This window comes from Alteromonas gracilis, assembly GCF_002993325.1.
GTDB classification, from domain to species: domain Bacteria; phylum Pseudomonadota; class Gammaproteobacteria; order Enterobacterales; family Alteromonadaceae; genus Alteromonas; species Alteromonas gracilis.
Genome location: NZ_PVNO01000002.1, coordinates 115,344 through 312,976, shown reverse-complemented (window position 1 = coordinate 312,976; position 197,633 = coordinate 115,344). Strand labels below are relative to the sequence as shown.

Sequence of the window (197,633 nt, the reverse complement as noted above, 5' to 3'; positions counted from 1 at the left end):
CCTTGAGTTCAATCAATGGGCGCAACACATTGGTTAAATCTCTGTGCTGGTGTTTCATAGTCTAACGTTTTTCTTGGTCTTTCGTTAAGTTGTCTCGCTACACTGCTAAGTTTTTGTTGGCTGTGTACTGATAAGTCGGTACTTTTTGGAAAATACTGTCGTAGTAATCGATTGGTGTTTTCATTGGTACCACGTTGCCACGGTGAGTAAGGATCGCAAAGATAGACTTTTATATCCGTGGCTAGTGTGAATTGTTTGTGGTCTTTAATTTCTCTCCCCCTGTCCCAAGTTAGAGATTTATATAGTTCCTTAGGTAGCTTTTGAGCGTGCTTGATAAGTGCAGCAATCACGGTCGACGTTCTACTATCATCCACTTTCGCCAGCATTACGAATCGAGAGTGCCTCTCTACTAGTGTCGCTATGTAACTGTTGTTGGAGCCACATATTAGGTCGCCTTCCCAGTGACCAGGGATCGCTCTATCTTCAACTGATGCAGGTCGTTCACTTATAGAAACAGCATCAGGGATTTTGCCTAGACCTAACCTTTTCAGTGAAGATTGACGAGATTTGCGAACCGCTCTTTTTGACCGCAAAAACTTTTGTAGCTCTTTCTTTAGAGCGCCTCGCGTCTGAATGAAGAGTGTTTTATAGATGGTTTCGTGAGACACGTACATTTCCTGATTATCGGGGTATTGTCGCTTTAACCAACCCGCAATTTGTTGTGGCGACCATGCCCTTTTAAGCTTAACAGCTATTAGTTTACATAACTCTGGGGATCCAATTAACTTACATGGCTTAGGTCTCAATGCTTCATCCCATGCTCGTTGTTCAGCTTTCACGGCGCGGTAGTGCTTCAACCCACCATTTCTTTTTACTTCACGGCTAATTGTAGATGGCGCTCTGGACAAACGTCTGGCAATTTCTCGAATGGATTGTTTACCGACTAAGCATCGTGATATTTCTTCTCTTTCATCAAGCGAGAGAGACTGTGGATGTCTTTTTCGTTCTGGTGGCCGAAATCCACCAGTTTGATAAATAGTTGGCATAATAGAAGAGTGAAAGCGATCAAACATTCTAGCTATATCATGCAGCGAATCACCTCGCTTATATCTGTCCCAAATAAGCGCTTTCTGTTCTGGTGAGTAATAGATACGTTTTCTTTGTTTCATGGCAACATTCCTCCTTTAATAAGGATAGCGTTGCACTCACCAATTGAACTCAAGACGTAAAGCTGCTCTCCAATTAAAAGTAGTGAAATCCAGCAACTCGCTTTAAGCAGTCTACAAGACTACCAACCCTGTAGGCGAAATATTCAGGTTAGTTCTGAGCTTATGCAAATTAAGATGTTCTTCTCAGACCAACCCGTTTTCTCGAAAATTAACCTCTTATGTCGTCTGCTGAATCAAAGCTGCAGCATGTTTAATGGCTTTTCGAATCCTATGATAGGTGCCACAGCGACAGATGTTGTCGCTCATAGCTTCATCAATGTCATTATCGTTGGGATTGGGATTAGACTCCAAGAGTTTGACGGCGGTTAAAATTTGTCCCGCCTGACAGAACCCACACTGAGCGACATCTTCGTTTATCCATGCTTCTTGCACCGGATGCAGAATATCATCGACCGCAAGTCCTTCAATAGTGGTTAGCGATGCACCCTCCACTTCTTCCATCGGAACAATGCATGGGCGGACTAGCTCCCCGTCTTTAAAGATAGTGCAAGCGCCACACACGCCAACACCGCACCCATATTTTGGGCCAGTAATACCAAGTCGATCACGCAAGAGATACAGGAGCTCATCATCGTTTTCAGCGTCGATAGAAACCGGGTTATTGTTAACATTAAATGTAATTTGTGGCATGAATTAACCCTCTGGATAGAAGTCACGAAGTGGAAAACGACGTGGTGCTATTCCCGTCGCCCTGGCAAATGCGTTGGCTATCGCCGCTGCCGCCGCAGGCACTACCAACTCGCCTGCACCTCCCGGTGTTTCTCCGTTAGGCGGCATAAAATGCACTTCAATATCCGGTGGCGTGTTGCGCATTCGAGCAATTTCAAAATCACCGTAACTGCTCTCGCGTATTGCGCCATTGTCGAGATGTAAACTGGTGCGAATCATGTAGGTAATGGCATCGGTTGCCGCACCGATAACTTGCGCCTCAAGGCCGGTTGGATTCAATACTCGGTTCACATCCAGCGCGACAACAATCTTGGTGACTTTACTTTCTTTCTCCGGATCTTTGAACGTTTGTAATTCAACAAGCACGGCAGCTCGAGACTTATACTCTTTATGCAACCCGAGGCCCTGGGCACGTCCTTTTTCCATACTCCTTCCCCAGTTGCCCTCTTGAGAAACTTTCCGCAGAACAGCTTTGGAGCGCTCATCATCAAGCATTTGTAACCTGAACTGGTATTCATCCTTGTTCATTGCGCGTGCCAATTCGTCAACAACTATCTCGTTTGCGACGGCAGCTGTGCCGGAGTAGATGCCGCGCCAAGAGGAGGTTGGCACAACGAATTTTTTTTCGTTTAGCAGCAAAGAAGTTACACCAAACTTATATTGCACTAGTTGCGTTGAATGCCAGATTGTCTGGCTGAAAGCAGCGGGCGCTAATTCTCCTCCCAATGCAGTAATACCGTCGCCAAAGCCATGTTCGAGATCCAGTTCAGCGGTCGCAGCGCGGTGGTCAAACGACAACACTTTTTTGCCGATTAAAAAACCTCTAGTGTAAGTCGCTTTTACGTTATGCAAGCTGAGCGGTCGTGCGCGGCCAAACTTTGTGTCGTCCTGTCGAGTAAACATAAGTTTGATGGGTCGGTTTACCATTTGTGAAATACGGGCGCCTTCAACTGCTGCATCAAAAAATAAGCGACGGCCAAATGAGCCGCCGCTCTGAATTACATTCACCTCGACGTCAGTGGGTAAGACTCCAAGGTCACGCGCAATTTTGGCTTGTGCTGCAAGTGGCGTCTTGGCGCCAGTCCATACCCTGATCTTTGAGCCGGTTGCATCGGCAACTGCTGTCATGGTTTCCATAGGGGCATGCGCCAAATAAGGAAAGATGAACTCGCCGCCAACCGAATCGGTAGCCAGAGGGATTTTAGGTAAGGTTGGCAGGTTTATCGCACGTAACTGCTCAATGACCTCGGCGTCAGATAAATGTTCGGCAGCACCCACACTCCATGTAATATTAAGTGCATCACGCGCCCGAAAAGCTTCGCCAAAGGAACGCGCAACAACGGCCACGCCAGAGGAATTTGCATCAACATCCAACGGAACTTCTTTTATGGCAAGGACACCGGGCAGGCCTATTGCCTCAGAATCGTCAAACGTGATCACGCAACCACCTAAGCTGGGTGGCCTAGCGACCACGGTGGGCATCGCGTCTGGTATGTCGAGATCCATCGCGAAATCTAGTTTGCCGGTAACAATATCGCGCGCGTCAGCCCGCTTTTGCGGCGTACCGATAATTTTGTATTGAGACGGGTCTTTAGGCTTTGCCAGTCGAGCTGCATCGTTGCGTCCCTCAACACCTGCGGTGAGCTCAGAGTAAGCAATGCGGCTGCCATCGTTATCAATTGCAAAGCCATTTTCTGTGCTAATGTCGTTCACAGAAATCCCGAAATGCACTGCTGCTGACAATTTTATCTTATATAACAGCGCTGCCGCGACCTTGCGCAACGGATCCCAAAGAGAGGTTACGGCGTGAGAGCCCCCTGTAATTTGACCAGTCGCTCGTCTGATTTCTGCCGGAGATAAAGTCGCATCAATCGAGGACATTTCAACGTCCAGCTCTTCGGCAAGAATCATCATTGCAGCAGTTAATATACCTTGCCCTACTTCCATTCTTGGAAGCTCAAAACGGACACGGTTATCACTCGTTATCTTAATTAAATAATCGTAGTAGAAAGGGTCACCGGAGATAAGCAACAGATCTGTTAAATCCAGTTCATCTGCAAGTTCCGGTATACCTAACAACTGGGCGTTGGCATCCTGAGGACGTATAGCTCCGCTAGTTATATGTAACGCAACAGCAAAACTCGAACCCTTAAGTATGTAACCAATAAACTTTCTTCGTCCGGTATTTTCTAACTCGACAATGTGTTCGTCATCACTACCGGATTGATCATGTTTCTGCGAGGAGTTAATCGTCTCTATTTGTTCTGCATGGTTGCTTTTTGTCATAAATTCTCCGTTTCAGATCAAGACCTTCAATCGTTAACTTAAGCTTGAGAAAAGTCGTTTATTTATCGTAGGCATTTGCAACTTGCTAAACAAATGTTAATCAGATGTTACCACTGCGTACACTTCATTGAACATTAATAATAATTAATACTAAAGTTGGGGCTCCCCTTTTGTAAGGAGCATATTTTCTATGAGTTGGATTGTTGAAGTTAATTAGGCTTTAAATACTCACCCGCTTATAAGGTCGATATTTCGCTTTCCAAAACGAAGCATCATTACTCTGCTTAAGTTGCTCGTCTGAGATTTCTAAGGCTCATCCCTCTGTAATAGCGACTTTACCCACTACGAACGTGATTTTCTTTATAAAATCAACAATATAGAAATCTGAGACCAGGACCGGAGTTTAACCGATGTGTTGCGCCCACTGATTGAACTCAAGGTCTAAAGCGGCCCCCCAAGATTCAATAGAAGGAGAATCACCCCGCTCTAAAAGTAACCGTTTAAATCCTAGAGCTAGGAAAACAAAAAAGGCGAACCTCTCGGTTCGCCTTTCAAATCAATAAAGCTTTAACAGCAACGCTGCTAAACCAACCTACTCCTCAACATAGCTCTCAATGCTAGGGCAAGAACAAATTAGGTTGCGGTCGCCATAAACGTCATCAATACGGTTTACCGTTGGCCAGAATTTGTTTCTGTGTACTTCTGGTGCTGGGTACGCCGCTAGCATGCGGTCGTAGCTGCGGTTCCAGTCGCTGTCACAGATATCCGCTAGCGTGTGCGGAGCATTGTGTAGAGGATTGTCTGTGGCATCCCACTCGCCGCTTTCTACTTTCGCTATTTCTTGGCGAATGCTAATCATGGCGTTAATGAAACGGTCTAGCTCGTACTTTGCTTCTGATTCTGTTGGCTCAATCATAAGCGTACCCGCTACTGGGAAGCTCATGGTTGGCGCATGGAAGCCATAGTCGTTTAGGCGCTTCGCAATGTCTACTTCGGTTACACCGCTTGCTTCTTTAAGCGGGCGCAGGTCTACAATACATTCGTGCGCTACGCGGTCGTTGTTACCTTTATAAAGTACCTTGTAGTGCCCCTCTAGCTTCTTAGCCACATAGTTAGCGTTAAGAATAGCAACTTCGGTTGCGCGGCGAAGGCCAGCGCTGCCCATCATTTTGATGTACATGTAGCTAATAGGCAGAATAGAGGCACTGCCCCATGGTGCTGCCGATACCGCACCACAGTCTTTACCCGCCGTTTCTACGTTAATAACCGTGTGGTTTGGTAGGAAAGGCGCAAGGTGCGACTTAACACCAATTGGCCCCATACCTGGGCCACCACCACCGTGTGGAATACAGAAGGTTTTGTGTAGGTTAAGGTGCGATACGTCTGAGCCAATAAAGCCCGGTGACGTAATGCCCACCTGCGCGTTCATGTTCGCGCCGTCCATGTAAACCTGACCGCCGTATTGGTGAACGATGTCACAAATCTCGCGCACGGTTTCTTCATATACACCGTGGGTAGACGGGTATGTGATCATGGCGCACGATAAGTTGTCACCCACTTCTTCTGCTTTCTTGCGAAGATCGTCAAGATCTACGTTACCTTTGCTATCACAGGCTACTACTACCACTTTAAGGCTAACCATTTGCGCAGACGCAGGGTTAGTACCGTGGGCAGAGCTTGGAATTAGGCACACGTTTCTGTGACCTTCGCCGCGGCTTTCGTGATAACGCTGGATAGCCAATAGGCCTGCGTATTCACCTTGCGCACCTGAATTAGGCTGCATTGAAAGGGCATCGTAACCGGTTACGTTAATTAGCCACTCGCTAAGCTCGGCAATCATTTCTTGATAGCCCGCAGCTTGGTCTAGTGGTGCAAACGGGTGAAGCTGACCGAACTCTGCCCATGTTACTGGGATCATTTCAGCCGTTGCGTTTAGCTTCATGGTGCACGAGCCCAATGAAATCATTGAGTGGTTAAGCGCCAAGTCTTTGTTTTCAAGGCTCTTGATATAACGAAGCATCTCTGTTTCAGAGTGATACTTGTTAAATACTTCGTGTGTTAGGAAATCGCTGGTACGTACAAGATCGTCAGGGATAGACTTAACAGCTTGTGTAGTAACTTCTGCGTCTAAACCTTCAACAGTAAGGCCATGCTCTTCACCAAGCAGCACGTCGAATAGCGCAACAATGTCTTCACGTGTCGTAGTTTCATCAAGCGACACACCTACCGCACCGTCAAGGTCTGCACGTAAGTTCATGCCTTTAGCGTATGCGCTTGCAAGTACGTCTTCTTTGTTGTTAACCATTACGGTTAGCGTGTCGAAGTACGTGCTGTGCTTAAGAGCTACACCTTTCTCTGCGCCTTTCTGGGTTAAACCAGTGGCAAGAATGTCGGCGAAGCGGTGAATGCGCTCGGCAATGGTTTTTAGACCTTGTGGGCCGTGGTATACCGCGTAGAAGCTTGCCATGTTGGCTAGCAGCACCTGCGCTGTACAAATGTTTGAGTTCGCTTTTTCACGGCGAATGTGTTGTTCACGAGTTTGCAGCGCCATGCGAAGCGCTGGGCGTCCGCGGCTGTCTTTACTTACGCCGATAATACGGCCAGGTAGTGAACGCTTGTAGCTGTCGCGTGTTGCAAAGAATGCCGCGTGCGGACCACCGTAGCCCATAGGCACGCCAAAGCGCTGTGCACTACCCAAGGCAACGTCTGCACCAAGCTCGCCTGGCGACTTAAGCATTATCAAGCTCATTAGGTCAGCGGCTACTGCCACAATGCCTTTGTTCGCTTGTACCGCAGCAATGATGTCGCTGATATCTTTTACTTCGCCGGTAGAAGTTGGGTATTGAAGTAGCGCACCAAATACGTCGTGCTGTGCTGCCTCTTCTGCCGCGCCCTTGATGATTTCAAAACCGAACATTTCTGCGCGGGTTTCTACCACGTCAACCGTTTGGGGGTGAACGTCGTTAGCGATAAAGAACGCATTCGCTTTTTTGTTCTTAGACACACGCTTGGCAAGGCCCATTGCTTCTGCTGCAGCCGTACCTTCATCAAGTAATGACGCCGACGCTAGCTCTAGGCCTGTTAGATCAATAGTTACTTGTTGGAAGTTAAGAATGGCTTCCAAACGGCCTTGTGCAATTTCTGGCTGGTACGGCGTGTACGCAGTATACCAACCTGGATTTTCTAGCACGTTGCGAAGAATAACGTTAGGTACGTGCGTATCGTAGTAACCCATACCAATGAAAGAACGGTTAATTTTGTTCTTTTGTGCAACGGCTTTAAGTTCACTTAATGCTTCAACTTCTGTCGCCCCTTCACCACATTTTAGTGGCTCTGGTAGCGCAATACCTGCTGGTACCGTTTGCTCAATTAAATCGTCAAGTGAGCTTGCACCAATCGCAGACAGCATTTCTTCAATTTCGCCTTTACCCGGGCCAATGTGACGGCGGATAAATGTATCTTTTTGCTCTAGTTGAGCCAATGTAGGGGAAGTATTCGACATAACGTTGTTAAGCACTCGTAATGGTTGCCGCAAGGGCGCGTTAAATCTTTAAGTTAAAAAGGGGCTGAATTATCTTCATGCCCCTTTTTAAACGATGTATCTATCAAAACAGCGTTACGAATTACTCTTCGTCAATGCTGTTTTCGTAGCCTTCTGCATCAAGTAGACCTTCTACTTCTTCTGCATCATCAGCTTTAATTTTAAATAGCCAACCGTCGCCATATGGGTCAGTGTTAACTAGTTCTGGTGAGTCTTCTAGGTCTTCGTTAATCGCTACAATTTCACCTGAAATTGGTGCGTAAACGTCAGACGCTGCTTTTACTGACTCAGCAACACAGATGTCGTCGCCAGTGCTTACCGCATCGCCAACATCTGGCAAATCAACGAAAACCATGTCGCCAAGTAAGCCTTGTGCGTGTTCAGAAATACCTACAGTGAAAACACCGTCACCATCAGGGCGAACCCATTCGTGCGTAGCGGCATAGCGTAAATCAGTTGGGATGTTGCTCATAATCGTTCCTGTTATTCTCTGTTAACTTTTGGGGCCTAGTAGCTATTGGCCTTATAAAACACTTTTTCCATTGCGTACAAAGGAGGGCTTAACCACTTTTACTGTAACCCACTTTTTGCGCATTTCCACTTCTACTGTTTCACCAACATCACGTGGTACTCGTGCCATAGCAATTGAGTGACCTAGTGTTGGAGAGAACGTACCTGAAGTAATAACGCCTTCGCCGCTTTCTGTTTTCACTTTAAGACCGTGACGCAGCACGCCTTTTTCAGTCATCACCAAGCCTACTAGCTTGTCAGTACCCGCTTCGCGCTGCGCTTCTAGTGCTTTACGCCCTACAAAGTCGCGTTCTGCCGGTTCCCATGAAATTGTCCAGCCCATGTTAGCGGCTAGTGGCGATACGGTTTCATCCATATCTTGGCCGTACAGGTTCATACCTGCTTCTAGGCGAAGGGTGTCGCGCGCACCCAAGCCGCATGGCTTAACGCCCGCGTCTAGTAGTGCTTGCCAGAAGCTTTGTGCTTGCTCAGCTGGCACCATAATTTCGTAGCCCGCTTCACCGGTGTAGCCCGTGGTTGCGATGAACAAGTCTTCAGCTTGTACGCCAAAAAATGGCTTCATACCTGCTACTGCTTCTTTTTGCGCTGCACTAAATAGCGTTGCCGCTTTTTCTTTAGCGTTAGGGCCTTGTACCGCAATCATGGCAAACTCAGGGCGCTCGGTAATGGTTACGTCAAAGCCTTCTGCTTTGCTCATTAACCAGTTCATGTCTTTTTCGCGGGTTGCTGAGTTAACCACTAGGCGATAGTTAGTTTCGTCGAAGTGATAAACGATAAGGTCGTCTACAACACCGCCTTCTTCGTTAAGCATGCCGCTGTAAAGCGCTTTGCCTTTGTCTTTTAGTTTTGCCACGTCGTTGGCTAAAAGATACTGAAGATACGCTTTGGCTTGTGCGCCTTTTACGTCAACAATGGTCATGTGAGATACATCAAACATACCAGCGTCTTGACGCACAGCGTGATGCTCTTCAATTTGTGAACCATAGTTAATTGGCATATCCCAGCCGAAGAAATCGACCATCTTCGCACCCGCTTCTAGGTGCTTTGCGTGTAGGGCGGTGGTATTAGACATTCCACTTACTCTTTTTAATTTGAAAGGTAGAAAACGAAAATGAGTATAGTGGGCTAACGTTTATGCAACAAATTGGAAATTTTTATCAATACATTTAAAAAGTAAATGTATTAATGCATCTGGATTAGGTATACAAATGTAAAAACCCCGTACTCAATAAGTAACGGGGCTTTTAATACCTGTGACTATACTACTTTTTATTACCGAGTTATGGCCTTCATAAGTACTTCCGCATCCTCAATTGGTGTTTCTGGGATAGATTGAGTTGGAATTTCAGTGCGATTTATCCAATCGCGTTCCCATTTTATTAGCGCTTCTTGCATTGCGGCATCATCAAATGGCGTTTGGGTTTCCTTGGCGATGCGGTACGCAGATAAGTACATTTTCCAGCGAGGCAAATAATAGTCTTTGTACATACCCTGCCACGCTTTAGATGCATAATCTTTCAGCTTTGGTCCACCCCATTGCGTTACTTGCAAGCGCGCATTATTTACGTAATAAGCAGACTCTTGCGCAGTCTCACCATAAGCTGAGGCGTCACTTAACCACGTGTGCAGGCTTTCTTGATGAAACCCTAGCAAGTTGTCTAACTTAGTGATGGCAACGTCAATTGAGGCCATAAGTTCGTCGCCACGTTCGAAGTCTTTTGATGAATACGCGTTAACCACCTCTTGCAGCATAAGGTCAACATGTAAAGACACTGCATGCTTCACAAAATCGACAATATCGTATTGATATAGGTACGCATTACCCATCAACGGTGCCAGCTCAATTAGCTGTGAGATACCATCGTCTAAGGCCATTAAATTGCCCGGGTGCTCATCAAAATTTACAATGTCGATTGTTGGGCGCTTAAACAGCAAGTACGCACCAGCTGAGCCTTCCCACCAGCGGCTTTTCCAATAGCTAACAGAGAACACTCCTTTTATCACCTTTTCCCATGCTGCGATAAGTTCGGGTGAAGTCTTTCCATAGCGCGCTTTAGTATAATTTGCTAGCCACTCTTTCATATCGGGCTTGGCGTTCCAAGGCAAATCGAACAGAAATTCATACGCCACAGAATTGTTATGGATCCCCTCGGGAAATACACCAAACCCGGTTAGCTCGCCTTTTTTGTCAGAGTTTGTCACCACATCTAGCTGCTCGACATAGTCTGAGAAGTCAGCATAAACAGGATCTGAACCTCCATAGTTGTGAATGAAGCCAAACACCCATGGCTTGCCTTTGAAACCTTCCGTTCGCTGCCACACGTGATATCTGTCATTTCCGATATCGTGGATCATCGCTTTTTGATCGGGAACATCTTTTAAGAACGCTTCGATAGATGCGAGGTCCCAGAATTCTTCGTCTGCGCCAAACATCCATCCTTGCATTACCCACACAGCATCAGGTGCAACCTGTGCAATAGATTCGTAGATGCGTTTTCCATAGGATGCGAGCTCGGCGTGTCGGTTCTCTTCAGAAACCGGCGGTAGCATTTCGTTAAATGCGTCTGATAGGTAATAGTCCTGTACACCATAAATTTCGGTATAAAGCTCAATAAATCGCTTAGCCACTGTTTTAAAGAGGGGGTCAGCGGGGTCTAACCAATAGGTAGCATTTTCAAATCCAGTCCAGCGTGGCATTTCATAAACCTTGGCGTCGGGAAAACGCTCAACAAACGCTTTAGGTACATAGCCACTAAACGCAGGTACAACGGGCTGCATACCCAACGCTTTCATGCGCTTGAGGATTTGTTTTTGCAGTTGATGTTTTTTGTTTATCCAACTTTGCGGGAGAGGCCCCTCGTGCCCTTCGATATTCCCCATGCGTTGCCATGGCGTGAACGCTGGGCCAGAAAAGTAATCGGCTAGTTCTTTATCGGTAACGTCGAAATCCTTCCATAATGCTTGCCATACAAATTCTTGCCCTTCCATGGCAACAGGATTGTTTACTCCGTGAAGCGCCATCCAGTCTATTTCTTTCTCCCAACGCTCCCAGCCCCACCAAGGTGTTGTATAGCCGTAAGCACAAACATTCAGGTAAGTGCGTTGCTCAAATGGGGTTGTTGTTTTTGCACCGTCAAAGTCTTCAAATGTATCAGGAAACGCAACGCGCTTCCCTTCCCAACTTACCGACAAAGCGCCCTGTTCTCGCAAGTATTGATAAGCGCCATATGCTAGTGCGGTATGACTATTTGCCAGCACTTCTGCTTGTCCATCAATGACGTTTACTTCAAACCATTCTGGCTCATCATCAGCCACTTTAGTTGTTGTTATATTTTTTACTTGTCCTTGCGTTACTCGCTCTAACACAGCGCTTATCGCTGGTTCTGCTTGTTTAGGGGCAACGTCTGAAACGTCTTGCTGCTTGTCGCAGCCAACTAATACAGCAGATAAGCTTAGGCATAAGGCGCTTATCGAGTGTAACCACGTTTTCTTCATTGCTTAATATCCTGATAAAAATCGTAGAAGAAATGCTGCGGTTGCCCGCAGCGCCTATGTATTAAAATGAGTAGACTGCACTCAGGTAGTAGCTAGAACCTATGATACTTGTGGTCTGCCATACTGGCTTCTCTTCGGTGAAATAGGCCTCTTCGTTGTTACCATTGATATTTAATGCTCCAAAACGAAGATTAAGCGCTTCAGTTAAGTTATAGCTCAGCAAGATATCGACTTGATTTCTACCATCGACAACCCGCCCTTCTCGTGCAAAAAACGCGTCAGTATTATCTTGGACATAAGGGCTTCGATTATTTACAGCGACCCTTGCACTGAACGTATCGTTTTCCCAATAACCTATGAAGTTCCACGTTTCTTCTGAAGAGTTAGTTAGAACGAAGTCTTCACTATCTTCTGCATCGATGAAGGTATAATTTGCTGAGAAACCGAAACCATCGATAGGTAACAATGCGTCCAAGCTTTGGTTCCAACCTAGCTCAAACCCTTTGATAGTTGTGCCGCTATCATCGTTGTAGGTGCTGGTGATTTCATAGATGTTACCTTGCGTGTCCACGCAATCTTCCGGCGTTCCACTTAGCGCAACGTCATTGTAGCTATCAGGGCAAACAAACTCAGAAACCGACCCATTCTCAATTTCTTTCCAGAAAAGGGTAAGTGCTACGCTATCCCCCTCGCCGTAATACCATTCTAACCCCAAGTCTGCTTGATCAGCTGTTAATGCTTTCATGTTGGGTTGACCGAGGTCTACGGTGTAAGTCCGCGTACCAAATGAATTATTCACCGATGTTTCAGAAGCAGCAATCTGCGTACGAGATGTCAACAATGGTCGAACAAGCACCTTTGCCGCTGCAAATCGCGCTTGTACATCATCTGTTAATTCGAGCACTACGTTTACGCTAGGTAGAAAGTTGCTGTAGTCATAGTCGAAGTCTGTTTCGCCAATAATTAAACTAATTTCGGAGTTGATAGGGCTACTCTCACCGGTCAAATACGTGCTGATTGTTCTATCGGTAGTTTCGTAACGCCCGCCGACATTCCCCCTTAAGGTCATCTCACCTAAATATGTTTCAAAGTCGAACTTACTGTAAACAGATAAAATGTCTCGCTCTATACCGTATGACGACTGTGCGGCGAATAGAGTTGGAACCGTTACCCCCTCAGCTACAAGCGCATCTCGATAAGCCTGAATATCTGGTGCAACCCATGCGTGCTCTATAGACATTTGGTTGTCTAAAAAATCAGTAACCATGTAGTTGAAATCAGTCATTAATGGAAGGTCGCTAGGGTCTGCTTCACCTATAGCGAATCGGTCCGTTCGATAGACCTCTCGATCGAACTCTTCTTTTCGGTACTTACCTCCAAATGCAAAGCCCGTAAAAAACTCTCCTTCTAACACGCGAATTGCGTCAAATTGAAGAGCTGTTTCAGACGAATCCATATATCGCGTTGCGCCATTTGGATACTCATTTCTTGGCATATCCGCTGGGTATAAAGCTGGGTCAGTCAAATCCTCGTCAACATCAAACACCACGTTGTTGCGATTTGAGATATCCATATTGGCAGACACTGAAGTTGCTAAAATTACCGCCTCTTCGGCATGCACAGCTTCCCCTTTGGTGTAGTGAGCAACACCTAAAAGAGTCCAGTTTTCAGTTTCGTATCTGGATGAAAGCGTAAAAGCCTTACTAGTAGCCTGTTTATCTTCAGCCTGGCGATTATTTTCTAGCGTGAAGTTGTCTATGCGCACTTGGTTATAAACACCATTTACTGGTTCACCGAGTAGCGTGATATCGTCGCGATCGAACAAGAAAACCTGCTGGTTCAAATCTTGTACCGTGTCGTCATCGGCATAAATTGCCGTAAACGTTGTTTCAAAATTATCACTAGGACGCCACTGTAATGCACCATTCATCAGATAGCGTTTGGTTTCCCGGTCAATACGACGATAGCGTGGACGGCGCGGAATATCGTTGCCTTCATCATCACTGAACCATCGCCCCATCCAGAAGTTATCTACCCTATCGTCAAGCTCCTGATAACCCGCATTTAAAAATAACCCTACGGTGTCATCGGCAAACTGGTCGATGTAAGTTATATTACCTTTAGGTGTTACATTTTCTGTTGGTGAAAACTCTGAATATTGCCCCTTCACGGAAGCAACAACTTTGCGTTCGCTATAAGAAAGTGGCTTTGTAGTATCGATATTTATAGTGCCGGACAAGCCGCCAGTATCCATATCAGCACTCGGAGACTTAATGACAGAGATACTTGAAGCCAGTTCAGACTGAATGATGTCGTATCGGAAGCCACCAGTAAAATCAGCGCTAGCCATAGTCTGCCCGTTCACTGTTGTTCTAGCGTATTGCGCACCTAGTCCTCGCACGCTAATCGTAGAGCCTCTACCATTGATATTCGATATCTGTACACCAGGAATTCGTTGAATTGCTTCTGCGATATTTTCAGTGGGAAACTTACCAATATCTTCAGACGTTATGATGTCCGCAACCTTTGTTTCGTCACGCTTAAGTGCAGCAGCTTGAACCAAGCTGGAGCGATAAGTAACGTCGATACGCTCAACTTCACTGTCGCTAATATCTGGCGCGGACTGTGCCATCACCGCAGACGAACTCAATATGCCTAAGATTGCACTGGTTATTAACGTTTTCTTTGGACGAGCGTTATTCATGATGTGGTTCCCATCTTCTTTGTAGTGTTTATTTTCAGCTTCAGGCAACCAGCTGATTGATTTTACATTTTGATTTTTATTATTTGCGGTGTTTTTTTCATCACCTGCATTCGACGCTATCAACCAATGTCAACGTTGTCAATAAAAAATAAAATTGAGTATCTTAAAAATTTATCTAAAGAATGTATAAATCAAAGACTGGAGTTAAAGATTAAATTGCGCTTTTTAGCAAGGGTTTACAGGCCGAGTCTCTGACTACCACGTCAAGAGAAAACCCTCTTGAATCAACGGTGTATATATCATTAGACTTCATCATCTCAATAACCATGGCAGCAGCGGTCGCTGCAATATCGAAGTTGGGTTGATCAATCGTTGTCAGGTGCGGCCATGTTTGCATGGCGAAAGGGCTGTTTTCAAATCCAACAACCGAAAGCTCTTCCGGTACTGTAATATCATTAAGACGAGCACAAAATACTGCCCCTGCCGCAATTTCATCATTACACGCAAAAATAGCGGTAGGTCGTTTAGGCATAGAAAGCACCTGCTTGGCCATATCCATCCCAGACTCAAAGGTAAACTCTCCGTCAATAATAAGGTTTTTATCAAACGGAACATTTCTGGCTTCATGAGCGTTTTTAAAGCCTTTAACCCTCCCCAAACTGGATTCATGCGAGGCATGAAAGCCAAGAAAAGCAATGTCTCTATGGCCTAGTTCAAGAAGGTACTGAGTCATCTTGAAACCTGCATCCACGTCGTCTACATGTAAAACAGGCGCCAGACTATCCGGTGGTTGCTCACCCGATAAAATCCTTACAACTTTTGCATCTTTACTCAGTAAGAAGGTAACAAGCTCTTTATTTTCCGATAGTGGAGGGGTAAGGATAATGCCCCCAATTTGATTTGAACCTATCATACTAGCAAGCTCATTCCCTACCTCATCAGAGCGAGAGTCCGTTGGGTGTATGACAAGCTCAAACCCTTTTTTTCTGCACTCAGAAATTATGCCGTTTTGCATTTCAATCACGTAGTGGCTGTTGGGATTGTCGTAAACAAAGGCGAGTGAAAACGGTGCTTTACGCATAACTCTCGCTGTGTGATTTGGCTGGTAATTGAGTTGTTTTATTGACTCAAGCACCTTTTCTTTTACCGCTTCACTTACATTAGGTTCTTGATTAACCACTCGCGACACTGTTTTAAACGATACTCCCGCTAATTTCGCGACATCTTTAATTGTTGGCTTTTTCATTAAACTCTTATCAGTGAAAGGGATTTACTGCTAGAGAGAATAAATTGAAACCTCCTATCAAGCAAATTTCCTCCCCTGTAAACTTTCGGGCCGGCACTGCAAACATTCAATAAAAGTTAAAACACGATTGACAACGTTGACATAAAGGCGCTAGGGTAAGGCCTCTGGTTATAAAAAAAGCAATAAATATGTCATCAAATAAAAAATCCCAAAGACTATTGTCGCTCGATGTGTTTCGAGGGCTTACCATCATTGCCATGATTGTAGTGAATAGCCCTAATACATACGGTGAACTTTCTCATGCACATTGGATAGGCATCAACTTTGCCGACCTAGTGTTCCCTTTTTTCATTCTTATTGTAGGTGTAGCAATTAGTTTGGGGTTCAAAAATATCCACTCTTCTTCAGCAGCACTACCCAGTATTCTGAAGAAAGTGTGGCGCAGAGCCTTTACGCTCATTGGCCTAGGATTATTTGTAAATTTGTTCTACACCCACTTTGAGCAAATAAGACTACTTGGGGTATTGCAACGCATCGGCATTGTTTACCTGGTTTGTTGTTATCTTGCTATATACTGCAAGCCTAAAACAGTGGTAACAACGGGTGTCGCAATCTTGTTATTATATTGGGTATTCATTTTGATCGTTCCTGCCCCTGGTCTGCCTAGCGGCCATCTTGAGCGAGGTGAAAATATAGTAAATTGGTTCGACCAATTCGTACCGGGTATGCTGTGGCGAGGCACATGGGATCCTGAAGGCTTGCTCAGTACCTTTCCCTCTATCGTCACCGGCATAATGGGTATGCTCATTGGTCACATTATTATCAAAGGAAAAGGAGAGCTGCCAACCACTGTTATGAATTTATTCGTGTTTGGTTTCTTATCTTTTTCTCTAGGATGTATTTGGAGTCTCGGCTTTCCATTTATCAAACAGGCATGGACCAGCTCATTTGTATTGGCCACCGGCGGGATGGGTGCAATGATTTTAGCGTCAATGATGTGGTATACCGATGTTAAAGGCTTCAGATGCGGCACTAAAATAGCCACTATCTTCGGAGCCAACGCGATCACTGCCTACATTCTGCATGTCATAATCGAAAAGCTTCTTGATTGGAAATTGTCAGGTGCATCTATTCACAGTAGCTATACAGAATTGATGTCTACTGCTGGAGTAAGTGATTTCATTAGCGCTGCTATATGGGTCATCCTATTTCTTGGCGTTTGCTTTATCCCTGTATATGCCCTCTATCGCAAACAAATCTTTATAAAAATTTAAGGTGGAACCTTTGACCCAGAATTATTTTGTCGGCGTTGACGGCGGTGGAACCAAGTGTAAAGCACGACTAGAGAATGAATACGGTGATCTACTTGGTGAAGGACTGTCTGGTCCTTGCAACCCTGCTCAGTCAGCGGAAACTGCATTTACTTCCATAATTGAAGCTACTACCCAAGCATTAGAAGCAGCCTCGATACCTGCACTTCAATTGAAAGATCTCAATGTTTGCCTTGGTCTTGCTGGCGTTAATGTTCCTCGTTATCGGGCAACTGCAGAGAGCTGGATACTTCCGTTTAAATACACGCATATAACAACCGATCTTCACATCGCGTGTGTGGGAGCGCACGCCGGTAAAGATGGGGCAATTATTATTACCGGAACAGGCAGCTCAGCAGTAGCAAGCTTGTCGGGTACGTTAACTAATATTGGGGGCCATGGGTTTCCATTGGGCGATAAAGCCGGTGGGGCTTGGCTTGGATTAAGAGCACTGCAATACACTCTTGAATCATTAGACTCATTAATGCCCTCGTCCAATCTCGTTATTCGAATATGTGAGGCGCTGGGTACGAGCGACCCTCAAGAAATAGTTGGAAAATCATTGCACTATAAATCTAATGATTTCGGAAAATTTGCCCCAGTGGTCGTGAAGTGTGCCATCGACAATGACCCTGTTGCGCGAGCTATTGTGGAAGAAGGTAAAGAATATCTTTGCGAGATAGTTTCTCGCTTAAATAAGTTAGGAGCTAAACGTATAGCTATGATAGGCGGCTTGTCTTCGCAATGGGCCCAATGGCTACCTGAAAATATCAAGGAGCAGTTGCAACCTGCTATATGCTCGCCTGAATTCGGTGCAGTTTCATTAGTAAAACACGTAGTAAAGGAGCGTTAAATTGGCTTACGTTACAAAAATGGCGACTGAAGCGGCGGAAACGCCACAGGTACTAAAGCGACAACTTAACAACAACAACGCTATATACAAGAAACTGTCTGACGAGATAGCAAGACATGACCCAGAGTTCGTGTATATCATTGGCCGCGGCACCTCAGACCATGCAGGCGTGTTTGGAAAGTATCTGATTGAGACCGAAATGGGTTTACCCGTTGCGTCTGCTGCACCCTCGGTAAACAGTGTTTTCGGCAAATCGCTGCGATTAAATAGAGCACTCGTTTTCATTATTTCCCAATCAGGTAGAAGCCCTGACATACTCGCGCAAGCAAAAATGGCAAAGGAAAAAGGTGCCTTGTGTGTTGCACTGGTAAATGATGAGTCATCGCCAGTTAAAGACATCGTAGATATTTTTGTTCCGCTTTGCGCCGGCCCAGAGATTGCCGTAGCGGCAACCAAAAGCTATTTAGCAACGCTATACGCTTTATTGAGCATTGTCGCAACCTGCACCAAGCGTAATGATATTTACGAAGCATTGCTTGCCTTACCAGTACAATTAGAGTCGGTAATGACAACTCCCTTCGTACTTACTGCTAAGCACCTAGCACCGCTTAATCGATGCGTTGTTCTAGGTCGCGCTTTCGGTTACGCCATCTCTAGAGAAATAGCACTGAAAATGAAAGAAGTTTGTGGAATTCAGGCTGAGGCATTTAGCAGTGCAGAATTTCTTCACGGGCCAATATCTCTTCTAAATCGCAAAACTGCGATCATTGATGCACATATCCCCGACGCTTCAAGTAGCGTGCACAAGGTCCAAATTGAAGAAGTAGCCCGCAGAGGAGCACAGGTTTTCCCTTTGTTTGAGGTACAATCAGATATCCACCCTCTCACTTCTCCGCTAATTGTTATGCAACGTTTTTACTTAGATATTGAAAAAGCTGCCCGTGATATGGATATGGACCCAGACAGCCCTGTCGGGCTTAAAAAAGTAACGGAAACAATGTAGTCATGAAGTCTTTCTTTGCAAAACGCCTTTTTGATGGCTTCACACTTCACTCTAACGTTCGATTCGACGTGTATGAATCTCGAGTAGTAGCTTTCTATCCAGATTATGAAAATGTGACTAACGCTGAAATCATTGACCAGTTAGTGATACCCGCAATGGTGGATGTTCAAGTTAACGGTGGAGGTGGTGTTCAATTTAATGAAACACCGACACTGTCTGCGCTTCAGCAAATGGCGAACGCTTACTTAACAGTGGGCACCGGTAGTTTAATGCCAACTATTATCACTGACGACATTGAGGTTATGAATAAAGGTGCTGATGCAATTGCCTTGGGTCATAAATGGGATCCAGGTGCTATCCCAGGCGTGCACTTCGAAGGCCCCCACCTTAGCATAGCCAAAAAGGGCATGCATAGTTCAACGCATATCCGGTCGCTTAGCGACAAAGAGCTCGCTTTATTTACTCGAGATGACCTAGGTAAAGTAATTGTTACTCTAGCACCAGAGGCGGTTTTACCCTCCGACATAGAGACATTGACGAAAGCAGGGGTCATTGTATCTATAGGCCACACTAATGCGACATCAGATGAATGCTTTGCGGCTTTTGATGCAGGAGCTACGGGTGCCACACACCTCTTTAATGCCATGTCACCTTTCACCAGCAGAGAACCTGGTGTAGTAGGTGCCTCACTTTACAGAGACGATGTCTATTGCGGGTTAATTGTTGACCATCATCACGTTCACCCTGTGTCCGCAACGTTAGCGATAAAGCTTAAAGGCGATAAACGTCTGATGCTGATAACCGACGCCATGGCACCAGCAGCTAGCGACGTCGACCACTTTATTTACCAAGGCACGAAAGTATTCCGTAAAGACGATGCTTTGCGGCTTGACGATGGCACGTTAGCGGGTTCGCTTTTGACCATGGAACAAGCCATTCAGCATGCTCACTTCGACCTAAACGTTGAACTGCAGTCAGTGCTGAGAATGGCAACGTCAACGCCCGCTACATTTATAAAAAGCGAAAAAAGCGTTGGAACGCTACGCCTAGGTTCCATGGCTAATTTCATTACCTTGAACCAAGACCTACAGGTCAAACGCTGCTGGCGAAATGGTGAGCCTGTTCGTTAGTTTTGAGCAATTGTAGCCTTCACTCACTTGTACAGACAAAAAAAGTTCGAAGAATAATGGTCAAAGCATTTGGTTGGTAAAGACAACACTGTGACATAAAAATATAAAAAAGAAGGAAACGCGATGCAAACTGCAGTTAAATCCACCCCGTCAACAACACTTCCGATGGTGATAATCGGCACATTGTTTTTCGTTTTTGGTTTTATTACATGGCTGAATGGAGCACTCATCCCCTTCTTGCAAATTGTTTGTAATTTGAATGGAACAGAGGCGCTGCTGATCGCGTTTAGTTTTTACATCGCGTATGTGGTTATGGCGCTTCCTATGTCACTCGTGCTTAATAAAATGGGCTACAAAAACGCCATGACGTTTGGCCTTGTATTAATTGCATCAGGCTGCTGTCTGTTTGTTCCAGCAGCTAAAACGCAGACATTCATATTATTCATCACAGCTCAATTCGTAGTCGGTTCCGGGTTAACTATTCTACAAACCGCATCAAACCCATATCTGGTAAAAATTGGGCCGTCAGAAAGTGCAGCGGCAAGAATATCCATAATGGGGTTACTGAATAAAGGGGCTGGTTGGCTCGCTCCTATGGTGTTTATTGCCCTTGTACTGGGGGACTTGTCAGGTATTACCGAACAAAGTATCGCCGCACTACCAGAAGCTGAACGAAGTGCGCAAATACAACAATTAGCGCAAAGCCTTATAACGCCCTACTTAGGTATGGCCGCTGCGCTAGTACTGCTCGCAATAGCGTTAAGTTTTTCTGGCTTACCTGAACTCAATCTAGATGTTGAAGATAAAAAACTCTCCGAATACGGGAAAGGTAAAGGTTCTGTCCTTCAATTTCCTCAACTTGTGTTAGGTGTTCTTGCGCTTTTCTGTTACGTGGGTGTTGAGGTCGTTGCTGGCGATACTATTGGGTTGGCAGGTTCTCAGTTAGGCGTCCCAGGTGCTCTTGGACTTACCTCTTACACTATGTTCTTTATGGTTATTGGATATTGCTTGGGTTTATTACTAGTTCCCAACATTTGTTCTCAGCATCAATTACTTACCTTTTCTTCATTATTGGGCATCGCTTTGTCTATCGGAATACCTTTCACTGACACTGAAAGCCAACTGCTTGCTGGTTTTCTGTGGGGCTGGACAGGTATTGCGACACTTCCTGATCCTATTACTCTTATTGCACTATTGGGCCTTGCTAATGCTATCGTATGGCCAGCTGTTTGGCCTCTCGCTTTAGAGGGATTGGGCAAATTTACAGCGCACGGTTCTGCGTTATTGATAATGGGTATAGCAGGGGGCGCAATTATTCCTTTAATGTTCGGATTTACGGCTGATCAATTTGGAGTGCTAAACGCTTACTGGACAACTATACCTTGCTATGCGTTTATTCTTTTTTACGCACTTAAAGGATGGCGGCTAAGAGAATGGTAATTTAAGCGACGACTTTGTGGGTTTACGATACGGTTAAGTGTTATTCTTAATAGTAGTGTTTAATACCGGTGGTATCGGAATCCATATTTAACCATGAAGCAGCTTTCTTTAGACACGCTACGCACCTTCGTTAGCGTTATTGAACTTGGTGGCTACGCTAAAGCGGGCGACTTTTTAGGCCGTTCTCAACCAGCCATTAGCTTGCAAATCAAAAAGCTAGAGTCGCAGTTAGACCGCAAGCTATTTACTAAAGTAGGCCAACGTCATGTACCAAGTGCTGATGGAAACTGGCTTTACCCAAAAGCGAAAGAGCTGCTAGAACTTAATGACAATATCTTTCGAAGCCTAACACCTGCCCCACTTAGCGGCCGCTTACGCTTAGGCATTCCCAATGAATTTGCGTCAACGCTTCTGCCTGGCCTTATTGGCGAGTTTTCAAAACGCTATCCTGACGTATCGTTAGAGGTAACATCAGCGCTAAGCCGCGACTTGCTTCACCCCAGTCGGCGAGAGCACTTTGATCTAATTCTGGCCCTGGTTAACCCAGATGAAGAAACGGAAGGCGAAGTAGTACTAGAAGATGACATTGTGTGGGTTGGCGATACATCTCACCCGTTGGTGGGAAACAATATTCCATTAGTACTAGCGCCAGATGGCTGTATGTATCGAAGCCGGGTAATCGAACAGCTAAAGCAGCAAACGTTTGCTTGGAAGATTAGCTACACTAATGCCGATTTAGGCGGTCTGGTTGCCGCTATTCAGCAAGGCCTTGGCGTTACTGCGTTAGCAAAATCAAGCTTACCAGCCAATTTAGCAGTGCTAAACCACCCGCACTTACCTAAATTAGGTAAGGTGAACATTTGCCTGTTCAATCAAGATACACAGCACCCTGTGATAAGTAAAACCTTGGCAGAGTTCTTTAAAGTAAGGTTAACGCATTAACTGTTGTAGTTATTGATATTGCTAAGTAATACTAGAGGAACAGTCTGATAACATAGGTTACAGGAACGTAACTGTTAAAACGCCACGGAAGAATTATGATCTTGATTTTTTATGGTAGGCGAATTGAGGACGTAATGCTTTTTCTAGTAGCTTTTTTAACGGCTGGCGTTATAGCGCTTGGTTACTTCTTTAAAAGAGAAATGGCGAAGTTAGATCGTATTCAAGACAATAGACGCTGTTCGAATACGCCAGTAGAAAGTGACGAAAATTAACCCCCTATAGTTTTCTTTTCGTTGTATAAGAGCGTTTAAAACGAGTCTACGCCCACATCACCATAACCGCAGCAAGCCCAATTAATAACAACCCTACAATTTCTCGGCGAGTCACAACATTTTTGAGCCAATAGTGTGACAACAGCAACGTAAGCAACACTTCAAGTTGCCCCAGCGTTTTGACCAGTGCTACATGCTGTAATGCCATGGCTGTAAACCAACAAATAGAACCTAAGCAGCTAACCGTGCTTATCGCTAGCACCTGCTTTTTGGCATTCACTAATTGGCTAAACACGAAAGGTTTGGTTAATGCAATATATCCACTTAAAGCTATAGCCTGAACACACAGCACCCACAAAAGCACCCATGCTGCAGCCACTGTATGCTGAATATCAAGCATATGGCTAGCTTCACGCACTAGCAATGAAGTTAGAGCAAAGCAGGTACCGCAGGCAAGGCCTATAGCAATGGTTTTCACACTAATACCATGAAGACGGTTGCCGCTGCTTAGCACGAATACGGCTATTCCACCTATGACTATGCCAGCCCAACCGAGAGGCGTTAAGTAACTGCCGAAAAACAGCATACCTACCACGCCCGCCACTAAAGCTTCGCTTTTAGCCAAGCCAGCTCCAATGGCAAAATTCTTCTGCTTAAACAAAATCACCATTAAAGAAGTGGCCGCTATTTGAAGTAGCGAAGCACACAGTATCACTGCAATAAAAGAGCCTGAGAACTGAGGTACTTCACTTGCGCTACTGCGGTAGAGAATGAGCAAATAGACAAGAGCTATTGGCGGGGCCAAGATAAAGCGAGATAGCGTCACTCCAGATGTGTTTACTGAGCTGCTCAGCTTGCTCTGCAGTGCATTGCGCACGGTTTGCATAACAACCGCGCCCAATGTAAATAAAATCCAACTCATTAGCGTCGCTTTATCTTGAAATTCGTATTTTAATCTGCCGTTCTAGCGTGTTTTATTTAGCGCTGGTTTCGCGTTCAGACAGCGACTGCAAACGCTTTGCTTTGAAGTCACTCTCGCGCTTCCAATAAGGCCATACATCGCCTCGAGCATAATAAGTTAGCATAGAGCCAATAAGCGAGAGGTCTTGCTCTACGCCACCTAATGTCCAGCTGGGAAGGTAGTCGTCATCTGCTTTATGGTAACGCTTGGTAATAAAGCTTGGGTCGGTATCGCCCAAACTCATAAACAGAATTGATGGTACTCCTTGCTTAGCGAGCGCAAAGTGATCAGAGCGGAAAAATAAACCATTTTGAGGGCGTGGGTCCATTTTTACGGTTCGCCCTTGTAACGCGGCTGCGTTTGCTAAGTCATCTTCAATAGATAGGTAACCTTCGCCGTATTGCAAAATATAATCTACGCCATCGTTTACATTCATGCCGTCGATGTTTAAAAACGCCACCATTTTGGATGTGGAAATAGGCGGGTTGTTTGCGAAGAAATCAGCGCCAAGCAGCCCCGTTTCCTCAGCAGTGAATGCACTGAACATAAGGGTACGTGAAAAACGCTTTTCCGCTTTGGTTAGTGCATCAGCCAATGTAAGCACGCCAGCCACGCCTGAGGCATTGTCGACCGCGCCGTTATAAATTGTAGTTTGGCCGTTTTTCTCAACCTTTCCTAAGTGATCCCAGTGGGCATGCAGCATTACCCACTCGTCTGGCTTTGTTGTTCCTTCTAAAATTCCTGCCACATTTTGAGATTCGGCATGCTCAATGGTGTTGGTGAAGCTCAATGAAGCCTTCGCTTTTAATTCAATAGGTATGAAGCCAGGTTTCGATGCCTTGTCTTTTAGCTCGCCATAATCTAAGCCCGCTTTTTCAAATAGTTGTCTTGCCGCATTAAGATGAAGCCAGCCCATTACACCAACTTGCGAAGCGTTGTTTTCTTCGTCAACCAAACTGAATTTAGTATTGGAGTTTGAGTTCTCGACAACCCCCCATCCATAACCTGCGGGCATAGTTTCGTGAACAATGAAAACGGCTTCTGCACCTTGTCTGGCCGCTTCTTCATATTTGTATGTCCAACGACCGTAATAAGTCATGGCATTACCTTGAAATAAAGCAGGATCTTTAGAGGCAAATCCCGGATCATTAACCAACATGACAACCGTTTTTCCCTTTACGTCTATGCCTGCATAATCATTCCAATTATATTCGGGCGCATTAATGCCATAACCTACAAAGATAACGTCGCTGCTATTCAACGAATAATCTTTAGCGATTCGCTGCGTACGTGCCGTAAACTCAGCGCCAGCCTTAAACGTCAAATCACCAATAGTAAGGGCGCTCATGTTATTAGGTGTAATTTTGGCAAGCGGTACTGCTTGAGTGTAGCTCTCGCCAAAGGCAGGCTTCAGACCTAGCTTCTTATATTGAGCGACCAGATAACTTACTGTTTTCTCCTCACCTTTTGATAGTGGACCTCGACCTTCGAACTCATCACTAGCCAAGGTTTTAGCGTGCTCGCGATAAACGCCCAAATCAATAGGGGCATTATTCAGCTTCATTTTCTCGCTTGCTAGCGTTGCCGAAGATGATTCATCGGCGATTTTAGTAGTAGCTTCAGCACTTGCTAAGCTAATAGAAAGAGCAGCGGTAAGCAGGGAGGCGCAAGCGAAAAACAAGGCACGATAAGGTTTGCAAAGAGAAATAGTCATAAACCGTTGGTACAAATAAAAAAAGGATACCGAAGAGTATCCTTTACAGCTGACTATCTCAACGCCAAGAATGGGGTCAGAGTACATTATTAGCTTTCTTCCCTACATCAAAACTAGAGAAATGTACTCTGACCCCATTTTTGAAGTTGGAAAAAGTACTCTGACCCCATTTTGGGATTTATAGGCCCATGGCGTGGCTGACAAAAGCGTTTTTAATTGTGCCTAACCTGTCGGTGGCAGACAGCCCTATACCACGAAGAAGTTTTTTGAATGGGTCGTTACCATCAAATAAAAATTTAAAACCGTCCATCGCAGCGATCATTTTCATCGCTTCTGTTTTACGACTGCGTTCATAGCTTCGCAAGTTTTTATAAAGACCGATATCTTTACCTGATGCATTAAGACTACTCAGCGTTTCAGCCAAAACAAGCGCGTCTTGCATACCTAAGTTGGCGCCCTGCCCCGCTAGTGGATGAATAGTATGGGCAGCATCTCCAATTAGAACAACGCCATCCTTTGCCCACTGCCGTGCATAGCGCATGGTAAGAGGAAAGGCTGAGCGTTTTGTTTCGAGCGCAGTCATACCGAGTTTGCTATTGCTGGCTGCCGTTAACGCGTTACAAAACGCTTCGTCATCTAATGCCATCAGCGAAGCAGCTTGTTCCGGCGTTTGCGACCATACAATGGAACACACATTTGGCGCCACCATGGGAAGTAAAGCGAGTGGCCCTGTGGGTGTAAATGCTTGTCTGGCAACGTTGTTGTGAGGCTCGTCCGTTTTTATATTGGCTACAATGGCAGTGTGCTCGTAATCTTTGAAGGTAATGGGCAAACCAGCCTGCTTTCTTACAAACGAATTGGCACCATCTGCACCTATTAACAACCTGCAGCTTAGCACCTCATCGTTATCTAGCATAAGCATGGTTTGATTTGGCCCTGCTAGCACTCTTTCAATGCCAGCAGTAACAAGCTGAACATTCGATTGTGCTTCGCCAGCCTCAGCTAGAGCATTCACCAGCGCTTGGTTTTCAACAATTATGCCTAACGCATCGCTTCCCATTTCGCCGCATGAGAAATGGATGTCGCCAAAACTGTCTTTATCCCACACATGCATATCGGTGTAAGGGTTCGCGCGGTCTTGTTGTAGATAGTTCCACACATCAAATTGTTGTAGCGCCTTGATATTGGCCTGGTTTATGGCGCTCACTCTGGCCGTAGGCTTTTCAGAAAGCGGTTGATAGCACGCTGCCTTGTCAATAACGGCTATGCTTAATTCACTATTTTTAAGAGCGGCAGCAAGGGTTAACCCTACAATTCCCCCGCCCACTATTGCTATATCAACGTGCTGCATTGCGGTCTCTATTTATCTGCGGTGTTTCGCCATACCCAGTTGTATGTTTAACGAAGGCTTTCTTTGCCTGCGGCATCATACTTAGCGCCAGTAGCGATACATTCCGGCCAATTACCGTTGGAAAGTACTGATTAGAAAAGGTTCTTACCAAGGTATCGGTAAGGGTTATTGTATTGTTTCTGTCCTGTTTTCTTTCGTTTGCATAGCGTTGCAGAACATCAAATGCGCCCGCATCAAAGCGTTCAGGGAGATACTCAGGCACAGCTTGACTCTCACTGTTATCTTCACGCTTGTCTGCCGCATTTTGTTGTGCATTATGCGCACTTGACGACGCGCTAAGAACATCAATTAACGTACTTAAGTCTCGCAAACCCAAATTAAAACCTTGCCCTGCAATGGGGTGTAAAGCTTGCGCTGCATTACCGACAACCACTGCGCGATGGCTTGTCAGTGATTCAGCTTTAACAAGCATGAGCGGATAACTTGCTAACTCACTGACTCTGAGTATTTTACCCTGTCTATAACCAAACGCATTTTGCAATGCCTTTATAAATTCTGTTTTAGTTAACTTCATCAAAGCCTTTGCGGCTTCTGTTTCTACCGTCCATACGACTGAAAACCCGTTTCCTCGCGCTTTAACGCCTTCAATTTCACTATCGAAGGGAAGAAATGCCAGTGGACCATTTTTTGTGAAGCGTTCGTACGCTTTGTTTTGGTGAGGTGTTTGCGCATGTACATTAAATACAATGGCGGTTTGCTTATAGTCACTCACGGTTTTAGCAATTCCAACCTGCTGCGCTAGACCAGAGCGGCCTCCATCAGCTAACACCAGTAGCTTTGCCGTAAGCCTCTCGCCATTATCAAGCGCAACGTTTACCGCATCTTTTTGCTGAGTTACCGTTTCTACTTTTGCCGGGGCGATGTATTGATACGCCGAACTAGCATTTGCTGCCAAACGTGTCAGCGTGCTTAAACTTACAACTTGTCCGAAAGCATCAATGTGATAATCATCGCTATTGAGGTTAAGTAATCCCACATGCCCTTTGTCGCTTACTTCGATATGCTTGATTTCTGGAGGGAGTTCACCGTTGTGCTGTTTAGCCACATCTTCCAGATTTAGCCCGACACTAGAGAGTTCAGCTACTGTACGTCTTGCAAGTGCAATGACGCGCGTATCGGTAAATGGATTAAAATCAGTATTTGATTCCTGAGTTTGTTTTGGGTCTGCAGCGTCAATCAGCGCTACAGAAAGTCCTACTTTTTCTGCAAGCCCTTTGGCCAACACGGTTCCTACGATACCGCCACCAATAATTACTACATCCACCGCTTCTGCTGATTTCACCGTGTTTTATCCTGCCGCCCTGTTTTTTTCGTTATTTTTCTGCGTATACGCTAAATTACCGCCTATGCTTTCAACTTTTTTTCATAAGCGCTTCGATTTCTTCAATTTCTTTGGGCACATCTGAGGTGAGCACATCCACGCCAGTGGCGGTGATAACCACATCGTCCTCAATACGAATACCGATACCCTTATATTTATCTGGCACATCGCTGTCTCGGCTTATGTAAATGCCGGGTTCAACGGTGATAACCATACCTGGCTTCAGTGGACGATCTTCGCCTTCAATCTTATAGTTACCTACATCGTGTACATCAAGCCCGAGGAAATGCCCCAAGCCATGCATATAAAATTGTCGCCAGCTCTCGCTTTGTAGGTTCTCAGCTACACTACCTTCTAATATACCGAGGTCAACTAAACCCTGAGTAATAATCTCGGCGCTGTGTAACATCGCTTCAGAAAGCGTTACACTTGGCGCAAGCATATCTAACACACTTTTTTGCGCTTTTAGCACAACGCTGTAAATGTCCCGTTGAGCCTGGCTAAAAGTACCATTCGCCGGAAAAGTGCGAGTAATGTCGGCAGCATAGCCTTGATACTCTGCGCCAGCATCGATCAAGATCAAATCACCATCATTTACTTGCGCGTTGTTCTGAACGTAATGTAAAACACAGGCATTCTCGCCGCTTCCTACGATGGTGCTATAGGCGGGTGAGCGTACGCCGGCCATTGCGAACTCATGATGAATTTCTGCTTCTAACTGGTATTCAAAACAACCCGGCGCAGCGAACTGCATTGCACGTTTGTGAGCGCGCGCGGTAATTTCTCCCGCCGCCTTCATCACGGCAACTTCACAGGCAGATTTAAACAAACGCATTTCGTGCAAAATAGGGCGAAAATCGTGTATTGCTCGTGGTGCAAGAGACTCTTTGGGCGCATCTCGTAAGGTATTTAACGCCTCAGTGATTAACTTGTCGTGTGCTTCGTTATGACCTAATCCAAAATAAAGGTTATCTTGCCCTTGAATTGACGCCAGCAATGCCTCTTCAAGTTCTTGAAGTTCAAAAGCTTCATCTAAACTAAAACGGGACAAAGCCGCTTCAGCCCCAAGGCGCTTCCCCTGCCAAATTTCGGCGCTTTTGTCTTTGTCTTGCACCACCATCGCTCGGTAACTTTCACCATAGCGTGAATGGTTAGATAATATTAGCCATGCATTCGGCTCTTCAAACCCAGTTAAATACCAAAAATCGCTGTCTTGCCTGAAGGTATACTCGGTATCTCGACTGCGTGTGACTAATCCTGCTGCCGGCACAATACATACACTGTTTGGTCCACACTGAGCCAGTAGCCTGTCTTGTCTGGCAATAAACTCTTGCGCACTAATCATAAACGAGAAAACCCTGAGTAAGTGACTTGAATGACCTGAACTAAGTAGTTAATTAAAACGCTACTTTTTCCGTTAGTAATTGTTTAGTGTACGGATGGCGTGTCTTGTTGATCATCTAATAGTGATTGACCAAGTTCGCTGAAACATAAAATAGCAGAGACCTTTACGTATTCTTCCACTTCGAACAATGCCTTTTCCGACTCTTCATCTGCGTCCATAGGCTCTTCCATACGAGAGATATCAGAGAAATCCTCTAGGGCCTCTTTTACATCTTCTGAGCATTGCATCAAATCTTGTTGATGAAGTCCAAACCCTAACATAAACCCTTGAACCCAATTGATAAGAGCAGCACCACGATCATTGATAGGCGCGTGGTCTTCGGGAAGCAATAAGTTCAATGCAAACTCCGGCTCAAGCAATTGTTGGCAGGTTTGATTAAAAAGCGCATTCAGAAGGTGCTCGGTTTGGTCGTCGAAGCTTTCCCCTTGATTAATGGTTTCACTCAACGCTTCTTGCCATTTTAGATCAGTGAGAGACATTCCCCCGCAAAGCATGCCGCACAGAATGCCATGGACTTCGGCTCCGTCTACTATGATGCCTTGCTGAGTCAATTTATTACTTACACTGTCGTAATCGAGCTGTTTTTCCACGGTTCTTTCTCTTCGTTTGAAATGATTTGAGATTAACGCACCATTGTTACCTGGCCCATATCTCTTGATGGAGATAATACTAGCAAAAATCAATCTATAAAGCCTACCTTTGGCAATCTTGCTGTCATGGGATAGCAGTGCCAGCAAAACGTCGTACACCCTTTGCACAACCACTTACAACACTTGTTTATTCGGTGCTCAAACAAACTTAATTTGTGTTTGTTTATCAAAATTAAAAAGCGGTATGGGTAGCAACACTGCATGATTTCATCTAAGATCAGTGTCGTTGGATAAGGATTTCCTCTCGCACAGCGTTTCAAACTGTCTTTTAGTCTGTTATTTCCTGAATTAGCTGTTTGGTTATTATTGAGCTTAACTAATATGCGTGTATAATTGCTGACCAATTGGTCAAGAAAAGTAATATTTTTTTACCGCTTTTATAATCACCACGCAAATTAGTTATAAAGCGCTTTAGGTGATCCTCTTCACTGGATCTCGCGTTTGATATACCCTGTTGCGTTAATACAACAACAATGTTTCCTGGGATGTTTGCTAGTTCATTCATGTCCCTGGCCGATGCTTTAAACCAAGGAAGTTGAAACAGCTGCTATTGTGCAAGCTCGACACGTATCGAGAAGCCTACGGCAATTGTGATACTTCCGCCCTGAACTTTTCGGTTCACGGGCGAAACATGGACAGCGGCATTCTGGGAAGCGCCCTCTTTCGACGGAAGAAGAAATGGCAATAATAAATTTTGGCTCTATAAATATTGACCACGTTTATCAGGTAGATCACTTTGTTCAACCTGGTGAAACGTTAGCTTCTACCCATTACCAAACCTTGTTAGGCGGTAAGGGTGCAAACCAGTCTATAGCTTTAGCGCAAGCAGGTGCAGACGTCAGGCACGTTGGCAGCATTCACGAGAACGACGCCTCATTTAAACAAGCACTTATTAAAAAAGGTGTGGATTGTCGTGGCGTAAAGTGTTCCGAAGTCCCTTCTGGTCACGCAATTATTCAAGTTACTCCTAGCGGCGAAAATGCCATCGTACTTTTTGGTGGTGCAAACCAAACCATAGATGCGAAAACCGTTATGCAGGCGCTAGACGACACACGCCCTTCAGACTGGGTGCTTACTCAAAACGAAACGAGCAGTATTGAAGAAGTACTTCGCCAAGCTAAAGAGAAGCAGCTTAAAGTAGCTTTTAACCCTGCCCCTATGAGCGAGTCGGTCAAACAATTACCTCTCGACTGCGTAGATTTACTTATTGTAAATGAAACAGAAGCAGCAGCGATTACGGGTAAAGAAGAACTTGAAGATATTGTGACCGTATTTAAAGAACAATGGTCACATTGTGAGGTTATAATTACGCTAGGTAAAGCAGGCGTAATGATGCTTCGTAAAAGCGACGTTATTGAAGTTAAAGCCTTCTCTGTTGACGCTGTCGACACTACCGCAGCGGGTGATACCTTCATTGGGTATTTCCTTTCAGCTTATTGTAATCACACTGATGCAAAACAAGCATTACGCCGTGGCTGTGCAGCTTCTGCAATTGCAGTAACGCGAGAAGGTGCCGCGCAAAGTATTCCAACACAAAAAGAAGTGGATCGTTTCTTAGCGAAACACGCCAATTAGCAAGACGCATTGAGATAATTTGATGACACATAAAATCATATTAGATACAGATCCGGGCATTGATGATGCGATGGCGATATTCTTCGCATTTCAATCACCAGATATCGAAGTCCTAGGTTTAACCACTGTTTTTGGTAATGTTCCAGTAACTATGGCGGCACAAAACGCGCTAACTCTGTGTGAAATTGCCGGTAAAGACATTCCTGTTACCAAAGGTGTTGGTATGCCTTGGGTAGGTCCTGAATCTACTTACGCTCACTTCGTTCATGGCGAGTATGGCTTTGGACATATTAAGCCAGAAGCGCCTAAAACTGAGCTAGACCCGCGTAGCTCAGCCCAGTTTATCGTAGATATGGCCCGCAAGTATCCAGGCGAGATTACTATTGTCGCTATAGGTCCACTTGGCAATCTAGCGCTTGCTTTGCGCCTTGAACCTGAGCTGCCGAAGTTAGTGAAAGGCGTCAGTATTATGGGCGGCGCCGCATTTGTACCTGGCAACGTAACCCCTGTTGCTGAAGCCAATATTTGGAACGACGCAAATGCCGCTGAAATCGTATTTGCTGCAGATTGGGAACTGACCATGTTCGGTCTTGATGTGACTAACTTCACACCTTTCTCACCTGAGTTTGTAGAAAAACTTGAAGATAAAAACAATACCCTTGGTGGGTTTGTTAAAGAAAGCGCACAGTTCTACATGGACTTCTACTCACAGAACCGTGAAGACCGCGTTTGTTTTTTCCACGATGCATTCCCTATTGCACATCTTCGTCACCCAGAGCTATTTGAACTGACAGAAGGTCATGTTCGCGTTGGTACTGGTACGCTAGATAGAGGGCAAACGGTTGTAGCGCCCAAAGGAACGACACCAAGCCCGCTGTGGAATGAGGCGAACACTATTAAAGTCGCTACTAAAGTTGACCATCAAAAACTGGAACAATTATTCATAGATACCTACGCTCTGTGATATCGTTAAGGGATTGTTTATATACAATCCCTTTTTTATTTCAGCGTTAGGTAAAATCTCTATGGAAGCGGCGCCACTGCCTAAAAACGAAGAAGAACGTTTAGCAGAGCTATTAAGTTACGATGTACTCGATACTGAAGCCGAAAAACTGTTTGACGATCTAACCGCGCTTGCCTCGCATATATGTGAAACGCCTATTGCCCTCATTAGCTTAGTCGATCCAAACAGACAGTGGTTTAAATCGAAAGTGGGCCTTGATGCTGAAGAAACATCAAGGGAAATAGCGTTTTGTTCCCACGCTATCTTACAAAGAGAAGTGTTTGAAGTTCCAAACGCCACCCTCGATCCACGATTTCACGATAACCCCTTAGTTACTGGCGCGCCAGATATACGTTTTTATGCAGGGGCCCCACTTATTACTCCGTCGGGTCATGCTATAGGGACATTGTGTGCAATAGACAAGAAACCTCGCCAACTAACCGATGCTCAAAAAGCTTCACTTCAAACCTTAAGTAAATCGGTAGTGGCACATCTTGAACTTAAACGAAAGAACAGAGAACTTGAGCGAACCAGCCAATTCAAGTCTGATTTCTTGTCTTACATAAGCCATGAAATTAGAACTCCGCTCAACGCTATCAATACATTCAGCCGTCTACTTGAAAGTGAAGCAAGTAAGCTGAATCTGCCTGGCACTTTCTCTACGCCTTTATCACACGTATCGCAAAGTGGCGAAAGGCTTCTGGAAATTGTTAATTCTGTTTTAGATATTAACCAGATAGAAGCAGGTAAAATGCGGGTAATGCCACGAGCTGTCCGCTTAAACGACTTTTTCACTCACTTATTTTCCCTCACTAAGATTCGCGCTGAAGAAAGCGGTGTCGTATTTAACACGTCAATTGAGACAGCGCTGCCTGAATCTCTATTTTTTGATGACACTAAGTTCGGTCAGGTTGCGCTTAACATACTCTCTAACGCAATAAAGTTTACGGCAAAGGATAAATCTGTAAAAGCGCAGGTGAAATACAAAAGCGGTAAATTAATTTTTAACGTGATTGATCAAGGTATTGGAATGAGTGAGGAGGACCAGGAGCGTCTGTTCACCCCCTTTGAGCGAATGGAAAATGCCCGCAAGATAAGCGGGACGGGTTTAGGCCTCAATATATCAAAGCGCCTTATCGAGTTAATGGACGGCTCAATTAAGGTGAGTAGTAAGTTAAACGCAGGGACACGGGTTAGCGTATCAATACCCGCCGACTCAATCGATACTTCTCAGTTTCCCGAATCATCCCCGCGAAGTCTCGTGGCGCAATTAAATATTGATAAATCAGCTAATGTGCTTGTTGTTGAGGATCACTACATTAACCAAGTGGTAATCCAAACACTTTTTGAAAAGTTAGGCGTTCAATTTGCCATTGTGAGTACTGGTGAGGAAGGCGTTGAATATGCAAAGTCGCACCCTGTTGAACTTGTTCTTATGGACTTAAACTTACCGGGTATTCAAGGTGATGAAGCGACAGCTCAAATAAAAAGATTGAGGTCTGAGCTTCCAATCGTTGCCTTAACTGCAGATGTTATTACGAAGCCCGATTATCTTCGAGAAAAAGGCCTAGATGATGTATTAACAAAGCCTATTAACAGTGATGAGCTTATTCGCGTACTCAATCACTTTTTAGCAAAAGAAAAGCAGTAAAATGACAGCGACTACAGAACGGCCCAAATTGCCAGGCTCACTGCATACGCCCTATAGTTAAATACAAAACTACACTAGAACATGGTCTCAGAACAAATATTGAAATCGCGCACCGCCTTGAGAAAAGAGCTTCGAGAAGCACGCCGCGCGTTAAGCGCAGTTCAACAGGAGGAGGCCGCATGTGGAATAGCGGAGCAACTACATCAGTTGCCCTTATTAAACCACGCTCGCAATATAGCCGGTTATTTAGTAAACGATGGCGAAGTCGATCTTGGCCCCTATATTGCCTCGCAGTGGCAGAGCACCCCTTCGAAACAATTTGCGTTGCCCGTACTTCACCCCGTTTGCAAAGGTCACTTACTTTTTCTTTTTTACTCCAGCCATACTGCACTGGTGAAGAACAAGTATAAAATCAACGAGCCTGCACTATCCTGTCAAAACGTACTTCCAACGTCACAATGTGACGTTATTCTTATGCCTTTGGTTGGATTTGATATTAAAGGAAACCGACTAGGCATGGGGGGCGGTTACTATGACAGAACACTAGCGTTTACCCGAACTAAACGGCACTCTCATGATCAACTATCCCCTAACAATCCAAAGCTTGTCGGTATTGCTCACGATATCCAAGAGGTCAAATCATTACCTATTGCGCCTTGGGACGTGCCGTTAGACGCCATTGTCACGCCGACTAGGACGTTAATTTTCAACAACACTTAATATTCACGATATCAAAATGTGATGACTTATATGTGGGAGCGTTTACGCATATACGTTACACTGCCAAAAACGATAAGCCGGAGAATGACCATGGATCAGAACGCAAAGAAACAAGCCGTAGCCAAAGCAGCCATCGACTACGTTGAGTCTGACAGCATAGTGGGTGTGGGTACAGGTTCTACCGTCAACTTCTTTATTGAAGAACTTGGCAAGATAAAGCATAAAATTGAAGGTGCAGTCTCAAGCTCAGAAGCCTCGACCGAGCGTTTGAAAGCACTTGGTATTGAAGTATTTGAACTTAATGAAGTAAGCAACTTATCTGTTTATATCGATGGAGCAGATGAAGTTACTGAACATAAGCATATGATCAAAGGTGGTGGAGCCGCACTCACTCGCGAGAAAATTGTTGCAGGTGCCGCCACGACTTTTGTCTGTATTGTTGATGAAAGTAAGCGTGTGCCAGTACTGGGCTCATTCCCGCTCCCGGTTGAAGTTATTCCTATGGCTCGCTCTTTTGTTGCTCGCGAGTTGGTCAAACTGGGCGGAGACCCTGAGTATCGTCAAGGCGTTGTGACCGATAATGGTAACGTTATTTTAGACGTGCACAATCTCGAGATATTAAACCCTCGTGAGCTAGAGCAGAAAATTAATAACATTCCAGGCGTAGTAACCAACGGAATTTTTGCGCTGCGCGGTGCTGACATTGTACTTAGCGCAACGGAGAGTGGCGTCGAAACTTTTAAGTAAACACCATTAGAAGTAAGCAAAAGACTTCTATGCAGGTGATGCAGCTCATTACTTTTTTGCGTATGTGCAACACCTGTGGTGAAAAGCTAAACAAAAACTGCTTTTAACTTTATACGTTTTCTGTTAATTTCCGTTTAGACGTCTAGATGTCCTTTAAAAGAAAGTAGGTATTCTTGTTCCTCGAAGCCATTAGCTTCGACGAAAAGCAAAACCGACGGAATTAAAAGCGTGGTAGCGCTACATTTCAGACTAAAAACAGCTTTGATAAGTGAAGCGAGAAATAGCTAAGCTGCAATACCGTTAGAAGCCTTTAACAAACGTCTGAAGCACGTGTTTTAGTGATTCAAGTAAACCAAATTACATCAGTGAGAGATAGCGAGTTCATGAGCAAAGTTTCATTAGAGAAGGATAAGATCCGAATTTTGTTGTTAGAAGGTGTTCACCAGAGTGCCTTAGAAACACTTCAAAGCAATGGGTATAGCAACATTGAATTTCTCAAGACCTCTCTTCCAGAAGACGAGTTAATCGAGAAAATCAAAGACGCTCACTTTGTAGGTATTCGCTCGCGCACGCAAATTACAGAGAAAGTGGTTGATGCTGCGCAAAAGCTAGTGGCCATTGGCTGTTTCTGTATTGGCACAAACCAGGTTGATCTTGAAGCGACACAGCGCCGCGGCATCCCAGTATTTAATGCGCCATTCTCGAACACACGTTCAGTAGCAGAATTAGTGCTTGGACAAATTATTCTTCTACTTCGCCAAGTACCTAGCAAAAACGCCAAAGCACACCGTGGAGAATGGGAAAAAACGGCCGTTGGCTCATATGAAGCGCGTGGTAAGACATTAGGCATCATTGGTTATGGCCACATTGGAACGCAGCTTAGTATCCTTGCTGAACACCTTGGCATGCGCGTTCAATTTTTCGATATTGAAGACAAACTTGTATTAGGTAACTCGGCTCAAGTGAAGTCACTAGAGAAGCTACTTAGCACATCTGATGTTGTATCGCTGCATGTTCCTGAAACGCCTCAAACTCAAGACATGATTGGTGAAAAAGAGCTGTCACAAATGAAAAAAGGCAGCATTCTTATTAACGCATCTCGTGGTACTGTGGTTGATATTGATGCGCTTGCAAAGGCACTGGAGAGCGGACAACTCAACGGCGCGGCAATTGACGTATTCCCTGTTGAGCCGAAATCTAATACGGAAGAATTTGAATCGCCACTTCGCGCGTTCGATAACGTCATTCTTACTCCTCACGTAGGTGGAAGCACGCAGGAAGCACAAGAAAATATCGGTATAGAAGTCGCTGGAAAACTCGCGAAATACAGCGACAACGGCTCTACGCTGTCGGCAGTTAACTTCCCTGAAGTTTCGTTACCTGAGCATACGGGTCGTTCACGCCTGCTTCATGTACACAAAAACCAGCCCGGTATTCTTACTCAAATTAACCAAGCATTTGCAGAGAAAGGCATCAACATCGAAGCTCAGTACCTTCAAACCAATTCAGAAATCGGTTACGTGGTTGTTGATGTGCAAGAAGACCGCGGCTATGAAGCCCTCGCTGAACTACAACAAATTGACGGTACAATCAAAACACGTATTCTTCATTAGAAGCGATACCAACAACACCTTGATGATACATCTACTGCAAGGTGTCTTTTACAAAAAAACGCTGCATGTTATGCAGCGTTTTTTTTAACTTTCATATCTAGAAGCATTGAAAGACAGCTCATTTTTAACTGCCTTTGTTCCTTCGAGTCTGGCTTAAAAGAAATTGTAAACCAGGCTTACTGCGGTCTCTGTATCTAACTTCTCAACATCGTCTTCAACATTAGTGTTGTGGTCAAGTTTGAAAGACAAACGCATGGATAGGTTGCCGCTAATCGTTGCGGTAAGCGCTGATTCAGCGCGAGATTTAGTATTGTCAGAACCTACTTCCGTACTCACTGTTTGTGTGAACTTAGCGGTATCTGAAATTTTCCACGAATAGGCTGAAGATGCACGAACAATAACGCTATCTAAGTTTTCACCGTCTTGTGTTTCAATAAACGAGTAACCAGGACCGATTGAATATTCAAGGGTATGGCGTTTATTCTCTAATACCTTTTGGTTCCAACCAGCAGCGATAGTAGATTGGTAATTAAAGTTACTGAAACGGTCGTCTTCGTATGATGCAAAGCCGAATAAACGATTATCTGGGTTTTCTAACTTGTAGTTACCCTGTGCTGAACCGAAGAACTTTTGTGCTGACGTGAATTCAATATCTTCTCCATCATCACCTTCTACTGTCTCTTGCTTGTAAAGACCTTTAAGAATGTAATCGTTACTCCAACTTTCAAGCTCCTGATGCGCTTGAATACCTGCACTGATTGACGTGGTTTCAGTGTTACCTGAAGTTGATATGAAGCCCAATTCACCTTCCATTGTAAAAGGCTTAACTTCATCATCTTGAGCGAAAACAGCTGGAGAAAGAGAAACTGCAATTAAAGATGCAAGCACTTGCTTTTTCATTGAACAATCCTATTGATTATCGGTCCATTAGTCGTACACGAAACCTTTGGTACTGCAAGGCGGTACAACGCGAATTTTAACGTAGTCTTTTAGAAGGCATTGCAAAGTAGCAGCTACCATTATCGATGTGCTGCGCAGTTTACATTTTCATCCTTTCTAGTCAATGCGGAATAGACAAAAAGCCGGTTTCACTGGCGAAATTTACACTAATTAACTAAAAAAACTGGTACACCAAGGCAACTGATGTCTCCGTGCTGAGCGCAGCGACGTCTTCTGGTGTGTCGGTTTCGTGACTTAATATAAATGACAATTTCATTGCTAATGAACCGAACACGTTCGCGGAAAGCGAGGTTTCGGAGCGAGACTTGGTATTTTCTTCCCCTGCTTCAGTGCTTACGAACTGCCTTAGTTTCGCTCCCGAACTCCAATGGTATTTATACTCAGCTGAAGCGCGCACAATAATGCCGTCGTTTACAAGGCTATCGTTATCTTCCTCAGCCTCAATAAACGTGTAGCCTGGCCCCACGCTATAGCGAAATTCACTGTCTTCATTGCGCCAAACTCGCTGCGACCAACCCGCCGCCAGCGAGGCTCGATGATCGTACCCAGTAAATTTGTCATCTTCAAAATCGCCATACATGAAAAGACGGCGGCCAGGGGTTAGAAGTTTATAGTCGAATTGGGCACTGGTATAAAATCGCTGAGCACTGATATCACGCTGCGTATTCGCTGTTCCGCTTTCCTTGTAAAGCAGTTCAGCAAAATAAACACTGCTCCAGTTTTCAGTTTCATGATCAGCATTCACCGCTGCTTTCACACTGGCAGCAGATGTATTACCGGTGTTAACTAATACACCAAGCTCGCCATCGAGAGTAAAACGGGGAATTTCATCGTCAGTGTCAGGAGTAAAGTCGGCATGATAGAGTGTTTCGATAAGATCTCTGGCCTTTACTGAAGCGCACACGCTTAAAAAGAAAACAGCAATAGCTATGCTTAGCAGGATTTTCGTGAACATAATCTGATTTACGTTAAGCTTTTATAGTTCTTAGATTACGTCTTAAAACGACGCTTGTTAGTCCAATCCTATGGAGAGCTTTCAACGTTCTTGCAGTGTGTCGATGAAGTAACGGGGTTTTATTATTAAAGCTCAGTTAATAAGTGAAGCAATTTTTGCTGTTTCTTGCTCAGCGTAATCAATTGAATTACTTATTACTTCCATGTCGAGACTTAACGTATTGGCTATTTCTGGCGTAAAAAGTTCAATATTTGCGTAATTTTCTTTATCTAGCTGACTAAACGTTATTCGATTAGCCAATGCCAGCACACAAACGTCCACGTCAGACGCGTACTTTGCCTCATCATTCATGAAGGATACAGGGTAGTACAAGCCAATAGGTAAGTGCCAATTTTCGAGTATGATACCGCTGCATTGCGCAAACGTAAAACCGAAATGCGTTAACTGGACAATATGTGGTAAATCTCCCTTTTCAGCATTCTGATAATTGTAGTAACGCTGAGGCTCTTTCTTTGCCACTACCAATTCGCTTAGGTTTTGAAGAATACCCATAACAAAGAAACGTTCTGCGCCGCGAACATTAAGTCGCATTGCAAGGCTTTTCGCGAGCATGCCGCAGTAAACCGATTGATACCAATGTTTATCTAGTTTAATAAGAATATTGTCAAAGTGCTTGAAAGCCGTTGTGGCTGTTTCAGCCATGACCAAATTGTAAAGCGCTTCTCCACCGATAACGCTTATGGCTTTTGACACTGTCTCAATTTGGGACGGGAAACGAAATAAAGAGCTATTCGCTAAACGCAGTACTTTAGCAGTTAGCGACGCGTCTGCACTGATAAGCTGACCGATATCTTCAGCGCTAGAACGGGGGTCGTCAAGCGTAGCACGCAGCCTCACGCAAATATCGGGTAACGTAAATGATTTCGCGGCAAAAGCAACATACTTATCTAACGACATGTATTAAATCTCAGTCTCTTTTAATTTTTAACTTATCTATGACGGCGAATCAAACAAAGGGTACTGCTGATCCCTCTGCTCGCCTTGCTCAGCTTGGGCCTTACGCTTCTTAGCCACTACGGCTTTTTTGCGCCGTACACATGCGCTGATTATTTTCCGTTTGGTAGCGTCATCCACTTTAAGCCAGTAAAGACGCTCATCTCGGCTTCGAAAACATCCTTTACAAAAACCTCGTGGACCAGACTCACAGACACCAACACAGGGGCTAGGAATTTCAAAAAATTCCAGTTGCTGAGCGTGCGTTTTTGGGTCTGTCATCTCAGACGTTCCACCTTCTTAGTATCAGGCTTTCGATAGCGCGGCACTAACGGAGATTAAACCCCATTAGCACGCATCAAACCAGTAGACATTAGCAGTAATGTTCAGTAAATATTTTATTAAACAAACACAAAAAGGTTTATTTTTAAACTACAAAGCTTCAGCGTGTGCTCTTTGCGTCAGCATCAGCAATCTACAATGCAGTAAAAAAGTCTTCACACGCTGCTCGTACTTAAAGCATAGCATGAATATTAGTCTACTAGCGTGTATTCAATGGTAGAAACAACTCGAACTTTCTTAATATGAGGGTGATGGCTATCCCGGCTCGATATACTGAACTGCCCTTGATTAGCGCGCTTTATCTTTCCCAATGTACTGTTTGAGTCTGAGGCAAACTTTTCGGCAACTTCACGAGCATTTAACGTAGCCTCTTCAATCATCGCCGGCTTCACATCATTTAATCGGGTAAATACATAGTCAGGCTGTGCGCGGTAACTTTGATCTGATAGCACAGTACCGGTTTTGATTAATTCACCAATTTGCTGCATTAATTCACGTACTTTTTCTACTTCATCGGAAAAAACCGTTACTGTTTGGATTGCACTGTAGCGAAACGGCGCCCTTTCACCGCTCCCGTATTGTTGTGCAAGTTTATCGTTAATTTCAGGCTTGCCAATGGTTATACTCTTAGCAGAAATACCCTTGTCCTTAAGAAAATCTGTGACTTTGATGCTGTTTTTCTCAATATTTTCATACAGCTGAGGTAAGTCATTGCCTGCGTCGACAAACTGAATAGGCCAAATCACTTGGTCAGCGATGTATTCTCGCTCTGACAATCCTTTTACGGTAACTACCCTATCCCATGTTTGCATATCATTCATGGCAGACGATACCTGAACGCCAAGTAAAGACACCGCAATCACCATGCCGAGCGCCATTACTATTGCTGCACCTATTTTCATTGGAACCTCCGTTTATCTGCTGTACTTTTTAACTTTGTGTTAAGGATGCAGTGAAATATAAGCATTTAGATAATGCAATACGAGATAAAAGCTGACCAATGGTGGCAAAAAAAAGGCCACTCAAACGAGTGGCCTAAAGAGCCCCTTAAGAGGGCAACGCTTGGGTAGACGGGAGAGTTAACCTTTACGTTTCAGTAAATAGTAAAATACAGGAGTAAGAATTAAGCCAAAGAAGGTTACGCCAATCATGCCTGAGAATACGGCAACCCCCATCGCCTGGCGCATCTCGGCACCAGCTCCGGTAGAAATAACCATAGGCAATACCCCCATTATGAAGGCAATTGATGTCATTAAGATTGGGCGTAAACGTAAGCGGCTCGCTTCCTTGATAGCAGAAAGTGCGTCCATTCCGCTGTCTTGCAATTCTTTGGCAAACTCCACAATAAGAATGGCGTTCTTTGTGGCAAGGCCTACCAATACTATCAAGCCAATTTGGGTGAAAATATTATTGTCGCCACCGTAAATTTGCACACCTATTAAGGCGCTTAATAAGGTCATAGGAACTATCAATATAATTGCCAGTGGTAAACGAAGGCTTTCATACTGTGCAGCTAGCACTAGGAACACGAGAAGCACTACCAGTGGAAATACGAACGCTGATGCATTACCTGCCAGTATTTGCTGATACGTTAGCTCAGTCCATTCATAGGTCATTCCGAGCGGCAAGGTTTCAGCCAGTATTTCTTCAATGGCCGCTTTCGCTTGGTCTGACGAATAGCCAGGCGCTGGGGCACCGTTGATTTCGGCAGTAACGTAGCCATTGTAGTGCATCACTCGGTCTGGACCGGCGCTATGTTGAACGTCTAGGAATGAGCCTAGCGGTATCATTTCACCTTGGCTGTTTCTAATTTTAAACTGGGTAATATCACCAATTTCCTGACGATATTGGGCATCAGCCTGAACATTAACCTGATAGGTTCTGCCAAACAAGTTGAAGTCATTGACATACAGCGAGCCTAAATAGGCTTGAAGCGTGGTAAACAAGGTATCAATATTTACCCCTTGGCTTACCGCTTTTTCACGGTCTACATCTACATCTAGCTGCGGTACTGCAACGGTAAAGCTCGTGAACGAGCCAGTAAGCGCTGGGTGCGCCCACGCTTTACCTATCACTTCTTGGGTTACACGCTCTAGCTCTTCAAATCCTAAATTACCTCTGTCTTCCACTTGCAAGCGGAAGCCACCAATAGTGCCTAGCCCCATTACCGGTGGTGGTGGGAAAATAGCGACATAAGCCCCTTTAATCGAGCCAAACTGCTGATTGAGTTTTGCGGCAATGGCACCTGCAGATAATTCTGGCGACTGTCTTTCACTAAAAGGCTTAAGCGGGGTAAATAAAATTCCAGAACTTGGGCTATTAGTAAAACCGTTAATATTTAAGCCTGGAAACGCTACGGCATCAGATACCCCTGGGTGTTCCATGGCAATTCGAGACATTTCGCGAATGATTTCTTCGGTTCTGTCTAAGCTTGCCGCATTAGGCAGTTGTGCAAAGGCTACTAAGTATTGCTTATCTTGACCTGGCACGTATCCGGTAGGCGTAGTCGCAAATTGATTATAAGTGAGTGCGATAAGCCCCGCATACAACACCAACACAATGCCACTTTTGCGAATTAAGCCGCCAACCGCCCCTGTGTATTTTTTCGAACCACGCTCGAATACACGGTTAAATGGCGCGAATACAAAACGACCAAACACTTTATCCATGGTGCGAGTTAGCCAATCATTGGCTTTACCGTGAGGCTTCAATAGTAGAGCAGATAAAGCAGGGCTAAGTGTTAACGAGTTAATTGCAGATATTACGGTCGAAATAGTGATAGTAAGCGCAAACTGCTTATAGAACTGCCCGGTCAGGCCGCTCATGAAAGCCGTTGGTATAAATACAGCAGCCAATACCAGCGTAGTAGCAATAATCGGCCCAGTCACTTCTTTCATTGCCTGAACGGTTGCGTCGAATGGCGACTTACCTTCAGCGATATTTCGCTCAACGTTTTCCACTACAACAATGGCGTCATCGACCACGATACCAATTGCTAGTACCAAGCCAAACAGCGACAAGGCATTAAGTGAGAACCCCATGAGCTGCATGAAAGCAAAGGTGCCCACTAATGATATGGGTACTGCAACTAACGGAATAATAGACGCACGCCATGTTTGAAGAAACAGCACAACCACCAGTACAACAAGCAATACAGCTTCAAACAGGGTATCAACCACTGCTTTAATGGAGCCACGCACGAATACCGTTGGATCATAGACTATGTCGTATTCCAGGCCATCTGGAAACATTTTAGACAGCTCGGCCATACGTGCTCGCACATCATCTGAAATCTGAATAGCGTTCGAGCCAGGTGCCTGGAAAATCGGAATAGCCGCTGCCGGGTTATTGTTTAACAGCGAACGCAACGCATAGTTGTCAGCACCTAGCTCAATGCGTGCAATATCTTTTAAGCGAGTAATTTCACCGTTTTCGCCCGACTTGACTATGATATTTTCAAATTCAGCTTCGTCTTTTAACCGTCCGCGAACATTAATAAGCAGCTGAAATTCACTGGTTCCCGTTGGCTGAGCGCCTAAGCTTCCTGCCGCCGCTTGCTGGTTTTGGTCTGCAATGGCTGCAGCCACATCGCCTGGGTTTAACTGAAGCGCAGCAAGCTTGTTTGGGTCTAGCCACACACGCATACTGAATTCACCTGCCCCGAATAAACGCACTTGCCCTACCCCATTAATGCGCGCCAATTCATCTTTCACGTTCTGGTCGGCATAGTTAGACAGATAGAGCATGTCGTAACGATTATCGGGCGACGTTAAGTGCACCACCATGGTTAGATCTGGCGAAGACTTTTCGGTAACTACGCCTAAACGCTGTACTTCCTGCGGCAGTCGTGGTGTAGCACGGTTAACACGGTTTTGTACTAAAGTAGTCGCATCATCTGGATCGGTTCCAATAGCGAAGGTGATCGTTAGCGTCATACGACCGTCGCTTGTTGCCTGCGAGGACATATACAGCATATCTTCAACACCGTTTATCTCTTGCTCTAGCGGTGTTGCAACGGTTTCAGCAATGACTTCTGGATTAGCGCCAGGATAACTTGCAGTTACCACAACAGTAGGCGGCACGACTTCTGGATATTCGGTAATTGGCAGCTGCCATACCGAAATGGCACCACCAATAAAAATAAGTAGTGAAAGCACGCCCGCAAAAATCGGGCGGCTAATGAAAAACTGCGATATGTTCATTACTTAAGACCTGCCGTTGCTGTATCTGTAGTAATTGAACCACCAGATAAAACATCTTCAACCTGCGCCATGTTTTGAGCGACTTGTGATGCATTATCAACGCGGGCCTGCCAGTTAGATAAGTTTGCTAGCGCATCTTCATTGCCCATAGGCACTTCGTTAGCAGCCACTTGTGCACCGGGGCGTACTCGCTGTAAGCCGTCAACTACAATGGTGTCGTTGGCATTTAGGCCGCTAGTGATAATGCGCATGCTGCCCACTTTGTCACCTAGCTTAACCGCGCGATATTCAACCTTACTTTCGTCGTTAACCACCAATACATACTTGTTGTTAAGGTCTGTACCAATGGCTTTTTCTTTAATAAGAATACCCTGTTCGTCTGTATCTCCCGCAAGTTTAAGGTGCGCAAACAAGCCAGGAATTAAACGGCCATCTTCGTTGTTAAATACGGCGCGAACGCGAAGTGTGCCAGTGCTGCCGTTCACTTGGTTGTCGATAAAATCAATCTGCCCCCAGTGGTTGTAGTCTGATTCATTTGCTAGACGCATCCCTACTGGCTGCTCGCTTACTGCCGTTGATGCTTTTTTATTACCACTTAAATAATTTAAGTAAGTCTGTTCATCAATATCGAAATACGCATAAAGTCGATCGGTAGAAACAATACGAGTGAGTTCTGTTTGACCTGCAGTAACAAAGTTACCTTCCGTGATATTGGCACGAGATATACGGCCTGAAATAGGCGCTTCAACTCTTGCAAACCCGCGGTTTAAGCGCGCCACTTCAAGTGCAGCCTGTGTTTGATTTAAGCTTGCTAATGCTTGATTCTTTTCTGCTAGGCGAGCGTCAAGCACCTCTTCAGATACCGCTTGGGTTTCACGTAGTTTGAATGCGCGGTTGTAGTTTTGCTCAGCAAGCTGAACACGGCTTTTCGCCTCTTCAAGCTGTGCGGTCAGACGGTCTACTTCCGCTTTAAACGTACGGTTATCAATCAAGAATAACGTCTGACCTTGCTCTACATATTCACCTTCATCAAACGCAACAAAGTCGATATAACCCGATACACGTGGACGAAGTGCAACAATGTGTGGCGATTCTAAACGGCCTGTGAAGTTATCCCATTCGGTTAAACGTTGAGATACTACGGTGGCCACATCGACAGGCACACCAGTATTTGCAGTGGCGCTCATAGATTGACCTTGATCCTGCTTGCCACCGCATGCAGCGACTAGCGCAGTTAGGCTGACTATTGCCAATAAACGGGTAAAAGTTTTCATCGCAAGATTCTCTAAAAAGTTAAACTAAATTTTGATGCCGCGCATTATGCACACCCTCAAAGAATAAAAATAATTATCTTTTTATATGCAACACATCACATGATGTTATATATTGACGCGTAGAGAAATGGCGCATTAAAAGCGTTAATGAAGCGATAAAGCCTGGAAAACATAACGTTAAAGCAGCGTTTATAAAGCGTTAACATCAACCGGTGTTAGGTAAGCTATTTAAAAGCTCTGAAGTACCGCCAGGTGTTAATTGAAATGAAAAAGCTGATATATATCAGCATCTAAACGAAGCGTGAATTGAGTAGGAATATCTATCTACATACTACTAAGCTGATACAAAAGAAGTGAGATAAAACAAAAGCTGCTCGCAAGCCTTAAACAAGGTTTGGTTTATATCTAATTCGTAAACGATATTTGGAGACGATGATGCGTCCACATGATTTAAATTTATTAATGATTTTTGATGCCATTATGACTGAAGGGGCAATAACCCGTGCGGCAGATAGGCTATCTATGACGCAGCCCGCCGTTTCCAATGCGCTATCACGCATGCGCACCGCCTGGAATGATGAATTATTTGTGAAAGATGGCCGAGGTATTCAGCCAACATCGTTTGCTAAAAATTTATGGAGCCAAATTCAAGGGCCGCTGGGAGAACTTGAAGTTGCCGTAAACCCAACCGACTTTAACCCTGCAACGGCTAAACGTACCTTTCGTATAGCCGCCACCGACAGTATTGTATCGATGGTGTGGGGGCCGCTACGCAAAGTTATTGAAAATGAAGCGCCTGGTATCAATATCCATGCAATTCCAAATTATGATATGGAAACGGATAAGATCCTTAAAGACGCTGAAGCCGAACTGACTTTTTCCAAGTATCAAGAGCCTGGCTCTGTCATTCGAGCCGAACATGTTCTTGACCCAAGCTGGGTTGTTGTCATGCGGCCGGATCACCCGTTGGCGAAGTCTCAACTTAGTTTGGAAGACTTTGTGGCCGCTGATCATTTATTAGTTTCCGTAACAGGCGATGTAAGCGGGCCAACTGACCAAGTATTAGCAAATTTAGGTCTCAAACGCCGTGTAGCCATGTCGGTGAATCAATTTCACAACGCCGCGCCATTGCTTAAAGAGAGCAACCTTATTTGCGTAGCGCCCTCACTAGTTTTGGAAAAAGAGATTTTCTCAGGTGAACTGGCGGTGTTCGAAACACCTGTAGAGATCGTTAGTTCGCCGCTATCGGTTATGTGGCATAAACGTCAAGACCAAGATGCCGGTTTACAATGGCTAAGAGGCTTAGTGGTTAAGTTTATTCGCGAACGTGTACAGCGTCATGAAATGCTGCTGTCTCAATGCTGCCGTAAAGCGTACTGCGCAGATACCGTTAAACGCTTTATGGAACAGCGCAATATGAACTGTGAAGAGTTTACGCCGGCTCATTTGAATACACAGAAAACACCTGTTGAAATATCAGAGTTAGGGTAGAAATATTTACTAAACTTCTAACCCTAGCCGACTCACTCTAACATACGTAGTTTGAAATATGTTCCAGACGGAACTAGTTTATAAAAACCTAATGCAACCGGTGTCAACACTTCTTGAAAGGAACGCTTTTTCTAATTTACACCTGTCGTCCAAGCCATGTAACGAATAATTACTCCAGAATATGATGCACATTCTGTAGTCAAAGTTCTTCTATGAGTTAAAGACAATCCAAATACGCCGCTTTATCACTTAATTCTAAAAAATTATAAAATTTCCCTACTAAGCAATTGACACCGGTGTCATAAACCTTGTAAGTTTATGTTGCTGGAATGTTAATGGGAGATAACAATGAATAAAACCGTAAAAACCGCAGTCGCGCTAAGCGTGGCTCACGCACTATATACACTTTATGCTTTACCTGCTTTTGCTCAAGAAGAAAATGAAGAATCAATAGAAGTAGTAGAAGTCCAAGGTTTTCGCAGTGCAGTAATAAAAGCTAAAGATTTAAAACGAGAGTCTTTGGTTGCTCAAGACTCTATTGTTGCAGAAGACATCGCAGACTTTCCTGACCTAAACTTGGCCGACTCCTTACAGCGTGTGCCGGGCATCGCTATCACAAGAGAAGGCGGTGAAGGCCGCCAAATATCACTTCGAGGAATGGGCCCACAATTCACACGCGTTGAAGTGAATGGCATGGAGGCTTTGGGGTCTTCGTCATCTCCTATGGACAGTCGCGGCGCGGTTACCCGCTCACGTGCGTTCGACTTTAACATCTTTGCATCAGAGCTATTTAATCAAATCGATGTTAAAAAGTCATATTCGGCCGAAATAGAAGAAGGCGGTATAGGCGGTACTGTTAATCTAAAAACCGCGAAGCCTTTCGACTTTACAGGAATGAAAGGTGTAGTAGGTGTTCAAGGTGGCACCAACACCAATACCGATAACTTTGATAATCGTTTAGTTGGGATGTTGTCAAACACATGGGACAACTTCGGTGCGCTAGCGTCAGTCGCCTATAGCACACGTGAGTCTCGCGAATTCGGCTATAACACCTATAGATGGCGTAAAAGAAGCACTTCAAACTATAATGAAGGTCTAGATGCCAATACAGCTCAATTACTCGAAGACGGTGAGTTATGGTTTTCAAGAGGTAATCGATACTCAGTATGGAATAACCAGCAAGAGCGCTTAGGTATAACGGCGTCTTTGCAATATCGCCCCTCTGATGATTTAAATATTAGCTTAGATTTTCTGCGCGGTGAGCTAAATAATACGCTTGATGAGCACCACATTTCGACCGGGGGTTCTAGCAGTACGGCTTTGGGCCGCGTGGAGGAGCTAGAGTTCATTGACAATAATGGCGATAAAGAAGTCGTTTATGGACGTTACTCTGATACCACGATAAGAACAGAGTCTCGAGAAGATTACAATGAGTCTGTTTTCACTCAACTAACTTTCAGTGTTGACTGGAACATCTCAGAGGATTTCATAGCAAACGCACAGATTGGTACAAGTTCTTCTGACTACGACCAGCCCAAGGTCAACAAAGCCAACCTTATGCGACCTGGCAGCGGTATAACAACAGATTTTACTCAAGACCGCTTTTACGGTGTAAATACTTACGATTTTGACCCTGCTTCCCTTGAAGGCTGGCTAGTTAAAGATTTGTATTTCCAAGAAGACTACATCACAAACGATTTCGACAATGCCAAGGTAGATTTTAAGTACTTCGTTGGCGATACAGGAACCATTAGCTTCGGCGCCAATTATAAAAAATTCTCGAACACGGGCGAACGTAGACAAGATTCAGGTTATGTTCAAAGTAAAGAAACCCCACTTAACAACGGTGTAACCACAATTTCATCTGATGTTACCAACGTTTACTCAGACCACCCAGATCAAAATTGGCTCGAGCTTGATATGGCGAAGATACACGAGTTTTATGGTCTGTCTAATCTTTCATTAGGTGAAGATAAGGTTGTCAGTACATTTGCATACGATGTCGAAGAAGAAACCCAAGCCCTCTATGGTATGTATAGCTGGGATAGTATGCTAAACGACGCCAATTTTAGAGGAAGCGTGGGTCTTCGCTATTACAATACTGAGTTGACCTCACAAGGTATCTCTGGCGGTGAAGATATTATTATGGTTCGCGACTATTCCGGCGTTTTACCAACACTTAATGTGGTTTATGAAGTAAGTGAAGATGTGTTACTTCGCTTTAGCGCAAGTAAAAATCTGACGCGTCCTTCTTTAAGTGCCTTATCAGTGTCCGCTAGAGTATCTCAAGCTACGCTATCAGAAGGAGATATCGGCTCTGTCACTATTGGTAACCCCAGCTTAAAGCCTTATTCTTCTGTGAACATTGATACCTCTTTGGAGTCTTATTTTGACGGTGTTGGTTACTTTTCTGTCGCGGTATTTTATAAAGATATCAAAGACTTTATTGTTACCGAGACTGCAGCACAAACAAAAACCCTTGAAGAACTATCGTTGCCAAATAGCTTATTGCCAAATGGCGGAACGCCAACTACGCAATTTAACGTGACGACCCCTCAAAATTCAGATTCATCGACCATCAAAGGCTTCGAACTCGCTTTCCAACGTGACTTCGATTTCTTACCTGAGCCGTTTCAGAACTTTGGTCTAATTGCCAACTATACATGGGCTGACGGCAACAGTACGTATCGAAATGTGCAAGGAAGTGGCGAGGATCAAGTTAAAGCCTTTCAAGGCCTATCGAAAAGCAGCTATAACTTAACCCTTTATTACGAGACTGACGAATGGGGAGCGCGCGTTTCAGCAGCCTATCGAGATAGATATATCAGCAGTGTAGAAGCGGGCCTTGGTGATGAAGATGAACGCGGATTCCACGAAACAACCTACGTGGATTTCTCAGCATTTTATCAAGTAAACGAGTCGCTGAAGTTGAATATTGAGGGCATCAACTTAACGGACGAACAGGAAGTACAATATAGTGACTCCAGTGACCGTCAGTACAACACAACGACCAGCGGAAGAACATTTATGGCAGGTGCTACCTATAGATTTTAGTTAGCTATAAATAATTAACGATGACAGGCGCCTTGTTTTCCGGCGCCTTTTCTATTTGTAGTTATAGTAGAGCTGTTGATTTATGCTTCCCTTTTTGCATCTGTGAACCGCTCTACTTTTTTTCGCAACGAACGCTAAAGGCCCTTCCAATGCGCTACCCTTTGTTTTACTTCATTATGCTACTCACTTCTTTATTCACTGTGTCGTGTAAAAGTACCCACAGCAATACGCACAATACGTCTGCATCAAGCCGTTCCCTAGCAGAAGCAGAGCCTAGGCCAGCATGGCTTGCGGGCGATCATCATATCCATGGTAAATACAGTGCTAGGTGGGACTGGAGCACGACTCCACCAACACCTATATTGCGGGGCGATGCGCAGTATGCCACTGCGCTATACGCACAAATGGCGAGGCATCATAACTTGAGCTGGATGGTGACCACAGATCATGGTGGCCCTGGGCACAGTTCCGTTAACTTAGAACACGCCTATCCAGAGCTTGTCGCTTCGCGAAAAGCGACACCTGAGGTGTTACAGTTTTACGGCATGGAGTTCGACACACCTGGCGCTCGTCACTGCAGCTTAATTATCCCTTATAGCGAGACTGAAGCAGAACAGCTTTTCCGGTTAGAGTCGCAGTTTAATAGAAGGGAAATTGAGCCTGACACCGCCTCTAGAGATACAGATGAGTTTATGCTTAAAGCGCTCAGAGCAATGCAGGAAGAACAAAAACCACCTATTTTGATTGTAAACCACCCGGCTCGCTTGGCTGAAAAGCTCTCTAGTTTCAAAAAAGTCACGCCTCAAAAACTAAGAAAATGGCAAGACACTGCACCTGATGTCGTTATTGGCATGGAAGGCGCCCCCGGCCACCAAGCCAATGCACTCAACCCCGACGGCTCCACTCGAGAGAGTGGATTAAGGGGCGGATATAACGACTTTCCAACAATGGGTGGTTTTGATCAAATGACGGCCGTGGTCGGCGGCGTCTGGGACAGTCTGTTGAGTGAAGGCAGACGCTGGTGGATAACAGCCACTTCTGATAGCCATATGCACTACACAGAGGGGCGAACCGACTTTTGGCCTGGTGAATATTCAAAAACCTATGTGTTCGCGAGAAAACAATACGACGATATAATGCAGGCGATGCGAGAAGGGAAAATGTTTGCAACTACCGGAGATTTAATTGATTCACTTTCGGTTAAAGTCAGTAATAAAAAGGGCCAAGCAGCAGATATTGGGGAAACTATAGAAATAAAATCAGGCGAAACAAGCTCTATAGAAATCAAATTTCGCGACCCTGACGCCCTTAATTTTGGCCGTCAAAACCCTAGTGTAGAACGGGTAGACGTGATTATTGGCATGATCAATAGCGACGTAGCTGCAACGCCGTCCCCAGTAGTTCATCGCTTTACATCAAAAGACTGGTATGTGGATGGACAGTTTCGTACGATAAAGATGGACATTGAAGCGGTAAAACACGCACAGTATGTTCGCATCAGAGGTACTAATAATAAGAATGAATTGGAACCACAGATAGACACGGCAGGAGAAGATCCCTGGGCTGATTTATGGTTTTACAGCAACCCTGTGTTTATTAGCGTAAAGTAATAATTTAGCGGCCGACACGCACCAGTATTAAAGGTACGTGCAGGCGTTGGTTTTGACTATTTCTGAGTGGTGGTTAGTGAGGGCGGGAACTTGCCCTCTCCCCAATTTGAAGGCTTTGCTGCCATCTTCAATCTTAATTCTCCCCCTTTTATTACTTCAGAGTGGTTTATCCACGTGTTGTGAAATGGCTTGCCATTTAAGGTGGCAGAAACGATATACCGGTTTTTTTCGCTGTAATTTTCTGCTATCACTTTAAAGGTATTGCCTCCTTCAACATGCAACGTTGCCGACTTCACTTGCGGAGAATTAATTAAATAGTAAGGCTGCCCTGCATTTGGAAAAAGCCCAATCATATGAAAAGCAAGCCACGACGACATTGCTCCAGAGTCATCATTACCAGGGAGGCCATCGCGCTTGCTAGAATAATGCTCTTGAACTATTTTGCGCACCCTATCTGAACTCAAATGAGGTTTACCCAGCCAGTGATATAGCGTGGGCGTTAAAAATGAGGGTTCATTAGCGACGTTGTAATAATTGTGCTCAAAGAAAGTGTTCAAGCGAGATTCAAAAGCGTCGCTGCCGCCGCTCTTCTCTATGATTGCAGCAATATCATGCGGAACATAAAACGAGTATTCCCACGAACTCGCTTCGTAGAAAAATCCGCACCACCAGCACACACAGTTAGGCCAGTCTTGTGCAATGGGCGTATAGCTAACGCGCGTGGCCACACCATCTTTAATGTCACACGGGATTTCGTCTATCCATTTTCCGTTAACATCTTTTGGCATAATAAAACCACGTGCACCATCATGTTCTATATTGCGCCACAGGTTTTGCCAATTATTGGCCTGTTCTATAAAGCGATAATACTCCCCCATTCGATGCAACCCTTTAGCCACCGTAGCCAGCGCGAAATCGTTATAGGCGTACTCTAATGTTCTGTTTCCCGCGCGCACATAATCAGTAGAAACGTAGCCGAGACGATTGTAGTCTGGCAAACCACCGCGCCCTTCTTTTTCACTGTTTCCACCCGGTGCAACAGTGGCATTTTTAATCATAGCTTTAAGGGCAAGGTGATAATTTACCCCTCGAAGATTTTTAACGTAGGCATCGGCAATGACAATATCCGCATTAGAGCCCCCTTGGGTGCGGCCATTAGTATTTCCACTTCGCCCCTCTGGTAAATACCCATCATACTTGTAGATATTTAACATGCCGTTGATGATATCGGCTTGGCGCTCGGGATCGATGATTGTAAGAAGGGGGGAGGATGTGCGAAACGTATCCCAGATAGCATAAAAATCGTCATAATATGGCATGGCGGTCCACAAAGGGTTTTCCCCTGAGCGGTCTACAGGCATTAGCATTGTGTGATAAAGGCCCGTGTAGAACATCTTCCGTTGTTCAACACTCGCTGTCGAATCCAATTCGATCCTGGACAGCAACCTCTCCCACTTTTGCTCAGTTTGCTGACGCACTAAGTTAAAGTCCCAGTGAGGAATATCATTTCTTAAATTTTCCGCTGCTTTAGCTTCACTAATAAACGAAATGCCTATCTTCATCTTCACCGTTTTTCGCTGATGATCACTGAAAAAACAAAGCCCCCCTGTTTTCTCGCCGGAATCAAATTGCTCTTTTACAGAGGGATATAAAGTCTCTCCTTTAAATGTACTAAAACGATCACAAGGTTGGTCTAATTCTGCGTGATAATACACAGTATAGGCATTACCATTGTTCCAACCACCGCGTATACGACTATATCCTTGAATTTGAGTGGAAGATAAAACGTCAACCTCTGACCCGACAAACTGCTGCGCTTCTCGTGCATCTGGCACCGGGTTTTCCCCTAGAAAAAAGCCTCCATCAATTTTTATTGCATTGTGAGCTGTATCTCGAAAGGTGTACTGATGAAACGCGGCGCGCTCAGCAGTGGTCAGTTCTGCTTTTATATCCCACTTGGTCAGCACTGTTGCATAATAGCCCGCTTGAGCCTGCTCATTCGTGCGTAAACTGCTCTGATCGATTGACTCGACATTGCCCGAAAACGGCATCACGGAAATGTTTCCATATTTAGGGCCGCCACCGGTTCCGCTAACATGCACTTGGCTAAAGCCGACCAAAGATTTTGTCAAATCCGGATCGTAACCACTATTACTATGGGTACCAATATCAGGCCCAGGCTTTACCATTCCAAAAGGTGTACTAGGGCCAACAAATACATTTCCCAAGCCCTCAGAGCCAATTAGCGGATCTATGTATTGATGATAGCTACTATCCTCCGTGTACCCTTTCGATAAAGGTAAGCAAAACAATGATAATAACGTCGTTCTTAGCAAAAGCTTCATCGAAACAGCTTTTAAGTACTTATTAGACAAAACAACCACCTGTTAATTAATTTCTTATCTACGTTTTTTTAACACGCTGTTGACACCGGTGTCAAATTTCAGGTAACGTCTTTACGATCTTAGGTATTTATCGTTAATTTTTGAATCAACACCATGAAAATATTATAAAAATTCCAAATTCAACAACTAGTTACGTTTTAGAATGACCTGTTTTAGGGCGTAGTCGATTTTTTCCGTTTATTTTTAGCGGCGCTCGACAACCCCAACAAAGAAAAAAGGATTGTTAGCTATGTTTGCTCCGCTATCCAGACGAAAATTCATCAAAACAGCACTATCTACGATAGCTGCAACCTCATGCTTCTCACACGCTTTGAATGCAAAAATGCTCACTCAATACTACGAGCAATTTAACGCAACACGAAAACCGAGTAAGCGTGAACCTCCCCAAAAAGGTAAACGTTTCAGCGTAAAGGACTTTGGTGCAACAGGAAACGGACTGTCATTAGATACTGGCGCCATTCAAGCAACCATTCAGGCTGTAGTTGACAGTGGCGAATCGGGTGTGGTTTGGTTTCCAGCAGGTATCTATTACTCAGGAACACTTCACCTGTCGAGCAACATAAGTCTAGAGCTAGATAAAGACGCTGTCTTGCTCGGTAGCACTGACATTCGACACTATGAAACTGACGATGGTAAGGTTCATGCGCTAATCGAAGCACACGATTGCGACAATATCGGTATATTTGGCCAAGGAACTATCAATGCACAAGGCCGTAAGTTGGCACTAAATATAAATCGGCTTCATCACGCCAAAGAACGCATCGAAGAAGATTTTAATGCACGCCGAAATCGCTCTCGCCATCGCCCCAATGTAATTGCAATGCATTCGTGTAACCAGATAAAAATTTACGATATAACTGTTCAAAACGGCGCATCATGGGTTCAACACTACGCAGCATGCCGCGATTTACACATTGACAATATCGTGGTTCAAAGCGACGCATTTTGGAACAACGATGGCATTGACATCAATGACTGTGAGCATGTCCGCATTACTGGCTGCTTTGTAAATGCTGCGGACGACGCGATTTGCCTTAAATCTACAACCAAGAAAAATATGCGCAACAACGATATTTTCATTGGCAATTGTACACTGCGTTCTAGCTCTAACGGCATTAAATTTGGAACGGAAAGTCAAAATGGTTTTCACAATGTAAAAATTGAAGACATTGTTGTATTTGACACCTACAGAAGTGCAATAGCGCTTGAAACTGTAGACGGCGCAATTCTCGAAAATGTCAGTGTGAAAAACGTAGATGCAAAAAATGTGGGATGCGCTATTTTTATACGTCTAGGCCAACGCAATAGAGACGTGCCTAAAGATACACCGCTAGGCAAAATAAGAAATGTGGTGATCAGCAACGTAAATGCTGAAATTAGCTTTGATAGAGCCGATATTGACTACGATTTGCGAGGGCCTGGGTTAAACGCGTTCTTCAATCCTATCCCTGCTTCAATTACGGGTTTACCGGACGCGTTTGTAGAAAACGTTATTCTTGAAAACATTACCATCAGCTATCCTGGAAGAGCCAACAAAGGTTTAGCATACCGTCCCCATGACCAACTATTCCTAGTACCACAAGTACGAGATGCTTACCCTGAATATACCATGTTTGGAGAGCTTCCTAGTTGGGGGCTCTTTGTAAGACACGTAAAAGGTATAACGCTCAAGGATATTTCACTTAAAACCCGAGCGTATGATTTTAGACCTGCGATGGTGTTTGATGATGTAAACGGCGTAAACCTATCTAATGTGGCGCTGCATGCTGATAACGACATTCATCTGGTGCTGCACAATGCCAAAGAGGTTAAAACGAATCATCTTTTGGCCCTAGATAAAAGCCAACAGTTGGTTCCTTTATCTTCCAGTTCTGTTCTTTATTCGAACGACTGAAAATAGAGATATTGCGCAGAATTTACTAATGTAAATAACAAAAAACCCGCTCGTTGAGCGGGTTTTAATTAATTCGCGAAAAAGACGTTTACTTCTTTTTCTTCGCTTTCGGATTTGGCAAGTCTGTGATGCTTCCTTCGAAGATTTCAGACGCAAGACCGATAGACTCGTTAAGCGTTGGGTGAGCGTGAATGGTAAGTGCTACGTCTTCTGCATCAGCACCCATTTCTAGTGCAAGGCCAATTTCGCCTAGCATTTCGCCTGCGTTAGTACCCACCATTGCACCACCAATAACTCGACCTGTTTCTTTGTCGAAAATCATCTTGGTCATACCGTTAGTTGCATCAGAGGCAATAGCACGACCAGACGCAGCCCATGGGAATGTCGCTGTTTCGTAGCTTAAGCCTTGCTCTTTCGCTTCTTTCTCAGTAACACCAACCCAAGCAACTTCTGGCTCAGTGTAAGCTACTGAAGGAATGCCGCGTGGGTCGAAGTAATGCTTCTGCCCAGCGATAACTTCTGCTGCAACGTGACCTTCATGTACTGCTTTGTGGGCAAGCATTGGCTGACCTACAAGGTCACCGATTGCGAAAATGTGGTCAACGTTAGTACGCATTTGCTTATCAACATTGATAAAGCCACGCTCGTCAACATTAACGCCAGCAGCGTCTGCGCCAACTAGTTTACCGTTTGGCTTACGGCCAACAGCAACCAATACTTTATCGTAACGAACTTGTTCTGAAGGTGCATTCTTGCCTTCAAACGTTACATAAAGACCGTCGTCTTTTGCTTCAACCGCAGTTACTTTGGTTTCTAGCATAATGTTGAATTTTTCTTTGTAGTCCTTCATGAATACTTTCATGATGTCTTTGTCAGCTGCTGGAATTAGCTGGTCTAAGAATTCAACTACATCAATTTTTGAGCCAAGTGCTTCGTACACAGTACCCATTTCCAAGCCGATGATACCACCGCCTAGTACTAGCATTTTTTCTGGAATATCTTTCATTTCCAGTGCGCCAGTTGAGTCGATTACACGATCATCTTCTGGAATGAACGGTAGGCTTACCGGCTCAGAACCTGCAGCAATAATCGCCTTTTCAAAAGTAATAGTAGTAACGTCGTCACCATTTTTTACTTCTAGGGTGTTTGCGCCTGTAAATTTACCGAAGCCTTGTACATGCTTGGTTTTACGCATTTTAGACATACCGCTAAGGCCATTCGTTAATTGCTTAACAACGCCGTCTTTGTACTCGCGGATTTTATCTAAATCGATGGTTGGCTCGCCAAACGACACACCGTGACTTGCAAGGTGCTTCGCTTCTTTCATCACTTTAGCAACGTGAAGAAGGGCTTTTGAAGGGATACAGCCAACGTTAAGACAAACGCCACCTAGGGTGTCGCGAGAGTCTACGATAACCGTTTCAATACCTAAGTCAGCCGCACGGAATGCTGCTGAATAACCGCCAGGGCCGCCGCCCAGTACCACCAATTGCGTTTTAATTTCGCTCATTGTGAACCTCAATCCTGTTCTTGTAGGGTCATGCTATTACTTTTGCGTAATAGCATAACCTAAATGCCGTCAAAAAGGCTGATAAAATCATCGAAAATGTTACTGATATTGTAAACTTTTTCGGCCTTTTATTTAAAGTATGATTCTGCGTAAGTCAGTTAGGTTTGCAGCAACCTCAGTAGAGAATCTTGCACCTACCGCACCATCGATTACTCGGTGGTCATAAGACAGGCTTAGCGGCACCATCAAGCGCGGCTCAAACTCTTTACCATTCCACTTAGGCTTCATCTCAGACTTAGATACACCCAATATGGCGACTTCTGGTGCATTTACAATAGGCGTAAACGCTGTACCGCCGATACCACCAAGGCTAGAGATAGTAAATGTACCGCCCTGCATATCCGCTGCTTTAAGCTTACCTTCACGGGCTTTCTTAGATGTTTCGATCAGCTCCCGAGAAAGTTCTTCAATACCTTTTTTATTCACGTCACGAATAACAGGTACAACAAGGCCTCCCGGTGTTTCAACCGCAATACCAATATTGATGAATTTCTTGATGATTAAGCTTTCGCCGTCGTCAGACAGTGACGAGTTGAATACTTCGTATTTCTCAAGGGCTTTTGCTACCGCTTTCATTACGAAAACAAGTGGCGTGATCTTAAGACCAGACTTAATCTTCGCGTGGTAAGCGTTTTGCTCTTTACGGAATTCTTCAACGTCAGTGATATCGGCTTCGTCGAACTGTGTAACGTGCGGAATCGTCGCCCAGTTACGGTGTAAGAACGGCCCAGAGATCTTTTGAATACGAGAAAGTTTCTGTTCTTCAATCTCACCAAACTTGCTGTGATCAACAGGTTTAACCGGTACAATTTGAAGTACGTTGTCGCCTGCTGGCGCACTGCCAGAAGCCGCTGCTGTGCGAGGTTTCGCAAGCTCAGCTTTTACGTAAGCCTGAACGTCTTCTTTCAAGATACGGTTTTTAGGGCCAGAGCCATTAACCTGAGTTAGATCTACACCGAATTCGCGAGCAATTCGGCGTACCGAAGGCGACGCGTGCGCTTTGCCGTTACCTTTTGATTCAGGAGCAGGAGGTACCGGTGAACGACCTTGCGAGGCCTCTTGCTGCGACTCTTGCTTAGGCGTTTCTTGCTTAGGCGCGTCAGCTTGCTTTTCAGCTTTCGGTTCTGATGACGCTTGTGAAGACGAACCACCGCTGGTCTCTAGTTTAACAACCAAAGTACCTTGCTTAACTTTGTCACCGGTTTTGATAAAGACTTCCTTGATAGTACCTGCGTGTGTTGAAGGTACATCCATGGTGGCTTTATCAGTTTCTAGCGTAATTAGGCCGTCTTCTTTTTCAACGGTGTCGCCAACAGACACAAGCACATCAATAACGTCAACTTCACCGTCTTCGCCAATGTCTGGCACTGCTACTTCAATGGTTTCACTGCTTGAAGCATCACTTGACTCTTCTTGCGTCGATTCTTGTTGAGCATCCTGTTGGCTTGAATCTTTGCTTGATGCCGATTCTGACTCCTCTGCGGCCTCGTTTGAAGACGAACCACTTGAACCGCCTTCGCCAGCAATCTCAAGCTTGATCACTACCGTACCTTCTTTAACCTTATCGCCATTACTGATAAGTACTTCCTTTACGGTACCCGCATGGGTTGAAGGAACATCCATGGTCGCTTTATCGGTCTCAAGGGTAATGAGGCCATCTTCTTTTTCGATGGTGTCGCCCACTGAAACCAATACATCGATTACGTCAACTTCATCGTCAGAACCGATATCTGGCACGGCAACTTCAATCACTTCGCTGCCGCCAGAGGCAGCTGGTGCTGCGTCTGATTTACTTTCTTCTTTAGGTGCTTCTTCTTGCTTTGGCGCTTCTTTTTGTGAAGCATCGTCTGAAGATGATTCTTCAGCAGCACTATCGCCACCAGCAACTTTCATTTCACCAATCACATCGCCTTCTTTGATTTTATCGCCTACTGATACAGACAGGCTCACAATCTCACCTTCAAACGGTGCAGGGATGTCCATTGACGCTTTGTCACTTTCAACAGTAACAACGCCTTCATCGGCTTCGATGTTGTCGCCTACGGCAACACATAGCTCGATAACTTCAACTTCGTCGCCACCTACATCGGGTACGATAATCTTTTGAATATCTGACATATGTAAAATACCTTATCTGGCTTACGCGTAAAGTGGGTTAAGTTTTTCAGCGTTAATTTCAAAACGCTTAATGGCTTCTGCTACCACTTTCTTCTCAACGTCACCGCGCTGAGCCAATTCATAAAGTGATGCCACCACAATGTATGACGCATTAACTTCAAAGTGAGTACGCAAGTTTTCACGGCTATCGCTTCGACCAAAACCGTCTGTACCTAGGCAGCGGTATTCAGTGTCGATAAATGCACGTACTTGGTCTGAGTAGTTCTTCACATAGTCAGTGGCAGAAATCGCAGGGCCTGCGTCTTTCGTAATAACCTGACCAATGTAAGGTACTTTTTGTTCAGCTTCTGGGTTTAGCATGTTCCAACGCGCTACGTCTTGACCTTCACGCGCTAGTTCGTTAAACGAGGTCACTGAGTAAACGTCAGAAGACACGTTGTAATCGTCACATAGAATTTGTGCCGCTTTACGTACTTCGTTCAAGATAGTGCCCGAGCCCATCAGCTGTACATTAAGCTTCGACTTGTCGTTTTCAACACGCTCAAGCTTATAGATACCTTTAATAATCTTCTCTTCAATACCCTCTTCTTCAGGCATTGCAGGGTGCTGATAGTTTTCGTTCATCAACGTTAGGTAATAGAAGATATTTTCGTTATTACCGTACATACGACGTAGACCGTCTTGAATGATAACTGCTACTTCGTAACCGTATGTTGGATCGTAAGTAATACAGTTAGGAATAAGGTTTGCCTGAACGTGAGAGTGACCGTCCTGGTGCTGAAGGCCTTCACCGTTAAGGGTTGTTCTACCTGCTGTTGCGCCTAAAAGGAAACCACGTGCTTGGCTATCGCCTGCTGCCCATGCTAAGTCGCCAACACGTTGGAAACCAAACATTGAGTAGTAGATGTAGAACGGAATAGTGGTAGCGTTACACGTTGAGTAAGACGTACCCGACGCAACCCACGATGCCATTGCACCTAGCTCATTAATACCTTCTTGAAGTACTTGGCCTTTCTTATCTTCGCGATAATAAGCTACCTGATCGGCGTCCTGAGGTACGTATTTCTGGCCTTCGTTGGCGTAAATACCTACCTGACGGAACAAGCCTTCCATACCGAAGGTACGGGCTTCATCAGGAATAATTGGCACAATACGCTTACCAATTTTCTTGTCTTTCAGTAGCGCATTTAGTACACGAACAAAGGTCATGGTTGATGAAACTTGACGGTCGCCTGAACCTTTTAAGATAGCGTCAAACGCGCTTAACTCAGGAATTTCAAGCTGCTCTTCGGCTTGCTCACGGCGAGAAGGCAGGTAACCACCTAGTGCTTCGCGACGTGCCCGAAGATACTTCATTTCTTCGCTATCTTCGTCGAATTTGAAGTAAGGTAAGTCAGCAATCTTGTCGTCTGCTACTGGAATATTGAAACGGTCGCGGAATACTTTGATTGACTCAACGTCCATTTTCTTAACGTTGTGCGCTACGTTTTGTGCTTCACCTGATGCACCAAGACCGAAACCTTTAACCGTTTTAGCAAGGATGACTGTTGGACGACCTTTTGTATCAATCGCTTTTTGATATGCTGCGAATACTTTAACTGGGTCGTGACCACCACGGTTCAAACGCCAAATGTCATCATCAGACATGTTCGCCACAAGCGCCGCTGTTTCTGGGTACTTGTTAAAGAAGTTCTCGCGAGTATATTTGCCGCCTTTGGCTTTACAGTTCTGGTATTCACCGTCTACTGTTTCACCCATAAGCTGGATTAGCTTGCCTGATTTATCACGAGCTAGTAGCTCATCCCAGTAGCTGCCCCAAATGACTTTCACTACTTCCCAGCCTGCGCCGCGGAACGTACCTTCAAGTTCTTGGATAATTTTGCCGTTACCACGTACAGGGCCGTCTAGGCGCTGTAGGTTACAGTTAATAACGAACGTTAGGTTGTCTAGGCCTTCGCGAGACGCAAGGCCAATTGCACCCAAGCTTTCTGGCTCATCACACTCACCGTCACCCATGTAGCAGTATACGCGCTGACCTGAGCAGTCTTTAATACCACGATTAGTTAGGTACTTAAGGAAACGTGCTGTGTAAATTGCTTGAAGCGGACCAAGCCCCATAGATACGGTTGGGAACTGCCAGTAGTCTTTCATCAAGTGAGGGTGTGGGTAAGACGATAGACCATCGCCCGCACATTCTTGACGGAAGTTATTCAACTGCTCTTCAGTTAAATTGCCTTCCATGTAAGAACGCGCATAAATTCCTGGAGAAATATGGCCCTGCGCGAAAATAAAGTCGCCGCCTTGGTTTTCATTAGGTGCTTTAAAGAAATGGTTAAAACCTACATCATAAAGCATAGCCGATGATGCGAAGCTACCAATGTGGCCACCAAGCTCTAGATCTTTTTTCGATGCACGCAATACAATCATCAACGCGTTCCAACGAATCGCCGCACGGATGCGCGCTTCGATGGTCAAGTCACCAGGCATTTTTGGTTCTTGCGCTGCTGGGATAGTATTGATGTAGGCAGTAGTAGCGTCATACGGTAAATGCGCTCCGCTGCGACGTGCTTTATCAATAAGTTTTTCGAGTAAATAGTGGGCGCGTTCTACGCCTTCCTCTTCTAAAACCGACTCAAGCGCATCAATCCACTCTTTAGTTTCTTGAGGATCTACATCTTGGTGCATCATATCAGACATGGTGCCATCCTATTTTTTGCTTATATAGAAAATCCTCCCTTAGCATTGCCTCTTATCATAAAGGCGCTAAAAGAAGGAAAACTAAATTACGTTGTACTCACAGTGACCCAATCTGGCTCACCTGCTTTTGCAGTGGCACAGGAAAAAACCTGACCGGCCTCTGCGAATGAATAGCTAACTAGCTCTTTTGAAAGCAAAGCTAAGTAACTAAATTTCTAATCGTCGCAATGCGCGCTGTACACGTGTATCGCGTTGATTAATGGTTAAAAGCGTTTTTTCGATAAACGCCAAATGCGTATTACATGCTTGACGCGCAGCTTCAGGGTCGCGAGATGCAATAGCTTCTACAATTTCACGACGCTGCTTGGCAATGTCTTCCACTGCTTCAGGGTGCGCTGCCAACATGTCAAAATTTCGTTCAATATTGTCCACCAGCATACTTTGCATGGTGCTCATCACATGCAACAGCACCATATTGTGCGATGCTCTTGCCATAATGATGTAAAACTGACCTAGCGCCTCTGCTTGAGCACGTTTACTTTCATGGGCTTTGGGCGTAGGCACGTCATTTAATGCTTGCTTTAATGCCTCATAGTCTTCTGGTTGACCGCGAAGCGCCGCGTAATAAGCCGCCATTCCTTCAAGGGCGTGACGAAATTCAAGCAAATCAAACTGAGTTTCAGGGCGCTGACTCACTAAGTCCATCAGCGGGTCGGTCATGGCAGAATTAAGGTTGCGATTTACAAATGTACCGCCGCCTTGCTTGCGCTCTACCAATCCGCGTGCCTGTAGATTGCCAATGGCCTCTCTCAACGAAGGTCGAGAAACATCGAATTCAAGCGCAAGCTCTCTTTCTGGCGGCAGTTTTTGACCCGCCAACAAGGTACCGTCGAGTATCATTGACTCGAGTTGCTCGGTAATTACATCAGAGAGTTTTTTTCGCTGCTGCCGCATGCGTTGCACTTATCCTTTAATTTAAACCAGCGCTGATATAACAGCAGTGAATGTAAAAAATAATCAGAGATAATTATTCCACAGCCACAATTGGTAATACCATTTTACCTATCTAGTTTAAGACAGATCGATTTCGAGGTAAATACTCACAAGCATAGCAAACACAGTGAGAATTGCTGCGTGTTAAGCTTTATTGTTGAATTTGTTAAGAAAAGCGCAACAATCAGAACTGGTCTGATGAGGCGAAACAAAGGAATGATGAGACGCGAAGGGTTTGATCTGTCTACAAATTATAAACAGACCAAACATTTGGCACTTATTAAATGTTAAAAATATTGGCTATGCCAAGCTACCTACAAGTGTTAAAGCCGAGGTAATGGCTAGCAGAAAAATAACATTACGTTTTGCTAACTTTACAAGCACCTTGGGCTCTACTGCTGCATTTTCAGCCTGTAGCTGCTGTTCATCTGGCGTGAGCACCTCGGCTTTTGAGGAAATTTTTGTCAGCACATCGTATGCAGAAACATCGAATTGAAGGGCATATTTTAGCCACTCTGGAAGCGCTCGGGAAAAATGTCCCATCATCAACATACCGAAGGCCGTTATCCGGACAGGAATATAATCTAGCGCAAACATGAGCCTACCTGCGGCCACCTTTAAAGGATGATTAGCATCACACAATGCTTCCGTTGTGCTTCGACTTAAGCTATAGAACAACGCCCCCGGTGCACCAAAGGCGATAAACCACAACATCACTGCTGCATAATGCTGATAGTTAAGCCAAGTAAGATGTTGACCAAAGCTTTTACCTTCTGCTCCGGCAGTGCCGTCACTGTCTGTTTGACTGCCGCAATGCCCTAATTGATCGGTATACATACTGCATGCCTGAAGATCGCCCCGGTCAGCAGCATTAAGAAAATTCTTGTAGACCGCCCTCAATACCGGGCAGCCAATACAAATAAACAATACTATGCTCTGTTCAATAAAGGTGAGAAATGCCCCAAGCAACCAATATTCAATGGCCCCAAGCAGCACTGCTGGAAGTAAGAGAGAGAAATAAAGTGCCGCAGAGGGAGCGGATGGCCTTTCTTCATTAGTTTCCCTCTCACTTTCTTCTTCACTATTTTTAAGCTTTAGCAGACCTTTATCGTGAAGAAAGTCACGATATTGAGCGGCATACTTTTCGATATGCCAATTCGGTGTTTTGGTTATCAACCGTTCAAGACTGAGAACTAATAGCAAGCTCATTAACATCATAGGTATTGTGTTTCCTTGTTCCTGCGGCGGACCTGAGTTTTATTACGAAAGCCCAGCAACGCGCATTCTGTACCTTGCCCAATCAAATGCCTCGCCCGGATCAGTTTTTCGACCAGGCGCAATATCATTATGACCTACGATACGCCCTAAAGTGATCCGAGGATAGTGCCTTGTAATGAATTCCGTGAGTTCACCGAGTGCTTTATACTGCGCATCGGTAAAGGGCAAGGTATCTGTACCTTCTAGTTCAATACCAATGGCGTAATCATTACAGCGGCTACGGCCCTGAAATGAAGATACACCTGCATGCCATGCCCGCTGCTCGAAAGGTACAAATTGTTCTATTTCGCCGGTTCGATATATCACGCAGTGAGCGGAAACCCGTAAACCAGCAATTTCTTTATAAAAAGGATGTTCTTCTGGATTTAGCGTGCCAGTAAACAATTGTCGAATGCCAGGCGTACCAAATTGTGAAGGCGGCAGTGAGATATTGTGTATGACTAGTAGGCTTACGTCTGTGCCGTCAGGACGGGCGTCGAAATGCGGGCTCGATGTGTAGCGAGCGTTATTGTAGAGCACCATGATATTTGCTTCGATAATTGATTTTCTGCGTAGTAGCCTACATTGTATAGGTTTATAAGTGTATAGAGCTATAAAAGCTTCCAGTGATTTGGACCAGTTTATTTAGTCAATGGTCTGGGCAAATAATTAAGCCTGGCCCTAGACTTTCGCTTAGGCCTTTGCAGAAAAACCGACTGTTTAAGGTATAATGCACACCATGAATAGAAAGGGTTAAGCATGAATGAACAACAAGACCCGACAACATCAACGGGCAAATGGATGGTGGCGCTTGCCTGGATTTGCGGCTTTGGGCTACTGGTTTTTGTCTTCTCAGATTTGCTAGAAAAACAAATCAACCCCAATACCGAACCAACATCCGAGCGTATTGGTTCCCAAACCGAGGTCCGTCTTAAGCAAAATCGCCAAGGTCACTATGTAACATCAGGTTATATCAATGGCGAAGAGGTTGTATTTCTTGTGGATACCGGCGCGACCGACGTGGCCGTACCCGCTCACCTGGCAAATAAACTGCAGCTCAAAGCAGGGCGTGAAGGGTTAGCCAGCACAGCCAATGGCGTAGTGAGAGTTGTCGAATCGACCATTAATACGTTGCGCATAGGTGAAATTGTGGTGCGCGATGTAAAAGCAAACTTAAACCCCGGTATGCAAGATGACCATATACTGCTTGGAATGAGCGTTCTTCGCCAATTAGAGTTTACTCAGCGCGGAGATTGGTTAATATTGCGTACCCTTTAAGTAGACCATAACACAGATCACAGCGATGAAGATGACATCACCAGACATGCAAGCAATTCGAGAGCAAGTATCTAACGCGCTTGTTGAAGATCTTGGCGGCGAGCTAAATGCCGCGAACGACATTACCGCAAACTTGATAGATGAGAGCGTTAATGCAAAAGCCACTATTATTACGCGGGAGCCTTGCGTTGTTTGCGGGATCGCATGGGCAAACCAGGCGTTTGCGCTTATCGATGAGTCTGTATCGCTAACCTGGCATGTAAAAGACGGTGATAAGGTTGAAGCCGACACCGTTCTGGTGAGTTTAGAGGGCTCTGCTCGAGCCATATTGACTGCTGAACGCACGGCACTTAACTTTTTGCAGACCCTATCAGCCACTGCAACCGTAACCGCGTTTTACGCTAAATTCTTAGCTGGCTCTAATACTAAAATTCTAGATACCCGCAAAACCTTGCCCGGCCTTCGCTATGCACAGAAATACGCAGTGCGCTGTGGCGGTGGTCAAAACCATCGTGTTGGCCTGTTCGACGCTTTTCTGATTAAAGAGAACCACATCTTTTCTTGCGGCAATATTGAAAAAGCTGTTAGCAGAGCGAAGTCGATGATGCCGGGTAAGCCTGTTGAAGTAGAAGTAGAGAATTTGGAAGAACTTGAGCAAGCCCTATCTGCAGGTGCAGATATTGTAATGCTAGATAACTTTTCTAACGAACAGATCCAACAGGCAGTAGCGCTTAATAAAGGTCAATGTAAACTGGAAGTATCAGGAAACATCACTGATGAACGACTGGCATCACTTGCACAACTAGGTGTAGATTACATCTCATCTGGCGCTTTAACTAAACATGTTCAGGCGATTGATTTGTCGCTGCGGATTACTTTGTCTTAGTAGTAGAGTTTATAAAGGCGTTTTAGACAGCTAACTAGGTGCCAACACCTTAGTTTGTAGCGAAGCAGAAAAGCGTGAGTTGTAGTATGGCCATAGATACGACAACTCGCGCAAATCCCCAGTTATTTCTCGTCATGTTTCTCTGTGTATAAATGGATATACATAGCTAAGTCATTAAGATTTATACGAAAGTTTAAGTAAACAGGCCTGCCATGGGCTAGCGAACCATGTCATACTGCAAAAGCTAGACATACGTATATTCGCTTATACTTGTCAGTACCAAATAAAATTCTATACTGAGTATCAAGTACCAGGGGCGTTGAAAAGGACGACTCGGGTATAAACGTCAATTTGAATTAGATTTAACTTAGCGTGTTATACGCGTCCCGGAGAAAAACCATGATGAACATGAATACTAAAAACCAAAAGGGTTTCACCCTAATCGAACTAATGATTGTTGTTGCCATTATCGGTATCCTTGCAGCAATCGCGTTGCCTGCGTATCAGAACTACACGCAAAAAGCGCGTTTTACTGAAGTTACTAATGCGACGGCAGCAGCAAAAACGGCTGTAGAAATCTGTGCTCAGACTGTTGACGATACCTTAGCGAACTGTGATGGCGGTTCTAACGGAATTCCAACAGATATTACTACCGCTACTAATGGCTACACAACTGCAATGGTACTAGTGTCAACTTCTAATGGAGCTATCGTTGCAACCGCATCAGCTGATTCTGGCGTAACGCAATCAGACGGCACTACCCCTGCGACCTATACTCTTACACCTGCTGTAGGCGGAAACGGTAACGTTACGTGGACTGCTACTTGCAACCCTACAACTCTTTGCTAGGTCTAGTTGCCAACGTTTGAAACCATAAAACCCAGTTTTTGACTGGGTTTTTTAATTTTTTTTGGATTAAAGTTTATGGCAAAAGCAGCTACTGTATTCACTTGGCAGGGAAAAGATCGTAACGGTCAAGCTCGCAAAGGCGAAATTTCAGCTACTTCGCTCTCAGAAGCAAAAAATCTACTCCGTCGCCAAGGAATTTCTGCGAATAAAGTAAAAAAACTCGCAACACCTCTGTTTGGCGGCGCCAAGAAAATTACCCCCGCTGATATTTCTGTTATTTCACGGCAAATTGCTACCATGCTGGCCGCTGGTGTAACCCTTATTCAATCCCTGGAAATGATCGCGCAAGGTCACGCTAACCCGTCAATGCGCAAATTGCTTGGCGAAATTACTGAAGAAGTTAAATCAGGTAATCCGCTATCTTCTGCATTGAGAAAACACCCCCTCTATTTTGATGATTTATACTGTGACTTGGTTTATACCGGTGAACAGTCGGGTGCCCTTGAAACCATCTATGACCGAATTGCCACCTATAAAGAAAAAGCTGAAGCACTAAAATCAAAAATCAAGAAAGCGATGTTCTACCCAATCGCCGTTTTGGTTGTTGCTTTTATTGTTACAACTATATTGCTTATTTTCGTTGTGCCCCAGTTTGAAGAAATCTTCAGTAGTTTTGGCGCTGAGCTGCCCGCGTTTACCGTATTTGTGCTTGGGATTTCGCGTTTTGTGCAAGACTACGGTATTTTTATCGCCATGGGTGTGGCTGCTGCAGGCTTTATGTTTGTGCGTGCTCATAGGCGCAGCCAAAAGTTACGCGATAGTGTAGACCGCAACATTTTAAAAATTCCGGTTATTGGCGAAATACTGAAAAAAGCCAGTATCGCTCGTTTTACCCGCACTTTGGCCACTACCTTTGCGGCAGGTGTTCCGCTAATTGGTGCACTTGAATCGGCCGCTGGGGCTTCCGGCAACGCAGTTTACCGAGACGCGATACTATATATTCGTAAAGAAGTGGCTGGCGGTATGCCTATGCATGTTGCTATGCGCGCTACCCAAGTATTCCCCGACATGGTGACCCAGATGATTGCCATTGGTGAGGAGTCCGGTGCCGTAGACGAAATGCTAAGCAAGATAGCCACCATTTACGAAGCTGAAGTTGATGACATGGTAGACGGTTTAACCAGTTTGCTTGAACCTATGATCATGGCGGTACTGGGTGTAGTTATCGGTGGCCTGATTGTGGCTATGTACTTACCTATATTCGAAATGGGTAACGTGGTATAACGTACGAAAGCAAAATTATAAATACCCTTAGCTTAAAGCACATAAATTGAATTTAGCTAAAGCGCCTGCTAACGGCGCTTTATAATAGGCTAAACGCCAAGCCCTTTATCGACCATTAATAAAATTAAAAGACCTACACTTCATGGATGCCATCATAACGCTTAGCCAGCTCTACCCCGCTATTTTCTATTGCCTTGTTTTCCTTGTAAGCCTAATGGTGGGCAGCTTTTTAAATGTAGTAATTTACCGTTTGCCTATCATGATGGAGCGCAGCTGGCAGCAAGAGTATGAAAGCTATTTTAGCGATAGCGGAAATGAGGGTATTTCCACATCTGCTAATGATAAATCAGCCACGCCAGACGAGCCTTTTAACCTTATAAAACCCGACAGTACCTGCCCAAGCTGCGGTCATAAAATTCGTGCGTGGGAAAATATTCCTGTTATCAGCTACCTGTTTTTAAAAGGTAAATGCGCGGAATGTAAAACCGGGATTTCAATTCGCTACCCGCTTGTTGAGCTTTTCACAGCAATAGCTTGTACATTCGCGGCCTATCAGTTTGGCGTTACGTCTCAAGCGCTGTGGGCTGTCGCGTTCACCTATGTGCTTGTTGCACTGCTATTTATCGATTTAGACAAAATGTTACTGCCCGACCAGCTCACCCTTCCTCTGCTTTGGCTTGGGCTACTGTTGAGCACTCAAAACATTTTTGTTGGTACGACCGATGCTATTATTGGCGCAGCGGCAGGCTATTTAAGTTTATGGTCGGTATATTGGCTGTTTAAGCTGGTTACAGGCAAGGAAGGCATGGGTTACGGCGACTTTAAATTGTTAGCTGCACTCGGGGCATTTACCGGCTGGCAAGGGCTGCCCGTTATTATATTACTGTCATCACTTGTTGGCGCGATTGCAGGTATTCTGATCATGATTATTCAAAACAAAGGAAAGTCGCTAGCTATTCCTTTTGGCCCTTATCTCGCTGTAGCTGGATGGTTAACCCTGTTGTTTAAACACGAAATTATTACCACGTATTTAGACTATGTGCTTTGATTCACTCCGTACTTTTACTAATTGCTTTAACTCGGAGCTTTAATTCAGTGCTTTAACTCAGTGCTTTAACTCAACAGCATGGCTAAGAGCATTCATCCCAAGGTTATATAGAAATGACAACACCACATCAACCGTTTGTAGTTGGCCTAACCGGCGGTATAGGCAGCGGTAAATCAGGAGCCACAGCATACTTTGAAAAGCTGGGTATCGATATTGTTGACGCTGATGAAGTAGCACGTGATGTGGTAGCGCTTGGCTCTGAAGGCCTAAAAGAAATAGAAAATCGCTTTGGAAATAGCATTCTACTAGAAGATGGCAATCTTAATCGCGCCGCGCTTCGTGAAAAAGTATTTTCCGACATCAATGAAAAAAACTGGCTGAACAATTTACTACACCCACTCATTCGCTTGCGCATGCAGCACCTTATTAGTGAATCGACCAGCCCTTACTGCATTTTATCTGTGCCCCTACTTGTTGAAAACAAGCTCACGGAAATGTGTAACTACGTGGTTGTTGTAGACTGCCCTGAAACAATGCAGCTTGAGCGTGCTTTAAAGCGGGATGGAAGTACAGAAGAAACCATTAGAAATATCATGGCTTCTCAAGCCACACGAAACGAGCGAATTGAAGCAGCTGATACGGTTTTAGATAACAGTACAACACTATCTGCACTTTCTGCACAAATTGCAGACCTCCACAACACGCTGCTGGCATTATCATCTGATTAAGTGCTTATGACGCGATATCCACAGAAATAATAACTTCCCCCCCAGTCTAATAGCAGTTTTTGAAACTTTTTTGAACAAATAACGTCAAACAAAAGATTTGTCCTACAAGTGTGCTTGGCTTAAACGCATTGATGCTTTAGGCTTAACGCAACTTACTGTTCGGTTTCAATTTTGGTGCGTCTCTCGTGCCAATTCTCTACATCAACGTGTTTTAAGGGGTTTCATGGGTAACGCTGTTTTCGAATTTCCGCTAAAGGAAAAAGTACGTAACTATCTACGTGTTGAGCAGCTGCTTGGACAACTTAAGATAACGGCGAAGTCCGAGCATACCCATTTACAGCTTGTTTTTTTTGAACAGCTTTTCGAACTGCTAGATTTAATTGAACGGTTAGATTTGCGCTCAGATTTAACTAAAGATCTCGACGCCCACGAAAAGAACTTAGTGTACTGGTCAAAGCATCCGAAAATTGATAGTACAGCATTAGAACAAGCCTTAAAGACCGTTTTAACTTTAAAGCAAAAGCTAAAAACAGATCGTCGATTTGGCAGTTCCCTTAAAGATGACAAACTGTTAAGCGCTATTCGTCAACGCTTTGCTATTCCCGGTGGCGCGTGTAGTTTCGATTTACCTAACCTGCATTTTTGGTTGCAGCAACCGTTAGAGCAGCGTCAAACAGAAATAACGCAATGGTTAGAAACGCTAGGTCTACTAGATGATGCCATTGCTGTAAGCCTTTCCTTTATACGCGAGCGTGGTCAGTTTGTTGAAGTCGTTGCCGATAACGGGTTTTACCAAGGCGCAGCCGAAGACAAAAACGAGCTTATTCGGGTAAAATGCAGCGTAGATGGGGGGTATTACCCTACCCTGAGCGGAAACAAATATCGTTATGCACTGCGCTTTATGAACTTTGCTCCTGAAGATGGGCAAAATGGCGCTGTCGAAGACAGTATTCAGTTTCGTTTAGCAGCCTGTTAAACTTCATACAATCTCTATTTATTGGTTATTCGTTGGGCTGTAAAGCCAACGATATTAGCCTTATATAAGGTATTACACTGGAGCGAACTATGGAAGTGAAATGTCCAATTTGTGCCAAGCAAGTAGTTTGGGCACCAACAAGCGAATACCGCCCTTTTTGCAGCAAAAAATGTCAGCTTATCGATTTGGGTGAATGGGCTGCTGAAGACAGAAAAATAGCAGGAAAGCCTGCCGAAGATGCAACACCCAAGGATTTTGATGTCGAAGAAATAGAAGCCATGTTGGCTCAACAATCTGACGACTTCTTCAAGCATTAATTATACAAGGAAACGCAATGTTTAATTCTATCGCTCTTGTTGGTGGTACTCATGGAAATGAAACCAGCGGTATTCAGCTTATTCGCAATTGGCAACAGTTTGGCTTGCCGTCGCGATTCAATGTATTAAGCGTTTCTTTGACAATTGCAAATGAAGCAGCGCTTGAAGCAAACGTGCGGTTTGTGGAAGAAGATTTAAACCGTCAGTTTACCTTTGAGCGTTTAGCCAGTAATAACCCAGCCAAAGAAGCGATACTTGCAAAATCTCTAAATGAAAAACTTGGCCCAAAAGGCAATTCAAATACCGACTTTGTTATTGATATTCACAACACCACCAGCGAAATGGGTGCCACGCTGATTATTCTAGAAGCGGATGAATTTCACACTCAGCTAGCGCGATTCGTCAAACAGCGAATGCCAGAAGCAAATATTCTGGTGGAAGACGAGAAGCCTTACCTTGACCACGGTTACTTGTGTACTACGGGTAAAAAAGGCGTAATGATTGAAGTGGGCGGGCAGCCCCAAGGCGTGTTAAGAGAAGATGTTTACCTTTTAACGCAAACCATGGCAGAAGCCGTTTTAGATTTCTGTATTGCTTACAATAATCAAGAGATAAAAACAGACGCACTGCCGGCCTGTGAGGCGTTTCGCTTAGGTGAAAATGTCGGTTTCCCTTTGGATGACAATGGCAAGCGCACCGCTATGATCCACCATGCATTGCAAGACAACGACTTTGAGCCACTCTTGCCTGGCATGCCCATGTTCAGAACTTTTGACGGCAAAGACATCCTGTGGGATAGTGAGAACGAAACTTATCCTCACTTCATAAATGAAGCCGCCTATTTTAAATTGGACGTTGCGTTCGCCACGTCTGAACGTATTACCCTGTAATCAGTATAGGGTTATTCCTCAGCTACTTTCAAAAACTAACGCCTTAAAACTAACTGGCGATATCATAAACAGAGCGAAAACGCGTTTAGGGTTACATCAACAAATGCCAGTCAAAAATTGACTGGCATTTGTTGTTATACCAGAGCTTGTTAAAAAAGCTCTATCTTAGGCTCGCGAGCTTCTTCGAACTCATTTTTCTCCCCAGGCGAGGATTCGTTTATATCAAAGTGAATTTTTCTTTGGTCTTCCATCACATACTTTTCAAACATTTCTTTAGTGCTTAAGTTAAACGACTCGTCAAAATGTTCGCGATTATTAATATAAGACGAAAACTGTCCAAACAAACTTACAATAGCATCTTGCTCTAGTTTCACGTGCTCGGTACGCTGGCGAATAATATCCTGGAATTGAATTTTCGCGATTGCTCCACTGACCTTTAAAGCCACCTCTGTTGCACTTTGCGAAAAACACGCCAGCATCTTAGGATTAAGTTCTTCTAATACACGATAGTGTGTCGTTATATTTTCCAGCGATTCAGAAAACCCAGTTAATAATTCACACGTATCGTTCGCACGTGTTGAATTAAGCATTTTTTCACCTTGAACATGTGCAGCGTCCAGCGCTGATTTTATTCCTGACTCTATTTTTTCAGCCGCTTCTGAAGACTGTGACGATAATATACGTACCTGTTCAGCTACCACAGCAAACCCGCGGCCATATTCGCCAGCACGCGCTGCTTCAATTGCCGCATTGAGCGCTAACAAGTTGGTTTGGGACGCAATATTTTTTACCAGTTCGGTAAGCTCTTTAAGATTTTCAACCTCACGCATTACCCCTTGAATAGCTTCAGTATCTGCAATTTGTTGCGCTCGCTGCGTGCTGATCATTTCTTTTATATTGGAGAGGCGCTCAGCTGCAATTTTAAATTCGTCGGCACTTTTTTCTTTACAACTTATGGCATTTTTCTGACCTAATTCAACATTATCTATACTGTCTTGAATACTGCTTTCAATTTCGTACAGCGCTTTCATTAGCTCCATCGATGCATCTTCAGTTATTGCACTTATTCCATCCATTTGCCCTTTTAATATGGCTACATAATCATTAACTTGAGAATGGGTTTCGCCTAACTGCATTGAGGTCTCTTGCAAATAGCTTTCTTGGCTACTTAATTTGGCAGCAAAAATGCGGCTTTGTCGATTTACATACCAAGGCATAAAGGCCATCACTGCTAAAAGAGTGACACAAACTCCCGCATGCACGCCCACAATATCAATAGGAAGACTCAGCGACCCTATTACCCCTACAACTGCCACGGTCATCAGCCCGCACCAAAGTAAAAGCGAATCCTGCATGCTACCTGTCTTTTCCTTAAGCACTTTTATTTTCTCAGCGAGCACTGTTTCGTAATACTGCTTTGCTTTTTCAAGTACTTTCATATTTTTACCTTATGCAGTTGGTACCAACTGCTTTACTACACCTAACAATTGCTCTGGCTCAACGGGTTTGACGAGCCATCCTGTAGCGCCTGCCGCTTTCGCTTCTTGTCGACGACTTTGCTGCGATTCCGTTGTTAACATCAACATGGGGGTAAATCTAAATTTGGATTGCTGCTTTAATGTTTTTATTAACTCGATGCCATTCATACCTGGCATGTTTAAATCCGTAATAATCAACTTGGGCGATATTGATTCAAGTGCTGTCATAGCCGCTTCAGCACTTTCTGATTTTGTTACTGTATAGCCTGCCCGTTTAAGCAGCATTTCCATACTCATTAGCATGGTTGCTGAATCATCTACTAAGTGTATTGCGCTCATTGCATTACCTCTTGTTTTTAGCCGATTAATTGTTTACATAATTCAGTATAGTCGTGTGCGCCACGACTGTTAGGCGCATAGGCAAAAACCGGTTTGTTTTGTGCAAATGCCTCGGCTAATTTGATGCTCTTTCTTATAGGTACTAACACTTTGTTGCGCCCGTAACGCTCGTACCATCCACTCAGTTCCTGACGATGTAGTTTTAAATTTTGTTCAACCATTACGGGTAAAATAGTCAGCTTAGTCGCTCTGAACTTTCTTTGTGCCATAGCGTTTCTGCAGGCGGTTAATAATTTCTGCACGCCGTCGCTAGCAAGTGGCAAAGGAGTAGCAGGAATAATAATATCGGTGGCGGCTGACAACGCAGCCATCAGTTGCGGGCTTAGCGTTGGCGGAGTATCGATAAGTACAACGTCAAAATGCCTTCTAACGCAATCTGAATCACACCAGTTTCGCAGGGTATCCATCGTTACGTTATCGTTGGTATTCGCCTTGTTCGTATCCACATCCGTGGCGTAAATGTTTTCTGAACACTTCAAAATTGACGTAAAAAAATGGCTAATCGGCAATTCGCCAATATCGTTTTGTGGTGCACATCCAAGCGCTTTTAACCCGTGCATTACGTGACCTTGATTGTCGAGATCTATCACCATTACTCGCTTGCCTGCCTGTGCAAACCCATAGGCAAGGTTGACGACTGTCGTCGTTTTTGCCGTGCCGCCTTTGCGATTAGCTACTGTGATTACTTTCATTCGCACCACACATTGCTCTTGTTATTCATTATTTTAATCAACCAAAACAGGTTTTCAGATTCTGGCCACACGCTGACCTTCGGCTTTTTAGCGAGCAATACCTGGTAAACCGCAGTGTGTGCACTTGTTAATGCCTTAAGGTTAACTTGCCGAGAAGCCTCTTCGTTAAGCCAAGTAAACAGGCTTTCTGCTTCTTCAATTTCACAGTGTCCGGTCATCACTGCCACTTTCTTTTTGAACGCTATCGGCATTTGGCTAATACCTCTTGTACATTGATGATCAATAGCACTCGCCCGTCGCCAAGCAGCGCTGTTCCCGAAAAGTGTGCGTATCCCGCCAACACGCCTTCTAGTGGTTTTTGAATGACATCAATGCCCTCATGAAACTTATCGATGATTAACCCAAACTCTCCCTGCGGGGTAGAAACCACCAGAATTGACTGTTCCTCTCTATCTACGTCCTGTTCAAACCCAAGTGCCTCACGCAGATTACACACTGGAATAAGCTTTTCTCGGATAACAAGGATATGTTCATTTCGAATGCGCTGAATATCTGAGGTTGGGACTTTAACGGTCTCAACCACCGCATCCATTCCAACACCAAACATTTGGTCGCTTACTTCAAACATCATCACACGGTTAACCGACATGGTTTGAGGTAAAAGCAGTTTAAAGGTCGTACCCACGCCCACTTCACTGTACATTTCAATGGTGCCGCCCGCTTGACTGACCATGGTTTTAACCGCATCCATGCCCACGCCACGACCGGAAAGATCCGACACTTGTTCACTGGTAGAAAATCCGGCGGCAAAAATCAGCTGAAGCGCCTCGTTATCATCAATGCTCTCAAGCTGAGATTCGGTTATTACCCCTTTCTGAAAAGCAAGCAGCTTTATTTTATTGGGATCAATACCCTTACCATCGTCTCGGATCTCGATAATGACACTGTCATCAAGGGGGGTAGCAATTAAATCTATACGCCCCGTTTCTGGCTTGCCCTTCTCTATTCTTTCTTCGGGTGATTCAATGCCGTGGTCAATACTGTTTCGCAGCAAGTGAATGAGAGGCTCAGAGAGGGATTCGATTAAGTTTTTGTCGAATTCTGTGTCTTCACCCTGCATACAAAGCTCAATTTTTTTATCGAGCTTTCTGGCTAAATCTCTTATCAGACGAGGATAGCGCTGAAATACATGGGAAACGGGCACCATACGTATTTGTAATACGGCGCTTTGTAGTGACTCAGTCAAGCGGTTAACAATAGAAAAATGCGCTTTAATCTGCTTACTGAGCTTTCTACTTCCCCCCTCTTCTTCGGCTTGCTTTGCGAGATAGGGTAACGAGTTTTTTGCCACCGTTAGCTCGCCAACAATGTCCATTAGATAGTCGATCTTTGTTTGATCGACTTTTAACATTTTTACTGCCTGGCGTTCGGCTTTAATCGGTTGCGGACTGTCACCTCGACCGGGTACGGTATTAATTTCTGAGAAATCAGCTGTGCTTGGTGATGTATTCGTCTGCTGCGTAGTCTCTGCTGACGCTTCTTCTGTGCTTTGTTGCTTATGTATTTCATCAGCTTGCTCATTGATTGTTTCGTCATCTAATGCATTGCAAATAGCAACCGCCAGGGTATCTTCATCGCTAAAAGTTTCACCCAACATGTTCCCTACGAGCCCTGCTATAGAGGGGAACATAAGCTCCGTCTTGTAATTATCTGAATTTAAGAGAGTAAGTTGCTGAGTAAGAATTGCCTTTTCATGAGGGGCTAGAATTTTTTCTGGACGCGCTGAAATATCTGCTAGCTTGACATTAGATTTAAGGGGGGCGTCTTCATCGGCGTTACTCAAAACATTAACACTTGCCTTATCGTCAGTACCAACAAACGCTTCATTGCTTATGCTTTGACTGGCGCTTTCTGCTGTTTCCGCGTGACTGCTTGGCTCTGCCCTACTAAGGAAATCCAGCTCGCTTGCGGTTGATAAAAATTGTAAAGTTACGCGCTTTGCATCATCACAGTCAGCGTCACTAAAATCCTGAGAGGCAAGCAACAGCCCTGCACTTGAATTAACTTGTTCAAGATTATTATCTGCTATTGCATCGGTTAATGTTTCATCAGGAATTTGGGCAATATTTTCTCTAATTTTGCTAGCGCAACTGGCGCTCAACGCCTGACTCGAGAAAAAAGTAACCGTGTATTGCCCTTCGTAATACGCCATGTGCTGCTTAATCACATCTTCATCTGCACAACCTATCGCTTTAATCCTAGTCATGCAGTTATAAATGTCTGCGTCATGATCCAATTCAGGCATGGCAATATTGAAAGCCTTAAGACCAGGTAAAGTTAGCGCAACATTAACAGGGTCTTCCCCTCGAAAGAAACAACCTTCATCGGGTGTGTATTGAATAAGATAGCAATACGGCCCGTAAGTCTGACACAGCAGCTTAAGGTCTGCGTTTTCGCTGAAGTCAGCCAAAAGCTCTCGTTGAGTATCAGTTAGATTTTGATTAACTGATGATGATTCTTTACTTGATACTGCTTCATTTTCGTTACTAGAGCCGCATGATGCATCTGGATCGATGAAATGCCTTAGCTGTGCACCTAAGTTAACCGATATAGGTTGCCATTGTTCAAGGTCTTGGGAGCCCACCTCTAGTTCGTCGAACCATATCGAAATTTGATCTAAAGCCTCGAGCAATAAGTCGCCAATATCGTTACTAAAAGACACCTCATTTGCTCTAACACTATCAAGTAAGTCTTCTGCTGCATGCGCTAATCGAGTTAAAGGTTTTATATCAAATAAGTCAGATGACCCCTTGATGGTGTGCAGATCGCGAAAAATTTTATCTACACGTTCTGGGGCTGGTCCCGAAGATTGAATTTCTAGTAATTCTTGGCTCGCCGACTCAAGGTTTTCTCGTGACTCTCCGATGAATACATCAAGTAACTCACTCATTGGAGCCCCCTCCAATTACTGCACTAACAACCAATTTCAGCATGTCTGCATCAACAGGTTTAGTCATGTAGTAATTTGCACCGCATTGATACGCCCGTTCGGCATCTCGATTTGCTGATTCGGTGCTGACCATAATAATAGGTACTGCACGGAGCGCCTCGTTACGGCGGATCTCTTTGCACAGTCGATATCCGTCCATTTTTGGCATATTCACATCAACCAAAAATAAATCGACCTGTGTGCCAATGGCTTTTTCTAGAGCTTCTACACCATTTTCAGCTTCTTCGATAATTCGGTCAGGAGTAGATACCAGCATTTTGTGGAACATCCTTACCGTGGAGGCATCATCAACAATCATTACTGTTTTCATGTTATGCCCCTCCTGCAAGCGGCTTTTGATAGGCAATGACATCACCAAACTTGCGTACTTTAAACATGGATGAAATGCGGCTCATCGACTCGCTGTGACCTAAAAAGATATAACCACCGGGCTTCATCGCGTCATAAAGTACATGCGCCGCCTTTTTGCGAGATTCATCGTCGAAGTAAATAAGCAGGTTGCGGCAAAAAATAAGATCAAAGTTTCGGAACTGTTTCATATTGTTGCCAGACAATATATTCGCGAGTGTAAATGACACTGAATCCCGAATATCTTCGCTTAACTGATATTGCCCGTTCATTTCTTTGAAGTATTTTTTTATCAGCGGAAGCGGAATATTTTGTACCGAGCGCTTCGAATACAGCCCTTTTTTCGCTGACGCCAAAACGTTACTGTCGATATCGGAAGAAATCAGTTCCACATCTCTGTGGACTAAACCTTTCCAATACTCAATAAGATAGATAGCTATTGAATACGGCTCTTCACCTGTGCTTGAAGGTACTGACCAAATTCTTAAATCTTCTCCAGACGGGCGATAGCTGTCTAGCTCATCCATAATTTCTCTCGTCATGGCTTCGAACTGATATTCCTCCCGGAAGAAGTAGGTTTCATTTACCGTCATCGAATTTACGAGGTTTTGAAACTCCTCGCCGGATGCTTGGAACCGCATGTAGGTGAAATAGCTTTTAAAGCTCAGGTGCCCCGTGGCTTTCATTCGTTCGTGAAGACGTTTATCCACGAAATAGCGCTTCGAGTCTTCGAAGTGGATCCCCGTTTTTCGGTAAAACATAGAGCGGAACCGCTCGAAGTCGGCAGCATCTATTTTTTCCAATGCTGCGTTACTCATCGGCGCCTCTCACCTGGCTTCTTATCAAAGAGATCACAAATTGAATGTAGCTATGACTTGGGAAGCGGCTTTCTACTGTTTGCAAAATGTCGAGTGTTGATACATCTGCAATCTCTGCAAGTTTATCGAGCGCTGTGCCAACTACATTTTCATTGTCATCGTTTAGAGCAAACTGGTGCAGCCAATTTACCGCTTCAATGTGTGCTACGGCACCAATGATATCTACACAAAAAATACGTGTATCCGGATCTTTATCCTGCATAAGAAGGGTAACATTCGCCGCAAATACATCTGGATTTTGTTGCATAAGTTCTATAGCACCGTTTCGAAGCTGCACGTTTTCGCTCTTAAGTAAGCTGAGCACTTGGGATGCGTGACGGCCTGACATATCTTGCTCAAGTGCACTAAATAGCGCTTCAATAACGGTCGGATCGTCTTCGAAAGGCAGCCGTCTGAGAAACTCGTCGCAGGCTGCTTTTTGACCACTTAAATCTCTAATAGCCCATCGACGCACGTCACCATCGTTTGAGTTAAGTTCGCTAACGAGTTGTTCTGTAGTTCGGGGGGTCTCGCGCTTTTCTTCAAAGTCTTCGGAAATATTGGCAACAGGCTCCACTTTCTTTTTTAAACCCATTTTTTACTACTCCTATTAACGACAAAGCGCATTTAACTTCGATGCGACCTTCGGACTGTCAAGTACAAAACTGGCACAGCCAGCTTCGATAAGCTCTTTAGGCATACCAAACACCACCGATGTGGCCTCGCTCTCTGCGATTGTTGTTGCACCCTCTTTATAAGCCTTACTCATTGCGGTAACGCCATCACTTCCCATTCCTGTTAGCTGAACGCATAGCATGGAAAGGGGTTTATAGCAGGTAAGCGCACTATCAACCATTCGATCTACACTGGGGTGCCATAAAAAGCTCGGACTAGAGGGTACTGGTCGAGCAAAAACCTCACTACCTGCTTTAGAAAAAGCAAGGTCCGCATCACCTTTCGCTAAATAGACGGTGCCTGGTTTTATTGGCATCTTACTGTCGACTTCAACAACATTAAGCGAACTTAAACCATCTAACCGCTTCGCCAGTGCACAGGTGAAAGATGCTGGCATATGCTGAGAGATGACAATCGGCACAGGAAAAGAAGGATTCAGATTCGCAACCAAATGCTCTAGTTTCTTTGGTCCACCAGTTGATACCCCTACAAGTACTATTTCGAACGCACCGCTGCTTCTATTTCGTACAACCTTTTGTTCAACAACCGGTGGCGTTTTTGTGATGGGACGCTGGGGTTTACCGGTTTTCGCTAGCGCATGGATTTTATTAATAAGCGGGACTTCTAAATCTGAGATATTCCGTGAAACAGTGCCCCCAGTCTTTAGAACAAAGTCGCTGGCACCAAGTGCCAGTGCCTCTAACGTAATGGTTGCGCCTTTTTGTGTTAACGAAGACACCATGATGACGGGGCATGTATAAAGCTTTTTCAGCATGGCCAAGCATGTCATACCGTCCATTACCGGCATGTTGATATCTAATGTGATACAGTCTGGCTCGAACTCAACGGCTTTGGTTAATGCTTCTTCCCCATTGCGTGCTGTTTGAACGATAAAGCCCTCCTTCTCGAAAAGCTCTGTAAACAGCTTACGCATTAATGCTGAATCATCCACAATAAGGACTTTCACTGTCATAGATCACCTTAAACGTTGATTAGCATTGCTCTTGAACCTTTGCGACTGCATTGTCGTTGAGCAACACATTGGGTTCGATAATTTGGATGATGCGCTTTTCATCGTTAAGCTTTATCAAACGGTTTAAAAATTCAGACTGCATCTCTGATAGCGATGGGGCCTCTTCAATAGTTTGTCTGACTACCGTTTTTACTTCTGCTACACCATCCACGATAAAACCTGTCCGCTGTTTATTCTTTGTGAGTACAATAATTCGCTGACGTTCTGAAGTCTCACTACACGGCATACCTAATCGGCTGCGCAGGTCAATAACGGGCAGTACCGTTCCGCGAAGATTGACTATACCTTTGAGATAATTTGGCGTGCTCGGCACGCTTTCTAGCTTTTCGGGCACTCTTGTAATTTCTTGGGTATCGTCAATGCTCACGCCGTATTCTTGCCCATTAATCCAGAAAATCACGTATTGCTCGCAGTCATCTTCATCAAACGCTACTTCGTTACTTTCGCTCATTTGCGACTCCTGCTTAATATCGTCATCGATACCAGTAAGCGCACTCATGAGCGCGCGCCCATAGATATTAGGAAGGTTAATAATGGAGACCAGACGCTTTCCACCATCGCTGCGGTATACAGCTTCAAGAAGTCCAGATTCCGCACCGTCGTTACAGACTGATGGCACGCTTTCTAGCTCAGTTTCAGAAATAGATACTACGTTACTGACCTTAGCAACAATAAAACCCACACTACCAAACTCAAAGTTTTGGGTGACCACAATGCGAGATGTTTCATTAATTTCCGTTGGCATCATGCCAATGGCATTCGATAAGTCGACAATAGGAATAATGCGGCCGCGAAGATTAACCAAACCGAGGACGGCCGGTGCACTTTCAGGTAGTTGTGATATCTCAGCGGGAACTCTCACAATCTCCTCCACATCTTGAAGGTGAAAAGCAAACTCTTGCTTTTCCAGAGAAAAACACACCAACTGTTGTAGACTGTCATCAATATCTGCACAATCTGCTTCATCACCGTCTAGGCGTCGCATGCCCGATAATTGCATCGCACCACCGCTTTGCTTAGTCACAGCTTGCGCTCTCGCCAGAGCTGAAACATCCAAGATTTGCTCCACCGGCTGATCGTTTTGCTTAATAATCCCGAGCATGAAGTCATAGGAAATAGAATCTGTCATTGCTGCTTTATTAATGACAGCACCTTCTACGACACTGTATACGCGAAGTACCCTGTCGACTAAAAAACCTAAACTTCCAAGTTCAGTCTCCACTACGACGACACGAGTAGCATCACTCACCTCTGCATGGCGACCAAGCAAAATAGCGCTCAAGTCATACACTGGAAGCACATTTCCCCGTAGGTTTGCTAACCCCATCATTTGCGGTGGGCCAAGAGGCACTGAAACCATAGTCGGCACACGAATGATTTCACCTACCGATAACATGGGAAAGGTAAAGCGTTCTTGCTCGACTATGAAAGATACGAACTGTTGCTCACCGTCCGAAACCTGCTCAAGATTAGCGTCAGTTTCATTGAGTGTTGTGTCAATACTCATGAGGCAAGTTCCCCCTGTAAAGTCTTGTGCGATGGATTAGCCGTTTTGCATTTCGTCTGCTACCGAAGCTATTTCTTCAATTGATTTGGCTAACATCTCCATGCCTTTACTTTGCTGCTCAGCGGCGCTCAACGCTTGCTGGCAGTTACTGCTCGCCTGCTCGTTGGCTGTTGCAATTTGCTCTAGGCCGCGCTGAGCTTGTGTCACACCCGCGGCTATTTCTTCACCACGCTCTTTCATTCGTTTGTTGTAATTCACAACATCGCCAATGTCGTTTGCAATTTGTTCAACATCTCTTGTAGTTTCCTTGGCTTTCATCACCTCTCTATATGCGCTTTCTGCTACGTTCGTGAGGTCGGTCTTAACACTTACCGTCTGATCTTGAATCGCTTTGATAAGATCTTTTATTTGCTCAACATTTTCTGCAGCCTCATCAGCTAGGCTTTGTATATCCGCAGATACTACCGCAAACCCCTTACCGTACTCACCTGCTCGTGCGGCCTCTACCGCGCCGTTTACAGCCAGCATACTAGTTTTAACCGAAACGGTTGTGATCGTATCGATCACCTTATCTATTTGCCGTGTCATCATTTCCATCTCAGAAATGGCACTGACGTTTTCTTTACTGGTTTCCAAAGCTAAATTTATACCGCTTACCATTTCTTCAATTAGCGAACGATTCTCTTGAAGCAGCCTCGTAATTGCTTCGCCTTTTTCAAGTGCTATATCACTTTGCGTTGATGCTCTTTCGACCCCTTCTCTTAACAGATCGATATTACCCACAGCTTGGTCAACTGAACTCGCAGCCTGTTGAGCACCGTTATTGACCTGAGTAAGTGCCGTCATTATTTCGCTTGAAGAGCGGTTAATCTCTTCTAAACTCGCCGACAGTTCCTCAGCTGAAGATGCGACTTCCTCTGCGCTTTTATTGATATCAGTGCTGTTTTTAAGCTCTTCGGTGATTATTTCTAAAGACTGCGATGCCTGTTCAGCCTGTGACAAAGCGACACTTTGCTCAGAAACATTCGATGAAACTTCTTGTGCTGCGGTGGATTGTTCGTCGGCAGCACATGAGATGATTTCTGAGCCTGCTTGAATTTCTTGGGCCGCAGCATCCATTGATTTTACTTGTTCCTGTAATTCTCTAGCGCCATCCGCAATGCTTTGCATATCCGCTTTTATAGTATTAAGTTGTTCTGTAACAGCCTCACCTTTGCTCACTTCATCAAGCGCAGCTTCAGAGGAGGCTTTCACCGCATCTGAGACGCGGTTTGACTGTTCCTGGATTTGCTCTATCTGCTTTGCAATTTCAGATGCGCTTTTATCTGACACTTCGGCAAGCGCTCGGACAGTATCAGCAACAACGGCAAAGCCTTTACCATGCTTACCAGCACGTCCGGCCTCTATCGCGGCGTTAAGGGCCAATAAGTTGGTTTGGTCTGCAATTCGGGTGACTTGTTTGACGGCTTCACCGATATTTGAGGCTTGCTGCTCTAACTCACTCATCATCACCACCGAGCGTGATTGATGCTCCGACGCAGTTTTAACGCTCGTCATCATGGCTCCTAGGTCACAAACCACCCGTTCAAGATAGGTTTGGAGCTCGTTGGTTTTGTCCATTGTTGCGCCAGCCAGTTCGAGCTGTGCCGCAAGTCCGCCGGAAATCTGTGTCACGGCGGCCAAGCTTTCCTGGCTTGCGCTGCTGGATTCCTCTGCTCCTGCGGCAATCTCGTTAACGGCAGTAGACAATTGATCGGTAGCGCTTGATGCTTGATTTATTCCACTTGCCAGCTCAGCTGTTGATGTTGCTATACGCTCCGCGGCTTGTTGCTGTCGTGCTAAAGTTCTCGCTTTGCGGCGCTCCTCTTCCGCTTCTTTTCTCATTTTAGCGTCTACGCGGACGGTTGGTGTTACAGCTTGTTCAGTGGACCTTTTGAGCGCCATAATTAACCTCGATATTTAAATGGCAATTTATCAACAATATTAAATATCGTTCAAAAAAAGGGCTATTTAAGTATAAAGCCAAATACCTTTGTATGATTATCACTACGGAAAGGGCTTTTCCTTTTTTTCACGAAATAATATGCCCTAAATGTCACAAAAGGCGTGATTTTACGTTTGTATGTAAAAACAAAAGCTTATAAATGCAGTGAAGTCGGAGTCCACAAGACCGACTTTGTCAAAGTACAAAAGTCTAATAGGGCTAACTTTGGCATGAAGTTTTTTAAGATAAGCTAATAACTTATACCTAAGTATAAGAAAAAAGCGGCTATTAGCCGCTTTCAAATTTTTTCGATGTTTTGCTTCTGCTGTAAGCTGGTTGCTGAATAGTAACTATATGACTACGCTTTGCTTTGCAGTGCGTCGATTATTGGAACGTTCGCTTCCGGGAAGTCTTCGGCGTTAAGTGCTCGCACATTGACCCACCGCGATTGTTGTCCTTCTTTACCATGGGGCTCACCTGCGAAATCATCCACGCGATGCACATCTAGCTTAACTTGTTTATCGCCATAGTCATGGGTAATAACAATGACTGGCTCACTGTGGTTAACGCTAATTCCTACTTCCTCAGCAAGCTCACGCGTTAGCGCCTGAAGCACGGTTTCGCCTTCTTCCACCTTACCGCCTGGGAATTCCCATTTCCCACCCTGATGAACACCGTCGGGACGCAAGGTAATGAATATTTCATCGCCGCGGGCGATAACGCCCACAGCAACATGTACCACTTTCATTACTTCAATTTACCGTGACACTGCTTATATTTCTTACCAGAACCACAAGGACATGGGTCGTTGCGGCCTACTTTCGCGCCCTCGCGAACTTGGGTACGTACTTTGTCGCTAGCTGCTTCTGGCGCTGCGCTAGCTTCTTCGTGCTCGAAGTTCTTAGGCACATCGTCAGCTTGGCGACGCTGCTCTTCAACTTTTTGAACATCTTCTTCAGCTTGTACTTTTACACGAGCAAGAATAGTGATCACTTCAACTTTGAGCGCTTCTAACATTTGAGAGAACAAGGCAAACGACTCACGCTTGTATTCTTGCTTAGGGTTTTTCTGTGCGTAACCGCGTAAGTGAATACCTTGGCGTAGGTGGTCCATTGCTGCCAAATGCTCTTTCCAATGGCTGTCTAGGTTCTGAAGCATTACGGCTTTTTCGAACTGGCGTAGCACCTGTTCGCCTACCACTTCTTCTTTTTGTTTATAGGCGCTGATCACTTCACCTAAAATGCGTTCGCGAAGCTTTTCTTCATAAAGCTTATCGTCATTTTCTAGCCAGGTTTTGATTGGCAGGTCTACAGCGAAATCAGCGCGCATACGCTCTTCTAGGCCGCTAACGTCCCACATTTCTTCAAGAGATTGCGGTGGGATGTACTCGTCAACAACGCTTGAAATTACGTCTTCACGAATAGCCGCAATTGTCTCGCTAATATCGCCTTCATCAAGCAGTTCATTGCGCTGTTCGTAAATAACTTTACGTTGGTCGTTAGCCACATCATCGTATTCAAGCAACTGCTTACGAATGTCGAAGTTACGGCCTTCTACTTTGCGCTGCGCATTTTCGATAGCCCGCGTCACCCAAGGGTGTTCAATGGCTTCACCACGCTCCATACCAAGGCGCTTCATCATATTGCCCATTTTTTCAGAGGCAAAGATACGCATTAGCGCGTCGTCTAATGATAGGTAGAAACGGCTTGAACCTGGGTCACCTTGACGGCCTGAACGACCGCGAAGCTGGTTATCGATACGACGAGACTCGTGACGTTCTGTACCAATGATATGTAAACCGCCCGAAGCAAGTACAGCGTCGTGGCTCTCTTTCCACGCCGCTTTGATCTTTTCAATTTGTGCTTCCGTTGGGTTTTCTATTTTTTCGACTTCCGCTTGCCAGTTACCGCCTAACACGATATCAGTACCACGGCCGGCCATGTTGGTCGCTATGGTAACAGCACCTGGTTTACCTGCTTGAGCAACAATATCGGCTTCGTGTTCATGGAACTTAGCGTTAAGTACCTTATGAGGAATTTTCGACTTTTTAAGAATGCGAGAAATCAGTTCCGAGTTCTCGATAGAGACTGTGCCTACAAGGGTTGGCTGACCGCGCTTAACGCACTCTTTAATATCTTCAACAATGGCTTCGTATTTCTCTTCTGCCGTCAGATAGATAAGATCAGGCATATCTTTACGCTGCATAGGGCGGTTAGTTGGGATCACTACCGTCTCTAAGCCGTAAATATGATTAAATTCGAATGCTTCTGTGTCTGCAGTACCCGTCATACCCGCAAGCTTGTTGTACAAACGAAAGTAGTTCTGGAAAGTAATAGACGCAAGGGTTTGGTTTTCGTTTTGAATTCGAACTCCTTCTTTTGCTTCTACTGCTTGGTGAAGACCTTCAGACCAGCGACGGCCTTCCATTGTACGACCGGTATGTTCGTCAACAATAACGATTTGGTCTTCTTTAACAATGTAGTCTACGTCTTTAGAGAACAGTTTGTGCGCGCGAAGTGCAGCGTTAATATGGTGAAGCAAAGAAATATTGCCTGCATCAAACAATGACTCGCCTTCTGGCAATAATCCTTCTTCATGTAGAATTTCTTCAACGTGAATTTGACCGCGCTCTGTTAGATGAATTTGTTTAGCTTTAAGGTCGATAGTGTAATCACCATCGCCTTCTTGACCTTCTTCATCTTCCTTTTCCTGCTGAACAAGCTTAGGAATAATGATGTTGATACGACGATACAACTCTGAACTATCTTCAGCCTGGCCAGAAATGATAAGTGGCGTACGGGCTTCGTCGATAAGGATTGAGTCAACCTCGTCCACTACTGCATAGTTAAGTGGGCGCTGAACGCGATCTTGCGGGCTAAATGCCATGTTGTCACGAAGGTAGTCGAAACCAAATTCATTGTTCGTACCGTAAGTAATGTCCGCCTGATAAGCTTCTCGCTTTTGCTGTGGTGACATACCTGGTACGTTACATCCAACGCGCATGCCTAGGAAGTCAAATAGCTGATTACTCCATTCAGCATCACGACGTGCTAAGTAATCGTTCACGGTAACTACATGAACACCTTTACCCGATAGCGCATTAAGATAGGTAGGCAACGTTGCCGTTAAGGTTTTACCCTCACCGGTACGCATTTCTGAAATTTTACCTTCGTGCAGTACTTGGCCACCTAGCATTTGAACGTCGAAGTGACGCATACCATATACACGCTTACTTGCTTCACGCACCGTAGCAAACGCTTCAATAAGGATGTCGTCAAGGGTTTCTCCCTTTTCAATGCGCGCTTTAAATTCGTCGGTTTTAGCCTTTAGCGCCTCATCGGAAAGCTTTTCAAATTCTGCTTCCAGTGCATTGATGGCATCTACGTTTTTGCGTAATTTTTTTAATAGTCGGTCATTTCTGCTACCGAATACTTTTCGAAGGATGCTTGAAAACATTAGCTTTTTTATTCCACTACTTGTCGAGACGCCGCACATTGTGCACAGCTAAATTAAACGTAAAAAACACAACCGGTTTGTTCGGGTGCTTTGCGATTTTCTAAAATTGTGTTTCACCGCCATCAAAGCTGCCTGTAAAAAGCCTTGATAACAGGAATATACCTGGCTGCTACCTTAATCTACTTTTTGTAGACGAAAGGCAGAGGATCGACTTGTTTTCCGTTTCTTATTACTTCGTAGTGAACGTGAACGCCGGTTGAACGCCCGGTGTTGCCCATTTTAGCAATAGCTTCACCCTTGGTGACAACATCGCCTATTGATACGGTCAATTCATCGTTGTGCCCGTATCGGGTAACAAAACCATCACCGTGATCAATCTCTACTAGTTGGCCATAGCCGTAGCGCTCGCCTGCCCAGGTTACAATACCTGCTGCAGTAGCAACGACGTTTTCTCCTGCTTTACCTGCAAAGTCCAACCCTTTGTGCATGGTTGGTTTACCTGTAAACGGATCGGCCCGCATACCATAATAAGAAGACAACCACCCTGACTCAATCGGACGACCAGATAATTGGCTCTGTTCGTTTATATGGTGACCCCTTACCAAACTTTCAAGCATAGATAATTGTTGAGACTTCAAATCAAGTGATTGCTCAAGCTTTGCTATTTCGTGAAGAATGGGGTCGTCTTGGAGGTTATCCGGTATCGATACCGGTACGAAAGCGTCCAGGTCAGCCGCTGACATACCTAATTCTGTTGCTATTTGCTTACCTTTCTCATCAAGCAACGTAGCTTGCGCTGATAGTTCAGCGACATGAGAAAGTAAGGCTTTTATCTTAACGGAGGTTTGTTGCTTTAGCGCCTCAACATCTTTTTGTTGTTCATTGACTTCTGTTTGGGCTAAACGCACACGCGCAATATCTTCGGACACCGATTCGGTTGAACGGCTGGATACCAACATAAAAATAGACGATAGCACGGTGGCACTAACAAGCGTGCGGACACTGATACTGTGTCTGTAACGTTTATTTTTGCCTGCTAATGTAATAGTTAGTTTCATACCACGAAGATTATTGCTGTTTCACGCCAGTGCCCCGACGAAAATAAACCACAATCGCTTTTGACTGTTAATTTCTGGCACATGGGTGAAATTTATATTAATTATTCGGCTACTGTATCATTTATTTCAGTAATTGCCATATGAAAAAAAGCCGCCTGTTAGGCGGCTTTTGAAAATATTACGCTAATGCCGGTTGAGCATAACGAATTGGCGCGGTTTCCTGAGAATCGTATGTCACGAACTCCCAACACTCTTTTTGCGCTAACACAGCGTTTAATAGCTTATTGTTCAGACCGTGGCCTGTTTTGTAAGCACGTAATTCACCAATTAAACTATGGCCGCCTAAGTATAAGTCACCAATAGCGTCCAAAATCTTGTGTTTCAAAAACTCATCATCGTAACGCAACCCTTCTGGGTTTAATACGCGAAACTCATCTAAGGCAACAGCATTTTCCATGCTACCGCCTAGTGCTAAGTTGTTCGCGTTCATGTATTCAAGGTCGCGCATAAAGCCAAACGTACGTGCTCGACTTACTTCATTAACATATGAACATGAATCAAAATCCATCGTCATATGTTGACGAGTTTGACTAATTACCGGGTGATCAAAGTCGATTTGGAAATCAACACGAAAACCGTCGTATGGCACTAATTCTGCCCACTTATCGCCATCTTCAACTCGAACAGGCTTTTTAATTCGGATAAATCGCTTTGGCGCATTTAGCTCTTCAATACCCGCAGATTGAAGTAGAAATACGAACGGGCTAGCACTTCCGTCCATAATTGGCAGCTCGTTACTGTCTACCTCAACAATGATATTGTCGATACCTAACCCTGCAAGCGCAGACGCCAGATGTTCTACCGTTTGAATAGTTACACCGTCTTCATTATTTAGACACGTACACAGCATGGTATTACCTACCGCGTTCGCACGCGAAGGTATGTCGACATGTGGTTCAAGGTCAACACGCCTAAACACGATACCCGTGTTTGCTGGCGCAGGTCGGAGAGTCATTGTGACCTTTTCCCCTTTATGAAGCCCAATACCGGTCTCTTGTACCGATTGCTTGATTGTACGTTGTCTAATCATCTGCTTAAGCTTTTACCTATTAAAAAAGCGGGCGCGAATTATAGTGAGTTATTACTCACATGTCAAAAAACACCCGTTCCGACGATATTTACCCCGTCAGATTGCGTATTTAAACAATCACTTCACGCGAATTTTTCACGCTGTGAAATTTCATCTAATTAATGAGACATCACAAACGCAAAATAATTCCCTTCGTTTTCAAACAGCTAAATTAGTCTGCCTGTTTACGAAGAAACGCTGGAATATCTAGATACTCCAAGTCGTTGTCAGGTTGTGCACTGTCATCAGCTTTAAGCGCTTGATTACCTTCCGTACCACCGACTGCAGAACGCGGCTCACTTGAGTGTGTGCTGCCGTACTCTTTCGCTGGGGTCGTCAGGCGAGAACCTTCAGAGCTTACTAGCGAAATGTCAGGCTTGCGCTCTGCGCCAATACCGGTCGCAACAACCGTAACGCGAAGCTCATCTGTCATTTCCATATCAATAACTGTACCCACAACCACAGTCGCGTTTTCTGATGCGAATGCTTTAACTGCATTACCTACAGTCTCAAACTCGTCGATAGCGAAATCCGGGCCAGCAGTAATGTTTACAAGGATACCGCGCGCACCTGACAAATCGATGTCTTCTAGAAGCGGGCTTGCAATGGCAGATTCCGCGGCTTCTTCAGCACGGTCTGGACCGCTTGCTGCACCACTCCCCATCATGGCTTTCCCCATTTCAGACATAACAGTTCGTACGTCTGCAAAGTCAACGTTGATCAAACCAGGGCGAGTGATTAGCTCGGCAATACCTTGAACCGCGCCGCGTAATACATCATTTGCTGCGCTGAATGCCTGAAGTAGTGGCGTGCCTGGACCCATTACTTTCAATAGTTTTTCGTTAGGAATAGTGATCAACGAGTCAACATTGTTCGCAAGCTCTACAATACCTTGCTCAGCAAAAGAGGTACGCTTTTTACCTTCAAATGGGAATGGCTTAGTAACAACCGCTACGGTTAGAATACCCATTTCACGGGCAATCTTTGCCACTTCTGGCGCTGCACCAGTACCTGTACCACCGCCCATACCGGCTGTGATAAACACCATATCCGCGCCGTCAAGCGCTTGGCGTATCGTTTCTCTGTCTTCTTGCGCTGCTTCACGACCGATATTCGGATCGGCACCTGCACCCAAGCCTTTTGTTACGCTTGAGCCAATTTGAAGCGTAACATTTGCACTTGAGCTACGAAGCACCTGTGCATCTGTGTTTACCGCAATAAATTCTACGCCTTCAATGCTTTGAGACACCATGTGTTCAACTGCATTACCACCGCCGCCACCGACACCGATGACTTTGATTACGGCTTCTTCGCCGTGACTATCCATTAATTCGAACATACTTACTCTCCGGTTGTACGTCTTTTAAACACTACGCCAGGTCATTCCCTTAGGCTAATTGCTTCCTGCTAGCCTTAATGCCGTAGCTATAGCGCCCCCAAAAAATTAAAATTCACCTTTAAACCAGCTTTGCACACGATGAAATAAGCTTTCACCGGTTTTCTGCGTACTGGACTTTTTATTATCAGATTGTACTTTGCCATATTGCAGCAGCCCAACGACTGTCGCAAATCCAGCATCATCGACGTATTCAGATAAACCTTTTACGTTGATGGGTTTGCCCACGCGCACGGGCATCTGGAAAAGTTCTTCGGCAAATTCAACAGCACCTTCCATCTTAGCGGTACCACCAGTAAGTACAAGACCCGCTGCGATTTGCTCTTCCAGACCGCTGGCACGAATTTCATCATGTACCAGCTCAAAAAGTTCCTGATAGCGAGGCTCAATAACCTCAGCTAACGTATGACGAGACATGACTCTAGCTGGGCGTCCGCCAACACTAGGTACTTCAATACTGTCTTCCATACTCACCATATCTTTTAATGCACAGGCGTAATTAACCTTAATTTCCTCTGCATTACTAATAGGTGTTCTAAATATTTTTGCTATGTCACTGGTAATTTGATTACCAGCAACCGGTATGACCGCAGTGTGGCGAATGGCGCCATCGGTGAAAATCACGATGTCCATCGTACCGCCACCAATATCAACCACACAGACACCAAGCTCTCGCTCGTCGTCGGTTAAAACGGCATAGCTTGATGCGAGGGCTGAAAAAATCAGTTGGTCCGCATTAAGCTCACAACGCTCAACGCACTTCACCATGTTCTTCGCCATATCGTCGGCGCAAGTGATAATGTGCGCATCTGCTTCCATTCTTACGCCCGACATGCCTATCGGGTTTTTAATCCCTTCTTGCACGTCAATAGTAAACTCTTGGGGTAACACATGCAGAAGACGACGTTCAGCCGCAATAGGCACACTGCGCGCTGCATGAATAACGTTGTCCACATCTTCTTGTGTTACTTCTTGATTGTTAATCGGTACCATGCCGTTTTCATTTTGGCACTTAACGTGGCGACCCGAGATAGACATGAAAACTGAAGACACACGGCAATCTGCCATTAACTCCATCTCGTTTACCGCACGCTGAACCCACTTAACCACCAAATTTAAATCGTTAACGCCGCCCTTATCCATGCCTTTAGATGCATGGGTGCCCACGCCAACGATACTGATTTGATCGTCTTCTAGCAATTCACCCACCACAGCCTTGACTTGGCTGGTGCCGATATCTAGTCCTACAATCAAATTGCGTTCAGCAGGTTTTGACATGGTTTCCTTAACTCTCTTCATCTGTGGTGTTGTCGTCTTTCCAGCCAACGGCAACACCCGTGTCATAGCGAAGGTCGACGTATTTCACCGCCTTCTCTTGTTGCGCCAAAAGTGGATATACATCAATAAAGCGCTGCAGCCTATCGATGAACTCCTGACGTCCTAAATTCAATTTTATGCCGTTTTTCAACTGCACCTGCCATGCAAATCGTTCGCTTAATGACAACTCAGACAACGTCATGTCTGTTGTTGAAATAAGTGCATGCATGGCGTTATAACCTTCTAGCGCCGTTTTCTCGCTACCGCCGGGGCCATATAAACGCGGTAGATCGAGCACTACACCTTCATCGTTAAACGTATCCCCATAAGGGTTTAACAACAAATCCTCGTTCCATTGGGCGACCGGCTGCTGTTCCACCAAATAAATTTTCAGCGTGTTCGGCCACTTTTTGCGAACCGAAGCACGGTAAACCCAAGACTGTGATTCAACGAGTTCGAATACCTCGTTAACGTCTAGGGCAAAAAAACTTCCTGGTTGCGCTTTACGAATCAATCGCTCAAGCTTTGTAATATCGATATGCTGATAATCACCAGAAAAATCGATAACCTGTACCGGCATTTGCTGTTCATCTTGCAAATACTGATTAGCTTTCAACCCACCAAATACTAATCCAGCAATAACCAACAGTAAGAAAGCGACGCCGCCCCACACTGCTGATTTACTTTTGCTGCCCTCAACAGAAGCTTGCCTGTCTTGGTTAGTATCGGTATTAGCCACGTCTACGCCTTGTTTGCAACGTCGTCAAAACTGGTAGAAAGAATACTGAGTACCAGTTCGTCAAATGTTAATCCTGCAACTTTGGCTGCCTTAGGCACCAAACTCTTTTCTGTCATGCCAGGCACTGTATTCGCCTCTAGCAAATAAAATTGCCTTTGGTTGTCCTGCATAACGTCTATTCTGCCCCAGCCGCTGCCAGAAATAGCATCGAAAGCACGTGATGCTAGTTTTGCTAGCTGTGCTTCTTGCTCTTCAGACAAGCCGCTTGGGCAATAATATTCAGTCGTATTATCCTGATATTTCGCAGCATAATCATAGAATGTATGTGGAGTAGACATGCGAATAGACGGCAACGCCTGCCCCTGTAAGACAGAAACAGTGAATTCGGGACCGTCTATATACTGCTCTAACAGGACTTGATTATCATATTTAAAGGCGTCCTGAACGGCAGTTTCGAGTTGTTTAGCGCTTGTCACTCTCGCCATGCCAATACTCGACCCTTCTCTGGCCGGTTTTACCATGACTTCATTCCCCAATTTATCCATTATAGCGCTGCACTTACCAGCTTCAAAGTGCCTTTTATCAGCAATTTCATATTTAGCGGTAGGTAAACCTAAACTTTGCCACACTTGCTTAGTGTGAATTTTGTCCATTGCCAACGCTGAGCCCAAAACGCGGCTTCCCGTGTAGGGTATTTTTAGAAGCTGAAGAGCACCTTGCATAGAGCCATCTTCACCACCTCGACCGTGCAGCATAATGAGCGCCCGGTCTACGTTTAGTTCAAGAAGATCGGTTAACGGGCGCTCTGCAGGGTCGAACGCAAAAGCATCCACACCTTGTCTTAACAGTGCGTTTAACACCGCGTTGCCCGAATTTAACGATACTTCCCGTTCAGCAGAATCGCCGCCAAGCAGCACAGCAACTTTTCCATACTCGCTAGGCAAGTGTGTTTTTTGTGAGTGAATACTTACTAAAGGTGTAGACATATCACTCTCCTTCCTTTGTAAGTGTTTTTGGCTCTAACTCACAACGCGCTAGTAGCTTCGCGATTTGACCGATATTACCCGCCCCTTGGGTCATCACAATATCGCCGTCTTGCATGATATTCGCCAAAATTGAAGGTAAGGCGTCTTTATCGCCTACATATACCGGCTCTATCTGTCCCCGCTGACGAATTGAACGACACAGCGCTTTACTGTCAGCACCCTCAATCGGCTGTTCACTGGCTGCGTAAACGTCAAGAAGCAGCAGTGCGTCAACGCTCGACAACACCTCAACAAAATCTTCGTACAGGTCACGAGTTCGCGTAAACCGATGGGGCTGGTAGACCATAACCAAACGTTTATCAGGCCAGTTTGCGCGAGCTGCAGCAATAGTGGCTCTTACTTCTGTAGGATGATGGCCGTAATCATCCACCAAGCACACTTCACCTTTACTCGTGTTAAATGTACCTAGCTGTTCAAATCGGCGACCAATGCCTCCAAAACTGGCTAAAGCACGCATAATGGCGTCGTCGTCTACCCCTTCATCCGTTGCCACCGCAATGGCAGCAAGAGCATTTAAAACGTTATGGTTGCCCGTAAGATTTAATGTTATATCTAGTGGCTCGTGATCCGGTCGAATAACGGTAAAATTCGCTTTGCCAAATGACAGCGTAATATTTTCAGCGCGATAGTCATTGTGCGGCTCAAAACCGTAAGTAATGATACTTCTACCAATACGCGGGCGAATCTCCTGAATATTGGCGTCGTCGCCACAGACAATGGCCTGGCCGTAAAATGGCAAGTTAGACAGAAAATCTACGAAGGTATCTTTCACCTTTGAGAAATCGCCGCCATAGGTATCCATGTGATCCGCTTCAATGTTCGTAACCACCGATACCATTGGCTGTAGGTGAAGGAAAGACGCATCGCTCTCATCAGCTTCGGCAATTAGATAACGACTTTTTCCTAAACGGGCATTTGTGCCAGCACTATTTAACAGGCCGCCAATCACGAACGTAGGGTCGTATTCGGCTTCTGCGAATATGGTAGAAATTAAACTGGTTGTGGTAGTTTTGCCATGCGTTCCAGCTATCGCAATACCGTGACGGAATCGCATCAACTCCGCCAGCATTTCTGCACGGCGAATAATAGGGATACGTTTTTCACGAGCAACGATAATTTCTGGGTTTTGCTCGTTAATTGCGCTAGACACAACGATAACATCCATGCCTTCGACATTTTCAGCGCGATGACCAATTTTCACTTCGGCACCTAACTCGCTTAAACGCTGTGTCATAGGCCCTTCTTGAATATCAGAGCCAGCAATAGCATAACCTTCGTTAAGCAGTACTTCTGCAATACCGCCCATACCGGCACCGCCAATACCAATAAAGAATATATTTTTTACCCTGCGCATTTGCGGGCTTTCAAATGGGGTTTTAAAAACCATTAGTCCCCTACTCCTACCACGCTTTTAACGTGGCTTACTACATTTTCCGTGGCATGAGTGCTTGCACATGTTTTAGCAACAGCACCCATTGTTAAGCAGTTTTCAGGGTGTTGTAACCACTGACGAACCGCCTGCCCTAAATTTTCTTTTAATACAGATTGAGCAATCATAAGTGCTGCATTTTGCCTCACTAGCGACTGCGCATTTTTTGTTTGGTGATCGTCAACCGCAAACGGTAGCGGTACGAAAATCGCCGCGCGTCCAGCAGCTGCAACTTCACTTACCGTAAGCGCACCGGCTCTACAGACAATAAAATCTGCCCACTCATAAGCTGCGGCCATGTCATCAATAAAATCACTGACATCGATTTTCGACATATCTGCGCCCACCGACGCATAGGCGTTAATGACACCTTCACTGTTACCTTTTCCGCATTGGTGTTTTATTGATAAGCCCTCTAGCACACCACAGGTCTTAGGTACGGTTTCATTCAAAACTTGTGCGCCCAAGCTGCCGCCAACGACAAGCATGTTTAGGCCTTGTTTGTGCTCACAGGTGTTTTCAAGAGTGTTTTTACGAGCGTCTGCATTCATGCCTGCAGCTTTGGATTTGACCTGCCAAATCTCATCGCGAACTGGATTGCCCACAGTATGCACGTGGTCAGCAACGCCTGAAAATTGTTCTTTAGCATCGTCAAAGCCAAGGAGTACTCGGTTTGCGATTTTGCTAAGAAGCTTATTGGTCATGCCTGCCGCGGCATTTTGCTCATGTACAATAACGGGAATGCCTAAGCTTTTTGCTGCTACCCCGCCGGGACCGCTAGCATAGCCGCCAAACCCAACAACGACATCAGGCTTTAGCCGTTTGATGATTCGTCTTGCTGAGAATAAACTTTTTACTAGTGCCATAGCGCCCTTAAAACGTGCCGATATCCCTTTTCCACGTAGCCCTTTTACCGGAATAAAGTGAATAGGAATACCGTGCTTAGGTACCACCTGCGCTTCCATTCGCTCGGCGGTGCCCAGCCAATGAATATCCCAGCCCTCGCTACGAAGCGCATTGGCTACCGCAAGGCCTGGGAAAACATGCCCGCCTGTACCGCCTGCCATAATCAAACAGCGTTTAGCCATTGTCCGCCTCCTGCGCGACACGCGCGAGAATGGCTTTAATGCCGGCCTTGCCTTCATCTTCCGCTGTTGACGTTTTAGTCGTAGGTTTTGCCTTAACAATTCCAGTTGAAAAATCTTCTTCATCAGCATCGTTTACTGATGCTGACGGGGATGTCGCTGACACCTTTGATTGAGCCGCACCTGAAGGAATAGGCTTTTTCCTTCGAGGGTTTTTCTTACCGTCTTTCCCATCACCTCGGCCAATTGCCTGTACGCCATCAACCCGCAATTCGAAGTCGATTCGAAGCAATATAGCCACAGCCACAGACATAACGATAAGTGACGAACCGCCATAGCTAACTAGTGGTAACGTTAATCCTTTGGTTGGCAGAATACCTGCGCTTGCGCCAATATTTACCGCCGTCTGGAAACTAAACCAGATGCCGATGCTGTATGCCAGATAGCCATCAAACGCTCGACCTTTCTCTAGTGCTTTATTTCCAATGTTTAGCGAGCGCAATACCATCCATAAAATGAGGCCAAGTACCGCGAGTACGCCAACAAAGCCAAGTTCTTCTGCCAAAATGGCCATAACAAAGTCGGTATGTGCCTCTGGCAAAAATTCCAGTTTTTGCAGGCTATTACCCAGACCTTGCCCAAACCAGTTACCGCGGCCATAAGCCATTAAGGATTGGGTTAGCTGATAACCCGCGCCAAACGGGTCTGCCCACGGATCTAAAAATGAAGTTACCCGTTTCATTCGGTATTCTTCAAACACGATAAGTGCGACAACCGCCAATATGCCTGCAAACACCAATGCGAAGAACTGCCATAGTCGTGCGCCGGCTAAAAATAACAGGCCAATTGTAGTGGCGAACATTACCACCACAGTACCCAAGTCTGGCTGAAGCAGTAGCAACATCGCTAATACAAAAAACACAGCCAATGGTTTGATAAAGCCCTTTAAGTTTTCTGTAACTTCTTCATAACGGCGAACTAAATAGCCCGCCAGATAGGCGAAGAAGAAAAGCTTGGCTGGCTCTGCAGCCTGAATGGTAATAGGGCCAATCGCCAACCAGCGAGTACTTCCGTTTACGGTTCTTCCAATCACTAGTACAGCCAATAGAAGCGCGATGGCAGCGAGCAGTAGATAGGGGTTGGTCATGCGCCAGAACTGCATGGGAAGATTCAGTACAATCATGGCCGCGACTATCGCTCCAACAATATAAATACCGTGGCGAATAGCAAAGTAAAATGGGTTATCGTGAAGTCTGTCCGCAACCGGCATAGATGCAGACGTAACGATAATAACGCCAATGCTCATTAATGCTAGCGCGATTAAAATAAGCGTGACGTCATAAGGATGCGTCGCTGTTTGCTGCCCGTCATGCCTTGCAGCAAATAAAGCGCTAAGTTTAGTAGAGGCTGCCATCATAGTACCGCCCCCAAACTTATATTGTGTAGGTCGTAAACGTCCAGTTTGAAGGTGTCGCCGCGATGCATATAGTTTTTAAACATATCCAAGCTCGCACACGCAGGTGAAAGCAGCACCGTATCACCGGGAGCAGCAACCCTAATCGCCGCTTTCACCGCATCTTTCATTGTGGCTACGCGGGTTGTATGCGCGAAGCTCTTTTCGAACAGGTGTGCATCTTTGCCTAAAGCAAACACATGGAAAACGTACTGGTTTAGATAGGGCGCAAGGCTTGCCATATCAGCACCTTTGGCATCGCCTCCTGCAATAAGAATAAGCTTGCCGTTTATAGTTGGGCCAATTCCCTCAAGTGCTGCGATGGTCGCCCCAATATTAGTGGCTTTTGAATCGTCGATATAGCGAACATTGTTTACACAGGCTACTTCAACACAGCGATGAGGCGCAGATTTGAAACTGTGTAGATGTTTAACCGCCGCTTGAGGCGTCACACCGAGTTTAAGGCAGATGCCAAGGGCTGCCATAATATTTAGCACGTTATGCATGCCGGCTAAATGAATGTCGCTTAAAGCGATAAGCTTTTCGCCGTTAAACGCGATACACAGTTTCCCATCGTCTTCAAAGGTCGCGATAGAAAAACCGCTAGAAGACTCACCTAAGCCATACTCAATAATATGTTGTGAACCTTGCTTTTCTATATGGGGCGTTTCACTTAAATTAATATCCGAAACGGGGCTTAAGTTGTCATTAGCCTCAACTAAGAGGTGTTCATCTGGTGCTACAAACTCACCGTCTCGCCAGACAATGGCTGATTTGGCATTATCAAAAATGCGATGCTTAGCATCAATATATGCCTCTAGCGTTCCGTGACGGTCTAGGTGATCATCGGAAATATTCAGTATCGTGGCAGCCTCAAGCACTAGGCTTGACGTTGTTTCAAGTTGAAAGCTCGACAATTCCATTACTACTACATCAGCATCGCTTTCCAACGCTTCCAATACAGGTCGGCCTACATTACCCGCTTCAATGCTTTTCACGCCACAGGCGTTGAGTAAGTGATTGACCAGCAGAGTGACAGTGGTTTTGCCGTTTGAGCCTGTTATACCCACGACACGCTTAGCAGGCGTGTTGCTGCTGTTTGAGGTGTTTAAGCGGGCAAACAGTTCTACGTCGCCAATCACTTCAACGCCGCATGTTTTCGCTAGGTTAACTTGTTCAATGTCAAGCGCAAGACCCGGGCTTAACACCAAGGTGTCTACGCCATCAAAGAAATCTGCGCTAAGCGCATTACACGTGACCTTTTCAGCCATGAACGCTTGCATGTCAGGTTCAAGGTCACCATTAAGATCAGCAGGTGCAGTAAAATTAGCCCGTGTATCAAACGCTTTAACGGTTGCCTGTTTCTGCAACAAAAAGCGCACGCAAGCCTGACCCGTCACACCTAGGCCACCGACTACATAACTATGCTCACGTACGTTATACGACATTAATATTTATCTCTTCAGCGCTTATCTGAGTTTGAGGGTAGCGAGCCCCACCAAAACCAAAATGATAGAAATTATCCAAAAACGCACAATCACGCGCGGCTCTGGCCAGCCCTTTAATTCATAGTGGTGGTGGATGGGTGCCATCCGAAATATACGCTGACCACGTAGTTTGTAAGAACCAACTTGCAGGATCACTGACAAGGTCTCTATGACAAACACCCCCCCCATTATGATGAGAACCAATTCTTGACGCACAAGTACGGCAAGTACACCCAAGGTTCCGCCTAGCGCTAATGAGCCAACATCCCCCATAAACACCTGAGCTGGATAGGTGTTAAACCATAAAAAGCCCAAACCTGCGCCGACCATAGCGGTACAGACAATCACCAGTTCACTGGTAAGGGGGATGTGCGGGATATTTAAGTACTCAGCAAAATTTGCGTTACCTGTTACATAGGCAAAAATAGCGAACGCGCCTGCCACCAAAATGGTTGGCACTATTGCCAGACCATCCAGGCCATCGGTAAGGTTTACCGCGTTACTGGTTCCTACAATGGCAAAGTAAGTAATGATGATGAAAAAGGCACCCAACTGCGGGAATACCTCTTTAAAGAAAGGTACCAGCAGCGAGGTTTCAGCGCTTATTGTGGCACTGCTATACAAATAAAACGCCACACCTAAAGCCACAACCGATTGCCAGAAATATTTCCAGCGTGCGATTAGCCCCTTTGAGTCTTTGCGAATGACTTTTCTATAGTCGTCAACAAACCCAATAATACCGTAGGCCACCACCACGGTCAGGGTTACCAGCACATAACGGTTTGTGAGATCTGCCCACAGCAGGCCGCTTACCACGATTGCCGCTAGGATGAGTAACCCGCCCATTGTGGGCGTGCCCGATTTTGACAAATGGCTTTGCGGGCCATCGTCGCGCACGGTTTGACCGATTTGCATACGCTGCAAATAACGGATCATTTTAGGGCCAATAAGAATGGCAATAAGCAACGCGGTCAACGTACTTAATATTGCGCGAAGGGTTAGGTATGAAAATACGTTAAACCCTGAATCAAATTGTGTCAGCCAGTCGGCGAGCCAAATTAACATGCTATTCGCTCCCGACGGCTATCCAGCTTTCCCAGCGTAGAGGCCTCGATCGCCTCTACCACGCGTTCCATCTTAGAACTGCGTGAACCCTTTACTAAAATTGAAATATCGCGCTGCTGCACTAACAAATCATTCTCCATTGCGGTCAACAAACTTTCAATATCGCTGAAATGACCACCATTTTCATTAAACACAGCACTTGCTGACTGACTCAAAACACCCATAGTGTAAAGGTGATTAATCCCTTTTTGTTTTGCGTATTCACCTACCTGCTCATGATAAAAACGCGCCTGTTCGCCCAATTCTTTCATGTCTCCAAGTACAAGTACTCTTATGCCCGAAAAGCTACTGAGTGTATCAATTGCTGCGTTCACGGAAGCCACGTTGGCATTGTAGGTATCGTCTAGTAATCGAACTTGTTCGGTAAGCTGTTTTACATTTAAACGGCCGCTAACCTGCTTCATTGCAAGTAAACCGTCACGCACGTTTTCTAATGTCGCACCCACTTGTAACGTTAGCGCCGCAGCGACCAACGCATTACCTACGTTATGAATACCGGGGATAGTAAGCTGGATAGCTATTTCGCCCTGAGGACAAACTAGTTGAAATGCGGCGCATCCATCTAATCCAATAGTAATATCTTGCGCTTTGAAGTCGGCGTCGTTTTTTTGCTCAGGGGAAAACGTCAGCGTTTTAGTCTGTTTAAGTTTACCTTGCCAAAACTCTGCAAATTGACTGTCGATGTTTACAACGGCCACACCGTCGCTTCCTAAACCCTTAAATATTTCGCTTTTTGCTCGAGCTACGCCTAACAAGCTGCCAAAGCCTTCTAAATGGGAAGCCGCAGCATTTACGATAGTTGCAACATCAGGCTTAACCAAGTCGGTAGTGTAGGCAATCTCACCTAAGTGATTTGCTCCTAACTCCATGACGGCGTATTCATGCTGAGGCTCTAGGCGAAGCATAGTTAAGGGGACACCAATATCGTTATTGAAATTCCCTTTAGTGGCGAGCACATTACCTCTACGGGCTAAAATTGCTGCACACATTTCTTTCACCGTGGTTTTACCGCTACTTCCTGTGATCGCAATAGTTTTTGGTGCAACCTGTGCCTTAACCGCTGCTCCCAATGCGCCCAGTGCCTCTTTGGTGTCTTTCACCAGAATTACAGGTAGCGATGTCACTATCTCTTCACTGGCAATAACTGCACTAGCCCCTGCTTTTTCAGCGGTCTCGACAAAGTCATGACCGTTAAAATTTGGGCCTTTAAGTGCCAGATATACCGCGCCCGCTTCGAGCGTGCGGGTATCAGTACTTACCGAACACACTTCGGTGTCCGCGGCAGTACCTACTAATTTTCCGTTAACCTTTTCGGCTATCCACGACAGCGTTGTTGTTATCATTTGCTGTACTCCTGTTGCAGTCGCGCCACAACTGCACGTTCGTTATAGTTAGTCTTTTTGTCACCGATAATTTGGTAATCTTCATGGCCTTTTCCAGCCACTATGATGATGTCGCCTTCCTGTGAATGCTCTAGGCAATGACGAATAGCTTCTTCGCGATCTGCAATAGCGACTGCCAGTTCGCGATTTTGCAAACCGTCAATGATATCCTTCGCAATAGACTCTGGGCTTTCACTGCGACTGTTATCGGTTGTGATAACGATCGCGTCAGCACCTGACTCGGCTGCCTGCCCCATCAAAGGCCGCTTACCTTTATCTCGGTCACCGCCGCAACCAAATACACACCACACGTTGCCGCTAGTGTGAAATTTTGCGCTAAGCAGCACTTTTTCAAGTGCGTCCGGCGTATGCGCGTAGTCCACCACTAAATTGGCAGCGCCTTTAACAGGAAACACTTCCATCCGGCCAGGTACAGGAGTAATAGCATTTACCGCTTTAACCACTTCATCAAAACGCTCGCCCTCAGCTAATAAGGTCGCGATGGCACTTAGCACATTACTGATGTTGAACTTACCGAAAAGTGGCAAAGCAATAGCGGCACTTCCCCAAGAGCTCACTAGCTCAAAGCTACATCCACCCGCATGATAAGAAGCATTTGTGGCGAAACAATGGCGATATTGAGGATTGTTGTAGGCGCTTAACAGCGCAGCATCTTTGCTATCATCAATACCAGTCCATACCCGCATAATGGCGCTATCTGCGGCACCGTCCCACTTTGTACTTTCATCATCGTTCGCGTTTAACACTACGGTTTTCAAACCCGGCTGTTGAAGCAGCAAGCGCTTAGCTTTGCCATACTCTTCCATTGTGCCGTGATAATCGAGATGGTCTCGCGTAAGGTTGGTGAAAATCGCAATATCGGTTTTAACCGTGCCAAGACGCCCTTGAACCAACGCATGAGAGCTTGCTTCAAAGGCGGTATGGCGCACTTCGCTTTGCACAAAGTCTGCCAATAAATATTGCATACGTATGGCGTCGGGCGTTGTGTTTGCCGCAGGCGTATTCGCCCACTGGGTTTCGTCACCTTCAAATACGCTACTGCCCAAGGTACCTATACTTGCGCTGCGCGTACCTAACTCATCTTTAAGCTGGGTAAGCAATTGAACTGTAGAGGTTTTTCCATTTGTTCCGGTTACCGCAACAGTCGTCATTTTTTGTGCGGGATAGTCGTAGAATGCAGCAGCGAGTGATGAAAGCATTTGCGGTAATTCATACAGCGAAATAATTACGCTGTGGTCACGCATTTCCATTTGACCATGGGCTTCACTGTCGTCAGTTTGCGCCAGAATTACACGGGCCCCTAAACTTATTGCCTGCGGGATAAAATCTCGACCGTCTCGTTCGTGCCCTTTAATAGCCAAGAACGCCAATCGGGTGTTCACTTCTCGACTGTCTAACGTAAGACCTTCAATACGAATATCCGGCGCCTCTACGCCGAACTTCGCTAGCAAGGCTTTAGTGCTTTGAATAAAGGCATTAACTACCACTTTGACCTCCTTTCAATAAGCTGCTTGAGGTAACCTGCTTATCGTCTGGCGTAACATTTAACATGTGTAACGCGCCGCCCATAATCGACGAAAACACCGGTGCAGCTGTATCCCCCGCGTGATACAAATCGCCGCCGGGTTCGTTGATCAATACAATAGTCACTAATCTAGGGTCGGACACAGGTGCAATACCGGCAAAGATGTTGACGTACTCTTCACCGTACCCGCCAGCTACTGCTTTTCGGCTTGTTCCTGTCTTTCCCGCTACACGATAACCGGGCACTGCTGCCTTCGTTGCAGTACCGCCGCGCAGCGTAACGCTCTCCATCATCTGGACGATGGCGTTTGCGTTTTCTTCACTTATAACGCGCTCAGATTGTGCGTGCCACGAGGGTTGCTCTGGTGTTTTGATGATCTTAAGCGGCGTTTTGATGCCACCATTTGCCAATGTGGCATAGAGACGTCCCAACTGGGCCGTTGTCACTGAAATACCGTAGCCGAAAGAAAGTGTGGCAAGTTCAAATTCAGACCAACGACTACGCTCGTGGAAAATACCGCTGCTTTCCCCGGCCATGTTGAGGCCAGTGTCACTCATCAGCCCCATGTTGTAATAGGTATCAAGCAAGAACTGCTTAGGTACAGACAGCGCCAGTTTAGACGTACCCATATTCGATGAATGCTGAATAATTTCTTCTAAGGTCAACTCACCGTAGTTACGCGAGTCTTTAACCAAGCTTCCACCTAAACGCATCCAACCTGGATGAGTATTGACAGAATCTTCCGGTTCCACCTCACCAAACTCCAAAGCAGTCAACACCGCAAGGGGTTTAAGTGCCGAGCCCGGTTCAAAGGCGTCAGTGATAATGCGGTTGCGCATGCGGTGTGGGCTGATATCACTTCTATCATTAGGATTGAACGATGGCGCGTTAACCATTGCCAGCACTTCGCCGCTTTTTACATCGATAACAATGGCAGAAGCCGAGCTTGATTGATAATAAATCATGGCTTCTTTTATCTCTTTGTAAGCAAGAGCTTGAATACGTTGGTCAATAGTCAGCTGTAAATCGCCGGCCTTTTCGCCTGAAGTGGTTTCTAAAATCTCAACTTGGCGACCTTTCGCGTCACGGCGAATTTTGCGAGAGCCTGGCGTCCCCGTTAGCCACTCGTTATACATGCGCTCTAAGCCTTCAACACCTGTGTCATCCACATCGGTTACGCCGATTAACTGCGCCGAAACCTCACCCGTAGGATAGTAGCGGCGACTTTCGCGGCGAAGATAGATGCCCGGAATGTCCAGTTTATCTACGTACTCGGCCATGGCAGGCGAAACTTGACGCTGCAAATACACAAAGCGGCGCTTGGGGTTAGCGACTTTTTCTTTAAGTTCATTAACATCTTGACGCAGCACATCAGCCAACGCTTCCCAACGACGTTCCTCTTTAAAACCGTCGTTTTCGTGAATAATTTTCGGGTCTGCGTAGATAGCGCGAACAGGCACACTCACTGCCAGCTCAACCCCGTTTCTATCGGTGATAAGGCCACGGTAGGTTGGCATATCACGGGTGCGAAGCGTTCGATTATCTCCCTGTTGAATAAGCTCATCAGGTTCAATAACTTGAATATAGGCGGCGCGGGCTGCCAGCACGCTGAATACCAGCATTATGACAACAAGAACAACCACAAATCGCCAGTGTACCAAGCTGGGGGTGACATTTTGTTTTGCGCCGGTTTTCTTTCGCTGTCGATTATTTGCAACGTTCATTTCAATCTCACCACTACTTCATCGTCAGCAGTCGGGCGGTACATATCTAACTGTTTTTCTACGAGGTTTTCGATACGGTTGTGTTCAGTAAGCGCCCGTTGCTCTAGAACGAGGTTACGCCACTCAACGTCAAGCTCGTCTTTCTCCTGCATAAGGTCTTCAAGGGCTATCACTTGCTGACGATTGTGGTGGCTGCTTAGCGTTACCGCCATAGCACTAACAATAACCATTAAATACAACAAAACCCGCAACTTGTTGCGGGTCAAATCTGAAACAATAATGAGCAGTAATTTAAAATTAGTGCTGGCCTTGTCTGGTGTGACTTTCGTCATAGTTTTTCTGCCACACGCAATACCGAACTGCGAGAGCGAACATTGTTCGCAATCTCCTGCTCTGAGGGTTTTATCGCTTTACCTAATGCTTTTAGCACTTTATCGGCATCTATTTCAGCCTGAGTAATCGGTAAGTTATGTGGTACTGACTTCCCTTTACTTTGATCCTTGATAAAGCGTTTCACTAAACGGTCTTCAAGAGAATGAAATGAGATAACAGCAAGACGCCCTTCTTTTGCCAGCACCTGTGTAGCCGCTTTAAGGCCAACGCGAAGCTGCTCTAACTCAGCATTGATATAGATGCGAATTCCCTGAAACGCGCGGGTTGCCGGATGCTTAAATTTATCTTTAACCGGCACTGCTTCATCGATAATTTTTGCTAGCTGCGCAGTACGTGTTATGGGCGTAACTTTGCGTGTATTTACGATGGCGTGCGCAATTCGCTTGCCAAATTTTTCTTCGCCAAACTCTTTAATTACCTGCGTAATATCCTGTTCTTCGGCGCTGGCTAGCCAGTCTGCCGCACTTTGCCCACGTGAAGTGTCCATGCGCATATCAAGCGGGCCGTCACGCAAAAAGCTAAAACCGCGTTCAGCATCATCAAGCTGTGGTGAAGATACGCCTAAGTCCATCAGCACACCGTCAATCTTTCCGGTTAGCCCCAGCGCTTCTATTTCTTCTGCCATATCACCAAACGGAGAGTGGATAATGCTAAAGCGCTTGTCATCGGCAAAGCGTTCGGCTGCTTTAATCGCTTGAGGGTCACGGTCAAAGGCGATAAGACGCCCGCTTTCACCTAGCGAATTCAATATATGTGCTGAATGCCCACCACGGCCAAACGTGGCATCAATATAAATACCGTCTGGTTTAATCGCCAGCGCCTCAATACACTCGTCAAGCAGTACTGAAATATGTTTAAATTCATTAGGCTGCGTCATAGCGAGAAGTCCTGTAATCGTTCGGTAAGTTCAAATTCGCCTTTGCGTTCGGTGTCTATATCAGCTTCAACTTGTTGTGCCCAAATATCGGCATCCCAAATTTCGAATTTGTTTAACTGACCAACTAACATGACTTCTTTTGAGAGTTTTGCGAATGTTCGCAGTGGTGTGGGAACAAGAATACGACCGCTTTTGTCCATCTCGCCTTCAGAGGCATACCCAAGGAGCAATCGCTGAAGGCGACGCTCAGCTGGGATCATGCTTGAAAGTTTAGAGAGTTTAAGCTCAATCTCTTCCCATTCGGGAAGTGGGTAAAGCAGCAAACAACTTTGTTGTGTATCGACTGTGCAGACTAGTTGTCCCTGACAATCATCCAGCAGCGACTGACGATACTTCGTAGGTATAGCCAGTCTGCCTTTTGTATCCAGATTGATTGCGTTAGCGCCGCGGAACATTCCCCTAGCCTTTTATTATTTGCTCTTGGTTTTCTTGTTTTTTGAGTACTAATCTGCAAAGTGATGATGATTTGATCCACAATTCGCCACATTTACCCACTGAGATACAGTTTAGGTATCAATGATCCCCACTGTCAAGTAGAAAAAAGCCGTGGAGGCCGCATAAACACTGGGTTTTAACTGGCTGCATATACAGTACTTTTAGGAAGTGTATGATTAGGCATGTAAAAAAGATTAAAAAACATTCAATAGCGAAAAATTAAACCTGTAATTTATCGATGAACTGCAGTTTTTAACGCACTGAAGCGAAGGGCCTGTAGATTTCCCCAATCACGAGCGCAGCAACAAATTTAACGTGGTAAAGGCAGGAGGGTGAAAACAAAAAATGAGCTTTCAACCTAGTTGAAAGCCCACTGTCTCTATTGTTTATCGCTTTTGAATTTTATTCTATTGAGAAGCCGTGCATTTAATTAGAAACGGTATGTGGCTGACAATGCCGCAACATCGCTATCTACGTCGCTATCAATATCTGTTTCATAACTCGCTGATATTGCGAACTGCTCATTGACCCAGTAATCAAGCGCTACGCCTGCCGTTTTAACATTATCAAAACCGTCTGGCGCATTCGTATAGCTGTAGCTACCTTGAACACTTAATCCCGGGCTAAAGAAGTAACGCGCACTTCCAGACAGCACATCAATATCATCGGCGATGTATTGGGCTGTGAAATCCCATCCCGTTCCAGCATTACCTACTGTGGTATATCGGGTGAAAACAAGGGGTGATGTTTCATTTTCACTCTCGCTATAGCTCTCTCCATCGGCATTAAAGTCGTAGGTAGCACGCTGGTAGATAAGACCTGCACCAATTTGCCACTGACGTGATAGGTTAAACCCTACTTTTAAATCAATATTGGTGTAGTCCTCATCACCAAAGTCATCATCAAATTTACTATGAGCGCCTTCTATAGCAAGCATCCAGGTGTCATCAATATAAAACGTGCTGCCTAAATTAAACACGTCAATACCATCTAAATTTGCATAACCACCAGACAGGCTAGATACACGCTGAAGATAAGGGTTGATAAGGTAAGCGCCGCTGTTACCACTCACTTCATCTAAATAGCGAACATATTTGGCACCATAAAGATTTTCATCTAGTCCTTCAAAATCGACAGCCATAACTTGTACTTCGTTTTGTGTAGCGGCATGTGCTGCTGAGACTGAAAATACAGAAGCCGTAATGAGTGATAGTGCAGTTAGCGTTGTTGAAAATTTATTAGATTTGATGTTCATGTCTTTTGTCCTTAAAAAATGTGTTGGAATCGACAAACAAGATAAGACATTTAAACTTAACGGTTTCTGAACGAAAGATGACGAAGTCTGAACGTGAATTTTAGGCACAAAAAAGCCCGCGACTTGGCGGGCTTCTAACTTTCAAAATTAAGGGGCAATTACGCGCTTGGCGCCGCTTCGGCTGGAGCTTCTTCTGCTTTTACAGCAGAAAGCTGCATACTGCGAATTGGGTTTTCTGTACCGTTAGAGAGCTCAACAAGACGGTTAAGCTGACCAACAGACATCATTACTGCGTAGATAGCGCCTAGGAAGCCTTGCTTGTGCAGCTCTAGTACTTGCTCTTCTGGCAGCTCAAGAAGTTTCTTCTCGTTGATGCTCATCATGCCGGTAACGTTGCGCTGCTTACCATCTTGGTAAGTAAGACGAATTTGAATTGGATCTAGTAGGTCTAGTTCCACAACTTTCGCCACGAAACGCTGAGTTAGCATTTCGCTATTCGCTAGGTCTGCTAGGAACTTCTGGCGGTTTTCAAGGAACTCGCTTGCTTCACCAGCTTCGGTGAATAGTGCTTGGCCTTCGTCAGAGATAAGGTCAGAGTTTTCATCAATATAAACACCAAGCTTGTCGCCGTCAGGACGTACGTCGAATGGGTAGCGAAGGATGTTCATCGGAACGTGTGGGCCTTTCCAACTATCGCCAGTAAGGAAAAGGTTTTGTCCTTGCTCCATGCCTAGCATAGTCACCACGTGATGGCGCTTTGCATTGGTATCTTCAATAAAAACCAACGGCATTGTCGCTGCAAGTTGTGCAAACTCACGAATCGTCGCTGCTGCAAGGTGTGTATTTTTCGCAAAGCTGAAAGAAGTGTTTACCGCAACCTTTAAGTCTTTATGCTTTTCTTTATCTAGCGGTACAAAATTAATAGCCATATTTATTTCTCATACTTGTTAGCTGTGGCCCCGGCTTGATTATGTGAGAAGAGCGGGTGCCATCAAAAATTTTACGTCGGCCGCGCTGATGCATATCAGCATCGATAGTTGGCGGAGCGCTTGGGAGTATCCCGTATTCGCGCAATGAAGTCACGCAGTCTTCACCATAACAAGTTTTAAATTTTTATTGCAATGTAAACTTGAAGTAAACAAGCACAAGCGCTCTAAAAATGAGCAATTCAAGCTAATTTCAAGAGTCGAAAGAGCGATTTGATGTAAATGAGAGTCTGTTGAAGACCTATTGTCGCGGTATGAATTATCCTTTAGTCTCTTATTGCTAGTTAATTAGGGGCTGTTGACCTAAGCGATAAAAAACAAAATAAGGATTTTCTATGAAGGGGCACTTCCCACTCTCGTCTTGCGCATTCTTTATCTCTGCGCTTTTTGCTTCCAACAGTGTATTTGCAGACACTCCGGTCTACTCTGCATCAGAAAATGCGATTAAAATCGCTCAAGAAACCATTATTGTAGACGGGCACATTGATGTGCCTTATCGCGTAAAAGAAAAATGGGTAGATGTTACCAAAGCGACCGATGGTGGAGACTTTGACTACCCTCGCGCTGTAGCCGGAGGTTTAAACGCCCCGTTTATGAGCATTTATGTACCCGCAAGCTTAGACAATTCACCTGAATCTACACAGCTTGCTCACGAGCTTATTGACTCAGTAGAAGCAATAGTTGCTCGCGCTTCGGACAAGTTCGCCATTGCTAAAAGCCCTTCTGACGTAAAAGCACAGTTTGAAAAAGGGCTAATTTCTTTGCCTATGGGTATGGAAAACGGTTCGCCTATTCAAGGTGACTTGAAAAACCTAGCGGCTTTTTACGAGCGCGGGATACGCTACATTACTCTTGCCCATAGCCAAGCAAACCATATTTCTGATTCTTCATACGACCTTCGCAGAAAGTGGAAAGGGCTGAGTCCATTTGGCAAAGAACTCGTAGGCGAAATGAATAATATTGGCATTATGTTGGATATTTCTCATGTGTCTGACGACGCCTTCTATCAGGTTATTGAATTGACTAAGGCGCCAGCTATAGCCTCTCACTCTTCACTGCGCCGCTTCACACCTGGCTTCGAACGCAACATGGATGACGACATGATCAAAAAGCTCGGCGAAAACGGCGGCGTGATTATGATTAACTTTGGTTCTAGCTTTGTTTCAAAAGAAGCAGGTAAATGGCGTAGCGGCCTAACTGCTGCACGCAAAGCGTTGGTTGAAAAGGAAGGTGAAGACAGCCCTAAACTAGAGAATTTTGAAGAGAATTATCGCAAAGAAGTACCTTACCCTTATTCAACACTTGATGAAGTACTTGATCATATCGATCACGTGGTAAAACTAATTGGTGTTGAACATGTGGGAATTGGTTCAGACTACGACGGTGTAGGTGACTCACTCCCCATTGGGCTTAAAGACGTAGCAAGCTTTCCAAACCTCGTTCAAGGTCTGCTAGATAGAGGCTATAGCCGCACAGATATTGAAAAGATATTAAGCGGTAACCTGCTGCGCGTCTGGCAGCAGGTAGAAGACTATGCGGCAGCGCATTAACTCGCTAGTGCTTCGTAAATAAGGCGTGGGGAAGCAGATATGTGCTTCCCTCTTTTATTGCCTGTTACGTTTTACGCGAAACAACGAAGTAAAACGCGCTTGGCAGCACAAACAAAGTTAGCACCAGTGCACTTGCCATACCCCCCACCATCGGCGCGGCAATTCGCTGCATAACCTCGCTACCAGTACCCGTAGCATAAAGAACAGGCAGCAAGCCTACAATAATAGAAAGCGATGTCATCATGACTGGACGAAGTCTTGCTAAAGCAGCGTTTACGATTGCCCTTTTCACCCGCTCATCTTTGTTAGCATAAGCGTCTTCTGTCTCAGACTCAGGCATCGAGAGAGCTTCTGATACATATTGCTTTAAGTAAACCAGCATGATCACGCCTATTTCAACCGCTACACCCGCAAGGGCAATAAATCCGACGCCCACTGCAACCGATAAATTGAAATTAAGAAGATAAAGCAACCAAACACTACCAACCAATGCCAATGGCAAGGTAGCGAGTATTAACGCCACGTCGCGCAGGCGCCTAAATGCCAGATAGAGCAAAAGACAGATGATAGATAGCGTGAGAGGTATAACCACTGACAGTTTCGCTTTCGCACGCTCCAGATAAGCGAATTGGCCAGCCCACGTAAGTGAGTACCCTGCAGGTACCTCAAGGTGATCTGAAAGATGTTTTTTAGCCGCTGCTACATAGCCTCCCAAATCTATACCTGTGGCAGAATCGGACGATACATCAATATATACCCAACCGTTTAAACGCGCGTTTTCACTTTTAATCGCTGCAGGACCATCATCTATTCGTACGTTTGCGACATCACCCAAAGTAATATGCGCCCCACTTGGAGTAACAAACGGCATGGATGCCAAAGATTCAGGTGTATCGCGATAATGCTGTAAAAACCGCATGGTTACAGGAAAACGCTCTCGCCCTTCCACAGACTGAGTCACTATTTGCCCGCCAATGGCTGTTCCCACAATACTGTGAACATCGTCGATTGACATGCCATAGCGCGCCGCCAACTGCCGATCAATATCAACATAGATATAGCGCCCGCCGACAACGCGCTCGGCGTATATCGACGCGGTATTGGGCACGTCTTTTAGTAGCGCCTCTATATCTTTACCAATAGATTCAATCCCCGCTAAATCTGGACCGGCAATTTTAATTCCCACAGGTGTTTTTATCCCTGTCGCCAACATATCGATGCGAGTTTTGATAGGCATAACCCATGCGTTAGTCAGCCCGGGAAACTGTATAAGTGCATTAAGCTCTTCTTTGAGTTTTTCAGTGGTCATGCCGTCTCGCCACTGCGCTTTTGGTTTAAGCTGAATAAAAGTTTCAATCATAGTTAGTGGCGCAGGATCAGTGGCCGTATCAGCCCGCCCAATTTTTCCAAATACTGTTTTAACTTCCGGCAGGGTTGCAATAAGCTTGTCGGTTTGTTGCAAAAGTTCTCTGGCTTTTCCAACCGAAATACTTGGATAAGTGGTGGGCATATACATTAAGTCACCTTCATCTATCTCAGGCATAAATTCACTGCCAAGATGACTTAACGGCCAATACATAGAAACCAATAAAAGTAATGCGGCAACAAGAGTAACTAATGGGTAATTGAGCGAACGCATTAGCAATGGTCTGTAGACGCTCTCTAATGCGCGATTAACCGGGTTTTCTGCTTCAGCACGTATTTTGCCGCGAACAAAATAGCCCGCTAACACAGGAACCAAGGTAATCGCGAGTGCGGCGGCGGCAGCCATGGCATATGTTTTGGTAAAAGCGAGTGGCGCAAAAAGCCTTCCTTCTTGGGCTTCCAACGCAAAAACAGGAATAAACGAAACCGTTATAATAAGCAGCGCAAAAAATAGCGCTGGACCAACTTCCGATGTTGACCTTATCACCAGTTCCCAACGCTTGGCGGCAGAAAGCCGGTAAGATGTTGCTTTTGCATTTGCTGAATGTTGATCTATGTGCTTGTGCAAATTCTCAACCACTACAATAGCGCCATCTACCATAGCACCAATGGCAATTGCGATACCGCCTAACGACATGATGTTGGCGTTAAGACCTTGGACCTTCATCACGATAAAGGCAGTGAGAATACCAATGGGTAAACTGATTAGCGCAACCATAGAGGAGCGTAGGTGAAACAAGAAGATAGCGCATACAAAGCCGACAACTAGCAACTCTTCCACTAATTTATTTGAAAGCGTATCCACCGAGTTATCAATAAGTGTGGCCCTGTCGTAAACCGGAACTATGTTCACGCCTTCCGGCAAACTCGCTTTTAATGCCTCTAGCTTTTCTTTAACGGCGTTGATAGTGGCTTTTGCATTTTCACCATATCGCATAACAACGATGCCACCTACGGTTTCGCCTTTCCCATTAAGCTCTGCGACACCGCGGCGCATCAGGGGGCTTTCTACCACTTGCGCCACATCGTCGATGGTGATGCTCACACCATTTTGAATAACACCTGTAGGTAATGCGAGTATGTCATCTATTCCCTGAATATAGCTTTGGGCCGTAACCATATATTCTGCTTCAGCCAATTCGATAACCGAAGCTCCGGTGGCGCGATTACCGCGTTTAAGGGCAATGTCAATCACAGATGGCTGAATGTTATAGGCGCGCAATTTCTCTGGGTCGACAATCACTTGGTACTGCTTAACCATACCGCCCACAGACGCAACTTCGGATACGCCTTCCACTGACTGTAGTTCAAACTTTAAGAACCAGTCTTGCAGTGCTCTTAACTCCCCAGCATCCAGCGCGTTTGGCTGATTAACATCGTTTTCCAAGGCATATACGTATACCCAACCCACGCCGGTTGCGTCTGGGCCTAGCTGAGGTGTTACGCCTTCAGGCAGTTGCGAAGCGGCTTGGCTTAAATACTCTAAAACTCGGCTTCGCGCCCAATACATGTCCGTGTCATCATCAAAAATAATGTACACGTAAGCATCACCAAAAAATGAATAGCCTCGTACAGTTTGTGCCCCCGGAACTGACATTAACGCTGATGTTAGTGGAAACGTAACCTGATCTTCGACCACTTGTGGAGACTGACCCGGATAATTTACTTTCACAATGACCTGGACATCAGACAAATCAGGGATAGCATCGATAGGCGTGTTTTTTACTGCCCAGACGCCTGCAACACTCAGCATTAGTGCGCTCAGCAATATCAGTATTCTATTATTTACCGACCAGTGAATTACCGATTCAATCATGGTGCATGTGCTCCTTATGATTCATCGACTCATGATCTTTGGTCTTATGACTGTTTTTTTCATGACGCATTTCATCCCGCTCTTTTTCCATAGAGCGAGGGTTAGCAATACTTTTATTCGGGGTATGAGCGTGGGTACTTTGTTTCGAACCGTGAACCATGTCGCTGTGCATAACGTGCTCCGCGGGTTTACGCATATCGATAACCGTGAATTCATCGCCGGTTACGAAGGTAAACCTCACCGTGTCGCCCTCTTTAAACTGGGATAAATCAATGTGTTTTGACACTGCAAACGACATAACTGCCGGGCCCCGCCCCCATTTCTCTATTGGTCCGCGTGCTATAACCACTTCTGCATTGCCGTCAGCCTCATCTGCTTTGTTGTTAGCTGACAATTTAATTGCCTCAATGGTTCCCGCCGTTGTTGCCTGATTGTCTGGTGCTTTCATCCGGTTGAAGTCACTGTTTTTAGACGACTCAGAATCAATTAAAAAGTGTGCTGATACTACAACCTGGTCTCCTGGTAACAAGCCGTCTAGCACCTCAAAATGTGAATTGTCGCTTTGACCTAGCCTTACGCTAACCGATTTAAAGTTCCCCTTCCCATCACTCAGGACTACTCTGGCTCCCTGGGAGAAACGAATTACTGCACTGCGAGGCACAAGTAGGGCAGCGGCGCGCTCAGCCGGTTTTATTGACACATGGGTGAACATATTGGGCTTAAGCTTATGATGATTATTGTTAAGTGGTATACGTACTTTCAAAGTTCGCGTAACGTCAGACATAGACGGATAAATGTATTCAATATGACTTTTCCATCTAGCATCTGAAGTATGAGCAAGTTCATCAAGACTAACCAAAGCTGTATCGTGTAGCGCTATATTTTGCGCGTACTTTTCAGGAAGCTCGGCGATGACCCACACCGTATCTAGCTGGGCAATACTCATCAGCGTCATACCTGGCTGGATATAGAATCCCTCACGAATATTCAGGGCTTCCACCACCCCACCTTGCGGCGCGTTGAAAGTAACGGTTTGAGAAATGCGCCTGCTTTTTGTCAGACCATCAAGAGCCTTCTGTGACAGGCCCAGCGTTTTAAGTCGCTCAGCGGCGCCTTCAATTAGGCGTAAGTCACCTCGTTTAAGGGCAAGCACATATTCCTCTTGTGCTGTCACCAACTCCGGTGAGTATAACGTGTAGAGTGCCTGTCCTTTTTCAACTTGCTCTCCCTGAGATTTGATAAAAAGTGTGTCGATCCAACCCGATACTCGGGGATGGATGTGAACAATACTATCTTCGTCGTAGGCTACGCTACCTAACGCTGCGATGGTTTGCTCCAAAGCACCAATGGTGACTGGGGCAACTTTAACTCCCATGTTCTGTTGTACGTTCGAGGGGATCATAACTGTTCCAGGCGTGTGCCCGCCGCCTTGATTGGAACTTGTATCAGCAGTGGCATAAACCGGCACCAGATCCATGCCCATCGGTGACTTGCCGGGTTTATCTCGACGATAGCTATCATCCATAGGAGCGACCCAATATAGGGGCGCACTATCACTGTTTTGTGCGTTGCTTTGTTTGTCACTTTGCCCATTGCCTTCGCTCTTTCCATCACTGAAAGAGTGTGACGTTAATAATGTCGATAGACCCAGTGCTAAAAGGGCACCAATAACAACGCCTAGAATTAACCCTTTAGTTTTTGGACTTATATTTGTTGAAGGTGTCATGATAACTACTCTGTTCTCGATAGGTTAATGTGGGATGGCAGATATAAATAGGCAAGTTCCGCGAGTGTTTTGGCGCGCTTTACATCAATTTTTAATAAGTCGTCCTGCACTTTTACTAACATGAGGTTTGCATTCACCACGTCGGTGATGTCTGCCGTGTCATTGGTGTAAGCCGTAAGTTCAGCCTTGGAGAGTTGTTTTGTTTCGTCAATAAGCACCGCTTCATAAAGCGCTTTTCGCTCACTTAGTCCTGACAGTCGCGTCATAAGAACATCGGCTTTTGAAGCAAGGTCATTCACTTTTAATCGAAAGTCCGTTTCAGACGCGCTCATCTTGAAAGCTGCTGCCGAAATAGAAGCATCTTGACGGGATTGATTAAAAAACGGCAGATCTACCTGAACGCCAAGAGAAACGAAGTCAGCTCGGCTCATGCCATTTTCATCATCCTGCCGATACCCGTAGCTTGCTTCAAAGGCCCACTTTGATTTAGTTTGCTCGCGAGCAATATTGAGATTTTGCGCTTCAACCTTGGATTGCAATTGAAACAAAATGGCTTCAGGGTGATGCTGCAGTACCGTGAAAGGCTCGTCGGTATCTATATCATTTAAAAACGCAGAGACATCGCCCTTGTAGTTCTGCACAATGGCAGCAAAGTCTATCGACGATGTTACGCTTAACGATGCTTCTAGCGGCGCACCATACCATTTTGACAGTGCTGCTTTTGCTTCATTGTTCTGCTGATAAGCCTGCACATACTTGTCTTCTAACGATAGCAGCGCGAGGCGGACTTTTAGTATATCTTGTTGTGAAGTTGACCCCACACCTTGGCTGTAGCTGGAGTTTGTAAAATCAAGTAGTTGGGTAAGCAACGCCTTTTCTTTGTCTAACAGCGCAATACGACGTGTGGCATAAAACCAGTTTAACCAAGTAAGAGTGACTTCTTTTTTAAGCCAGGCCTCTCTTACTTGATCCTCAATCAACACACCCTCACCCATGACCTTGTATTTTTGTTGGGTATAATAATTTTCGTCGCCTCGTGGCAGTTGCTGTTTCAGACCCACTTTGAATTGAGTCATAGGCTCTTGGTTAACGGCAAAACCATCAGTTGGTAGATTTTGAAGCGACGCCGAAATCTGAGGGTTTTCCCAGTATGCCGCTGCATCAGACTGGGCTTTGAACCCTTGCTCTCGATACGCGTTCCCTTTTAATTGTGGGTCATGCTGAATTGCTAATTGAACTGCATGTTCAAGGCTTAAGGCCTGTCCATGCCCCTTCAAAGGAATTAAAGAACACAGCAAAAGCAAAGGTAAAACGATGAACATAGGGCGGGACTGTCGATATATCTCAACGCACTCGTTCACTTTTGGAAAAACCGTAAAATAACACATCTATGACATCACTTTTTAGAGGTAGTACGTATTCAATAAACTGCTTTCATTCCACTTGCCAACGGGAGTGTTGGCGAGAGAAGTAGCCACGTACCACACAGATAAAGAGAATTAACTCGAACATTATTTCGAAGCTAGGCTTCGGGAAATAAAACCTTATTTACACGCGAGCGCAGTTCGCCATTTAGCCTGCGACACAAGCTCGCTAGATAGATCTATGCTGTGAAAAGAGATTTTGGTGGGCGAAATTGCCCAAAGTGAAGGGTTGAATGTTGCCCCAAGATAGGGGTTATCGCTGCCATAGTAGCCACCGCTATATGGGTTTGTATTGCGGGTTGTAAAAGCGCGGAAGCACCGGTGTTAAAGCAATGACCAGCAGGACATTGGCAATCATCTTTACAGCACGCCATGTCAGCTTCTAGGTCAACAATTACCTGAGATGTCACTTCAGTATCGTTAATGGAGCCTACATTTTGCGATAACATGCCTTGCTGCTGGCAGTGGGTGCTTAAAGGCTTAGGGGATGTAGTAACGTTATCTGAAAAAGCAGCGTGATGAGCGCCATGCGAAGCTTTTCCATGCTTATGACTATTCCCATCGTGAGGTGAAGTCTTAACCACTTCTGCATTAGGTGTTAAATGAGCATGTTCATAAGATACAGCATTACCTGACGACACAAGGGACGCCATCAAAAATAGCATAAGCACTAACGAACGCGCGTTGGTTGCCTTATACCATTTTGGTGTGAAACACTGCTTTATGTTATTCACGATTCTAATCTAAACGTATAGCTTTTTTTGATACTTGATAAATCATAGCTCGTTAGCCAATGGCAGTAAAGCCAGAGGCTAATCGCTGCTAACGCTATATTATTAAAACTGCGACAGATAATCACGCAACATCAATTCCATAGTTGAAAACAACGGATTTGTTTTGGGTACGGCACATTCTTCTTGTTGATTTACCATATTCGCGTTGAAATTCATTTGGCTAAGTAAACGTGGACTCACTACTAAATCGGCGTGACAAAGTGAATACGACTCATCAATAACGAAGAAGGTATTTGGACCTTTGCTGGCGTCCATTAATTGCTCAATGCCGCGTATAGGCGTCGTAACGTCAGCTTGTGAGTGCGCAGCGAACAGCGGCACTTCGATTAACTGCCCTTCGCTCACTTTCTCGCGAATAGTATTAATTAAGTCCATCAACTCCAAACCAGCAAAGCCAGCGACACTAGGATATTTATAAGGATTTGGGCCGTGAGTCTCATAGCTACCGTCAATCATTCGAGCTAGAAGTTTAATACCCCAAATTCGAGACATGCCTTCGGCGTTATCAGAAAGCGCAAGCGCGCCAGAAAAGAGCATAATGCCATCAATGTTTTCAGCATCATCCAAGTAGTGCTCTACCGCTAGCGCGCCCCCCGTGGAAAAACCACCCACAAGCAATGTGTTTCCCATGCTATTCGCCAAGTTGATAACATCATCAATGTGTTGTTGCCAGCGCTCTGCTAAATCCCAATCAGACATATCGTCATCGGCATCCCGTTTACCATGCCCAGGAAGTAGTGGTACAACAACGGTAAACCCCTGCTCGAAAAGGATATTGGCGATTTCGCGCATGAAAAAAGGCGAATCACTAAGGCCGTGAATTAACACAGCGACATTATCGCTCTCTTTGTTAGTGAGTATAAAAGGCGCATTACCTTCATTACGCAATACATTGCTGCAAACAGAGTAGCGGTTAAGGCTAGTTTCTTTACAAGGCTGGGTTTGTCCCCATTCTTTCTCGTAAAACGCTTTAAACTGCGCTTTGTGCTCTTTTATTTCATTGTTTTCAGCCACAGCATTATTTGCAGCCATTAATACAACACAACACGTCAGCGTTTTTACAAAAGACTTAAACGACACCATTCTTCTCCGCTATGGATGACTAATAAAAAACGGGAGCATAGTAACATGCTCCCGCTTTTGTGACGATTCAAACAAAAATTGTATTAGCTGAAATAAGCCTCTAGGTCGTCTGAACCACCAATATGTTTTCCGCCAATAAAGACTTGCGGCACGGTTTCTCGACCACTGATTGCTGTTAGACTTGTGAGCGTAGCGCCTTTACCAAGAACAATTTCTTCGTACTCAAAACCTTTGTCATCGAGCAACGCTTTAGCTTTTGCACAGAAAGGACACCCTGGTTTCGTAATGATAGAGACCGGCGCATTAGTTTGTTCCTCTGGTGCAATATAGCCAAGCATGGTATCCGCATCAGACACTTCAAAGGGGTCGCCAGCCACATCAGGCTCGATGAACATCTTGTCCACCACGCCATCTTTTACCAACATTGAGTAGCGCCAGCTTCGTTTACCAAAACCTAGATCAGCCTTATCAACTAACATGCCCATACCGTCTGTAAATTCGCCATTCCCATCAGGAATTACGGTAATGTTATCTGCTTCCTGGTCCGCGGCCCAAGCATTCATTACGAAGGTATCGTTCACCGACATACAAATGATGTCGTCAACGCCGTGCTTTGCGAATTTTTTTGCTAATGCATTGTAACGAGGCAAATGCGTGGATGAGCAGGTGGGCGTGAATGCGCCAGGAAGCGAAAACACAACGACTGTTTTGCCAGAAAATAACTCATCTGTGGTTTTGGTTACCCAAGCTTCGCCCTCTCGGCATTGGAATGACACACTTGGGACTTTTTGCCCCTCTTTTGACGTAAAGCGACTTTCTGACATAACAACCTCTTATCGGTAATTTCGAAAATAAACACATCACTAAGCTTAAAAGCCTAGAGCGAGATCGCACACAAATCAATAGGTATTGCCTTACATTCGTTAATATCGATTTTGATGCTGAATTTAACGCCTGCACTGCCTATCCTTTCTAGCACAGACAGGTACGGCCATAAGATTATTTACGATCGGACTTACTTGCAAATTTCAATGTAAAGCGACATTCGAGGGTTAGCACCATGATTATTTTAGTTGGTGGAGAAAAAGGCGGTAGTGGCAAAAGCTGCTTAGCACAAAATATAGCCGTTTACCTTCGCACCGAAAAGGGTGCAAAGGTGCTAATGGTAGACTGCGATCCTCAGCGAACGACCTCGGACTGGATCCAGGAGCGTAAGGCTAACCCCCGCCTCGCTGAAATAAATTGCGTTCAGTTATACGGAAAAATACGCAACGAATTATTAAGCCTGCGTCAGTATTACGACTACGTCGTTATCGACTGTGGTGGGCAAGACAACTTAGCGCTGCGCTCATCAATGGCGGTCGCTGACCACATTTTGATTCCGTTGCGTCCAAAAAGACGGGATTTAAAGACAGTCCCCCATATGGAAGATATTTTATCTACTTGTAAGATGGTAAACCCCAAGATGAACGCAGCGTTCGTTATTACACAGTGCCCTTCTCTGCCTAGTCTTGCCAGCCGTATCTTAGAAGCAAAAGAAGTCTGTCGCTCGTTCGGCATTCCGGTGCTAAATTCAGTAACGTTTAGCCGCAATATGTATGACGATTCCGAGGAATCAGGTCAATCTGTAATTGAAAGCGAACCGGAAGGCAAAGCCGCTACAGAAATTAGAGCGTTATTTGAAGAGCTACTTGCTGGCAAAATGGAGGATGCTTATGAGTTTGCTCAACCTCAAAAAGTCGAAGCCTTTAGCTAAGCCCAACCTTCGTACTGTTGAAGATTTCATTGATGACGCAATACACTACGCTCAGGGGAAAGTGAATGCGCGACATAACGTTAGTGCCGTAAATCAGCGATTATCTACAGAAGCGGCTGTAAAATCTTGTGCTGTAATCACTGACCGAGTTGTATCGATAAACAAGAAGAGTAGTCAGCCAGTTAAAGAAGGTATGCGCCATGCTACTTTCACGCTAACACCGCAATGTATCGATAAGCTTGCAGAGATTTCAGAAAAAACAGGTAAAGCCAAATCTGCATTAATTCGGGAATGGATTAACGCGCATAGTTAAAAATAGACAAAAGTATAAACCTAAATACAGACTTTATTCGTTAAATCCGTCACAATGAAGCCAGGTGCCGCTTTCATGTTAGAACTCAATGAACGGATGCTTCATTAGCTTAGTAAACATGTAGATACCGCGAATAACGTTAGTATATAGGAGACAAGAGCGAATGGGCTCAAGGAGACGTAGCACTTTGCGTGTGCTGGGGTGTGCCCTTCTTATTACTCTGCAACTTGCCTATATCAAAATGGCTGCTGCAGAGAACTTTGTAGGCGCTGAAATCGCAAACATTGAAAGGCTTCTTGATGCCGAACGATATGCTGATGCCGACAGCAAAGCGCTGCTGTTATTAGAGCAAGCCTACCAGCAACAGAAAATACCTGCCGACGAATTCTTAAGTCTTGGTGTACTTTTCCTTAATACGTCTCGTTTTGAAGTGTCTAAAGTAGTATTTAGTGCCGCATTAGAACGCTACACAGCGAAAGGTGCACTTAGCAAAATGGCACTGACACTGCTTCACCTTGCGACGTCAGAACGGCACCTTTCCAACTACGATTCGTCCCTTGCCTACGTACACCGTGCTATGTCTATTGCTCAAATAGAGCGAGATGATACCTTAAAAGCTAGGCTAAACTTAGAACTCGGAACTATTCAGCAGCAGCAAGGCAAAATTGAGATTGCACTAGAGCCACTCAAACAAGCACTAGGGTATTTTCGAGACAACAATATGCCCAGCGAGATGAGTCTTTCCTTACTGCATATTGGCGACTTATACAGCACACTTAATCAGACTTCACTGGCTCATACCTATTACCGTGATGCATTAGAAAGTATAGAAAAGGCGAATGACAGCCGTCTGCTTGGTATCATAAAAACTCGCCTCGGTGCACTTTTACTTAAAACAAGTTCACCTTCACAGGCAATCCAAAGCATTGAAAGTGGGCTTAAGCACTTAGATGTGACTAAAGACGTGGGCGCTATCGCCGAAGCCAAAATGTTGTTGGGTAGGGCTTTTGTTGAACAGGGTGACACGAGCAAGGGCCGTAAATTGCTGCAAGAAGCCATGGCATTTGCTCAATCATCCGGACAATTAAAACTTATGCAGGAAGGGCGGCTTGCCCTCGCTCGCGCCTACATGAAGGAGCAGAGTTTCGAGCTAGCGCTAGCAGAGGCGCGCACTGGAACTATTGAGGCGAGAAAACATCGTGATCTACGGGATCAAATAAGCTTTTTATCTTTACAACTGAATGCGTTCGTATCCTTGGGAGAGTTTAAAAAAGCGTTGGACATTCAATCGGTAATTCAGCAGTTACGCGAGGCATTACTGGACTCTGAAAACAAATCTGCTATTGAGGGCCTTCAAGCTGAAATTGAAGTGATTCGACAATCTCACACCCTTGAAAAATTGGAAGAATCAAAAGAGCTTGCTCTTGCCCAAGCAGAGCAGGAAAAGCTACAGACAACATTAGTTTGGAGCATCTCTTTAGCAGCGTTGCTGTTCACTTTTCTGATATGGAGCAGATACAAACAGCGCCAGCAAACCATCATTTTGCGCCGTGAGGTTCGTCAGCAAACATTAACGCTTCAAGAGAAGAACGAAGAATTACAAGCCGCCTATAGAACTCTTGAAGAAGTCAGCTTACGAGATCCTTTAACGAGTTTATATAACAGACACTACCTTGAGTCTCAGCTTCCCGGAGAAATAAGGCGAAGCCAGTTTTCATCTAATCAAAGCACTGATACGAATAAGTCAAAGCAAGATTTACTGTGTCTACTGATTGATATTGACCATTTCAAACGAATTAACGACGATTATGGCCATATTGCCGGTGATAAAGTGTTGGCATCATTTGCACAAGTTTTAAAACACGTTTTTAGGCTTACCGATTTAATAATTCGATGGGGAGGCGAAGAATTTTTAGTCGTTTGTCGCCAGTCTAATCGCGAGGAGCTTCCGGAGCTTGCTGAACGTTGTCGCGAGATGGTTGCAAGTACTCCTTTTGATATTGGGCTAGAAAAGCCGATAAATATAACCTGCAGTATAGGTTTCTCATTACTGCCGCCAGACAGAAAAGACGATTTTGAAATGGCATGGGAGCGTACGTTTGCTGTCGTTGATTATGCGCTCTACGCTGCAAAGCTCTCAGGAAGAAACGGCTGGGTAGGCGTTATTGAAACACTTAATAACAATGAAAATAAGCGCACGCCAATAGATCACAAATTTAACTTTACTGGTTCAAGAATTGCGACATCATTCAATAACGTTGCAAGTATTAAATGGCCAGATAACCTCGATTAAAAGCAGTAGAGGAATAGCGGTATGTATAGAGGAAGTTGTAGTTGCCAAGCTATTCAGTATGAAGTTGACCATATTGGTGAACTCGAAGCTGATAATGAGACATTGTCACAGGCTGATGCCTGCGCTTTTCGTGTAAATATAACCAAAGAGCAGCTAGTTATTGACTGCGCACCTTCAACGTTGGCTACGCTTCATGAGTCAAATGGAGAAACGCATCACGTATGCAATCTTTGTGGCAGCATCGTCTATGTAGAGGATAGCTCACAAGGTATTGCGGTAGAGGTCCATTACAGCGGCCATGATGTGTTAGCAGAGACACACTGCCAATTCATTCTTTAGCGGAATATTGTGGTGCTTACCACGCACTATCTATTATTGTATGGTGATAAGCAAAAATACTTACCACCATATCGTGCGATAAATTAATCGCTGCTTTTGATATCTTCCATGTGATATTTATCAATAAGTGAATAAAGCGTGGGTCTAGTTACGCCAAGAAGCTCGGCCGTTCTCGACATATTCTTTTCAGCTTTTTGATATGCCCGGCGTATTGCGCGGCTTTCTGCAATTTCTCGCACCTCTCGCAAATTCAGCGTTTCTGGCTCATCTTGGGCATCAACAGGTATTAATCCTAGATCGTCAGGCTGTATAACCGTGCCCTCTGCCATGATCACCGCCGACTTCAATTTGTTTTGCATTTCGCGAATATTGCCCGGCCATTTATGGGCGAGCATGGCGTTAACCGCTGACTCAGAAAAGCTTTTGGCTTTCGCTTTAAACTCTTCGCGGTAAATATTAAGGAAAGTTCGGGCAAGTAAAATAATATCTTGATCACGGTCGCGCAGCGGCGGGATTATTATAGGCATTTCACCTACACGATAGTATAAATCTTCTCTGAAGGTTTCTTGCGCAACCATACTTTGCAAATCACGGTGGGTTGCACAAATGACCCGAATATCTACTGGAATCTCATTTCGACCACCAACCCGCTCAATTACACGCTCTTGCAAAAAACGCAGCATTTTAGCCTGGAGCCCAATTGGCATGTCGCCAATCTCATCTAAGAATAGCGTACCGCCTTGAGCGGTCTCTATTTTGCCCACCGTTGTTTTATTCGCGCCGGTAAACGCCCCCTTTTCATATCCAAATAGCTCGCTTTCTAGCAAATTTTCTGGAATAGAGGCGCAGTTAATCGCCACGAAGGGCTTATCTCTTCTCGGGCTGTGCTCATGAATACTGCGAGCAAAAACTTCTTTACCCGTACCACTTTCACCCAATAACAAGGTACTTATATCTGTATTGGCAATTTTCTCTGCGCGGCGCACTACTTTTTGAATCGCCTCGCTATTACCTACAATACGTGACATACCCGAACGAGAGCGGGCTAATATACTGTTTTCATGTTCTAGCTTAGAAAGATTGAGTGCGCGTGGACAAGCAACTTAATGGTGTCAGAGTCTATTGGCTTTTGATAAAAATCGTAGGCTCCGAAATCTATGGCCTTCAACGCATTTTGCTTGTCATTGTTTCCTGTAACAACAATGACTTTGGTTCGCGGCGCAAGAGAGATGATATCATGAAGAATACGAAGGCCCTCTGAGGCATTCGCAGGGTCGGGAGGCAGTCCTAAATCAAGCGTAACAACTTTTGGCTCAAATCGACGCAGTTGAGCAATGGCTGAAGTATGATCGTCAGCAAAAACAACATTGTAATCCGTAAGACTCCATTTAAGCTGCTTTTGTATACCTAAATCATCGTCTACTACCAAAATGGTATCAGTCATTTTATCATCCTATTATTATACTTCATCCATTCATCGTGCTTGGATTTGTGCGGTTTTTCACCGCTTATTTAGCGTACACCTTATCCTATCGGAAAATACAGTGTAAAACAGCTGCCACGACCTGGTTCGCTTTGAACAGTAAGCTTCCCGCCAATTGACTCAATGTAGGTTTTAGCATCGTAAGCGCCAATGCCCATACCCGCATTCCCTTTGGTCGTGTCAAAAGGCTTAAATAAGCGTTCATCAATAAACGCTTTATCCATACCGGTACCGGTATCTTCTATCATTACAAGCTGTGTATTATTATCTGAATTACTAGTAATAACCACATCTACTTCACCATCATCTGCAGTAGCTTGCTGCGCATTACTTATAAGATGGTAAAGTACGTTTGCGACTTTTTCTCTATCTACCAGTACGGGAGTTTCTCGCACAAGATGCACGGCGGGTAGCGGACGTAACGCTGAACAGCGTTTTTCGACCACATCTTTTGCAATATCTGAAAGGAGAAACTCGGAATTTACGCCCTCTTCTACCGCTTTTTTGTCGGTAAGTTGTTTAAGCATTTTTTCCATTCTGGCTTTGGTGTGCTCTAAGGTCTCAAAGGTATCATCAATGAACTCAGGGTTGTGCTTATGTTGCTGCGCATTGGCCAGTATCAAGTCGACCTGCGCTAATACATTTTTTAAATCATGCAATACAAATGCTGACATTCGATTGAACGCAGCGAACTGTGCATTTTCAGCCACAACTTGGGCAGCTTCGTGATGTTGCATGTACGTACCCACTTGCTCGGATACAGCGGTAAGGTAATCTTTTACTTCCCAGTTAAGGCTGATTTTTTCCTTATCTCCTGGCGCAAGTACAGCAAAGCCCCATAACCCGCCCTCTTTTAAAAAGGGAACAAAGAGCTGGTAGCCCCACTGCTTTAGTGCGTCCCTATCTAACTTTAGCCCCTCGTAATCAAAGGGTTTGACTAGATAAGCGTCGGTGTCGATTATCCAACCATTTTCATCACTATATAGCACGAGCGCATCAAGGGTCTTACACCTATACTCTTTACCGTCTGATACAGGAGACGCCGAAGCGATACATTCATAACCATTTTGCGTGACTTTAAATAACAAACCAGAATCGTACTGGATTGCGTTAAGCATGCCGGTTAAACCCGCATAGTACACATCCGAACTCGATTCTCCGGCTTTCGTCAGCCATTTCGTTAACTTTACCCACTCGACGCGATAATCGAATTGGTTGGCAAAAAAGTGCTTTGTAATAAATACTTTTATCTTCGTTCGAAAACCATTGGATAAAAATACCGTGGCGAGCAAAGCGAAAGACATCACAACCAAAATTATTTGAACGGTAGCACCCCAGTTTCCCCCTAAATAGTTTATCGCGTACCCGACTACGGCCATTATGAACAGGTAGCCACCTGCCACTAAAAGCAGCGAGCTATGCAGAACGACATCGCGAGAGATAAATATATCTATGCCCCAATGGTGAATTCGGCGTATAGAAATAACAAGCAGGGGCATCAACAGGAAGTAGATAAAACCGCGAGCAGCTATATAGCCAACCTCCACTTGGTTAACCATGGTCGCATTCGCGTAAGTGACAAATTCAAATAAATTTGTGGCACCTAAATAAATGATAAGCGGCTTGAAGGCCCATTGCTCTCGGCCTGCTTGTCTATAGACAACTTCCAGTAAAACCAATACTTCTAAAGACAATACGATAAGAACAAGAAAGCTCCACGCTGGATTGACCGCCAATAAATAGGGCGCAAACAATGCAACTAGCGCAGGAGCTAGAATGATAAGTGTGACGGGCCGCTTTAAAACATCGAAAATGTTGTTGAAACTTGTTTGAAGGCAGCCGGCTAAAAATAAAAGCCACGTAAGCTGCTTAAGGACATCAGCGCTGAGCAACCAACTTAATGAAACCGGGCCAAACAGTGCAGTGACTAAACTTGTCGACCATAAAAACGTAGCAGCCGTAGCCAAGACTAATAGGTTCTTGGCCACACCTGGTTTGCGTACGGTCAACAACAACAATAAAAGGGCTAAATGCGCCAGACTGTTTAACACATAGCCTACATCTGAAATCATCCCTTCATCTCACCCTTTTTATTTTGTAAAGCACTACCTTTTACGGATAACCAGAGAGCCTATTGAGTAACCTGCTCCAAATGAGCAAAGCACGCCAACATCGCCGGCAACAAGATCCTCATGGTTGAGGCCAAAGGCGATCACAGAGCCAGCCGAAGCAGTGTTGGCAAATTCATCCAGCACAATTGGCGCCTCGGTACGGTCGGCATCACGCCCTAGCAGTCGCTTACAAATCAGGGTGTTCATATTAATATTTGCCTGATGCAGCCACCAGCGTTTTACGCCTTCAGGCTTTATGCCGTGAGTAGCTAAGTGCTCTTCAATATGTGCCGCAGCCAAAGGGCAAACTTCTTTGAACACTTTTCTTCCAGCCTGATGGAATAACTTATCAGGTCCGTAAGGGTCAACATCTTCTGCACGGGTCATATACCCAAAGTTTGATCGGATGTTGTTTGAGAACTTTGTCAGGGCCTTAGTGCTAAGCACGTCATAAACATGCTCACTCTGAGCGGTTTCAGCCATCTCCAGTACGGTAGCGGTTGCCACATCACCAAAAATAAAATGGCTGTCGCGATCGGCGTAGTTGATTTGTGGAGACACCAACTCGGGATTAATTACCAATACTCGCGTCGCATTTTTTGCGCAGAGCATTTCATAAGCGCGGTGCATGCCAAAGGTTGCTGCCGAGCACGCCACCAACATATCGAAACCGAAACCTTCAATATTTAGTGCTTCTTGCACTTCTATGGCTATTGCTGGATATGCACGTTGCGTATAGGCACATGAGACGATCACGGCGTCAATATCTTTACTATCTAGTTTAGCTGATGCTAGTGCTAGCTTTGCCGCTTCAACGGCTATTTCAGCTTGATGAGAAAGCTCGTCATCGCTGCGGGGTTCAATTTTCGGTTTCATCCGAGTGATATCTAGCGCGCCCTCTTTCTGATAGATGTAGCGGCTCTTTATACCTGAAGCTTTTTCGATGAACTCTGCACTTGAATAAGGCATTGCATTAACTTCGCCCGCCTCTATTTGTGTCTTATTTTCTTCATTGAAAGCATCAACATAGGCATTGTAACTATTAACCAGTTCTTCGTTTGTAATACTGTCTTTAGGGTGCCATACACCTACACCACTGATCACAACTTGCTGAGACATAATCATTCTCTATTTTTTTAATTAACACCACAAACGTACTATGCACAGCGTTGCGACAGGCCTTTCAAACGATAGGCGACGCGTTCTGTACACGATAAGCGACGTGTCCTGTACGCGATAATACGTATGCAATTTAGCTCCTCCGATACCCTACTACTAGGTGCCGGGGGCATTTGATGACCTATAGCTTACCTCAATCCGCTTTCGGTGTAACTACAGTGAATGTGACCAATCGTGTTTGCGTCGGTAAATAGCGGCTCTGACCCAATTAATACCAGTCCGCATGGATAATTGGAAAATAAATCGCATTTGCCTGCGAAGCGTTTGAACTAAACCAGACATGTAGATTGAAGGGGGTTAGTGAATTGAAACGCTCAAAAAATATCTGACCAAGTTATCTTCGTTTAGTGAAAACCTTGGTGTATTCAATATTCGTGGCGTTTGAATTTAGAACCTTGTACTTTTTACTTTTGACAACAACTCTAATATTCATCTCATAGCCAATAAAAAACCCGCTTCTAAAAGCGGGTTTTCATATTGCGTTTGGTAAATAATTAAAGCTGGTTAATTTGCCACACTGTTACAGTGCCGCTTACTTCGCTACCTACTACTAGAAGAGGAACACCACTTGGGCTGTCTTCTGCACTAACAAACACTAAGCTCTCAGGCGCAAGGTCACCAATAACATCATCGGAAGTTAAACCTTCAGTAAGGTCACGATTGATAATGTATTCAGCAAACTGAACATCATATGGGTTAGTTACGTCGTAAACGAAAATACCGCCCATGCGCTCTGTGCCAATAAAGGCATACGTGCGATCGCCCACTTGGCCAACCGTTAAGGCTTCTGGCTCAGGGCCTTTATTTTCAGAGCGTGAGTCACCCGCGTTTTCATCATCACCGTTGTTAAACTGTGCGCCGTGGACTGAAGCAGTAATACGCTCAAAATCGTCACCTGAGTCGTAAACCACCAAACCGTTTTGATCCCAAATAGTGAATGAACGGGCGCCATATGCATACGCTGCATCGTATTCACCGTCACCATCTGCATCGCCCATGGCTGATGTTACACGTAAATCATCGGCTTCACCTGTTGCCTGTAGCATAGCTAATTCAGAGTTAGCAGCAGCAGTCAGATCTTCTACTTTTACTTCATCGGTATAAGCTAGGCAGCCGTCGTTCTCATCAAAATCAACACCGCCAGCAGCTGTACATGCGGCCTCGTCGGCAGCTTCAAAGAAGTATTCGCGAGCATCGCCTTCATTCGCTGTTACAATGAACGTCGCATCTTTCCACGTAAAGTTAGCGATAGTATCAGGCTGGTATACGCCGTACAGTCCTGTATATTGACCAAAGCTCACTGCTCCATCTTCTTGTATGTCAATATTCAAGCCAGCCCACGACTTAGTCCCTAAACCAACAACTTCAACAGTCAAGTCTTCTAAATCTAAAATAGCCAAGCCGTTGTTTTCTTGCAGGCTTACATAAGCAACATCGTTAGTGGCGGTGATATATTCAGGCTCTAAATCTTTAGCAACAGATGACGTAATTGCAGTGCCATTAATTGTGCGCCCTGCTGGGTTAGGAAACATCATTCCCTGTGCCATCAAGTCAGCTTCGGTGCCGTTAAGTGCGCTAAATCCAACAGTAGTCCCTGTTTCTTCAGGCTCTCCACTCGCTAGAATATTGATAACCGTGATAGAACCTTCAGGGTCGATAGTGTAGTCATCAGAAGGCTCACCTTCGTTTGCTACCAATACTTTGCCACCATCAGGCGTAAAAGTAACCATGTCAGGCAGCGCGCCTACTTCTACCGAATCCAAAAACGCAGGCGATGAGCTATCCAAGCCGTTATAAAACAGTACATATCCATTGTCTGTTTTCACATCAGCTGGCACTGCAACGGCCATAAGGTCACCGCTTATTGCAATGCTTGTTAAGCTGCCCAACGTTACACCGTTAATATCGGCAGGCAGTGCGATAGTAGTTGGAGTTAGCGAGGTCGTGTTAATTGGATCAGCCATGGTAGCGGTATTCACGCTAGAGGCATCGATAACCGCGATAGTGTTGGTCTCACCATTTGTTGCGTAAATTGTGCTGGTTCCAGCATGAAACTGAACAATTTCAGCGGCTGTTTGGTTACCTAGGAAGGCACGACCAACGATGTCCATAGCAATGCCAATTGACGCATCGGTACCATCGCTTCCATCTGCTCCAGCTTCGCCTTGCTCGCCTTGTGGACCCTGCGCACCTGTTTCACCTTGCGCACCGTCATCGCCATCGAGGCCGCATCCAGAAAGCGCAGCAGACACTAAAAATGCAAGTAATCCATATTTAAATTTATTACGCACTGCCATCTTATTTCCTTTTTATTTGTATTTTTGTCGTACGTTGTCAGGCCCTAGAAATCTCGAAGTTTTCACTTTCGCTAAAGAAAGTAGAAAGAGAAACAGGAACTTCTTGCCTTAGTACACCAGAAAATTTATGTAACTTCTATGTATAAATTAGAATCAGTTTATGACACAAATATTAATTAGGCAAAGGGCAGTCACTTTTCTATAACAAAGATAAGAACCCCACGGGTTTAACCCATCGAAAATCATAGATAAAGCAAACGTCTAGTTTTATTTGAAGGCACTATCTGATACTAATATTCACAATATTATGTATAAACTTAATGAAATTGGAATAGCTCGTTGTTGAAGTGAGTGGTTCCGACGCTCTTAAGTTTTTAAAAGGATTAGTCATGAAATTGAAATTCACAGCGTCAGCATTGATTGCAGCGACGCTTACGCTAACTGCTTGTGCAACCTCACCAACAGGCAGAAATCAAGTATTGCTCTTTTCTGAGAGTCAGTTAGCTCAAATGGGTGACCAAGCTTTCACAGGAATGAAAGAGGAACTCAAAATTTCGAATAAGTCTGTTCAGAATTCTTACGTAGAATGTGTAGCAAACGCCATTACTGCCCAAGTACCCGCTAGCGTTTTCAATGGTCAGTGGGAAGTGGTGGTGTTTGACGATGAACAGGTAAATGCGTTTGCCCTGCCAGGCGGAAAGATTGGTGTATATACAGGGCTTCTTAACGTTGCAGAAAACCAGCATCAACTTGCCGCTGTTATCGGTCATGAAGTGGGACATGTTATTGCAGAGCACGGTAACGAACGGATGTCACAATCAACATTGATCAATATGGGAAGTCAAGCGGTTGGTCAGGTGTTAGCAGCGAACGAAGTGCCTCAATCAGGGCCGATTATGGCAGCCATAGGTTTAGGTGTTCAGGTGGGTGTTCAACTACCTTTCAGCAGAACTCACGAATCTGAAGCCGATGTTATAGGTCTTCAGCTCATGGCGAAGTCTGGATTTGACCCTAGACAGTCAGTTAACTTATGGCAAAACATGGATGCGGCAAGTGGGGGTAACCGTCCAATGGAACTGTTATCAACTCACCCTGCTCCACAAACAAGAATTGATAACTTGCGAGCTAATATGCCCGACGCCTATGCAGACTATCAAGCCACTGCCTATCGTCCTAACTGCAGATAAAATGTGGGCGCCAAAATCGACGGTTTTTGGCTACTACAAGATTACAGTAAAAGGTATCAGTATTCCCTTTCCTTAAAGCAAAAAAAAACGCTGCAACATTGCAGCGTTTTTTGTTTTCAAAGCTAGTGACTATTCGCCGTCTTGCTTGTGAAGATGAACATCCATTTGTGGGAATGGAATAGAAATACCTTCTTTGTCAAAGCGAAGTTTGACTTGCTCAGTAAAGTCGAACTTAACTGCCCAGAAGTCTGCAGCTTTAACCCAAGGGCGTACTACAAAGTTAACGCTGCTATCTGCTAGTTCAGAAACTGCAACAGTCGGTGCTGGCTCTGCCAAAATACGCTCATCAGCAGCAACCATTTCTTGCAATACCTGCTTAGCTTTCAACAAGTCGGCGTCGTAACCAATACCAACAACCATGTCTACGCGACGAGTATCTTTTGCAGAATAGTTGGTGATGTTACCGCCATAAATATTACCATTTGGTACAATAATCTCTTTATTGTCTGGTGTATTCATTGTGGTAGTGAAGATACCAATCTTCTTGATAGAACCCGCCGTACCAGCAGCCTCAACAAAATCGCCCGCTTTAAATGGCTTAAATACTAGAAGCATTACACCAGCCGCGAAATTCTTCAGTGAATCTTGCAGTGATAGGCCAATTGCTAGACCGGCAGCACCCAGTATTGCAACAAGCGAAGTAGTGTCTACACCTAGTTGGTCGAGTGACGCTACAATAACAAACAGCATCAAAATTGCGCTAAGTATGGCTTCTAGGAAGTCTACTAACATGTCATCGTATTTAGATTTAGCCATTAGGCGTCTAAAAACAGAAAGGATGAGTCCAACTACGATTTTACCGATTACATAAATTGCAATCGCCATTAATATATTGATACCCCAAGGAATGGCGTATTCGTTTATATATCTTTCAACATCGCTTGCTGAAAAAAGCGAGAGTTTCTCTTCCATAATATGGTCCTTGTCATGGTTAGTTGTAATTAACGCAAATACGTTAGCAGCTATTCGTATTAACACCAATACATAATAGGCTCAAACAGCATAAATTTGCTCTAAAGTCTAAGCTACATAGACTGTTGATAGTGCGAGAATTATCCTAAAGTAGCGGTCTGAAACGTCATTTTTAACCATCATATAGACTAAAGTTTGAGTATCTTTTTGAATAATTGTCACACCCCTGTAACTCATTAAAAGCATGATTTCACTCGAAGCTTAAATGCGCTTTGCTATTTTCCATAAAATTGGAAGTTACCGAGTTTTAAGACAATTTTTTTGATGATTTTTTAGCCGCAAAGTTTTAGACTAAAGTCTCATGAAAGTTGGGCGCGTTGCACACCTAATATGTAGCCGGCCAGCCAAACATGAACGAGCTTTAGCAAACTATGTCACTTAAAGGATTAACGCATGTTGCTTCTCATTACCTTATTTTCAGTTGTATTGTGTTTGTTTTTATATTCACTTCGCACTGATAAAGGAAAACATACTAAGTACGCAAGAGCGGAGTACCGCCCGTCACATCAATCGAAGCGAACAACCTCTGTGTTGAAATCGTCTTCTAACGACTCTTCGCCCACTGCGGCGTAGAGAAAAAACCGAGTCAGCAAGTATTTAAAGGGCGCATGCTGTTGTTCGTGTCATTTACTATTAAGGCGAATTTAACCTTAAAGTGCATACGAAGTCTTCAACAGCATTGCAACCTGTATCTCCACACACGTATTATACGCGGTAAAACCATACACCTGATTTACTATGCGTATACCTAGAGTCTATTACCCCAATCCCATCCCGTTAGAACAAGAATTCGAGTTAACCGAAGATGCAGGACATCACATCGCCACGGTTTTACGTATTAAGCCCAATCGCCCCATAGTGTTATTTAATGGTGATGGTAATGAATACAGCGCACAAATCATCAGTGTTCAAAGGAAAAAAGTTACGGTAGAAGCTGATGCTTGCCTTTCTTTGGCAAAAGAGTCACCACTTCACATTCACCTAGGTCAGGGTGTTTCTAAGGGCGATAGAATGGACACCGTTTTGCAAAAGGGTGTGGAACTTGGAGTGTCTGAAATTACACCTATAATCACCGAGCGCTGCACCGTAAAGCTTGATGAATCGCGCTGGGAGAAAAAAATCCAGCAATGGCAAAAGATCATTATCGGCGCGTGCGAACAAAGCGGTCGCAACGTTATTCCAACACTTAATGCACCCGTTAGTCTGAGCCAGTGGCTGTCATCATCAACAAGTACAACAAGGCTTGTACTTGCTCCAGGAGCGGAACAAAGTCTAGCCAGACAACCTTATAACACGCATGGTTTTCGTTTATTAATTGGCCCTGAAGGTGGCTTGGCCGAAACAGAAATACATCAAGCGAATGAGAGCGGTTACCAGTCAGTAAGTCTGGGACCTCGAATTTTGCGAACGGAAACGGCGGCAATAACCAGCCTAAGTATACTTCAAGCGCTGCATGGCGACTTTTAACGCCTTTTGCGTGTGAAATGATTGGCTTGAAGAACTTAAGCTGTGCCCCAATATAAATCAATAAGTAGATGGCCCGTCTGTGATGGGATTTTATAAATATTTAAGGTGAGACACTATGCAATATACCGTTGGCGTAATCATGGACCCCATTGCGAGCATTAAGCCACATAAAGACACAAGCTTCGCAATGATGCTTGAGGCCCAGCGCCGCGGTGCAAAAATTGTCTATTTCGAGCTAAAAGACTTGTACTTGGATAACGGTAAGCCTATGGGGCTTGGTAAGACCGTATCAGTAAAAGATCAATCAACGGATTTTTATACTGTTGAGGATGAATTTACTGTTCACTTAGGAGATATCGATGTATTGCTAATGCGCAAAGACCCTCCGTTTGACAGTGAATTTCTCTATGCCACTCAAATACTTTCGCTCGCTCAAGACGAAGGCGCGCTCGTGGTTAACAATCCGCAGGCGCTGCGTGATTACAACGAAAAGCTATTTACGTCTTACTTTCCAGAACATATTCCTCATACATTGGTTTCAAACAATCAAACCTTGATCCGCGAGTTTCACGCTAAACACAAGGATATTATTTGCAAGCCATTGGACGGTATGGGCGGTGCCTCTATTTTTAGAATTAAACCTGACGGCAACAATTTAGGCGTTGTCATTGAAACGTTAACTAAGTTGGGCACCCGATACATGATGGTCCAAGAGTATTTGCCAGAAATAAAAGATGGCGATAAACGTGTACTGATTGTTGATGGCGAAGTGATGCCCTACTGCTTAGCACGCCTGCCAACTAAGGGCGAAACCCGCGGTAATTTAGCTGCCGGCGGTACTGGTCGCCCGCAGCCGATTTCAGAGTCTGACAGAGCGCTAGCTGAGGCTATAGCGCCTACGCTGAAAGAAAATAATATTCTTTTTGTGGGTCTTGATGTAATTGGGAATAAAATTACCGAAATAAACATTACTAGCCCAACGTGCGTACGAGAAATAGAAGCAGCTTACGACATCAATATAATCGGTGCGCTGTTTGATGCGATAGAAAAGCGCCTGAAGAAGTAAAGAGATATAAGGCTCAACGCGCTTGGGCCCTATACCGACGACATTTTAAACAATAAGTAAAAAAGGTCTGCATGCTGTTAGTTCGCAGTCCAATAGAAGTGAAAGAAAACCTATGACGGAATTGAAAAGCTTACAGAACCACTTTTTAGTCGCGATGCCGAGTCTGGACGATCCGTACTTTTCCCGATCACTCATTTATGTTTGTGAGCATAACGCAGAAGGTGCAATGGGCATCGTAGTAAATCAGCCTTCTACGATGAACGTGAAGCAACTTCTAGAACAAACTGATAAAGAACTTAATGTATCTGATGAAAAAGCTGAGGATATCGTTCTCGCTGGCGGGCCTGTGAGTCAAGAGCGCGGGTTCGTGCTCCATTCTTCCCCAAAAGCATGGGCGTCGAGTCTCAAGCTTGCACCGGGCATTATGGTCACCACATCGAAAGATATACTTACTGCAATTGCCAACGATGAGGGGCCGAAAGACGTGCTTATTGCATTGGGCTATGCAGGTTGGACTGCGGGGCAGCTTGAAAAAGAAATGCAAGAGAACGCGTGGCTAACTATTGAAGCCGATGAAGATATTTTGTTTAACACGCCCATACACAAAAAGTGGCAGGCAACGGTAAATAAATTGGGTGTTGACGTGTGGCAGCTTGCGCCAGGGGCCGGACATGCCTGAGTTAGGTAATCGCACGGTACTTGCTTTTGATTTTGGTACTAAAAGTATTGGCGTGGCGGTGGGACAAGAAATTACCGGTACCGCTTCTCCACTAGCGGCATTAAAAGCGAAAGACGGCATTCCAGACTGGGCGGTGATTGAAAAGCTGTACGAGGAATGGCAGCCTCACGTTGTCGTGGTGGGGTTACCGCTTAATATGGATGGTACCGAGCAAGAAATGACACAGCGAGCACGCAAGTTTGCCAACCGGCTGCACGGGCGTTTCCGTGTGGCAGTGGAAACGTGTGATGAGCGCCTTACTACTACCGATGCCAAATCCATGTTGTTTGAGCTAGGCGGTTATAAGAAGCTAACTAAAGATAAAGTAGATAGCGTGTCTGCTTGTGTTATTTTTGCCAGTTGGACTGAAAGCCAATATGGATAAGCCAATTAAGTAATACGCTTCATGCGCCCTAGCAAAATCCGGTTACACTAAGCGCTATAAATTATTGTGCTAACGTTATTCAGGGCGATGTCCTTCATTACATTGCCAACATAACTCGAATGCGCTACCGTTTTCCTCTCCACATTGCGTGCAAAGCCAGTCCTCTCTGGCCCCCGTTGTTTTATTTGCGCTGTTTATTAACGCTTCCACCACTTTAGAAGCCCTGCCATACCAACTATCATCAACGAGCCATACTTCTTGTTGTGAGTCTTGCCAAGGCAACTCACCAATGGCGCCGCTAGCAAACTCGTTTTTTACCATATAAGGGATAGATAGAGCGTCTAATTCACTGCGAACGGCTTGCATTTCAAAGGCATCTTGTGAAGTGAAAAGTTTTTTCAAAAGCAATCCTCATTCAAATACAAAAGCAGCCACTGAAGGCTGCTTTTTTAGAAAATACCGTTTATTGGCGAGTACAGGTCATAAAATTACGACGTATATTTTGCCTCAATTTAACTGAACGCGTTCTAATCATCCATATCAATGGACACATTGGACAGCGTGCCCAAACTAGATCCATCGCTAGTATCAAGTTTAATCATCAAGCGTAAGTCATTAGGCGAGTCAGCATGATGCAACGCTTGATCCATATCGATCTTGCCCGCTTTATAAAGATCATAAAGGGCCATATCGAAGCTCTGCATACCTTGCTCTTTGCCCTTCTTCATCGCCTCTTTTAGCGCGCCAATTTCATTTCGCTGAATGAGGTCGCGCACTAATGGTGAATTTAACAGTATTTCAATTGCAGCTACCCGGCCTTTACCATCCGGAGTAGGAACAAGCTGTTGGGCAACAATAGCCCGAATGTTTAGGCTTAAATCGAAGCGCAGCTTGTCGTGCTGATCTTTAGGCGCTAAATGCATAATACGCTCTATCGCTTGGTTTGCATTGTTAGCGTGCAGTGTTGCCACACACAAATGCCCCGTGTCGGCAAACGACATGGCATATTCCATGGTTTCCATAGAACGAATCTCACCAATGAGAATGACATCTGGCGCCTGACGCAGCGAGCTTTTAAGCGCATCGTCAAAAGATTGCGTATCGATGCCTACTTCGCGCTGAGTGATAACGCAATTTTTGTGCTCATGCACAAATTCAATGGGGTCTTCTATAGTTAAGATATGACCATGAGAGTTTTCATTTCTATGACCAATAAGCGCAGCAAGTGAAGTAGATTTACCCGTTCCGGTTCCACCCACAAACAGAACAAGACCACGCTTGGACATAATGATTTCTTTCAATACTCGCGGTAGACCTAAATCATCTGCTTTGGGTATCTGAGTAACAATTCGACGTATAACCATGCCTGCCTTGTCCCGCTGCCAAAACGCAGAGCAACGAAAGCGGCCAATTCCTTCTCGCACTATCGCAAAGTTACATTCCTTCGAGGTATGGAATTCATTTTGCTGCTTTTCGGTCATGGCTTCATGAACAAGCGCTAATGAGGCGTCCTCAGAAGTCGCCGTTTCAGTGACCGGCGTAAGCTTACCGTTTATCTTGGCACTAACGGGAAACCCGGCGGTAATGAACAAGTCCGACGCATTGGAGTCGACCATTTTTTGTAAAAGTGAATCTAACATATCGGCCTCTAGAAGTTGTTCATCGACTGTTTATCCACCGACTTAGCCGCCGCATCTTGTTTAGTAATCACCCCCATGGCCACTAAACGCTGTAAGCACTGATCCATCGTTTGCATTCCATGTGCCTGACCAGTTTGAATGACAGAGTACATTTGCGGCACCTTATCTTCACGAATAAGATTACGAATAGCCGGAATACCTACCATGATCTCGTGTGCTGCTATTCGACCCCCTCCAACTTTCTTCAGCAGGGTTTGAGATATTACCGCGCGTAGCGACTCTGAGAGCATGGAGCGCACCATGGCCTTTTCTTCGGCTGGGAATACATCGATAATACGGTCGATAGTCTTTGGCGCAGAGTTAGTGTGAAGCGTACCAAACACCAAGTGACCGGTTTCCGCAGCGGATATAGCTAGTCGTATGGTTTCAAGGTCACGTAGCTCGCCCACCAAAATCACGTCAGGGTCTTCACGAAGTGCTGAACGCAACGCATTGTTAAACGAGTGAGTGTCGCGGTGCACCTCTCGCTGGTTTACCAGGCAAAGTTTGTTTTCGTGAACGAATTCGATTGGATCTTCAATAGTGAGAATATGCTCACGCTTGTGGGTGTTGATATGATCGACCATTGCCGCAAGCGTGGTACTTTTACCCGAGCCCGTTGCTCCCGTTACCAGCACAATCCCCGTAGGTTGGTTTATTATATCTTTAAAAATTTCGGGTGCGCCTAAATCGTCTAGCGTCAATACCTTGCTGGGAATGGTACGCAGCACCGCGGCAGCACCGCGATTTTGGACGAATGCATTTACACGAAAGCGCGACAGGCCATTTACTTCGAAAGAAAAATCGGTTTCTAGATTTTCTTCGTATTCTTTGCGCTGCATGTCGTTCATAATCTCATAAATGAGACTGTGTACTTGCTTGTGATCGAGAGCAGGCACGTTCAGTTTACGCATTTCGCCATCTACACGAATAATTGGTGGTAGGCCCGCTGATAAGTGTAAATCTGAGGCGTTATTCTTAACACTGAAAGCCAAAAGTTCGGTAATATCCACAACCACTTCTCCAAAACAAGGTGAATAATGCAAACAATAGCAGAAAGACTAAATTCCGCACTAAAAGGAATAGACCAAGCCGCTACCAGTGCACATCGTCCACCAAATTCTGTTAAATTGCTAGCGGTTAGCAAAACAAAACCCGTATCAGATATCATGGAAGCGTATGAAGCGGGACAACGAATGTTCGGTGAAAACTACGTACAGGAAGGTGTTGAAAAGGTTCAGGAACTTTCTCATCTCGATGATCTGGAATGGCATATGATTGGCCCAATCCAATCAAACAAAACTAAAATCGTCGCTGAGCATTTCGATTGGGTTCAGTCTGTAGACAGAGAAAAAATTGCTCGCCGCTTGAACGAGCAACGACCAGACTCATTGCCGCCGCTGAATGTATGTATTCAGGTGAATATTGATGACGAAGAGAGTAAGTCCGGTATATCTCCTGGCGAATTATCTTCGCTTATCGAGTTCATTGAATCGCAGGAACGCCTAACGTTGCGAGGATTAATGGCCATTCCCAAAGCCAACCCAAGTGAAGAGCAGCAGCACAAGTCGCTCGCCAAACTTAAAGAATTATTCGACCACTACCATACATCACTGAGCAATTTTGATACCCTATCCGTAGGAATGAGTAGTGATATGACAGAAGCGATCCAGCACGGGTCGACGATGGTGCGCGTAGGTACCGCCATTTTCGGTAAACGAAATTAGGTCGACACCTCACTACACAGACTTAAACGAAACTAACAAATAGGATTTACATGCAACAGAAAAAATTAGCATTTATTGGCGCGGGTAACATGAGCCGCAGCATCATCAGTGGTCTTATCAAATCTGGTTACGCCAAAGAAAATATCTTGGCGGCAAACCCTTCCACACCCAAGTTAGACGGCCTGAAAGCCGAGTTTGGTATTCACACCACACAATCTAATGATGAAGCTTGCCAATTCGCTGATGCCATCGTGCTTGCGGTAAAACCACAAATAATGGGCGATATGTGCGCCGAGTTACAAAAGAACAATGACCTATCTGGCAAGTTGTTTATGAGTATTGCTGCCGGTCTTCCCGTCGCTCGGCTGCAAGAAATGCTAGGTGGTGAATACCCTGTTGTTCGTATTATGCCTAACACCCCAAGCTTATTGGGTAAAGGTATGTCAGGCATGTATGCCGACGACACGGTTTCAGAATCTGACAGACAATACGTTGACGATGTGATGAACAGCGTGGGCGAAACCGTATGGGTAGATAAAGAAGAGGGTATTAACGGCGTTATTGCTGCAGCAGGCAGCAGCCCTGCTTATTTCTTCTTGTTCCTGCAAAATATGCAGGAAGAAGCAATGAACATGGGCTTCGATAAAGCCCAGTCTCGCTTAATGGTTCAGCAGGCCATGTTAGGCGCAGCCGAAATGGTTTGTAACAACCCCGACCTTGAATTAAGCGAGCTTCGTGCCCAAGTTACATCTAAAGGCGGCACGACAGCAGAAGCCGTAAATACTTTCATTAATGAAGGTTTAAAAGACATTGTCAGCAAATCGATGCGCGCAGCAGTTTCGCGTGCAGAAGAAATGGCAAAACAGCTATAACGTTTTAGGAAAAGCACAACATGAATGCAACGGTATTTTTGATTGATACCTTATTTAGCCTTTATTTGATGGTGGTTATTCTGCGCCTGTGGCTACAAGTGGTTCGAGCAGATTTTTATAACCCAATGAGTCAATTTGTAGTAAAAGCAACCCACCCTATTGTGGGGCCGTTGCGCCGTGTTATCCCGTCAATCGGCAGATTCGACACCGCTACCTTTGTGTTGGCAATAGCAGTGTGCGCCCTAAAGCTCATCACGCTGGGCTTGATGTTTGGCGGTAGCCTCAACCCTGTTGGCATTGCAATACTGTCAGTGATTGGTGTGGTAAAAGAAACCTTATCGCTGATGTTTTGGGTGTTGCTGTTACGGGCTATTTTAAGCTGGGTATCACAAGGTCAGTCTCCTGTTGACTACGTTTTGTATCAGCTTACCGAACCGTTTTTAGCGCCTATCCGTAAGGTAATTCCTCCATTAGGCGGCTTGGACTTATCAGTGCTTATTGCCATCATTGCATTACAGTTTTTACAGCTACTGATCCAAGATACTTTCCCTATGTAATGAATGTCTACATACCGACATATCATTAAGATATCTGCGGTCCAAGCAATGACGTTTATTGCATCGTGAGCGGAAAAACACAGGTAAAAATGAAGGCAACGATAAGGTCTATCATGAATAAATCAAACCGAATAAAAAAAGGCTATTTGGCATTTCTTGCAATAGCTATGGCTTGCCTAAGCATCTCTGCTTTTGCCGAACAAAAGCAAACGCTGGGTGAATGGGATGTACATTACATGGTGGTCGGCACCCCATTTTTAACGCCCGAAGTTGCTGCTAGCTATGGCATCGTAAGAAGTAAGTTTAACGCGCTGGTGAACATTTCTGTACTCGACAAAGTTTCTGGCGAAGCGCAACGTGCAGACGTCACAGGTACAGCAAAGAACCTTTTAGGTAACGCTCGCAAGCTTACCTTCAAAAAAGTTGAAGATGGCGACGCAATTTATTATTTAGCTGTTTTACCGTTTCGCGATCAGGAAACCTTTAGGTTTGAGATTGGTGTACAAAAAGGTACGAGTAAACAAACGTTGAAATTCCAGCAAAAAATGTATGTTGATGAATAGATAGCGGCACATTTCAGCACTTTCGGGCATACATAGGTGTAACAACTAGTTTATGCGTTGCACCAAATCAGGGTTAATAAAATTAAACGCTTAAAAGCGAGATTTCCGTTCAACTGGTATCTCGCTTTTTTATTTTTATAAAAACTTGATGACTCTCCTTTACCATTTGCATGCAGTGGTAAATAATCAGAACAACTGGTCGGTCAAGCTAGCGTTTAACGGTAAACTTAGCTCGTAAACCATAAACCAGCCGCCTTCATAGCATATAAAAACAGAGAATAATTATGAATACGCCCGCATCGCAGCCTTCACCATACCCTCACTTACTTGAACCACTAAATTTAGGCTTTACTACGCTTCGAAATAGAACGCTAATGGGTTCTATGCATCTTGGCCTTGAAGAAGAAAAAGGCGGATTTGACAAACTCGCTGCATTTTATGCCGAGCGTGCGAAAGGCGGTGCAGGTCTTATCGTAACTGGCGGGATCAGCCCTAATATTTCAGGTTGGGTTGCGCCATTTGCAGGCAGAATGACCCGTTCGAGTCATGCCAAAAAACATCGTGTTATTACTGAAGCAGTGCATAAAGAAAACGGCAAGATCTGCATGCAAATTCTGCATTCAGGGCGTTACGGCTATCATCCGCTTGCCGTTTCTGCCTCACCTATGAAGTCGCCTATCACGCCTTTTAAGCCACGGGAACTTTCCTCACGGGGCGTAAGAAGTACCATTAAAGACTACATAAAATGTGCTAGCTTAGCTCAAGATGCTGGATACGACGGCGTCGAAATTATGGGCTCTGAAGGCTACCTTATAAACCAGTTTTTCTGCGAGCGGACCAATCATAGAAGTGACGAATGGGGCGGCAGTTTGGAAAACCGTGCTCGTCTTGCTATAGAGATAGTTAAAGGCGTACGGGAAAAAGTAGGTACTAACTTCATAATTATTTACCGACTGTCTATGCTCGACTTGGTTGAAGGCGGGGCTAAATGGGATGAAGTTGTGTACTTGGCTAAAGAAATTGAAAAAGCAGGTGCTACGCTTATTAATACCGGCATTGGTTGGCACGAAGCGCGGGTCCCCACTATTTCCACCTCGGTGCCTCGCGCGGCGTTTACATGGATAACCGAACGCATGAAAAAAGAAGTGTCTGTCCCTCTTATTACGACTAACCGCATCAATACTCCTGAAGTTGCAGAGTCGGTGTTGGCTCAAGGTCATGCTGATATGGTGTCGATGGCCCGCCCTTTCTTGGCTGATGCACACTTTGTTACCAAAGCCATGCGCAATGAATCTAAGCTTATCAACACCTGTATTGCGTGTAACCAGGCTTGCCTAGATCATGCATTTGAGCAAAAGCGTGCAAGCTGCCTAGTTAATCCACAGGCATGCTATGAAACTGAACTGACTTTTGAGCCCACCCAAAACAAGAAAAAGTTAGCGGTTGTAGGTGCAGGTCCAGCTGGACTGGCATTTTCCATGTATGCCGCTGAACGTGGTCATGACGTACACTTGTTCGATAAAGCCGCTGAGATTGGCGGGCAGTTTAACTACGCTAAACAAGTGCCTGGCAAAGAAGAGTTTTACGAAACATTACGCTATTTCGATAATCAGTTGGCACGTGTTGGCGTTACTATCCATCTTAATACTGACGTGAATGCTGAAAACCTTGCTAAAGGCGGCTTTGATGAAGTCGTGTTAGCAACCGGTATCAACCCACGTAAACTGACAATTGAAGGCCACGACCACCCCAAAGTGATGAGCTATTTGGATGTATTGAGAGACCACAAGCCGGTAGGCAAAAAAGTGGCAATTGTGGGCGCTGGCGGCATCGGTTTTGATGTAGCAGAGTTTTTAGTTGAGCATGAACACTTAGCCAAAGATAAGGATAAATGGCTTGACCACTGGGGTATCGATAAAGATTATTCAACGCCGGGGGCGCTCAAACAAAAAGCGATAGAGCCTTCAGACCGCGAAGTTTATTTACTTCAGCGTAAGACCTCAAAAGTAGGCAAAGGGCTTGGCAAAACAACCGGCTGGATCCACAGGCAATCATTAAAACACCATAATGTCCAAATGATAAATGGTGTGAGCTACGAGAAAGTGGACGATGAAGGCCTTCACGTACTGATTAACGACACGCCTAAAGTACTGCCAGTCGATAACGTCATAGTCTGCGCAGGCCAAGAGCCGTTTAAGCCTCTCCAAGAACCGCTGGAAAATGCGGGATTAACTGTACACATTATAGGTGGGGCTGATGTAGCTGCAGAGCTAGACGCCAAGCGCGCGATTCGTCAAGGCGCGGAGCTCGCAGCATCTATATAAGACTACTCATTGATACGCTGCAAGGCCTCAAGCTTTGCAGCGTATAGGCCGCGATTAGACTGATATGATAGCGATACTGCCTTTTTCATCATGACGAGCGCCCTCTCGATATTATCCCTAAAGTAGTACGCTTTCGACAGGCCGAGATAGCCCTCGGCTAAATATGGTCCTTCTTCCACTGCTCGTCTATAGAATACGGTGGCACGCTCGTAGTCCCCCTTTTTTAGTGCAACATTCCCCAGATCGTACCACCGATAAGGATTGCTATCATCAGCACGCAAATAAAGTTCCCCCAAACGACTGAGTGCTTTTTTATCACCAACGCTATCTAAGAGAACTGCGTAATTTGTAAGCGTATGAACAGATTTATTCTCATTGTCGATAACAAACTCGTAAAGGTTTCTAGCCTGCTCGTGTAGACCATGCTTTCGGTATAGAACGGCGAGAGTATTTATCGTCTCTGGGTTTTTATTGTCAAGATTCATCGCTTCAGATAAGTAGCTATAGGCAAGGTCGCCACTTTTGTTTCCCATTACATTAGCTGCCATATTCTGGTAGTACATGGAAATGAAGGCTTCTTCCCCTATATACTCACCGAGAGCATTGGATGCTGAAGGAAAGTAGTCTATTACGGCTCTACTCCTAAAGAAAATCACTCCATCTTGTTTTTCATGCTGAGGTTCAAGCACAATACTGCGCACATGGGTTGAGGTAGTAAGAACACCATTAACTCTGCGATAAAGAGGTGGGGTATGAATTTGTTGATAATACACTTCAAGGCTTACTAGTTTTGCTAACGCAGTTGTTAGCACAGCCAAAGTCAAACAATTTCCCGATTGTTTGCTTAGCGCTTCCGAAGCGGTCAAAGTATCACCAGCATAATCGAAGTGTTCTAGAAGCTTGTTGAGGTAGTCCGCTAGTCTAAAGTTGGGAGCAATGTCTTGATTTTCCGGCGCATAATAGTATGAAAGAAATTTTTGCTGCTGTTCTAAACTTAATGAAAAAAGTGAACTGGGCTTTTCTACTGGCGTGTACTTAAACGTAGAGTTCTCCCATTCAGGTTCTGCTATTACAGATTCGCTCTCTACCACTTTTGTCACTGGCAAATTCTGGCAAGCAGACAAGATGGCTATCACTGCTACACCTATTGCCAATCGAGCCATCGACTTGATTTCTTTCAATATCGTTCCCTCTCAATACAGTTTCCTTGATGGCAGCAGCCTTTGAAGGCTTAATACCAATATACGTAAGCAAATTACTATTCGACAAACGTCTGTCTTCAAAAATATGCTACATCGAAGGTATCAGATTGGTGTGATATTGATCAACAGCCTTTACTATTGCGCTTTTTAAATTCAGACTGACTACACAAATCAAAACATGTCTTGAACTTCTAAATATTGCTCAATGAGCAAATAAATGAAATAAGACACAGTTACACAGCCTTTCTTTTTATTTAAAATTCAAAGGTATCTACCTTAATTAGAGTGAAATTTACACTCCACAGCAACCTTCTATTTGATAGTCGGTATACGGAATGCAGAAAAGATATTGCCAACGCTAGCAGTACAAAAAAGCCAGTAATATAAGGGATGTGCCCCCGCAATTGGAATGTCCAACTATTGGGGGTCACTTCAACCGTATCTACTGGCCTATTGTGTATCTATATACTGTCTTTAGCTTTTCTGGCTCGCAATCCAGCGGTCAATTTTTTGTTCAAGAATGGCCAAAGGTATACCACCTGTATTTAGCACTTGCGCATGAAATTCTCGGATATCGAAATCATCACCCAGCGCTTTCTCTGCACGAGCGCGCAATTCTTGAATTTTAAGTGCGCCGACCTTGTAAGATAGTGCCTGTGACGGAATGGCGATATAACGCTCTACCTCTGCCACAACTTCTGTACGTGTCATACCTGAATTATCAAGCATAAAGTCGATAGCTTGTTCACGGGTCCATCCTTTGGCATGGATACCCGTATCTACCACCAAACGCATGGCGCGCAGTTGTTCATCTTGAAGCGTACCATAGCGATTCCATGGGTCAGCGAAGAAGCCCATTTCGTAGCCTAACGTTTCAGAATAAAGCGCCCAACCTTCACCGAAGGCTGGAAGGAAGCTAAAGCGCATAAATGAAGGCAGCGCCTCATTTTCCTGCGCTAGACTCACTTGGAAATGGTGACCCGGCGCGCCTTCGTGTAGGTACAAGGTAACGTTTCCTGTGGTTAAGCGACTAGGAAGGTCATACGCGTTAAAGTAAAAAGTACCTGGGCGCGAACCATCGGGCGTGCCCGGCTGATAAGAACCACCCGCGCTAAATTGCTCGATAGCAGGGTCGTAAGGTTTTATTTCTAGCTCAGATTTGGGCAATAAAGAAAAGTACTGATCAATTTTCTCGTCAACTTCGCGGCCAATATCGTAATAGCTTTGCGTTAGTGCCTCGCGACTTTCAGGCTTAAACTTAGGATCGTTACGAACATAGTCGAAGAACTCGTTTAGCGTCCCTTCAAACTTCACTTCATCCTTAATTTCAAGCATGTCGTTTTTAATACGCTTAACTTCTTTTAAGCCCAACTTGTGAAGTTCATCAGGCGTCATTGGCAGTGTCGTTGAACCTTCCACCATAAGCTGATAAAGCTTCGCACCACCTTTCATATCGCTAAGGCCAATGCTTTCACGGGCTACGGGAAGATACTCGTCGCGAAGGAAGTCACGCATACGCGTTGTTGCATCGTAAATCTCTTGCGTCGCTTTCTCGTATTCAGCGGTTAAACGGGCTTTTTCTTCATCAGAAAAGCTCTCTGGGAACATGGTGATTGGCCCCCAATATTGTGACTTTTTAATTGGGATAGCTAACTGAGTATCAAACTGCTTGATAACGCGGTCGATAGTAAGCTTGGTTTCAAGCACGCCACTTTCCATGCCTTCTCGAAACTTATCGATAGCGCGGTCAGAAATCGCAATATAATCCTCATGGCGAGATAGGTTATTTTCGTAATCCTCTACCGTTTTAAATGGCGCTGCGCCCTTTCCGCTCGCAAAGGTTGGATAAAAGGTGTGAAACCCGCTGAAGTGGTTAACAGGGCGAACTTCAGTTAGCGCTTCAATCTCGTCTGTCGACATTTTCAGCGAGCGCTCTTGATTGTATTTAAATACATCGTAGGCAAGCTTGTCTGTATCGCTTAATTGACTACGGTCAATTTGTTTAAGCTCTGACAGGTTTAGCAGTGTGGCCGTTTTGCCAGCTAATGCATGGGAGTCTGTTAAGAAATCGCCCATTCTATCTGCATAGCGCATATCGCCACGGAAAATAGCCATAATGGGGTTTAGTTCTATATTCCGCTGGTCGGCAGCCGCAAAGAGTGCAAAAAGCTTATCGTGCTCAGATGCATCCTTCGTCGCCGACACACTTGCTTTGTCGATTGGCTGCTCTGCATGGTTATGGGCCAATGCCGAGGCAGCGCTGAGGCCTAATGCCATAGTTACTGCGCTACTGACTAGTAGTGTTTTAAATACTTTCATTTTTGTTCCTTGTTGTAATCGCCGTTATCTTGCGGGTGTCTCGCGAATATCTCGCCGCCGCGTTGAGTTAAAGGCGCTGTCGTTTTTTAATTCGTTGTAATTTTAAGTGCTACACAGCTTAGCGGGTGCGCTAAACCACCAGCCGTTATTTAAACCACGCTTGCTGCATTTCTATGAAAAGCCTCAGCGTTAACTGCTTTTAAGAGAAGCTTTATAAGTCTCATCTTGAGATTATTGATATGCGTTATTAGTTTTCGGCTATCTGAGCCATTTCTTTTCGCCACGCTCTTTCATACGCTTCACGACTTAATACGCGCTGCGCGTAAACTGAAATATTTTCTAGTTTTCCATCTAATGTTAAGTCTAATTTGCTCCCTTTCGCCCAAGCTAAAATATGACCTGCTATAACGTCGGACATGGTAAACATGCTTCCGCACACAAATTCTTTGTCGCCAAGCATAGAAGAAAATACAGGCAACACGCGCTTAAACTCCCACACCGCTACATCTCGCATTTGCTCTAGCCTTTGCTCTTTAGGCAACGCAAAGGTGTGCTTCGCTAAGTTCCAGATAGGCTGTTCTAACTCGCTGGTAAGAAATAGCATCATCTCTTCGTACTTGGCTCTATCGAAACTGCCGGCCTCCGGAATGAATTCATACATGCCGTGTCTTTCAGCCAAAAAAGTGACAATAGCTGCTGATTCAGTCAAGGTACCTTCAGGTGTTGTAAGTACTGGGATTTTGGCGGCGGGGCTAATTGCCTTATATTCATCGGACAGATGCTCTCCTGCCTTTAAATCAATAACCTTGTAGTCGTAAGGTAAACCAATTTCTTCCAACGCCCATGCTATTCGTACCGAGCGCGTTTTCGGGTAGCCGTAAAGCGTATACATATCCCGCCCTTATCAAATTAATGTGTAATCACTTTAAGTCTAATACGCTAAGAGTGCTAGCGACATATTGTAACTGAGTTTTAACGGTGTAATTAAAGGTTTACCTAGCCACGGGACTTCAATTTTACGGAGTACATTACGTAAGATTTTCACAGAAAATTCATTTCTAATTTCGTAAGTTATCAATTTAACTCTTTAATACAATTAACTTTCCTTTCTACACATCAATAACCACGCGGGTTAGCTTCATTTTCCCAATCCTAATCGTCAATCAAATTCAATGTGGTTTGCTTTGTGCTGTTCTAACTGTGCAGTGCGCATGTAATTGCAAGGCAATATTTCAACATCTTAGTGAAGGAGAACACTATGAAAAAACGTTTACTCTCAACCCTAGCAGGGTCGGTATCATTAATAGTAAGTGCGGGCAGTTTTGCGGCGCATCACCAAGAAGATGGAAAAGATGTGGTGATGAATGATTTAAAAACGGGCAAAAGTATTGGTTCCGTAATGGTAAGCAGCTACGACGACGATGGCGTCGTGTTCACGCCAAAGCTTTCAGGCTTAATACCGGGTGTTCATGGCTTTCATGTTCACCAAAATGGTGACTGCTCACCTGCGATGAAAGATGGGAAAAAAGTACTCGGTGGCGCGGCTGGTGGACATTTCGACCCAGAACATACCGGTAAGCACCGTGAACCATGGTCTGAAAAAGGTCACGAGGGTGATCTTCCCGTACTTTATGTAGATGAAAATGGGAACGCCACAAAGCCAGTGTTTGCTCCCGAGCTTGAGTTAGAGGATATTGAAGGCCGTGCACTGATGATCCACGCAGGCGGCGACAATTATTCTGATTCACCTAAAAAGCTGGGCGGCGGTGGTGAGCGCGTCGCTTGTGGTGTAATTGGGAAATAAGCCTTGGAACGTATATTGAGAATTCAAATTAACTCGATGAACTCCAAAATCAAGAAAAGCGGCCAATGCCGCTTTTCTATAATCTGTTTGAAAAAAGGTTTTTGCTGTTTTCTCAGCTTTTGTTCAGTTTGTATTCCAACGTAATATTAGCGTTTAGAAGTTGAGATACGGGGCAATTCTCTTTCGCGTCCTGTGCAATTTTTTCGAATTCATCTTCGGTAATACCTTCGACATTGGCATCCAGGCTTAGCGCTGACTGAGTAATTTCAAAACCGTCATCGCTCTTCTCTAAAGTGATTTTAGCCGTCGTATTTAACTCGCCATCGTCATAGCCAGCGTCTGATAGTGCAAATGAAAGCGCCATTGTGAAGCAACTTGCGTGAGCAGCACCAATTAGCTCTTCGGGGTTAGTCCCTTTTCCGTCTTCGAATCGTGTATTAAAACCATAGGGTTGATTAGATAAGGCACCTGTTTCGGTAGAAATACTTCCCTTCCCTTTTTTGCCAAGTGGTTTGTACGCTGCACTACCTGATTTTACTATCGACATATCATTCATCCTTACATTTTTGACTGAACTTACTTCACGCTAAACGTTTTAACTGCCACGAACATATTCAAACTCTAACTGAACTGCTTTAAACAGAGCATTTAGCAATAAGCGGGTTAAAACCAATCTGCGGTCAAACAAATCGGCTTCTATGTAACATCAATAATGCAAACGCTTTGCCGACATCGCAATTTAGCGCTCCCCCCTATTATGCTTGGCCTCAGGAAAGAGCAGGCCTACACGTAAAGTAAGCTAATGCCTAAAAAGATAGTCAGACTACAGACTAAAATGAAAATTTTACGTGCTGCATTGCTTAATTTTTTTGAAAGGACAACGCTAAAAAGGTGGAGAACCAGCAGAAGACGAATACTGCGATGAAATATTTCGCGCACTTAAACGTTCTCTATTGGTGTGGCGTATATGATTAGGAAGTAGCTCAATAATTTTGCACCATTTCGACATGTCTAATTATTAGCGCAGACCTCGTCATCACAACAAAAGGTAAAAAATGAAATCAACTTTCTCTACATTACTTCTAAGCGCTGTGCTTAGTACCGCTATTTTTTTACCAGCATCTTATGCAGACGAAGCCGTTTTAGCGGGTGGCTGCTTTTGGTGTATGGAATCTGATTTTGAAAAGCTAGAGGGGGTAACCGATGTAGTCTCTGGCTTCACCGGTGGAAGTGTGCCAAATCCAACCTACAACGGCAATCACAAAGGGCACTATGAAGCGGTTAAAATAACCTATGATGGATCAAAACTTTCATATCGAGATATTCTTGATCATTTTTGGGTAAACATAGATCCCTTCGACAGCCGAGGCCAGTTTTGTGATAAAGGCCCAAGCTACTTAAGCGCCATATTTGTTGCTAACGACAAAGAGCGGGCAATTGCAGAAAAAACAAAGGCGGCAGTAAAAGCCCAGTTTCCGAATAAAGAGGTTGTTACACCTATTCTCGACGCCTCTACCTTTTATCCGATAAAGGGCGATGAAATTGGCCATCAAGATTTCTACAAAAAAAGTCCTGTTCGCTACAAATTCTATCGATGGAACTGTGGCCGCGACCAGCGTTTAAAGAAAATTTGGGGCGATAAGGCACTGGGAAAGAAAGGAACTTAAACCAGCAGCACGAAAGCTAGACCGAGCGATAAAACTTAGTCTGAACTGCTATCACGCCCAATAGAAATGGCAACGGGAATATAACCACCTAGCAAAGGCAACTCATCTATTACACCCAGCCCAAGCCCACTTCGCATCGACGTTGTGCTTATGTGGTTGCCTCTTTGTGATGCAAAACATACTGCTCGTTTTGCGTATTGTATGTGAAGTGGAAAGTCGACCCTGAAAGCTGGGCTATAGTCTGCAAGCGTTTTACGGTAAGTGTTAATGATTATCTGATTTATATTTTGGTGCAGTATTGATTTTTTGCTTAAAAGTCAGGGGTTTGATATTGCAAATACCATTATAACTATCTTAAAAAAAACACACCAGCCCATTTCCATTAACATAAACAAAACAATTAACCCGTTGAATTAAATAATAAATCTTATCAACTACCGTTACCTTGATAGCCTGAGGATGCTACGATCGTCTCCAGTCGACGGATAGGTGTAGAAGGAACAAAAGGTAATTTATGGGAAATCAAACTGACAAGATGGTCTCTATCACGGCGGATACCAACCACTCTCTTAACGAGGGCGAATATTCGCTGGCCACCATTACATTTTGGCTGGCTTTCGGTACATTCGTGATTGGTTGTAGCGAGTTTGCTGCAATGGGTTTATTACCTTACTTCGCTGAAGACTTTGGCATTACCGAACATATCGCAGGCTACGCAATTAGTGCCTATGCCATTGGCGTGGTTGTTGGGGCGCCGCTCATCACTATTTTCTTTTCTCGGCTTGCCCGCCGCACCATGCTTATTTCAATGATGGTGTTTTATGCCGTTGGAAACCTATTTACAGCGCTGGCATGGTCAGAATGGACAATGAATATCGCTCGTTTTATTGCCGGCCTTCCTCATGGCGCTTATTTCGGTATCGCCATGCTATTTGCTGCAGATATTGCTGGCAAAAATAAACGGGCGCAAGCCGTCAGTAACGTCATTCTAGGCTTGGCTATCGCCAATATTATTGGTGTGCCGTCAATCAGTGGCATAGGGCAAGTGTTTGGTTGGAGAACTGGGTTCTTCATGATTTCGGCTTTCGCATTGATAACTGCGTTAATGGTATGGAAAACCGCACCGTACCGTGGCCCTAACCCAGATGCAAAACCGCTCACTGAGCTTAAGGCGCTAAAAAATAAAGATGTTTTGCTAGTCCTACTAATGGGCGCTATCGGCTTTGGTGGTATGTTTTCGGTGTACTCCTACTTCAGTGCCTCGTACCTGAGTACCACCACAACCCCAGAATGGGGAATATCTGTAACCTTATTAATTTACGGTATTGGCGTAACGCTGGGTAACATTATTGCCGGGCGTTATTCTGAAGGGCGACTGCTCACTTCAGCCATAATGTTTCAACTACTGCTTGGCTTATCAGCAGCTGCGTATGCCGCGTCTATGGGCAACCCGTACCTCATGGCAACATCGTTATTTTTCATCGGTATTGGCGGTGGCATGGTCGTACCGCTACAAACCAGGCTAATGGACGTTGCTGGCGACGCACAAACACTGGCTGGAGCGATGAATCACGCGGCATTCAACACGGCAAATGCGTTGGGACCTTGGCTTGCTGGTATGGCATTATCCGCAGGCTATGGCTATGCTTCAACCGGCTGGGTAGGTCTTGCTCTAGCCTTGTGTGGTGTACTCGTTTGGCTGACAATAGTGATGTCGGCGCGCAAACCTAAAGTACAGAAAGAAGCAGTATCCGGTTAAACAGCTGATTAGTGCTGGCAGATTCGTTTGCCAGCACGCCTTAATCAGGTCATTCAATGTATGTCGCTGTCATTCGTGTGATGACCACTAAATTCATTTTCTTTTTCCCGCCTAAAGCATTCAAAAGATCTATATTTCTAATTAACAGAACTTTCTCTTACTTAGCTTCAAAGAGCAGAGGCGAACACAACGATAGCCAACATTTTATCCTCACCAAAATCAAAGTTAACATTAAATTAACGATAATTTTTCTTTTAATTTGGCATTTTTTGACTATAAGTTAACGTTGGGTGCTCACATAACGCTTAGAAAAATCAAATACAAAGCGATAAAAGTGCGCAAGAGTATTCACTACCAGTCCTGTCAACAAGAGAAAAACACATGAGCAGACCAACTCTCAACTTGTTAAGTCTAGCGTCAATTGTAAGCGCTTCCATGCTTTTAAGTGGCTGTCAAAACGATGACGAAGCTATAGGCGGCCAGCTTGAAAATCCACCTCCTCCTACTTCAGCAAATTTCGAGCTTGTTTGGGCTGATGAATTCGACGGCTCCGCTGTAGATACGAGCAAGTGGGAAATACAAGTTGGAGACGGCACGTCAGTGGGATTACCGCCAGGATGGGGTAACAATGAATTACAATACTACACTGCCGACAATATCACTGTAGAAGACGGAACGTTAATTATTGAAGCACGTGTTGGTGACTCTCCAGATCCTAATTTTGCTTACACTTCCGGCCGCATGCGAACGCAGAGTTTGTTCGATTTTACGTATGGTCGAATTGAGGCGAGTATTAAAGTCCCCGAGGGTGTTGGACTTTGGGCCGCTTTTTGGACTCTTGGCAGCGATCCTTCGCCATTTGGCGAGTGGGCGGCGCGTGGTGAGATAGACGTAATGGAAAGCTTCGGTCAGGCTACGCCATTTGTCGCAGCGACAGCACACTTTGGTCAGCGATTTCCACTGAATGTTAGCGAGTCTAAAACTTACGATATCGACCCTACTGATGGTTTTCACCAATACGCGGTTGAGTGGGACTCACAGCGCATTCGTTGGTTTGTAGACGGTGATCATTATTTTACAATCAGTAGAGATACCTACTGGAATTACTATTTCAAAAACCAAATGGAAGGGTTTCTCTCTGGTGAGGACGATGCACCTTTCAATGAAGACCAACACCTTATTGTTAATTTGGCCGTTGGAGGCAATCCTGCAGGTGTACCCAACCCCAATGACGCAGACGTATTTCCTGGGCAACTTTTGGTTGACTATATCCGCGTTTATCAATGCCCTCTACCACCTGTAGGCGATGGTCTTGGGTGCGAAAATAGTATTGATGAGGTAGACCCATTTGTTATCACTCAAGGAGGCGACGGTACGCCGCCCCCACAAAATGTCGTCGTAAATACGTTCCCTCTGTATGACGATGCTCCGGGCGTATTATTTAGCGGCACTAACAGCGAAAGACCTTTGGGCATTGGTGTTTTCGACAATGACGGTGCGCTAACCGTTGCTGAAGTAGAGTCAAGTGACACGACGAGAGGTACGGTAATCGAAGTCACTACCAGTGGCGGTGGAAATATTCAAATAAACGACCCAGAAGGCAACACCTTTGAGTTATTTGGAATGGGTAGAGCCGACAACAACGAGTTTTATGGCGGCGAATTAAAATTTGACGTGTACATCGACAGTGCCGACACGCAAGCGACCGCGCTGCAAGTAGGCGTTGACAGCGGCTTTCCAAACATTGGATTTACTCAAGTTCCACTTGCTAACCTTCCTACTGATGAATGGACATCAGTATCTCTAGCACTAAGTGACGTTATCCAAAGCAACATTGGTGCGTTTGGCGGCGGTCCGATGAATGTTGAGGAAGTCGTAAACCTTATTGTACTTGAACCAGTAGGTGGCGCTGCGAAAATGCGGTTCGACAATATACGGCTCGTGTGCGGAACTCCACAAACTGAGCCGTGCGGTATTGTTCGAATTACTACCGTGCCGCAAAACGTATTCATTGATGAGGTTGACCCCTTCTGGACGTTTGGCATAGGCGCAGTCGATAGCGGTTCTGGTTTTGAAACTTACACCGATGGAAGCAATCCCGATGGTGTTAACAAAATAGAATGGGAAATTGTCACCAGCGACGATGCATTGCGAGACCAAGTTATCGATATCACCTTCAATGGGGATGGAGAAAACGGCGTATGGTTTATCGCAACAGACCCTCAGAATTTAGCAGGGTACAATAATGGCGCAGTGGTGTTTGATTTGTTTGTTTCAGACTTTGGTAGCGACACAAACACCATTACTATGCAAATAGATTGTGTGTTCCCTTGCACGAGTGGACCACAAGACTTGGGCCGACCTGCTAATGGTGAGTGGCAGGAAATTGAAATTCCTCTCAATCAACTCATTAACGCTGGGCTGAACACCACGACAGTCAGTGCTGGTTTGGTGCTTTCAGTTACGGACGTGAATGCCACCACTTCGTTCACTATCGATAACGTTCGTTGGGAACCGTTCACCGATATCGTGGAAGAAGAAGTACTACCGCTAAGTTTTTACGCAGACTTTGAAGGCGTTGACCCTCAAGCCACTGCACTAGGTAACAACTGGATGAGTTTTGGTACGGCTTTTACTGCTGACGGCAGCTTTGTTTATAACTATGGCGCACCATTTGGTACCCCACTCAACTCTAATAGCTTTGCGAATATTGCCGTAGGACAAGGCGATGCAGCGCAGGGCTCACAACAGCTAGTATTGTTCAATGATTATAACAATGCTGATCATGGTAATGGCTTATTTATAGAAGCGGCAACGTTCCAACAGTTTAATTTGGTTGCCGAAGACGCCGGCACCTACACCTTTAGCTTCGATGCAAGAGCACCAAGCGAAGGCGCAATTGCTGATCCTACAACAGCCACCGCCTATGTACAGACGTTAGATCCCAGCAATGGATTTTCAACCACCGCACGGGTAGAAATTGACCTGTCGGCGATATCAGGTAGCGACTGGCAAACTTATAGCGTCAACTTTGACATCACCGGCGCTATGGCAGGCCAATTACTAGAGTTTGGTTTCACCTCTAGGACAACCAACTTTGCGCCTTCAGCCATCATTGTTGATAACGTTGACTTTGATAAAGCACTACCGGGCGTGTTCTACGAAACAGATTTCGAATCTGGTAACGCCGGTGCAGGAGAAATTGGTGACGGATGGCTGAGCTTTGCAGCGGTATTTGCTAATGGTAACTTCGCCTATAGTTACGGTCCATTCCCCTCTCCCAATAATACGGGCGGGTTCACAAGCTATGCCACTGGCGAAGCCGGTGAAGCGCAAGGTACTCAGTACTTAAACGTATTCAGTGATTACAATAACGGTGACCATGCTAATGGCTTGGTGATTGAAGCAGCGAGTTTCCAAGAGACCGTGTTCAGCGCGTCTGACGCCGGTACCTACGTGTTCTCATTTGACGCTAAAGCACCGTTTGAAGGAGGGATTGCCCCACCGACGACTGCTTATGCCTACATCAGAGTACTCGATCCTAACAACGGTTTTGCTTCGAGTGTGGATATAAGAGTTGATGTAAGCGAGGTAAGTAACACTGAGTGGGCGCGCTACACTGTGGAGGCGACATTGGACGAGAGTCTAGACGGTCAAATCCTGCAATTTGGCTTCTCTAATTCAGCTACTGACTATAACCCTAGCGGTGTCTTCTACGACAACGTTAACTTCTCCATCGTGGAATAGGGAGGTCGAAAATGAAATTTTTTAATCGAGATTTTAATGACATGCCAATAAATACAACATCGGTCTTGGCAGGGAAGATAAGAGCATTCGGACACTGCATCTTGGCCTCTTCCATCGTCTTAGGTAGCGCATCGGCGCTTGCTCAAGATACAGAGAAAACTGAGGAAGAAAAGAAAGCTGACTTAGAACGCATTGTGGTAACCGTAGAACGTCGGTCACAAGACATTCAAGATTTGGCAGGAACGGCATTTGCTTTTTCTGGCGAAGACCTGAAAGCGCAAGGTATCCAGGATATTACCGATATTTCTGAGTCTATTCCCGGTTTAGAAATTGGTAACAATCAGGGCAACGTTGAAGTATGGATTCGAGGGATAGGCAGCTCTAATAATACAGAGCTCGGTGACCCGGCTGCGGCGACGCATTTAGACGGCGTATATATACCACGCCCATCTGGTATCGGTTCAGCATTTTTCGATATATCACGCGTTGAGGTAAACGTTGGTCCTCAAGGTACACTGCGGGGAAGAAATGCAACCGCAGGGTCTGTAAATATTATCCCTTGGCGCCCAGCTATTGGTCAGTGGAATGGCAGTGCCGAAGTTGAGTTCGGTAACTACAACCATCGAACGATAACCGGCGCATTAAACATACCCGTCAATGACGTATTGGCCTTTCGTGTTGCCGGTATCAAAACCGACCACGACTCGTATTACAATGATGTTGGCCCGCTCGATCTTGAACTTGCGGAAGCCGCTGATAACCTAGGCTTAAGATTTCAAGCGCTCTACGAACCTAATGACGACTTAAGCATTTACATGTCTTACGACTTTGCTAGAGAGCAAGGCACGGGTTACACGGGTACAAACTACGCCTTGCCACTTGGTCTTGGCATAGACCCCGACACCATTGAAGACCCCCGTGACGTAGTTGGCCGCGGTTTTTCTCCCATCCAAGACACTATTCACGATGGCTTCAAGCTTGAGGTCACCTATGACTTGGGTAAAGTTAAGCTGGAATATAATGGAAGCTATCGCGACCTAATCTACGACTATCAAGCCGCAACGCCATTATCACCAGATTTCCCTGGCGTTTTCGATGCCCTAGCCCCGTTGGATCAAGCACTTGACGATTTCTCTCGTTTCCAGTTTTTAACTGATTCTGAGTCAATCATCCACGAGCTACGTTTATTGTCTGACGACGATGCAAGCCGACTCACCTACACTGCTGGTATCTTTTTGTTTGATGAACGTCAACAAACATTCCTAGCATCTGCGGGAGATCGCGGCGGCTTTTTTCAGGGTGCTGAATTTAACCAGCCAAACACCGATACCGATTCATTTTCGATATATGGTGATGCCACCTACGAGTTCAGTGCAGACACACGCCTAACGCTAGGCTTACGTTACACCAAAGATACTAAGACGCGACAAGGTGTGAATGCGCGCTACGCTTTTGCGCTTGGCGGCTTCGATGTTAACACCGGTAACCCATTTGGTTGCTGTATGGGCGCCAGAGTAGGCACCGAGGGCTTCCAGTTCGCTGGGTTTGGGCGCTCTATTTACGACCCAGATCAAAATGGAGATGGTAATGTTTCTGATGACGAATTCTTAGCCTTCTACTTCGACGGTATAGCTCAATTTGGTGACAGAGACACCCTTGACGATATCTTTGCTAATGGCGTCACCCAAGGCGGCGCAGAAAACCGCCCGGCCTGCTCTGACAGTGATGTCACTGATGGACTTATCTGTAATGAGGATGGTACTCACTCCTTCGCAGTACCTATCTCGCCCAACAACTCCATAACCGTGCAGGATGGTCTTATAGATAATGAGTTTGTAGACTGGCGTATCAGACTTGAACACGACTTAAACAACGAGCAATTGTTGTATGGTCTTATTGCTACAGGTCACAAATCAGGTGGATTTAACGATACGTTTAGCGACCCCACAACTGGGTTAACGTTGGCCCCAACCTATCAAGAAGAAAGCGTTACATTGTTCGAGGTTGGTTCGAAGAACGAGTTCGATCTTGGTGATATTCCTACCACCTTTAACTTCTCGGCGTTTTACAATGATTATCGCGACCAGGTGTTTACAAACCTGTTATCGGTTGAACAAGCCCTTGAATTCAACTCTGGTGCACCTGTTGACCCACTTGATGCAACGCCAGGAGCACTGGTAGTGTCGTTTAGCTTTAACGCTGCAGACTCAGCAATTTATGGTATGCAGTTCGACGGTAAGTTTGAGCTACCTTACGACATTAACTTTAACTGGACTGCACTGTGGCTAGAAGCGGAGATTGAGAACAGTCAGGAAATACAAGATTCTCGTTTCCAGGCCGACGTAGCGCCAGATGAAGCCGTATTCCAGTCTATTGATGGTAATCGTCTGCCCCGCACACCGCGCTTCCAGCTTAACGCTTCATTAAGTCAAATTTTTGATATAGGTAGCGGCACCCTCGATTATGTTATTTCAACAGGGTGGCGCGACTCTCAATTCTTGACCATATTCAACAGCATTGATTATCAAAACCCTGATAATCCTCGTCGCCGACTAGACGATTCTGTTGATGCGTATTGGACAGTGGATGCGGGTATGGGCTATACCCATGGCGATGGTGCACTTCGTATAGAAGCTTTTGCAAACAATCTTTTTGATGAAGTGCGCACCGCTGCAACAATTATTACCCAGTTTGACAACACACGCTTTTTTACACGCCCAAGAACGTTTGGCGTGCGCGTAAGGTACACCTACTAATGTAAATGTTGAACAGCAGCGAAAATCGCTTAGTGTTGAATTAAGCAAAACCAACGCGCATATAAACCGAAAGGAGTATGCGCGTTATTTTTTATGACTCTTAAACGTAGTCAATATGCTGTATTTTCGACGCAAATAGGATTAAAGGAGAATAATGTGCAACGTTTCCCTATCATTGGAAGTCTGCTATTTGTATTCACTATGTTATCAGGTGGCGAAATAGCCGCAAAGCCAGTGCACGTAGAAGTGAGTAAACTCCCTGACGGAAGCTATAGCTTGTTACGCGATGGTAAGCCGTATTTAGTTAAAGGGGCCGGGGTAGATGGTGCCGATCTTGCCACTTTGGCTGCGCACGGGGCCAATTCAATTCGAACCTGGTCGATAGATGGTGGAGCAATGCCTGCTCAAGCTTTACTAGATAAAGCCCATGAGCTTGGAATGACCGTCTCTTTAGGCATTGATTTCGCTCGTGAGCGACATGGCTTTGATTATGATGATGAACAAGCTGTCGCTGCACAGCTTGAGAAGGTAAAAGCCAGCGTGCTGGCTCACAAAGACCATCCTGCCCTACTAACTTGGTTCATTGGGAATGAGCTGAATTTTGACTTTACTAACCCCAAAGTATACGACGCGGTTAATGAGGCTGCAGAATTGATTAAGTCACTTGACCCGCATCATCCAACCACAACCACCATTGCCGGGTTTGACAAAAAAGCCATGGACGCAATTACGCGCCGTGCTCCGTCCCTCGATTTCGTTAGTTTTCAGCTTTATGCTGATGTGGTCAATCTTCCTAAATACATTGAAAAGTATGGCTATGAAGGGCCCTATATGATCACCGAATGGGGCGCAGTGGGTCACTGGGAAGTATATGAAACTAAATGGGGTGCCCCCGTTGAAACTACCAGTTCAGAAAAGGCCAGTAACTACGCAAAAAGCTTCGTAAAGGCAATTGAGCCGGAAAAGAAACAACTCATCGGCAACTATGTTTTTCTTTGGGGGCAAAAGCAAGAACGTACAAGCACGTGGTACGGAATGTTTTTAGACTCAGGAGAGCGCACCGAAGCTATAGATGTAATGCACTATATATGGAAAGGAAAGTGGCCTGAAAACCGTACACCTAGGGTAAGCCCCATTGGTTTAGATGATAAGGTAGCGTTTGATAACGTTTTTCTTTTTTCCGGCGACAGTTATGAGGCAACGCTCAACGCAGTGGATCCCGATGGCGATAAGTTGCGATTTAGATGGGAAGTGAGAAAAGAGTCTACAGCCACAGAAGTAGGTGGCGACCGTGAAGTAGTGCCAGAGGAAGTATTAGGGCTGATAAAGAACCCTGAAGCACAGAAAATAACATTGAAAGCGCCAGAATCTCCGGGGGCTTATCGGTTGTATGCGTTTGTTTATGATGGAAAAGGTAATGCCGCACATGCGAACTTTCCCTTTTTCGTGAAATAGAAAAAGCGCTAGCGCGTTTTTATCTCTATAGGGTAACTGCGCGCTGGCGCTTCAATTAAATAAAGTTTCTCTCACTCTCTCGGTTTCGTTATCCAGGCGATTTTTTGCCCGACAACATTTGAGAAAATAACAACGATTCGTCGTAACACTAACCATCGAACTTTAAGCAATTATTCGGGCTCGCTTTTATGCTTATCATTAGTGCTAGCAGCATTTCCCCACACATTTTCAGGTATATCTCTAGGTGCTGCAGGAGCAAGCTCTTCAGCAGCGGCCTGCTTCTTCTCTTGATTTGACCATTTGACGCGAATTTTTTTCCCGTCAATAACCTTTGCGTTTAGCGCTTTAATGGCATTGTCGGTTTCATCTTGCGTGCTCATTTCAACAAAGCCAAAGCCTTTAGATAAGCCTGTTGCATCGTCCATCACCATGTCACATGACACAATGGAACCAAACTCAAAGAACAGATCTTCAAGACTTTCTTGGGTAAATGATTTAGGTAAGTTGCGAACTAGTATGCTCAAGGTATGACTCAACTCAGTTGATAATGATTGTAGGGTACATCGTAGCATGTGATCACGATAGCATGTGATCACGCGCCGTTTCTTTACCGCTCTTAAGGTAACGCCGAATAATACCAGTCTGCATGGATAAGTACCCAGAGAGGGGGCTTACCCCTCTTGGTTACGAAGAAACACAAGTTCCGTCGATGAACTTTGTTCTTCACTAAACTGATAGCCGTCTACGTCGAAGTTTTTTAAACCTTCAACGTCTTCTACACGGTTTTCAAGAATATAACGCGCCATCAAGCCACGGGCTTTCTTCGCAAAGAAGCTAATAATCTTATACTGGCCGTTTTTGCAATCTTTAAAGGTGGGCGTGATGATCATGCCATCAAGAGATTTCTTTTGAACCGCTTTAAAATATTCATTTGAAGCAAGGTTAATTAACACATTATCACCCTGCGCTTCCAATGCTTTATTCAGCACATAAGTAATGCGGTCATTCCAAAATGCGTATAAATCTTTGCCTTCTGGGTTGGTTAATTTAGTCCCCATCTCTAAACGGTAGGCCTGCATTAAATCGAGTGGGCGCAGCAGTCCGTAAAGACCAGATAGGATTCGAAGATGTTTTTGAGCGTATTCTACCGTTTCGCTATCAAGTGAATAAGCATCAAGTCCCGTATAAACATCGCCATTAAATGCATACATTGCCTGACGCGCGTTATCTGGCGTAAACGGTGTAGAAAATTCAGCAAACCGGTTGGCGTTTAAGGTGGCTAATTTGTCACTGATTTTCATAAGCGATGATAAGTCAGCGGGAGATAACGTGCGGCATACTTCCATTAAACGTTCCGTATCTCCAAGCATGACAGGCTGAGTAAACTGACTCACTGGAATGTCGCTTTCAAAATCTAGATTTTTCGCTGGGGATACTACAACTAACATTTCGACTCCTTAAATTTTATACCAATCCGCATAGATCATTGCCGACTCAGAAGGCGCTGGCAAGTTTCCTAGCAAAGCGTGGGAATGCAGGAATGGCTGTTCCCTTTCAAATTCCCAGAATGAAGCTAGGAAGCTTGCCAGACCTTCCCGAAGGGCGAGTTTAAAATGCCCGTACTCTTTGTTGTGCCACCTTGATGTAGGACCACTATACCTGCGGTGACACGCCGCGATTACGAACATTTTAACTCTCGCTGAGTGGGTAATGATCTATGCGGAATGGTATTACCCCCGTATTGTACCACCTGATACGCTTGAAAAAGCAAAATGGCATATAAAAGACGTAAATTGGCGTAACAGAGAAATCCGATTAGTGAATTTGTCATTATTCAATGTATGAATTGTCACACGGGTTTGATATAAATAGCAGTACAAAAAAATATTCAAACAATAAGTCAGATGCATCTTCTAGATGTGTGTCTTGATGACCAAAGCGCTAAATTTATTTTTGCCTCGTTCCTCAGTGGAATACGTATTTTGCAAAAAGAAAACGAGAGCGCGAAGCCCTACACACGCGCAAGCGAACCGTTTTATTCAACTGGCTTTTCCAGCGAGTTGTCCAAATTTATTTTGATAAAGAACAGAGAGAATTATGAGCAATCAGTTAGCTTCATTACGTGATATCACTACCGTTGTTGCCGACACGGGCGACATCGATGCCATTAAAAAGTATCAACCAGTCGATGCCACAACTAACCCGTCGCTACTTTTAAAAGCGGCTGGTCTTCCTCAATATGCAAGCCTAATTGATGATGCTGTAGCATGGGCAAAACTTCAGTCAAACGACGCTGACCAGCAGTTAACTGATGCTGCAGACAAGCTAGCAGTGACCATTGGTAAAGAAATCTCTGCAACTATTCCAGGCCGAATCTCGACTGAAGTAGACGCACGCCTATCGTTCGACACTGCCGCCACTATCGAAAAAGCGGAGCGTTTGGTTCAGCTATACGAAGACGCGGGTATCGATAAGTCACGCATTCTTATCAAAATTGCGTCTACTTGGGAAGGTATCCAGGCAGCAGAGGAACTAGAGAAGAAAGGCATTCAGTGTAACTTAACGCTTCTATTTAGCTTCGCCCAGGCACAAGCTTGTGCAGAGGCCGGTGTTTATCTTATCTCTCCATTTGTAGGGCGCATTTTAGACTGGTACAAAAAAGCGACCGGTACTGAGTCATACGCACCAGATGAAGATCCAGGCGTAGTATCTGTAACTAAAATTTACAACTACTATAAAGACCACGGCTACAATACCGTAGTGATGGGCGCAAGCTTCCGTAACATTGGTGAAATTCAAGCGTTGGCAGGTTGTGATCGTCTAACCATTAGCCCAGCACTGCTAGAAGAACTGGCAAACGAACCTGGCGAATTAGAAGTTAAGCTTAAAGACAATGGCGCTACAAAAACACCAGGTGACCGCTTAACAGAAAGCGAATTCCGCTGGGCAATGAACGAAGATGCAATGGCAACCGAAAAGCTGTCTGAAGGCATCCGTAACTTTGCCGCAGATCAGGAAAAACTTGAAACCATGCTTCGCGAAAAACTAAGCGCGTAAGGGTTATTGAATTAATGAGTGTTTTAACTTCTCTTCCTGAATGGAAAAAGCTGTCTGAACTTGCTGCAACGGTAAAAAATGCACACATGCGCGACTGGTTTGCACAAGATGCAAATCGCGCTGATAAGATGCAGCTTGAAGCCTGCGGTATTTTTCTTGATTACTCGAAGAACCGTGTAAATGATGACGCGCTTAAAGGACTTTTCGACCTCGCTCGAGCGTGCAAACTAGAAACCCTTCGCGACGCGATGTTTGCTGGTGAGCAAATTAACTCAACAGAAGGCCGCGCTGTGCTGCATACCGCGCTTCGTAACTTCTCTGACCGTAAAGTACTGGTAGATGGCGAAGACGTAATGCCTGAAGTGCATGCTACGCTTGCCAAAATTGAAGCGTTTACCGCGTCAGTTCACAGCGGTGAACACAAAGGTTATACCGGCAAGCCAATCAAGCACATTGTGGCAATCGGTATTGGTGGCTCGTTCCTTGGCCCTAAAATTATGACCGAGGCGTTAAAACCTCATACGGTTGAAGCGGTGAAGGTTCACTTTGTTGCCAATGTTGATGGTTGCCACATCCACGACGTGCTATCTAGCGTAGACTTTGAAGAGACCTTGGTAGTGATGTCGTCAAAGTCTTTCTCTACCCAAGAGACACTTCAAAATACACTTACGGCTAAAGACTGGTTCTTAAAGTCTGGCGGTACACAAGAAGATATCGCTAAACACTTTGTAGCTGTGTCTTCAAACGTTAAAGCAGCCACCGAGTTTGGTATTAGCGCCGACAATATCTTCCCAATGTGGGATTGGGTGGGCGGTCGTTACTCACTGTGGTCAGCTATTGGCCTGCCTATTTCACTTGCACTTGGCTTTGAAAACTTTAAAGGCTTGCTTGAAGGTGCGTTTGACATGGATACCCATTTCACAACCGCACCGCTAGAAGAAAACATGCCTGTATTGCTTGCGTTGTTGGGCGTTTGGTACAGAAACTTCTTTGATGCACAATCACATGTTTTACTGCCTTATTACCATTATCTTCGTGGCTTACCAGCTTACGTACAGCAGTTAGATATGGAAAGTAATGGTAAGGAAGTGACGCAAGAAGGCGAGAACGTGGACTACCCGACTGGCCCAATTATTTGGGGTAGTGAGGGTACTAACGGTCAGCACAGCTTCCACCAGCTTATTCATCAAGGTTCTGGTGTTATACCAGCAGACTTTATGCTGCCGCTTAACGTGCCTAATCAAGATGACACCCATCATGCCATGCTTGCGTCTAACTGCTTTGGTCAAACCCAAGCGCTCATGCAGGGTAAAACCTTTGAAGAGTGTTATGCAGACCTTGACGGTAAGGGCCTTGACGACGCAGAACGCAAACGCTTAGCCGCTCACAAAACCATGCCTGGTAATAAGCCTAGCAATACTTTCTTATTTGACAGCCTTACACCTAAAACACTTGGCGCGCTGGTTGCAATGTATGAGCATAAGGTATTCGTTCAGGGTGTTATCTGGAACCTTAACTCATTCGACCAATGGGGCGTAGAGTTAGGTAAAGTGCTAGGAAACCAAGTGCTTGCAGGCATTCAAGGCGAAGCGGACAAAGACAATTTCGACGCTTCAACACAACAATTGATTGCCAAATTCAGAGCAGCGAATGCACCAAAATAAGGAACACGAGGTGATTTAAAATCACCCACTTGGTGCAAATAACAAACTGAACGGCTAGCTTTTTCAAAAGCTAGCCGTTTTTTGTTGCGGTATTAATAGGCGATACGACAGGCGTTTTTGATATCTGAAGCACTGTACAATTGATTACTAAAAAACCAAAAATTATCAATTGCATACAGTTTTTGTTCGCGCTTTAAACACACTGGACTTTCCTTACCCTTGTCATCATATCGTCACAATTTGTTAATAAAAGGTAAACTAAACTATTTTATTTTAGTGTCGGCTGTGATACAAAATCGTACAGAGGGAATTTAAAAACAAAAACTCTGTATTAGTTGTAGTGGTATAAAAAGGAGATCCCAGTGGATAAGTCAGATCTATTTGCCATGTTAGACATCGAAGCAAGCCCAGCAAAAACCAAAAGCAAAAAACGTAAGTGGAGAGAAATCGAAGCGCTGCAAGATCGCTACAAATTAGAAAAAGAACTCGCCGAACTCGACTGTGGTTTCGAGTACGAGCTAGAAACACTGGAAAGATAAAATGAAGGCCGCCTGTTACACAGGCGGCCTTTTTACTTTCTAGTATGCTTTATTTAGGTGCTTAGCCTAAAAGCTAATGCTATACCTGCCAGTTGATGGGGTCTTTACCCTTGGCAACAAGGTATTGGTTAGTTTGGCTGAAATGTTTACAACCTAAAAAGCCTCTGTGTGCTGAGAGTGGAGATGGATGAGGTGCATGTAAGACTAGGTGTTTTTCACGGTCTATGTGCTTGCCTTTCTTTTGCGCGTGGCTTCCCCACAGAAGAAACACTACGTTTTTGCAGTGTTCATTGACCGCATCAATAACTTTATCAGTAAAGGTTTCCCACCCCCACTTCGCATGACTATGCGCCTTGCCCTGCTCCACAGTGAGAACAGTATTAAGCAACAATACACCTTGCTCTGCCCATGACGTGAGCGTACCGTGGTTAGGCTCGACAAAGCCGTCGATGTCGGTCAATAACTCTTTGTACATGTTTTTAAGTGATGGCGGTGTTTTAACGCCTGCTTTTACCGAAAAACAGAGACCGTGGGCTTGATTAGGTCCATGGTAAGGATCTTGCCCTAATATCACGACTTTAACCTCATCGAGCGGCGTGTATTTAAGTGCGTTGAATACATCAGGCTGAGGCGGGTATATGACGCTTCCCGCCTCTCGCGCATGCTTCACGCGCTCAAGCAATTCAACAAAATAGTCTTTTTGCTTTTCTTCACCAAGCGCGCTCTGCCATGTTGAAACCAATGATGTCATTACTTCAATAAATCCATCATATGCTGTTTAAGTGCATCGTAAGACGCGGGTAGGTCTACGGCTAAGCTATCTTCACCTGCTACATCGGCCAACGGCTTAGGCAAGCTGATAGGGTTTCCTAATACATTTTCTACGGTTTCTCTAAACTTGGCTGGATGTGCAGTGCCCAAGAACAACCCTATTTCACCGTCTTCTAAATCGTGGTTTACCGCGCGATAGGCGATAGCGGCATGCGGCTCGCTGGTATAACCTTGTTGCGCTAACTGACGCATAGCAAGCTGCGTATATTCTTCGTCTACCATTTCACCTTTAAGGCACGCTTTGTCGATGTAACCACGTTCGATAAGCGCCTCAATACGCGGCCAGTTATTTGGCTGGCTCACATCCATAGCATTAGACATGGTTGCTACGGTCGCCTTAGGATCCCACTCACCGGTCTTAAGATAGCGTGGCACTGTGTCATTCAAGTTCGTTGCCGCAATAAAACGCTTAATTGGTAAGCCTAACGATTTAGCAATCATACCTGCTGTGAGGTTACCGAAGTTTCCGCTAGGCACCGAGACGACCACTTGGTCACGCTTTTCTTGAGGCAGTTGGCTAACCGCTTCAAAGTAGTAGCAAACCTGGGCTAATAAACGGCTAATGTTGATTGAATTTGCTGAGTTTAGGTGAAGGCCTTCACGTACGTCAGGATCATCAAACGCGGTTTTCACCAACGATTGGCACGCATCAAAGTCAGACTCTATTGCCACGGTATGGATGTTACCGCCTAGCGTGGTAAATAGCTTTTCCTGTAGCGCACTGATTTTGCCCTTAGGGAACAGGATAACCACGTTGATATTCTCTATGCCGTGGAACGCATGAGCTACAGCCGCGCCAGTGTCACCTGAGGTCGCAGTTAAAATAGTTACTGGCTTCCCTTCGCTGATGCGCGACAGGGTTTGCGCCATAAAACGGCCGCCAAAGTCTTTAAACGCCAGCGTTGGTCCGTGGAAAAGCTCTAAGCAGTACACGTTATCGTTCACTTGCTCTACTGGCGCACCAAAAGCAAATGCGGTTTGCACAATCTCTTCTAGCTCGCCATTGTTCAGCTCATCACCAATCAGTGCGCGAAGCACTTCAATACTGCGCTCGACAAACGGTTTTTCCAACAGCTCATCAATATTGTCTAGAGTAGGAATATGCTCTGGAAAATAAAGCCCTTGGTTTTTACCTAAGCCGCGCTTCACAGCGTCAGCAAAGTTCGCTGTGTCCGATGAATCTTTTAAATTTACCAATTCCACTTGCTGTTACCTTTTTAATTGAGCAGATATGCTGCCCTTTTAATCTTTTTAAGAAATTCCTGTGCCTTTAAGAAATACTATACCTTTAAGAAATCATGTGCCTTTAAGAAATAATAGTACCTTGGCTTGGTATTTGGCACACATGGCTAAAGCCATCATCGTTCTGAATATAGTTATCGGTTAAATATGCGGCGACGTTTTCCGCCTGCGCTTTACTTGAACACACGGCAAACACCGTTGGCCCTGACCCCGAAATACCGAACGCGAGCGCGCCCGCTTGCTCACTAAATGCACGTGCCTCATCAAAGCCAGGCAGTAGCGACTTTCTGTAAGGTTCGGCAATGACATCTTTCATTACTGACGCCGCCAAGCCAAAGTTACCCGCATGTAAGGCGTGAACAAATACGCCTAACTGCCGACCAAAGGTTAGCGCCGTCGCCATATCCACCTGCTTAGGTAAAATATCGCGAGCAGCCGCTGTCGATACGCTAATGCCCGAATAACAAACGGCATAGTACCAGTCGTCGTTCAAAGGCAGTGATAGCGTGACCGGCGCGTCGCTGCCCGTCATTAGCGTCATGCCGCCCAAATAACACGGCGCTACGTTATCGTAATGAACGCTACCACTAATTTGGCCTTCTAGCTCGCCCATCATAATCAGCAACGTATCTTCATCAAACGGGTTGTCGAAGAAAGCATTAAGCGCTGCAAACGCAGCAACAATTGAACTAGCGCTTGAGCCTAAACCACTGCCAATTGGCAAGTTTTTGTGAAGGGTAAGGGCTACCGGAGAGGTCGGTTTCCCAGCCTTTTCCATCTGCTCACAAAAATAGTGGTAGCACTTAGTGACGATATTGCTATCTGCACCGCCCGGAAGTTTGTGAGCAAAGCGCCCTACCGTTTTTAATGAAAATGACTCAGCCGCTTTTATTTCAACCTCATCACCTAATTTAGTGCCGTCTACTGGGGCAAGCGCTGCACCCAATACATCAAAGCCTAAGCTTACATTTCCAATTGAAGCTGGCGCAAAGGCCGTTAATGCTTTCATATTATTTCTCTTACTTCGCTTGCGACTCAACGGGATAAATCACTAACCCAAGTCGCACCTTCGAATTTCTTACTTTAGCCGCTTATTCATTAGGTTAAGCATACCAAGCGTTAATTAGCCGTTAATGCGCCATTTGTTTCCATGGCATAGTACGCAGAATATCAGCAAACACCCCTGCTGCCGTTACCGTACCACCCGCACCATATCCTCTAATTACATAAGGGATTGGGCTGTAGTAATCGCTGTTAATAGCCAGTGCATTTTCGCCGTCTTTTACCTGTGAAAGCGGGTTGCTCGCCGGCACTGCTTGGATACTCACTTTACACTTACCGTCTTCAATGCTGCCGATATAGCGAAGGACTTTGCCTTCGGCCTTGGCCGCCTCAACTTTTTCATTTATGGCAGCATCTAGCTCAGGAAGCTGACGCATAAAGTCTTCAATTGAACAGTCTTCAGCAAAACCAGCGGGCAATACAGATTCAATTTCGATGTCAGATAGCTCTAGGGCCAAGTCAGCTTCACGAGCCATAATAAGCAGCTTACGCGCCACATCCATACCACTTAAATCATCGCGGGGGTCAGGCTCGGTAAAACCGTTGTCCTTGGCTGTTTGTGTCGCTTGCGACAGGCTCATACCTTCTTCAAGCTTTCCAAACACATAAGATAAGCTGCCTGATAAAATACCTTCAAAACGGTGTAGTACGTCACCTGCACTGAATAGCTTCTGCAAGTTATCAATAACAGGTAGCCCAGCACCAACGGTGGTTTCGTACAAATATTGGCGATTGGTATCAAGGGCCGTTTTGCGCAGCTTACGGTAATAAGACATGGCGCTGGTATTCGCCTTTTTATTGGGCGTTACAACGTGAAACCCGCTTTCCATCATATCTACATATTGCTGTGCAATGGCTTCATGGCTGGTGCAGTCAACAATAACCGGGTTTACCAGGCTGTTGTCGTTAGCAAACTGGTGTAAGCGCTCTACACTTAATCCTTCGCTTGCTGACTCAAGGGCCGCCTTCCAGTCACCGCTAAGCTCAATACCTTGGCTATTTAGCAGTAGCTTGCGGCTATTTGCGATGCCGTAAACACGTAATTGGATATTGCGCTTCAACAAAGCAGGCTGCTGCTTTTCAATCTGACCTAGCAGTTCAGTGCCCACGTTGCCACACCCTACTAGGAATACGTCTATGGTATGGCGGTCAGAGAAAAAATTCTGGTGGATTACTTTTACTGCTTTCTTAGCACGCTTACTTTCAATTACTGTTGAAATAGAGCGCTCTGAAGAGCCCTGCGCGATGGCTACGTTGTTAACTCGCGCTTGTGCAAGAGAGTTAAAGAAACGCGCAGCCAGCCCTTTAGTTTGACGCATGCCGTCACCTACTAAGGTAACAATAGCCAGGTCATGGCGCACTTCGATAGGATCAAGCAGTTGGTTTTGAAGCTCAAGCGCAAATGCATCTTCAAGAAGGTTCAACGCGCGATTGGCATCTTTGCTTTGTATACAAAAACTGATTGAATATTCTGATGAAGACTGTGTGATCAGGCTTATTGAAATATTGGCGTTAGACATTACTTCAAACACGCGACTTGCCATGCCTACCATGCCTTTAAGACCGGGGCCTGCAACGTTAAACATGGTCACATTATCAAGCTGGGAGATACCTTTGACCGACGTCCACACTTCGCTTTTTTCATTACTGATTAACGTACCTGGCGCTGCCGGGTTTAACGTGTTTCTGATCAGACAAGGGATGTGATGCTGTGCAATAGGCCCGATGGTTTTTGGATGAAGCACCTTGGCTCCGAAATAAGACAGCTCCATGGCTTCTTGGTAGGTAAGCTTATCTAACAGTACAGCACCTTCAACTTGATTCGGGTCAGCGTTGTAAACACCGTCTACGTCCGTCCAGATTTCACAGCAGCTTGCATCGATACAAGCCGCTAGAATGGCCGCTGAATAGTCTGAACCGTTGCGCCCTAGCGTAACTTTCTCACCCGCTTCGTTAGCAGCAACAAAGCCTGGCATAACTAAGAACTCGCTGCCATCGCAGGGTACATCTGAAAAACGCGCTTTGCTTAGTGAAACGTCGGCAATACTGTCTAAGTAGTCGCCCTCCGCAAGCACATATTTGACAGGGTCGATGATGCGATTAGCTATTTCTTTGGCGGATAGCATGGCGCTGAAGAGCGTTACCGAGATGTATTCACCAATACTGAGAATACCCGCAGCTACATTATCAGGTGCAACACCTAAGAGCTTTATGCCTTCAAGGTGCTGTTTTAATACCGATAAGTGGCTATTAATGAATTCCACCACGCTTGCATGTGCAAACCCGTCGAGTTCTTCGTTTAAGTTGTTGGCAATGCCGGTCACCGTATCGTTTAACTTATCAAATAACGGCTGGAAATCTTCACCCGCGGCGGCCTGTTCACACAATAGTGAAAGCGCGTTAGTTACCCCTTTGGGGGCCGAGAGTACAACCGCAGCACCTTCGGTTTGGTGGGTTGCCGTGCTAATTTCCATCACACGCATATATCGCGGTGCATCGGCTAGAGAAGAACCCCCAAACTTTAAGACTTTCATATGCTGCTCCTTAAGGTTACGCATGCTAAAACGTGTGTAAAAAAAAGCCCGCTCTTGTTTAGGCGGGCTTTCGTTGTCTTTTGCTTACTTGCACTAGTCAGCGACCGCCCTATTTAAGGTGGTAATCAGCATCATGGTGGTGCGAGTAACTAGAATCTTTTTCATACAAGCAATTTGCCGTATAGACGTCTATAAGTCAACCGCAGTTTTCACCATACTGTATTGCAAAAAATGAAACAATAATTAAGAAACATTTCTTTTTAAGGTACAAACGCATCTGCTATCGGCGAATTCGCGAACGTAAAGTTGTTTAAAAAGTCACTATAAAGCAATAAAAACAACAGCAATGCCTTAGTTTAGCCGGCACGCTTCGGTTAAAAACGGAGCGGTTGCACTCTCCTTGTTTCTAGCAACGTCTTCAGGGGTGCCGTGAGCGACGACTTGTCCGCCACTCCCACCTGCGCCTGGTCCGATATCTATGACATAGTCACACGCCGCGGCTACTTTCATATTGTGCTCCACCATAACCACTGTATTGCCTCTATCTACCAGGGAACTTAGGTGCGTCATTAACAGAGCGATATCTGACAGATGCAAGCCTGTTGTAGGCTCATCTAATACATAAAGAGTGTTGCTGTTTTGAGCGCGCTTTAGCTCAGTGGCTAGTTTTATACGCTGTGCCTCTCCGCCAGATAGCTCTGTCGCGCTTTGACCTAATGTAAGGTATCCAAGACCTACTTTGATAAGCGTCTCAAGCCCTCTCAGTACTGCCTTATTGTCGTCAAAAACGTGCTGAGCCTCATCGACGGTAAGCGCTAAAACATCGGCAATGGAATGCTCCTTGTATTTAATCTCTAACACGTCATCCTTAAAGCGCTTTCCATGGCATACCGTACATGGCGAATAAACGCTTGGCATAAAAAGTAGTTCCACTGAAACTACACCCAACCCTTCGCAATTAGGGCAGCGACCTTTAATTACGTTAAAAGAAAAATGTCCAGCGTCATAGTTACAAGACTTGGCCTCATCGGTGTCAGCAAATAAACGCCTAATTTGATCAAACATTCCTGTATAAGTTGCAAGCGTAGAGCGAGGCGTTCTGCCAATTGAAGACTGATCGACAACCACTAAACGACTTATGTCGTCTAACCCTTTTTCTATAGCGCCTTTTTCAGCTATCTCTTCGTCGTCTATATAATTATCACTTGAAAGTAATGACGCTTCGCTGAGTTCATCTTCATTTTGAACGTGAGTACCGCCAAGTCCGTCTCTCACCAATTCGACCAACGCTTGACTAATCAGGCTTGATTTTCCTGAACCTGATACCCCGGTAACGGCTGTCATGACGCCCAAAGGAATTTCAACATTCGCTTTTTTAACGTTATTTCGAGTAACGTTTTTAAGGCTAAGGGTGCCCGTAGCACTGCGCCGTGCTCTATTCACCAGTGTTTTATTATTAAAAACAAAGTCGGCAGTGGACGAGTGCGTCACGCTTGCCAGCTGTTCTGCAGGCCCACTAAATACCAAATCGCCACCGTTTGTGCCCGCCCGAGGGCCAACATCCACCACCCAATTCGCACCTTTGATGACATAAGGGTTATGCTCAACCACTAACAGCGAATTACCTGCTTTCGTGATATCGTGAAGCGCGTGAACCAAAGACTCTACATCGCGAGGATGTAAACCTGCTGAGGGTTCATCCATTACAAATACCACACCAAACAGATTTGATTTAAGCTGCGTAGCCAGACGTAATCTCTGAAGCTCTCCTGCTGAAACCGTGGTCGTGCTTCTGTCCAATGATAGGTAGTCCAGACCTAGCGCAATAATCGGCTTAATTCTATCAACGACATCAGAGGTTATATTTCTTATAACTTGTGCCCTTTCGGAAGCATCATCTGCAACAGCATGCCTAAGTTTTTTCAACTTTCTGTCAACGTCGTGCAATGGAAGTCTCGAGAAATCAATAATATCCAAGCGATCTAACGTAACATTTAATGCCTTTGCTTTAAGCTTCTTACCCTGGCAGGTGGGGCAGGATGTGATCGAAAGAAAACGTGCAATGCGCTGCTTTATCTTTTCTTTTTGAGAGGTTTTAAATGTATCTAATACGTGACGTCTGGCGCTGATAAACTTGCCGTTGTAGCTAGCCGGTTCACCTTCAGTGAGTGCTTGTCGAGTTTGCTCTAAGTTATAGCTACGATATACGGGTACCTGAGGCGTTTCATCGGAATACAAAATCCAGTCTTGCGTTTTTTTAGGTAACGTATGCCATGGAACATCAACATCAATATCAAGAGATAGCAGTACCCTAACGAGGTTTTTTCCCTGCCATGCCCCGGGCCAAGCAGCAACTGCACCTTCACGTATGGTTAGGGTATCGTCAGGCACGAGAAGCTGCGCCTGAGTGTCGAACACTTTACCTATGCCGTCGCATTCATCACACGCACCTTCCGGCGTATTCGCAGAGAACCCGTCAGCATAAATGATACCCTGCCCTTCAGGATAATCACCAGCCCTTGAATACAGCATACGTAAACTATTTGATAACGTAGTAATGCTGCCAACTGATGAACGCACAGAGGGTGCGCCACGGCGCTGATGTAGACCCACTGCTGGCGGCAGCCCTTCAATCGCATCCACGTCTGGCTTTTCAATCTGCTCAATAAGGCGGCGTGCATAGGGTGATATTGAGTCTAGATAACGATGTTGCGCTTCAGCATACAGGGTCCCAAACGCGAGGGAAGATTTTCCCGAACCGGATACGCCGGTGAACACCACCACTTCGTTTCTGGGAATATCTACATTGAGACTTTTAAGATTGTGTACGCGAGCACCGCGTACCTGAATTCGCCCATCATCGTTGTGCACCACATCACCTTTACATGTCTTAATTACAGAATGTTTAGGTTCAAAGGCTATATTTCGATCACTTATTGCATCGGCCAAGCATCAGCTATCTGAAACAATATGCTGGGCCAAGAAGTCCACCAGCAGCCTTATTTTAGGAGCCACATTGCGGTTAGACGGAAATACCGCCCAGATGGCTTCTTGCTTATCTTTGTATTCAGGAAACACTTCGATAAGCTCGCCAGAAGCCAATGCATCTCGCACATAAAAGCCTGGCAATTGAGCTAGCCCCAAGCCGGCTAAAGCTGCACTTCGCAGCGCATTCCCGCTGTTATAGCGAGCTCGGCCTTGCACACTAATCGACTGAATTTCCTTGTCTACCATAAATCGCCAATAAGGTTGTGACCCCACCAAAAGCGAATGATGTTTTAACTCATCGATAGTTTGAGGCTGACCATGCTCTTCAAAGTACGCTTTACTGCCACAAACAAAAAGATGACGTGTTGCTATCTTTTTGGCTACCAGCGTAGAGTCTTCAAGTTTTCCGATTCGAATGGCTAAGTCCAAACCCAAATCGACAATATCGAGCTTTTCATTTGAAAAGGTACATTGAACGCTAATGCCTGAATATTTTTGCATAAAAGTATTAAGCAACGGCGCTATAAACGCCTCACCAAAAGCCACAGGCGCGGTAAGTTTAATTAACCCTTGCGGTGACGTTTGTAGCGCGCTTACAGACAGTTGGGCATTTTCAAGCGCTTTTAAGGCCGGCAATGCTTGTTCAAAGTACAATGTGCCAGCTTCAGTTAACGACACACTGCGTGTAGTGCGCTGCAACAGCTTTACACCAAGCTGCTTTTCCAATGACGCTACTTTTCGACTTATTTGTGCCACAGATGTATCAAGCTTGTTGGCCGCGCCTGTAAAGTTGCCAACTTCTGCCACCGCACAGAACTCTGCGATACCTTCTAAATATTTCATCCTAAGTATTTATGACCTCATTGACTAACGCAAATGTGCTCTCAGACTTAGTCTCATTCTATTTCGACTACTCCATTATTACAAATAAGCAAAAGTGATTTACTAAAAGTGTATTTATCATAACTAATCCGTCTCCTATACTTTGGCCTATAAATCATTATCAAATAATTGGTATAAAGGAGTCATCACATGGCATCGTTTAAAGATTCATTGCAAGAAGGTCAAACGCACATAAAGTCTAAAGCCGCCGTAGCCTGGGCCGCGGGTGAGCCGTTAAAAATGGAAGAAGTTGACGTAGAGCTACCTAAAAAAGGGGAAGTTCTCGTTCGAATCGTTGCCACTGGCGTGTGCCACACTGACGCGTTTACCCTTTCTGGCGATGATCCAGAGGGCGTATTCCCTTCAATTCTGGGTCACGAGGGTGGCGGTATTGTTGAAATGGTTGGCGAGGGTGTAACCAGTGTAGAAGTTGGCGACCACGTTATTCCTCTTTACACCGCAGAGTGCGGCGAGTGTAAGTTCTGTAAATCGGGAAAGACTAACCTTTGCCAAGCGGTGCGTGAAACCCAAGGTAAAGGTTTAATGCCAGACGGCACAAGCCGTTTTTCTAAAGATGGCGAGCCAATTTATCACTATATGGGCTGCTCAACGTTTTCTGAGTACACAGTTTTACCAGAAATATCTTTAGCAAAAGTTAATAAAAATGCACCACTGGACGAAGTTTGCCTACTTGGTTGCGGTGTAACTACAGGTATGGGCGCAGTACTTAAAACCGCAAAAGTACAAGAAGGCGATACGGTTGCTATCTTTGGGTTAGGCGGTATCGGCCTATCAGCGATTATTGGTGCTCGCATGGCCGGTGCGGGTCGCATCATCGGTATCGACATTAACGAGAGCAAGTTCGATTTAGCGAAGCAACTTGGTGCAACTGACGTAGTAAATCCTAATAACTTCGACAAGCCTATTCAGGAAGTCATTGTTGAAATGACTGACGGCGGCGTCGACTACTCGTTTGAGTGTATCGGTAACGTGAACGTGATGCGTTCAGCCTTAGAGTGCTGTCATAAGGGCTGGGGCGAATCTGTGATCATAGGCGTTGCCGGTGCAGGACAAGAAATCTCAACGCGCCCATTTCAATTAGTGACAGGTCGCGTATGGCGTGGTTCTGCGTTTGGTGGTGTTAAGGGTCGCTCAGAGCTGCCGGGCATCGTAGAGCAATACCTAAATGGCGACTTTGGTCTTCAAGAGTTTATCACTCACACAATGGGACTTGATGAGATCAACGAAGCGTTCGACCTAATGCATAAAGGCGAAAGCATCCGCTCCGTTGTGCATATGGATAGGTAATACGAACCGTTGAAAAAAGTTAAGGAGAGGAATTCCTCTCCTTTTAAAACCTAAGCTATATCACTCCCTGCTCTAACGCCTCACGCACGGCTCTTGTTCTATCTCTCACACCGAGCTTGCCCCTTCATTTGCACTAGATCAGGAACTTCCCAAGACTAAACCTAGTACCTAATGCAAACGCTGCTGTTAAAGACTTATTCGTAGCTTTTACTGCTTGGACAATAGTGAGCAATTGTGTAACGTAGAAATTATAATCACACCGGTGTCAACAGTGAGCTCTTAACTATGAAAAAGACCCAAACAGCAGCACTTGGACAAATGAAAAATACGCCATCGCTTCAAAAGTCTACGTTACGTCGCGTTGTCGCGACTGCGATTATTAGCTTAGGGCTGGGATTAAGCTTATGTGCAAACGCTTATCATGAGGGAAACTCAACTCAGCAAGCGGGGAATGACATGCAGATGGAAACAACACCTACACTTGCAACACTCACCAACTTCCAAGAAAACGGGCCATTTATGTATTCTTCTGGCTTACCCAATGCTGCTCATTTTTCTTTGCTGAAGGAAAAAGGAGTCACTCACGTTATAGACTTGATCCCAGGGGATCGAAGCAGTGAAATTTTAACTACATCAGAATTAGGGCTCGATTACTTTAATGTGCCTGTTGATTGGGAAGGCCCTACGCTCGCCAACTTTTTAAACTACGCAGCGTTTATGCAAAGCGTAGAGGTGAGCGAAGACAAGGTGCTGACCCACTGCAAACTGAATTGGCGGGGTGCCGCGTTTACATATCTATACAGAATCAACGTACTTGGAGAAAATGAACAAAACGCCAAAAAAGACCTTATGGCAATTTGGCATCCAAACCCAACATGGTACGCCTTCATGAACGACGTTATCACTCACTATAATGCGCTAAACAACCGCCAAGTAGCGATGTCCTTCAACGCTGCCTTGCCAGAAAGTGATTAGGCTTTTTTAGCTTAATACCAGTCCGCATAGATAACTAAAGAATGCAGTTGCGGAGCTAATTTTTAAAAATAAACATATATGAAATTTCAGATTCGTCATTGACGCATACGGAATTTCATATATGATAATTCACATACGAAATTTCATATGTGAAGTATTCTATGTCTGCATGTTTTTTGTCGCCCTTAACGTTTTTCAAATGCCTATCTGAAGACACCCGCTTAAAAACGCTACTTATGCTTAGCGTAAAAGGCGAACTATGTGTGTGCGACCTTACCGACGCGCTTCAATTAAGCCAGCCAAAAATTTCACGCCATCTCGCAGATTTACGAAAATGCGGTTTAGTGCTCGATACCCGTAAGGGCAAATGGGTGTATTACCAACTTCACCCTGACCTACCTGCCTGGGCACTGGACGTCATAAAGAATACCGCTACTCACAACGATGAGTATTTCAGCGAGGCCTTATCGAATTTGTCTTGCACCAGTTGCTAACGCCTAAATTTTATCGTGTGCAACAGCGCTGAAATTACACCGTCGTACATCGCTAACTATCTGTTTTATCGAGTTTTTAACATTTTTTGATGGTTACTCAAAACAGCATCAACCCTTAAAGTAAGGTTTTATATGAAGATTTTATACATTTGTACGCACAACCGCTGCCGCAGCATTCTTTGCGAGGCAATCACTAATGCGTCGAACGGCAAAGTTGAAGCGCGTAGTGCCGGCAGCCAACCTGTGGGTGAAGTACACCCTCTGTCTTTAAAGTACCTTGCAGAGCGTGGTTTTAGCACGAATGGCCTTCAAAGCCAGTCGTGGGATGAGTTTGAAGACTACGACGCAGATCTTGTTGTGACAGTTTGTGATTCCGCTGCCGGTGAATCATGCCCTGTCTATTTCGGTAAGTCACTTAAGGTGCATTGGGGCTTAGAAGACCCGTCTAAGCTAGAAGGTAGCGAGCAAGAGAAGGCCGATGCATTCAATAACACCATCGATATTATTGAAAAGCGCGTAGCGGCACTAGCAGAACTTGCAGAAAAAAACTTAGATAAAGCAGCACTTAAAGACGCACTATCAACGTTGGGCGCTCAGTAATAAATAAAGGTAAAACAATGGACCAAAATATATCTAGCAGCAACGAAAGCTCAATGGCTGAAAGCCCATCAGATAATGCGGTAATGGAACAAATGCACAAGCCCATTATGGCTAACTTTGCATCAACATTCTCAGACCATAAACCTCGCATTTTATTGCTTTACGGTTCACTGAGAGAGCGCTCTTACAGCCGCTTAGTTATTGAAGAGTCAGCGCGGTTGCTTGAATACTTTGGCGCTGAAGCCAAAATTTTTGATCCTCGTGGATTGCCGCAGCCTGATACTGAAGATGAATCACATCCCAAAGTAAAAGAATTGCGCGAGCTTATGATGTGGTCTGAAGGGCAAATCTGGTGCTCTCCAGAGCGGCATGGCAGTATGACAGGCATTATGAAAAGCATGATTGACTGGGTACCGCTTAGCCTTGGTGGCGTGCGCCCGACTCAAGGTAAAACACTGGCCATCATGCAGGTATCAGGAGGCTCTCAGTCGTTTAATGCGGTAAACCAGATGCGAATTTTAGGCCGCTGGATGCGCATGTTAACTATCCCTAACCAATCTTCTGTGGCAAAAGCGTTTCTTGAATTTGAAGACGATGGTCGCATGAAACCCTCCCCTTACTACAATCGCATTGTGGATGTAGTTGAAGAACTGGTGAAATTTACTTTGCTTACCCGCGACAACAAAGACTTTCTGGTTGATCGCTATTCTGAGCGCGTTGAAAGCGCAGAAGAAGTGAGCAAGCGTGTTAATCAAAAGTCGTTGTAAAATAAGACAAAGGTGAATCAGAATGGGTTTCTTTGAACGTTACTTATCAGTATGGGTTGGTCTTTGTATTGTTGCGGGTGTAGGTCTGGGCTATGCCATGCCTGGCGCATTCGAGTCTATTGCAGCACTTGAATATGCACACGTAAACCTCGTAGTGGCCGTGCTTGTTTGGCTAATGATTTATCCAATGATGGTGCAAATAGACTTTGGCTCTATTAAAGACGTCGGTAAAAAGCCAAAAGGCTTGGTGCTTACACTTGTGGTTAACTGGCTTATTAAGCCTTTCACTATGGCACTTTTAGGCTGGCTATTCTTTAAAGGTATTTTTGCCGATTGGGTAGACCCGCAAACTGCCACTGAATATATAGCAGGTATGATTTTACTGGGCGTTGCTCCGTGTACTGCTATGGTTTTCGTGTGGAGCCACCTAACCAAGGGGGATGCAAACTATACGCTGGTGCAGGTCTCAATAAACGACCTTATTATGGTAGTCGCTTTTGCACCACTTACCGCTATGTTACTAGGCGTAACAGACATCACAGTTCCTTGGGACACCCTGCTACTTTCTGTGGCACTCTATGTAGTATTGCCCTTAGTAGCGGGCTATATCACACGCCGCCGCTTGGAAAACAAAAGCAATAGCGCGCAGGAAACCGTTCCAGGAAATGGCGCTATTGACGCATTGGTTAGTAAGTTCAAACCTTTTTCAGTCATTGGTTTACTGCTGACAATTGTTATTTTGTTTGGCCTTCAAGCAAAAACTATATTATCGCAGCCCCAAGATATCGTACTTATCGCGATACCGCTGCTTATACAAACTTACGGTATTTTCGCCATTGCCTATTTTGCAGCAAAGCGCATGAAACTGCCGCACAATATTGCGGCACCAGCGTGCATGATTGGTACGTCGAACTTTTTCGAGCTAGCGGTTGCCGTGGCAATTTCTCTCTTTGGGCTTCACAGCGGCGCGGCTTTGGCGACTGTGGTAGGCGTATTGGTAGAAGTTCCGGTCATGCTTTCATTAGTGTGGTTCGCTAACAAAACCCGTCATTGGTTTGATTAATAATATGTGTGCTGGTACATAACGAAAAAGAGCGAACCAAGGTTCGCTCTTTTTTATTCACGGATAATTTAAACAGCAATTGCAGTCTGGTAGGTGTCGGGCAGAATAAAACCAAAACGGCAAAGAATGGTTTTCAACGCATCACGTTTAATCGGCTTTTCTATAAACGACAGCGCGCCTAACGACATCACCTTTTCTTGCATCTGCGGCTGAATGTCGCCCGAAATCACGATAACGAACACTTCAAGCTGACGGCGCTTAATTTCGCTTAGTACACCAAGGCCATCTAGAACCGGCATGGTGAGGTCGAGCAAAACCAAGTCGATGGTGTGATGTGCTAACACCTCTAAAGCATCCATACCGTTTGACACTTCATAGATAGTTTCAGCGAACCCATCTGGCAAGTTATTTCTCGCCATCTTTCTGGCTAGCGAAGAATCATCACAAATTAGAATATTAAAGCCCATCGACTACAAACTTATAAATGGTTACTAATCGGCCATCAGAATACCTTAAACGAAAGTATAATAAAATATAAAAAGCCTCTAATAATGCTCGACTTATTCTGGTTATAAACCAAAGTTTTCTCTGAAAAAGAAGAGATTTATGATAGATCTAGTAGGCTACAAAACAAGGAAATACGCCAATGCACGAGTTAGCCTCTAATGATGACAAGCAGTTAGTTAAAAAAGTGGCCTATCAGATTTTGTCTCATTTCGATAAGAGCTATCGATGGTTTACTCGGATTACACGTGGCGCTCAAGAAAGATTTGAGAAGGGTAACTGGAAAGAGACGCAGCTTGCCTCAAAAGAGCGTATCACTATTTATGAACAAAGCCTTTCTGACGCAGTGGCCGAAATATATCACCTAACGCAAGTACATCAAAAAGACGATGCTTTTTGGCAAGAACTTAAGAAAGTATTTGCTTTACAGCTAGAAGGCCACCCTCAGTTTGAGCTTGCCGAAACCTTTTATAACTCGGTAATAGGCCGTTTGTTCAAACATCGAAAAATTGACAACGACATGATGTTTGTACTGCCAAGCCGCTGCTTTCTGCCAGGGCAAGACAGAGACAAAGTCATCAATAGCTTTGACACCACAACAACGGTTCGCGAGATGTATGAGTCGATTTTTAAGATCTATCGATACAACATTCCGTTTGAAAACTTCGAGCGGGATTTGCAGCATCTTGAGAAGGCGCTTCGAGCGAGGTTGAACAAAGAACAGTTAGCCAGCGTTCAGGCAGTTGAAATTTTAAAGCCTACCTTTTTTCGTGGTAAAGCCGCTTACTTGATTGGCCGAATTTGCATGCCTGATGAGACGCTGCCGTTTGTTATTGCCATGCGAAGATACAATGAGCCCCATATGTTCGTCGACGCGTTGCTTACTGACCGAAAAGACTTAAGCGTTATTTTCGGTTTTGCTCGCAGTTACTTTATGGCGGATACACAAAACCCTGCCGAGGTGGCGGCCTTTCTTCAAGAGCTTTTGCCGAACAAGAAACATTTCGAACTTTATATGGCCATGGGTCATTACAAACACGGCAAAACGGTTTTTTATCGAAACTTTTTACAGCACATGGATGAGTCTGACGATAAATTTGAAGCTGCTCCCGGTATTCGCGGGTTAGTCATGATGGTATTCCATCTCCCCTCTTACGGTGTGGTGTTCAAGATTATTAAAGACGAGTTTGCAGAAAGTAAAAAAATTACCCGCGATCACGTCAAAGAATGCTACAAGTTGGTTAAGATGTCTGACCGCGTGGGCCGAATGGCAGATACTCACGAATACGTAAACTTTAGATTTCCTTTAGACAGGATTGAGCCTGAACTCATCGACGAGCTTAAAGAAACCTGTGCATCGAGTTTAGAATTTACTGAAACAGAGTTGATTATCAAGCACATGTACATAGAGCGAAAAATGACTCCGCTTAATCTGTACCTGCAAGAAGAAACTGATGAAGAAAAAATTACGCGTGCACTCGATGAATTGGGGTTATGTATTAAGCAGATAGCAATGGCTAACATTTTCCCTGGAGACATGCTTCACAAAAATTTTGGTATTACTCGCCACGGACGCGTCATCTTTTATGACTACGATGAAATTTGTTTAATGAACGAGCGTAACTTTAGAGCGCTGCCAAAATCTGATGATCCTTATGCAATCGACACGTTATCGGTAGCGCCTAACGATGTGTTTCCTGAGCAATTTGAACATTTCATTGTAGGAAAACGTAAGTTTAAAGACATTTTGAAATCGCTTCACGGTGATTTGATGACGCCCGAGTATTGGCACGGCGTACAGGAGAAATGTGCAAGGGGTGATGTACAACACTTTACCCCCTACAGCGCGACTATGCGGTTTGATAGAGGAGAGTAAAAAATTGCGCTCCTTTCAAGGCTGAAACTAACATCTTAAAAACACGCTACATGCACAAACGCTTAAAAGTGATCGTTTCATTGCTCCATGTTCGTAAAAGAACCATAAAGCGTTAATGCTTTTCGACTGCTTGAACTCGCTTGCTGTTAAAACTTGAGGTATCGAGGTAATAGCAACGCCAAACAAGCGTGTGAATGTTGATAACCAAAAGAAGCGTAATAATGAAAGTGCTACTTGTAGAAGATGATCCTAAAGTTGCCTCGCACATTGCTAATGGACTATTGGGCGAAGGGCATGAATGTATTACTGTGGGTGATGGAACATCTGGCTACCGTGAAGCGTCGCAAAGTGAATTAGACGCTGTGATATTAGACGTGATGCTACCTGAACTCGACGGCTTTTCAGTGTTAGAAAAACTGCGTGAGGAAGGGAATACTACTCCGGTCTTGTTACTCAGCGCAAAGAGCCAAGTTGAAGATAAAGTTCGGGGCCTTCGCACAGGTGCCAACGATTACCTGACAAAACCGTTTGCCTTTGAAGAGCTTCTCGCTCGTGTCGAAGGGCTAGCCGGTCGAAATAAAGAGAGCGAAGACAAAACTCTTATTAAAGTAGGCGATTTAACGCTTGATTTAGTCAACCGCAAGGTGCTCCGTGGCGACCAGGAAATCGATTTACAGTCTAAAGAGTTTCAGTTGCTTGAATGCTTGCTTCGCCACAAGGGCAAAGTGGTAACGCGCAGCATGTTGCTAGAGCAGGTTTGGAATTATCATTTCGATCCGCAAACCAACGTAATCGACGTACACATAAGCCGTTTACGTCAAAAAGTAGATAAAGCGTTCAACGTTCCGTTAATTGAAACAGTAAGAGGCACAGGGTACCGCATAGCGGACGAGCTTGCATGATAGCGATCCGCGACTTTACGCGTAGCTCAAGCTTTCGCGTAGGCGTTTTGCTCACTACCCTAGCCTGCATTGCTATTGTTCTTATCGTTTATTTTTGGCGCTTAACCAGCAGTGATTTGTTTATTTCTGAATCCAACGCTGCGGTTAACGCCAAAACGAACGCATTAATCACACTTCACGAGAAACTTGGTATAGAAGCTGTAATCGCCTCCATCAGGTCAGATAGTCTCTCCCCAAACGCGTCCAACTCTAGTTCTCAAGAGGGCGTTTTCAATAATTTGCGTTCGTTTATTGCGTTAAGTAAAGATAATCAGATTGTGGCAGGTAATTTGTCTTCCGTTCCTCTGGTGCTAGAACGCCACAAAGGGGCAAGTTTTGATACTGCTGAAATCGTTATTACTCGCCAAAACAGTGATTCTCGTAAAATACTTCACCAAGCGCTAATGCGAGAGACAAACTTAGGTGAGTACGAACTTTACGTTGGGCGTGGTATCGACGATTTATACAGCGCTCAATGGTTTGGCAAAACGTTCAGCTGGATTATCGTGGTTCTACTTTGCACATTGAGTATCCTCAGTTTTGCTATCGCCGTTTATGTCGTAAATAGAATTAACCGCATGTCACAGACCGCCGACAAAATTATCAAAACAGGGAGTCTTGAAGAGCGCTTAGAGATAGACAGTAACTGGGATGATTTAAGCAGCCTTTCATTCGTTTTCAATCAGATGCTCGATACTATTGAAAGTTCGGTAAATAACATCAAGTCGGTTACAGATAGCATTGCTCATGATTTACGAACGCCATTGTCAAGACTTCGCAACACGCTAGAAAAAATTGAAGACGACGAGCTTCGCTGTGAGACAACCCAAGAGGCTGACAACTTGCTTAATATGTTTAACAGCCTTCTACGTATAAGTGGCCTTGAAACAACGAATAAAAAAGAAGGCTTCTGCAGCACAGATGCACGCGCTATCGTCGAGGACGTGGTTGATCTTTATCATCCTCTTGCTGAAGAGCGCAATATTCAACTCTCAAGCAGCATTGATGATGTGACAATGCTTGCCGACCCCAACTTACTCTTTCAAGCTGTAGCTAATGTATTAGATAACGCTATTAAATATTCAAACGAAGATAGTATTGTTACTGTTCAGCTAACAACTACGGATAAACACATTGTTATTGCAGTAAATGATGCAGGCATAGGCGTGGGTGAACACGAAATAATAAATTTAGAACGCCGATTTTATCGGGCCGATGGCAGTAGAACCAGTAAAGGGAACGGGTTGGGTTTATCCCTCGTTTCCGCGATAGTTAAGCTACACGACGGACAAACTTGGTTCGTACACGACCCTTTAATGAAAGGGCATGGATTGGGCGTGGTGTTTTGCTTTCCCAAATAGCAACGCGTGAAAATGGATAGCGAGTGAAGGAATTCGTTAAAACCAGAAGTTGAAGCAGCCTTATGGCTGCTTCTGCATAAATATAGTCACTTCAGCCATGACTAGGCCGAACTTGCGAATGTATGAACGGTTCATCATGGTACTATCATCAAACGCCCAAAACCAATCATCAAACGTTACTGAATAGGTTGTATCATCTACTGGCAAATCCATCTGGTAATGGAAATTGAATGCGTTACCATAGCTAGTGCCTTTTGCAGGACCATCAATATCTCCCGCGTTACCGATAAAGGTGTTATCACTTTGCTTTACTATTTTCCAAGTCCGGGATTCGGGCCCATCACCTACGCCATAATCAAACGTTTCATCCAATGTAAGGGTTTCCCCGTCAATTGACCCATCGATGTTAACGACAAACCTCTGTACGACTTCTCCAGATCGATTTTGAACAATACCCCAAGCTTTCACATTGCCGTCAAAAAACTGCTCGATATTAAACGCTGGCGTCACTGACTGATAGTCTTCCCCCTCAACAGAGACGGAGCAGCCTGATAGTCCAGCAACACTCAATGTAGCGAGGCTAAGGCCTAAAACGAGTTTACACGCACTTTTTATCATCGAATAATGTCCTACGTAATCAGTTAAAATGTATGGGTTCGAGAAAGAGTTCAGCCCTTCTTATCCCTTGCCGAGCAACTTTTTTCTAAACTTTGGCTCTGAAGTTTTTTCACTCAACCAGATATCAAAGAACCGCTGAGTAAAAGTGGAATCTTGGATTTCGTCAGACATTTCGCCATTCACATAGAAAATACTTTTGCCATCTTCAGTTGCGATGCCGGTAATAACGTCTCCTTCACTGACATCAGGAAAAATGTCTTCCATCAAGGCCAGCCATTTTTGAGCGTTATTTGAAGACACGTCCCCTTGCTTCTTCATTTCATCAATAGAACGTTCAGCAATTTTTTTCCCTTCGAGTTCTCTTTGATAAGTTAAGCGCAAAGCAAATGGTGGCGCATTGTTGTATGTGCCCTCAGGCGCAAATAATTCGCCAGTGTAAACATCCCAAAAGTAATAGGAAAACATGCCTTTACCCACAAGTTTCGCGTTAGGTACATGCTCTTCTATACGTTCAGCGCTTGCGTTTTGTGAATTTTCATCCTGTGCGAATGCCTTGTTCGACATAAACATTGCTCCCACCAAAAGGGATAAGAGAAAAACGTGAATTGTTCTTGTTACCATAGGAATGCTCTATATCAGCGTAATAAAAATTACAGGTTTTTTATTGCGTTTGTATCTGGTTATACTCTCGCCAACATGCATTTGATCAAATAAGACCAGGTTCTTAACGTGCTATCGCTTAACGCTTTCAAAACATCCCTTAACCTTCCCTCTCCTTTGATATCTTTTTCTCCCGATTGGGAAGGTGCGGAAAAGGTATCGCTATATGTGAAGAGAGACGACGCGATACACCCGATAATTTCAGGTAACAAGTGGCGAAAATTAAGCCATTCGCTAACGCATCCATTACCCAAAACAATCATAAGTTTCGGCGGTGGCTTTTCTAACCATCTTCACGCTCTGGGCTTTATCTGTTTTAAACTTGGCATTCCTTTGACTGCCATTATTCGTGGAAATTATTCTGCTAATCCTTCGCCAATGATTGAAGATCTCATTCAGTGGGAAACAACAATCGAATACGTCGATAGAAAAACGTACCAAAGACGTAATGAGTACGAATATCTAAATAAACTTCAAACCAAATATCCTGACGCCCTCATTATTCCCGAAGGAGGAAGTCAGGCTCGGGCACTTTCAGGTCTTCAAGACATGATGGATGAAATCGACCTTGAATTTGATGTTATGGTCGCGCCAGTCGCTAGCGGTGCCACATTAGCTGGAATTATCGCAGCGCTAGATAAATTAGATAAACACATTCCTAAAGCCCGTCAAGGTATCCTCACGCCCGTACGCAAGGCTATAGGAATAGGCGTACTCAAAGGTGAAGGATACCTGGAGGAATTGGTAGAACAGTTCCTGCCTGACTCGCTTAAGACTGAAAGTGTCGGTGAAATTGAAACGAAACAAAACGCTTCAAAAACGCTTACTCAGCCTGCTCAGCAGATCTGGCATATTGTCCACAACTATCACTGGGGCGGATATGCTAAAGCGCCATCTGAACTTGTGGCATTTTGCGATGATTTTAATAAAACAATGCCTTTTGAAATAGAGCCCGTGTATTCGGGAAAAGCCTTCTGGGCGGTTAAAGATATGCTGGCTCAAGGTAAGTTCAAAAATGGGGCACGGATTGTTATCTTGCACACAGGCGGTTTGCAGGGTGCAAGATAAATTTTTCATTTGAACTATCGAGCTAATCCGCAACAGGATAGCCAAACAGTCTCTTTAGCTTTGCTTTTACTCCATTTGCCTGTTGAAGCTGTTCACGCAGCACACCTATTTGACTGAAATTAGCGCTAATAGGGTTATCCTTGGGCATTTTTCCTACAATGCCGTACTTTATCGTTATTGTTTTATCTTCTTCAGCATAGGTACCGAATAACCTATCCCAGATAATGAGCACACCACCGTAATTTTTATCGATGTAAGGCTTGTTTGTCGCGTGATGAATACGGTGATGAGTAGGCGTATTAAATACATATTCAACCCAGCCCAAGTTTCCAACGGTTTGCGTATGAACAAAGAATTGATAGGCCAAGTTTATTGCTACAATTGCAAATACCAGGCTTGGTGAGAACCCCACTACAATCATTGGTACCCAGAACAACCACATGCCCACGAATGGATATAAAACGCTTTGTCGAAAGGCCGTAGTGAAATTCATTTTTGTAGAGCTGTGATGCACCACGTGTGCCAGCCAAAACCAGTGAATATTGTGTGAAGCGCGATGAAACCAATAATACAAAAAATCCTGAAGTACAAAGCCGGCAATGAGAGAAATAGCAGTTAGCTCAATCTCAAACAGCGAATATTGGTGAAGCCAAATGAATGCAGGCATGAGAAGAAGCAGTACCAATGCATCGGTTCCTTGGTGGAGCAAGGCTAACAGTGCATTGTTCACGCTGTCTTTAACGTTATAAAACTGCCGTGCTTTTTTGTATTCAATTAAAACACAAAGAAGAAAAACTGGGCTTAAGCCAAGTAGTATAAGTTCAACAGGGATCAAAACGGGCTCCTAACTTATTCAAACACTGCTCAACATCGTTTTGTAAAAGGCGTTCCAGCAACCAAGCGGGTAAATACCAAGGTGCACAGCAAGTAATGCGATAAGAAACTTGAGTATGGTTTTCATGAGCCGTAAACGTTATAACCCCGGTATGTTGTTTAACGGGAAAATCACCAACTACGGTATATTCAATGTATTGGTCGTCTGCGTGAACAATTTGCTCTTTAAAGCATACACCTAAAATAGTTACCGCCCTTACGCAGCCTTTGCCACCGCTAACCTCATTATCATCTTCCGGCTGAACAACCTTGAACGACGCATTGAAAAAGTCGCTTAGATTTTGATGGTCAAGTAAGGTATCGCGAAGTGCCCGCGGCGTTGTTGCGATATTCTTCTGATAATAAACGTTAACCATGTCTTACTTACCTTGTATAAACAATAAATAGCATAATTTGACATTTGCTACCTATCTTGCGCTAATACGTCAGTATTTTTGTTATTTTGCGACAAATAAGATGCCATCTGTATCGTCAGCCTATCAACAAAGCGTTGTGAGTTTCTTGGTTAGTCTAGGAATTGACTCCAAAGAGATACCCGTCCCCCTGCGCCCTGATCCTTTAACTTGCAGCAGGGTGTTGATGGAAGATTACATAAAGCTACTCAACAAAGGGGCAGAATTAACCGGTGATCCGTTGTTCGGCTTCGCACTAGGTAAACATATTCAGGCCAAAGATTATGGTGTGCTGGGGTACTTAGTTGAAAGTTGCGAGAACCTCGAACAAGCTATTCAAGCATTAACGCGCTTCGATGCATTAGTGGCAGATATCGGCACTACGACCGTGCTTTATGAGATTGATGACACGCGCATACAATGGACGCCGCAATGCATCGACTGCAAACAGATGGTGCTGCGCAATACCACGGCTTGGGTTGCAACGGTATACAAAATTTTAGGCCCATCCTGCAAACTTACTGCGATAACCTTCACCTTCTCATTGAACCAATCAGAGCAAGAAATACTGCAGGAATGGTTTGGCTGTAAGGTAACGGGTAATGCTGATTCCAACTCTATTATTTTCCCTAGACACCTACTCCACGTTCCTTTTACAAGCGAAAACAAAGCGATGTTTAATGCGCTTGTAGAAGTAACCGAAAAAGAACTTCTGAGTCAAAACAAAAGCGCGGCTTCCCAATATATAAAAAATAAGCATGAAGAAATAAAACATAAAGCAATTGCACTTTTGAAGGCTAATCCAACACTTAAAAACTGCGATCAGCAGCGTATTGCTAATGCTCTTTTTATCAGTTCCAGGACCCTGCAGAGGAAACTTAAGCTCAGTGGAACAAGTTTTCAGCAAATATTGAATGATGAGCGAAAAGCACGCGTGGATAAACTATTAATAAACCACACGATTGCCGACACCGCAGACTTGCTTGGCTTTCACGAGCAATCTTCCTTTACTCATGCCTTCAAAAAGTGGTTTTCGACCACGCCGATGAAATATAAAAAGCATCTAACAGCTAAAGAATGATGGAGACAGTTCTACAGAAGGACAATGTTGGACAAGGTTCACTAGTGAAGATTAACCTACCTTCCACACATTAATTTTTCTGTCTCTTTGTCGATTATTAAACTATTGTGACGTTGAAAGCGTAGGTATTAACGCGTGTCTAGCAACGCTAACTCACAGGAGATAAGCTATGATCGACCGTCCAGTTTCATTGCCAACGCCGTTGAACATTCTGGTTTCTAAGTCACTGCAGTTATGTGAGTATATGTTACCCGTTTGTGATGTATTTTATCCTTTTGCGGCCATTTATGAGAAAGGTCGAATTGGCTGTATTTTCAATGATGAGGACCGGGGTAAAAAGCGCGAATCTCAACTCATTGAACAGTTGCAGTGGCGAATTATTGATACGACCACGGATACGGACAGTTACAGCGTTTTGGTCTATGCCGCGACCGTAAACACACAAAATAGCAAAACGTTAGATGCCATTGCAATTGCAACCGCCACACCCGACCATGAAGAACGTCTTATCCTCTATCCTTACTACAAGGTAGACGGTAGAGTCGCTATATCACCACCTATCGATGCCGTTACACGTTAAAAAAGCGACTTTAATTCGCATTGTTTTTACGGTCTGCCTTGTGTAAGCCTATACAAGGCTTCACATCGGTGAAACATTTTTATGTAATACAACACATAGGACGAGGTGGCGAAGTGAAAATTCTGATTTGAAAGGGAGTTTTCTTTCGCTGTCTACTACCTTTCATATTGTTTGTTACGATTAAAATTTTTTGTACTGTCACGGGCTGTCTTTGCTTGCCAAATCCGGTTGGTCTGCTAGCATTCAGCCCAAAATTCATTAGCAAAATTAGGGATTAGTTATTATGTCTCGCGTTTTAATTATTGGTGCTGGCGGTGTTGCGTCGGTAACTGTGAAAAAATGTGCACGTTTACCGCAACATTTCGACGAAATTTACTTAGCAAGCCGCACGGTATCTAAGTGTGAAGCGCTACAGCAAGAAGTTGGTGCAGATCGCGTTAAAGGTGTTTTCGCTGTTGACGCAGATAACGCAAAAGAAGTTGAAGCGCTTATCAACGAAGTAAAACCAGACCTAGTAATCAACCTAGCGTTACCATATCAAGACCTTCCAATCATGGACGCATGTCTTGCAACTAACACTGATTACCTAGACACTGCCAACTACGAGCCAAAAGACGAAGCAAAATTCGAATACTCGTGGCAGTGGGCTTACCAAGATAAGTTTAAAGACGCGGGCATCATGGCTCTGCTTGGCAGTGGTTTCGATCCTGGCGTTACTAACGTTTACACGGCATACGCGGCGAAGCATTACTTCGACGAAATTCACTACCTTGATATCGTTGACTGTAATGGCGGCGATCATGGTCAAGCTTTCGCGACCAACTTTAACCCTGAAATCAACATTCGTGAAATCACTCAGCGCGGACGTTTCTGGGAAGACGGCGAGTGGAAAGAAACCGACCCACTTAGTGTACGTGAAGACCTAGACTACCAAAACATCGGTGTTCGTGCGTCTTACCTAATGTTCCACGAAGAGTTGGAGTCTATTGTTAAGCACTTCCCAACCCTTAAACGTGCGCGCTTCTGGATGACTTTCGGCGATGCTTACTTAAACCACCTGCGTGTACTTGAAGGGATTGGTATGACTAGCATTGAGCCAGTTGAATTCCAAGGTCAGAAGATTGTACCTCTAGAGTTCTTAAAGGCAGTGCTACCTAACCCAGGCTCACTTGCTGAAGGTTACAGCGGTATGACGTGCATTGGTACCTACATCACAGGTATTAAAGATGGCAAAGAAAAAACTATCTTTATCTACAACAACTGTGACCACGCTAAATGTAACGAAGAAGTAGGCGCCCAAGCGGTATCTTACACCACAGGTGTTCCGGCCATGATTGGTGCGGCGCTTATGCTTAACGGCACGTGGAAAGAAGCAGGTGTATGGAACATGGAACAATTCGATCCAGATCCATTCATGGATATGCTTAACGAGCACGGTCTGCCATGGCACGTACTTGAATGTGAAAGTAGCCCTTTCACGAAGTAATCAAACATGTGGGCGCTTTTTCTAAGCGCCTTTTTTAATTGAAGCCTCGGTTATTCTCCCTACTCATCTTAACTTTGAGCTATGAGTACATGTGTAATACAGTAGGACTTTCTCGGATCTTAGAAGCAGTTATATTTTTGGAGCTCTACCCCATTGGCTGATTTAACCCAACGCACTGATATTCCTTCTCCTTGCTATGTATTGGAAGAAGCAAAACTAATACGAAACCTTGAGCTAATGAAACGAGTTCAAGACGAGTCTGGCGCGCGAATTATTCTTGCACTTAAAGGCTTTTCGATGTGGTCTTGCTTTGACATTATCAAACAGTATTTGCACGGCGCGACGGCAAGTTCGGTTTGGGAAGCAAAACTCGCGGCTGAAATGGGTAAAGAGGTTCATGCTTATTCTCCAGCGTACAAAGCCAATGACGCAAAAGAACTGGCGGGCTTGGTTAATCACCTGTCTTTTAATAGCTTGTCTCAGTGGAATACGCATAAAGACGCACTAGCAAATGTGTCTTTAGGCCTTCGCATCAACCCTGAACACCAGGAAGCAGACACGCCATTGTACGACCCTGCAGCGCCGGGATCACGTTTAGGTATTCGCGCGAGTGAACTTGAAGGCGTGGACTTGTCGGGCATTGAAGGTTTTCACTGCCACAACCTGTGTGAATGCGACTCTTTTGCCACGGCACGCACCCTTGAAGCCATAGAGAAACGCTTTGGTAAATGGTTAGGCCAGTTAAAGTGGTTAAATTTAGGCGGCGGGCATCTTATGACTCGCGAAGGTTATGATGTTGAGCATCTCATCAAAACCTTAAAAGACTTCAAGGCTCGCTACCCTCATTTAGATGTTATCCTTGAGCCAGGTTCGGCCGTTGCGTGGCAAACTGGCCCGCTCATTTGTGAAGTGGTTGATATGGTCGAAAATGAAGGTGATATTGCTATTTTAGACATTTCAGCAACAGCACACATGCCAGACGTGCTAGAAATGCCTTACCGCCCTACAATTTTGGGAGCCGCTATGCCAGATGAAAAAGCACACAACGTGAAGCTAGGGGGCAATTCGTGTCTTGCTGGTGACGTTATTGATACTTATTCATTCGACGTTAAGCTCAAGGCAGGTGATAGATTACAATTTGAAGATATGATGCACTATACCATGGTGAAAACTACGTTCTTTAACGGCGTAGAGCACCCTGCTATTGGCATCCTGCGTTCTAACGGCGACTTTGAGCTGGTTCGCGAATTCAGCTACGAAGACTTTAAAGGCCGTTTGTCTTAGGATTAGAGTCTTATATTAAAGTATATATAAAAGCAAATTGACCAATATTTGATCAATTTGCTTGTTCCCCATCTTCGCAAATGCTATTTTGACATTGTTGAGTAGTCAAAAGGGAATTTCGACCTACTAGCCTTATCTAGGGTGAGTCTAAAACCTCCGCCGTCTTTTGTTCAGCACCGAATTCAGGTGTTGTACCAAGTCATCAAAAATTGCCTGTCTCGGTTATATCTTATCTTTATCAGAGGAATTGATTGTGAAGAAGAATAATCTAGGCTCAAACTGTACCGATCAAGTACACACATTTGCCAAACCCATCATCTCTGCGCTCAGCGCGGTGTTTTTAACCACGGCTTGTATGTCTACCACACCATCGATGGGAGGAGGCAGTTCTGGCGCGGTAAGTGGTGGTGCCGGTGGTGCTAGTGCTTCGAACAATAATGCACAGCTAGAAAGCTGTGACGAAACACTTGGCACTTTGAGTGTGTTTGAAGACACCAGCTTACCCTGGTGGTCAGAGTATCGCAGGACCTATCCAAAGCTCGGCAGTACTATTCCTGTTATCAGGCTTATGATCCAACAGTCTAACTGCTTTGTGATTGTGGAGCGCGGCCGTGCAATGAACGCAATGAATACTGAACGCCAGCTTATGCAAACAGGACAACTTCGATCGGGCTCTAATATAGGTGGCGGGCAAATGGTAGCAGCTGATTATACGCTAAGCCCATCGGTTCTGTTTGCTGAAAAAACACAAGGCGGTAAAGCCATAGCAGGTGCCCTTTTTGGCACATTAGGTTCTATTGTCGGGGGAGGTTTTAGTAAGAATGAAGCGGCCACCTCTTTACTGCTCATCGATAATCGTTCCGGCGTGCAAGTTTCATCATCAACCGGTAGCGCAGCTAATCATGACTTTAGTTTATTTGGCGGTATGTTCGCGGGCCCCACAGCAGGAGGCGCTGGAGGCTTCTCTAAAACGCCTGAAGGAAAAATGTTGGTAACCGCATTTGCCGACTCTTACAACCAAATGGTTGTGGCGCTTCGTTCATATAAAGCCCAAGAAGTGGAAGGAGGCCTAGGCAAAGGTGGAAGATTAACCGTGGGCGGAGCCGATGACCCAATGCCTGATGCCACCGACGCACCAGCGATAACTACCTCAACAACAACTACTGCCGTTTACGTAGACAATACCCCATCAAGAGTCACAGTATCTGATCGCCGCTCTTATAACTTTGACGTAGAAGAATATGATGAAAAAGCTTTCAACAAGTACTATGACTGGCTAAAAACTTATGGGCCGATGATGACCGCCTTTGTATCCTTTGACCCTGAAAACCAAAACCCAAATTGGCCAGGTGGCATGTCTATGGCAACGGCTGCGACCATGCTTTTAACTCAGCTAGATTCTCACCGTATTGAACTAGAAGCATGGCCATATGAAGCCAGAGTTCAAGCTTGGAGAAAAATGGGAAGAAGATTAGAAAGCCACACTGAACTTTTTGAACGAAACCGAGCATTAGCACTTCGAAATGAAAAGCTCGACGATGACGTGCGCCACGTTATTGAGAGCATACAAGTAGTAACGAAAGAAAGTCTGTTTCCAGAAGGTATTTGACAGTTTTTTATCAAAAAAAAGCCGCGAAAGCTCGCGGCTTTAATAATTATTATCACCTCATTTTTTGAAGTCGAAACCTAAACTACCCCGCTTCCCGACGCAATTTCAGATTTATCTATCTCGCCTTCAGCTAACACCTCATCATCAAATTCAATTTTAAACGTTGTACCTGCCTTTCCTTGCAGGCTATAGCGAAAGCCGTACATTTCACCTTCATTTAACGATACCTCAGTGGAGGTATTAGGGTGAATAAGATCGTAAACGCCAGAGTCGTTCGCTTGAGAAAATATATCTACCAACCATTTGCCTTCCGACATGGTGATCTTTAGTGTCTTAGTCATCTGCGCCTCCTTTAGCATTTTGCCCTTCGAGCACTTAGGGCAAAAATTGAATCTATTACTTTGTATTCAACAGAGACGCTTAAGATCAATCTTGCTGGTGACTAATACCAGTCCGCATAGATAATTACGCTTTTGCATCGAGTCCGGCTTGATAAAGCGCATTCTTTTTCAAGTCGTAATGACTGGCGACTACAGCTGCTGCC

The 197,633-nt window shown here is 44.9% G+C and carries 159 protein-coding genes, 1 other RNA gene and 1 pseudogene (1 of these 161 only partly in view); 66 read left to right on the top strand and 95 right to left on the bottom strand.

What is annotated here, in order from left to right; genetic code table 11:
• Nucleotides 1-8 precede the first annotated feature (8 nt).
• The 9 genes from C6Y39_RS02055 to C6Y39_RS02015 all read right to left on the bottom strand — a co-directional run bounded on the left by C6Y39_RS02055 (nt 9) and on the right by C6Y39_RS02015 (nt 15,701).
• Complete coding sequence (locus C6Y39_RS02055; protein ID WP_105929651.1) at nt 9-1,169, bottom strand: IS30 family transposase; 1,161 nt, start codon at nt 1,167-1,169, stop codon at nt 9-11.
• Nucleotides 1,170-1,385: 216 nt separating this feature from the next.
• Entirely contained in the window at nt 1,386-1,859 is a 474-nt protein-coding gene (locus tag C6Y39_RS02050; protein WP_014979985.1) for a (2Fe-2S)-binding protein, read from the bottom strand.
• A 3-nt stretch (nt 1,860-1,862) separates the two neighbouring features.
• Nucleotides 1,863-4,184, bottom strand: coding sequence for a molybdopterin cofactor-binding domain-containing protein (locus C6Y39_RS02045; protein WP_105929650.1), 2,322 nt, complete (start codon nt 4,182-4,184; stop codon nt 1,863-1,865).
• Nucleotides 4,185-4,776: 592 nt separating this feature from the next.
• Nucleotides 4,777-7,686 carry an aminomethyl-transferring glycine dehydrogenase gene (gene gcvP, locus C6Y39_RS02040; protein ID WP_105929649.1) on the bottom strand — a complete coding sequence of 970 codons (2,910 nt, stop codon included), beginning with the start codon at nt 7,684-7,686 and terminating at the stop codon, nt 4,777-4,779.
• Nucleotides 7,687-7,807: 121 nt separating this feature from the next.
• Nucleotides 7,808-8,197, bottom strand: a complete 390-nt coding sequence (gene gcvH, locus C6Y39_RS02035) for a glycine cleavage system protein GcvH (RefSeq protein WP_105929648.1) — start codon at nt 8,195-8,197, stop codon at nt 7,808-7,810.
• A gap of 51 nt (nt 8,198-8,248) precedes the next feature.
• Entirely contained in the window at nt 8,249-9,328 is a 1,080-nt protein-coding gene (gcvT, locus tag C6Y39_RS02030) for a glycine cleavage system aminomethyltransferase GcvT (protein ID WP_105929647.1), read from the bottom strand.
• Between the two features lie 200 nt (nt 9,329-9,528).
• Nucleotides 9,529-11,751, bottom strand: a complete 2,223-nt coding sequence (locus tag C6Y39_RS02025; protein WP_105929646.1) for an alpha-N-acetylglucosaminidase — start codon at nt 11,749-11,751, stop codon at nt 9,529-9,531.
• Nucleotides 11,752-11,812: 61 nt separating this feature from the next.
• Nucleotides 11,813-14,455, bottom strand: coding sequence for a TonB-dependent receptor (locus C6Y39_RS02020; protein WP_105929677.1), 2,643 nt, complete (start codon nt 14,453-14,455; stop codon nt 11,813-11,815).
• Nucleotides 14,456-14,666: 211 nt separating this feature from the next.
• Nucleotides 14,667-15,701, bottom strand: coding sequence for a LacI family DNA-binding transcriptional regulator (locus C6Y39_RS02015; protein ID WP_105929645.1), 1,035 nt, complete (start codon nt 15,699-15,701; stop codon nt 14,667-14,669).
• Nucleotides 15,702-15,889: 188 nt separating this feature from the next.
• On the opposite strand from C6Y39_RS02015, the gene C6Y39_RS02010 reads away from it, so the two are divergent.
• From C6Y39_RS02010 to C6Y39_RS18695, 7 genes are all read left to right on the top strand, one after another.
• Nucleotides 15,890-16,975 (top strand): acyltransferase family protein, encoded by a 1,086-nt coding sequence (locus C6Y39_RS02010; RefSeq protein WP_105929644.1) that lies wholly within the window; start codon nt 15,890-15,892, stop codon nt 16,973-16,975.
• A gap of 10 nt (nt 16,976-16,985) precedes the next feature.
• Nucleotides 16,986-17,864 (top strand): glucosamine kinase nucleotide-binding domain-containing protein, encoded by an 879-nt coding sequence (locus C6Y39_RS02005; protein WP_167390602.1) that lies wholly within the window; start codon nt 16,986-16,988, stop codon nt 17,862-17,864.
• A 19-nt stretch (nt 17,865-17,883) separates the two neighbouring features.
• Entirely contained in the window at nt 17,884-18,867 is a 984-nt protein-coding gene (nagB-II, locus tag C6Y39_RS02000) for a glucosamine-6-phosphate deaminase NagB-II (RefSeq protein ID WP_105929676.1), read from the top strand.
• Nucleotides 18,868-18,869: 2 nt separating this feature from the next.
• On the top strand, nt 18,870-19,997 hold the full coding sequence (gene nagA / locus C6Y39_RS01995; protein ID WP_105929642.1) for an N-acetylglucosamine-6-phosphate deacetylase: 1,128 nt from the start codon (nt 18,870-18,872) through the stop codon (nt 19,995-19,997).
• Nucleotides 19,998-20,120: 123 nt separating this feature from the next.
• A complete protein-coding gene (locus C6Y39_RS01990) occupies nt 20,121-21,437 on the top strand; it encodes a sugar MFS transporter (RefSeq protein ID WP_105929641.1) in 1,317 nt (438 codons plus the stop codon).
• Between the two features lie 93 nt (nt 21,438-21,530).
• The gene (locus tag C6Y39_RS01985; RefSeq protein ID WP_105929640.1) at nt 21,531-22,379 is read left to right on the top strand and encodes a LysR family transcriptional regulator; all 849 of its coding nucleotides are present in this window, start codon (nt 21,531-21,533) and stop codon (nt 22,377-22,379) included.
• Between the two features lie 95 nt (nt 22,380-22,474).
• Nucleotides 22,475-22,651: a hypothetical protein gene (locus tag C6Y39_RS18695; RefSeq protein ID WP_167390601.1), complete on the top strand. Its 177-nt coding sequence runs from the start codon at nt 22,475-22,477 to the stop codon at nt 22,649-22,651.
• Between the two features lie 46 nt (nt 22,652-22,697).
• Here C6Y39_RS18695 and C6Y39_RS01980 read toward each other — a convergent pair whose 3' ends face one another.
• The 6 genes from C6Y39_RS01980 to C6Y39_RS01955 form a co-directional block, all read right to left on the bottom strand.
• Nucleotides 22,698-23,573, bottom strand: a complete 876-nt coding sequence (locus tag C6Y39_RS01980; protein WP_105929639.1) for an EamA family transporter — start codon at nt 23,571-23,573, stop codon at nt 22,698-22,700.
• 52 nt (nt 23,574-23,625) lie between these two features.
• A complete protein-coding gene (locus C6Y39_RS01975) occupies nt 23,626-25,176 on the bottom strand; it encodes a M28 family metallopeptidase (protein WP_105929675.1) in 1,551 nt (516 codons plus the stop codon).
• A gap of 328 nt (nt 25,177-25,504) precedes the next feature.
• Nucleotides 25,505-26,677, bottom strand: a complete 1,173-nt coding sequence (locus tag C6Y39_RS01970; RefSeq protein WP_105929638.1) for an FAD-dependent monooxygenase — start codon at nt 26,675-26,677, stop codon at nt 25,505-25,507.
• A complete protein-coding gene (locus C6Y39_RS01965; RefSeq protein WP_105929637.1) occupies nt 26,664-28,019 on the bottom strand; it encodes an FAD-dependent monooxygenase in 1,356 nt (451 codons plus the stop codon). The genes C6Y39_RS01970 and C6Y39_RS01965 overlap by 14 nt, the downstream gene beginning before the upstream one ends.
• Before the next feature lie 70 nt (nt 28,020-28,089).
• Complete coding sequence (gene pepP / locus C6Y39_RS01960) at nt 28,090-29,403, bottom strand: Xaa-Pro aminopeptidase (protein WP_105929636.1); 1,314 nt, start codon at nt 29,401-29,403, stop codon at nt 28,090-28,092.
• 83 nt (nt 29,404-29,486) lie between these two features.
• On the bottom strand, nt 29,487-30,053 hold the full coding sequence (locus C6Y39_RS01955) for a UPF0149 family protein (RefSeq protein ID WP_105929674.1): 567 nt from the start codon (nt 30,051-30,053) through the stop codon (nt 29,487-29,489).
• Nucleotides 30,054-30,587: 534 nt separating this feature from the next.
• On the opposite strand from C6Y39_RS01955, the gene ssrS reads away from it, so the two are divergent.
• From ssrS to serA, 7 genes are all read left to right on the top strand, one after another.
• Nucleotides 30,588-30,770: non-coding RNA, 6S RNA (gene ssrS / locus C6Y39_RS01950), on the top strand.
• Nucleotides 30,771-30,791: 21 nt separating this feature from the next.
• Nucleotides 30,792-31,688, top strand: coding sequence for a ribokinase (locus C6Y39_RS01945; RefSeq protein ID WP_105929673.1), 897 nt, complete (start codon nt 30,792-30,794; stop codon nt 31,686-31,688).
• A 22-nt stretch (nt 31,689-31,710) separates the two neighbouring features.
• Nucleotides 31,711-32,652 (top strand): nucleoside hydrolase, encoded by a 942-nt coding sequence (locus C6Y39_RS01940; protein WP_105929635.1) that lies wholly within the window; start codon nt 31,711-31,713, stop codon nt 32,650-32,652.
• A gap of 61 nt (nt 32,653-32,713) precedes the next feature.
• Complete coding sequence (locus tag C6Y39_RS01935; protein WP_105929634.1) at nt 32,714-34,342, top strand: ATP-binding protein; 1,629 nt, start codon at nt 32,714-32,716, stop codon at nt 34,340-34,342.
• A 99-nt stretch (nt 34,343-34,441) separates the two neighbouring features.
• The gene (locus C6Y39_RS01930) at nt 34,442-35,062 is read left to right on the top strand and encodes a 5-formyltetrahydrofolate cyclo-ligase (RefSeq protein WP_167390600.1); all 621 of its coding nucleotides are present in this window, start codon (nt 34,442-34,444) and stop codon (nt 35,060-35,062) included.
• 90 nt (nt 35,063-35,152) lie between these two features.
• On the top strand, nt 35,153-35,809 hold the full coding sequence (gene rpiA, locus C6Y39_RS01925; RefSeq protein WP_105929672.1) for a ribose-5-phosphate isomerase RpiA: 657 nt from the start codon (nt 35,153-35,155) through the stop codon (nt 35,807-35,809).
• 383 nt (nt 35,810-36,192) lie between these two features.
• Nucleotides 36,193-37,422 carry a phosphoglycerate dehydrogenase gene (gene serA, locus C6Y39_RS01920; protein ID WP_105929671.1) on the top strand — a complete coding sequence of 410 codons (1,230 nt, stop codon included), beginning with the start codon at nt 36,193-36,195 and terminating at the stop codon, nt 37,420-37,422.
• A 153-nt stretch (nt 37,423-37,575) separates the two neighbouring features.
• On the opposite strand, the gene C6Y39_RS01915 is transcribed toward serA, so the two are convergent.
• The 7 genes from C6Y39_RS01915 to C6Y39_RS01885 all read right to left on the bottom strand — a co-directional run bounded on the left by C6Y39_RS01915 (nt 37,576) and on the right by C6Y39_RS01885 (nt 46,148).
• A complete protein-coding gene (locus tag C6Y39_RS01915) occupies nt 37,576-38,322 on the bottom strand; it encodes a DUF481 domain-containing protein (RefSeq protein WP_105929632.1) in 747 nt (248 codons plus the stop codon).
• 214 nt (nt 38,323-38,536) lie between these two features.
• Nucleotides 38,537-39,337 carry a DUF481 domain-containing protein gene (locus C6Y39_RS01910; protein WP_105929631.1) on the bottom strand — a complete coding sequence of 267 codons (801 nt, stop codon included), beginning with the start codon at nt 39,335-39,337 and terminating at the stop codon, nt 38,537-38,539.
• Between the two features lie 132 nt (nt 39,338-39,469).
• Nucleotides 39,470-40,294 (bottom strand): HDOD domain-containing protein, encoded by an 825-nt coding sequence (locus C6Y39_RS01905; protein ID WP_105929630.1) that lies wholly within the window; start codon nt 40,292-40,294, stop codon nt 39,470-39,472.
• A 36-nt stretch (nt 40,295-40,330) separates the two neighbouring features.
• Complete coding sequence (locus C6Y39_RS01900) at nt 40,331-40,612, bottom strand: DUF1289 domain-containing protein (RefSeq protein WP_105929629.1); 282 nt, start codon at nt 40,610-40,612, stop codon at nt 40,331-40,333.
• Nucleotides 40,613-40,863: 251 nt separating this feature from the next.
• A complete protein-coding gene (locus C6Y39_RS01895; protein ID WP_105929628.1) occupies nt 40,864-41,574 on the bottom strand; it encodes an SIMPL domain-containing protein in 711 nt (236 codons plus the stop codon).
• Between the two features lie 177 nt (nt 41,575-41,751).
• Nucleotides 41,752-44,874, bottom strand: coding sequence for an efflux RND transporter permease subunit (locus C6Y39_RS01890; protein ID WP_105929627.1), 3,123 nt, complete (start codon nt 44,872-44,874; stop codon nt 41,752-41,754).
• Nucleotides 44,874-46,148, bottom strand: coding sequence for an efflux RND transporter periplasmic adaptor subunit (locus tag C6Y39_RS01885; protein WP_105929626.1), 1,275 nt, complete (start codon nt 46,146-46,148; stop codon nt 44,874-44,876). The genes C6Y39_RS01890 and C6Y39_RS01885 overlap by 1 nt, the downstream gene beginning before the upstream one ends.
• Nucleotides 46,149-46,583: 435 nt before the next feature.
• Here C6Y39_RS01885 and C6Y39_RS01880 point away from each other — a divergent pair, with 435 nt between their 5' ends.
• From C6Y39_RS01880 to C6Y39_RS01870, 3 genes are all read left to right on the top strand, one after another.
• A complete protein-coding gene (locus tag C6Y39_RS01880; RefSeq protein WP_105929670.1) occupies nt 46,584-47,639 on the top strand; it encodes a LysR family transcriptional regulator in 1,056 nt (351 codons plus the stop codon).
• 348 nt (nt 47,640-47,987) lie between these two features.
• Nucleotides 47,988-50,693 (top strand): TonB-dependent receptor, encoded by a 2,706-nt coding sequence (locus C6Y39_RS01875; RefSeq protein ID WP_105929625.1) that lies wholly within the window; start codon nt 47,988-47,990, stop codon nt 50,691-50,693.
• A gap of 149 nt (nt 50,694-50,842) precedes the next feature.
• The gene (locus C6Y39_RS01870; protein WP_105929624.1) at nt 50,843-52,303 is read left to right on the top strand and encodes a CehA/McbA family metallohydrolase domain-containing protein; all 1,461 of its coding nucleotides are present in this window, start codon (nt 50,843-50,845) and stop codon (nt 52,301-52,303) included.
• 56 nt (nt 52,304-52,359) lie between these two features.
• Here C6Y39_RS01870 and C6Y39_RS01865 read toward each other — a convergent pair whose 3' ends face one another.
• A complete protein-coding gene (locus C6Y39_RS01865; protein WP_205664117.1) occupies nt 52,360-54,678 on the bottom strand; it encodes a GH92 family glycosyl hydrolase in 2,319 nt (772 codons plus the stop codon).
• A gap of 259 nt (nt 54,679-54,937) precedes the next feature.
• Between C6Y39_RS01865 and C6Y39_RS01860 the strand changes: the two genes are divergently transcribed.
• Nucleotides 54,938-56,602: a glycoside hydrolase family 28 protein gene (locus C6Y39_RS01860; protein WP_105929622.1), complete on the top strand. Its 1,665-nt coding sequence runs from the start codon at nt 54,938-54,940 to the stop codon at nt 56,600-56,602.
• Nucleotides 56,603-56,690: 88 nt separating this feature from the next.
• Here the strand turns inward: C6Y39_RS01860 and lpdA are convergent, their stop codons facing one another.
• From lpdA to ampD, 6 genes are all read right to left on the bottom strand, one after another.
• The gene (gene lpdA / locus C6Y39_RS01855; RefSeq protein ID WP_105929621.1) at nt 56,691-58,112 is read right to left on the bottom strand and encodes a dihydrolipoyl dehydrogenase; all 1,422 of its coding nucleotides are present in this window, start codon (nt 58,110-58,112) and stop codon (nt 56,691-56,693) included.
• A 132-nt stretch (nt 58,113-58,244) separates the two neighbouring features.
• A complete protein-coding gene (gene aceF / locus C6Y39_RS01850) occupies nt 58,245-60,290 on the bottom strand; it encodes a pyruvate dehydrogenase complex dihydrolipoyllysine-residue acetyltransferase (protein WP_105929620.1) in 2,046 nt (681 codons plus the stop codon).
• A gap of 21 nt (nt 60,291-60,311) precedes the next feature.
• Nucleotides 60,312-62,987: a pyruvate dehydrogenase (acetyl-transferring), homodimeric type gene (gene aceE / locus C6Y39_RS01845; RefSeq protein WP_105929619.1), complete on the bottom strand. Its 2,676-nt coding sequence runs from the start codon at nt 62,985-62,987 to the stop codon at nt 60,312-60,314.
• A gap of 207 nt (nt 62,988-63,194) precedes the next feature.
• Nucleotides 63,195-63,941 (bottom strand): pyruvate dehydrogenase complex transcriptional repressor PdhR, encoded by a 747-nt coding sequence (gene pdhR / locus C6Y39_RS01840; RefSeq protein WP_024016767.1) that lies wholly within the window; start codon nt 63,939-63,941, stop codon nt 63,195-63,197.
• 339 nt (nt 63,942-64,280) lie between these two features.
• Complete coding sequence (gene ampE, locus C6Y39_RS01835) at nt 64,281-65,198, bottom strand: beta-lactamase regulator AmpE (RefSeq protein ID WP_105929618.1); 918 nt, start codon at nt 65,196-65,198, stop codon at nt 64,281-64,283.
• A 42-nt stretch (nt 65,199-65,240) separates the two neighbouring features.
• Nucleotides 65,241-65,780, bottom strand: coding sequence for a 1,6-anhydro-N-acetylmuramyl-L-alanine amidase AmpD (gene ampD / locus C6Y39_RS01830; protein WP_105929617.1), 540 nt, complete (start codon nt 65,778-65,780; stop codon nt 65,241-65,243).
• A 216-nt stretch (nt 65,781-65,996) separates the two neighbouring features.
• Here ampD and C6Y39_RS01825 point away from each other — a divergent pair, with 216 nt between their 5' ends.
• The 9 genes from C6Y39_RS01825 (at nt 65,997) to C6Y39_RS01785 (ending at nt 73,493) form a co-directional block, all read left to right on the top strand.
• Nucleotides 65,997-66,515, top strand: a complete 519-nt coding sequence (locus C6Y39_RS01825; RefSeq protein ID WP_105929616.1) for a retropepsin-like aspartic protease family protein — start codon at nt 65,997-65,999, stop codon at nt 66,513-66,515.
• 31 nt (nt 66,516-66,546) lie between these two features.
• Complete coding sequence (gene nadC / locus C6Y39_RS01820) at nt 66,547-67,401, top strand: carboxylating nicotinate-nucleotide diphosphorylase (protein WP_105929669.1); 855 nt, start codon at nt 66,547-66,549, stop codon at nt 67,399-67,401.
• A gap of 399 nt (nt 67,402-67,800) precedes the next feature.
• A complete protein-coding gene (locus C6Y39_RS01815) occupies nt 67,801-68,250 on the top strand; it encodes a pilin (protein WP_105929615.1) in 450 nt (149 codons plus the stop codon).
• A 75-nt stretch (nt 68,251-68,325) separates the two neighbouring features.
• On the top strand, nt 68,326-69,534 hold the full coding sequence (locus C6Y39_RS01810) for a type II secretion system F family protein (protein ID WP_105929614.1): 1,209 nt from the start codon (nt 68,326-68,328) through the stop codon (nt 69,532-69,534).
• Between the two features lie 142 nt (nt 69,535-69,676).
• Entirely contained in the window at nt 69,677-70,582 is a 906-nt protein-coding gene (locus C6Y39_RS01805) for a prepilin peptidase (RefSeq protein ID WP_105929613.1), read from the top strand.
• A gap of 113 nt (nt 70,583-70,695) precedes the next feature.
• Nucleotides 70,696-71,310 carry a dephospho-CoA kinase gene (gene coaE, locus C6Y39_RS01800; protein ID WP_105929612.1) on the top strand — a complete coding sequence of 205 codons (615 nt, stop codon included), beginning with the start codon at nt 70,696-70,698 and terminating at the stop codon, nt 71,308-71,310.
• Nucleotides 71,311-71,533: 223 nt separating this feature from the next.
• On the top strand, nt 71,534-72,286 hold the full coding sequence (gene zapD / locus C6Y39_RS01795; RefSeq protein ID WP_105929611.1) for a cell division protein ZapD: 753 nt from the start codon (nt 71,534-71,536) through the stop codon (nt 72,284-72,286).
• Between the two features lie 89 nt (nt 72,287-72,375).
• The gene (yacG, locus tag C6Y39_RS01790; protein ID WP_105929610.1) at nt 72,376-72,603 is read left to right on the top strand and encodes a DNA gyrase inhibitor YacG; all 228 of its coding nucleotides are present in this window, start codon (nt 72,376-72,378) and stop codon (nt 72,601-72,603) included.
• 17 nt (nt 72,604-72,620) lie between these two features.
• A complete protein-coding gene (locus tag C6Y39_RS01785; RefSeq protein WP_105929609.1) occupies nt 72,621-73,493 on the top strand; it encodes an aspartoacylase in 873 nt (290 codons plus the stop codon).
• A gap of 149 nt (nt 73,494-73,642) precedes the next feature.
• On the opposite strand, the gene C6Y39_RS01780 is transcribed toward C6Y39_RS01785, so the two are convergent.
• The 32 genes from C6Y39_RS01780 to C6Y39_RS01625 all read right to left on the bottom strand — a co-directional run bounded on the left by C6Y39_RS01780 (nt 73,643) and on the right by C6Y39_RS01625 (nt 110,797).
• Nucleotides 73,643-74,932 carry a methyl-accepting chemotaxis protein gene (locus C6Y39_RS01780; RefSeq protein WP_105929608.1) on the bottom strand — a complete coding sequence of 430 codons (1,290 nt, stop codon included), beginning with the start codon at nt 74,930-74,932 and terminating at the stop codon, nt 73,643-73,645.
• 9 nt (nt 74,933-74,941) lie between these two features.
• Nucleotides 74,942-75,310: a response regulator gene (locus C6Y39_RS01775; RefSeq protein WP_105929607.1), complete on the bottom strand. Its 369-nt coding sequence runs from the start codon at nt 75,308-75,310 to the stop codon at nt 74,942-74,944.
• Nucleotides 75,311-75,327: 17 nt separating this feature from the next.
• Nucleotides 75,328-76,062, bottom strand: a complete 735-nt coding sequence (locus C6Y39_RS01770; protein WP_105929606.1) for a ParA family protein — start codon at nt 76,060-76,062, stop codon at nt 75,328-75,330.
• Entirely contained in the window at nt 76,059-76,313 is a 255-nt protein-coding gene (locus C6Y39_RS01765; RefSeq protein ID WP_105929605.1) for a hypothetical protein, read from the bottom strand. The genes C6Y39_RS01770 and C6Y39_RS01765 overlap by 4 nt, the downstream gene beginning before the upstream one ends.
• Nucleotides 76,304-79,012, bottom strand: coding sequence for a chemotaxis protein CheA (locus C6Y39_RS01760; protein ID WP_105929604.1), 2,709 nt, complete (start codon nt 79,010-79,012; stop codon nt 76,304-76,306). The genes C6Y39_RS01765 and C6Y39_RS01760 overlap by 10 nt, the downstream gene beginning before the upstream one ends.
• Nucleotides 79,005-79,382 (bottom strand): response regulator, encoded by a 378-nt coding sequence (locus C6Y39_RS01755; protein ID WP_105929603.1) that lies wholly within the window; start codon nt 79,380-79,382, stop codon nt 79,005-79,007. The genes C6Y39_RS01760 and C6Y39_RS01755 overlap by 8 nt, the downstream gene beginning before the upstream one ends.
• A gap of 1 nt (nt 79,383) precedes the next feature.
• A complete protein-coding gene (locus C6Y39_RS01750; RefSeq protein ID WP_105929602.1) occupies nt 79,384-80,238 on the bottom strand; it encodes a CheR family methyltransferase in 855 nt (284 codons plus the stop codon).
• Complete coding sequence (locus tag C6Y39_RS01745) at nt 80,231-80,872, bottom strand: HEAT repeat domain-containing protein (RefSeq protein WP_105929601.1); 642 nt, start codon at nt 80,870-80,872, stop codon at nt 80,231-80,233. Before C6Y39_RS01745 ends, C6Y39_RS01750 begins: the two co-directional genes overlap by 8 nt.
• A 15-nt stretch (nt 80,873-80,887) precedes the next feature.
• Nucleotides 80,888-81,925 carry a chemotaxis-specific protein-glutamate methyltransferase CheB gene (gene cheB / locus C6Y39_RS01740; RefSeq protein WP_105929600.1) on the bottom strand — a complete coding sequence of 346 codons (1,038 nt, stop codon included), beginning with the start codon at nt 81,923-81,925 and terminating at the stop codon, nt 80,888-80,890.
• 19 nt (nt 81,926-81,944) lie between these two features.
• The gene (locus C6Y39_RS01735) at nt 81,945-83,492 is read right to left on the bottom strand and encodes a chemotaxis protein CheW (RefSeq protein WP_105929599.1); all 1,548 of its coding nucleotides are present in this window, start codon (nt 83,490-83,492) and stop codon (nt 81,945-81,947) included.
• A gap of 36 nt (nt 83,493-83,528) precedes the next feature.
• Nucleotides 83,529-85,436 carry a methyl-accepting chemotaxis protein gene (locus C6Y39_RS01730; RefSeq protein ID WP_105929598.1) on the bottom strand — a complete coding sequence of 636 codons (1,908 nt, stop codon included), beginning with the start codon at nt 85,434-85,436 and terminating at the stop codon, nt 83,529-83,531.
• A gap of 398 nt (nt 85,437-85,834) precedes the next feature.
• Nucleotides 85,835-86,224, bottom strand: coding sequence for an 8-oxo-dGTP diphosphatase MutT (mutT, locus tag C6Y39_RS01725; RefSeq protein WP_105929597.1), 390 nt, complete (start codon nt 86,222-86,224; stop codon nt 85,835-85,837).
• Entirely contained in the window at nt 86,224-88,932 is a 2,709-nt protein-coding gene (gene secA / locus C6Y39_RS01720) for a preprotein translocase subunit SecA (protein ID WP_105929596.1), read from the bottom strand. The genes mutT and secA overlap by 1 nt, the downstream gene beginning before the upstream one ends.
• Nucleotides 88,933-89,111: 179 nt before the next feature.
• Nucleotides 89,112-89,990 (bottom strand): M23 family metallopeptidase, encoded by an 879-nt coding sequence (locus C6Y39_RS01715; RefSeq protein ID WP_105929595.1) that lies wholly within the window; start codon nt 89,988-89,990, stop codon nt 89,112-89,114.
• A gap of 178 nt (nt 89,991-90,168) precedes the next feature.
• Complete coding sequence (gene lpxC / locus C6Y39_RS01710; protein WP_105929594.1) at nt 90,169-91,080, bottom strand: UDP-3-O-acyl-N-acetylglucosamine deacetylase; 912 nt, start codon at nt 91,078-91,080, stop codon at nt 90,169-90,171.
• Nucleotides 91,081-91,291: 211 nt separating this feature from the next.
• Complete coding sequence (ftsZ, locus tag C6Y39_RS01705; RefSeq protein ID WP_105929593.1) at nt 91,292-92,458, bottom strand: cell division protein FtsZ; 1,167 nt, start codon at nt 92,456-92,458, stop codon at nt 91,292-91,294.
• A gap of 105 nt (nt 92,459-92,563) precedes the next feature.
• The gene (gene ftsA, locus C6Y39_RS01700; RefSeq protein WP_105929668.1) at nt 92,564-93,793 is read right to left on the bottom strand and encodes a cell division protein FtsA; all 1,230 of its coding nucleotides are present in this window, start codon (nt 93,791-93,793) and stop codon (nt 92,564-92,566) included.
• 7 nt (nt 93,794-93,800) lie between these two features.
• Nucleotides 93,801-94,571: a cell division protein FtsQ/DivIB gene (locus C6Y39_RS01695; protein ID WP_105929592.1), complete on the bottom strand. Its 771-nt coding sequence runs from the start codon at nt 94,569-94,571 to the stop codon at nt 93,801-93,803.
• Between the two features lie 2 nt (nt 94,572-94,573).
• Nucleotides 94,574-95,557 (bottom strand): D-alanine--D-alanine ligase, encoded by a 984-nt coding sequence (locus C6Y39_RS01690; protein WP_105929591.1) that lies wholly within the window; start codon nt 95,555-95,557, stop codon nt 94,574-94,576.
• A 1-nt stretch (nt 95,558) separates the two neighbouring features.
• On the bottom strand, nt 95,559-97,004 hold the full coding sequence (gene murC, locus C6Y39_RS01685) for a UDP-N-acetylmuramate--L-alanine ligase (protein WP_105929590.1): 1,446 nt from the start codon (nt 97,002-97,004) through the stop codon (nt 95,559-95,561).
• Nucleotides 97,004-98,134 carry an undecaprenyldiphospho-muramoylpentapeptide beta-N-acetylglucosaminyltransferase gene (murG, locus tag C6Y39_RS01680; protein WP_105929589.1) on the bottom strand — a complete coding sequence of 377 codons (1,131 nt, stop codon included), beginning with the start codon at nt 98,132-98,134 and terminating at the stop codon, nt 97,004-97,006. The genes murC and murG overlap by 1 nt, the downstream gene beginning before the upstream one ends.
• On the bottom strand, nt 98,127-99,548 hold the full coding sequence (gene ftsW, locus C6Y39_RS01675; protein ID WP_105929588.1) for a cell division protein FtsW: 1,422 nt from the start codon (nt 99,546-99,548) through the stop codon (nt 98,127-98,129). Before ftsW ends, murG begins: the two co-directional genes overlap by 8 nt.
• The gene (gene murD / locus C6Y39_RS01670) at nt 99,545-101,032 is read right to left on the bottom strand and encodes a UDP-N-acetylmuramoyl-L-alanine--D-glutamate ligase (protein WP_105929587.1); all 1,488 of its coding nucleotides are present in this window, start codon (nt 101,030-101,032) and stop codon (nt 99,545-99,547) included. The genes ftsW and murD overlap by 4 nt, the downstream gene beginning before the upstream one ends.
• A 21-nt stretch (nt 101,033-101,053) precedes the next feature.
• Nucleotides 101,054-102,136: a phospho-N-acetylmuramoyl-pentapeptide-transferase gene (mraY, locus tag C6Y39_RS01665; protein ID WP_105929586.1), complete on the bottom strand. Its 1,083-nt coding sequence runs from the start codon at nt 102,134-102,136 to the stop codon at nt 101,054-101,056.
• Entirely contained in the window at nt 102,130-103,539 is a 1,410-nt protein-coding gene (locus C6Y39_RS01660; RefSeq protein WP_105929585.1) for a UDP-N-acetylmuramoyl-tripeptide--D-alanyl-D-alanine ligase, read from the bottom strand. Before C6Y39_RS01660 ends, mraY begins: the two co-directional genes overlap by 7 nt.
• Entirely contained in the window at nt 103,536-105,086 is a 1,551-nt protein-coding gene (locus tag C6Y39_RS01655; protein WP_105929584.1) for a UDP-N-acetylmuramoyl-L-alanyl-D-glutamate--2,6-diaminopimelate ligase, read from the bottom strand. Before C6Y39_RS01655 ends, C6Y39_RS01660 begins: the two co-directional genes overlap by 4 nt.
• Nucleotides 105,076-106,848, bottom strand: a complete 1,773-nt coding sequence (locus C6Y39_RS01650; RefSeq protein WP_105929583.1) for a penicillin-binding transpeptidase domain-containing protein — start codon at nt 106,846-106,848, stop codon at nt 105,076-105,078. Before C6Y39_RS01650 ends, C6Y39_RS01655 begins: the two co-directional genes overlap by 11 nt.
• A complete protein-coding gene (ftsL, locus tag C6Y39_RS01645) occupies nt 106,845-107,180 on the bottom strand; it encodes a cell division protein FtsL (protein WP_105929582.1) in 336 nt (111 codons plus the stop codon). Before ftsL ends, C6Y39_RS01650 begins: the two co-directional genes overlap by 4 nt.
• Nucleotides 107,177-108,118: a 16S rRNA (cytosine(1402)-N(4))-methyltransferase RsmH gene (gene rsmH / locus C6Y39_RS01640; RefSeq protein WP_105929581.1), complete on the bottom strand. Its 942-nt coding sequence runs from the start codon at nt 108,116-108,118 to the stop codon at nt 107,177-107,179. Before rsmH ends, ftsL begins: the two co-directional genes overlap by 4 nt.
• A complete protein-coding gene (gene mraZ, locus C6Y39_RS01635; protein WP_105929580.1) occupies nt 108,115-108,573 on the bottom strand; it encodes a division/cell wall cluster transcriptional repressor MraZ in 459 nt (152 codons plus the stop codon). The genes rsmH and mraZ overlap by 4 nt, the downstream gene beginning before the upstream one ends.
• Before the next feature lie 470 nt (nt 108,574-109,043).
• On the bottom strand, nt 109,044-109,868 hold the full coding sequence (locus C6Y39_RS01630) for a DUF5777 family beta-barrel protein (RefSeq protein WP_105929579.1): 825 nt from the start codon (nt 109,866-109,868) through the stop codon (nt 109,044-109,046).
• 158 nt (nt 109,869-110,026) lie between these two features.
• Nucleotides 110,027-110,797: a SapC family protein gene (locus C6Y39_RS01625; protein WP_105929578.1), complete on the bottom strand. Its 771-nt coding sequence runs from the start codon at nt 110,795-110,797 to the stop codon at nt 110,027-110,029.
• Nucleotides 110,798-111,189: 392 nt separating this feature from the next.
• On the opposite strand from C6Y39_RS01625, the gene C6Y39_RS01620 reads away from it, so the two are divergent.
• The gene (locus C6Y39_RS01620) at nt 111,190-112,404 is read left to right on the top strand and encodes a dipeptidase (protein WP_105929577.1); all 1,215 of its coding nucleotides are present in this window, start codon (nt 111,190-111,192) and stop codon (nt 112,402-112,404) included.
• A 64-nt stretch (nt 112,405-112,468) separates the two neighbouring features.
• Here C6Y39_RS01620 and C6Y39_RS01615 read toward each other — a convergent pair whose 3' ends face one another.
• The 6 genes from C6Y39_RS01615 to C6Y39_RS01590 form a co-directional block, all read right to left on the bottom strand.
• On the bottom strand, nt 112,469-115,645 hold the full coding sequence (locus C6Y39_RS01615; RefSeq protein ID WP_105929576.1) for an efflux RND transporter permease subunit: 3,177 nt from the start codon (nt 115,643-115,645) through the stop codon (nt 112,469-112,471).
• Nucleotides 115,638-117,371, bottom strand: a complete 1,734-nt coding sequence (locus C6Y39_RS01610) for an efflux RND transporter periplasmic adaptor subunit (RefSeq protein ID WP_105929575.1) — start codon at nt 117,369-117,371, stop codon at nt 115,638-115,640. The genes C6Y39_RS01615 and C6Y39_RS01610 overlap by 8 nt, the downstream gene beginning before the upstream one ends.
• Nucleotides 117,372-117,376: 5 nt before the next feature.
• Nucleotides 117,377-118,759, bottom strand: a complete 1,383-nt coding sequence (locus C6Y39_RS01605; protein WP_105929574.1) for a TolC family protein — start codon at nt 118,757-118,759, stop codon at nt 117,377-117,379.
• 215 nt (nt 118,760-118,974) lie between these two features.
• Nucleotides 118,975-119,529 (bottom strand): hypothetical protein, encoded by a 555-nt coding sequence (locus C6Y39_RS01600; protein WP_105929573.1) that lies wholly within the window; start codon nt 119,527-119,529, stop codon nt 118,975-118,977.
• Between the two features lie 102 nt (nt 119,530-119,631).
• Nucleotides 119,632-120,672 (bottom strand): alpha/beta hydrolase, encoded by a 1,041-nt coding sequence (locus C6Y39_RS01595; protein WP_205664116.1) that lies wholly within the window; start codon nt 120,670-120,672, stop codon nt 119,632-119,634.
• An 83-nt stretch (nt 120,673-120,755) separates the two neighbouring features.
• The gene (locus C6Y39_RS01590; protein WP_105929572.1) at nt 120,756-121,496 is read right to left on the bottom strand and encodes a glutathione peroxidase; all 741 of its coding nucleotides are present in this window, start codon (nt 121,494-121,496) and stop codon (nt 120,756-120,758) included.
• Nucleotides 121,497-121,732: 236 nt separating this feature from the next.
• Here C6Y39_RS01590 and C6Y39_RS01585 point away from each other — a divergent pair, with 236 nt between their 5' ends.
• The 4 genes from C6Y39_RS01585 to C6Y39_RS01570 all read left to right on the top strand — a co-directional run bounded on the left by C6Y39_RS01585 (nt 121,733) and on the right by C6Y39_RS01570 (nt 125,373).
• Nucleotides 121,733-122,428 (top strand): AAA family ATPase, encoded by a 696-nt coding sequence (locus tag C6Y39_RS01585; RefSeq protein WP_105929571.1) that lies wholly within the window; start codon nt 121,733-121,735, stop codon nt 122,426-122,428.
• A complete protein-coding gene (locus C6Y39_RS01580; protein WP_105929570.1) occupies nt 122,388-122,741 on the top strand; it encodes a replication protein RepA in 354 nt (117 codons plus the stop codon). The genes C6Y39_RS01585 and C6Y39_RS01580 overlap by 41 nt, the downstream gene beginning before the upstream one ends.
• Before the next feature lie 163 nt (nt 122,742-122,904).
• Nucleotides 122,905-125,034, top strand: a complete 2,130-nt coding sequence (locus C6Y39_RS01575) for a GGDEF domain-containing protein (protein WP_105929569.1) — start codon at nt 122,905-122,907, stop codon at nt 125,032-125,034.
• Nucleotides 125,035-125,055: 21 nt separating this feature from the next.
• On the top strand, nt 125,056-125,373 hold the full coding sequence (locus C6Y39_RS01570; RefSeq protein WP_105929568.1) for a GFA family protein: 318 nt from the start codon (nt 125,056-125,058) through the stop codon (nt 125,371-125,373).
• Nucleotides 125,374-125,456: 83 nt separating this feature from the next.
• Here C6Y39_RS01570 and prsR read toward each other — a convergent pair.
• The 4 genes and pseudogenes from prsR to C6Y39_RS01550 form a co-directional block, all read right to left on the bottom strand.
• Nucleotides 125,457-126,817, bottom strand: a pseudogene (gene prsR / locus C6Y39_RS01565) (PEP-CTERM-box response regulator transcription factor).
• An 80-nt stretch (nt 126,818-126,897) separates the two neighbouring features.
• Nucleotides 126,898-128,928 carry an XrtA/PEP-CTERM system histidine kinase PrsK gene (prsK, locus tag C6Y39_RS01560; RefSeq protein WP_105929567.1) on the bottom strand — a complete coding sequence of 677 codons (2,031 nt, stop codon included), beginning with the start codon at nt 128,926-128,928 and terminating at the stop codon, nt 126,898-126,900.
• Nucleotides 128,929-128,961: 33 nt separating this feature from the next.
• Complete coding sequence (locus C6Y39_RS01555) at nt 128,962-130,086, bottom strand: beta-ketoacyl-ACP synthase III (protein WP_105929666.1); 1,125 nt, start codon at nt 130,084-130,086, stop codon at nt 128,962-128,964.
• 554 nt (nt 130,087-130,640) lie between these two features.
• The gene (locus C6Y39_RS01550; RefSeq protein WP_105929566.1) at nt 130,641-132,443 is read right to left on the bottom strand and encodes a choice-of-anchor I family protein; all 1,803 of its coding nucleotides are present in this window, start codon (nt 132,441-132,443) and stop codon (nt 130,641-130,643) included.
• Nucleotides 132,444-132,832: 389 nt separating this feature from the next.
• On the opposite strand from C6Y39_RS01550, the gene C6Y39_RS01545 reads away from it, so the two are divergent.
• Nucleotides 132,833-133,630 carry a M48 family metallopeptidase gene (locus tag C6Y39_RS01545; RefSeq protein WP_105929565.1) on the top strand — a complete coding sequence of 266 codons (798 nt, stop codon included), beginning with the start codon at nt 132,833-132,835 and terminating at the stop codon, nt 133,628-133,630.
• Nucleotides 133,631-133,759: 129 nt separating this feature from the next.
• On the opposite strand, the gene C6Y39_RS01540 is transcribed toward C6Y39_RS01545, so the two are convergent.
• Nucleotides 133,760-134,602, bottom strand: coding sequence for a mechanosensitive ion channel family protein (locus C6Y39_RS01540; RefSeq protein ID WP_105929564.1), 843 nt, complete (start codon nt 134,600-134,602; stop codon nt 133,760-133,762).
• Between the two features lie 798 nt (nt 134,603-135,400).
• Here C6Y39_RS01540 and C6Y39_RS01535 point away from each other — a divergent pair.
• From C6Y39_RS01535 to ruvX, 4 genes are all read left to right on the top strand, one after another.
• Nucleotides 135,401-136,129, top strand: a complete 729-nt coding sequence (locus tag C6Y39_RS01535) for a 16S rRNA (uracil(1498)-N(3))-methyltransferase (protein ID WP_105929563.1) — start codon at nt 135,401-135,403, stop codon at nt 136,127-136,129.
• Nucleotides 136,130-136,244: 115 nt separating this feature from the next.
• Entirely contained in the window at nt 136,245-137,195 is a 951-nt protein-coding gene (gshB, locus tag C6Y39_RS01530; RefSeq protein ID WP_105929562.1) for a glutathione synthase, read from the top strand.
• Nucleotides 137,196-137,307: 112 nt separating this feature from the next.
• The gene (locus C6Y39_RS01525; protein WP_105929561.1) at nt 137,308-137,874 is read left to right on the top strand and encodes a YqgE/AlgH family protein; all 567 of its coding nucleotides are present in this window, start codon (nt 137,308-137,310) and stop codon (nt 137,872-137,874) included.
• On the top strand, nt 137,867-138,298 hold the full coding sequence (gene ruvX / locus C6Y39_RS01520) for a Holliday junction resolvase RuvX (protein WP_105929560.1): 432 nt from the start codon (nt 137,867-137,869) through the stop codon (nt 138,296-138,298). The genes C6Y39_RS01525 and ruvX overlap by 8 nt, the downstream gene beginning before the upstream one ends.
• A gap of 75 nt (nt 138,299-138,373) precedes the next feature.
• On the opposite strand, the gene C6Y39_RS01515 is transcribed toward ruvX, so the two are convergent.
• The 3 genes from C6Y39_RS01515 to C6Y39_RS01505 form a co-directional block, all read right to left on the bottom strand.
• A complete protein-coding gene (locus C6Y39_RS01515; protein ID WP_105929665.1) occupies nt 138,374-138,700 on the bottom strand; it encodes a putative signal transducing protein in 327 nt (108 codons plus the stop codon).
• Between the two features lie 125 nt (nt 138,701-138,825).
• Nucleotides 138,826-139,938, bottom strand: coding sequence for a PilT/PilU family type 4a pilus ATPase (locus C6Y39_RS01510; protein ID WP_105929559.1), 1,113 nt, complete (start codon nt 139,936-139,938; stop codon nt 138,826-138,828).
• A gap of 8 nt (nt 139,939-139,946) precedes the next feature.
• Nucleotides 139,947-140,990 (bottom strand): type IV pilus twitching motility protein PilT, encoded by a 1,044-nt coding sequence (locus C6Y39_RS01505; protein WP_105929558.1) that lies wholly within the window; start codon nt 140,988-140,990, stop codon nt 139,947-139,949.
• Nucleotides 140,991-141,017: 27 nt separating this feature from the next.
• Here C6Y39_RS01505 and C6Y39_RS01500 point away from each other — a divergent pair, with 27 nt between their 5' ends.
• The 5 genes from C6Y39_RS01500 (at nt 141,018) to C6Y39_RS01480 (ending at nt 146,020) form a co-directional block, all read left to right on the top strand.
• Nucleotides 141,018-141,704 carry a YggS family pyridoxal phosphate-dependent enzyme gene (locus C6Y39_RS01500; protein ID WP_105929557.1) on the top strand — a complete coding sequence of 229 codons (687 nt, stop codon included), beginning with the start codon at nt 141,018-141,020 and terminating at the stop codon, nt 141,702-141,704.
• Nucleotides 141,705-141,754: 50 nt separating this feature from the next.
• On the top strand, nt 141,755-142,576 hold the full coding sequence (gene proC, locus C6Y39_RS01495; protein ID WP_105929556.1) for a pyrroline-5-carboxylate reductase: 822 nt from the start codon (nt 141,755-141,757) through the stop codon (nt 142,574-142,576).
• A 20-nt stretch (nt 142,577-142,596) separates the two neighbouring features.
• Nucleotides 142,597-143,133, top strand: coding sequence for a YggT family protein (locus C6Y39_RS01490; protein ID WP_105929555.1), 537 nt, complete (start codon nt 142,597-142,599; stop codon nt 143,131-143,133).
• 89 nt (nt 143,134-143,222) lie between these two features.
• On the top strand, nt 143,223-143,696 hold the full coding sequence (locus C6Y39_RS01485) for a DUF4426 domain-containing protein (RefSeq protein WP_105929554.1): 474 nt from the start codon (nt 143,223-143,225) through the stop codon (nt 143,694-143,696).
• A 284-nt stretch (nt 143,697-143,980) separates the two neighbouring features.
• Nucleotides 143,981-146,020, top strand: coding sequence for an NADPH-dependent 2,4-dienoyl-CoA reductase (locus C6Y39_RS01480; protein WP_105929553.1), 2,040 nt, complete (start codon nt 143,981-143,983; stop codon nt 146,018-146,020).
• A 2-nt stretch (nt 146,021-146,022) separates the two neighbouring features.
• Here the strand turns inward: C6Y39_RS01480 and C6Y39_RS01475 are convergent, their stop codons facing one another.
• The 3 genes from C6Y39_RS01475 to C6Y39_RS01465 form a co-directional block, all read right to left on the bottom strand.
• Nucleotides 146,023-147,201 carry a tetratricopeptide repeat protein gene (locus C6Y39_RS01475; protein WP_240618782.1) on the bottom strand — a complete coding sequence of 393 codons (1,179 nt, stop codon included), beginning with the start codon at nt 147,199-147,201 and terminating at the stop codon, nt 146,023-146,025.
• A 495-nt stretch (nt 147,202-147,696) separates the two neighbouring features.
• Nucleotides 147,697-149,541 carry a DUF885 domain-containing protein gene (locus C6Y39_RS01470; protein ID WP_105929551.1) on the bottom strand — a complete coding sequence of 615 codons (1,845 nt, stop codon included), beginning with the start codon at nt 149,539-149,541 and terminating at the stop codon, nt 147,697-147,699.
• Between the two features lie 247 nt (nt 149,542-149,788).
• On the bottom strand, nt 149,789-150,433 hold the full coding sequence (locus C6Y39_RS01465; protein WP_105929550.1) for a glutathione S-transferase family protein: 645 nt from the start codon (nt 150,431-150,433) through the stop codon (nt 149,789-149,791).
• Nucleotides 150,434-150,799: 366 nt separating this feature from the next.
• On the opposite strand from C6Y39_RS01465, the gene sodC reads away from it, so the two are divergent.
• Nucleotides 150,800-151,345 carry a superoxide dismutase family protein gene (sodC, locus tag C6Y39_RS01460; protein ID WP_105929549.1) on the top strand — a complete coding sequence of 182 codons (546 nt, stop codon included), beginning with the start codon at nt 150,800-150,802 and terminating at the stop codon, nt 151,343-151,345.
• Nucleotides 151,346-151,457: 112 nt separating this feature from the next.
• Here the strand turns inward: sodC and C6Y39_RS01455 are convergent, their stop codons facing one another.
• Complete coding sequence (locus C6Y39_RS01455) at nt 151,458-151,892, bottom strand: OsmC family protein (protein WP_105929664.1); 435 nt, start codon at nt 151,890-151,892, stop codon at nt 151,458-151,460.
• Nucleotides 151,893-152,400: 508 nt separating this feature from the next.
• On the opposite strand from C6Y39_RS01455, the gene msrA reads away from it, so the two are divergent.
• The 5 genes from msrA (at nt 152,401) to C6Y39_RS01425 (ending at nt 162,729) form a co-directional block, all read left to right on the top strand.
• Nucleotides 152,401-153,012: a peptide-methionine (S)-S-oxide reductase MsrA gene (gene msrA, locus C6Y39_RS01450; RefSeq protein WP_105929548.1), complete on the top strand. Its 612-nt coding sequence runs from the start codon at nt 152,401-152,403 to the stop codon at nt 153,010-153,012.
• Nucleotides 153,013-153,526: 514 nt separating this feature from the next.
• Nucleotides 153,527-154,771, top strand: coding sequence for an MFS transporter (locus C6Y39_RS01440; protein ID WP_105929547.1), 1,245 nt, complete (start codon nt 153,527-153,529; stop codon nt 154,769-154,771).
• 381 nt (nt 154,772-155,152) lie between these two features.
• On the top strand, nt 155,153-158,518 hold the full coding sequence (locus C6Y39_RS01435) for a glycoside hydrolase family 16 protein (RefSeq protein WP_105929546.1): 3,366 nt from the start codon (nt 155,153-155,155) through the stop codon (nt 158,516-158,518).
• Nucleotides 158,519-158,529: 11 nt separating this feature from the next.
• Nucleotides 158,530-161,274 (top strand): TonB-dependent receptor, encoded by a 2,745-nt coding sequence (locus C6Y39_RS01430; protein ID WP_105929545.1) that lies wholly within the window; start codon nt 158,530-158,532, stop codon nt 161,272-161,274.
• A 156-nt stretch (nt 161,275-161,430) separates the two neighbouring features.
• Entirely contained in the window at nt 161,431-162,729 is a 1,299-nt protein-coding gene (locus C6Y39_RS01425) for a glycoside hydrolase family 2 TIM barrel-domain containing protein (protein ID WP_105929544.1), read from the top strand.
• A 170-nt stretch (nt 162,730-162,899) separates the two neighbouring features.
• Here the strand turns inward: C6Y39_RS01425 and C6Y39_RS01420 are convergent, their stop codons facing one another.
• From C6Y39_RS01420 to C6Y39_RS01410, 3 genes are all read right to left on the bottom strand, one after another.
• Nucleotides 162,900-163,253, bottom strand: coding sequence for an RNA recognition motif domain-containing protein (locus C6Y39_RS01420; protein WP_105929663.1), 354 nt, complete (start codon nt 163,251-163,253; stop codon nt 162,900-162,902).
• A gap of 147 nt (nt 163,254-163,400) precedes the next feature.
• Entirely contained in the window at nt 163,401-164,177 is a 777-nt protein-coding gene (gene yaaA / locus C6Y39_RS01415; RefSeq protein ID WP_105929543.1) for a peroxide stress protein YaaA, read from the bottom strand.
• A gap of 9 nt (nt 164,178-164,186) precedes the next feature.
• The gene (locus C6Y39_RS01410) at nt 164,187-164,417 is read right to left on the bottom strand and encodes a hypothetical protein (protein ID WP_105929542.1); all 231 of its coding nucleotides are present in this window, start codon (nt 164,415-164,417) and stop codon (nt 164,187-164,189) included.
• A gap of 409 nt (nt 164,418-164,826) precedes the next feature.
• Between C6Y39_RS01410 and tal the strand changes: the two genes are divergently transcribed.
• The 3 genes from tal (at nt 164,827) to C6Y39_RS01390 (ending at nt 167,989) form a co-directional block, all read left to right on the top strand.
• Entirely contained in the window at nt 164,827-165,786 is a 960-nt protein-coding gene (gene tal / locus C6Y39_RS01400; protein ID WP_105929541.1) for a transaldolase, read from the top strand.
• Between the two features lie 14 nt (nt 165,787-165,800).
• Nucleotides 165,801-167,450, top strand: coding sequence for a glucose-6-phosphate isomerase (gene pgi / locus C6Y39_RS01395; protein WP_105929540.1), 1,650 nt, complete (start codon nt 165,801-165,803; stop codon nt 167,448-167,450).
• Nucleotides 167,451-167,812: 362 nt separating this feature from the next.
• Nucleotides 167,813-167,989: a DUF3545 family protein gene (locus tag C6Y39_RS01390; protein WP_012519516.1), complete on the top strand. Its 177-nt coding sequence runs from the start codon at nt 167,813-167,815 to the stop codon at nt 167,987-167,989.
• 79 nt (nt 167,990-168,068) lie between these two features.
• On the opposite strand, the gene ung is transcribed toward C6Y39_RS01390, so the two are convergent.
• From ung to C6Y39_RS01360, 6 genes are all read right to left on the bottom strand, one after another.
• Nucleotides 168,069-168,740, bottom strand: a complete 672-nt coding sequence (ung, locus tag C6Y39_RS01385) for a uracil-DNA glycosylase (protein ID WP_105929539.1) — start codon at nt 168,738-168,740, stop codon at nt 168,069-168,071.
• Nucleotides 168,740-170,023 carry a threonine synthase gene (gene thrC / locus C6Y39_RS01380; protein ID WP_105929538.1) on the bottom strand — a complete coding sequence of 428 codons (1,284 nt, stop codon included), beginning with the start codon at nt 170,021-170,023 and terminating at the stop codon, nt 168,740-168,742. The genes ung and thrC overlap by 1 nt, the downstream gene beginning before the upstream one ends.
• A 103-nt stretch (nt 170,024-170,126) precedes the next feature.
• Entirely contained in the window at nt 170,127-171,071 is a 945-nt protein-coding gene (gene thrB, locus C6Y39_RS01375) for a homoserine kinase (protein WP_105929537.1), read from the bottom strand.
• Between the two features lie 121 nt (nt 171,072-171,192).
• The gene (gene thrA / locus C6Y39_RS01370) at nt 171,193-173,658 is read right to left on the bottom strand and encodes a bifunctional aspartate kinase/homoserine dehydrogenase I (RefSeq protein ID WP_105929536.1); all 2,466 of its coding nucleotides are present in this window, start codon (nt 173,656-173,658) and stop codon (nt 171,193-171,195) included.
• A gap of 351 nt (nt 173,659-174,009) precedes the next feature.
• Nucleotides 174,010-176,529, bottom strand: coding sequence for an excinuclease ABC subunit UvrA (locus C6Y39_RS01365; protein WP_105929535.1), 2,520 nt, complete (start codon nt 176,527-176,529; stop codon nt 174,010-174,012).
• A gap of 81 nt (nt 176,530-176,610) precedes the next feature.
• Complete coding sequence (locus C6Y39_RS01360; RefSeq protein WP_105929534.1) at nt 176,611-177,489, bottom strand: LysR substrate-binding domain-containing protein; 879 nt, start codon at nt 177,487-177,489, stop codon at nt 176,611-176,613.
• Between the two features lie 189 nt (nt 177,490-177,678).
• On the opposite strand from C6Y39_RS01360, the gene C6Y39_RS01355 reads away from it, so the two are divergent.
• The 6 genes from C6Y39_RS01355 to arsB all read left to right on the top strand — a co-directional run bounded on the left by C6Y39_RS01355 (nt 177,679) and on the right by arsB (nt 182,735).
• Nucleotides 177,679-178,836, top strand: a complete 1,158-nt coding sequence (locus tag C6Y39_RS01355; protein WP_105929533.1) for an S-(hydroxymethyl)glutathione dehydrogenase/class III alcohol dehydrogenase — start codon at nt 177,679-177,681, stop codon at nt 178,834-178,836.
• A gap of 285 nt (nt 178,837-179,121) precedes the next feature.
• A complete protein-coding gene (locus C6Y39_RS01350; RefSeq protein ID WP_167390599.1) occupies nt 179,122-179,811 on the top strand; it encodes a protein tyrosine phosphatase family protein in 690 nt (229 codons plus the stop codon).
• A gap of 161 nt (nt 179,812-179,972) precedes the next feature.
• On the top strand, nt 179,973-180,305 hold the full coding sequence (locus C6Y39_RS01345) for a metalloregulator ArsR/SmtB family transcription factor (protein ID WP_105929532.1): 333 nt from the start codon (nt 179,973-179,975) through the stop codon (nt 180,303-180,305).
• Between the two features lie 132 nt (nt 180,306-180,437).
• Nucleotides 180,438-180,905 carry an arsenate reductase ArsC gene (locus tag C6Y39_RS01340; RefSeq protein ID WP_105929531.1) on the top strand — a complete coding sequence of 156 codons (468 nt, stop codon included), beginning with the start codon at nt 180,438-180,440 and terminating at the stop codon, nt 180,903-180,905.
• An 83-nt stretch (nt 180,906-180,988) separates the two neighbouring features.
• Nucleotides 180,989-181,672: an arsenical resistance protein ArsH gene (arsH, locus tag C6Y39_RS01335; protein ID WP_071817588.1), complete on the top strand. Its 684-nt coding sequence runs from the start codon at nt 180,989-180,991 to the stop codon at nt 181,670-181,672.
• A 22-nt stretch (nt 181,673-181,694) separates the two neighbouring features.
• A complete protein-coding gene (gene arsB / locus C6Y39_RS01330; RefSeq protein ID WP_105929529.1) occupies nt 181,695-182,735 on the top strand; it encodes an ACR3 family arsenite efflux transporter in 1,041 nt (346 codons plus the stop codon).
• Nucleotides 182,736-182,803: 68 nt separating this feature from the next.
• Here arsB and C6Y39_RS01325 read toward each other — a convergent pair whose 3' ends face one another.
• The gene (locus C6Y39_RS01325; protein ID WP_105929528.1) at nt 182,804-183,202 is read right to left on the bottom strand and encodes a response regulator; all 399 of its coding nucleotides are present in this window, start codon (nt 183,200-183,202) and stop codon (nt 182,804-182,806) included.
• Nucleotides 183,203-183,381: 179 nt separating this feature from the next.
• Here C6Y39_RS01325 and aceK point away from each other — a divergent pair, with 179 nt between their 5' ends.
• From aceK to C6Y39_RS01310, 3 genes are all read left to right on the top strand, one after another.
• Complete coding sequence (aceK, locus tag C6Y39_RS01320) at nt 183,382-185,115, top strand: bifunctional isocitrate dehydrogenase kinase/phosphatase (RefSeq protein ID WP_105929527.1); 1,734 nt, start codon at nt 183,382-183,384, stop codon at nt 185,113-185,115.
• A 221-nt stretch (nt 185,116-185,336) separates the two neighbouring features.
• Complete coding sequence (locus C6Y39_RS01315) at nt 185,337-186,017, top strand: response regulator transcription factor (RefSeq protein WP_105929526.1); 681 nt, start codon at nt 185,337-185,339, stop codon at nt 186,015-186,017.
• Nucleotides 186,014-187,417 (top strand): HAMP domain-containing sensor histidine kinase, encoded by a 1,404-nt coding sequence (locus C6Y39_RS01310; protein WP_105929525.1) that lies wholly within the window; start codon nt 186,014-186,016, stop codon nt 187,415-187,417. Before C6Y39_RS01315 ends, C6Y39_RS01310 begins: the two co-directional genes overlap by 4 nt.
• A gap of 60 nt (nt 187,418-187,477) precedes the next feature.
• Here the strand turns inward: C6Y39_RS01310 and C6Y39_RS01305 are convergent, their stop codons facing one another.
• Nucleotides 187,478-188,035, bottom strand: coding sequence for a DUF3833 domain-containing protein (locus C6Y39_RS01305; RefSeq protein WP_105929524.1), 558 nt, complete (start codon nt 188,033-188,035; stop codon nt 187,478-187,480).
• 60 nt (nt 188,036-188,095) lie between these two features.
• A complete protein-coding gene (locus tag C6Y39_RS01300) occupies nt 188,096-188,599 on the bottom strand; it encodes a chalcone isomerase family protein (RefSeq protein WP_105929661.1) in 504 nt (167 codons plus the stop codon).
• 165 nt (nt 188,600-188,764) lie between these two features.
• On the opposite strand from C6Y39_RS01300, the gene C6Y39_RS01295 reads away from it, so the two are divergent.
• Nucleotides 188,765-189,763, top strand: a complete 999-nt coding sequence (locus C6Y39_RS01295) for a 1-aminocyclopropane-1-carboxylate deaminase/D-cysteine desulfhydrase (RefSeq protein WP_105929523.1) — start codon at nt 188,765-188,767, stop codon at nt 189,761-189,763.
• 22 nt (nt 189,764-189,785) lie between these two features.
• On the opposite strand, the gene C6Y39_RS01290 is transcribed toward C6Y39_RS01295, so the two are convergent.
• Together C6Y39_RS01290 and C6Y39_RS01285 are read right to left on the bottom strand one after the other, a co-directional pair.
• Complete coding sequence (locus C6Y39_RS01290) at nt 189,786-190,598, bottom strand: sterol desaturase family protein (RefSeq protein ID WP_105929522.1); 813 nt, start codon at nt 190,596-190,598, stop codon at nt 189,786-189,788.
• Nucleotides 190,585-191,013 (bottom strand): SRPBCC family protein, encoded by a 429-nt coding sequence (locus C6Y39_RS01285; RefSeq protein ID WP_105929521.1) that lies wholly within the window; start codon nt 191,011-191,013, stop codon nt 190,585-190,587. The genes C6Y39_RS01290 and C6Y39_RS01285 overlap by 14 nt, the downstream gene beginning before the upstream one ends.
• Before the next feature lie 136 nt (nt 191,014-191,149).
• Here C6Y39_RS01285 and C6Y39_RS01280 point away from each other — a divergent pair, with 136 nt between their 5' ends.
• The 5 genes from C6Y39_RS01280 to C6Y39_RS18835 all read left to right on the top strand — a co-directional run bounded on the left by C6Y39_RS01280 (nt 191,150) and on the right by C6Y39_RS18835 (nt 197,089).
• Entirely contained in the window at nt 191,150-192,130 is a 981-nt protein-coding gene (locus tag C6Y39_RS01280) for an AraC family transcriptional regulator (protein WP_105929660.1), read from the top strand.
• A 169-nt stretch (nt 192,131-192,299) separates the two neighbouring features.
• On the top strand, nt 192,300-192,710 hold the full coding sequence (locus C6Y39_RS01275; protein ID WP_105929520.1) for a hypothetical protein: 411 nt from the start codon (nt 192,300-192,302) through the stop codon (nt 192,708-192,710).
• A gap of 283 nt (nt 192,711-192,993) precedes the next feature.
• A complete protein-coding gene (locus C6Y39_RS01270; protein WP_105929519.1) occupies nt 192,994-194,196 on the top strand; it encodes a saccharopine dehydrogenase family protein in 1,203 nt (400 codons plus the stop codon).
• Between the two features lie 153 nt (nt 194,197-194,349).
• On the top strand, nt 194,350-195,480 hold the full coding sequence (gene nspC / locus C6Y39_RS01265; RefSeq protein ID WP_105929518.1) for a carboxynorspermidine decarboxylase: 1,131 nt from the start codon (nt 194,350-194,352) through the stop codon (nt 195,478-195,480).
• Between the two features lie 253 nt (nt 195,481-195,733).
• Nucleotides 195,734-197,089 (top strand): CsgG/HfaB family protein, encoded by a 1,356-nt coding sequence (locus tag C6Y39_RS18835; protein ID WP_205664114.1) that lies wholly within the window; start codon nt 195,734-195,736, stop codon nt 197,087-197,089.
• Nucleotides 197,090-197,166: 77 nt separating this feature from the next.
• On the opposite strand, the gene C6Y39_RS01255 is transcribed toward C6Y39_RS18835, so the two are convergent.
• Nucleotides 197,167-197,430, bottom strand: coding sequence for a hypothetical protein (locus tag C6Y39_RS01255; RefSeq protein ID WP_105929517.1), 264 nt, complete (start codon nt 197,428-197,430; stop codon nt 197,167-197,169).
• Nucleotides 197,431-197,554: 124 nt separating this feature from the next.
• Nucleotides 197,555-197,633, bottom strand: partial view of a 16S rRNA (cytidine(1402)-2'-O)-methyltransferase gene (gene rsmI, locus C6Y39_RS01250; RefSeq protein ID WP_105929516.1) — the 3' portion only. It continues 758 nt past the right edge of the window; the window shows 79 of its 837 coding nt (coding positions 759-837); its start codon lies off the right edge, out of view — the gene reads right to left on this strand; its stop codon occupies nt 197,555-197,557.

Bases quoted from the DNA above. Each gene is read 5' to 3' on its own strand.
- C6Y39_RS02055 (WP_105929651.1), bottom strand. From the start codon at position 1,169: ATGAAACAAAGAAAACGTATCTATTACTCACCAGAACAGAAAGCGCTT.
- C6Y39_RS02050 (WP_014979985.1), bottom strand. From the start codon at position 1,859: ATGCCACAAATTACATTTAATGTTAACAATAACCCGGTTTCTATCGAC.
- C6Y39_RS02045 (WP_105929650.1), bottom strand. From the start codon at position 4,184: ATGACAAAAAGCAACCATGCAGAACAAATAGAGACGATTAACTCCTCG.
- gcvP (WP_105929649.1), bottom strand. From the start codon at position 7,686: ATGTCGAATACTTCCCCTACATTGGCTCAACTAGAGCAAAAAGATACA.
- gcvH (WP_105929648.1), bottom strand. From the start codon at position 8,197: ATGAGCAACATCCCAACTGATTTACGCTATGCCGCTACGCACGAATGG.
- gcvT (WP_105929647.1), bottom strand. From the start codon at position 9,328: ATGTCTAATACCACCGCCCTACACGCAAAGCACCTAGAAGCGGGTGCG.
- C6Y39_RS02025 (WP_105929646.1), bottom strand. From the start codon at position 11,751: ATGAAGAAAACGTGGTTACACTCGATAAGCGCCTTATGCCTAAGCTTA.
- C6Y39_RS02020 (WP_105929677.1), bottom strand. From the start codon at position 14,455: ATGAATAACGCTCGTCCAAAGAAAACGTTAATAACCAGTGCAATCTTA.
- C6Y39_RS02015 (WP_105929645.1), bottom strand. From the start codon at position 15,701: ATGAAAAAGCCAACAATTAAAGATGTCGCGAAATTAGCGGGAGTATCG.
- C6Y39_RS02010 (WP_105929644.1), top strand. From the start codon at position 15,890: ATGTCATCAAATAAAAAATCCCAAAGACTATTGTCGCTCGATGTGTTT.
- nagB-II (WP_105929676.1), top strand. From the start codon at position 17,884: ATGGCGACTGAAGCGGCGGAAACGCCACAGGTACTAAAGCGACAACTT.
- nagA (WP_105929642.1), top strand. From the start codon at position 18,870: ATGAAGTCTTTCTTTGCAAAACGCCTTTTTGATGGCTTCACACTTCAC.
- C6Y39_RS01990 (WP_105929641.1), top strand. From the start codon at position 20,121: ATGCAAACTGCAGTTAAATCCACCCCGTCAACAACACTTCCGATGGTG.
- C6Y39_RS01985 (WP_105929640.1), top strand. From the start codon at position 21,531: ATGAAGCAGCTTTCTTTAGACACGCTACGCACCTTCGTTAGCGTTATT.
- C6Y39_RS18695 (WP_167390601.1), top strand. From the start codon at position 22,475: ATGATCTTGATTTTTTATGGTAGGCGAATTGAGGACGTAATGCTTTTT.
- C6Y39_RS01980 (WP_105929639.1), bottom strand. From the start codon at position 23,573: ATGAGTTGGATTTTATTTACATTGGGCGCGGTTGTTATGCAAACCGTG.
- C6Y39_RS01975 (WP_105929675.1), bottom strand. From the start codon at position 25,176: ATGAAGCTGAATAATGCCCCTATTGATTTGGGCGTTTATCGCGAGCAC.
- C6Y39_RS01970 (WP_105929638.1), bottom strand. From the start codon at position 26,677: ATGCAGCACGTTGATATAGCAATAGTGGGCGGGGGAATTGTAGGGTTA.
- pepP (WP_105929636.1), bottom strand. From the start codon at position 29,403: ATGATTAGTGCGCAAGAGTTTATTGCCAGACAAGACAGGCTACTGGCT.
- C6Y39_RS01945 (WP_105929673.1), top strand. From the start codon at position 30,792: ATGGCAATAATAAATTTTGGCTCTATAAATATTGACCACGTTTATCAG.
- C6Y39_RS01940 (WP_105929635.1), top strand. From the start codon at position 31,711: ATGACACATAAAATCATATTAGATACAGATCCGGGCATTGATGATGCG.
- C6Y39_RS01935 (WP_105929634.1), top strand. From the start codon at position 32,714: ATGGAAGCGGCGCCACTGCCTAAAAACGAAGAAGAACGTTTAGCAGAG.
- rpiA (WP_105929672.1), top strand. From the start codon at position 35,153: ATGGATCAGAACGCAAAGAAACAAGCCGTAGCCAAAGCAGCCATCGAC.
- serA (WP_105929671.1), top strand. From the start codon at position 36,193: ATGAGCAAAGTTTCATTAGAGAAGGATAAGATCCGAATTTTGTTGTTA.
- C6Y39_RS01915 (WP_105929632.1), bottom strand. From the start codon at position 38,322: ATGAAAAAGCAAGTGCTTGCATCTTTAATTGCAGTTTCTCTTTCTCCA.
- C6Y39_RS01910 (WP_105929631.1), bottom strand. From the start codon at position 39,337: ATGTTCACGAAAATCCTGCTAAGCATAGCTATTGCTGTTTTCTTTTTA.
- C6Y39_RS01905 (WP_105929630.1), bottom strand. From the start codon at position 40,294: ATGTCGTTAGATAAGTATGTTGCTTTTGCCGCGAAATCATTTACGTTA.
- C6Y39_RS01900 (WP_105929629.1), bottom strand. From the start codon at position 40,612: ATGACAGACCCAAAAACGCACGCTCAGCAACTGGAATTTTTTGAAATT.
- C6Y39_RS01895 (WP_105929628.1), bottom strand. From the start codon at position 41,574: ATGAAAATAGGTGCAGCAATAGTAATGGCGCTCGGCATGGTGATTGCG.
- C6Y39_RS01890 (WP_105929627.1), bottom strand. From the start codon at position 44,874: ATGAACATATCGCAGTTTTTCATTAGCCGCCCGATTTTTGCGGGCGTG.
- C6Y39_RS01885 (WP_105929626.1), bottom strand. From the start codon at position 46,148: ATGAAAACTTTTACCCGTTTATTGGCAATAGTCAGCCTAACTGCGCTA.
- C6Y39_RS01880 (WP_105929670.1), top strand. From the start codon at position 46,584: ATGCGTCCACATGATTTAAATTTATTAATGATTTTTGATGCCATTATG.
- C6Y39_RS01875 (WP_105929625.1), top strand. From the start codon at position 47,988: ATGAATAAAACCGTAAAAACCGCAGTCGCGCTAAGCGTGGCTCACGCA.
- C6Y39_RS01870 (WP_105929624.1), top strand. From the start codon at position 50,843: ATGCGCTACCCTTTGTTTTACTTCATTATGCTACTCACTTCTTTATTC.
- C6Y39_RS01860 (WP_105929622.1), top strand. From the start codon at position 54,938: ATGTTTGCTCCGCTATCCAGACGAAAATTCATCAAAACAGCACTATCT.
- lpdA (WP_105929621.1), bottom strand. From the start codon at position 58,112: ATGAGCGAAATTAAAACGCAATTGGTGGTACTGGGCGGCGGCCCTGGC.
- aceF (WP_105929620.1), bottom strand. From the start codon at position 60,290: ATGTCAGATATTCAAAAGATTATCGTACCCGATGTAGGTGGCGACGAA.
- aceE (WP_105929619.1), bottom strand. From the start codon at position 62,987: ATGTCTGATATGATGCACCAAGATGTAGATCCTCAAGAAACTAAAGAG.
- pdhR (WP_024016767.1), bottom strand. From the start codon at position 63,941: ATGCGGCAGCAGCGAAAAAAACTCTCTGATGTAATTACCGAGCAACTC.
- ampE (WP_105929618.1), bottom strand. From the start codon at position 65,198: ATGATGTTAATGAGCTTGCTATTAGTTCTCAGTCTTGAACGGTTGATA.
- ampD (WP_105929617.1), bottom strand. From the start codon at position 65,780: ATGGTGCTCTACAATAACGCTCGCTACACATCGAGCCCGCATTTCGAC.
- C6Y39_RS01825 (WP_105929616.1), top strand. From the start codon at position 65,997: ATGAATGAACAACAAGACCCGACAACATCAACGGGCAAATGGATGGTG.
- nadC (WP_105929669.1), top strand. From the start codon at position 66,547: ATGACATCACCAGACATGCAAGCAATTCGAGAGCAAGTATCTAACGCG.
- C6Y39_RS01815 (WP_105929615.1), top strand. From the start codon at position 67,801: ATGATGAACATGAATACTAAAAACCAAAAGGGTTTCACCCTAATCGAA.
- C6Y39_RS01810 (WP_105929614.1), top strand. From the start codon at position 68,326: ATGGCAAAAGCAGCTACTGTATTCACTTGGCAGGGAAAAGATCGTAAC.
- C6Y39_RS01805 (WP_105929613.1), top strand. From the start codon at position 69,677: ATGGATGCCATCATAACGCTTAGCCAGCTCTACCCCGCTATTTTCTAT.
- coaE (WP_105929612.1), top strand. From the start codon at position 70,696: ATGACAACACCACATCAACCGTTTGTAGTTGGCCTAACCGGCGGTATA.
- zapD (WP_105929611.1), top strand. From the start codon at position 71,534: ATGGGTAACGCTGTTTTCGAATTTCCGCTAAAGGAAAAAGTACGTAAC.
- yacG (WP_105929610.1), top strand. From the start codon at position 72,376: ATGGAAGTGAAATGTCCAATTTGTGCCAAGCAAGTAGTTTGGGCACCA.
- C6Y39_RS01785 (WP_105929609.1), top strand. From the start codon at position 72,621: ATGTTTAATTCTATCGCTCTTGTTGGTGGTACTCATGGAAATGAAACC.
- C6Y39_RS01780 (WP_105929608.1), bottom strand. From the start codon at position 74,932: ATGAAAGTACTTGAAAAAGCAAAGCAGTATTACGAAACAGTGCTCGCT.
- C6Y39_RS01775 (WP_105929607.1), bottom strand. From the start codon at position 75,310: ATGAGCGCAATACACTTAGTAGATGATTCAGCAACCATGCTAATGAGT.
- C6Y39_RS01770 (WP_105929606.1), bottom strand. From the start codon at position 76,062: ATGAAAGTAATCACAGTAGCTAATCGCAAAGGCGGCACGGCAAAAACG.
- C6Y39_RS01765 (WP_105929605.1), bottom strand. From the start codon at position 76,313: ATGCCGATAGCGTTCAAAAAGAAAGTGGCAGTGATGACCGGACACTGT.
- C6Y39_RS01760 (WP_105929604.1), bottom strand. From the start codon at position 79,012: ATGAGTGAGTTACTTGATGTATTCATCGGAGAGTCACGAGAAAACCTT.
- C6Y39_RS01755 (WP_105929603.1), bottom strand. From the start codon at position 79,382: ATGAAAACAGTAATGATTGTTGATGATGCCTCCACGGTAAGGATGTTC.
- C6Y39_RS01750 (WP_105929602.1), bottom strand. From the start codon at position 80,238: ATGAGTAACGCAGCATTGGAAAAAATAGATGCTGCCGACTTCGAGCGG.
- C6Y39_RS01745 (WP_105929601.1), bottom strand. From the start codon at position 80,872: ATGGGTTTAAAAAAGAAAGTGGAGCCTGTTGCCAATATTTCCGAAGAC.
- cheB (WP_105929600.1), bottom strand. From the start codon at position 81,925: ATGACAGTGAAAGTCCTTATTGTGGATGATTCAGCATTAATGCGTAAG.
- C6Y39_RS01735 (WP_105929599.1), bottom strand. From the start codon at position 83,492: ATGAGTATTGACACAACACTCAATGAAACTGACGCTAATCTTGAGCAG.
- C6Y39_RS01730 (WP_105929598.1), bottom strand. From the start codon at position 85,436: ATGGCGCTCAAAAGGTCCACTGAACAAGCTGTAACACCAACCGTCCGC.
- mutT (WP_105929597.1), bottom strand. From the start codon at position 86,224: ATGAAAGTGGTACATGTTGCTGTGGGCGTTATCGCCCGCGGCGATGAA.
- secA (WP_105929596.1), bottom strand. From the start codon at position 88,932: ATGTTTTCAAGCATCCTTCGAAAAGTATTCGGTAGCAGAAATGACCGA.
- C6Y39_RS01715 (WP_105929595.1), bottom strand. From the start codon at position 89,990: ATGAAACTAACTATTACATTAGCAGGCAAAAATAAACGTTACAGACAC.
- lpxC (WP_105929594.1), bottom strand. From the start codon at position 91,080: ATGATTAGACAACGTACAATCAAGCAATCGGTACAAGAGACCGGTATT.
- ftsZ (WP_105929593.1), bottom strand. From the start codon at position 92,458: ATGTTCGAATTAATGGATAGTCACGGCGAAGAAGCCGTAATCAAAGTC.
- ftsA (WP_105929668.1), bottom strand. From the start codon at position 93,793: ATGTCAAAACCTGCTGAACGCAATTTGATTGTAGGACTAGATATCGGC.
- C6Y39_RS01690 (WP_105929591.1), bottom strand. From the start codon at position 95,557: ATGTCTACACCTTTAGTAAGTATTCACTCACAAAAAACACACTTGCCT.
- murC (WP_105929590.1), bottom strand. From the start codon at position 97,004: ATGGTTTTTAAAACCCCATTTGAAAGCCCGCAAATGCGCAGGGTAAAA.
- murG (WP_105929589.1), bottom strand. From the start codon at position 98,134: ATGGCTAAACGCTGTTTGATTATGGCAGGCGGTACAGGCGGGCATGTT.
- ftsW (WP_105929588.1), bottom strand. From the start codon at position 99,548: ATGATGGCAGCCTCTACTAAACTTAGCGCTTTATTTGCTGCAAGGCAT.
- murD (WP_105929587.1), bottom strand. From the start codon at position 101,032: ATGTCGTATAACGTACGTGAGCATAGTTATGTAGTCGGTGGCCTAGGT.
- mraY (WP_105929586.1), bottom strand. From the start codon at position 102,136: ATGTTAATTTGGCTCGCCGACTGGCTGACACAATTTGATTCAGGGTTT.
- C6Y39_RS01660 (WP_105929585.1), bottom strand. From the start codon at position 103,539: ATGATAACAACAACGCTGTCGTGGATAGCCGAAAAGGTTAACGGAAAA.
- C6Y39_RS01650 (WP_105929583.1), bottom strand. From the start codon at position 106,848: ATGAACGTTGCAAATAATCGACAGCGAAAGAAAACCGGCGCAAAACAA.
- ftsL (WP_105929582.1), bottom strand. From the start codon at position 107,180: ATGACGAAAGTCACACCAGACAAGGCCAGCACTAATTTTAAATTACTG.
- rsmH (WP_105929581.1), bottom strand. From the start codon at position 108,118: ATGACGCAGCCTAATGAATTTAAACATATTTCAGTACTGCTTGACGAG.
- mraZ (WP_105929580.1), bottom strand. From the start codon at position 108,573: ATGTTCCGCGGCGCTAACGCAATCAATCTGGATACAAAAGGCAGACTG.
- C6Y39_RS01630 (WP_105929579.1), bottom strand. From the start codon at position 109,868: ATGAACATCAAATCTAATAAATTTTCAACAACGCTAACTGCACTATCA.
- C6Y39_RS01625 (WP_105929578.1), bottom strand. From the start codon at position 110,797: ATGGCTATTAATTTTGTACCGCTAGATAAAGAAAAGCATAAAGACTTA.
- C6Y39_RS01620 (WP_105929577.1), top strand. From the start codon at position 111,190: ATGAAGGGGCACTTCCCACTCTCGTCTTGCGCATTCTTTATCTCTGCG.
- C6Y39_RS01615 (WP_105929576.1), bottom strand. From the start codon at position 115,645: ATGATTGAATCGGTAATTCACTGGTCGGTAAATAATAGAATACTGATA.
- C6Y39_RS01610 (WP_105929575.1), bottom strand. From the start codon at position 117,371: ATGACACCTTCAACAAATATAAGTCCAAAAACTAAAGGGTTAATTCTA.
- C6Y39_RS01605 (WP_105929574.1), bottom strand. From the start codon at position 118,759: ATGTGTTATTTTACGGTTTTTCCAAAAGTGAACGAGTGCGTTGAGATA.
- C6Y39_RS01595 (WP_205664116.1), bottom strand. From the start codon at position 120,672: ATGGTGTCGTTTAAGTCTTTTGTAAAAACGCTGACGTGTTGTGTTGTA.
- C6Y39_RS01590 (WP_105929572.1), bottom strand. From the start codon at position 121,496: ATGTCAGAAAGTCGCTTTACGTCAAAAGAGGGGCAAAAAGTCCCAAGT.
- C6Y39_RS01585 (WP_105929571.1), top strand. From the start codon at position 121,733: ATGATTATTTTAGTTGGTGGAGAAAAAGGCGGTAGTGGCAAAAGCTGC.
- C6Y39_RS01580 (WP_105929570.1), top strand. From the start codon at position 122,388: ATGAGTTTGCTCAACCTCAAAAAGTCGAAGCCTTTAGCTAAGCCCAAC.
- C6Y39_RS01575 (WP_105929569.1), top strand. From the start codon at position 122,905: ATGGGCTCAAGGAGACGTAGCACTTTGCGTGTGCTGGGGTGTGCCCTT.
- C6Y39_RS01570 (WP_105929568.1), top strand. From the start codon at position 125,056: ATGTATAGAGGAAGTTGTAGTTGCCAAGCTATTCAGTATGAAGTTGAC.
- prsK (WP_105929567.1), bottom strand. From the start codon at position 128,928: ATGATTTCAGATGTAGGCTATGTGTTAAACAGTCTGGCGCATTTAGCC.
- C6Y39_RS01555 (WP_105929666.1), bottom strand. From the start codon at position 130,086: ATGTCTCAGCAAGTTGTGATCAGTGGTGTAGGTGTATGGCACCCTAAA.
- C6Y39_RS01550 (WP_105929566.1), bottom strand. From the start codon at position 132,443: ATGGCAGTGCGTAATAAATTTAAATATGGATTACTTGCATTTTTAGTG.
- C6Y39_RS01545 (WP_105929565.1), top strand. From the start codon at position 132,833: ATGAAATTGAAATTCACAGCGTCAGCATTGATTGCAGCGACGCTTACG.
- C6Y39_RS01540 (WP_105929564.1), bottom strand. From the start codon at position 134,602: ATGGAAGAGAAACTCTCGCTTTTTTCAGCAAGCGATGTTGAAAGATAT.
- C6Y39_RS01535 (WP_105929563.1), top strand. From the start codon at position 135,401: ATGCGTATACCTAGAGTCTATTACCCCAATCCCATCCCGTTAGAACAA.
- gshB (WP_105929562.1), top strand. From the start codon at position 136,245: ATGCAATATACCGTTGGCGTAATCATGGACCCCATTGCGAGCATTAAG.
- C6Y39_RS01525 (WP_105929561.1), top strand. From the start codon at position 137,308: ATGACGGAATTGAAAAGCTTACAGAACCACTTTTTAGTCGCGATGCCG.
- ruvX (WP_105929560.1), top strand. From the start codon at position 137,867: ATGCCTGAGTTAGGTAATCGCACGGTACTTGCTTTTGATTTTGGTACT.
- C6Y39_RS01510 (WP_105929559.1), bottom strand. From the start codon at position 139,938: ATGTTAGATTCACTTTTACAAAAAATGGTCGACTCCAATGCGTCGGAC.
- C6Y39_RS01500 (WP_105929557.1), top strand. From the start codon at position 141,018: ATGCAAACAATAGCAGAAAGACTAAATTCCGCACTAAAAGGAATAGAC.
- proC (WP_105929556.1), top strand. From the start codon at position 141,755: ATGCAACAGAAAAAATTAGCATTTATTGGCGCGGGTAACATGAGCCGC.
- C6Y39_RS01490 (WP_105929555.1), top strand. From the start codon at position 142,597: ATGAATGCAACGGTATTTTTGATTGATACCTTATTTAGCCTTTATTTG.
- C6Y39_RS01485 (WP_105929554.1), top strand. From the start codon at position 143,223: ATGAAGGCAACGATAAGGTCTATCATGAATAAATCAAACCGAATAAAA.
- C6Y39_RS01480 (WP_105929553.1), top strand. From the start codon at position 143,981: ATGAATACGCCCGCATCGCAGCCTTCACCATACCCTCACTTACTTGAA.
- C6Y39_RS01470 (WP_105929551.1), bottom strand. From the start codon at position 149,541: ATGAAAGTATTTAAAACACTACTAGTCAGTAGCGCAGTAACTATGGCA.
- C6Y39_RS01465 (WP_105929550.1), bottom strand. From the start codon at position 150,433: ATGTATACGCTTTACGGCTACCCGAAAACGCGCTCGGTACGAATAGCA.
- sodC (WP_105929549.1), top strand. From the start codon at position 150,800: ATGAAAAAACGTTTACTCTCAACCCTAGCAGGGTCGGTATCATTAATA.
- C6Y39_RS01455 (WP_105929664.1), bottom strand. From the start codon at position 151,892: ATGTCGATAGTAAAATCAGGTAGTGCAGCGTACAAACCACTTGGCAAA.
- msrA (WP_105929548.1), top strand. From the start codon at position 152,401: ATGAAATCAACTTTCTCTACATTACTTCTAAGCGCTGTGCTTAGTACC.
- C6Y39_RS01440 (WP_105929547.1), top strand. From the start codon at position 153,527: ATGGGAAATCAAACTGACAAGATGGTCTCTATCACGGCGGATACCAAC.
- C6Y39_RS01435 (WP_105929546.1), top strand. From the start codon at position 155,153: ATGAGCAGACCAACTCTCAACTTGTTAAGTCTAGCGTCAATTGTAAGC.
- C6Y39_RS01430 (WP_105929545.1), top strand. From the start codon at position 158,530: ATGAAATTTTTTAATCGAGATTTTAATGACATGCCAATAAATACAACA.
- yaaA (WP_105929543.1), bottom strand. From the start codon at position 164,177: ATGTTAGTTGTAGTATCCCCAGCGAAAAATCTAGATTTTGAAAGCGAC.
- C6Y39_RS01410 (WP_105929542.1), bottom strand. From the start codon at position 164,417: ATGTTCGTAATCGCGGCGTGTCACCGCAGGTATAGTGGTCCTACATCA.
- tal (WP_105929541.1), top strand. From the start codon at position 164,827: ATGAGCAATCAGTTAGCTTCATTACGTGATATCACTACCGTTGTTGCC.
- pgi (WP_105929540.1), top strand. From the start codon at position 165,801: ATGAGTGTTTTAACTTCTCTTCCTGAATGGAAAAAGCTGTCTGAACTT.
- ung (WP_105929539.1), bottom strand. From the start codon at position 168,740: ATGACATCATTGGTTTCAACATGGCAGAGCGCGCTTGGTGAAGAAAAG.
- thrB (WP_105929537.1), bottom strand. From the start codon at position 171,071: ATGAAAGCATTAACGGCCTTTGCGCCAGCTTCAATTGGAAATGTAAGC.
- thrA (WP_105929536.1), bottom strand. From the start codon at position 173,658: ATGAAAGTCTTAAAGTTTGGGGGTTCTTCTCTAGCCGATGCACCGCGA.
- C6Y39_RS01360 (WP_105929534.1), bottom strand. From the start codon at position 177,489: ATGAAATATTTAGAAGGTATCGCAGAGTTCTGTGCGGTGGCAGAAGTT.
- C6Y39_RS01355 (WP_105929533.1), top strand. From the start codon at position 177,679: ATGGCATCGTTTAAAGATTCATTGCAAGAAGGTCAAACGCACATAAAG.
- C6Y39_RS01350 (WP_167390599.1), top strand. From the start codon at position 179,122: ATGAAAAAGACCCAAACAGCAGCACTTGGACAAATGAAAAATACGCCA.
- C6Y39_RS01345 (WP_105929532.1), top strand. From the start codon at position 179,973: ATGTCTGCATGTTTTTTGTCGCCCTTAACGTTTTTCAAATGCCTATCT.
- C6Y39_RS01340 (WP_105929531.1), top strand. From the start codon at position 180,438: ATGAAGATTTTATACATTTGTACGCACAACCGCTGCCGCAGCATTCTT.
- arsH (WP_071817588.1), top strand. From the start codon at position 180,989: ATGGAACAAATGCACAAGCCCATTATGGCTAACTTTGCATCAACATTC.
- arsB (WP_105929529.1), top strand. From the start codon at position 181,695: ATGGGTTTCTTTGAACGTTACTTATCAGTATGGGTTGGTCTTTGTATT.
- C6Y39_RS01325 (WP_105929528.1), bottom strand. From the start codon at position 183,202: ATGGGCTTTAATATTCTAATTTGTGATGATTCTTCGCTAGCCAGAAAG.
- aceK (WP_105929527.1), top strand. From the start codon at position 183,382: ATGCACGAGTTAGCCTCTAATGATGACAAGCAGTTAGTTAAAAAAGTG.
- C6Y39_RS01315 (WP_105929526.1), top strand. From the start codon at position 185,337: ATGAAAGTGCTACTTGTAGAAGATGATCCTAAAGTTGCCTCGCACATT.
- C6Y39_RS01310 (WP_105929525.1), top strand. From the start codon at position 186,014: ATGATAGCGATCCGCGACTTTACGCGTAGCTCAAGCTTTCGCGTAGGC.
- C6Y39_RS01305 (WP_105929524.1), bottom strand. From the start codon at position 188,035: ATGATAAAAAGTGCGTGTAAACTCGTTTTAGGCCTTAGCCTCGCTACA.
- C6Y39_RS01300 (WP_105929661.1), bottom strand. From the start codon at position 188,599: ATGTCGAACAAGGCATTCGCACAGGATGAAAATTCACAAAACGCAAGC.
- C6Y39_RS01285 (WP_105929521.1), bottom strand. From the start codon at position 191,013: ATGGTTAACGTTTATTATCAGAAGAATATCGCAACAACGCCGCGGGCA.
- C6Y39_RS01275 (WP_105929520.1), top strand. From the start codon at position 192,300: ATGATCGACCGTCCAGTTTCATTGCCAACGCCGTTGAACATTCTGGTT.
- C6Y39_RS01270 (WP_105929519.1), top strand. From the start codon at position 192,994: ATGTCTCGCGTTTTAATTATTGGTGCTGGCGGTGTTGCGTCGGTAACT.
- C6Y39_RS01255 (WP_105929517.1), bottom strand. From the start codon at position 197,430: ATGACTAAGACACTAAAGATCACCATGTCGGAAGGCAAATGGTTGGTA.